The organism is Sneathiella glossodoripedis JCM 23214, assembly GCF_000616095.1.
Classification (GTDB): Bacteria; Pseudomonadota; Alphaproteobacteria; order Sneathiellales; family Sneathiellaceae; genus Sneathiella; species Sneathiella glossodoripedis.
Genome location: NZ_BAMS01000002.1, coordinates 56,561 through 287,246 on the forward strand (window position 1 = coordinate 56,561; position 230,686 = coordinate 287,246).

The window sequence follows — 230,686 nt, forward strand, 5'->3', positions numbered from 1 at the left end:
ATCACCCCTGATAAATTGTTCGACATATGGATTTCCACAGGTTTCGATCTCATTTGCAGGTCCATTCCAGACAACTTCGCCTTTATAGATGAGTGCGATGCGATCGGCAATTTTTTGTGCGCTTTCCATATCATGTGAAATGGTGAGCGTAGTCGCTCCCAGATGCCGGGTACAATCACGGATCAGAGTATCTATTACATCACCCATGATCGGATCCAAACCTGTCGTTGGTTCATCGAAAAAAATGATCTCAGGGTGAGTAGCGATTGCCCGCGCCAATCCCACCCTTTTTTGCATGCCCATAGATAATTCTGCGGGGTTTCGATCGGCCATATCTGCTTCCAACCCGACCAGCGATAACATCTCTATCGCTTTTTCCCGAGCTTTTGTACGGGCCATTCCCTGAGCCTGTATCAGACCAAAGGCTACATTTTCCCACACGGGCAGGCTGTCAAACAAGGCGGCATACTGAAACAGCATTCCGGTTTTACGAAGGCTTTTTTCCCTTTCCGCTTGTGGAAGGCCGATAACCTGCTGACCGTCGATGAAAATCTCGCCGCTCTCCGGTGTAATCAGGCCCAGTATGCATTTTAACATTACGGACTTGCCCGTGCCTGAACCACCAATTACGACGAGGCTTTCCCCCTCCATAATATCCAGCGATAAACCATTAAGCACATGCTTTTTGCCAAATGATTTATGAACATTCTTAAGGCTGATTTTAGGTGGTTTGCTCATCAGTTTTTTAATCCAGCAACATGACAGTCAGGAAGTAATCGCTGATGAGAATCAGGATGAAGGAGGAGACAACAGCATTAGTTGTTGCGCGTCCAACCCCTTGCGCGCCACCTGTTGAGTTAAAGCCGTGATAACAGCCCATCAGACAGACAATAAAGCCGAATACAGATGATTTTATCAGCCCGGATATGACATCCCGCGCTTCAAGAAAATCAAATGTGTTCTTGATGTAGGAACTGGGGTTAAAGCCAAGGCTTTCTGTTGCTACCAGATACCCGCCGGATACGCCAATAATATCGGCGATAAGGACTAGAAGCGGCAGGGTGATCATGCCAGCCAGCACACGTGGGGCTACCAGATATTTGAACGGATTTGTAGATAGCGTAACCAATGCATCTATTTGTTCAGTTACGCGCATTGTGCCAATTTCTGCCGCTATTGCTGCGCCAACACGGCCCGCTATCATCAAGCCGCTGAGGACTGGCGCAAGTTCACGTGTCAGTCCGATCACGACAATTGTCGCGACCGCGCTTTCAGCATTGAACCGTGATGACCCAACATAAATCTGCAAGGCTAGAACCATTCCTGTGAACAGGGCTGTCATGCCAACGACAGGCAGTGAGTAATAACCTATGTTCATGAGTTGGCGCAGAAAGATACGCAAATAGAAGGGGGGGAGGAAAATATGACGAACGGTTTGCACCGTAAACAGAGACAAATGACCGACGGCAGCCAGAAAACGCAGCGCGACACGGCCAATTGCCGCCAGAAAGTTCCATTCCATACCGTTCGACCCTATACCCCGTCCGTTAAGTACCTGCGATAACAACGGCGTCCGATGGATGTCAGAATTTCATAAGCGATCGTCCCGGCTTGCTTGGCAACTTCATCAAGGGTGATGTCGTCGCCGACCAGCGTAACAAGGTCGCCTCGCTTGCAATCTTCTTCTTCAAGGGACGTCACATCAACTGTTATCATGTCCATTGAGACGCGTCCAACTACAGGTACCCGTTTATTGTTGATCGTACAATATGCCTTGTTTCCCAAATTCCGGAAATATCCGTCGGCATATCCTATGGCGACGGTTGCAATGCGGGACTTTTGGCCTGTGCGATAAGTGGCACCATAACCAACGGGTTTTTGGCTGTCAACGTTATGAAGTTGAAGGATTTTTCCCTGCCATTGAACAACTGGATTCATCGGATTGGCTTTGCCGGGAGTTGGGTTAGCTCCGAACAGCGCAACGCCGGGACGAACCAGATTAAAATGATACTCTTTCCCTAAAAATATGCCGCTGGAATTGGCGAAGCTCACAGGTAAGTGCTGCAACCCTTCTGGCAGGTTAGCAATCAGCTTATGAAGTTCATCAAGTTGTTCAGCATTTTGCTCGCTAGCGGGTATATCAGCACTTGCCAGATGGCTCATCAGATATTGAACTTCGATACCGTCGAGCCAGTGGGGATTGGCCTTCAGCTCTTCTATATCTTCGGCCATCAAGCCCAGTCTGCAGATCCCAGTCTCAAGATGAATAAGCGCGGGCAGGGGACCGTGATCGTGTGCAAGCTCTGACCAGATTCGAATTTCATCAAGGCTGTTTAGAACAGGCGTCAGACGCTCTTTGATGTATAAATCCTCGCAATCGATAAACAGACCGCCCAGAATAAATATTTCCGCATCAATCGGTAACGATTTGCGAAGGGAAATTCCTTCCTCTGGTAAAGCCACAAAAAATTTGCGGCAGTCAGCACGGTAAAGGGCGTTACCAACTTCACTGGCGCCCAAGCCGTAGGCGTCAGCCTTGATAACAGCCGCACATTCACTACTTTCAACTTCTGCTTTCAGGATCTGGTAGTTTTTCTGGATGGCAGTTAAATCAACGGTCAGATAACCACCGGATAACCGCGGATCCATTAATGATGCTCCGGCAAATACTGATCGAGAGCCAGATCGCCAAAACGGGTAAATTCAGGCTGGAATTGCAGCTTAACAATTCCAATCGGACCATGACGCTGTTTGCCGATGATGACTTCCGCCATATTGTGAACACGCGCCATGCGTTCCTGCCACTCCAAATGTTCCGGTGTGCCTTCTGACGGTTCTTTTCGGCCTTCGTAATATTCTTCGCGGTAAACAAACATCACAACATCTGCATCTTGTTCAATCGAGCCAGACTCTCGCAAGTCAGACAGCTGTGGTCGTTTGTCATCCCGGTTTTCCACCTGACGTGACAGCTGGGATAGTGCGATTACCGGAATGTCCAGCTCCTTGGCAACTGCTTTCAGGCCTTGAGTTACCTCTGAAATTTCCTGAACCCTGTTATCGCCGCGTCCACTGCCTTTCATCAATTGCAAATAGTCGACGACTATCATGCCAAGCCCGTGACTGCGTTTTAGCCGGCGCGCACGGGTGCGTAACGCTGCAATCGAGATCGCCGGGGTATCGTCAATATAGAGTGGCATCTCTGAAAGCAATGCGCTTTGTGGAACCAGTTTGTTTGCAAATTCATCATCTGATAAATCACCTCGGCGCAATTTTTCCGAGCTGATTTCGGTTGCTTCTGCCAGAATACGCCCGACCAGTTGCTCAGCCGACATTTCCAGCGAAAAGAAACCTACCGGGGCGCCCTCTTTTCCCCCAGTTGCATGATATGCTTTAGCCGCATTATAGGCGATATTTGTCGCCAGCGACGTCTTCCCCATAGACGGGCGCCCCGCCAGGATCAGCAGGTCTGACTTGTGCAGACCGCCGAGTTTAGCGTCAAGATCGCGAAGACCTGAAGTGACGCCGACAAGGTTGCCGTCACGCTGAAATGCATCCTCAATTGATTTGACGGCAATATTAACTGCTACTCGAACAGGGGTGAGGCCCCCTTCATGAGATCCGCTTTCCGCAAGTGCAAATAGCTGCTTCTCTGCGTTTTCAATCTGTGAGGCAGATGTCTCCTCCAGAGTTGAATCATATGCGGTATTAACGATCTCTTCGCCAAGATTGATCAGCTCACGTCTAAGGGCTAGATCATAGATGATCTTCCCATAATTCTCTGCATTGATAATTGTCGTTGCAGATGCAGCAAGGCGGGCTAGATACTGGGCACCGCCGATATCAGCCAGCGCTTCGTCATTTTCGAAATAGGATTTAAGCGTAATCGGATCTGCGATTTCCCCCCGGTCAATCAACAGTGATGCCGCATCATAAATTCGAGCATGAACGGGCTCATAGAAATGTTCTGGCTTCAGGAAAGAACTCACCTTCGCGGCTGCTTCGTTGTTAATCAGGATAGCGCCGAGCAAATCCCGCTCTGCATCCAGATTATGGGGCAGGGTGCGATAAGTTGGTGAGGACGTATCCTCAGATGGTTTATCGGAATTGAATACAGGACTTTCCATAGGCGCGACCCTAACACAATTTGACGGGTTTGAAGGCAGGTAATTTACGCTTTTTAAGAAGAAAATTTGTGCATAAATTTTATACATGCCTGTGGATAACGTGGATGGAATTGAAAAGCTATTAAAGATAAGAGCACTATTGTGTGCATCTTGTGGATAATACCGGATTTAGGACTGTAACAAAAAAACGGCACCTGAATACAGGTGCCGTTCTAAGATAAGCTCATCAATTGATGAAACTAAGGCCGTCTTAGTCTTCGTCTTCAACTTCCGCTGTAGATTCGAAAACTTCATTACCGGATTCATCACGGGCGTCCAGTGCTGCTTCTGCAACAGCCTCAACAGATTCACCGCGTGCCTGAATTTCAGCTTCTTCTTCAGAACGGGCGATATTCACAACGATACCGACAGTTACTTCCGGGTGCAGGCGAACGCGCACGTCATGCAGACCAAGGGTTTTCAGTACCTTGTCCAAGATGACCTGTTTGCGATCAATTGTTGCCCCATTTTCAGAAACGGCGCGGGCAATATCCTGTGTGCTAACTGAACCGTAAAGCTGCTGGCTTTCAGAGGCTGCGCGGATCAGTACAACGCTTGTACCATCCAGTTTTTCAGCGACTTTTTCAGCTTCTTCTTTACGCTTCAGGTTATCAGCTTCAAGCTGAGCCCGTTGCTTTTCAAAAATTTCAAGATTTGCCTTGTTGGCACGAAGGGCTTTGCCCTGTGGCAACAAGAAGTTGCGAGCATAGCCGTTCTTTACAGTAACGACATCACCCATTTGACCGAGTTTTTCAACACGCTCCAGCAATACTATTTCCATTAGTCTTCCTCCTGGTTTGGCGTGGACGCTGCGCGCTCACGAACTCCAACCCAACTATCGACCAGTCCCAGTAAAACGATCACCAGCACCAGCCAGAAAATTAAAATCATCGACAAATACACCGCAGTCAGTATGACAGAGCGATAATCCCAGCCCTTTGATACCTTGTGGATAATGGCCATCCCTTGAAGGAAAAAGGCTATTTCCAAAGTGAGTGTCACTGCTCCCAGAATGGCATCTGCCCAATTGAAGAAAAAGCTGAACGCAAAGGCTCCAATTGTCGCAACCGCCATCCAGACGGGAAGCTTCAGTTCCTGAAATGCAGGACTGGGGCGCATGTTCTTATTAAATCTGACCAGAACACCCTGTGCCAGAATGCCTGCGATCATCAGGACAATGCCCCAGAACGGGCCGAAAAATTGTGGCAGCAGCCGGACAATCATTTCAGCCGTAACTGATTTAAACATTTCCCCCTGTTGTTGAAGCTGCGGGACAATCTGGTTGAATTGTTCAATCAGATTGGCTTTCAGCTCCGGGTTCAGATACAGCAATGATATTGCCATTCCTGACAGGAGGATACTCACAAATACCCAGCTCACCATAAGGTTAGAGACCGGATACCAAGTTATCTTTTCGTTTTCCTCGCGCCACAACAGGGATTGGCGGGTTAGAACCAAGACCGGCAGGCCGCAAGTTAAAACATATGTCAAACTGAATAGTGGAGCGACTAGCATCGCGGCAAGAAGTGAACCTGTTGCCACTGATACCAAACCGCCTGTTATTCCCCATCCCAGTCCAGAGACGAAAAGCGGGAACACAGATAAGGTCATAATGAACATCGTCTGTAGGGCATTTACTTGTCCTGGAGCTCCTTCATTTCCCTGAAAAGAGAAAATGAAAAGCAATGTGCTAAGTGCCCCAAGAGCTGTATTTATGCCAATGTTCTTGACCATGTTTTCCACTATCGGAAAAGGCGGAACACCGCCTTCCCGGTGCTACTTATTTTACTACAAACGGCAACAGGGCAATGTTGCGAGCCCGTTTGATAGCTTTGGCAAGCTCACGCTGTTTCTTGGCAGATACAGCAGTAATACGGCTTGGCATGATTTTACCGCGTTCGGAAACAAAGCGTTGCAGAAGCTTTACGTCTTTGTAATCGATTTTTGGTGCACCCTCGCCAGAGAAAGGGCAAGTCTTGCGGCGGCGGAAAAAAGGACGACGTGCATCAGACATTATTCTTCCCCTTCATCTGTTGTTTCTTCGGAAGCTTCAGATTTGTCAGCAACGTCTTCGTCACTGTCTTCACTGTCACGGCGGTTGCCGCGGCTGGATTTGCTCTGAAGCATGACGGAATCTTCTTCGTCAAGTTCGTCAACGCGAATGGTCATGTGACGCAGAATGTCTTCGTTCAGACGCAGATTGCGTTCCATTTCCTTGACAGCATCAACCGGTGCATCAATGTTCATGAGGACGTAATGGCCTTTGCGGTTTTTCTTGACTTTATAGGCAAGATTGCGAAGACCCCAGTTTTCAACTTTTGCGACTTTACCGTCTGCATCAGTAATAAAACCGGACATTTGTTCTGTCAGAGTATCAACCTGTTGGGATGAAATGTCCTGACGGGCAATAAAAACTGTCTCGTAAAGAGGCATATGTATAAGCTCCTTATGGCTTGTAGGTATCTGGAGTTAGCCCAATGCTAACCGAACAGACATAGCCGACCTCCGTCGGCAAGGAGTATTGAGGCGGCGGACTATACAGATTTCTCAAGTTTATGCAAGTGGGCTTGACAGGATTTTCAATCGTAATATGACTGTCACAGCAATATCTAACAGGATCGGACAAGTTATAATGAAACGTGCATTCGTATTTCCGGGTCAGGGAAGCCAGACAGTCGGTATGGGCAAAGAGCTTTCGGACGCTTTTACCGTTGCCAAAGAAGTCTTTCAGGAAGTGGATGATGCGCTTGGGCAAAATCTCACCAAGTTGATGACTGAAGGACCGATCGAAGAGCTGACACTTACTGAAAACACCCAACCCGCCTTGATGGCGACAAGTGTCGCAGTCGCCCGTGTCTTGGAAAAAGAGGGCGGAAAAAAACTGGCTGATATGGCTGAATTTGTGGCTGGGCATTCCTTAGGAGAATATTCAGCGCTGACAGCGGCGGGATCGTTGCAGCTCGCCGATACTGCCCGGCTTCTTAAGGCACGTGGCCTTGCCATGCAAAAAGCGGTGCCGGTTGGTGTGGGTGCTATGGCGGCATTGCTCGGTATGGATATCAAGCCCGTCGAGGATTTGGTCGCGGAAGCGGCTTCGACCTCAGAAAATGACGAAATCTGTGTTGTCGCTAATGATAATGCAGATGGTCAGGTAGTTCTGAGCGGCCATAAAGGCGCGGTTGAGCGAGTAATTGAGCTGGCTAAGGAAAAAGGCGTGCGCAAAGCAATGATGTTGCCGGTCAGCGCACCATTCCATTGTCCGTTGATGCAACCGGCTGCTGATGAAATGAAAGCACAGCTTGCGAAGGTCACCATCGCACCGCCTGCGGTTCCATTGGTTGCAAATGTTACGGCCGATCAGGTGAGTGACCCCGAAACAATTCGCAATCTGCTTGTTGAACAGGTGACAGGACGGGTACGCTGGCGTGAAAGTGTCCTTTATATGGGGCAGCAAGAAATCGAGTCACTTGTGGAGCTTGGAACCGGTAAAGTTCTCTCTGCGATGGTTCGCCGTATTAACAAGGCTATGACAGGTAGCGCTCTTCAGGGGCCATCTGACATCGAAGCATTCTTAAATTCACTTTGAACCAACCGCTGTAATGGAATACAGGAAAAGGGGAGAGACCTATGTTTGATTTGACCGGTAAATGTGCATTGGTGACCGGTGCGTCTGGCGGGTTGGGTGCGGCAATTGCCAAAGACCTTCATGCTGCAGGGGCGACAGTTGCTATCTCAGGAACCCGTGAAGCGGCACTTCAGGATCTGGCGAAAGAGCTTGCACAACGTGTTCATGTTGTTCCATGCAACCTTTCGGATATGGATGCCGTGGATAATCTGATCAAGGATGCCGAGGCCGCGATGGGACAGGTTGATATTCTGGTCAATAACGCCGGTATCACTCGCGATGGACTTGCGATGCGAATGAAAGACGAAGATTGGGATACCGTCTTGAATGTTAATCTGAAATCTGCGTTCAAACTGTCCAGGAACTGCTTGCGCGGAATGATGAAGCGTCGCACTGGACGCATTATTAACATTACTTCAATTGTTGGCGTAACAGGCAACCCGGGACAAATGAATTATGCGGCTTCCAAGGCTGGCATGATTGGCATGTCCAAATCATTGGCACAGGAAATTGCTGCGCGCGGAATTACAGTCAATTGTGTCGCGCCGGGCTTTATTGCAACGGCGATGACTGATGAACTTTCAGATGCACAAAAGGAAAATCTGCTGCAGAATGTCCCGGCTGGTCGTCTGGGCGATCCGGCGGATATTTCGGCGGCCGTCCTGTATCTGGCGTCCGATGAAGCGGCTTATGTCACAGGCCAGACACTACATGTTAATGGTGGCATGGCCATGATTTAGTCACATTCTGAAAATAGGAGCTAAAATCAGAATTTAGAATGTGAGAGGTTTTCTTTGCATTAACTGTAAAGTATGTTAGGAACGCCACGAGATTTCACTGATGGTAAAAACGGATTGATTTACGGGGCGCCATCAGTAAAACAATTGAACTTTTATTGTTGGTTTATCTTAAGGACAACACACATGAGCGATATTGCTACACGAGTTAAAAAAATTGTCATTGAACATCTCGGTGTTGATGAATCTAAAGTAACTGAAGATGCAAGCTTCATTGATGATCTGGGCGCGGACAGCTTGGACACTGTTGAGTTGGTTATGGCATTCGAGGAAGAATTTGACATTGAAATTCCTGACGATGCTGCAGAAAAAATCCTCACAGTGAAAGACGCTATTACTTTCATCGAAAACGCGTAAGCGACCTCGGTTAAAGAACTGGTTTCTATAATTTAATTCATCGATAGGTTTCATGATGCGACGTGTAGTTGTCACTGGATTGGGTCTGGTTACGCCTCTGGCAAATGGTGTTAAGCCAAGCTGGAATAGATTGATCAATGGTGAGTCCGGTGCAGGAAAGATCACCAAATTTGATACAACAGATCTCGCCGTGGACTACGGCTGTGAGGTTCCTGTCGACGAAAACCATCCAGATGCCTTTCGGGCCGATGATATTCTGGCCCCGAAAGAGCAGCGTAAGCTGGATAAATTTATCATTTATGGGATTGCTGCTGCTGAAGAAGCCATTTTGGACTCTGGTTGGAAACCGGAAACTGAAGAGGATTTTTGCCGAACCGGCGTTACAATTGGGTCTGGTATTGGCGGACTTCCTTCAATCGAAGAAAATTCCATCAAGCTCAAAGAGCAGGGGCCACGTCGTATCAGCCCCTTCTTTATTCCTGGCGCTCTGATCAATCTGGTCTCTGGACAAGTTTCAATTCGTCATGGCTATAAAGGGCCTAATCATGCTGTGGTTACAGCTTGTTCTACAGGTGCGCATGCGATTGGTGATGCGGCCCGCATGATTGCCTGTGACGATGCCGATGTTATGGTTGCTGGTGGTGCAGAAGCTGCCATGTGCCGAATTGGCTTTGCAGGCTTTTCCGCGGCCAAAGCCCTGTCTAAAAACTTCAGCGATGATCCAACCAAGGCATCCCGCCCCTATGACAAAGACCGCGATGGCTTTGTGATGGGTGAAGGTGCTGGCGTTGTTGTTCTGGAAGAATATGAACACGCGAAAAAACGTGGTGCTCATATTTATGCAGAAGTGGTCGGCTATGGCCTTACAGGCGATGCCTATCACATTACGGCTCCTGCCAGTGACGGTGATGGTGGATATCGCTCCATGCAAATGGCTATTCGCAAATCAGGTCTGTCAACTGACGATATCGGGTATGTGAATGCTCACGGAACCTCGACCCCATTGGGAGATGAGATTGAGGTCGGGGCTGTTAAGCGTCTCTTTGGTTCAAGCGCTGAAAATCTTGCGATGTCATCAACCAAATCAGCAATAGGTCACCTGTTGGGTGCTGCTGGTGGTGTTGAAGCCGTATTTTCAATTCTTGCCATGGAAAATGGCATTCTTCCTCCAACCATTAACTTGGAAAACCCATCTGATGGTCTGGATATCAATCTTGTGCCTAATACGGCACAGGAGAAGAAAGTCGATGCAGTTCTGTCCAACTCCTTCGGGTTTGGCGGGACTAACGCAAGCCTTGTCATGAAACGGGTGTAACTCTGCAGACGGCTGCATGAAAAAATACCTGATTTTTCTGATTGCCCTGTTTCTGTTGTTTAATGCAGCAGTTGCGGGGCTTTTTGGTTATGGCTGGCACTTATTTACTAAGCCCGGACCACTGACCCACTCAAAAATAATGCTCTTCGAAAAAGGCACCGGTGTCCGGCAAATTGCCAAACAACTTCAAAGCGAAGGAATAATTCACAACGAATTTTCTTTCCTGCTTGGGACCAGGCTGCAATCTCAGGATAAAAGCCTGAAGGCGGGGGAGTATGAATTCACGCCCGGCATGAGCGGTGAAGAGGTTATGTCAAAGCTGGTGGAAGGTAAATCCATCCAGCATGCGCTTACTATTCCCGAAGGCCTGCAAAGCCTCGAAATTAGGAAACTGATTGAACAATCTGAAATTTTGGTCGGTGAAATTACCGAAAAAATGCCAGAGGGAAGCATTCTTCCTGAGACTTATCATTTTAATCGGGGTGATAGCCGGGATACGCTGATCCGCCGAATGAAAGCAGCTTTTCAGGATACAGTGGATGAACTTTGGCAAAACAGGAACCCAAATCCACTGATAAAAACTAAAAATGATCTGATTATTCTGGCTTCAATTGTGGAGAAAGAAACCGGTGTAGCAGGTGAAAGGGCAAAAGTTGCGAGCGTATTCCTGAACCGTTTGCGGATTAATATGCGTCTGCAGTCGGATCCCACTGTGATATATGGCGTCACCAAAGGACTTTCGGTTATGGAGCGTCCCATTTCCAAAAAAGACCTTGCTGCCAAAAATGAATACAACACATACACCCGCTCAGGATTACCTGCAGGGCCCATTTGCAATCCTGGTATTGAAAGCCTTAAAGCAGTTCTGAGCCCCGCTCAAACCAAGTATTTATACTTTGTCGCCAGTGGGGATGGCGGGCATGTTTTTGCGACAAATCTGGCTGATCACAATCGCAATGTGCGCAACTGGCGAAAAATAGAACGCAGCCGGAAATCAAACTGATAATTGAACTTGTATGTGCTTGCATGGCACAAATTTCAGTTCTGCACGTTATTACTGCAAAGCGTTTTAACGGATGCGGAATGATATGACAGTGAATAGCGATTCAATTCAGACACTTCTGCGGCAACGCCGCCAACTTCGTGACTGCCTTAAAGAACTAAAAGGCGAAATCTCTCGTCTTAATGAAAAAGCTTCCAATATGTCTGAGACGCATGATGTAGCGACTGTGATTGACGAAAAAATTGATCCAGGCAGACCCACGGAAGAGAAACCGCCTTTAACTTTAATGGCCAATGATGCCGTTGACTTGCCAATCATGACCACCCAAAAAACCGAGTCAGAACCGCAGTCATCTAAAGAGGGTAAAATTGAGCCGTCCGTTTTAAAGCCTCCTAAAAACAACGAGATGGATGCTGATCAGATTTTGCAGGGTAGCAAGTTGGTTGACCCCGCAAAATGCGTTCAAAAACCAGTTAGAAACTTTGGTCAACAGTCAGAATTAATAAACTCTAATGAAAAGCCTGAAAAAAGCGGAGAGTCAACTCCTTTCAGGAAGGAAAACACTTCAAAAGAAGCACTCGAAAAAGTTCCGGAAAGTAAACCCGAAGAGAGCTCGTTGAGGGGGGAAACAAAAAACACAATAAATTCCAAGGCCAACAAACATATTGAACAGGAATTGGAGAGAACGCTACATCACGCCGTATTGTTGGCGGGTTTTTTTTTACATCAACCTTCTGCTGCGGAGAATCAATTCCTCAACAACCTTGACGCGGCAATACAACAGACAAAGACGCTTGATGAAAAGGCCAACAAAGTTGAAGCTCTAAAGACACTTAAAGATGCATATCGGAATGTACTAAAACGAACATATCCACATAATAAGGTAAGCGGTAGAAGTATTCAGGAAAGTCAGACCACAAATCCGTATCTGTTTGGAATACCATTTGTGATTGCAGCTCTGGTGCTGGTTCTAATGCCGCTCTTGCTGTTATTCCAAATCATCACAAAGGATTTGTTTGTTACTGAAGTGGCAAGTAATTTTCATGTATTGCTAAGCGGAATGGGTACTTTCCTTTGGGGAGGAGTAGGTGCTCTGACCGCCATTGCTGTAACTGTTGCACGGCTTGTCCGAAAACGTAGCTATCTGCGGTAAAATTGCGGGAGTTGGTTTGATTGGGGCAGTAGGTGGAGTATTGGGTTTGACAATTTCGCTTGTTTTTGATCAGCAACATTTCATAGTCGGTCAAAATTTGGCATACTTAAAAGCAATGGCCGCTTATTTAACCGGCTGTGTGGCTGCCTTTTGTCTCCATAGCAGGATATCGAGGAAAAAACGATCCGAATAGAGAGGTATTGAGGCGCTTCTTGTGCGTTCTGGATATCAACGATATACAGAATAGATAAGTTTCAGGAAGCGAGGTCACCGTGGCAGTACAAAGTATGACAGGTTTTGCGCGAAGTAGTGGTAGTCATGCCGAGCATACCTGGCTCTGGGAGCTGAAAAGTGTCAACGGACGTGGTCTCGAAATTCGAACTCGCCTGCCATATGGCTATGATGCAGTCGAAGAATCTGCGTAAAATACTGAAGACAAATTTTCATCGGGGAAGCATCAATTTACATCTGCAATTGCAGCAGACGTCGGGTAAATCCAATTATCAGATCAACCACGAGTTCCTGGATGAGCTAATAGAACTTTCCAAAGAAAAAGCTGGCCTTGGCGGGGTAAAGTCACCTCGTATTGATGGATTGCTGGCACTGAAAGGTGTGATCGAACCAGCGGAAAAAGCCATTCTGGATGAAACAGAACAGCAGGCACTGGAAGCTGCTCTATTAACTTCCCTGCAGGAGGCTGTTTCAAAACTGACAGAAGCGCGCGTGGCTGAAGGGGCGCAGCTTCAACCGGTGCTGCTCTCGCAATTGGATGAAATCGGATCTTTGACAAAAGCAGCCGCTTCATCTGCGGCTCTAAGGCCTGAAAATATGCGTGCCCGTTTACAGCGACAGATTGATACGTTGTTGGAAAACGGTGTCAGTCGTGAGGGGGATCGACTCGAACAGGAGCTTGCGCTTTTGGTGACAAAAGCAGATATCTCCGAAGAACTTGACCGGCTTGCAAGTCACGTAGCTACTGCACGGGAAATTCTGGCGGGCAAAGAAGGGGATGCCATCGGGCGACGGCTCGATTTTATCTGTCAGGAGTTTAACCGAGAAGCTAACACTTTATGTTCCAAATCCAATGAGACCGAACTCACTCAAATCGGACTTGAAATGAAAGTGATCATCGATCGTTTTCGGGAACAGGTGCAAAATATCGAATAGTTAGCACCATAAAAAGTGAATGAGTGGATTTCAGAGCCTCACGTTAAATACATGTATCTATTACTTGGGCGCGCTGAAAAAATTTGATAAACAGGCAAATCTTTTATTCAAACATACCCTTGTGGCCGAGAGTTGGGAAAACGCGTGTCTGAAATTTCAACTGAAAATATTCAAATTGAACGCCGTGGCTTGATGTTGGTGTTATCGTCACCCTCTGGAGCAGGGAAAACGACGATATCGCGGGCTTTATTGGCAGAAGACGATAATCTGTCCATGTCTGTTTCAGCAACAACACGCAAGCCAAGACCAGGTGAAGTGGAAGGCAAAGACTATTTTTTCATGGAACCGGTTGATTTTAACTTGCTGGTAAATAAAGGCGAGCTTTTGGAGCACGCCAAGGTTTTTGACAATTATTACGGCACCCCTGCGGCGCCTGTCCGTGAAGCACTGGCAGCGGGCAAAGATATTCTGTTCGATATCGACTGGCAGGGAACTCAGCAACTGGCCCAAAAGGCCGGTGATGATCTCGTGAGTGTTTTTGTATTGCCGCCCTCAACCCAGGCGCTGGAAAAGCGGCTTAAATCACGTGCACAGGATAGTGACGAAGTCGTTGCCCGCCGTATGTCAAAAGCGTCAGAGGAAATCAGTCATTGGCGTGAATATGATTACGTGGTTGTCAATGATGATGTGAACCGTTGTATCGCAGAAGTGAAGGCAATTTTGCAAGCTGAACGGGTTCGCCGAAACCGGCGCACTGGTTTGCTGACATTCGTTGAACAGTTGCGCGAAGGTTACTAACGCGTCCTGTACACTTCAGACAGGCGGCAAAATTCCTCGACGCTGAGTTCTTCCGCACGTTTGGTTGGAAGGATCCCCGCACTGTTCAGGATTTCCTCTGCATTTCCGCCAAGGGATTTCAGACTGGCACGAAGCATTTTTCGGCGTTGACCAAAAGCGGCTCCAACCACTCGCTCCAAAGTATTTAAATCGGCGGGGAAGGCAGGTTGATCGCGTGGTACCAGCTTGACGACTGTACTCACTACCTTCGGCGGCGGAGTAAAGGCCTTGGGTGAAATATCAAACTGTCTTGATACATGACATAGCCATTGACTGATGATGGACAGGCGACCGTATGCCTTCGTTCTGGGCTCCGCGGTAATCCTGTCGGCAACTTCCTTTTGAAACATAAGCGTCATTGATTTGAAGTCTTCGCGCTTTTTGAGCCACTTGATCAGCAAAGGGGTTGCAACATTATAAGGAAGATTGGCAATTATATGCGCTTTTTCACCGACGAGTTCGGCTTCATCAATTTCTAATGCATCCTCGTTATGAACTGTCAGGCGATTTTCAAATGCCTTGGAAACCTCCTCAAGTGCCGCGAGACAACGGGTGTCTTTTTCGATGGCAACAAGACGCTTTGCTCCTGCAGCCAAAATTGCACGGGTAAGGCCACCGGGACCTGGCCCGATTTCAAGAACAGTTTCACCCTGGAGATTACCGGGACAACGGGCAATTCTTCCTGTGAGGTTAAGATCCAACAGAAAGTTCTGCCCAAGTGATTTTTCAGCCCGCAAACCATATGTGTTGATGACATCCCGAAGAGGCGGGAGTGAACTGCCGTCACTCATGAGCGATCACCCTGTGTTCTGGACATCAAATCTGCAGCTTTTATGGCTTCAATCAGGCTTGCAGGATTTGCCAATCCCTTTCCGAATATGTCTTCAGCTGTGCCATGATCCGGTGAGGTTCTGATGATGGGAAGTCCCAGCGTAATATTGACTCCTTTGTCAAAATCAATTGTTTTAAGGGGGATAAGGGCCTGATCATGATACATGCAAATTGCAGCGTCATAACTTTTGCGCATTTTTTCGTGGAATAGGCTATCTGCAGGGTAGGGACCGGAAATGTTCATTCCTTCTGATTTCAGTCTGTTCACAAGTGGTTGAATTATCTCTATTTCCTCTTGTCCGATACTGCCATCTTCCCCTGCATGAGGGTTAAGGCCGGCAATCACCAGATGTGGCTCTCTGATAGCAAAACGAGTGACAAGGTCCCTATAGGTTGTTCTAACCACGGCTTCAAGTCGGTCTGCGGTAAGGGTTTGCTTCACCTGTGCGAGAGGGATATGGATGGTTGCGGGAACGACCCGCAGTCCGGGGCAGGCCAGCATCATTACAGATTTGTCTGGTGATCCCGTCAACTCCGCGAGAAACTCCGTATGCCCGGGATGCTTGAACCCAGCTTCATACAGTCGCTTTTTTTGAATGGGATTAGTGATCAGTGCACGGGCTTCACCGTTCATGCAATAGTTGGTCGCCATTACAATTGATTGAATGGTTTCTTCTGCAGGTGATTGGTTGTTTTCACCAATATCTATTATGTTGAGCCTGCTAGGATCACAATCCTCATTCGGAGACCTTAGAATAGCTGTTGGGATATCCATTTTCAGCAGGTTCAAGGCAGCTTCTACTCTGCTGGTGGCCCCAACAAGAATAAAATCCGGCAATTGTTCGGTTTTTCGCTGTTTCCATGCCTTGAAAGTGATTTCAAGGCCGATCCCATTCGGATCGCCCATAGTCACCAGTAGAGGTTTCTCACGCATGGTGTTCGTCTCCAAAAGCCACGCAACTAGCGTGACTCAATTGACGCCTCGCGCCGCAAGTCGTTTAGATAACGCCGTGCACGAGCTTCGATACGTTTATTTCCGATCAATTGACGAATGGCTTCCTCACTGTCGCTTTGCATGCGGGTATCGGTGCGATTGCAGACGATAAAGATCCGGTATTTATCCTCATCCAAAAAAGGATCACTTGCTTCGCCTTCTTCCAGATTTTCCACCAGATTTCTGAATTTGTCAGGCAAATTACTTAACTGAACACGGCCCATTTTACCGCTTTCATTGTTCACCATTTCGCTTGCCATATCCTGTAAATATTCGCAGCCATTGACAAAGCTGGACACTGTTTTTGCCAACTGAGTTTGACTGTCCTTGCGGTTGTTGTCTTCGGCTGGTTTAAGTGGGACAACGATTTGGGCAAGTTCCATTAGAGCGTCGCTACTACTTTCACCTAAAATCTTACGAATATCCTCTACAGCTACGATATAATAGCCATCGCGTGTACGGATCGGTTCCGAAATTTTGCCCGGCTCCAGCTTTGCTACTGAACGGGCTATTTCTGGTGCCATTTCCTCTGCCATCTGCCACCCAACAAGCCCCCCATTTGCAGCTGTTGGCCCTTCACTAAACTGAGCGGCAACACGCGCAAAATTTGCACCTTGTTTAAGTTGTCCGGCCAGGTTTTCAGCGTTCTGGCGGATTTCAGGCTCTTTCGATGCGACTTCTATTGGTAGAAATATTTCCCGAATTCGGTACTCGTTTTTACCTTTGTTAGCGCGCAGCTCTTCCTGTTTGGATTTTATTTCAGCTTCTGTCACGTTGATACGCGGCACGATGCGCCGCCTGATAAGCTTGTCCCAACCAATTGTTGCCCGAATTTGATGAATGACAGTTTCTGGATCCACGCGGATAGTTGCCAGAGCTTCTTCAAATTTCCCTGGGCGAATGTTGAAGCGTTGTTCAAATTGCTCAATTGCACGGTTTATTTCCTGATCACTGGCTTCTGTGTTGCGTCTCTTGGCTTCCTGCAGTTTCAGTTGATCATCGATGAGTGTTTTGATGACTGAGGGAACAAGCTGCTGCCGAGTACGATTGTTTGCAGGTAGTCCCGCCATGAAAATATTGAGATTTATGCGCTGAATAACATCATATCCGGAAATCACGTCGTCATTTACTATAGCGACAATTTTTTGGACTTCCTGTGCCTGCACGGGAGCATTAACGCTGGCAAAGCCTGTAAGCAGGGCGATAGCAGTCAAAATTTTTGCGAACAATTTCATGTGAACTCTCAAAACACTTAAATTTTTTTGCTCAGGACATCTCGCCGTTGCGGTTTCTGACTATGTGAAGATAAACTCTTTTCGCCCCTAGTTAAAGGGTAACAATCGAATACGCACGCCAACTTTGGTCTCAGGCTTAAGGTCGCGATCGCGGGTGTAATCTCGTTTAACTTCCAGTGCGAAACCAAAACATTCGTCTAGATACTCCAATCCAGCTCTGGCTTCGATAGAGTCATTCTCTTCCAGATCCCGGCGATAGCTGCCATATGTACTCCAGAAATCGGCCAATTGGACGCGTCCGGCAACATATATCTCGTGGCGACTTTCAAGTCCGATTGCAGCTTGATCATCAGCAAGGCTCAAATAGCCAAGCTCAAACCAGTTTTTATCCGACCCGAGACGCATATCCAACTCGTGTCGAGCCAGAGACAAATCATCTTGGTCAATTCGAACCCGTTGCGAATAGCTGAAATATTCGTTGGGTTGAATGGCCAAACGTGCCACATAGTCTGAAGTCTGGTTTTCAAGGCCGCTTCCCTCACTAAATCCTGTATCGTTACTTTCATACAGGCTTTGACCAATCAAAAAAGAGGTATAGCCACCCTCAGAGCCATAGAATCCAAAATTCACGCCGTAGTTCAGTCTTGCACCTTCTTCGACGGAATCAAGTCCTGCGGATCTGTTGAAACCAAATAAATTGGTATCGTCAAACTCAAAACTGAGGCTATCTTCATTGGGAGTGTTTTTACTACCCAGGGATTCTGACCAAACAGCTTCAACAATTGGTTCAACTGTCTGGCGTACGGACCCTGTACTTCGGACAAATGGATAACTCCATTTAAACGACACTGCGGGTATTACACGTCCTGTAACACTTTCGCTGGTGTCACTGGTTGGATCAAATGGGTCATCCAACTGATCGCGAGAATAATAGGCATCGCCGCGAATGGTCGCATCCAGCGACATAACCTGACCCGATGGTGAAGTATGTGGTAGATGCCATCCAGCGGATGCAGAAAGACGATTTGTGTCCTGCCCCTCAGTGCGGATCAGCATGAGTGCGTCTACATCAACACTGAAACGAGAGCCGACTTTATCGGGCTCGCTTATGTAATGATATTCAAGCCAACCGGGGACAAAAGGCGTCTCCCCGCTGTCATCCTCCTCATTCAGTGCTTGGAATGCAATTGCACTCAACCTGGTGAAATTGCGGCCTCGCAAACCCTGCACATAGGCAGTCGACGTGAGAGTATCAGCATCACTGATGTCATACTTCTCCAAATAGGTGTCGTGGGAGGTGGCAAAGAAGTTATATCCCCATACCCAATCGTCGCGCAGGGCAAACTCACCAATACCTCTGATATGTCCCTGAATTTCCTGATCGCCGGTTTTGATGTTTTCGCGATCTCTCTCATCTACATAAGTCACAGATGCATCCAGAACCATATCACCAGTTTCAAAAGCCTGACGATACTCGGTGGCGATTTGCACTCCTTCTTTGCTCGTAACAAGAGGGGTGATGGTCATATCTTTGTCTTCAGAGATGACATAATAATAAGGGACTGATAGCCCATACCCAAGGCGGCTGGATTCAAACGCGGATGGTGCTAGGAATCCACTTTTTCGCTCAACTGTAGGATCAGGGTGACTGAAGTAGGGTGTATAAAAAACCGGAATACCGAAGAATTCGAGAACGGCATTTTCATACGCGATGGTCTGATCGGCCTTGTTATGCTCAACTTTACTGGATTTTAGCTGCCAAAGGGGGTCCGCTTCAGGATCCTCTTCACACAAACTGCAGGAGCTGAACACTGCTTTGTTCAGAACTGTTTTTGTCTCACTTTCCCGAACAGCACTATACGCTGCGAGGCGGGAGTTATCGGCAAAAAGTATTCTGATTTCGCGAATAGTACCGGTTTTAAACTCGTTTGACAGGGTGACCCTATCGGCAAAAACCACGTCTCCTGACGGCTCTAGAAGAGCAATATTTCCAACTGCTTCAACAGTATCCGCAGCAACATTATAAATAACCTGGTCCGCTTTTAATATGCGGTCACCTTGCACAATCTCAACATTACCGGTTGCGGTAACTGTTTCCGTTTTCTGGTCATACGCGATTTCATCTGCGCTAAATAAAGACTCATGTTGGAAGTCAACGGATGGGGCTATTTCTTTTGCACTGACGATATCAATCGCGACGGTATTTAAAAAGGTACTGGCAAGCAAGGCGGGCAGAAGACGTGTCATGAGTTAGCCGTCCTCCAAATGGAACATCATCGAAAGGCCAAGCAATGTAATTGCAACCGAAGGTGTCCAGGCGGCTAAAAGAACTGGCAGATTTCCCGCAAGTCCCAATGCCAAAATGATATCGGTGAAAAAGTAGAACACGAAACCTGTTGTAATCCCCGCCATAACCAATAGGCCTGTTTTTCCCCGCCGCGTGGCTCTTAAGCTAAAAGTTGCTGCGACCAGAACCATTGCAAGTAATAAAACTGGCCGCGCAATTAGACTGTGCCAATATATACGATGGTTCAATGCGGAAAATCCAGCTTCTTCAAGGGTGTCGATGAAACCCGGTAAATCCCAGAACGAAATCTGCTTCGGTGGGGCAAAGCTTTCCTGAATTTGTGCTGCGGTTAGGCTGGTGGAAATCTGTAGACTCTCCAATACTTCACCGGGTTGCTCAGGACTGGTCAGCAGAACGCCTTTCAAATCCCAATAACCATCTCGCAATCGCGCGTGGTCGGCTTCAATTCTGCCTGTGAAATTCTCTTCTGCATCATACTGAAAAATCACAACCTCTGTCAGGTCAATGCCTTGGTTTATTGCACCGCGGGCATGAATTACAGAAAGTCCGTCATCATCCACCTGGCGAAGCCACAAGTTATCAGATGTTAAAACCAGCAGGTTCGAACGTCTTTCAAAATACTTGGCCTCAAGCTGTGCAGAATAGGATTGCATCGCCGCTGCGATCGGATTGATGACCGTTAGCATCAAAATTCCGAGGAAAAATGCGATGGCTAGCGATGGCATTAGGAATAGCCATGCAGACACGCCAGCTGCTCTTATAACGGTTAATTCATTTGTCCGCGACAATCTGAAAAAGGTCAGCATCCCACCAAAGAGGGCAATAAACGGGAATAAGATTTGGGCAAGTGTTGGTAAACGCAACAGGGCAAGCTCTACTGGTACCCACAGGGTTAGGTGGTCTTTATCGCTGGACCGGCGCAGAAACTCAATAAAATCTGCAATGAAAACGATTGCCATTATGACGGCAAAAATGATTGCAACGTTTTTGAGAAACTGTTTGCCCAGATACAGAGAAAGTGTGCCGGAAAGCTTCACTGCTACAGACCTCCCTGTTCAGGTTTTTGCGAAGGCGGGAGGATGCTTCTGGATCTGAATGGTATTGATATCCGACCGCCACTCGCAAGATGTGCGGCGAGCAGCGAAGCCAGCACAGGTAGAATATAGATTGGCACGACAAAGGCCGCGTTCTTCTCAATCAGATTAAATAGGGCAAGAGCGCAAACCACCAGCAATATACCGCTGCCCCCCGCTGCAAACAGTTTAGGTGCTCTGCCGCGCCTGCTAAATTCTCCGCTCATGGTGCCAGCCAAAGCAATGAGTGCCAAGGCGATGGTATAGATAGGTAAAACAAGGCGGTTATGCAGCTCCGATCGGATCTTGGCAAGATTTTTCTCGGAAATTTCTTCCTCTTCAGGCCAGAGTAATTCGTGGATATATCGAGCTTCTGCCCTTAAGTATGACCCAGACCTTTGTTTTTCAAACTGACTGAGATCCAGCGTATAGTCATCAAAATACAGGATGCTCAGTTTGGCTTCATCTTTGCGGACTTCCTGCAAATTTCCATTCTTCATATAAAAACGGGGACCAGCATCTGTTTTGATGAAGGCTCCTTCCTGGGCCATATATGTCACAGGCTTTTCCCGGACCCTTTCATCATGGACGAGAATACCCAGCAGCTTCCCACTGTCCGTTTTTTCGCGAATATAAACTGTCACATTGTTCGAGATACTGTTGAATACCCCCTCGCGCAATACGACAGAGGCAAGACTCTCCCGCCATTCAACTCTAAGCTCACGTAATGTGCGAACTCCAAAAGGGGTGACGTAAAAGCTGAAAATATACAGAAGCACCGTCAAAAACAGAGCGAGATACATCACTGGTTTCATAAGCGCAGCTTTGCTTAGTCCAGCAGACCACATCACTATCAATTCTGACTCTGTGTAGAGCTTGTTAAACGTAAATAAAATTCCGAAAAACAGCCCCAGCATTAGGGTGAATTTCAAAATACCCGGCAGCAACAATACTGTTAGCGTCAGAAAGGTACTGATTGGCAAACCTGTTATTAATTTTTCCACGAATTGCAGGGTCTGCGATAGCCAGATTACCCCTGTTAGCGCAAAGGTAATGAACAGGGTCGGGCCCAGCAGCTGAACAATAATATACCAATTGATCTTTTTCATGGGGGCAGTATAGCGAAAGTCTCGTCAAGCGCTATTAAAGAAGCGCCTTGATTTGCAGAAAAAAGTTATAATTTGAAACAGTTGGGGGTCAAAGCTGGATTGGCCTTATTTTAAATCTATTCCATGTTGAACCTGTCTGCCAGCTAGGGTATGCAGGTAATCAAAGTAACCAATATAACAATCAGGGGTTTCCCATGAATTTTGTCTTCTCAGAAATTGCCTTGCCACAAAATGGTACTCTCGCCATTCCGGTATTTGCTGAAAACACCCTTTCACCGACCGCGCAGGAAGTGAACGACATGACCGATGGTGCTCTTGTTCGTGCGATTGAAGATAGCCGTTTCAAGGGTAAATCCGGCGACATGCTGGTTGTCATGGCACCGCAAGGTGTGGAGGTGTCCCGCGTCGTTCTGTTTGGTCTCGGTGAACCGGAAGAGCTGAAACTTGCAGATTTTGAAAATCTGGGTGGCAAGTTGATTGGAAAACTGAATGCATCAGGTGCTAAAAAGGTCCGCGTGATACTGGATGGACTGGTTGATAGCCCTATCACAGATGGTGAAGCTGCCGCTCGTGTTGCATTCGGTGCCCAGCTCGCGTCTTATCGCTTTGACAAGTACAAAACTGATCAGGATGATGACAGCCTACCATCAGTTGAAGATTTTGAAGTCGCCTCCGCCTCTGCAGATGAAGCTAAATCATTGTATGGCGATTTGGATGCCATCGCGCAGGGTGTCTTTTTGACCCGTGATTTGGTGAGTGAACCTGCCAATTCTCTGTACCCTGAAACCTTCGCTGCCCGGTGCAAGGAGCTTGCAGATTTAGGTGTCGAAGTCGAAGTGCTTGGTGAAGCCGAAATGGAAGAGCTGGGCATGGGGGCGTTATTAGGGGTCGGGCAGGGATCTGTCCGTGAAAGCCAGCTTGTAGTCATGAAGTGGAATGGCAACCCTGACGCCAAAGACAGCAAACCGCTTGCTTTTGTGGGTAAGGGCGTTTGCTTTGATACTGGCGGTATTTCATTAAAGCCCGGTCCGGGCATGGAAGAAATGAAATGGGACATGGGCGGCGCTGGAACAGTAACTGGCCTTATGAAAGCTCTTGCTGGGCGGAAAGCGAAAGTTAATGCCGTCGGTGTCATTGGCCTTGTTGAAAATATGCCAGATGGAAATGCGCAGCGTCCGGGTGATATTGTGAAATCCATGTCTGGACAGACTATAGAAATTCTAAACACGGATGCTGAAGGCCGACTGGTACTTGCAGATGCTCTGTGGTACACGCAGGATCGCTTTGACCCGAGCCTCATTATTGATTTGGCGACCCTTACGGGGGCGATTATCATCTCACTTGGGCATGAAAACGCGGGCCTGTTTTCAAATAATGATGAACTGGCAGACCAGATTTTTGCATCCGGTAAAGCTGTTGGTGAAGGTGTCTGGCGTTTCCCACTTCAACCTGAATACGCCAAACAGATTAAATCCCCAATAGCCGATATGCAGAATATCGGAACTGGTGGGCGTGGTGCTGGATCCATTGTGGCCGCTGAATTTCTTCAAAAATTTGTAAATGGCAAGCCTTGGGCTCATCTTGATATTGCTGGCATGGCATGGTCTAAAAAAGACACCCCAACTGTACCCAAAGGGGGAACGGGATATGGCGTGCGGTTGCTGGATGAATTCGTTCGGCGCAATCACGAAGGAAAGTAACTTTTTGAATGGTTGAGGTCAGCTTTTATCACTTGCAGGCCCAGCCGCTTGAGCAGGTATTGCCGCGTTTGCTTGAAAAAGTAAGTGAACGCGGCCTTCGTGCTCTGCTTCGCCTTAAGTCAATCGAATTGTCTGAACGGCTGAACACAGAACTTTGGACTTATTCCGCCCCGTCTTTTTTACCTCACGGAAGTGATCAGGACGAAAACCCTGAGCAGCAGCCGATTTTACTAACGACTGATACTGCATCGAACCCCAATTCTGCATCAGTGCTTGTCTTGCTCGAAGATGCTGACGCCGCCGACATAGCGGATTTTGATCGCTGCCTCTATATGTTCGATGGTAATGATCCTGAAAGTCTTCAATTGGCCAGAGCGCGCTGGAAAAGTTTCAAGGCAGAAGGGCTAGAAGTGACCTATTGGCAGCAGGAGCAGGGGCGTTGGGTCAAGAAAGCCTGACTATTCAAGCTTCCAGACCTTCAAGTTCTTCCTGTTTCAGCATCCATTCCGCTTCAATCTTTTCCAGTTTAGAGTTCAGATCACCAATTTCTGCGACGATTTTGGCTTGATAATCAGAGCCTTTCTCGTAAGTCTCCGGGGCCGCCATGATGTCTTCCAGCTTGCCTTTTTCGCTTTCCAGCTTTTGAATCTGGTTTTCAAGCTTGCTGATTTCCTTGCGAAGAGGGGCCATTGCTGCACGGTTCTGGGCACGTTGCTTTCGTGCTTCCTTGCCGCTTAATCTAGGTTGTTCGGTGTGTTTCTCTGCAGTTGAAATCGGTTTGCCAGCGCCGGCCGATCTGGCTGTTTCCAACACAAGCTTCTTATAGTCCTCTATGTCACCATCAAACCGCTTTACACCACCTTCTGCGACCAGCCACAAATCGTCCGCAACCAGACTGACCAGATGCGGGTCATGGCTAATCAGAATAACGGCGCCTTCATATTCGTTCAGGCCCTGTACCAGCGCTTCTCGCGCATCGACGTCCAAATGGTTTGTCGGCTCATCAAGGATCAACAGATGCGGTTGATCCACTGATAACAGGCAGAAGGTCAGGCGCGATTTCTCCCCCCCTGAAAGTTGCGCTACAGGCACGTCTGATTTATCCTTGGAAAAGCCAAATTGTCCAAGGCGCGCCCGGATTTTGGCTTCACCCACATTGCCAAGTTTTGCAGCCAGATGTTGATATGCCGTCTCGTCAGGACGCATTTCATCAAGCTGGTGTTGGGCGAAAAAACCGATTTTCAGTTTGGAGGATTTATTCAGTTGCCCCCCCATACGCTGTAATTTACCCGCCAGTAGCTTTGCAAATGTTGATTTACCGTTACCGTTCTGACCCAGAAGCGCAATGCGATCTTCCATATCAATCCGAAGATCCAGCCCCTTAAGCACAGGTTTATCTGGCGAATATCCTGCACTCGCGCCTTCCATGGAAATGATCGGAGAGGAGAGCGGCTCAGGGGATGGAAAATGAAAATTGACCGTATATTCTTCCATGACTGAAGCAATTGGCTTCATTTTCTCAAGCATTTTTACACGGCTTTGCGCTTGGCGTGCCTTGGAAGCCTTCGCCCGGAAACGATCGACAAATGATTGCAGATGTTTACGCTGGGCCTCCTGTTTTTTGGCCATTGCAGCATTTAATGCCAGTTGCTCTGCCCGGGTTTTTTCGAAGAAATCATAGTTACCCGTATATTTGACAAGTTGTCTGTTTTCCAAATGGACAATCGTACCTGCAACATTATTCAGAAGATCACGATCGTGACTGACAATAATGAGCGTATGCGGATAGTTTCTGAGGAAGTTTTCAAGCCACAAAGTCGCTTCCAGATCCAGATAGTTGCTTGGCTCATCGAGGAGCAAGAGATCTGGATTGGAAAAAAGCGTGCCTGCAAGGCTGACGCGAGTACGCCACCCCCCGGAATAAGAAGAGCAGGGGCGCTTCTGTGCCTCGTGATCAAAGCCTAGACCTGCAAGGATTTTAGCCGCACGGCTTTCTGCGCTATGGGCATCAATATCCGCAAGTCGCGTGTGAATTTCCGCGATGCGCATTGGATCTTCGGCTGTTTCTGCTTCCGCCATAAGGGAAGCCCGCTCGACATCTGCTGCCAATACAGCTTCAATCAGACTTTCCGGACCCGATGGCGCTTCTTGCGGCAGGACACCCAGTCTGGCACCGTTCTGCAATTGAATAGAACCGGAATCGCTTGCTAGCTCTCCAGTAATCAGTTTTAGCAAGGTGGATTTCCCGGTGCCATTGCGACCAATCAATCCCACTTTATGTCCGGCAGGAATGTGAACACTTGCATCTTCAAGAAGTGTGCGTCCGGCAACCCGGTATGTAAGCTCTTTAATCTGTAACATGGCGCGAAGCTCTAGCAGCTTTTTATCCCGCAGGACACAAAAATACTAAGGCAAAGCCTAAAAAATTCGGTAATTCTGTTGCAGCATTGTTTGCATACGGTTATAAGGCGCAAAATTCTTTTTTCTGTTCCTCCAACCAGAGTGATGACAATGGCTTTAGAACGTACTTTTTCAATCATTAAACCAGATGCAACCCGCCGTAACCTGACAGGTAAAATCAACGCTGTTTTCGAAGAAGCTGGACTGCGTATCGTAGCCCAGAAACGTATTCGTATGACTCGTGAAAATGCAGAAGCATTTTATGCGGTTCATAAAGAGCGTCCTTTCTTCGGTGAACTTGTTGACTTCATGACATCAGGTCCAGTTGTGGTTCAGGTTCTGGAAGGTGAAAATGCTGTTGCTAAAAACCGCGAGGTTATGGGTGCAACAAATCCTGCGGACGCTGCTCCTGGCACAATCCGCAAAGAATTTGCTGAAAGCATCGAAGCAAACTCAGTTCACGGCTCAGACAGCCCTGAAAATGCTGCGATTGAAATTTCACAGTTCTTCTCACAGTTTGAAATTGTTGGCTAACGACTGATAGTTTCCGAAAAAAGGGCTCCCATCAGGGGGCCCTTTTTTATGTGAAATTACAGGTGACAGAGAATCTCTCGCGCTTTTTCGAAATATAAAATCTGATGAGTAAGGACGTTTGCGGTTGTTATCCATTTGAAGAATATTGTGTTTTAAAATTACGAAAAATATTCTTGACGTGAAACTTTATTAAGGTCAGTGTTGTTGACCTTAATGATGTCACAGGATTTTATTGATGAGTTGGACCAATAAATTTTCAGAAGATGCAAGGGCAATAGAAGCATCTGAAATTCGCGAACTGCTAAAAATTCTGGCAGACCCCAATATTCTTTCATTTGCTGGTGGAATTCCCGACCCTGAATTATTTCCGATGGCGGATATCTCTTCTATTCGCAATACCATTGAACTGGACCCTGTTTTGTCCAAAGAATCCATGCAGTATTCGGCCACTGAAGGGTATATGCCACTGAGAGAGTGGATCGCTGAACGCTGTACTACTGAAAATCTTGCTCTGACATCAGACAACATTCTGGTTACCAGTGGGGCGCAGCAATCGCTGACATTGCTGGCTGCCGCTCTTATGGATCCGGATTTGCCCGTCGCTGTTGCCGATCCAACCTATTTAGGGGCGTTGCAGGTTTTTATGACGCGCAGGCCCAAATTCGTAACCGTGCAGACTGACGAGGATGGTTTAATTCCAAGCAGTTTGGAAGAAGCCTTCAAGGCAGGTGCACGGATCCTCTATACCATTCCTGATTTCCAAAATCCGGGTGGGATGACGATCCCTCTGGATCGGCGCCGTGAAATTGTCGAACTGGCTCATAAATATGATGTCGTCATTCTGGAGGATACTGCTTATAGAACCCTCTATTATGATGGTCCTGCGCCGGCTTCCCTATTGGAAGTGGAAGGTGACTATCTGGGGCAGGGTAAATGGCAAAGCGAAGGACTTGTGATACAGGTTGGAACCGCTTCAAAAACGCTTATGCCTGCCTTGCGTGTGGGGTGGACCATTGCACCGAAAGCATTGTTCGAAAAGCTTGTCATCCTTAAGCAGGCCAATGATCTGCAGACCTCCTGCATGAACCAGATGATGGCATTTAAACTGTTCAGCAGCATTTTGGATGACCATGTTCAAAAACTTCGTGAAGTTTACGGTGAACGCCGGGATGCCATGGTTAAGGCGTTACGCAGATATCTGCCAAACAATGTCCGTTTTACTGAGCCGGCTGGCGGCATGTTTGTCTGGTTGCAGTTGCCCGACGGGCTGGATGCAAAGGAACTTCTGGCGAAATCACTGGAAAGTGAGAAAATAGCATTTGTCCCAGGTGCTGCTTTTCACGCAACTGGTACCGGCAAAAACACATTGCGGTTGTCTTTCTCTACCTGCAAACCGCCAGTAATCGATGATGCCATGCGGCGCTTGGCGAACCTGATCGCCGCCGAAGAGAGAAGGCGTGTCGCTTAAGGCTTGCAAGCTTTCATTCTAAAAGAATTTAAAAGGCGCCGGTTTTGGCGCCTTTTTTTAATCTGAACGGCCGTTTTCAGCTTTGTCAAAAAGGGCAACTGTATCCGCGCCCCCGCGTGGATTGTCACTGTGACGGCAATGACCGTCTATAATAGCACCGGGCTCAATACTCAGCGAAGAATTTGTGACATCACCTTTCACGCGGCCCGAAGCGGTAATGGCTACATCATGGGCGACGATATTGCCATCGACCTTTCCATGGATGATAAGGGTATCGACTTCGATATCACCCGTTACATGGGCAGTATCCCCTAAAGTAAGCTTTTGCGCGCGAATATTGCCAGCAACAATGCCATTGACCTGAAGCTCACCGTCACACTCCAAATCCCCGGATATGACGAGCCCTTTTGCAATAATGGAGGGCATATCCACACCAGTCTGTCCTTTTTTGTCCTGACCGCTTGAAAACATTATGATGCCCACCCCTCTTGAAAATTGATTAGTCCTTGGCTTCCTCTAAAACGCTACTGGTTTTAAAGGCGTAGTTCCCAGCTTTGAAAAACTTGGCCGGGTTCTGGTTTTTACCATTATATATGATTTCATAATGCACATGACGGCCGGTACTACGACCTGTTGATCCCATGGTTCCAATTTTGGTTCTGAAATCCACCTGATCGCCGCGTTTGACATGAATTTTTTTCAGATGACCAAACTTGGTTTTAAACCCTTGTCCATGATCGATTTCCACCATCTTCCCATATGCACCGCTATGACCGGCAAAGACCACTTTTCCCGGTGCAGTTGCCAAAATAGGGGAGTTGCGGGGGCCACTCATGTCTATACCCGCATGAAAAGCTTTCTTCTTGGAAATCGGATCGCGGCGCATGCCGAAACTTGAAGTCACATAACCACTATCCAGTGGCCGCGCCAGCGGGATGTTCTTCATCAGGGAATTCAGCGTTGTCCATTTGGCAAGGCTTGCCTCCATTTTGAGGGCATCCTGATAATAACGCTGTTCGACTTCCAGTAGCTCGCGCGTATTGGACAGTTCATTGAAGGGGCCGCCAATCCCTTCCACATTGTCGAGGGACAGAACCTCATCGGGGTTGAGGCCGGTTAGGGTAATGGTTTGTTTCAGCGCATCAATTCCCTGTTCCGCCTGTTCATGAACACGCGCAATCAGGTTCTTGTTCTGTTTGGAAATGGTTGCGATACGGCTTTTCAGATCCTGAACTTCATTTTGCAGGTTTTCGACCAGTACTTCTTTTTCAGACCGCTCTTTTTCAAATGTGGAAAGGCGTTTTTTGGTTTGCTGAAGTTCTTTGTAAATTTCATCCTTGGAGGATTGGAACATCTGCAGTTCGCGATTTAGCGAAGACAGGCGTTTTTGCGCAATCAGTTTTTCTTCCGCATGCATATCCCGCTCTTCAGCGGTCTGGTAAAGAGCTTTATTGATCTGAGTGATTTTCAGCGACAGCTCTTCACTGCGTTTGTTGGTTCTCTCCAGCCGCGAAGATAGCATCTTGATCCTGTTTTCCAGATCCTTCGCATATTCGTCACGGCTATTCAGATCATTGGCTTTTTTCTGCAACGTGGCAGTAGCCATCTGCAGGGTCGATTTCAAATTTTCCCGCTGACTCAGAATATCTTCCAATCGCGCATATTGCCGGTCCAGCTCTTCCTTTGTCATAGTCAGGTTGGAGCGGGCATAGAGCAGGTTGGACGAAACATCGCGGACCCGATCCTGCAGCAAAGCGAGTTGTCTCTCCTGCTTGGAAATGGTGACATCTTTGGCAATATTTTGACTGATCAGACCCGTAATCAGTGCAGCCGTACAAATGCCGCCAGCAACCAGCGAAACCTGCAGCCTTGTGCTGAACGAGTAATATTTGGGTTGACCGTTTTTACTGACAATGACTTGTCGGGGCGCGAAAATGCGTCCCAAAGTTCCCTTCAGATTCATCTGCTCCCCGCAAAGGTGTATTCCGTTGGTCCAAGACGGCAATTATTAAACCGATTTTCACTGAAACTGCAACTCTACAGAAGACGGTCTAAAGTCTGGCCTGTGACGCTCAGGAAACTTTCTGGGAGTGGCTCAAGGGCATGTAATAGTCAGGGGTGAGATCGGCTTCAGCCCGCGCAGCTTCATTAAATGGAGGTTTTAAAAGGCCTTTGAAGTTTTTTCTCACCAGTTCTTGCCAGAATTCACGAGGACTTTCATTCAGTCGGCCGCACAGGAAATGAAACCACCGGTTTCCCGTAGCCACATGTCCTATCTCTCTTCCAGAATGATTTTAAGAACATCTGCACTCTCTTCGTCGCCCATTTTCACGAATCGCGCGATCATTCCCGGCGTGACATCTAGCCTCTCGCTTCCAGAACCATCGGCACAATAGCCAGCCTTGCAGCAAAATTATTTCTAGTTTCGAAGGCAGCTTCCCAAAGTCCATCATGGGCGGGGAAGTCTCCATATTCGAAACCCAGTTTACGAATGCGTTTCTGTAACAATTGGAAATGCTTGCCCTCTTCAGCGCCGACCTTTACCCAATCATCAAAAAACGCCTTAGGCATGCCCTGATCACTGAATCTCAGCACCATGTCCCAAGCAAGGTCGATCGCATTCAGCTCAATATGCAAGACAGCATGGAGCAATGTCGCGCGGGCTTTATCTGACACACCGCGTCGCCGTGGCATTTCAGCCGGCGCTAACAGGGGCGGGCGCTCGGGGCGCCCCGGACGATCTGGCGCGGCGGCGAAACCAATTTGTGTTATCTCTGCATTTTGCCAACGTGCTGCATTTTCAACACTTAGCCGTGCTTTCTGATCGCCGTCGGTGGCTGTAAGAACAGCAAATGCCAGATCGCTCAGTGTGTCAGTCATCTAGAGCGCTTTTGCAGCCTCAAGGACTGCGTCCACATGGCCTTTGACCTTCACTTTGCGCCAGACATTGCGAACGGTGCCGGCTTCGTCCACTAAAAAGGTAGCACGTTCAATTCCCATATATTTACGGCCATACATGTTTTTCTCAACCCAGACACCAAAGGCCTCGCACACATCTCCCTCTTCATCACTGGCGAGGATCACTTGAAGGTCATGTTTTGTGCGGAATTTTTCGTGTTTGGCAATCGTATCTTTGGATACTCCGATTATTTTCACCCCAAGCGCATCAAATTCGCTTTTAAGCTCAGTAAAACCCTTCGCTTCAGTGGTGCAGCCCGGTGTGTCATCTTTGGGGTAGAAGTAAATTACATAGGGCGACCCTTTAAGGCTTTCATTGCTGATTTTCCCATCTGTATCTGTTTCCATTTCAAAGGCGGGAACTGTGCTTCCTGCTTCAGTCATGAGGTCTCCTGATCGTTAGAGTATTTGAAAAATTGTGCAGAGGTTATGAGCCTTTTTCCCCGGGCACAACTACAATTTTTTCAAAAACTTCGCTGACTTTGCGTTCCGTTTGCGCAAGCTTTTCGTTTAAATCCGAAAAGTCCTTAGCGCCACCAACTGTCGACAAAGCCTCTTTGAGAGCCAGCGGAATTTCATCGGTAACTATACGATCTTTAAGCGATAATCGGATCAGTCCTTGCAGATTGAGGTAAAAACCCATCGCGTTAATCAGTGCAGTGCCATCGGCTTCCTCCAGAAGACGGGCCTTCATCATTTCGCGCAGACTTTCAATTGTATTTGTCTGTAAAATTTCTGGGTGGTCTGCGCAATGGAGCAGCTTCAAATACTGGCAGATAAACTCCAGATCCATCAGGCCGCCTGCATGGTGTTTGAGCCGCCATATGGGTGCATTCGCATATTCCTGACGGATACGCCCCTGCATGTCCAACAGGTCGCCCGTAATTTTTTTGGTATCACGCGGTGCTTTAAGGATGGACTCCAATTCCTTTTGGGTGTCTGCAAGCAGGCTTTCATCTCCGACAATTGGACGGGCGCGGGTTAAGGCCAGGTGCTCCCATGTCCAGGCTTCTTTCATATAGTAATTGTTAAAGCCATCCAGTGGTAGCGCGATGGGGCCAGCCTTGCCATGGGGGCGCAGTCTCATGTCGACTTCATAGAGGAAACCCTCTCCAGTAAGGGCGCTTAATGCATTTATGAAGCGTTGGGAAAGCCGCGTATAAAATAACCCCGGTGCAATTGGTTTCGCCCCATCTGTCATCACATCTTCATCAGGCAGATCATATACAAAAATCAGATCTGCATCTGATCCGGGTGTCATTTCCATGCTGCCCAGTTTGCCCGCTGCCAGAACGGCAAACCGGCCTCCGGGAACAGAGCCATGCTTTTCACACAGCTCTTCCATGACTTGCGGCAAAATCCGGCTCATGACAATTTCCGCAATCTGGCTGAGGGGTTTACCTGCATTTACCGTTGGCCCGAGCGGATTGCCGTGGTCAATATTATTCAGGATCTGCACGCCGATCTGGAATTTAAGATCATTTATCCAGCGGCGACAGATATCCAGCACATCCTGATAGTCACGGGCAGTGGTGAGCATTTCATCCAGCTCTTCTTCAAGTATCGGGCGTTCTGCAATCGGGGCCATGAAATCGGAACTGAGAACCCCATCCAGCAACAGCGGATTACCCGCCAGACGGTCTGCCAGATCGGGTGCCATCCCCATAATTTTAGCGACAAGCTTGAGTAAGCTCGGATGAGCGGTAAATAAAGAAAATAACTGAACTCCGGCGGGTAATTTTCTTAAAAACGCGTCGAAACGCATGAAGCAGCGTCGGGATTGGCAGTATTAGCCAGATCCTCCAGAATAGTCGGCATCAAAGCCGTTAATAACTGCTGTGCCCGGACGGTGCGTGTGGCGCGGTATCGTCCATGATGCCATTCACGAACCAGCTTGGAAATGGCAGAGCTATCTGCAAAACCCAAGGCCTGCAAAGATTGAAGAGTCTCTGGATCATCTTCCGAGCCGGTGAAAACAAGCCGTCCGACTTTTCTTTCTTCATTTTCTTCAAACTGGAATAAAGCATCGTAATGGGCTTTGACTTGCAACAGCGTTGCTTCCAGCTTCTGACGGAAATCCTGAGGATCATCATAGCCCATAAACACTCCCAAGGCATCCAGTTCACCGGCCTCATCAGGAAGGAGTTGGGTTTGTTCGTCATTAATCATTTGCAGACGATGTTCCAGTGTTCGAAGAAATATATAGCTGTCCCTTAAATCATCTCGAACCTGCGCTTTGGTTTTTCCAGCCTCCACAAGGGCGTCAAGGGTTTCCAGCGTGCCTGAGGTTCGAAGACCCAAATCCCGCCCACCTTCAATCAGCTGTTGGGTTTGGCAGAAAAATTCGATTTCTCTAATGCCGCCGCGACCAATTTTTATGTTATGTCCATCGAGGGAAATTTCCCCAAATCCTTTATGGGTATGAATTTGGGATTTGATAGCCTGAATATCGGCAATCGCTGCGAAATCAAGAAATTTACGCCATACAAACGGGCGCAGAAACTCAATGAACTCAAGGCCTGCGTCAATATCACCAGCGATTGGGCGGGCTTTGATCATTGCGGCCCGTTCCCAATTTTGTCCCTGACTTTCATAATAGGTATGAGCAGCGGAAATTGGGAGTGCAATGGGAGTTGCGCCGGGGTCCGGGCGCAGACGTAAATCCGTTCGAAAGACATATCCATCCGCGGTGCGATCCTGCATCATGCGGACAAGGCTTTTGGTCATTCGAACCATATAATCTTCGAGAAATTTTCGACCCGTATAGGTTATTTTTTCGCGGTCAAACAGAACGATCAAATCAATGTCACTGGAATAATTGAGCTCAAAAGCTCCCAACTTGCCCATTCCCAGAATAATCACACCACAGTCTTTTGTTGGTTTATCCGCATCGGGCAGTTGCAAATCCCCTTTCTGATGACCCGCATAAAGTAAATGGGCGATGGCCGCATCCGTTGCGCTTGCTGCAAAATCGGACAGGGTTTTTGTTATTTTCATGAGCGGCCAAGCTCCGGCAATGTCACACGCCGCTGTCAAAAGAGCAATTCGGCGTTTGCCGACACGAAGCCCCTTCATGACGTCACTTTCAGTGTTTTGCGGGGCGCAGTCATTCTGCAGTTCACGAAAAATGAATTTCAGCGCTTTTTCACTGCCATCTTCCATCAAACGTTTGAAAAATGGAATTTCCTTGAGCAGACATTGACTGAGAAAAGGACTGTTGCCGAAAATGGCAGATAAAAAATCACTGGCGTCCTTAGAATTGCCCAATTCTTCTGCGAAACCTGACAGGATAGGATCCAAGGCTGTTTTTTCAGCCCAGTTTTCCATGTTTATAGCAAGCTGTTCCTCATGCGCAGCCTTTGGGAGTGAAACAATTTCTGTCAGGAAAGAAAATTTATTTTCAGCGGACATATCCAATAAATCCAATTTGGGTCATAGTAGGATTACGTAAATTCCATACTGTGCCAGTGTGCAATAATTCCAATAAGGTTCATAGCGTTTAAGTGACTAGCAAAGTGATTTCCACAGCTTATAAAATTTTCACCCGCACTCTATTAAGCATCCTCGTGCTGTTTGTACTTGCAGCTCTGGTGCTGGTGGCAGCCTTGTCGCGCGGGCCGGTTTCAATGACATTTATGGGACCCTATCTGGATCAGGTGATCGCGGATCAGTATCCGGATATGACATTCGCCTTTGATGATATCCAGATGCTTTGGGATAATCGCGACAGAAATCTGGTCTTCAATGTCCAAAGCATGTCTATCCGCCGCGAGGCGGAAACGGTTGCCTTTATCCCTGAAGTGACCGTAACGTTCAGCGCAGATGCCTTGTATAATGGTCGACTGGCGCCTTCCGGGCTTGAATTTGAAGGACTTAAAATTGTCCTCACGCGCACAGCGGATGGGGCAATGAATTTGGGCTACAGCTATGGCGAAGAACGGGATGCGGATAAATCTGCAGATAACACCGCTGAAGCCAGCAACCCTGAGATTGTACACACACTCCTGGCGGAATTGGGTCAGAAACAGGCCAGTTCCGATCTGACGGCGTATCTGGAACGGCTGGAGATATATGATTTTGGCCTGTTTGTTGAGGATGAAAAAATCAACAAACTCTGGCGGATCACATCGGCCGATCTTGTACTTTGGAAAAGCGAGGAGGGGCTGAACGGTCGGTTGCAAGGTGATGCGCATTTTGGCGAGGATACAATTACGCTGGCCTTTGATGCAGCCTATAACCGCGCGAGTGGGGAGACAGTTATGCAGACCGCCATTCGCGATCTGCATTTGCCTCTTTTGGCGCGGGAAATTCCTGATCTGAAAATACTGCAAGGGGTGACGTTGCCCGTCAGTGGAAATATCGATTTGTCCATTGATCGCACCTTCCAGCCTAAACAGGTCAGTTTCCGTCTTCGTGCGGGGCAGGGAAAAGTGGACATCCCCGATCTCTACAAAAAACCACTTCCTATTAATTCTGTAGAAGTGGTTGGGCATAGTGCTGCCCCGTTTAATGGGGTCAACCTGAATGTGGTGAAGATTGATAGCGACGGGCCGGATATAACCCTGAATGGGGCTTTCCAGCAGAGCGAAGCCGGTTTTGGCATGTCAATCGAAGGGAGCTTTCCGGAAATTCGAACCAATGATCTGGCGCTCTATTGGCCATATTCAGCAGGTGTTGATGCTTATAACTGGGTGACGAGCAAAATCAGTGACGGAGTGGCCAAAAACGTGACGTTCCGTGTTGATCTGCCAGCGGGTGCGATTGCCAGTGGTAAAATCCCCGATGATTCAATTGAGTTGAAATTTGATATTGAAGGCGCAAGTGCGGATTATTTCGCTCCTCTTCCAAAAGTGACAAACATTAATGGCAAGGCAATTCTGACCGAAAAGCAGATTCACATTTTTGCAATGACCGGCGAAGTGGGTGGCCTGCGGTTACCGCAAGGCGATGTGCTGATCTATGACTTTGATAAATATGACCAGATTGCGGACATTACGTTGAAGGTTGAGGGGGAAAACGCACGTATTTTTGAATTTTTGGATCGCAAACCACTGGAACTTGCGAGCCCATATGGTATTGAGCCTGCGAAAATGACAGGCACGGGTGTCGTTCAGGCGCAGTTTGTTTTCCCTTTGCGCGATGATCTGCAGCTTGAGCAGGTTAATTTTGAAGCCAGTGGTGAATTTTCAAACGCGTATATTCCGAATGTGTATGAAAATTTCGACCTGTCTTCTGCCAATATGGCCGCCTTGGTAACCCCGGAAAAACTAAGCGTCAAAGGCAAAGGAAATGTGCAAGGTGTCGATGCTGATGTCACGTTTCAGTCCTGGTTCAAAGGGGATAAATCCGGTCAACGCCGCTATGAGGTTCAGGCTCGGCTGGATGAGCAGGACCGGGCAGCCTTGGAATTTGACACGGAATATCTGATGGGAACTGTTGGCGCTTCTCTGGCGGTGGATTTGTATCCCAGTGGTGTCTCTTCCGGTGTCGCTACCCTAAATCTTGTTGAAAGTGAATTGCGATTTGATCCACTGAAAATTAACAAACCGGTCGGTGTGCGAGGACTGGTTGGAACTCAGTTCCGCACAGAAAAGGATGGAACGACAAAACTCTCGAATATTCGGCTAAGTTCACAAAATCTGGATTTGGTGGCGACTGCTGAGCTGGACGCAGATGGTTTGAAAACTTTTGATGCCAAAGATCTGAAGTTTGAAGGGGGGAGTGGAAGCGTAAATATCAGACGTGTGGCGGCTAATTCTTATGACGCACGTATTAACGGCAGTCATATCGATTTGAAACCATTTATTCTGGAAGAAGCCAAACCGATAAATGACGATCCTGCCGCCCTTGAGGAAGCGCTCAATTCACCCACTGTGCGCGCTCAGTTTCTGTTTGGTGAGGCAACCCTTGATGAGGATGTCAAACTATCCAATCTGCAAGGAACGCTCGAATATAGCCGCGGGATTATGCAAAAAGCCAATATCTCTGCCGCCTATGCAGGACAGCATAAACTGACATATGCTTTGGATGCAAACGGGCCGGAAAGCCGGAAATTTGAATTGTCAGCGACCGAAACCGGTATGCTCCTCAAAGGGCTGGATGTTTATGACAACGGGCAGGCAGGAGAGTTGAGCATTACCGGTACCCTTACAAATCATCCCCTTGATAGCGAGGCGACAGGATTTGTGAAAATCAAAGACTTGAAAGTTCACAAAGCAAATGTGCTGGCAAAAATTCTGACCATTGGCTCGCTGACAGGTATCGTGGAGCTTCTGCAAAATGACGGCATGACTTTCGCGACGTTGGAGGGACCATTTACCTACAAAAGCAACGTTGTTGAAACAAAAGACTTTCGCGCTGTGGGGGCCATTGGCCTGACCTTTACCGGTAAAATAGATCAATTGCAGAAAACAACAGAAGGGTTTGGAACTGTTATTCCGGCTTATACTCTAAACTCAATACTTGGAAATATCCCCATACTTGGTCGTCTGTTGGTTGGCCGTGAAGGGGAGGGAATCTTTGGTTTTTCCTACAAACTTTCTGGGAAAAGTGAGGACCCCGATGTGTTTGTGAACCCGGTATCTGCGCTCGCTCCCGGCATATTGCGGCGCATGTTTTTCGAACCTTGGGGCTCCGGCGATACAAAACCGGCAGAGCAACAACCAAAAAAAGGGCCAGCCCAGCAGCCTTGACTGCTAACGGCTGACCCTTTTCGGATTATGGCCTGTTAAACAGGGATGATCAGATGATGGCGTTTTTTACCGGCGGATAATTTGATACGTCCTTCTGCATCAAGGTGATCCAGTGACACCACCAGTTTCTCATCCGCTATTTTCTCATCATTAAGTCGCGCACCGCCACCTTTGATCAATTTTCTGGCTTCGGAGCTGGACTGTGCCAGTCCGATTTGATTGAACAGAGCAAATGCAGGAATGCCGGCCTCAAGATCTGCTTTGGGCACTTCTGTTGAGGGAAGGCTGTCTGCCGTTTGACCCATTTCAAACGTTTTGCGCGCTGTTTCAGCAGCTGCCTCAGCGGCTTCTGCCCCATGGGCGAGGCGGGTGCATTCATTTGCCAGAATCTTCTTGGCTTCGTTCAGCTCCGCTCCTTCAAGGCTTTCAAGTCTTGAAATTTCATCCATGGGCAATTCTGTAAACAGTTTGAGGAATTTACCCACATCTGCATCTTCTGTATTGCGCCAGAACTGCCAATAGTCATAAGCCGAAAGCATATCTTCATTCAGCCAGATCGCGCCAGCGGCGGTCTTGCCCATTTTCGCGCCTGATGACGTTGTCAGAAGCGGGGTTGTCAAGCCATAGAGGTCAAAGCCATTTGTCCGGCGACCCAATTCTGTCCCGTTGACAATATTTCCCCACTGATCGGAGCCACCAAGCTGCAGGCTGCAGTTGTAGCGCTTTTTCAGTTCAACGAAATCGTAGGCTTGCAGGATCATGTAATTGAATTCCAGAAAACTCAAAGACTGTTCCCGTTCAAGCCGCAACTTCACGCTATCAAATGTCAGCATCCGGTTGATGGAAAAGTGCCGTCCATAATCGCGCAGGAAACTGATATAGCCAAGGCCACTGAGCCAGTCATCGTTATTCACCATGATCGCATCAGTTGGTCCATCGCCAAAGGTAATGAATTTTTCAAATACCTTTTTAATGCCATCCATATTTTCCTGGATCATTTCATCCGTAATAACCGGGCGGCTTTCATCTTTGCCTGACGGATCACCGACTTTGGTTGTTCCCCCGCCCATCAGCACAATTGGCTTATGTCCCGCTTGTTGCAGGCGGCGCAGAATCATAATCTGCATCAGGGATCCAACGTGAAGACTGCGGGCCGTACAGTCAAAGCCGATATACGCGGTCACCGGCTCTTTGGCAAAGGCGGCATCCAGCTCGTCAATATTGGTACATTGATGCATGTATCCGCGTTCGACGAACATTTTCATAAAGTCAGAGCGTAATTCGGTCATTTGATCTATATTTATCTAAAAGGTGGAAAAAAACAGAGACAGTCCTGTAGCATATTCTGAACCTGTTTTGAAAGGACTGGTTTGAAACTGTAAATTTAAAGGGGCGAGGAGTGTTACCATGCAGCCAGTTTGGGCTATTGGACTAATGAGCGGCACCTCCATGGATGGGGTGGATGCTGCCTTGATCAAAACGGATGGACAGAGCGTTTTCGAATTTGGTCCTGCTTGTTCACTCAGCTATAAACTTGACTTTAGAAATCGTTTTCGCAGATTTCTTGGACAACAAACAGCGCCCGCGGAAATCATTAACGAGTTCACGGACATTAATGCCTCTGCGGTTGAAGCTGTTCTTGAAGAAAGTGGCCTTGATCGCAGTGATATAAATGTGATTGGTTTCCATGGGCAGACGTTGTTTCATGATGCTCCTGCCGGGATCACGGTTCAGGTTGGAAATGCCAGCCGCCTTGCCAAGCGTGCGGTGTTGAAGTTGTCTCCGAATTTCGTGTTGCGGACGTTGCTGCCGGCGGGCAGGGGGCTCCATTTGCACCGCTTTATCACCGTGCATTGGCAAAGGGTTTGGAAGGCCCACTTGTCGTTTTAAATCTGGGCGGTGTTGCGAATGTCACTTATATAAATGATGACGAAATTCTGGCTTTTGATACGGGACCTGCCAGCGCCCTTCTGGATGATTGGGTTCTGTCGAAAACCGGGATGGCATATGATTCAAACGGTCATATCTCCAGACGCGGTACAGTCGATCAGTCTGCGCTATCGCACTTGTTGTCTCACTCCTACTTTGATCGCCCGCCGCCAAAAAGTCTGGATCGGGATGATTTCTCCAGCCATCCAGTCCGGCATCTGTCTTTGGAAGATGGCGCGGCAACCCTTGCCGCCTTTACCGTGCAGAGCATCCAGAAATCTCTCGAGCATATGCAGGTGAAGCCGCGTCGTTGGCTGGTTACAGGCGGCGGTCGCCACAACAGCTACTTTATGGAACAGATCTCAAAAGCGGTGGGCACATCTGTTGAACCGGTTGAAGCTGTTGGCTGGCGGGGAGATGAGCTGGAAGCAGAGGCATTTGCTTTTCTTGCAGTGCGCTCATTGCTGGGATTGCCGCTGAGCGTTCCGGGTACAACAGGTGTTAAAACACCGATGTGCGGCGGTGTCCGCTACCCTTGTGCAGCGGCTTGAATGTAGCGATCTTTTTTGATTTCATCCAGTGTTTCACGCACCTTTATGGCAAGTGTATCAATGGAATAGGGTTTAGGCAGAATATCATCCGCAATATCATCAATTTCTTTCGCGGTCTGTTTTGTCAGCATCTCATCAGCGCGTGAATACCCGCTTGTTAGAAGAACTTTCAGACTGGCCTTTTGCAGGCGTCCTGCTGCGGCCAGTTTAAACCCATTAAGTTCACCGGGCATGATTATATCTGTGATCATCAGCTCGATTTGCGGGAATTCGTTTAAGATTTCAAGGGCGCATTCGCCGCTATAAGCTGTGAAAACCGTGTAACCCAAATTTTCAAGTCGGCAACGGGCGATTTCGGCCAGTTCTTTTTCATCATCGACAATGAGAATCTTCTCATTTCCGGTTGGCAGCGGTGCCTTGCTATCGGATTTTTCGGCTCCGGCAGGAGTGAGGGGGGTCTCATAGTCACGCGGGATGAAAAGGGTAAAAGAACAGCCTTCGCCCGGCCTGGATTTTACTTTGATATGGCCCTTGACCCGTTTGATGAAGCCAAACACCATACTTAATCCCAGGCCGCTTCCTCCGCTGTCTTTTTTTGTTGTATAAAACGGCTCAAACATATGTTCCTTAACTTCATTGCTCAGGCCGTGACCCGTGTCTTCGACCGTAATGGCAACATAGTCACCCGCCACAATATCTGGCTGCAAGCGGGCATAACTGGCACCTATGGAGGTATTTTCTGTCCAAATCGAAAGCCTGCCTCCGTCTGGCATTGCGTCTTTAGAGTTCAGACACAGATTAATCAGCGCATCCTCCAATTCGCCGGGATCGACTTTTACCGGCCAGATTTTAGGCGTCAGATGGGTTTCGAACTGAACTGATGCAGTTGCTGATTTGGCAATCAGTACCTTCAGCTCACGGATCATCTGATTGCTGTTCACCTGCTTCGTGTCCGAGTTTTTATTTGCAGAAAAATTGAGCAGTTTTCGTGTGATTTTGGCGCCGCGTTCAGTGCAATGTATCGCAGTCTTTAAATGCTTTTGCAGGGAATTGTTGACATCAAGCTGCTCGGAGGCGAGTTCCAGATTGCCCTGAATAATACCCAGCAGATTGTTGAAATCATGCGCTATTCCACCCGATAATTGACCAATGGCCTGCAGTTTCTGAGCACTTTGCTGCTCCTGATTGTACCGTTTGCGTTCGGTGACATCAAAGCCGGAAAAAAACAGCATGTCCCGGCCATCCAGATGAATGATTTCAGCATTTAAAAGAAAATCGCGGACTTCGCCATTTCTCATAACCGATTGGGTGGCATAATCGCGCAGGCTTCCGGTTTTTTGAATTTCGGTCAGGATCTTCTCACGTGCCGATGTGTCATCACCCCAGATGTTCAGCTCGTCCGCAGTCTTGCCAATGGCTTCATCGCGGCGAAAGCCACGTGTTGTGATCCAGGCATCATTAACATCAATGAAACGACCGGTTTCCAAATCCGATATGGAAGCAAGTTGGGCGCTGGAATAAAATGCGGCGTCATATAGTTTTGAAAGGCGCGCAAGTTCACCCTTTGCCTCTTCCAGCTCTGCTTCCTTCTCAGCAAGTTTGTTCAGCGCATCCTGCAATTCAGTATCTTGCGTATCAGATGCGGGGCCAACCTGCTGATTTGCACTCTGGGACATGTACATCTCCTACTTACTCTGAAAAAGTGTAAGCAGGAGTCGTAAAGTAAATCTTAAAACACAGTGAATTTCTAATAAAAAAGCCGCTAATAAAGAGCGGCTTTTTTAAAGAATTTATTCTTCCGTCGGGGCGAGGCGCATATCCAGATATTCATCTACAGCTTCCATCAGGTCCGGAATGGTTTCCTGGAAGAAATGATCAGCTTTGCTGATCTCTGTATGGTGAATGGTAATGCCTTTTTGCGCCTGCAGCTTTTCAACCAATTTCAGCACGTCCTTGTGAGGGACTTGAGCATCGCGCAATCCGTTGATAATCACACCAGATGACGGGCACGGGGCCAGAAATGAAAAATCATACATGTTTGCAGGTGGCGCAGCAGAAATAAATCCTTCAATTTCCGGGCGGCGCATCAATAACTGCATGGCAATCCAGGCACCAAAGGAAAAACCCGCTACCCATACGGATGGGGCATTGGGGTTGTTTGTCTGCATCCAGTCAAGCGCAGCCGCTGCATCAGAAAGCTCGCCTACGCCCTGATCATAATCACCCTGGCTTCGCCCAACACCGCGGAAATTGAAACGCAGGACAGAAAATCCACGCTCTTTGAAATTGGTAAACAGATGGTAGACCACTTTGTTGTTCATGGTGCCGCCAAACTGCGGGTGCGGGTGAAGGACCAGCGCTAACGGAGCGTTTGGTTCTTCAGAATGGTGATAACGACCTTCGAGGCGACCTTCAGGTCCATTAAATATTACGTCAGGCATCTAAGTTCAGGTTCCTAATCGTCTAAACATGTTAAGTGCTGCTATACATAGTGTATAAATGCACTGTGATCCAGATCAACAATACCGTAAATTCCAGCCGCATATTATAAGGCTTCCTTGACAGGCAGGGGAAGCCCTTTATATCTGAATCTTACGGGCGCGTTGCAACTTTTAGCTAGTTTCGCTATAAAGGCCGCACAATACAGAAGGAATGGGCTAATGTTCAAGCATATTAGCGAAGATCTTGAAGCTGTTATCGAAAGAGATCCCGCTGCACGCTCCAAATTGGAAGTTGCGTTACTGTATCCAAGTTTTCATGCAGTCCTTCTGCATCGTGTTGCTCACGCCTGTTATAAAAGCGGTTGGCGTCTTATTGCGCGCCTCATTTCCCAATTTAGCCGGTTCATGACTGGCATTGAAATTCACCCCGGCGCCAAAATCGGCAAAAAACTGTTTATTGATCATGGAATGGGTGTGGTCATTGGGGAGACTGCTGAAATCGGTGACCATGTGACATTATACCATGATGTGACACTTGGTGGGGTCGCTCCCTCAATCGATTCAGATAGCCAGCGGGATGTGAAGCGCCACCCTACACTTGAAGATAATGTTATTGTCGGTTCAGGGGCGCAGGTGCTCGGGCCAATTACCGTTGGTCGATGTGCACGGGTAGGGGCCAACTCGGTCGTTGTAAAAAACGTGCCTGAACGTGTAACAGTTGTCGGTAGCCCTGCTCGCGCAGTCACCGGCGCACCGCGCCCATCAGAAGAAAGATTCGCAGCTTACGGTATCGGCGGTGATGAATTGCCCGATCCTGTCTTCAAGGTTCTCGATGGTTTATTGGATAAGGTGCAGTCTTTATCCATGCGCGTGGAAGAACTTGAAAATGAACTCGAAGCAACCCGTCCTTCTTCAGTAATGATTGGTAAAGAGGATGTGGATCGGGAAAAAGCTGCCGATAAAAAGGCGTAATCTTTCACCTTTTCGCAATTAGCACCTTCTCAAGACTTGCCTGATAGGGGCGAAATACATATTTTGCCCCTATGACACACGCCATTTATCTAGATTACAATGCGACGGCTCCCATCCGCCCTGAGGTTATTTCTCTGGTTAGCGAAGTGATGAGCGAAGGGGGTAATCCGTCGTCTGTACATGCACTTGGCCGAAAGGCGAGGGCACGTGTTGAAGGCGCGCGCCGTCAACTGGCATCGCTTGTAGAATGCAAAGCGCAGGAAATTATTTTCACATCGGGCGGAACTGAAGCCAATAATATGGTCTTCAACGGGTTTGAGGGACGAAAACTGATCATTGGTGCGGGTGAGCATGACAGCGTTCTGGCATCCGCGATGCAGCAAAATGCTGTGCAGGTTCCGTTAAATACAGATGGTGTAATTGATCTGGATGCTCTTAATTCCCTCTTGAGCACTATTGAAGAGCCTGCCCTGATCTCGGTGATGATGGCCAATAATGAAACCGGTGTCATACAGCCCATTTCTGAAATTGTTGAACTTGCCCGCGAGCACAGTGCTCTTGTGCATACCGATGCCATACAGGCTGTTGGAAAAATTCCTGTTTCATTTTCCAACTTGGGTGTTGATATAATGACAGTATCCTCACACAAAATCGGTGGACCGCAAGGACAGGGGGCGTTAATACTGCGCGAAGGTGTGCCAATTTCAGCGGGCCAAAAAGGCGGCGGGCAGGAACTTGGGCGCCGCGGTGGAACAGAAAATGTCGCGGGTATAGCAGGCTTTGGACTTGCTGCTGAAATGGCGGCGCTGGAAATAGATAAGATCTCTGCCCTTGCAGAGCTCCGTGACCATCTGGAAGCAGAAATCACACAATATTGCCCCCACGCGGTTATTTATGGGAAATCAGCGCTACGTCTGCCAACAACGAGCTGTATATCCATGCCTGGCGTTGGTGCAGAGCTGCAGGTCATGAATTTTGATTTGGCAGGTATCGCGGTTAGCGCCGGGTCCGCCTGCTCAAGTGGTAAAGTCAAAGCAAGCCATGTTCTCACGGCTATGGGCGCCAGCGACGAGGCGGCATCAGAGGCTATTCGGGTAAGTCTTGGTCTCTCACGACGGCCAATGAGATTGATAAATTTGTGGAAGTCTGGCAAAAGTTGTATCACAAGAAAAGCCCCAGAAGTGCGGCATAATGCCGATTTGGGCGTAAAGAAAAGGGTTACAGAGTTTATGTCGAAACTGACATTCGTTAAACCGAACGGAGACCGAGTGGAAGTCGTTGCGCCAATTGGCAAAACCCTTCTTGAAATTGCTCATCAGAATGGTCTTGAGCTTGAGGGCGCATGTGAAGGCAGTCTCGCCTGCTCAACCTGTCATCTGATTATTGACGAAGATGATTTTGACCGTTTGCCTGAAGCCTCTGACGATGAAGAGGATATGCTGGACCTTGCTTGGGGATTGACACCAACATCCCGCCTCGGGTGCCAGATTGTCATGACCGAAGAGCTTGAAGGCATGGTTGTGACTTTACCAAGCGGCTTTAACAATCAGTTATTTTAGCATCTCATGTCTGAAACGCTTTTTGACCGCTTGAAAGCGGCTAATCTGGACCATTGGAACGCTTACATTCATCATGCATTCGTTGTCGGGATGCAGGATGGCAGCTTACCCAAGACCGCGTTTCAATTCTATCTGGTGCAGGATTATCTGTTCCTGATCCAGTTTGCACGCGCTTACGCTCTTGCGGCCTACAAAGCTAACACGCTTGAAGACCTGAAAGCGGCTGCTGAAACGGTGACTGCTTTGACCGATACGGAAATGAAGCTTCATGTGCAATATTGCGAAGAATGGGGCATCAGTGAAAAGGAAATGCAGGCAACCGCGGAAGCACCGCAAAATATGGCATATACCCGTTATGTGATGGAGCGCGGTATGTCAGGCGATATTCTCGATTTATATGTCGCGCTTGCCCCTTGTGTCGTGGGATATGGTGAAATCGGTGCGCGCCTCATATCTTCTCCTGATACGTTGCGCGAAGAAAACCCTTATCTTCCCTGGATCGAAATGTATGGCGGGGACGACTATCAATCAGTGGCAAAAGCGGCAATCTCCCAACTTGACCGATTGGCTGCCACAAGATTGACGGATGCCCGCTTTGATGATCTGTTAAAAACCTTTGGCGATGCAACCCGACTGGAAGTCGGCTTCTGGCAGATGGGTATAGATGCGACTTGAGGTCGCTCGCAGTTCTATCTCTTAATTCTGTTTTTCTGCGAATTTTCGCTCTATTCTGGATATCCTTCAAGCTCCCACAGGATTTGAGCCTCTTCCGTGAAGCAGACATGACTGACAAGTGAGTGATCCTTCGTCCATAGATGCAGCAGAATGTCAGCAGGTTCATCTACGGTTCCAAGCCGCTCGCTTCCCGTCAGATTTAACATGACCTTATGCGAGGTTGACGCGCAAATCTCTGCGTGAACTCCGTAAAAATTGGAACTGATGGTTCGGTGAAGATGTCCGCAGAAAATACGCAATACCTGTTTGTGTCTGGAAATAACCTCTCCAAATTTGTCAGCATCTTTCAGACCCATTTCATCCATCGGTTTAATCCCGGTCAGGAAGGGGGGGTGATGCATGAAAATTAAGGTTGGCATTGTCGGTTTTTCGGACAGGGTTTTATCCAGCCATGCAAGGCGTTCTTCACATAATCTACCCCAGGCCTGACCTTTGACATTGGTGTCCAACATGACATGCCGAAGCCCTTCTTCTTCCCAGCAATATTGGATATAATCTGTCTTTGGCACATAAGCGTGATCTGCAAATTTCTGGCGAAAAGTCTCACGGCAGTCGTGATTACCAATGCCAAGATATGCCGGAATTTCCAGTGTCGCCAGAACTGCAGACAGGGCATCATATTCATCGGCGCCCCCTTCATTGACCAGATCACCGGTTATGACTGCAAATTTCGGGCGGGGTTCCATGGCATTTACGCGATCAATGGCACGCTGCAATTTGTCGATTGTCAGGTAAAGATCGTGAAATTCTGACTGACGGACCGTTACATGCGGATCACTCAACTGCGCAATAATCATTAAACCTGTCCTTCGCGTAATAACTTCAGCATATCCCGTGTGCGTACGAATTTGCGTCTTGGGCTTTCATCCTTCGCCCGCTGTTTTTCAGCTTCGTTGATTTGTTCCCAATCAGAGAAGGTCACGGTTTCAATTCCCTTCTCCTGGCAATAGGCATCCAGCCCTTTGGCACCGGATTTACTTCCATCGCCTCCATCGCAATGGTCAGCGACAATAACATCGACAACTCTTTGGCTATCCAATCTGTTCGTGCCAATCGTTCCCGATGGGCCACGTTTGGCCCAACCAACGACATACAGATGCTCATCCACTTTGCCATCGGTGTTTTTTACAACGCCTTTTTCGACGGGTAAGCCGCCAACATTGACCAGCTCATAGCCAATGCAGGTGACTAGCAGATCACAGGGATATTCAACAAACTCTCCGCTCCCGACAGCCTTGCCATCTTCGATCCGGTTCTTCTCAAAACGGACCTTTTCAATGCGATCATCACCGTATATGTGGGTGGGGGAGAGCAAAAAATCAAGGCTGAGCAAGCGTTTGCCGGCTACTGGCTTGTTAGCGGCATAGTCGCGCAGCAGGCTCAGGTTATTATTGACCACCTTTGTCTCTTTGGCATCTGTACCTTCAAAACTGTCAGGGATGAGCGCTGGATCCGTGACCGTGACTGCTGTGCTCAGATCCTTGAACTCACTCAGCTCTTTAGTTGAAAACTGGGCGTGTTCAGGGCCGCGTCTACCAATTACGCGAACATGTTCAATTGGACTGTCAAAGATCATCTCGCGGGCATGATCCACAAGATCGCTATCTTTCATCTCTTCAGTACTGCTGAGCAGAACACGGGCAACGTCTAGGGCGACATTTCCATTGCCGATTACAATCGCGTTCTTGATATTCAGATGTGGGACAGCGTTTCGGTATTCCGGGTGACCATTATACCAATAGACAAAGACCTGTGCGCCGAATACCCCTTCCTTGTCTTCACCTTCAATGCCCAATTCTCTATCTTTGGGGGTGCCGATTGCCATTACGACAACATCGTAAATTTCCCGCAATGTCTGCAAAGAAATATCATCACCAAAAGAGATATTCCCAACGAAACGGACATTTTCATTTTCCATTATCTTGTCAAAGGCGCGGCTGACATTTTTTGTCGTTTGATGGTCCGGCGCGACACCGGTGCGGATTAACCCATATGGGGTTGCGAGTTTTTCGAGGATATCGATTTCGCAGCCGGGACATTTGTCAATAAGCGCTCCTGCCGTATACATGCCAGCGGGGCCCGATCCAATAATTGCAACCTTCAGAGCATTACCCATCCTGTTCCTCCCTACCCATCAGACCACCAAAGCGCTTTTCAAAGTCAGCGGATGCGGCCGGCAATGGGCCCCCGATTGTCTTTAAAACCTGCATCAGATGTATCTCCGCCTGCTGCCAGATCCGCTGGTAAATGTCGTGAAACAGGTCTCGCGCCCGCATACCGTGCCAGTTTTCAGGCAGCAATGTTTCTGGCAGCATCGGATCACGAAGCAGGGCACGCCGATAGTCGTGCACAAGCAGGGTTCTGACGACGAATGCCTGTTGATCACTGAGCGTCTCGCCCTTTTTAATGGCTGTTTCAATGGGCTCAAAATGCGCGATGAAATCACTATAGCCTTTTTCAATTTCTTCCAGATTCCATCCTTTTTGCACAACGATATGGGCGCTTGGCTCCTCTGTCAGTGCAAATTCGGCGCCCTTGATAAAGGTGACATGCGACTGTACGCCAAGGTCTTCCACAAGTTGTGCGACCCGATTTGGCGGACATTGCGGATGGGCAAAAATGCCGGCGCCCAGATCCCCAAATCCCAGCCAGCCCAGTTCAATTGCCAACTGGCGTTTCTGATCATCATTTAATTTGCGACGTTCAGAAAACAGCAGCGTCCATTCACCATCCCATTCCTGCGGCAAATGGTTGTATATGCGCTTTGTTGCCTCTTCGAAGCGGTGTTGACCACTTTTGGTGAGGGTATAATAACTTTTGCGGCCCCGTTGTACGCTGCTTAGCAATTGATCATTTTTCAGTCGAAAAACAGAAGTCCGCACAGCGCGTTCATTCAGGCCGAGACAGTCAACCAGATCGATCAGACTGCCAAGCCACACGGTGCCGCCATGGGGTGCAATGGAATCGCCCCAAATGGTGACCAGCAGAGAGCGTGCCTTCAAATTCAGTTGCTCAGGAAGTTTTGAGAGCCGTCGCGTCAGCGCCGGTATATCTCCGCCCATTACTCACACCCTGTGTCCAAATACGATACGACTTTCTTTTGGTTGTGTATCATATTGACCCAACTCCGGGCGAAGTACCAGTGAAATCTGTGTCGCGATAGGCCTGTCGAAGCAACAGGACACAATCTACACTATTGCATAAGACAATCATAATATTAATTGACTGTATTTGATTTTACTATACTATCACAACTAGAGGTGGAGGGCGAAATGAAAAAATACATTTTTTGGGCTGCCATGACAATGCTCACAGCTTGTTCTGGCTTAAGTACTGTTCCTACTTCAGGGGAACAAGCTTCAGGCTATGGATATGTTCCGCTTGATGGGCTTGCAGTAGAGTTTAACAAAAAATGTGTTGACCCAAATGCGGCTTTGAAACTGTTCCCTGACGTCACGCTAAGGTTTGCTGTGGGGAGTTACGACGTAAATGGAGAGTTAACTTATGGCCCCGCAACAGTTACAACAAAAGGTCAAACATACAAAGCGATACTGGATTATGTGAACATTGACGCTGTTCCAATCACCTTTCTGATTAGAAAAAGAATATCAAATGAAGATAATACTTTATGGGTTCCTCTCACAGCTCCTGTGCCAGATAAATTCTTAGTAATCGCATATGATGCAGTCCAGGTTATTGAAAAAGAACGGTTGCTTTCTAGTTCTGACGTAAGGACAAATTTAACCACTACTTTTGGCGAAGTCAGAACAGATAAAAAATTTAAAGACTATGATCTTGTTACAATGCCAGTTTATATTGGTGTTGGCCTGCGGCTGATTGCAGATATCGTTGCGTTGGAAGGTAAAATAAACCTAAGCGGCCTTGGTGTGATCGGGGCTGAAGCAGGTAACAAGAAATTGACTGGTAAGCTGACGGTGCAAACAATCGGTGTAAATGGTTCTGCAATTGGAACTATATTGCCTTTACCGAGTAAGTTGGATCAAACAACTATTGAAAATGGGATCCTCGCCTTGGGCAGCGGGCGAACTTCTCTCTATAATAAAACCGAAGAAAACAGGAACTTGTGGGTTACGCCTAGAGTGGTGGGGCTATATAGCCCCGTAGGAACGAATTCTAGCTTAATAAATGCGCTTTATTCTGCTTTATCAAAAGTACCTCCCAGATGGCAGGGTGACTGCACGGATAAATAGACTTTCTTTTGGTTGTGTATCATATTGACCCAACTCCGGGCGAAGTACCAGTGAAATCTGTGTGACTTTAGCTAATCAGTTTTTTGGCAATGTGACTGTGTTCTGCCATCAATGCCTCCATATCCAACCCGATTACAGCACCGTCGCTCACCCGCCATTTTCCGCCTACCATCACATGATCAGCTTGGTGGGCGCCGCATAAAAGAAGTGCGGCAAGTGGATCACCAGCTCCCGAAAAGCGGGGCTCATCCAGCTTGAAAAGTGCCAGATCCGCCTGCTTGCCAACGGTAATCTGGCCAATATCATCGCGTCCAAGGCACTGGGCCGATCCTTTGGTCGCAAATTCGAAAGCTTTTTGATGGGTCATTTCAGTGGCTTCATAGCGCAGGCGACCAAGCAAAAGCGCCTGACGCACTTCCTGAATAAGGTTGGATCCATCATTGGAGGCGGAACCGTCTACACCAAGCCCAACAGGTGAGCCTGCCTCTTGTAATTCCAGGGTTCTGCAAATGCCGGAGCTGAGCACCATATTGGAAGAAGGGCAATGACAAATCCCGACGCCGGCCTCACCCAGCCGTTTAATTTCGTTATCGTCGAAATGAATGCCATGCGCAAGCCAGGTTTGATCTCCAAGCCATCCCACACTTTCCAGATAATCAAGCGGGCGCAGCGAAAACATCTTTTCGCAAAATGCTGTCTCGTCATGGGTTTCGGCAAGATGCGTGTGCAGGCGAACGTTCAGGTCTTTGGCAAGCTTGGCGCTATCCTTCATCAACTGGGTGCTCACCGAAAAAGGGGAGCAGGGGGCGAGTGCAATCTGAACCATCGCGCCATTGCCGCGCTCGTGATAACGGTTAATCAGACGCTCGCTGTCGTTTAAAATTGCCTCTTCACTCTGCACTGTGCTCGGCGGCGGCAGTCCGCCCTGATCTTCCCCAAGGCTCATGGAGCCGCGCGTCAGCATCGCCCGAATGCCCATCGATCTTGCCGCTTCAACCTGTATGTCGATTGCCTCTTCAAGGGGACCGGGGAATAAATAGTGATGATCCGCCGCGGTGGTGCAACCTGAAAGAAGTAATTCAGCCAGCGCAAGCTGCGAGGAGAGCGCAATCATTTCTTCGCTCAGACCCGCCCAAATGGGATATAGCGATTGCAGCCATGGGAATAGTGGTTTGTTAAGGGCGGGCGGACATGCGCGCGTCAGTGTCTGGTAAAAATGATGGTGAGTATTGATCAGGCCGGGCAACAGGACATGTTCACTGGCATCGAAAACCTCAATACCTGTCATGTCTTTTGGTGTTTCACCAGAGCCGTAGGTCGCGGTTATCTGGTCATTTTCCACGAGGATGCCGCCGGCACAATTGTCGCCCAATACCGCGAGCGGATTTTTGATCCAGATTTTCATGACCGTTTACTCTGCTACAGATTATTTTACGTGGAAATATTGGTAAAAACTCTACGTCAGTTGTGGAATTCTGACAAGTCAACAAATGTCAGCTTTTTTGACCTTTTTATGCTAATTTTGTTGCTCAAATCGGATTTAGCCTTAATTTTGCTTTGGGTACAAATGCAGTTACGGGTACAAGGCGTAAGAGCGGCTATGCAAAGCTTGGATAACATTGAATTACTCTCAGGACTGACAGCGGCAGAGCGGCAGGAAATTGCCGCAAAATGTAGCTGGAAAACCTACTCGCCCGGAAAACAGATACTGGAAAAATCCAGCACCAGCCGCGACGTGTTTTTTGTCGTCTCGGGCAGTGTGAATATCGTCAATTTTGGTGTCTCCGGACGGGAAGTCGCTTATGCTACGGTTGAAGCGGGTCAGTATTTTGGTGAGCTTTCAGCCATTGACGGGCGTCCGCGTTCCGCAAATGTGATCGCGAACAAGGAATGTGTTCTGGCGTCCATGTCACCGGAAAATTTCACCGAACTGCTCAAAGATCATCCGGAAGTTTCCATTCAGGTATTGCAGCGGCTGGCCCGGATTATCCGTGTTAATGACGAAAGAATTCTGGACCTCTCCACGCTTGGCGCCGTGCAACGGGTTTGTCAGGAACTTCTGCGCATGGCGGAACCTGATCCGGTTACCCCCGGATCATGCTCATTTACCCTATGCCCACACAAAGTGCGATCGCCAGCAGGGTATCCACTACGCGCGAAACCGTGGCTCGTGTTCTGGGGCAATTGTCACATGATGACCTCGTCCTCAAGAAGGGTAAAAACCTGTACCTGAAAAACCGCGCCGGGATTGAAGAGCTGATCAACTCACTGGCAAGCTCGACATCAAACGTCGCGCGTTAGGCTATCGGTTAAGCCATTTTTCAATTCCCTTTGCAGCGGCGATCCCCGTTGCAAAGCAGGCCTGCAGTAAATATCCGCCGGTGGGGGCGTCCCAGTCAATCATTTCACCAGCGGCAAACAGACCGCTCCGTGATTTGATCATCAGGTTCTGATCCAGCTCCTCGCATTTGAGCCCACCTGAGCTGCTGATCGCTCGTTGCAAGGGGCGCGGGCGGTGGATGGCAACAGGTAATTTCTTGATCAATGCGGCGAGTTGCGTATCCGGCATGGCAGCGGAGCCACCCGCTTCATGAAGTAAAGCGATGGTTAAAGAAGATAGTTTAAGTTTTTTTCGTAAATAATTGGAAAAACTTAGTTTTTTGCGTGGTTCCTGAAGCCGCCGTAGAATTTTTTCTTCTGGCATATCCGGCAGCAAGTCCAACAGGGCTTGCGCCGAGCCATCTGATTTGCAGCTTTGAACGAGCTCCCGGCTAAGGGCATAGATTGCGCCTCCTTCAAGTCCGTATTTTGTAACAATCAGATCGCCGCGGATACGGTTTTCTTTGTGACTCATAGCGATATTTTTAAGCGGCTGCCCTTCAAATTTTTCTATTAAAAAGGGGCTCCAGTTACAGTCGAAACCGCAATTCAAGGGGGAGAAGTCTGTTGTCTTCAGCCCCGCATCCTGAAAGAGCGATAGCCAGCTTCCGCTTGCCCCTAAATGTGGGTAGCTGGCGCCGCCCATGGCAAACAGGATCGCGTCCGCCGTGAAATTCTGGCGGTGCCCATCACGATCTTTGAAGTGCAGATTTTGATTTTCGGGAAAAGCGGTGAGCGATTGGCCGAGATGAACCTGCAATCCATTCTCCAGCAATCGGCGGCTCCAGGCCCGCATCAGTTTGCTGGCTTTCATTTCCACAGGAAATACCCGGCCACTACTGCCAACAAACGTCTCGCTTCCCAGACCCTCAGCCCAGGATCTCAAAGCTTGCGGTGGAAAGGCTTCAATATGGGGTTTTAAAAATTCGGCTGCCTGTCCATATCGCTCTAGAAAATCGGGCAGGGGCTCGGAATGTGTCAGATTTAACCCGCCGCGTCCCGCGATCAGAAATTTGCGCCCAACTGAAGGTTTTTGATCAAACAGGTGGACTTCGAAACCCTGCTTCTGCGTCAAATATTCTGCTGCAAATAATCCCGCGGGGCCTCCGCCGACGATTGCAATCTTTTGGGGGTCAGTTTCGCTCATCTTACTGCTCGATCGAATTAACGGTCACGGATTTAATCAGTGCCCAAACGGTCGATCCCACTTTCAAATCAAGATCAGCCAATGATTTGCGCGTGATGCCTGCGTTGAGTGGTATCCCTGCATCCAACTCCACAAGGACAGAAGAAGCCGTATGATGAATTGCCATTATTTTGCATTTTAACTGGTTAAGTGTCGATATGTTGGGTATCTGGCTGGTGGCGAGGGATATGTCTTTTGCCCGAATACGAATGCGAACCCGCTCACCAATTCTGATCGGGCTTTGTGCAGGCAGCAGCAGTTGCCCCGCGGCCGTATCCAGTGTGACCAGCTCATGCGCGTCATCATGAGAGCTCACGACACCCTCAAAAACACTGCCCACACCAATCCCGCTCTGCTCAAGCAGAAGATCATGGCGCGAAAGGACCTCACCAATAGCACCTGCTGCCCGAACCTTCCCTGCGTTCAGAAGGACAATATGATCGGCAAGACGAAGAACTTCATCCAATGCGTGGGTAATATACAGGATCGTCAGATTAAATCTGTCTTGTAGGGTCTCGATCAATGACAGAATATGGGTTTTCCGATCCTGATCCAAACTGGACAGGGGTTCATCCATTATTAAGAGCTCAGGTTCGGCCAGCAAGGCACGGCCAATTGCCACTCTCTGGCGCTCTCCTCCTGAAAGATGTTTTGGATATCTCTCTAAAAGGTGTTTTATATCAATAGCTTCAATGATTTCTTCAAAGTTGTGGCTGGGGTGTTGTGGACATCCAAAAAGCAGATTTTCCTCAACTGTTTTATGTGGAAATAATAAATGATCCTGAAACACCATCCCGATGCGCCGTTCATGGGCAGGGATACAAATACCCCCCACCTCAAATAACGGTCGCGAATTCAGCTCAAGCCTTCCACTGTCTGCTGTTTCAAGTCCTGAAATTATGCGGGCAAGCTGGGTTTTCCCACTGCCTGAGGGTCCAAATAAAGCAGTAATGCCACTGGGTAACTCAAATTTGGCCGCAAGCGTGAAGTCTGCGAGCTGTTTTTTAATATCAAGGCGCAGGATTGCCATTACGTTCCCTCGCGCGTGGGTCGCTTGCGGACAAGCCATTCCGACAGGGCAATCGCTGCAAATGAAATCAGGACCGAGATTATGACAAGACGGATGACTTTATCATCGCCGCCGGGAATTTGTAGCAAACCGTATATTGCGATGGGCAGGTTGCGGGTTTCCCCCGGTATATTGGATACAAATGTAATGGTTGCTCCAAATTCTCCCAATGCTCTGGCAAAGCCGAGCGTGATCGCAGAGATAAATGAGGGAATAAGCAATGGGGCGGTAATGGTCAGAAAACGGCGAACTGGTCCTTTGCCAAGGGTTGCGGCCACTTCATTCAAACGCCAGTCATGGGTTTCAAACCCGCTTCGCAATGCCCGCACCATGAGTGGAAAGGACATGACAGCCGTTGCAATCACCGCACCGTGCCAACTGAAAATAAGTGAAATTTCAAAAGCCTCATGCAGCCACCTGCCAATGGGCCCATTACGCCCCAGCAGAACCAGCAGAAAATAACCGGTTACGACCGGGGGAATGACCAGCGGCAAATGAACAATGGCACTGAGGAGTGTCTTGCCCTTAAACTGACATCGGGCCAGCAGCCAGGCAATGAACAGGGCAGGCAGGGCGCTGATTGTGATGCACCAAAGTGCAATTTTCAGCGACAGGTAAATTACCTCCCATTCCTCTGCGCTTAAGCTCATCAGCGGATTTATTTATCTCCATACAGTTGGTCGGGGGATGTAAGAACATCTGCGATAATCTCGATCTGGCCGGATTTATCCACCTCGTTGAAGAAGCAGTTCCGGCGCCCGGTATGACAGGCGACACCTTTCTGATCCACCAGCAATAAAATCGTATCTCCGTCGCAATCCACCCGCAATTTCACCAGTTTCTGAACCTGCCCACTGCTTTCCCCTTTTCGCCAGTAGGCCTGACGGGATCTTGACCAGTAACAGACCTGACCAGTTTTCAGGGTTTCATCGATCGCAGCGCGGTTCATCCATGCCATCATCAAGACTTCACCAGTGTCATGCTGCTGGGCAATGGCCGGCACAAGTCCGTCTGAATTAAAGGTCAGCAACTCATCAAGGGAGGGAATATCAGTCATTGGCATTTGCTCTATTTCAACTTGTTCAAGCGCTCAAATCCGGCACTGAGGTCTGCAATCAGGTCGTCAGTATCTTCAAGTCCGATGTGCAGACGTAAAAGCGGGTTCGTGTTATCCCATTTCGTTGCTGTACGGTAGCTGCTCGGGTCAGCATAGATGATCAGACTTTCATATCCGCCCCAGCTATAACCCATACCAAATAATTCAAGATCGTCCATAAAGGCCGCAATCGCATCTCTACTGCAGGCGTTCAGGCGGAAGGAAAACAGTCCTGATGCGCCTAAAAAGTCTCTCTTCCAAAGATCATGTCCGGGATGATCTTCAAGTGCAGGGTGCAAAACACTGTGAACTTCGGGGCGACCTTTAAGCCACTCCGCCACCTTGATCGCATTTTCCATATGCTGTTTCAGGCGAACAGACAGCGTTCTCAAACCGCGCTGGGCCAAATACACATCGTCGGGTCCAGCGGTTTGTCCCATGATATTGGCGCACGCCTGAAGGGCCGGCCAATGCTCTTTGGTTGTGGTAACCGTTCCGATCATCACATCGCTATGACCAACGATATATTTTGTGCCTGCCTGAATTGAAACATCAACCCCATGCTCAAACGGTTTATAGTAAAGAGGGGATGCCCATGTATTGTCCATCAGCACCACTGCACCTGCCTTGTGCGCGGCCTCAGCGATTGCTGGAATATCCTGCATCTCGAAGGTCTGCGATCCGGGTGATTCTGTAAAAACGACTTTGGTATTGGGTTGGATCAGCTCTGAAATGCTACTTCCGATCAACGGATCGTAATAAGTCGTTTCCACACCGAATTTTTTCAGCATGTGGTCGCAATATTGCCGCGTGGGATTGTAGACACTGTCGGTGACCAGAATATGATCTCCTGCTTGAACAAACGTTTGAATTGCATGGGCGCAAGCCGCTAATCCAGATGGAAAAACCTGTGTCCTGTATCCACCTTCCAATTCGGCAACTGCATTTTCAAGCGACCATGTTGTTGGTGTCCCCATTCGCCCATAAGTCACAACCTGCTTGCCTTCCGCGCGGTCTTTATGGGCTTTTTGTAATTCAGAAAGTGAAGAATAAAGAACTGTCGAGGCGTGATATACAGGCGCATTAACTATTCCAAAATTAGTTTCTGGTGAACGGCCTGCTACCACAATTTTTGTTTCGTCTTTCATTATGATTACACCTCAGCAACACGAATTTCTTTTGTATTTCAATATAGGATTGAACGAATAGAGGGAAGAAAGAATTTAAGGTTAACGACCCTTGGAAATTGATGAAGTTAACAATTTGCTAAATTTTTCCGTTGACGGGTTAGGTAAAAATATTATCGTCATATACAAGCAGTCACCGAATTGGGAAAATCGGTTTCTGCGGGCCTTATGGCCTTTTTTACTTGTTCACTTATGGACTTGTGAATTGAAACAGAAAACTGACAGGAAGGTTATTTTATGAAAAAAGCGAGCTTTATTGCTGTCGCTACAGCAGCTACTTTGATGGCCGGTGCAGCAACTGCTGGCACCTTGGACGATGTTCGTGCAAAAGGCTTTATTCAATGTGGTGTGACAACAGGTCTTGCTGGATTTGCATCTCCAAACGATCAGGGTCAATGGGAAGGTTTCGACGTTGACTTCTGCCGGGCGATGTCCGCAGCGATCTTTGGTGATCCAGACAAGGTTAAATACACACCTACAACTGCTAAAGAGCGTTTCACAGCTCTGCAGTCAGGTGAAATTGACGTGCTTGCACGGAACACAACATGGACTCTGAGCCGTGATGTGAACCTCGGTTTCGAATTTGTTGGCGTGAACTACTATGACGGTCAGGGCTTTATGGTGAAAAAGTCACTGGGCGTGTCTTCAGCCAAAGAACTTGACGGCGCACGCGTATGTCTGCAGTCCGGTACAACAACTGAATTGAACCTCGCTGACTATTTCGCAGCGCAGGGCATGAGCTACGACTCAGTTCTCTTTGATACTGCCGACGAAGTTCGTGAAGCTTACATCAAAGACACATGTGACGTTTACACAACTGACCAGTCTGGCCTGTATGCACAACGTTCAGTGATCGCAGATCCTGATAATCACGTCGTTCTTCCAGAAGTGATTTCAAAAGAGCCTCTCGGCCCACTTGTCCGCCACGGTGACAATGCTTGGGGCGATCTGGCACGCTGGACACTCAATGCAATGATTGAAGCAGAAGAAATGGGCATTACGTCTGCAAACGCTGCTGAAATGAAAGGTAGCCAGAACCCTGGTATTGCCCGTCTGATGGGTGCATCAGGTGATCTGGGTGAGCAACTGGGCGTATCTAACGACTGGGCATACAACATTGTTTCCATGGTTGGTAACTATGGTGAAGTGTTTGAAAAGCATCTGGGCGCGTCAACACCGCTCAAGATTGCTCGTGGTCTGAACCAGTTGTGGAGCAAAGGTGGTATTCTGTATGCACCACCAGCACGCTAATCATAACTAGCTAGCTTAAGAGAGTGTGTGTCTCCGTGAGGCATGCACTCTTTTTGTTTTTGATTACGCATATACACTCCCGGAAGGAGCTGCCTTATGACTACAGATGTCTCAGGCCAAGCTGGAGTTAGTATGTGGCGGGACCCGAAAATCCGAGCGATTTTCTTTCAGGTTCTCGTTATCGCGCTATTCCTTGCTTTCGTATTATATGTGGGCAATAACACCATCATAAACCTTGAAAAACGTGGTATCGCGTCTGGTTTTGGTTTCTTGTCCCAGCCTGCCGGTTTCGGCATTGGCATCGTCCTGTTGATGGATTACAACGCACAGACATCAACGCATGCGGACGTCCTTATGATCGGTATAATCAATACCCTTGCGGTATCGTTATCCGGCATCGTGCTTGCAACAATTATCGGTTTTATCTTTGGTGTCCTGCGTCTATCCAAAAACTGGATGGTCGATAAGATTGCTGCAGTTTATATCGAGGTTGTTCGAAACATTCCGCTGCTGGTGCAGTTGCTGTTCTGGTATTTCGCTGTGCTCAGCGTCTTGCCACGTGTGGGCGACAGTATCACTTTTGGCTCAGACTACCTGATTAACAATCGGGGTTTCTATTTTCCGAAAATTATCCCTGAGGCTGGTTTTTCAGTTATCTGGATCGCTTTGATCATTGGTATCGTTGCAACCGTTTTCATCTCCAAATGGGCGCACAAGCGTCAGGACGAAACCGGTCAACCCTTTCCCGTCTTTCTGACAGGACTGGCCCTGATCATCGGTTTGCCAATATTGGGGGCTTTGGTCAGCGGCATGCCTTTCGAGTTTGAATATCCTGCAAAAGGGCGTTTCAACATCAAGGGTGGCTGGGTAATGGAGCCTGAATTTCTGGCGCTGTTCTTAGGCCTGAGTATTTATACCGGTGCCTTTATTGCGGAAATTGTCCGCGCCGGAATTAACTCGGTCAGCCACGGTCAAACCGAAGCGGCTCATTCATTGGGTATTCGGCCAAATATTACAATGCGACTTGTGATCCTGCCGCAGGCCTTGCGGGTGATCATTCCACCCCTTACCAGCCAGTATCTGAACCTGACCAAAAACTCCTCCTCGCAACTGCTGTGGGGTATCCGGAGATTGTGGCCATTTTCAGCGGAACGTCTCTGAACCAGACAGGGCAGGCAATTGAAATTATTGCGCTGACCATGCTGTTCTACCTGACGATCAGTTTGCTGATCTCTGCGTTCATGAACTGGTACAATAAACGTATTGCATTGGTGGAGAGGTAAGTCATGGCAATTGTAAAAACAGAACGCCATCCAGAAATGCCACCTCCGGTGTCGCAGACAGGCGTTATTGGCTGGCTTCGGGAAAATCTTTTCTCAAGCTGGCTTAACACGATCCTCACACTGGTGTCTTTGTATGTAGTCTGGGTGTCCATGTCGGCACTCATCAATTACGCCATTATTGACGCCAATTTTGTGGGAACTTCAAAAGCTGACTGTACGGGTGAGGGGGCCTGCTGGGTCTTTATCAAGGCCCGTTTTGGTCAGAATATGTACGGCTTCTATCCAGAAGAGCTGCGCTGGCGCGTGGATCTTGGATATATACTGGGGGCAATCGGCCTGTTCTTTGTTCTCTCTGACGTGGTCAAGAACAAAAAATGGCCGGCGATCTACTTGTTCGTGATTTACCCGGTCATCTGCTACTTCCTTTTCTACGGTGGTCTTGGCCTTGAAAAGGTTGAAACTTCACAGTGGGGTGGATTGTTCTTAACCTTGGTGCTGGCGTCGGTATCCATATTCGTGGCCTTGCCGCTGGGTATCATTCTGGCATTGGGGCGCCGATCGAACATGCCGGCAGTTCGCATGATGTGCGTTGGATTTATTGAGTTGATCCGCGCCGTCCCGCTGATTTCCGTGTTGTTCATGGCATCTGTGATGCTGCCTCTTTTTCTGCCAGAAGGTCAAAATTTTGACAAGCTGGTTCGTGCTCTTGTGGGCATGTCGCTTTTCTCCGCTGCTATATGGCAGAGGTGATCCGCGGTGGTCTGCAGGCCATTCCGAAAGGTCAGATGGAAGCCGCCAAGTCGCTTGGGCTTGGGTATTGGCAGGCGATGGCCTTCATCATTTTGCCGCAGGCTCTGAAAATCTCAATTCCAGCGATTGTGAATACCTTTATCGGTCTGTTCAAGGATACGACACTGGTTCTGATCATCGGTCTTCTTGATCTTCTCAGCATTGTAAAGGCGGGTACCACAGATAAAAACTGGTTGGGTATGGCAACCGAAGGCTATGTCTTCGTGGCTGCTGTATTCTGGGTATTCTGCTTTGGTATGTCACGATACAGCATCTGGTTGGAGAACAAACTCCACACCGGACATAAACGATAGGAGGCGGCAAATATGAGTGATGCAGCCATGAGTAAAGCACAGCAGGAAGCAGCCATTCAGATTATTGGCATGCACAAATGGTATGGTGATTTTCACGTTCTGCGAGATATCAACCTGACGGTTGAACGCGGTGAGAAAATTGTGGTGTGCGGACCTTCGGGCTCCGGTAAATCCACAATGATCCGTTGCATTAACCGGTTGGAAGAACATCAGCAGGGCCAGATCATCGTGGACGGAATTGAACTGACCAGCGATGTGAAGAAAATCGATGAAATCCGCCGTGAAGTGGGGATGGTGTTTCAGCATTTTAACCTCTTTCCTCATCTGACGGTTCTGGAAAACTGTACGCTGGCTCCGATTTGGGTGCGCAAAACACCTAAGGCCGAAGCAGAAGCGATTGCCATGAAGTTTCTGGAACGGGTTAAAATCCCGGATCAGGCTCTGAAATATCCTGGGCAATTGTCTGGTGGTCAGCAACAGCGTGTGGCAATTGCCCGCTCGCTCTGCATGAACCCTCGGATCATGCTCTTTGATGAGCCGACATCCGCACTGGATCCGGAAATGATTTCTGAAGTGCTTGATACAATGATCAGCCTTGCCGAAGAAGGTATGACAATGGTTTGCGTGACCCATGAAATGGGCTTTGCAAAAACTGTTGCGGATCGAGTTATCTTTATGGATCAGGGGGAAGTCATCGAACAGGCTCCGCCCACCGAGTTCTTCGAAAATCCACAAAGTGAACGAACAAAACTCTTCCTGTCGCAGATCCTCCATAACGGGTGATCGATATATGAAGATCAGAAAGCCTCCGGTGGAAACGCCGGGGGCTTTTTTGTCCGTAAATCCCACCCAGTCTCACTAATCATACAAATGAGGCGCCAGATTTGACTTATCTGAAATACGCTCTAAGCTGGTTTCATACAAAAAATACTGGCACAATGCGACATCTGGTGGTGGGAGACTGGAAAATGCGCCATAAATTGATTGTGTGTGTGACACAGCTGATTGCAGTGATGATCGGGGTTGGGATATCTCTTGGCATCCTGTCACTAACGACGGCACGGGAATGTCTGGTCGGGGGATACGGTTTTTGCCTGTTGGATACAGTGCTGATTACCGTTATGGGGGCGATTGCACTCATCTCTTTTGCCTTCGCCGCTCTCCTTTTCAAAGCCTATCGGATCAAATAAAAGCTAGCCTTTGCTTTTTCAATCGCGAATAGGTGCGATGCTTAATTCTTTTTGTTTGTAGGGGGCGTAGCCAAAGCGCTGATAGAGGGGCAGGGCCTTGGGGTGATCCAGTGTACAGGTGTTGACGGTGATGCAATCAGGATCACGCAGCCACGCCTGTTTGATGGCCCAGTCAAGAAAATAGGGCCCCAGTTTCATGCCGATGAATTCGGGCATGATGCCAAAATAGGCCAGATCCACTTCAGCCGGGAATTTACGGAAATTAAGCTCCGCATAGCCCGCCGGTACACCGCGGATATAGAGCACATAAATCTCCGTATCCTTGTGTTTGATAACCTCTTCCAGCTCTTCATCGCTCATTAATTTGCGATCCATCCATCCCCAGTCCCGGCCAACCGCATCATAAAGAAAGCGGTAAAAGGAAACTGTTGGATTTTCAGCTCGCTGAATGGCGTGCGGAATGGCCGGCGCAGGAATGGTTTGCGGCTTTGGCTTGTTCGTCATTTTCAAATAGGTGATCGTGACAGGCCATGACCCATCTGAATTTGGCTCAGGTTTCCGCTTTATTGGCATGTTATGCGCTTCCGTTTTGGACAGGCAGATTTTCATCAAGCGCCCATTCGGTCCAGGAGCCGTCATAGACGGCTGTATCCCGATGCCCAATCATATGCAGGCCAAAGGCGAGCACGCAGGCTGTGATGCCAGAGCCGCAGGAGGTAATAACCGGTTTTTTAATGTCAATGCCGGAGGTTTCAAAGGCTGCGCGTAGCTCTTCGCCGCTTTTGAGCGTTCCCTCATCTGTCAGAAGCTCATTAAAGGGCAGATTGTAAGAGCCGGGGATATGTCCACCGCGTAAGCCTTCGCGAGGCTCCGCCTCACTGCCTTCAAAGCGGCCTTTGGATCGCGCATCCAGAACCTGAGCCCGTGCGACTTCAACATTACGAAGTACCTGATCCTTGTCTTTAACCATCAGGGAATTCATACGTGATGTGAAATGTCGCTCCGCCGGGTGAGAGGGCATGTCGCTAATGGGGCGGCCCTCTGCCTGCCATTTGGCAAATCCACCATCCAGAATGGCGACGTCATCATGGCCAAAAAGGCGGATCATCCACCAGGCGCGCGCCGCGCTTCTAATGCCGGAGCCGTCATAGACGACGATCCTATTGCCATCTCCAAGGCCAAGTTTTCTAAGCTTGGACGAAAATTTCTCCGGTGCCGGGATCATATGCGGCAAATCCACGTCTGTATCGGCGATTTCGTCAATGTCGAAAAACACCGCACCTGGAATATGCGCTTTTTCAAATTCGGCTTTTGCATCTCTGTTTTCACCGGGCAGGTACCAGGATGCATCCACAATCCGAATGTCTGGCGCGGACATATTCAGGCTCAACCATTCAGTGGAGACGAGGGAGGTAGGATTGGCGTAAGACATATACTTCTCTTTCAGACGGTTGGGTCTCTATTTTCTATTCGTCAAAGATAAGTGAAACGCGCCTGTTTTGACGACCCTTTTTTTCAATTTTTCGCACCCGTACCCGGCCAATTTCCGAAGTGTTCTTCACATGGGTGCCGCCGCACGGCTGTAAATCCGTCTCTTCAATCTGAATAAGTCGGATATGACCGCTGCCACGTGGCGGCTTAACGGACATGGTTTTGACAAGGTCCGGTTTCGCGTCCAGTTCTTCATCGGTGATCCAGTCGGCGCTTACAGGTCGATTTTGCGAAATAAGGTCATTAAGCTTTTCGGTTATCTCGTCTTTATCGAGGGCCGCTTCGGGCAGATCAAAATCAAGCCGTCCTTTTCCATCAGAAACCTGTCCGCCCGTAACAGGATATGGCAGGACCGCTGAAAGCAAATGCAAACAGCTATGCATCCGCATAAGCCTGTGCCGCACTTCCCAGTTTATTTCAGCAGTAATCGTCTCGCCGACTTCAGGCAATGACTGGCCTTCTGCAGGGACATGGACCACTTCATCAGCATCTTTGCCTTTTACGGTTGTCGCAATGGTAATTTCTCGTCCATCCTCAAGGCGGAGCACACCCGTATCGCCGGGCTGGCCGCCGCCTGTCGGATAAAAGACTGTCTGGTCAAGGACAATACCTCCAAGTTCGTTGATTTCTGTGATTTTAGCTGTACAGCTTGTTAAATAGGAATCTTCGCGAAAAAGCGCTCTTGTCATTGATCCTCCAGCTCCCGGATGTGTCAGGCTCCCTTGATCCAGGGAGCGATTGGCAGGTTATTTTCCTTCAGCATATCAACATCCATCAGCTTGCTAAAGTATTTTTGTGCCGTATCACAGAGGATCGTGACGATGGTATGTCCCGGTCCCATTTCCTTCGCCATGCGAATGGCGCCTGCCACATTTACACCAGAGGAAAGACCCATCTGCAGCCCTTCTTTGATATTCAGATCATACAGCACTTCAAGGGCTTCCGCGTCCGTAATTTGATAGGGCATATCAATATCAAGGCCTTCCAGATTGGCTGTAATGCGCCCCTGTCCGATACCTTCCGTGATTGAGCTTCCGGATGCTTTGAGCTCTCCGTTTTTGTAATACTCAAAAAGTGCGGCACCCATGGGATCCGCGATGCCGATCTTGACATCGCTTTTACGCTCCCGCAGCGCATCAGCGGTTCCCGCCAGTGTTCCGCCACTGCCAACGGCACAGATAAAGCCGTCAATCTTGCCATCCAGTTGCGCAAAAATCTCAGGTCCGGTTGTTTTGTAATGACCAAGTTTATTTGCGACATTATCAAATTGATTGGCCCAGATGGCTCCATGCTCGGCCGTCTTGGCAATTTCTTCTGCCAATCGGCCTGAATATTTAACGTAATTGCCCGGGTCTTTATAGGGTTTGGCCGGAACCAGTCGCAAATCTGCGCCGCAATATTTCAATAGCGCTTTTTTCTCATCCGTCTGGGTTTCGGGCATGACAATGACTGTCTTGTAACCTTTTGCATTGGCCACAAGTGCAAGGCCAATCCCTGTATTTCCAGCGGTTCCCTCAACAATTATACCGCCCGGCTCCAACAGGCCTTTCTCTTCCGCATCCTCAATAATTGCAAGTGCTGCGCGATCCTTTACCGACCCTCCCGGGTTCAGAAATTCCGCCTTTCCGTAGATCTCGCACCCGGTCGCTTCGGAGGCAGCAGTCAGGCGAATAAGGGGTGTATTGCCGATTGTATCGACGAAATCTTTGCGCAGTGTCATGTTGATCTCTGTGAATTATGTAAATAGCACTAAATTACTGTTAATCTATGGAATAACCCCCAAAACTGCAAGGGTATGTTTTAATCATCCACCTTGGATTGAATGGAACCGGACGGAGATCACATTTTTAAAATATTAAGACTTTTCATCGATAACTGATTGACGGTAAAACAGGTTGAGTATGGATGAGAGTTGTAATGCGTGCCAGAAGTAGTGCAGGGGGCTGTAATGGGTGACATATCGCCCGTAAATAACAAGCATAATCGCGATAAAAGCAAGCGGGTGGATGCAGGGCAGGGCGCGGATGATGCAATCTTTCGGGCGTTGCTGGAAAATGCAGCCATTGCCATGGTTGTTACCCGAAATGACATATTTTTATATGCCAATGAATTCGCACTCGAACTGTACGGTATGAAAGATCAGGGCATGGTCGGGCATCATGTTCATGAATTTCATGAAGATCTGGAAGGCCTTCTGGAATTTCAGAAAAAACTGGCAGATGGCGAAAAAGTCATGAACCACCGTTTGGAAGTGGTTACCCCGCAAGGAGCGCGCAAAACCATTCTCTTCACATCGACCCGAGGCATGTATCAGGGGGAACCTGCCAATTTTTCTGTGCTGCAGGATTATACCGAATTTGTGCAAAGCCAGCTTGTCTATGAGCAACAGGAACAGCAGCTCCTTAAATTGCTCGAACTGATCCCCGATGCTTTGATTGTTCAGTCCGAAGGCACTCTGCTCTATGTAAATCAGGGAGCAGTCAACTTGTTCGGGGCAAAAAATGCGCACGAGATGCTGGGGAGAAGCTCACTTGATTTGGCCGCACCTTCGTACCGTGACAAGATCTTGGAGCTCCGCTTTGAGGTGGAGCAGCATGGCAGCAAGGTCGATCTTGAAACGCGCCATGTTCGCCGCGATGGAACCGAGTTTCCCTCGCAGATGTATGCGCAGCCCGTGCTCTGGAATGGCCGTCCCGGTACACTCAGCATCGTTCGTGATGTTTCACAAGAGGTAGACTATCTGGCACGCCTGCATCAGAAAGATCGCGAAATGGAACTGGCACAGCAGCTAGGGCGCGTCGGTCATTGGCGTATCAAGATTGATAATCTGGATGTGGAATGGTCGCGTTCCCTCTATGAAATGCATGGCCTTGAACTGGATGATACCGACCTTGATATGGAGCTCGCCAGCTCCATGGTGGTAGAAGAAGATCGCGCCCTTATGGAGGAGGCCATCAACAATTGCCTCCGAACAAGATCCCAGCAATCCTATGAAGTACGACTACGAACTCCTCAAAATGAAATTCGGTATATGGTCGGGATTGTGCAGCCAGATGTTATCGAAGATGGCTTGGTTAAATCTGTATTTGGCTTCGCACAGAATGTCACGCAGCGGCGGGAGCTTGAAGAAAGATTGCGCCAGTCCCAGAAAATGGAGGCTATCGGCCAGCTCACAGGTGGTATCGCTCACGATTTCAATAACCTGCTTGCTGTTATTCGCGGAAATGCAGAGCTTTTGCTAGAGCCGGACACCTTAAAAGGGGAGGCTCGGCCAAAGGCGCTTAAAAATATTATCACAGCATCCGACCGTGGGGCTGACCTGACCAAAAACATGTTGGCTTTCGCTCGCGATCAGCAGCTTAACCCTGTTGTAAGCACTTTGGACACACCGGTTCGCAATACGGTTTCCATGTTGCAACGGACAATTGGGGAAGAGATTGAAATTGCCCTCAAAATCGGGCGAAAACTCTGGCCTTGTCTGGTGGATACGGGGCAGGTGGAAAATGCATTGCTGAATCTGGTGGTAAATGCCCGTGATGCCATGCCGAAGGGCGGGCGCCTGACAATCTCTCTTAAAAACCATGTGCAGAAAACACCGCGTCAGTTTCAAGAAGACGAAATGCCCTCCGGTGATTATGTGATGCTTAGCGTACGTGACACGGGCATGGGTATTGATCGGGAAAAGTTGAAGCAGGTCTTTGATCCCTTTTTCACAACCAAAGAGGTGGGCAAGGGAACCGGGCTCGGCCTGTCCATGGTTTATGGCTTTATTCGGCAATCATCCGGCTTTGTATCCATCAGCTCGACAAAGGGTAAAGGAACCCGTGTTGACATCTATTTACCGCGAGTTGGGATCGAATAAACCAATATTGCCGAATCGCTGTTTGTTAACCATATTTAATTAAGAATCATCTCTAGGTAGTTGATAAAACTGCTGAAAAATTTACAAAACATGGTTAATTTTCTGTCGTCGGAAGTTTCACTTTCGATTTTACATGTCAATTTTCTTAAAAATTAACAAAAAGTAAACAAAACAGATTGTTCGATAGAAAACAATAATGTTATTAAATCTCCACGTGCATATGTATCAGGTTCGCTCAAAGTCACAGAGCAAGATTTAAAACGGAGAATGAGCCTCATCATTAGCATTATTGTTCGTGTTTCAGGCCCATCTCACTAAAGAACAATTGGATGCGCTAACATGAAACAGTTTCTATTTGCTTTCGCGGTATTTCTACTAACAGCAGGCACCAGTAATGCCGCCATCAAGACCTATGATATTTCTTGGACCGGGACGAGCAACTATTCTTTGGTAGGTAATTTTTCATTTAATGCTGCCACCGCGGGTGAGCACGTAAATGAAAATGAACTTCTTTCATTCTTCATTGAAGGGTTTCGCGGTACTACGTCAATCGGAACTTACAGTGGCCGGGTTTTAAACTTTAATTTTAACACCGCTACCGAAGAGTTTGTGATTGGTGGCTCTGTCACTTCCGGCTCGGGCCAATTATGGAACCATGACAGACCAGGGATCGGGTTTACTTCCAGCGCTAGAACTCAGGCGTTGCTGCTCAATTACAGCCTCGTAAATAGTATTCCTGTTGAAAATTCTACGCTGACAGCAACTCTCTCCAGCGTTCCTCTGCCTCCGGCGGCTCTTTTATTCAGCGCTGCATTGGGCGGGCTCGGCTTCTTTACACGCCGTCGTCGCTTGAAAGCGGCTGCATGACATTTGCTTTGCTCAAGCGTCTGAAAAAGGGCCGCAGGGCCCTTTTTTATTGCCCGAATTAAGGGAGCTCAGTATCAAGGCATAATGACAAACACCTTCACTATTCGCACCGCAACGCCGTCTGATTTTGCTATCCTTCCTGCTTTGGAGCTTAATGCCGCAGCGGCTTTTGCCGCCCTTGATATGACGGATATCGCAAGCCTGCCTCCCATTGGGGAGCAGGATTATGTTACTCATCAAAACTCTCAGCACGTCCTGCTTGCTGAGATGGACGAGCGGCGGGTCATTGGCTTTTGCATTTTGCGAGAAATGGATGGGCAAGGATATTTCCGGGAATTGGGGGTTGCGATTGACCATGCCGGACAGGGCGTTGGCCGGCGGCTTCTGGATGCGGCTGTTCAGTGGGCACGGGCATCTAGCTATGACTATCTTTTACTCACGACCTTTGAACATGTCCCTTTTAATGCCCCATTTTACGAGCGCTATGGTTTTGTGCGCCTGCAACCTGGTGACCCTTTTCCCGCACTGGCCCGGCAATTAAGATCGGAACGCGACGGAATATTGGGCAATTACGCCCGCGTCGCCATGCGATACCATCTGTAGCAGCCGAATTAGACCCTCCAGTGATTTACAGGCGCTCTGCAATTGGCTACCTTCTTTAAAATCAAAAAATAATAAAAATCAGGTGGGTCTTATGTCATTTCAAACCAGCAATCTGGAAGCAATCAGTGATACGTTCTCTTCTTTCCTCAAAGCGCATCGCCTTGAGTGGGAAAAGTCGCAAACGGCCCCTCGTAACCTTTTTGAAAAGGCGGCAGAATGCGGTCTGCTGGGCTTGGAAACACCTGTGCGCTTTGGCGGTTTGGGGGCCCCTTTCTCGGATAAGGTGGCGCTGGCGCGAAAACTTTCAGAGCACTCCATGGCGGCGGCTTTTGCTCTCATTAACAGTCAGAATGTAGCATCTCGCCTCCGCGGCAGTGATCACGCGAGACATCATGAAATGGCAGATGAAATTCTCAGCGCGACGCGAATTGGCTGCACGGCCCTCACTGAGCCACAAGCTGGCAGTGATTTCTCATCCATTACCACGACCGCAACGCAAACGGCGGATGGCTGGATCATAAATGGCAGTAAAGCTGGATTACCAACGCGGCCTATGCCGATACAATTATGCTATATGCCCAAACAGATGCCAGCAAGGGATGGCGGGGGATCGCCAGTTTCGTCATTGATGCGCGCAAGCCCGGTTTCACGCGCGGTGAAATCTATCGGCTCATTGGCGGTCATATCATCGGCGCAGGCGAATTTCACTTAAAGGATTACCATGTTGATGCCGCTGATATGCTCAGCCTCCGGAAGAAGCCTTTAAATATGCCATGTCCTCCATCAATGGCGCGCGCACCTATGTCGCTGCCATGTGTGCTGGGATGATGCAAAATGCCCTTGATCTGGCAGTTGATTACGGGCGCGATCGCACCGCATTTGGACGTCCCCTTGTTGAGCATCAGGGGCTTAAATGGTCGTTAAGTGACGTCGCCACGCATATTGCTGCGCTCGATGCGCTGGTTGGCAAGGCTGCACAGCTTATTGACGCGGGCGAGGATGCGGTCCTCGCCGCGGCCCATGCTAAAAAACTGGCGGGGGAGGTGACGATCCCCTCAATTACGGCCTGTATGCAGGCCATGGGGGCTAACGGATTGCGCGAAGAACATTTTCTGGGGCAGCATCTGGCTGCAGCCAAAATTGCGGCATTCACGGATGGCTCCACCGAAATGATGAAAGAGCGGATCGCGGCACAATTTTAACGGCAAGTTGAAAAAAGAGTGAGGATGCGGAAAACCGTGAACAATTTATGACACCGGCCAAAAATTAATAAAATTTTAACCTTTTTACAAGCAACTGCTAATTTAGTGTTTTTGTAAATCGTTCACCGGTGCGCATGCGTTTTTTGAAATTCCCCCATTTCCTGTCAGAGGCAGTTCTTGCCATAATTTTTGGTATGATGATCTGTCTTTCAGTGCAGGCCAATCCTGCTGCGCCTTTGGCAGAGAAAGGTGTCCTTGATCTTCGGAACTGGGATTTTGAAAAAGACGGAACTCTCGATCTTGCCGGGGAGTGGGAATTTTACTGGAAGACATTTCTGGACCCGCACGGCCCCCGCGAAGATCAGTCCCCAAGTCATTACATGCCAGTTCCCGGCGTCTGGCTGGATCACAAGGTCGAAGGTGAGCCACTGGATGTTTACGGGCATGCAACCTATCGCTTGAAAATTTTGCTGCCCGAAGGGGAAAATGATCTCGCTTTTTACCTGAAGCGGGTGCAATCCTCCTACCAGATGTATGTGAACGGACGCCTCTGGATGCAGGCCGGAAAGCCCGGTGAAACCGCAGCGCAGGAAGACACGTTCATAGCCCGCGAAGTCGGCTGGCTCAAAGCGGCGAGCGGCACGCTGGATATTGTAATCCATGTTTCCAACTTTGCCGGCTACACAGGCGGAGGATTTTTCAGCACCTTCAGCCTAGGGCCAGCTCTTGAGCAGCATCATTTGCACATGAAGGAAATTGCTCAGGATGTTTTTCTGGGCGGCGCTCTGTTGTGCCTTGGCCTGTTTCTCATGATCCTGCATTCTGGTCGAATTAGGGAACGGACCTATTTCATTCTCTATACCATGTCTTTTATGGCAGCAGTTTATATGGTAACCGTCACCTCTACCCTTGTCGAACTGATGCCATCCTTCCCCTGGATCGTATCCGAGCGGATCTCCTATATGTGCGCGGCTTTCCTGGTGGCCTTAACCTATGAATTTCTCCATCAGGTAAACCCAAGGCCGTTTAACCACGTACTCTCCACTTTTTTCCTCTATCAGGCGGCGGCGTTTTCTGTCTTTGTTATTCTCTGGCCGGGCGGCCTGCCGAGGGAGATTTTCTACATACTCGGTTGGCAGCTCTTTGGCGTAATCATTGGTAGTCTGCTTGAGCTGCGGTATATCGTTAAGAATAGAATTATGGGCGCTGGGCTGATATTGCTCGGCATTGCAACGCTCGTCATAGTGGGTGTGCATGATCTATTGCATACGATTGGTTTGCTTGGCGTCATCTATATTGGGCCTTATGGTATTCTGGTGATGCTGCTCAGTTTCGCAGCTATCCTTGCCCTCAAGGTGAATGCCGGCATCACCCGCAATGAGCAAATGGCTGAAGCCATCAGTGCGCTGAAAGACTGCGTTGCCATTTTTGATCGCTCCGACCGAATAGTTGTCTGGAATTCTGCCTATAAATCTCATCTGTCAAATGATGCTCAGAAACTCCTGAAGCTGGATGTTAAATACATGGATCTGCTCCGGGCTGATGCTTTTTCCGGCGAAATTTTGGATGCTGCTGGCCGTGAAACGGAATATATGAAAGAACGGCTGAACCATCACAGAAACCCCGGCAGTGCATTTGAAGTGGAACGCAAAAGCGGCTGGTATCTCTATCGGGATGCACGCACGCCTGATGGTGGGCGTATTCTGCTTGCAGCTGATTTGTCCCAGCAAAAGGAAAAAGAAGCTGAGCTGCAGCGCGCATTGCAGGAGCTGATCACCGCAAACGAAGCCAAAGACAGTTTCCTCTCCAACATGAGCCACGAGCTTAGAACGCCTTTGAACGCCATCAATGGCTTTTCCGAGATAATGGAGCAGGAAGTCTTCGGGCCGCTTAATGATCAGTATCGCACCTATGCGGGACACATCAGTCAGTCAGGCAAGCATTTGCAGCGATTGGTCACCGATATGCTGGATATCGCCCGGATTGAAACTGGCAAGCTTGAAATTGTGCCTGAGCAGGTGGATATCGCCAAACTGATCGAAGAATGCTCCCGTATGGAGCAGGACAAGCTGGAGGAGAAAAATCTCCGCTTTTCTCACCAAGTGCCGGATAACCTGCCACATCTTTTTGCTGATCCCATTCGAATTCGTCAGGTCCTTTTAAACCTGCTCGACAATGCCATTAAATTCACCGACGGCGGCGGTGAAATTGAAATTCGCGCAAGGCAAGGGGATGATGGGGCAATAACGCTTGCAGTCCGTGATAGCGGTATCGGTATGGCCCCCGAACATATTGGGCTCGCCCTGCAGAAATTTGGCCAAATCCGCACCAGTCATCTCAAGGCACATGATGGGTTAGGGCTTGGCTTGTCAATTGCGCGAATCTTTATGGAGCTGCATGGCGGTAATCTGGCCATCGACAGTACATACGGCACAGGTACGACCGTTACTCTGACCTTCCCGCCACCAGAAAAATCAGTTCAGTTTTTCGAGCAGCAGGCGGCTGGATAACCTTTCCTTACCTTAAAATCAGCCATTTTTAGCTACCTCTATTTCGCGAGTCTGTTCTGCATGGCACTGTTAATATTCGTTTGTTCAGGCATTTCTCATAATCGTGATTGACATACATACCAACTGTACGGTATGAGATTTTCATGCCAAGACAAACCTTGAAAAATCCTGAGCGCGGTGATGCGCGAACACGGCTTTTGGAAGCGGCCCGCGACGTCATTCGGCGAAAGGCTACGCCGCCACAACCGTTGATGACATCTGCCGCGAAGCAGAAGTGACCAAAGGTGCCTATTTTCACCATTTCAAAAGTAAGGAAGCTTTGGGGGTTGCGGTTGCTCGCTATTGGGATGAAACCACCGGGGATATGTTTCAAAATGCGACCTACCACAAGTTAGAGGATCCGCTCGATCGTGTCCTTGGGTATCTGGATCTGCGCGAAGAATTGATCGATGGTGACCTTGCGGAATTTACCTGCCTTGTCGGCACCATGACGCAGGAAGCCTATCAATCCCACAAGCCTATTCTCGACGCCTGCGCGAGCTGTATCTTTGATCACGCCCAAACGTTGGAAGAGGATATCCAAAAAGCAATTCAAATATATGGTGTTGACACAGATAGCTGGAACGCCCAAAGTTTGGCGCAATATACACAAGCGGCCCTGCAGGGGGGCTTTATTTTGGCAAAGGCCGCAGGAAATGCAGAGCCCGCACGCGAAAGCGTTCGTCATTTGCGGCGTTATATCGAACTTTTATTCAACCGCCCTTCATCTAACTAGCAGGAGAGAGAAATGTCTTATATCGATGGTTTCGTAGCAGCCGTACCCGCATCCCGTAAACAGGATTACATTGACCATGTGCACAGCATACAGTCTCTGTTCGGTGAAATCGGGGTTACACGCATGGTGGAATGCTGGGGCGATGATGTGCCCGAAGGGCAGGTGACGGATTTTCGTAAAGCCGTGAAAGCTGAAGCCGATGAAGTTGTTGTCATGTCCTGGCTGGAATGGCCCAGCAAGGAAGTGCGCGATGCTGGAATGGAAAAAATGCACACCGATCCAAAATTCGAAGAAGCCATGCAATCCATGCCCTTTGATGGAAAGCGCGTTATTTTTGGCGGCTTTGAAGTGGTGTTTGATAAATAATATTTTTGGGGTCTTTAGGCCGCCATACTGGAATCCAACATGACAGAAAATACGAATAACCGGGACCTGACGCTGGAGCTGGTCCTGAACGCTCCGCGTGACCTTATCTGGCGCTGCTGGACAGAGGCGCCCTTGATCGAACAATGGTTTACGCCAAAACCCTACACGACTGAGGTTGAATTCCTCGATTTGCGTCCCGGCGGCTCAAGCGTCTTTATCATGCGCGGCCCGAACGGAGAGGAAATGCGCCAACCCGGCGTTTACCTGGAGGTAATCCCGACAGAGAAACTGGTCTTCACGGATGCCTACACCAGTGCTTGGACACCTTCCGAAAAACCTTTTTTCACAGGTGAAATTCGCCTCTCCGATGCTGGAGGCGGCAAAACAAACTACACCGCAATTGCCCGTCACTGGAGCGAGGAAGACCGCCGCGCTCACGAGGAAATGGGTTTCCATCAAGCTGGAGGCAAGCCGCCCTGCAACTGGAAGAGCTCGCCAGCCGCCTTGTCACTGTGTGAGGTAACAAATAAACGCCCACGCAGCCATCATTTGGCTGCGTGGTGTTGTATGTGAGGGGGGGGTGCTGCAGATTTTCTTTAAAATTCCACTTCGATGGAATTCATGACTTTACCAAATCCACCAGCCATCAGGCCGGTTATGGCTCCGTTTTCAAGGGACAGGTTCACCGTGATTTTACTGGGGGATGGCTCGCGCATGAAACGGCCTTGTTCAATCAGCAGGCTTTCCTTTTTGACATCCCGTTTGTCATAAAGATAACAGGCAAGGGGGCCGGCGGCCATTCCGGTCGCGGCTTCTTCTTCAATACCGTATCGCGGGGCAAACATGCGGGTTGTGGCATCAAAGTCTTCGCTCGTATCGGTGCTAAAGAGATAATACCCGATCAGGTCCAGTTTTTCGGAAATTTCATTAATTGCCGCCTGATCCGGGGAGACAGCTTTCAGAATATCGCTGTTTTTAACCGCAAGGATCAGAAAATTATTCCCTGTGTTCACAACGATCGGCGCTGTCTCCTCCTGCAATTGGTCAGCACTCAGGCCCACACTTGCCAGAACCGCAGCATTTGTAACCCCTTTGGATAGCCAATCCGCTTCACTGCTGTATTTGGGGGCAAGCTGCTCCATATACGCAGCGCCGTCTTTGAGGAGAATTTTGCGCGGGCCCTCGATTGTCTCCTTTGAGGCTTCGCCCTCACCAACACGGCCAATGCTGGCAAGATAGGAAAAAGTCGCAACAGTTGCGTGACCGCAATGGGCGATTTGGCGATTGGGCGTGAAAAACTCCAGTCGAATGGTTTCGGTTGGGGATTTTGAAACAAAAGCCGTTTCTGAAAGGCCGACTTTGGCGGCAATTTTCAGGCGGTCCTCGGCGCTTAAATGATCTGCGTCCAGAACAACACCCGCCGGGTTGCCGCCGCTGCCATCCTTAACAAAGGCATTTACAATATGGGCTGTGACCCGCTCAGACTGGGGTGAAGTTTGGGTCAATTCTGCTGTACTCATCTTGGCTCTCTTTTCTAAAAAAGGATTGTCCGCCAGTGTAATAGCTATGATGCGTTTCTGATTGTGAAAGAGGCAAGTGAATTTTTCTTATTCTGTGTGTAATAAAAGTCACATGACGGGGCAGCGGCTCGCCGCTTCACTGGATAAAGGCAGGACAGAAAAAATCGGCAGTTTCAAGAATGAGCGCCAGAAGGCCAAGTGCCAAACCGCTCGCGGACAGAAGAAAAACCCGAAATGGCAGCAGGGTGCTGAGTTTGCGGTCTGTCATGGCACCGCGACGATGCACCATCGGATCGATACCTTGTGCCGCCCGGCGCAATCGATAATAGCTGCGCGCCAGAAAAAAGGCGGCATAGCTTGCTGATAAAAGAAGGGCGCCACCGCTGAGCAGTTTAATCAGCTCAACGGTGCTAGCCTCAATCATCATCTGCGATCGGATCCTCAAATGTAATATGCATGTTTTTGCCAAGGGCCATGGCGATCCTGCACAATGTGGCAAGGTCGGGTCCGCGATCCAGTGACGCAGTGGTAATGCGTGAGATGACCGCAGGCTGCAATCCAAATTCGCGCTCAAGCTCCCGCAGGCTCTTGCCTGCTTTGGCAACCTCACTGTGAACCAGCATCGCGGCCATGTTGCGGGCGGAATGATTGGCAGCCTCTTTCATCAGTTTGGCTTTTTCCTCCACAGAAAAGCGGTTCCAGCGATCATCCATACTGGTTGCTTTCGCGTTGCTGGGCAAAGTGGGGGCGGTCAAATCTTCTGTGGCGGCCTGCATCTGCTGCATAAAGCCTGAGGGTGTTACTGTATTACTCATAATGTGAACCGTTGATCTGTACGACAACACTAATATAGGGGTTGTTGACCTCAAAGTCAACATTTTAGTCTTTTGTGATATTTTATGCCACTTTAATCACTGTTTCTGAAGCGCCACATCATATAAGACGTGCTGAATGGGTGCCAGTCAAACAGCGGTTCCTGCATCATCCTGCGCAGTTGTGACGCCTGATCTCGCGTGCCAGCCCCGAAAAAGACAAGTCGGTGACAGTCTCTGGGGGTAAAATACAAGGCAAAACCATAAATCGGATCATTGCCATCCATCACCTTGCGCTGGATAAGGCGCTCTGGATCAATCAGTAGAAACCGGCTTTGATCTTCGGTTGGTGGTGGGGAGTTATCGCTGTGTAGAAAATGGCTGTAGGCTATGCATCTCGTAAAATGCTGCAGTTTGTCATCTTCCAGATCTATACGCTCCAAATATTGATCTTTATATTCGCCCTCGGTCAGGGCTTCTGTGCCGGGCGGAGAGATTTCCATCGGCGTCAGATACACTCGCGGTGCTCGGCGCAGGATGTAATCTGCGAGGTTCCTGAATTCCAGATAGAGCAGATACAGGCTGTTGGAAATTTCAAGATCCTCGCGAATATCGCTGTCACCATAGCGATCCATCGACGCCGAAAACAGCTGATCCTTGCAGCTGGCCAATAATCTCGGTGGCAGAACCTTTACGGGATTTCTTGTCATGTGATTACCCTATCACAGTCCCGCAAAAGGAGAAAATATAAAACTATAGTTCTCTTGTAAAAGAGGGCAGGGCGTCATGGTGTAAATCAGTCCTGTACGGGGTTTTCGATGATTTCCACTTTGAATTTGAAGGTTGAATTGGAAAAAACCTCCCGTCGCGCCGCAGAGGGGGAGGCTTTGACTCTGCGCATAAACGAACAATGCGGTCAACTGACCGGATTGATCGGAACTCGCAATGCCCTGGCGGTGTTCAAGGGCCCAGTATATAAGCGTCTCCCCTATATGCTCGCCCGTTTCAAGGGGCAGATTTAAAGGGTATCGCGCTCGCTTCGCCCAGATGAGGACCGATGCGTCGCCAGCGTCTGGATTAGGGGGCTGCTGGCTTGGCCATATCTGTCCGATCACCCAAATTTCCTGGCACGGATTTGCGTGCAGGTCACCGTTTCGCAGTTTTACTTCGGATGGGGTGAGCAGTGAAAGGAGTGTTGAGGGCGGGTATTTTAGAAACCGGGCAAGCGGGTAGAGTTCAGAAAGTTTAAGTTGGCGTTTGTTTTTGAGAATTTCACTTACTCTGGAGGGCGGTAAACTCAAGGCCTGAGCCAGGTCTGTTTTGCTATATCCCAACTGATCAAGCCTCTGTTCAATCCAGTAGTGTTTCATATTGTCATCTTGTCTCTAGTTTTCCTTTGCATTTACGATTTTCGTAAAAACCGTTGACTATTTCAATATTCTAATTTATCTTATAGGTTGTATTTGGATCAAAGTAATAACCTTAAAAAGCATATTAATTTGATTTTGACAAGGAAAACTGCGGCTTAAGCAGAAAGCGAATGCCACCGCTAAAGTGGCATTTTAAAACAAAAAAACAGGGTAGTGTGTAGAGGCTAGAAAACAGATTTGATGGGAATGTATAATCAGAATTTTGGTTTAGAGGGGTGAATTTATGTCATCAGAAACAAAAAACAAGGTCAACTTACCTATTGTGGGTGGGGCCAGATGCATTGGCCGTCAAAAATTTAATGTAAATCCGGCGGCGAATGAAAATATTCCGCAGCAGGAAATACAGAAAGCATTACGGGAAAATGAGCGGCGTATTCAGGCGGGGGAGGCACCTGTGCGCAAGCAACTGGCGTTCTGGCGCAGTTTTTCTGACGCTCAAATTCAACATGCCCAGCAAATCTATGTGGGCTTCTTACGGCTGTATGGGGGAGGGCTGCGCACGCAGGATTACTCGTTTATGCCACGGGCAACATCCTTTGGAGAGGGTAGACCAACAGCATCAGAAGAGCTGTTCTCTCTTTGGGCCCGCACTGGTGTGGTCGAAGATGTTCAGCTGACGCCGATTCTTGAGATTCTCATTTTTGGTCTAAGCTGCAGGCAGGTCGATAGGAAACAGGGGCGGCGTAAAGGGTACGCGCGCGAAAATTTGGTTCGGGGATTGGCGCTTTACGCTAGGTTACAGGAAAAATACACCAAATTAGAGAAAACTACTTGACATCTCGGGGTCGTTTGGGTACTATATTTCTCACAGTTCGAAAAGGGTCCGAAAAACCAGCTATGTTTTTCGGGCCTTTTTCTTTGGTTGTTTAGGCATGAATACATTATTTAATGCCTTGAATTAAAAATATTATTTCTGTTTCTAGGGGGTGCTGTTTCATTTTTTGAGACGACTATCGGAGCAGAAATTTTCAAAGGCATATTTTATAGCCTTCGTTTTCATACTCATTCAAAAGTAGAAAAGGAATCCATATGGGGTTGCCAGGATTAACAGAGGGTTTAGCCCGTCTGAAAGCACTGTCGCTGCGAAAATTCCAGCAAATCAAGGATATGGGTGGAGTATTGGATTGGTTGCAACAACCATCCAATCAGTTCTCCGCTGTTGCACTGCGGGAAGTCTTTTTTCCTGAAGCCGAGGCGCAGGCGGTCAGGCGCTTTTTGGCCGATATGTTCGCTGGTGAAATCATACTTATCGCAGATCAGAAAGAACTTGGCGAAAATGAACGCTCTGACACTCAATCCTCTGGTAAAGCAACTTCTGCCGATAACTCGGAGACAGTCGCCCGCTCTAAATTGCGCATCGATATTCGCCGCTGGCTGATGGAGCAGTTTTCGCCCGCCATTTATGGCCCCAATAAAAACACTGGCAGCATGAAAGACAAAGGAAAAGAAATCCTCAATTCCATCCGGGCCAAGGTTTATCTGCCGGAAAATGGTCGTGATGCGAATGCGCCCACTGATTTGCACTCTGATCCCGTATCGAAACGGAATTCCTGATATGCCGGTCGCTGAGCTGAACTTCCGTCCTCAGGCAGGGCCGCAGGAGAATTTTTTGGCTAGCCCTGCGGATATTGCCATTTATGGCGGGGCAGCGGGTGGCGGTAAAAGTTTTGCATTATTGCTGGAGCCTCTTCGCCACATTCACGATCCGGGCTTTCGGGCTGTAATTTTCCGGCGGACCGCGAAACAGGTTCGCAATGAGGGCGGATTGTGGGATGCAGCGCGCCAGATTTATGGGCCCTTTGGTGTAACCGTGAAGGAAACTGATCTACTGATGCGCTTTCCCTCCGGTGCAACCATCAGCTTTGGTGCCATGGAACATGAAAAGAACCGCTATGATTGGCAAGGGACGGAAATCACCTATCTGGGATTTGATGAATTGACCCATTTTACAGCTCGGCAGTTTTTTTATCTGCTTAGCCGTAATCGCAGCACTTGCGGGGTTGCGCCCTATGTGCGGGCAACCTGCAATCCGGATGCTGATTGCTGGGTTGCCGATCTGATCCGCTGGTGGATTGATGAGAAAACTGGTTATCCCAAATCGGAGCGATCGGGCAAGTTGCAGCATTTCATGCGCGACGGGGATCAGCTTGTCTTTCAGGACGATCCGGGCAAGTTGACGAAATCGCTCACCTTTATCGCCGCCAGTATAGACGACAATCAGATCCTGCTTGAAAAAGACCCTTCCTACAAAGCGACTTTGGGTGCTCTGGATGCGGTGGAGCGCGAGCGGCTCCTGCTCGGGAATTGGAAAATTCGCCCAGAAGGTGGGATGTATTTTCGCTATGAGTGGTTCCGGGTTGTGGAGCGCTCAGAGTTGCCGAAATTTTCTGTAAAAGTGCGGGCATGGGATCTTGCTGCCACAGCCGGCGGCGGGGACTATACCGCCTGCATTCTGATGGGCCGTGATGATCGGGGGCGCTTTTACATTCTGGATATGGATCGTTTTCAGGGATCGCCCGCAGATGTTGAGCGTCGAATGCTTGATCATGCAAAGCGGGATGGCAAGGCGGTTCAGGTTTGTATTCCTCAGGATCCGGGGCAGGCCGGCCTGTCCCAGCGTCAGGCATTGGCGCGCTTGCTCGCAGGGTTTCTGGTCCGCGCAAGAATTCCAAGCGGGAATAAAATTCAGCGGTCAGCTCCTTTTTCCGCTCAGGTAGAATGCGGAAATGTCTATCTGTTACGGGCGAGCTGGAATTCGGATTTTCTGATGGAACTTCAAAGTTTCCCCTCTGGAAAATATGACGATCAGGTGGATGCGGTCTCTGACGCCTTTGCCGCAATTACCTCCGCTGGCCGCCGTGGGCAGCAGGAAATGTATGGAAGCTAACTGGCGACCTTTCAAAAATAAAGGAATGATGATGTACGATCCTTCAAAAGAAAGCAGGGCTTATCTGGCCATGGCTGAAAAATGGGCCTTGCCGCGCTGCCTGATGGGCGGAACACCAGCGATGAAAGCCGCTGGTACCCGCTATCTGCCGCGTCATCCGGCCGAAAATTCTACCGTTTATACCGAGCGGGCGAAACGGGCTGTTCTTCGAAATTATTTTCGCCGGACCGTGCAAAAGATATCGGGGCGCCTTTTTGGGCATGCCATTACCGCAACACCCGATCTGAACCCCCGCCTGCAATCTTACTTACGCAACGTGGATCTTGCAGCCCAGGGGCTTAACAGCTTTGCCAAAAACTGGTTTGAAGATGCTTTGGTTTGCGGCATTTCCTATGCTCTGGTGGATTATCCAAAAGCAGCCGGTGGCTTTGATGAAATGAGGCCCTATGCTGTTCCCATTCGCGCAGAAAATCTGATTTTCGCAGCCGCCGATGAAAACAGTCTGTCGCCGCGCCTGTCGCAAATCCGCATTCGCGAACAGCACCCGGAAGTGAGCGGCTCCGATGAAAAACTGGTTGATCAGATCCGTGTTCTTACACCTGATGAATGGCAGCTTTACCGAAAATCTGACGGCAGAAACTGGTCAATGGTAGATAGCGGCGAAAACTCTCTTGGGGAAGTGCCGCTCGTCGCCCTTTATACCAACCGCACAGGTTTTATGCAGGGAACTCCGCCGCTTGAGGATTTGGCCTATCTGAACCTTGAGCATTATCAGATCCGTTCCGATCAGCGGAATGCCCTGAATGTGGCATCATTTCCCATTCTTGCCGCTTCCGGGTATGAAGCGGAAATTGACGGCCCCATTGAAGTGGGCCCCAACAAGGTGCTGACCACCTCAGACACCAATGGCAAATATTATTATGTGGAAAGCAGCGGCGCGGCACTTGAAGCCGGAGCCCGCGAGCTTCACGAACTGGAAAAAGCAATTCAGCTTTTCGGCCTGCAGTTTGAAAGTGGCGCTGTGCCCGAAACTGCAACTGGTCGCCGGCTCGATGCAGCTGATGCATTATCCCCGATTTATGGCATGGTGATGGAAATTGAGGACAGTCTCAATCAGATGATGCGTCTGTTTGCTAAATGGGACGGGATTGAAAATACAGGATCGCTGTCCTTGACGCTAAGCCGCGAGGAAGTGCCGGGCAGGGAGGTAATAAAAGAAGAGCAGAAAGAGCGACAGCTTTTCAATGGCGCTGCCGATGGATAGCGCTTCCACTAGCCGTCAACCAATTGCCCCGCAAGGGGCTTTTTTTATGTCCAAAATCAACGAGGATGATCATGTTCGACTTTCCAGATAACATTAATAATATCGATGAAGTTCCTGAAAAATATAGAAATTTATATACTGAAAATTCTGATGATCAGGGCGGTTTTCAACTTGATGAAAACCTGTCGCAAATGGCCAGTCGCGCTTCTGATCTGCAAGATCGGATCGATCAGTTAAACGCCCGTGAAAGTGAACTGGTTATCGAAAATACCGCCATTGCGGCGCTTGGCTCTGTGGGCGGAAATCCGGCGTTACTAATGCCATTTTTAAAAAACAGCCTGCAGGTCGCCACCGGTGATGACGGGCAGAAAACGGTTCACGTGCGCCCGGATATGACAGGTGCCGCTGGTTTCAAGCCAGAGGATGGGCGCGACAGCGCCACCGATCTGGTCAGGTATCTGCGCACTCATCCTGATTTCAGTGCAGCTTTTACCGGCGGGCAGAAAAGCGGGGGCGGTATGAGCCCCGCCGCCGCCGGGGGTACGACCCTCACACTAAGATCAACTGAGCAATCAAGTATCAATGCGAAACTTGAAGAGATCGCCGCAGGAAAAGTGACAGTTACGCCATAGGGACGGCGCGGCGAATTCCCTGATTTTAAACCAAAAGGAGAAATTTATGACAAATGATGTATCGGCTGTAATGCCGAAAATACTGGCGCGTGGTCTGCTGGGATTGCGTGAGCAGGCCATCATGCCGCGGCTGATCAATGGCAGTTTCAGCGCCGAAGCCGCAGAAAAAGGTGACACAATCGATGTTCCGATCCCCTTTGATCTGGAAGCGGAAAATGTAATACCCGGTGCGACACCTCCCACACCGGCTTCCAGTGAAATTCAAAAAGTACAGATCGAGTTGAATAACTGGAAAAAAGCGAGTTTTCATCTGACCGATAAGGAAATGATGGAAGTTGATGCCCATGAAAGCTTCATTCCCATGCAGGTTGGATCAGCCATTCGCGCCCTTGCCAATGCGGTAAACAAGTCCGTTCATGCGGAATATAAAGGCATTTACGGGCTTGTCGGAACGGCGGGGACAACGCCTTTTGCAAGCGGCACTTCTGATGCGACTGCTGCGCGAAAATTGCTGCTGAAACAGCGGGCACCAAAGGAAAATCGGTATGGGGTGCTGAATTTTGATGCCGAAGCAAACGCCCTTGATCTGTCGGCTTTTGCAGATGCAGACAAGGCAGGTGGGAACAGCGTCAAAATCGAAGGGGAAATTGGCCGAAAGTTTGGAATTGACTGGTTTAGTGATGACCATGTGCTGCGCCATGAAACGGGCGCCGCAACGGGCGGGACGATTACAATTGACAGCGTCAGCGGAAATCAGGTGACGGCTTCGGGCTTTTCAGCCACTCCAGTGGTTGGTGATGTATTTTCCGCAACTGGGGGGGAGCAACACTATGCAGTCGTTGCTGTTACTGCCATCGACTCAGATACTTTCAACATGCAGGTTTCCCCGGCGCCGGCCCGGAACTCATCGGCGGAACAGAGATTGAATTTGCCAGCAGTCACGAAGTCAATCTGGTGTTCAATCGTGATGCCTTTGCTTTTGCCAATCGCCCGCTTGCGCAAAGTGGTGCGGGCGCGGGACTTGGCAGTCAGATCATGTCCATGACTGATCCGCAAACAGGTCTCTCCCTAAGGCTGGAAGTCAGCCGTCAGTATAAACAGGTGATCTGGGAGTTTGACATTCTATGGGGGGTTAAACTGGTGCGGCCTGAACTGGCTGTTCGCCTTGCCGGGTAAAGCGGCTTTTGTGGGGAAGGTTTTGGCCTTCCCCTTTTTGATGGATGCAAATGATACGGGGCGAAAGAATGGGATTAATCGTTGAAACCGGAGAGGGCATTGAGGGTGCAAACAGTTATCTGTCGCTATCACAAGCGGATGCCCATTTTGCCGCACTGGGGAATGAAGAATGGGCAGCCGCATCGGATGGCCTGCGGGAACAGGCATTGATACGCGCAAGCCAGCAGGCTGATTTTTATGACTATCCGGGCACTGTTTTGAAAATAGTGCAGGGTCTGAAATGGCCGCGTAGCGGTGCAGTGGATGATGAGGGGCGTCAACTGCGCGGTCTGCCATTTGCACTTAAGGCTGCTGTTTTGGAACTGGCCCCCGGGTTTTTGCAAATCCCAGCGCCCACCACTGACGGTCCGCAGATTGTGCGTGAGAAGGTCGGGATGCTTGAACTTGTATATTCGGACAGGAAAGCCACTCCCGCTTTGCCACACGATTACTGAAACAGATTGGTGCCGCACGCAGCGCCTTGCAAGTGACAAGAGGGTAGCCATGAACAAAAGCAGGATCAAACAGGTAATTGAGCGGGTATTCAACCGCTCGGGCGAGTTCATCATTCCCGTGCAGGTCAAGCGTGTGCTGGAACAGAGCCATATTCCGGGCGGCGAGCCTGAAGTGAGTGAAATGACTTATTCCGCCCGGCTGTTCCCTATGACGGCACGGCGCACGCGCAGCGCCATGGAAGAGGGGCCGGTGCTGGACAAAGCAGTGCAGCTCGCGCTGCTGCTGATGGAAAATGAAATGCCGGCACCGGGCGATATTTTGCAGATTGGTGCAGATGAATTTGCAATCAATCAGGTGGCAAGCATGGATCACGGATCGGGGTTCCTGTTTGAGGTGTGGTATCAATGAGTTACCGAAAAATTCAGGCAGCGCTGGAGGCGCATCTTGCCGGGCTCGGCGGGATCAGGGTGATTTTCCCGCAAAGCCGTCACAAGGCCCGCAAAGGTGAAGCATTTGTGGTCTGCAGTTTCTTGCCGGGAAAGACACGCCGGGTTCTTCTGGGGCCAGCTGAGCCACAGGAACGTCAGGGCAATTTTTTGCTGCATATTCATGAACGCAGTCACGCTGCGGCCATGTCCCTTCTCGATCGGTTAGCGGTGCATTTTACCAGTGGAACGGAACTCTCCTTTGAGGGGCAGTCCGTTTTTCTGAAAGGGCACGAAGCCGGAGCCGATCGCGGTGATCTAAACCATACAAACATACCGCTAAAGATTACCTGGCGGAGTTATTTCTAGGAGATATAGATGACATTTTCCATGCAATCACATCATGAACTTCGGTTCATGGTGGAGGATACCTATGGTGAACTTCCAGCTGTTGCTGATTATCAATTGCTTCGCCATACCGGATGTGATCTGGCACTGGCGCGCAGCTCCATCGAAAGTGATGAAATTCGAAGTGATCGATTAATCAGCCATTTCATCCATGGCACTGAAGATGTGGAAGGGGAGATCGAATTTGAACTGAGCTATGGCGCGCAGGATCAGTTACTGGCTGCAGTTTTGTTATCCGACTGGGTCGGGGATGAACTTGTTAGCGGCTCAATGCCAAGAAGTTTCGTCATTGAACGCGGTTTTGCAGATGTGGGTGAGTATCAGCTATTCACCGGTTGTTCCATCGAAGCGATGGAGCTTTCCATTCAGCCTGAAAGTCTTGTCAGTGGCCGTTTTCACATTAGCGGGAAAACAGGCAGCTATGGATCAGGTTCAGTAGATTCAATGGCAACCTCACCCGTGCAATATGCCCCCATGGAAGCTTTCCTGGGCACCATTGAAGAGGGAGGCGCGCCCCTCGGCATTGTCACCGGGCTGGATTTGAAAATTGAAAATGGCTTAAGCGGTATCAAGGCCCTTGGCAGCCGCAGCTCGGTTGCCGCCGGATATGGAAAATCCCGCATCAGCGGTGAATTGTCGATTTATTTTGAAAGTCAGTCGCTGCACCAAAAATTCTTCAGCCAAAGCCATAGCAGTCTGAAAGTCACACTCAGCGGTGACGGAGGCAGCTATGAAATAACGCTTCCACGTATTTTGTATATGAGTGCGGAAAACCCAGTACGGGCTGATCAGGCAGTGACCTGCACCTTCCGGTTTGTTGCCTTGGCAGATGCGGTAAGTGGCACAGACATTCGCCTGCGCCGTATCGCAGGGTAAGGGGGGATTTCATGACCGATACACTGGATCTGTCCAATTTTGATTTTGCCCACCGCGCCGAGGCGGGGGCGGCACTGACCTTGCTGCACCCGATCACTGGTGAGGTGCTTGACGTTGTTATCCGGTTGCGGGGGATGGATGCGCCGGCATGGCATGCAGTTATTCGGGAGCAGATCGATACTCAAATAAATGCTGGCAAACGCTCACTGACGGCAGCGGAGTTGGAAGAGGCTCATATTGAACGGCTGGCGCGGGCGACGATTGAATGGCAGGGGGTTGTTTATCAGGGGCATTCGCTCGTCTGCACGCCAGCCAATGCCAGACGGCTTTATTCAGAACAACTCTGGATCAGGGAGCAGGTCGCGCGGTTTGTGGAGGACCGCGAAAATTTTTTTGGCGAATGACGGAGCAGTTTCTGGGGGCGTGCAGGCGCCGCTTGCTTGAACTTGTGCCCGTCAATTCCAAAGGCGTGAGCGCAGCCGCCATTGAGCGGCAGGCGCAAAAGCATTTAACCGTATCTGAAGGCGTACCACTGCCACCCGCGCAGGAAGGATTTCCTGACTGTTTAGCGCATGTGTGGGATTGGTTTGCAGAACTGCTGCCGGTAATGGCTGGTGACTGGCAGAGGGGACATGTCCCGATACTGGATTTGGCGGCGACTATTGAGCTGCTGTTTGGCATCAAGCCCCACGGCTGGGAGGTGCGACTGGTTCTGCAAATGATCGGGCAGTTTCGAAAAGTATGTGAGCCGTTGAATTTCAACAGGACTGAATGAACGGAGGAGGGAGAGAAGAATGCCCGAGGATTTAGGCACCATTGGACTTGAAATTGAAACAAGGGGATATGAGCAGGTTATGGAGAATTTGGACCGATTGCTGGCAAAAACTGCGGATGTAACGCGCGCATATCGTGCACCGGTTACCCCAGCGTTGAAAGGACAAAGCTCAGCCCGGTCTGCTCAGGGTGAGCTCAATGAAATTTCGCTTACCGCCAATCATGTTTCCAAAAGTCTGCGCAGCGTCTTGGGGCGCAGTTTCGATCAATTTTTAACGCGCGGGGCAGATGCAAAAAGCCTGCTGCGGGATCTGGAAAAAGAAGCCCTCGCGTTTGGATCATCCCTTTTTACAGGTAAACGGCAAACAACAGGGGGGGATCTGTTTTCCGGTTTGTTCAGTGGCGCAGGGGATCTGTTGAGCCGGGCCTTTGCCGGATTTGCAAGCGGTGGTGAGTTTCGTGTTGGCGGTGCCGCTGGCCGCGACAGAAATCTGGTGGGCCTGCGTTTGAGCCGTGGTGAGCAGGTGCGTATTCAAACACCGTCCCAGCAACGCCGTGAAAAAGAACCGGCAGCAGCGGGCAATTTCACTTTTAACTATCAAATCAGCACACCGGATGTGGACGGGTTTCGTCGCAGTCAAGGCCAGTTGCAGGCAGAAGCGCTTAAATCCGCCCGCCGGGTGCTGGACAGAAACGGGTGAACGGTATGGGATTTCACGATATTCGATTTCCGCAACATATTTCCTATGGTGCGGTGGGCGGGCCGCGTTTTTCGACAACCATTCAGCAACTGAATTCCGGGCATGAACGGCGCAATATAAACTGGTCCGCCGCACGGCGGGAATATCGGGTTGATGTCAGCCCAAGCCGCGGCGATGAATGGCGGGCTTTGCTGGACTTTTTTCACGCGCGTCTTGGCCGGGCTTATGGCTTTCGGTTAAAGGATTTCGCCGATTTTGAACTTATCGACGGAGTTATCGCCACAGGAGATGATACGCGTCAGAGTTTTCAGATTTGCAAAATTTATGAAGCGGCAGGCGACTGGCCCCATCGCCGTGATTTGAAAAAGATTGTACCGGGAAGCGTCTCCGTTCGTCTGGATGGGATTTTGCGCGAAACGGGCTGGTCGGTGGATACTGGAACGGGTGAGCTGAGCTTCGATACGCCACCAGATTCCGGAGCCGTCATATCAGTGAGCTGTGAATTTGATGTGCCGGTCCGCTTTGACACTGACCTTATGGAAGCAGCCATCCCCGGGCCGGATGTTCATCACTGGCAAAGTGTTCAACTGGTGGAGCTGCGCGTATGAAACCAATTTCAGCGGAGATGGAAGCGCATCTGGCCGGGGACGTGTCGAGCCTTTGCAGTTGCTGGCGGATTGTCAGAGGCGATGGGGTGGAAATCTGTCTCACCGATCACGACCAAAATATTGAGTTTGAAGGGAAGAGCTATCTGTCCAGTGATGGGTATGACCGAAGCGCATTGAAAAACAGTGTTGGTCTGACAACGGATGAAACAGAAATTGTGGGGCTGATCAGTTCAAACTGGCTGGCGGAGGCCGATTTGCAAAATGGAGCCTATGACAATGCCGAGATTTTCTATTTTCTGGTGAACTGGCAGGACCTTTCAATGGGCAGTATTGAGTTGCGGCGCGGGCGAATTGGCGAGGTGCGCTGGAGCCACGGACAGTTCAGTGCGGAGCTTCGGGGATTGGGTGATGCCTTTCGCCGCCAGATGGGCCATGTGATTACCCCCGGATGTCGCGCGGACCTGGGAGATGGTGCATGCACAGTGCCGCTGGAGGCGCTGGGGCAGGATGTCAGCATTAAAGAAGTGCTGAGCGATTATGAATTTGAGCTGGAAGGCTATCTGGCGAGCGGACATTCAATGGTGGGGGGATTGCTGCGTTTTGGCGATGGAGCAAATGCAGGCCGATCCTTTGAAATTATTGATTTTGACGGTGCATTGGCGCGGGCTCGTCTGTTTACAGCTCCGCCAGAGCTTGTGCAGATCAATGATGGCGCGCGTCTTTATCCCGGATGTGACAAGCGCTTTGCAACCTGCCGTGATGTTTTTGCCAACGTGGAGAATTTCAGGGGGTTTCCCCATGTGCCGGGATTGGATGCATTGCTGGAGCCCGCGGATGGATAAGGCACAGGGTATCGACTGGATCGCCCGCCAGTGGCTTGGTGTGCGCTGGCAACATCAGGGGCGGAGCCGCGAATTTGGGGTGGACTGTATCGGCTTGTGCCTGAAAGTGTTCGAAAGTGCAGGCTACGTATTTGAAGATGAAACCGATTACGCCCGCCGGAGCGATGGAAGTCGCCTGCATCGGGTTTTGTCGCAGAAGCTGGATCGGGTGCGTGCCGCGGACGCGCAGGCGGGTGATCTGGCACTGTTTAACGAAGGGCGCGGCGCAGTGCATGTGGGGATCCTGTCGCGCGTGGGTGAGGAGTTATCTCTCATTCATGCCTATGCGGGGCGCAGAAAAGTTGTGGAGCAACCTCTGTCAACTTTTGCCCGGCCTGCAGCAATTTTCAGATTAAAGGGGACAGACTAGTGGCAACATTGGCATTGAGCGTAGCCGGGGCGGGTCTTGGCCAGTTGGCGGGAGTTGGCGCAGGGACCGGCTGGATGCTGGGATCCACCCTTGGTCGGTTGCTGACCGCGGAAAAACAGAGTGGCGGTGGAAATCTGGCCCCTTTGAAAGTGACCGGCGCATCCTACGGAGCGTCAATCCCGATCATTTTTGGCACCATGCGCCTTAGCGGTCAGGTGATCTGGCTTGGAAAATCGCGAACGGTCAAGGGCGCGCGAGGCGGCGGCAAGGGCAGTGTTGGCGGCGGTCAGGCTGGCATGTCCCAGTCATACAGGGTTGCAAGCTTTGCGATATTGATCTGCGAGGGCGAGGTGGATTCCCTGCTTAAAATCTGGGCGAACGGAACGTCACTGTTTGATAGTGAGGGGTTGGATGCGCGGCAGGTTTCAGGCCTTTCCTTTCGCTTTTATAAGGGAGATGACACTCAGGAGTGTGATCCGCTGATTGTTGCGGAGCAGGACGGGGGGAGTGCACCTGCTTACCGGGGATGCAGTTATGTGGTGTTTGAAGATCTGAACCTGTCGTCTTTTGGCAATCGTATCCCCAATTTTGAATTTCTGGTAACCCGGCAGGCGACGGACAGCTATCCGTCCCGGGCGGGGCAAGCTGCAACCTATTATCCGCAGCAGATGGTACTGCACAGCCAGCGCGGTGATGTGGTGACTTGTGAAACAGGCGCAGTTGGCAAAGCCCGTCTGTTGGATTTGCAGACGGTTTCCATTCGAAGCGAAGCCGATGTGAATGTCACCTTTCCAGAATTGGACAATCCATTTCGGGGGCTTAGCCGGGATCGGGATGGGAATATCTGGGTTGGCAGCAAGCGCGCCGGTGAAAATGCCAGAATTCACAAATTCAATTCCCTGATCATGGCTGAGGAGGCTGAAGCCTTGCTTCCTGATGGGGTGGGTAACATCAGATGGTCCGTTGATATACAGAACCCGCTGGGTGATACGGCGGTGCAGGTTGCAGGGAGTGACATGCAGGCACAGGTGCTGGTTTTCGGCCCCACGCTTGATGTGCTCAAGCTTGTTGATGTTGAGGCGCAATCCTGCGCTGGTGCGCTGCGCGACCGGCAGGAACAGGCGTGGGTTGCCATGTTCGGTTACCTGCCCGCAAGTCCAACCCATGATTTGCAGATCGTGCGGGTGTCGATTACAGCGCAGTCAGATCCAACGGGAACATTGATTGTCCCTGAGCATGAAATTTTCAATGTAACGTCGAGCGATCTGGGTGCGGGGTACGCGCTTGATACCAATAAAGAATGCCGGATGCTGCGGTATATTGCCGGGCAGGAAGAGCTGGTATTTCAGCATGAGGATTGCCTGTTCAAATGGTCAACCGTCAGTAAATCTGTGACGGAAATTCGCGGCGGGATTTCAAATTACAGCTTCATCGGGCATGCCTATGAGGGAGATGAGCTGGTCTTTCTAACGCCTGATTTGTGGGTTGTGTATTTTCGCGATGCTGACCTTGAAGAGGTTGCCCGGGTTGATTTGCGCAACTTTGCGGATCTTGGCTCCCTGGCGGGCGTTGTTCATGATCCGCTTTCGGACAGTGTGCTGGTACTGCGCCGTGATTTGCCAGCATTGCGCTGTTTTCTGCGACGTCAGACGGGTAGCGGCGCGGCATATGCGGCTATTCTGTCTGAGCTGTGCGAGCGGGCGGGGCTATCGCCGGAGCAGTATGATGTGAGCGGGGTAAGGGGTGCCTGCGACGGGTTTGCATCCGCCCGCCCGGCACGCATTCGTGAAGTTGCTGAACCGTTGATGCTGGCGGGCCAGTTGCAAATGCATGAGCGTCAGGGACAGCTTGTCATCGCCAAAAAGAAAGCCGGCGAGCCGCTAGTAATTGAACAATCAAGTATGATGGCGCAGCCGCACTATCACCGTTTGCAGGAAAGTGATCTGCCTGTTGAGATACGACTTGGTTATCTGGCGAGTGATGCCGGTTTCCAGCAAGGTGCACAACACGCGCGGCGCGCCCATGCCCCTTATGGCACGCAAGCGGGGCAGGGCGTTGAAAAGCTGACACTTCCCATGGCGCTGGATGCCAGCACTGCGAAGGGAATTTGTCAGCAAAGCCTTTGGGATGGCTGGCAGGAAAGACTGCTTGCGGATATGCAGTTATCGAGAGAGTTTCTGGCGCTGGACCCATCGGACAGGATCAAGATTGTCGATGAAGGGGGCAGCCCCCTTTACGAAGGATGGATCAACGAAAGCCATTTGGGCGCTGCGCTGGATTTGGAAATCCAATTGACGGGGGCGGCAAATATTGGGGGGGATATGCCCATCGTTGCGGATGCGGGATCGGGATATGTGGAGCTGCCCGTTCGCCGGCCGTCATCTGCAGAGCTGCATTTGCTCAACATTCCGCTGTTAAGAGACGAGGAAGCGACAGCGGGTGCCGGCAGCCGTTTGTATATGGCGGTTGGCGCGCAATCACCATCGCAATGGACAGGGGCGGAAGTTTATCGATCGGCGCTGGGGGACCGGTATGATCCTGTCACGACGGTTGAGGAGGATGTGGCCTGGGGAGTGGCTGCAACAGCATTGGGCGCGCCGTTGGACGGCGTGTGGTGCACGGATCGCGCCAATAGTCTGGTCGTGCGGTTCGCCGATGAAAATGCGCCCCTTGAAAGTGTGAGCGAGCTTGAGATGCTGAACGGTGCCAATGCGGCGCTGGTTGGGGAGGAAATCATCCAGTTTGCCACCGCAAAGCGATTGCTTGATGGAAGTTATGAGCTTAGCACATTGCTGCGGGGCCGGCGCGGAACGGATTACGCGGTTGCAAAGCATCGAGTGGGGGAGAAGGTATTATTGCTGAGCCCGCAAACCATCAGTTCTGCATTGCTGCCACTTAATGCAATTGGGCAGGGATATTATTACCGTGCGGCCGGTATCGGTCAGTATGTGGAGGAGGCAACCACGCACCGATATGTCCATCAGGGCCGTGATTTGATGCCCTACAGCCCGGTGCATGTGACTGCCAGCAGATCACCCGGCGAATTACAGCTTACTTGGGTTCGTCGCAGCCGTCTGGGCGCGGCTGGACTTGCGGATCCTTTGCCGCTGGCTGAGCAGTCAGAGCGCTATGAAATCGTGTTTGGCTATGAGGCAAAAGCCGTCTCGCATTTTGTGAGCGGGCAAAGCGCTTTTGCCTATGATCTGGCGCAATTTAACGCGGATTTTACCCTTTCGATGGGTGAATTGCCGGAGCTTTCAATTGAAATCTATCAACATTCAGATGCTGTCGGGCGCGGGTTCGCAGCGAAGGAGGTCGTTTAATGTCATTACTTGATTTACCTCAAATCGCCGAGGCGCAGGCTGCGGCCTATGTCACGTCCAATGATGCGGATGCACTGCTGGAGAAGGCGTTGTGTCGGGGAAAAGTCGATCACGATGCCAGTGGTGGGAGCTTTTCGATGGATGTTACTGATTTCAAAGAAAATTTTTACCATCGCATTAGCGGTACAGCCAGGGCAGCGTTTACTGTTACGGTTCCAGCCTCCCAGCGGCCATTTATGGTGGAAAATGGAACCCGCGCCGAGGCAACCATCGGGACCGGAAGCGGTGCGATGGTTGCGATCAAGAGCGGTGAATGCCAGCTCTGTTACGGAGATGGGAGCGGTGTGCGCGGTCTTGTAATAACCGCAACCGCGCCTGCTGTGAGCCTTTTTTCAGGTGCGCTTGTAACGCTGAGTAGCGATTTTTCCGTTTCAAGCACCAGTCTGACACCCGTGAATTGGGCTTCCGCCGAATATGACCAAGGGGGGTATTTTGCAGGCTCAGGAAATAGTGAGCTGGTGGTGCCTGCTGGCGTTAGCAAGGTTGTGCTTCGGGCGCAGGTCAGATGGAACGAAAATTCCAGCAATACGCGCGAGTTGCTTTTTTATAAAAACGGTAGCGCCAGTTATAGCGGCCGAGCTTATGTGAGCGAGGATGCGCAGGATAACCTGATCCAGAATATTACATCACCCGCATTGGCAGTTACCACCGGAGACAGCTTTCAGTGTGTGGTCTGGCAGAATAGCAAAAACGATCAAAAGGTGCTCAGTGGTCCGAGCAGCTGGTTTTCAATCGAGGCCGTTGGTTAATCAGGAGGGAAAATGGAACGACTGGAACAGGAACTGGGCGCGCTTCGCACCCGAATTGAAACAATGCATCTGGATATGGTGGAGGTTCGCGAGGATTTGAAAGGGTTGATGCGCGAGGTCAGCATGGGACGCGGTGCGGTCAAGGTGCTGGGGGTTGTTGGAACGTTGATCGTAGCCGTCAGCAGTTTCGGGGCCTGGTTGGCGCAGATTTTATAGGATTATCATCAAAGGAGGAAAACAGGAATGCATGGAATTATGGAAAATCTGGGTGATGCAACATTATTTGCCGGGCAGATGCTGGCTTTGCTTGTCACGGCAGCCACAATAATTACGGCGCTTACGCCCAGCAAGTCTGACAATGAATTGCTGGATCGGGTTTTGGGGTACCTGAATTTGATCGCCGGAAATGTGGGACACAATCGTAATGCAGACGACCGGGAAATTTACTAGGGGGGGTAAAATGGTAATGATTATCAAGAAAAAGGACAGCATCGAACTGCAGGCATTTAATGGAGCGGCTTTTGGGCTGCAAAGGGCGGCGAACGACAATCAGCCACTTGATGCCGAGCGGCTGCTTGAAGAGATCGAGGGGGCGGCCAACGACAACTATGAAGAGGAAGAACTGTCAGGCCTTGGCCTGACGGGACTTACATGCGCAGAGCCGCAGGATGAAGAGGGGGGGATCATGGCGCGCGCCGAAGTCGATACCCCCGCCGAGCTTGATTTCACGCATTCCGTATCGCGCCGGCGAGGATTTTTAAGTGAATGACAGGTGCTTCAGTCTTCTTCCTTGGGTTTAAGGAGCCTTAAATAACCCTGCATCTGCATATCGGGAACTTCTTCGGCGACACCATCAATTTTGATGTTTTCGCCGTCGATGATCCCTTCGATAAAAATTGTCAGATCATCAAGACCAAATACAGATGCGATCGGGACATTGGGGGCATAGCGCCGGGCATGTATCCGGATTTTAATTCCCGGTCCGCTTTCATCGAGTTTATATTCGCCGATATAGCACAGAGCTGAATTCCCGCCATTAGCCAGCCCATTGGCCAGATAAAGAACGCCGGTTCCAACACCAAAGGGCGTTTCAAATTCCCCTGAATATAAACCTTCAATCATTCGGTTGCCTCCTTCAGCACCACAAACTTCCATAAACTTAAGAGAAATATTAAAGTAAAGAAAATGAATATAAGGTTAGCGAGTTGCTAATGTTTGTCTGAAACGAAGGTTTTTTCCAAATTTGTGCCGATTTTGACCAAAATGTGGGTGAAAAATACCTGATATTGGGGATTTGCACCTTTAAGTTAGTAAAATAAAATATTATACACCCCACAAACGGGGGATGCGAGGGGTTACCCGCTTCGTTAAAAAAGTGTAAAGTTTTAGATAAATTTGTTTGCTTTGTAAGATTAAAGCAAAATTTTGTTGGGGAAAATGACCATGGCTATCTTTGATGCGCTGAAAACGTCCAGAATTGAGTTGAATGTACCCTCACTTGAAAATGCGACATATGCGATTGAGGGCTCTGATCTCATCATTACAGTGCCGGGCGAAGCTGAAGCGATTGTCATCAATAATTTTGCTGTAGCTGTTGAAAGCGGCGCACCGCTTGAGCTAGTGACAACTGATGGTGTTGTGAGTGAGCTGGAAGAATTGCAGGCGGCGATTGATGCATCAAGCATCGGTGAAGTTGCCCCGGCAGCAGGTCCACAAGGTGGTACAGGCGGCACTGGCGGCGGCGCAGGTTTTGCCCCCAATCAAAATGAAGGCATCGGCGAAGGGCTGGGCATTGATGGTCTGCTCGCCGGAACAGCGCTTGAATTTGGCGGTGAAGGAGAGGAAGAAGTTATTCAACCACTTCTGGCGGAAGCGACACCGGTTGAAACTGACCCCTGTAACGCCTTGTTTGAAGAGAAGGTCGCAGCGTTTCGGAGTTCATTCCGCGGTGATCCGGAATTTGATGATCCCAACGGCTTTAAATACTATTATGATAATGTCGTGGTGTCGGGCGATGGCAATGATCCCAATCATGTGTCCAACCAGCCATCAGCTAGCTATGAGCATGGCATTGATATCAATGCGACTGGATCGCTATCACAAGCCAATGATTTGATGAATTCAACCAATGTCAATGAAGAAACCCGCGTAATCGTTGGTGATGAATTTGTTGATGAGGATTCAGACGACTATAACGGCAACCTAGAACTGTCAGCAGAATTTATTGGCAACAATCAGGTGGTAAGCGTTTACAACGATAAAATTCAGGGTACTGCCAATACAACTGCTATTTTCGGCGATGCACTTATTGATTCTGATCCATATGATCAGGATAGGTTCGATGTTGAAAGCAAGTTCGATATCTCTGGCACAGGTGAAAGCACAAGCAATAATAATACGGTAACTTCAAATAGCGACGAGATTATTGCAGGTGTTCAAACACGGGTTATTTCCGGTGATATTGGTCGTGTTACTGATGATCGTGAATTTTTGAACGATCGTAATAACGATGCAACTATCGGGATCAGTGTTACGCACAGCTTTTCCGATGACGATGGATCAACGGAAGCGCGCAATAATGTCTTCAGCGCTAACGAAGACTTGATTGATGCAAGCGCAGTGGAGCCTGGCTATATATACCGCGGTTTGGGAAATGTGATTTCGGGTGATGCGCTGAGCGGCGGTACGCACCTTGTTGAAGATGATATGTATGGCCGTCAGATAATTGGCGGATCAACGGGTCCGCTGAATATTACTTTGTCAAGTGAGTTTACGGTCAGCTTTACAGGCGAAGCAGTTTATTCAGACAATGAAATGCGGTCTATGAATGATCTGATTATCGGTAGCGATGGCATGGATGTTATTGCCGGTGATGCGCTGCTGGATGCAGACTACATGTATGGCGGTCAGTCGAATGACATGTCCGATACCCGGGTCAATATGGACTTTTATGTTGATTTGGCCGCGACGGGCACAATTACATTTGAATATCTGGATGAAGATGAAGTTGTCATTCCAATTAATGGCGGCACGATCGAGAATAACCAGTTCATTTCCAACAATGATGTTATCGATGGTGGGGCAGGCACCGATTTCATTGCCGGTGATGTCCTTTTGACGGCGAATGACTCCTATTACTATTTTGGTGGAACGGGTGAGCCATCAATCGTCGATATGTATTTTAATGTGTCCTTGGATGCAGCAGGGCAAGACAGCCTTGAAGGCGGTGAGGGTAATGATACGCTCTATTCCGCAGATGGCGGGACTATCAGCGGGAACCTGTTCAGCGCCTATAATGACATTATTCGCGGCGATGACGGAACCGTTCAGGACGGTATGTATGGGGATTTCATGTATGGATCTTCCGACTTCCTGGTTGGTGATGTGATGGTAGCGGATCCTAATGGATCGCTTGTACAATTCGAAGCAGATTATTCAATTTCCAGTTCTAGTGATGATGATGAAACACCGGGAGTTGTTGAAAATAATACGGTGGAAGCCTGGAACGATACGCTGATCGGCGGTGCTGGTAATGACATTATGGTCGGTGATGTCTTCTTCATGAGTGGCCATGAAGAATATACTTACAATTATCTCGATCTGCAGGTATTCGGCAGTGTTGATGATGATGTTACGGAAACTGAGAAGGAAATGTCCCTCTTTAACGATTTGCTGTGCGGCGGAGATGGTAACGATGTGCTGATCGGTGATTTCTTTGGCTATTACCAATATGGCAATGGTGAAAGAGGCAACTTTGATTTGATTTATTACACCGATGAATATGAAGGTACCCAAGAATATTTCGGTGAATCAGGTTTCGTGGATGCCGATGGCCTGCTGCGTGCGGATATGTTCAATGACACGCTGCGCGGTGATGCCGGTGATGACATGCTGTATGGTCAGCTCGGTGATGACCTGCTGGTCGGCGGTGAAGGTGCGGATACCTTTGTTTATGAAGGAAATGACGGCTGGGAATACACCGTTGAATATACCGGTGACGCCGATGATACAGATGGCGTGCTCATCGAGGTTTTCAATGACAATGAAGCCCGCACTGATGGACATGATACCATTCAGGATTTCAACCACATTCTGGAGGGTGATTTCATCAATCTGGATGAGCTGTTTGATAATCTTGGGATACTGGCGAGTGTTGATCGTGCGGCCCAGGTTAATATTACAGATAATGTTGTAACCGTTGAAGGCATCGATAACTTCTCCATCACTGTTCAGGGCGATGATCTTGATGAGGTGAGTGCAGCGGATAACTACAGTTATCAGGAGCTGTTTGACATCGGTATCGATGTTGGCGGACTGGAATTCCCTTCCGACGTTAGTTGATAGACAGTCTATAAATTAAAAAAACCCGCTGCGTGATCAGGTCATGCAGCGGGTTTTTTTTATGTTCAAATGGCACAGGATCTGGGGAAAAAAGCGCAGAAAATACCCAATATTGGGGAAATGCACTTTTAAGTTGGTAAAAAAAAATGTCATTCACCCCACAAACGGGGGATGCCGGAGATTATCCGGATCGTTAAAAAAGTGTAAATTTTTAGACAAATGTGATTACTTTCGTTTTTGTAGAGTAACAGTTAGTTGGGGATTAGTAGATTATGGCTATTTTTGATGCGCTTAAGACTTCCAGAATTGAGCTGAATGTTCAGTCACTTGAAAATGCGACATATGCGATTGAAGGGACTGACCTAATCATTACAGTACCGGGTGAACAGGAAGCAATTGTCATCAATAATTTTGCTGTTGCAGTTGAAAGTGGCGCACCGCTGGAATTGGTGACAAATGACGGTGTTGTTGCTGAACTGGAAGAGTTGCAGGCAGCCATTGATGCATCAAGCATCGGTGAAGTCGCCCCGGCAGCCGGACCACAAGGTGGTACAGGCGGTACTGGCGGCGGCGCAGGATTTGCCCCCAATCAGAATGAAGGCATTGGCGAAGGTCTTGGTGTAGACGGCCTGCTGAGCGGCACATCCCTTGATCTTGGCGGTGAAACCGAAGGAGAGGCACTTCAGCCACTTATAATCGAATCTGCTGCATCGGTTGAAACTGACCCATGTAACGCCATGTTTGAAGATAAAGTTGCGGCGTTCCGCGATTCATTCCGCAGCGAGCCGGAATTTGATAACCCCAACGGGTTTAAATACTATCAAAAGGATTATATCGTTTCCGGCGATGGAAATGATCCGGAACATAATTCATTTGATCCATCCAACTCCTTCGATCACGGTATTGATCTGACCATTGAAGGATCGCTGTCCCAGTCAAATGACGTGATGAATGCCTCAAATATCGAAGAGGAAACCCACGTAATTGTCGGTGATGAATTCATCGATGAAAACACCTATCATTACAATGGTGATGTTGATGCGTCAGCCGAATTTATCGGTAACAATCAGACAGTTAGCGTCTTTAATGACAATATTACAGGGACGGAAGAAACGATCGCTATTTTTGGTGACACACTAATAGAATCCCAACCCTATTATCAGGGTAACTTTGATCTCAATAGCCAGTTTGATTTCTCCGCCAATGATGATGAAACCGGGTCAACCAACAATAATACGATGACGGTTTATGGCGATGAAATTGTGGCCGGTGCGAACACCCAAACAATCGCCGGCGATATTGGCCGCGCAACTGCCGATTGGGATTTCGATAATTACTATCCTACACAGATCGGCATCAGTGTTACCCACAGTTTTTCTGATGATGATGGATCAACAGAAGCCCGTAACAATGTTTATGTTGCCAATGAAGATTTGATCGATGCCAGTGGTGTGACACCCAGCATGTCATATTTTGGTGTTGGAACCGTTATTTCCGGTGATGCACTGAGTGGTGGCACAGATCTAATCGATGATAACATTTATGGCGGCGTGCAGCGCATTGGTGAGACAACAGGTCCTCTGTATATTTCCCTGACAACTGAATATACGGTTAGCCTGACAGGCGACTCTGTTTATTCAGACAATGAAATGCGCTCGATGAATGACCTGATTATCGGGAGCGATGGTCTGGATTTAATCGCTGGTGATGCGCTTATCATGAGCGACGACATGTATGGCGGGTTTGGAAATGACTCCTCAGTCAGCGGTGTTGAGATTGATTTTGAAGTGGATCTTCAGGCAACTGGATCAGTCGATTATTCATATGATTCAGATGAAAATTTAACTCTGGATATCAAAGATGGTTCCACAATCGAAAATAATAAATTCTCAGGTCACAATGATGTAATTGATGGCGGCGCTGGTGCAGACTTCATTGCCGGTGACGTTGCCCTGATGACGCAGAATTATTTACAGTTCGAAGGTGGTGAGCCTTCTGTGGTCACATTGGATGTGGATGTATCTTTCGATGCTGTTGGCTCCACCCGGTACTTCGGTAGTGAAGAAGAGCAGGAAGGCCCTTTCACAGCCGAAGGCGGCATTATTCGCAACAACGAAATCAATGTCTTTAACGACATTATTCGGGGTGACGACGGAACCGTTCAGGATGGCACATTTGGCGATGGTATGTACGGATCTACCGATTTTCTGGTTGGTGATGTACTGGCCCTTGATACAAACGGGACAATCATCGAATTCGAAGCGAGTTTCTCCGTCTCGGAAGCTTACAACGATGACCCGCAGAACGATCGAAAATAACACGGTAAATGCCTGGAACGATACGTTGATCGGTGGTGCTGGTAACGACATTATGGTCGGTGACGCCATGTTCTTCATCGGTGCAGAAGATAATTATATCGACATTCAGTTGAACCAGAATCTGGAAGATACAGACGCAGAAAAGCAGACAGAAATGTCTTTGTTTAACGATCTGCTCTGTGGTGGTGATGGCAATGATATGATGTTCGGCGATTTCTCTGGTACTTACCAGTTTGGAAATGTCGACGATTATGACTATAACTACGCCTCTAACACCGAGCCATATGAATATGAGCTCACCTTTATCGATGATAATGGTCAGTTGATCGCAAATATGTTCAACGACACACTGCGCGGTGATGCCGGTGATGACATGCTTTATGGTCAACTTGGTGATGATGTGCTGGTTGGCGGTGAAGGCGCGGATACCTTTGTTTATGAAGGTAGCGATAACTGGGAATACTCCGTTGAATACACTGAAGAGTTTGGTGATAGCGACGGTGTGGTCATTGAGGTTTTCAACGACAATGAAGCCCACACAGATGGACATGATACCATTCAGGATTTCAATCATATTCTGGAAGGTGATTTCATCAATCTGGATGAGCTGTTTGATAATCTTGGTATCTGGCAGAAGAACGATCGCGCTGAGCAGGTCAATATTGAAGACAATGTGATCACGGTTGAAGGGATCGAGAATTTCTCCATAACGGTACAGGGCGATACTCTTGATAATGTAAGTGCCGGCGACAATTACAATTACGATCAACTGTTTGATATGGGGATCGATGTTGGCGGTATTGTATTACCGGTTGACGTTAGCTAATCTGCGTTAAATCCATTTTAAAAACCCGCTGCGATTGACAAAGTCACGCAGCGGGTTTTTTATTGTGCAAAAGAAATTGGGGGATTGATGGCAAGTCAAAATCTGGCAGCGATGCTGCAACAGGGAAAAGCTGCGGAAGTTGAGCGGATCTGTTTGCAGGAGTTCAAAAAAAGAGGCGGCATTGAGTTTCAGATGCTGTCCTATTATGTGCAGGCAACCGTGTCGCTTGGTAAAATTGACCAGACAATTGAACTACTCAAAAATATGTCGGCAAAAATGCCCGATCACGGAGGATTGCAGGACCAGCTCGCGCGGCTCTATTCCATGAAAGGGGATATGGATCTGGCGCTTGAGCATTCGGATATGGCGATCGCAAAGGCCCCGGATGTGCCCGATTTTTACAACGGGCGCGGCAATCTGTTTAAATATATGAACCGGTTTGAAGAGGCGCGGGAAGCCTATCAGAAAACGGTCGAGCTGGGCCCGCAATTGCCGATGGCGCATTTAAATCTGGGGCGGGTTTTACTGAAGCTGGAGCGGTTTGAAGAGGCGGAGAAATGTTTTGCCAGAGCGCTCGAGCTTAGCGGAGATGAATTGGCTCTTTACTCAGGGTATGTGGGTTCGGAATTTGCTGCAATTGAACAGTATGACAAGGCCCGCCAGATGTACGCAAAGGGCTTGGAGCAATACCCTGAAGACGGGTTTTTGCATGAATATATGGGAATGGCCCTGCGCCGTCTGAGCCGGTTTGAGGAGGCCGATGCGGCATTTCGGACAGCGGCGCGAATTCATCCGGAAAAATCGAGCGTCTATAATCACTGGGCTCTGTTGAAACGTGATAATGGTGATTTTGATGGTGCGGAAGATCTGTTTCAAAAAGCGATCAAGCTGGATGAGAAAAATGCGCAGGCCTATTCCAACTACGCCGCGTTAATGCGCCGCAAAGGCGATCTTACTCGCGCCAATGAGCTTTATGAAGTATCACTGGAAATCGCCCCCGATGCCATTAACACCCACTGCGCGCGCGCAAAAATTCACAAATTTGAGAAGGGGGATGCAGCCTTTCGTGATCTGGCCAGATTGCTCGGCAATGAATGGCTGTCTGATTTCGATCGGGCCAAGCTGCAACTGGCGCTAGCAAAAGCGATGGAGGATGTGGGGAATTATCCCGCTGCTTTTGACCTTGCCAGTAAGGCCAATGTTCAATTTAAAAAGCTGCGCCCCTTTGATATTGATAAACACAAAAATTATCTGGTTCGGGTGGCAGAAAAATTCCCAAAAGCCAGCGCCCTTCCGCCTGCAAAGCCGGAATTGCCGCGCCTGATTCAGATTGTCGGCATGTCCCGATCAGGCAAAAGTCTGGTGGAAGAGGTTCTGTGTCATTCACCCGAGGTTTTCGGATTGGATGAAGACAAGGGCTTCATTACGGAGATGAACGCTTTTTTGGGAGCTGAGGCATTCAAAAGCCATTCCCCGATTGCATAGACGATCTGACTGATGAGATGTGTGCTAGGCTTGGGGAAATCTATTTGCAAAAGCTGCAACAGCGGGCCCCAAAAGCGAAATATTTCATCAATACCATTCCGGCAAGCTTTCCGTTTTTAGGGCTTTTGTATCGGTGTATTCCATCCCTTGTGGTCATTAACTGTCAGCGTGATCCGCTGGATCAGGCCATTGAAAGCTATTTCAAGCATTATCAGGAAGGGAATGCCTATTCCTATGATCTGGCAACCACCGGGGAGTTCTGGCTGCATTATCGCAGTTTGATGCGACACTGGCAGAACCTCTATGGGGATAAAATCCTGACTGTGAATTATGAAGAGCTGGTAGAGCAAACCGAAAAAACCATCGCGCGTATCTTTGCCCATTGCGAGATAACGCCGCCCAAGTCCGTGAAGGATATTTCCTATCATGGGGACAATGTTGGACGTTGGCGTCACTTTGAAGCAGAGTTAAAGCCGCTTATTCGCGCGTTTCAGAACACACAGGCGGTCGGGCAGAGCTGATCGGTATGATGTCAGGAGGTCAGGCTCTGGGGCCTGGGCTGTTGGCAAGGAGCCAGTCGAGGGCTTCGTCATAATCGGCAAAAATGCGAGTGGTTTCGCTATTTTCATCGGCGATGGCCTGATACATGCGGGCAAGACCATGGGGCAGTGGATGCGGGGCATAGATCGCCGAGTGGTAATCATCGATTTGATGCTTGGTGAGAATTTCCATCGCAAAGCTGGCAACCTCATATAGGCCTTTTTCACCAAGTTTGAGCACGGAGGGGACACTGGCGTCGACAAATTCGTTCATGCCCGGCTTCCATAGATCAGATTCAAAAAAAGCACGGTAATCCGGGACAATATTTTCATCGGTGATCAGGCGCAGATAACGAGATGTGAAATAACGCTGCGACGGATCAACGATGAAATCAATGCCGTCTGTCGTCAGTAAATTGTCATTTGCGAGCATTTTGCCTTCGCAATCGCCAGTTTCGTTTAACATCACTCAATCACTTAAAGTATCAGAAATTTGTAATTAACAAACTAAAATTAACCATGTCCTAACATCAGGCAGGTCTCAATTCAATGATAAATATTATTATTATTCTAATGTTGTTAAGAAATGAATTTGCGGCGAGGGTGAGTAAAAAGAATGGCGTAAAAGCCATGCAAGAAGCTTGGTTGAAGCTGTTGGACCAGATATCAGGTTCTGGGGCCGGAACTATTGGTTAGGAGCCAGTCAATTGCTTCGTTAAAATCGGCAAAAATGCGAGTTCTATGACTGCTTTTTTCGCTGACGGCCTGATACATGCGGGCGAGGCCATGAGGCAGCGGATGCGGCGCATAGATCGCTGACAAAGAATCCGTAACCTGATGGCTGGCGAGGAATTCTGCGGCATAGTTGGCGAGAGCTGAAAGACCTTTTGCACCAAATTTCAATACAGATGGATCTCTGGCATCCACAAGTTCATTAATTCCCGGTTTCCAAAGGCCTGATTCAAAGAAAAGCTGATAGTCAGCAACAATGGTTTCATCTGTAATAAGGCGCGCATAGCGGGACGTGACAAACCGCTCTGATGGGTCAAGGATGAAATCAATACCCTCTGTGGTCAATATGCTGTCATTCGCGAGCCACTTGCTGGCACAATTTTTCGTCTTTTTTAACATCACACATTCACTTGAAAATGCCAGAAATTTTTGCTTAGCAAAATTGTATTAATGGAATTCTAATACTAGAAAGGAAATGCACCGCCATAATTGTAATATTTCTAATATAAAAAATAAACCGTTCTTTTGCGTTGCAGTTCAAAAAAACTCTCGTGAAGTCCTTGCAGGGCGGATGGGATTTGTGCAGGCTGGGGCCCATAAAAAACGACATCCGAGGGAGGGGATGAATTGAAAGCAGCCATTTGCCGGGAATTTGCCAAACCACTGAGCGTTGAAGATGTGGAGCTGGGCCCACCGCTTGAGAATGAAGTGCGCGTGAGGCTGGCGGCCTGCGCCATCTGTCATTCTGATATCACCTATATGGATGGGGGCTGGGGTGGTCAGCTTCCGCTGGTTCTGGGCCATGAGGCGGCTGGAGTGGTGGAAGAGACGGGCGCTGCTGTGCAAAGTGTTAGCGTTGGGGATCGGGTCTTGGTGACATTGATCCGATCCTGCGGGCATTGCGCATCCTGCGAGAGTGCGGAGCCGTTTCTATGCGCCGAAGACTTTGCGAGCGATCAGCGCGTGCGCTTAAGCGACGCGCAAGGGCAAGTCCTGGGGCAGGGGCTTAAATGCGGCGCTTTTGCCGAAGAGGTGGTGGTGGACCAGTCACAGGTGGTTGCCATTCCAGACACAATCCCGCTGGATGCTGCCTCATTGCTTTCCTGCGGAGTGATTACAGGATTTGGGGCGGTTGCCAATACGGCCAAGCTCAGTTTTGGATCCTCCGCGGTGGTGATCGGATGCGGCGGTGTGGGGCTGAATGCAGTGCAGGGTGCAGCGCTTTTGGGAGCGCAGCCGGTTATCGCCGTTGATCTGGTGGCGGATAAACTGTCAGCGGCGGCACAGTTCGGAGCGGATATTCAAATCAACGCAAAAGAAGACAACGCTGCGCAGAAGGTGCGCGAGGCAACCGGCGGCGGTGCGGATTACGTTTTTGTTGCGGCGGGAAGTTCGCATGCGGTTGCATCTGCCCTTGAAATGCTGGGCCCGTCAGGCACGCTGGTGTTGGTGGGGATGCCACCCACGGGTGATAAGGTTGCTGTTGAAGCAGGTGATGTGGCAGGCGCCGGGCAGAAAATACTGGGCAGCAAAATGGGGTCAACCCGCCTGCGCGTGGATATTCCCAAACTGGTCATGCTCTATGAACAGGGGCGATTGAAACTGGATGAGCTGATTTCCGGCAGATACCCGCTTGAAGATATTAATACTGCGATTGATGAAGTGCGCGCGGATAAAGCGCTGCGCAATGTGATCATTCTGGATGAAACACTGATTTAAAGGGCGGGAAGACTTATGAAACTGACCAATTTGGAGACATTTGTTGTGGGGACACCGCCCCCGCATTGGGGTGGGCAATTCTGGGTATTTTGTAAGCTGACCACCGATAGCGGTGTAGTTGGCTATGGGGAGGCCTATGCGGTGCCGTTCGATCCCGCCATTACCGAGCAGATGATCCGTGATGTGTTCGAGCGGTTTTTTGAAGGGCAAAGCCCGTTTCACATCGAAAAACTGTGGCGACGGGTTTATTCAGCCGGTTATACGCAGCGTCCGGATGTGAGCATGATGAGTGTGTTAAGCGCGCTTGAGATGGCCTGCTGGGACATTGTGGGCAAAGAGACAAACCAGCCGGTTTATAATCTGCTGGGCGGGCAGGTTCACGAACGCCTTCGGGCTTACACCTATCTGTATCCGGAAGAGGGGGACCGGGCGGATGTCTATGTGGATGCGGATATGGCGGCCGAGCGCGCAACCGAGGTTATGGAGCAGGGCTTTACAGCCGTAAAATTTGATCCAGCTGGCCCTTATTCATCCTTTGATCCGCGCCAGCCTTCCTTGGAGCGATTGGAAATTTGCGAGACTATGGTTCGGCGTGTGCGTGAAGCTGTCGGCACTCGATGTGATATTCTTTTTGGCACCCATGGGCAGTTTACCACGTCGGGAGCGGTGCGGATGGCACGCCGGCTTGAGAAATATGATCCCCTATGGTTTGAAGAGCCAACTCCACCAGATAGTGAGCATGAGCTTGCCAAGCTTGCCGCGAAAACCAGTATTCCCATAGCGACGGGCGAGCGATTGACCACCAAATATGAATTTGCGCGGGTGCTCCGCGGCGGAGCGGCGTCGATAATTCAAATGGCGCTTGGCCGAGTTGGTGGATTGCTGGAAGGTAAAAAGATTGCGGGGATGTGCGAAGTTTACTATGCGCAAATTGCACCGCACATGTATTGCGGCCCTATTTCAGCGATGGCGGATATTCAGCTCAGCACCTGCACACCCAATTTCCTTATTCAGGAAAGCATTAAAACCATGGGTGATTTTCATGCAGAAATTGTCAAAACGCCCATCCGAGTGGAAGAGGGATATATCATCCCGCCAGCGGAGCCCGGACTTGGGATCGAGCTGGATGAAGAGGTGGCGAGAGCCAATCCCTATAGAGGGGATCGGCTGCATCTGGAAATGTCACAAGAGCCGGAGCCGTTTGGCTAAAGCATTTGCTGCGCCGCATGCGGCTGTTGTGCCATATAGTAGTGGATAATTTCATGGAGCTGTTCTGACTTATAAGGTTTGGTCAGAACGGTATCCATGCCAGCTTGGGTAAAATGATCGAGCCGATCGGTAAAAGCATCGGCAGTCACACCGATGATGGGGACAGTAATTCCCATATCGCGAATGGCCGAGGTTGCTTCCATACCGTTCATTTCCGGCATGTGAACATCCATTAGATACAAATCTGCCCACTGGTCATTGGCGGCCTCCACCGCGCGCAAACCATTTTCAAGGACGCGAACCTGATGGCCTTCCGCTTCGAGGAATGCTGTTACGATATAGGCGTTGACAGGGTTATCCTCAACCACAGTAATTTGATAGCTGGTGTCTGAGGTGTCATCTACATCTGGAGCCGGTTTCGTATCTGAAGGCTGGATTTGCTGGATGTCTTCATCGGCCGCATCAAAGGGCAAATAAACAGCGAAGAGGGAGCCTGAACCTTCCTGACTTTGAACGGTGATTGCCCCGCCCATCAATTCCACCAGTTTTTTAACAATGGACAGGCCAAGTCCGGTCCCGCCATGCTTGCGGGTAATGGTGGTGTCGGCCTGAATAAAGGGGTCAAAAATATTGGCAAGCCTGCCGCGCGCAATACCAATGCCGGTGTCTTTCACCTCGAAGCGAACACAAACATCTTTTTGCGCCACTGTGACATGCGGGGGAACAAGCTCTGGTGTCAGTTTCTCCACGGTGAGGGAGACAAGTCCATGTTCGGTAAATTTGACTGCGTTGCTGAGCAGGTTCCAGATGATTTGCCGAATGCGGGTTGCATCGCCCCTGACCGGAAGTTTCTCATCCAGTCGGATATTACTGTTGTAGATCAGGCTCTTCTGTTCAGCGAGCGCGTTTGTTGTGGGTATGAAGGATTTAATCAGATCCTCTAGATCAATGGCTGTGTCTTCAAGCTCCAGATTGCCGGATTCAATTTTGCTGATGTCCAGAATGTCATTAATGACACCGAGCAGGGATTGACCGGTTTCCAAAATGGAGCTGAGCCGTTCCTGTTGCAATTCATCAAGGTTGGAGGATTGCAGCAGTTCGGCAAGCCCCAGAACCCCGTTAAGCGGGGTGCGAATTTCATGGCTCATGGAGGCAAGGAATGCGGATTTGGCCTGCGTTGCCTGCATCGCCTCTTCGCGGGCGAAGGTGAGTTCGACCTCGGTCTCTTTCTGTTGGGTGAGATCATAGGCCCAGAACAGATGGCAGGCATCGCCGTGATAGGTGAATTTCATCCAGCTGATGGAAAGCCACAGGATAGAGCCATCCTTGTGACGGCCACGAATAAGTTCGCGCGAGACATAACCCTGTTTTTCGTATAGCTCCGCGATATATTCGCGCTCTTCGGGGAATGCCCAGGTTTCACGAACCGGCTTGCGGCGCATTTCTTCAAGGTCATAGCCCAGCAAATCGGCATAAGAGCGGTTCGCCATGAGGATTTTGGAATCTCTCTCGCGCGCGATGCCAGTGGCGATGGGGCTGGATTCAAAAATGATCCGGAAATTTTCCTCATTCTCTGCAGCGGATTTTTCCGCTTCCTTCTGATCCGTCACATCAAATTGCCAGATGATATAAACTGGCTTTTTATACAAAATAACAGATTGGGAATTAATCAGGATTTTGCGCATCTCTCCGTCACTACGTCGTCGCCGCGTTTCGAAATTAACCAGTTCGCGTTGTTCCATGATGCAATTCATTGCAAAATTATACTCGTCGAGGTCCCCCCAGGTGCGGCTGCGGTCCATTTTGAGGAAAAGCTCCTCGCTTTCGATACCGATGATGTTCAGAAAAGCGTTATTTGCCATGATCAGGCGGCCTGTTTCACAGTCGATTACTGTGGCGCCGATTGGGCTGTTTCGGACCATATCCTCAACCTCGGATCTGGCCATGCTGAATAATCTCTTAATCATATACTTCTGTTACTCTGCACATATTCATATCTGCAGGGAAATCCCCCCATGGTCAAACCGCAAATATGAACTTCGTGCATCCCCATAGTGTTTTCCCAGTGGGTGACTTTAGGTGAAGGGCCTTAAAAAAAGGTAAAATCAGGATTGGATCGGGACAAAACAGCCCCTGTGGGAATTGGCCCAATTCTCATCAAAGCAATGCGGGTAAGGTGCCCGAAAATACAAAAAAACCCTCGGGAGCGAAGCTCAACCGAGGGTTTTTGTATCTGGCTCCCCGAGCAGGACTCGAACCTGCGACAAATTGATTAACAGTCAACTGCTCTACCAACTGAGCTATCGGGGATCAGTGGACCCGTTTTGATCGGGTTCGCGGCTTATAGCAAGGGAATGATTTCCTGCCAAGCCTGATTTTCATTTTTTTTAAAAAAATTCACTGGTCAGAAACGAAGTGATTGTTTTTCAAAGGGTTAGGGCAGGGAAGGCCCTGCCAGAACCGGACCCGGGCTTACGGGTCTCAGCGCAAATTTTCCAGCTTTCTATCTGTATTATACTGGCTAAGGGCATAGACGGCCCAGATTGCTGCTGGAATCCATCCGATCAGAGTGATCTGCAGGATCAGGCATAAAATCCCCTGAAAGGGTTTGCCAATGGTAAAAAACAGCAGGAATGGCAGCAAAATAGCAATAATCAGACGCATATGTAGTCTCCAAGGTTTTTATTTGCCACCCATGTTAGCCAACGGCTCAACCAGCGGCAACAAAATAGACTACTTGAGATATATTTGGAGAATTTCAAGGGGAGAGATGTGGTGGAGGCCTGGACCGGAATCGAACCGGTGTACACGGATTTGCAATCCGCTGCGTCACCACTCCGCCACCAGGCCTCAACATATGTGGTGTTTGCTTGAAAAGCTCATGGGTTTTAGGAGTTTCCGCTTTTTGTGTCAACAGAAGAGTTGCAGGCACTTGCGATAAATATCGGGTGCTTTGGGTGTTCTGGTGCGGCGCAGCTAAAATGCCACTGAAATTGCGGCTGATGGAGAAAAGCCGGTCTGCTTTGCGCTTCTTTCTTGCGTTTTGGGAAGGTCATTCAGTATAAACGCTCAAAACCGTTTGCGATTGACGGTTCTTACTGAGTTAGAAGGCAGGAAAACAGGAACTTCATAATGACTGAAAATTTTGCGCAAGCCCGCGAGTCCATGGTCCTCAGTCAACTTCGTCCGAACCGGGTCACCAGTGACCGGGTCGCGGATGCCATGGGGGAAATTCCGCGTGAGCAGTTCGTGCCAAAGGCGCTGCGGGGCGTTGCCTATCTGGATGAGGATCTTGAAATCGCCAAAAACAGGTATCTGATTGAACCGCGGGTTTTTGGTCTGATGATGCAGTCTGCTGATGTCAAATCAACTGATGTGGTTTTGGATATTGCCTGCGGGAGTGGCTACACATCTGCGGTTCTGGGTAAGCTGGCGCAGGCTGTGGTTGCGATCGATGATCAGGAAGACCTTGTTGAAAGCGCGAGTCAGACGCTGGCCGGACTTGAAGCGGATAATGTGGCTGTGATCAGCGGTGATCTGGAAGCGGGTAATGCCAAGCAGGGGCCGTATAATGTCATTCATATCAATGGTGCCATTGATCGGGTGCCACAGGTATTATTTGACCAGTTGGCAGAGGGCGGACGCCTTGTTTGTGTTATCGGGGTCAATCCCGGCGTGGCAAAGCTTTATGTCAAGAGTGACGGGGACATTATTGCGCGTAACCTGTTTGATGCGGAGGTTCCGCGTTTGGGCGCGATGCGTGAAGAGGTGAAATTCAGCCTGTAAAGTCTGCTAGACTATGATGTGGGTCACATTATGGTTACTATTGGACTGAAACGGGTTTTCACTGCTTCGAAGTGATGTCGCGTTTGTGGTACGAGTTTGTACAGTATCAACCATTGGATTTTATTCGGGCCGCGCTGCAGCTTGCGGACCTGAGTCGCCGGAAGGTGACGGTAATACGTAGAGGGCGTGCATTATGAAGAAAATCATTGTTTCCGTAGCATCGGTTCTGGCGATGGCTGTTCCGGGCCTGACGGCACAGGCAGAAACGCTTCAAGAAGCGCTGATCATGACCTATACGACAAACCCCACCATTCAGGCCCAGCGGGCGAGTGTTCGCGGTGTGGATGAAGGGGTCTCACAAGCACTTTCCGGTTGGCGTCCGACCGTGACGCTGGTCGGTGAAGCGGGCAGCGAATATAACAAAAGCTCAACCACGACGGCACCGGGTGGGGATCGGACCTATAACCCGTCATCCCTTGCGCTGTCTGTCTCTCAACCCCTGTACAAAGGCGGGCAAACCACGGCCAATACGCTGGCAGCGGAAGCCGATGTCAAGGCCGCGCGCGCAGGTCTCGTGTCCGTTGAGCAGAATATTTTCAAAGCCGCTGTTGCTGCATATATGAATGTGGTGCGCGATAAAGCGGTTGTGGAATTGAATGAAAATAACATTGGCGTTCTGGCGCGTCAGCTTGAGGCGGCACAGGACCGATTTGATGTGGGCGAAATTACCCGAACCGATGTGGCGCAGGCAGAAGCGCGCCTTGCCGGTGCACGCTCCGGACTGGTGCGGGCAATCGGAAATCTGAAGGTGAGTGAAGCCACCTATGAGAAAATTGTCGGGCAGAAACCGGGTGATGTGGAATATCCATCCTTTCCGACAGATTTCCCCGAAAGCATTGAAGCGGCGATCGAGCTTGGAATGAATAACAACCCTGATATTCGCGCCGCGAAATTCCAGGAAGAAAGCTCCAAACATACAATCCGCGCAACCTCAGGGCGTTTGCTGCCCTCCCTGTCTTTGGACGGATCGCTGAGCCACACAAATGATGTGTCTTCCGCGACCCAGTGGGGGGAGAAAGCCTCCATTTCAGCGACCCTGACGGTCCCGTTGTACCAGTCTGGCGCTGTATACAGCAGTGTTCGGCAGGCCCGCCAGTTGAACAACCAGCGGAAAATCGAAATTGAAAGTGCCGTTCGCGATGTGCGCGAAGCGGTAACGCAGGCTTGGGAACAGTTGGAGGCGGCCCGCGCTGATATTCAATCCACGGAAGAGCAGGTGCGTGCCAATACCATCGCCCTTGAAGGGGTGCAGCAGGAAGCGCAAGTGGGGTCGCGGACCACACTTGATGTTCTGGATGCGGAGCAGGAGTTGCTGAACAGTCAGGTGGATCTGGTATCCGCACGGCGAAATGTTTTTGTCGCCATGTATGACGTGCTGGCAGCGGTTGGTAATCTGAACGCTCAGGAAATGGGGCTGGATGTTGACTATTATGATCCACAAGTGAATTACAAACGGGTTCGCAACAAGTGGATTGGCACCGATGGTGGCCTGGAATAGACAGTTCACTGATTTTACACTCTAAAATTATGTACTTGACTGGTTTTTTCTGTCATTCTTCGCTAAGTTCAGAAGATTGTACGTCTATTTCCGGTGGTGATTTAAACGATGAGTGACGCAAAAAGCGAACAAGAACCGACTATGGAGGAGATTCTGGCCTCCATCCGTCGGATCATTTCAGAGGATGACGAGGGCGAAGAAAAAGCGGAGGAAGCCGATGAGGCTGCCGAAGAAGCTGCGCCTGAAGCTGAAGTAGCCGCCGAACCGGAGCCAGAAGCAGAGCCGGAACCAGAACCCGAACCGGAGCCTGAACCAGAACCCGAAGAAGAAGTTCTGGAACTGACCGAAGAAATTCCGGAAGAAGAAGACGCCATGGTTCTTGATGAAGCCATGGAAGTCGAGCCGGAACCAGAGCCTGAACCGGAGCCGGAGCCCGAACCCGAACCAGAGCCGGAACCAGAGCCCGAGCCGGAGCCGGAGCCGGAGCCGGAACCAGAGCCGGAAGAAATGGATTTTGAGCCGGTCCCCATGCCGGAGCCAGAGCCGGAGCCACGTGCTGCGGATCAGAAGCATCTGGATAGTTTGCTCGAAGAACCTGTTGTGCAGGCCGCCACCAGCTCTTTTGCCAGCTTGGCAGGAGCGGTTTCAGCGTCCAGAGGAATGCCGATGGGGAATTCTGCAGCGACCCTTGAAGAGTTGGTCAGGGATTTGCTGCGACCCATGTTGAAAGAATGGCTGGATGAGCATTTGGCCAGTATTGTCCAACGTATCGTGGAGCGCGAGGTGAGCAAGCTCGCAGATCGGGCTGACGACGACGATTGATCAGCGGATTTGTGAGCCGATTACACTTCCCGGGGCGCTTTGCGCCCCTCTTCACATTAAATTTAGTAACTTTATAAAAGAGGGATTCAGCAATGCTGGATAAATCTTATCGACCGCAGGAGGTCGAAGGAAAACTCTATTCCAAATGGATGGAGAGCGGGGCATTTGCCTGTGGGCGCAATGACAGCGAGGATGCGTTTACCATCGTCATTCCGCCGCCAAATGTAACCGGTAGCCTGCATATGGGCCATGCGCTCAATAATACATTGCAGGATATTCTGGTGCGATTTGAACGCATGCGCGGCAAGGATGTTCTGTGGCAGCCGGGCACCGATCATGCGGGGATTGCCACGCAGATGGTTGTGGAGCGACAGCTTGCCGAGCAGGGGATCACCCGGCACGATTTGGGACGCGACAAGTTCATTGAAAAAATCTGGGAGTGGAAGGAGAAATCCGGCGGCTCCATCGTCGGGCAGTTGCATCGTTTGGGCGCCTCCTGTGATTGGGAGCGCGAACGCTTTACCATGGATGAGGGGCTGTCAAAGGCTGTGCGCAAGGTTTTTGTGCAGCTTTATAAAGAGGGTCTGATCTATCGTGACAAACGGTTAGTGAACTGGGATCCGAAGTTCCACACCGCCATTTCCGATCTGGAAGTCGAACAGAAAGAAGTGAACAGCCATATGTGGCATTTCCGCTATCCCATCGAAGGGGAAGAGGGGAAATATATCGTGGTTGCCACAACCCGGCCAGAAACCATGCTTGGCGATACGGGTGTGGCGGTCCATCCCGAGGATGAGCGCTATCGCGATCTGATCGGCAAGAATGTCATCCTGCCGATTGTCGGGCGGAAAATTCCGATCGTTGCGGATGAATATGCGGACCCAGAGCAGGGATCAGGTGCCGTTAAAATCACACCAGCCCATGATTTCAATGACTTTGAGGTTGGCAAGCGTGCTGGCTTGATGTGATCAATATCATGGATATCAACGCGTGTCTGAATGATGAAGTGCCAGAGGACTATCGCGGTATGGACCGTTTTGAAGCGCGCAAGAAAATCGTCGACCATATTGAAAGCCTCGGCCTTCTGGAGAAAATCGAGGACCATACGCATATGGTGCCCTATGGGGATCGATCCGGTGTGGTGATCGAGCCATTTCTGACGGATCAGTGGTTTGCGGATGCAGCCACTCTGGCTCAGCCAGCCATTCGCGCCGTTGAAAGCGGGCGAACCAAGTTCGTACCGTCAAAATGGACCAATACCTATTATGACTGGATGCGCAATATCCAGCCCTGGTGTATTTCACGCCAGCTTTGGTGGGGGCATCGCATACCCGCGTGGTTTGGCCCCGATGGGATGATCTTCGTTGAAGAGAGCGAAGAGGAGGCATTGGCTGCGGCCAATGCCCATTACGGTGAAGAGGTTTCACTGACCCAGGATGAAGACGTTCTGGATACCTGGTTTTCATCCGCGCTTTGGCCGTTTTCCACATTGGGCTGGCCTGATAAAACACCGGAGCTTGAAAAACATTATCAGACAGATGTGTTGATCACTGCGTTTGATATCATTTTCTTCTGGGTCGCCCGGATGATGATGATGGGGCTGCATTTCATGGATGACGAGCCACCGTTCCATACCGTGTATATTCATGCGCTTGTGCGGGATGAGCATGGGGCGAAAATGTCCAAGTCCAAGGGGAATGTGGTTGATCCGCTTGATCTTGTCGACAAATACGGGGCCGACGCGCTTCGGTTTTTCCTCTCTGCCAGTGCGGCGCAGGGGCGGGATGTCCGCCTGTCGGAGCAACGCGTTGAGGGCTATCGCAATTTTACAACCAAGCTTTGGAATGCGGCGCGGTTCTGTGAAATGAATGAATGCCGTGTGCCTGACGGCTTTGACGCCTTTTCTGTAAAAGATCCGACGAACCGCTGGATCGTGGGTGAAGTTGCCAAATGCGAGGCGGCCGTGCGCGAAGCACTTGAAGGCAAGCGCGACGGGTATCGGTTTAACGATGCGTCAAACGCGATTTATTCTTTCACCTGGAACGTGTTCTGCGACTGGTATCTTGAGCTTGCGAAAATTCCGTTTCAGGGCGAAGATGAAAGCGCCAAAGCAGAGACTCGCGCGACAGCCGCATGGTTCTTGATCAGATTTTGAAAATCCTGCATCCGTTTATGCCATTTGTCACCGAAGAGTTGTGGCAATCTGTAGCAGCGACGCGAAGTAGCGATCTGATTGTTGCCAACTGGCCCGTTTATCCAGAAGAGGCGGTTGATGCAGACGCGGATGCTGAACTGGAATGGGTGCAAGCTGGTGACAGGAATTCGGGCCGTCAGGTCGGAAATGAATGTTCCGGCCGGCGCGAAAATCCCGCTGATCTTTAATGAGGCAAGCGATCTGCATAAAGGCCGGTTGGAGAGACATTGGGAAGTGATTTCCCGTCTTGCCCGGCTGGAGAGCAGGTCGGTTGATGCGGAGCTTCCCAAAGGCGCGTTGCAGTTTGTGCATGATGGTGCAACTGTCGCTCTTGCACTTGCCGGTGCCATGGATCTGGATGCTGAAAAAGCGCGTCTGGCCAAGGAAATTGGCAAGTTGGAAGGTTATATGACGGGCCTGAACAAAAAGCTGTCCAATGAAAAATTTGTCTCAAGCGCGCCTGAAGCCGTGGTGCAGGGCGAGCGCGACAAACTCAGCGAAGCCGAAATCAAACTTGCGAAATTGAAAGAAGCCGCAGCGCGACTGGCAGAGCTTTAAGGCCTGCAGTTTTTAGATGAAAAGGCCGGAGGCTCACTGAGAATAGAGTAAAATCCATGTAAGCCTACTACTGACTGAACACCCCTTGAACGCCAAGTTCTTGGGGTGTTTTCGTTTTTACAGGCTTTGTGGTCTTAGTGTAAAAACAAAACCGGTAAATCGGTGCGCGGGGCGGGAAGCGGACTTTCTATGCACAAGCAACACCAGCCTCGGCGAACCGCAAAGCAGACCTTAGCTACTGGTACTTGTTCATACTTCGGCAATAAAGATTGAGGATACTTAACCTCTCTATTTTTTGCGATTAGGGCGTTGCGTCAGCGCGGATCCAGCCGCCGATTTAGCAGCTTTTGATGCATTCGGATTACGTAGTGTTTTCGCTGCGGCGCTAGCGGCCTTCTTACTTGTGATTTCTTTGCTCCGTACTTGCGTCAGTGCCGATCCTGCGGCTGATTTTGCTGCTTTGCTAGCTTTAGGGTTCCGGAGGGTTTTGGCTGCAGACGACGCGGCCCGCTTTCCGGTGGTTTCTGATTTTGGTTTCTTAGCCATTGAAGTATTTCCTTCTGTTGGAGAGAGGAGGATAGCCCGGCAGACATGCCGGGCTGAAAGGATTAAGCGGTTTTCCGGTCGTCCAACAATTGCGCAATTTTTGTCTTCCAACCTTTCGTATGGACCAATCTGGCCAGATGAAGATTGGCATTGATGATTTCAGATTTCGTCAGCTTCGAAAATCGATCCCAATCGAGGCCAAAGACATAAATTGCGTTACCCTTGCGGATACTCTCAAGCACAACCAGTCCCCTATCTTTGAAGACGTAAGAGATGTAGTCCGAAAAGCCGCCTTTGCCAACGAATTGTTCGTCCGGATTGAAGGACAAAATAGTTTCTTGCCGATCAAAGATTACACTTTGTGTATTTTCAGACATACGTTTAAGCACTTCATCGAGATGCCCTTTGAGGCGCACCCAAGGGTACTTCCCAGGGGGAAGTAGTTGCCAATTCAAACGCTTCACTTTGATGTTCGAGAAGGAGCCAAGGTCAGCTTTGACCAGTTCGCATACTCCGAACAGTTCCAAAAGCAAATTGACCGAGTGTAACACATCGGGGTGCTGTTTATCGAGATTGCGAAGGGCCGGTGCCACAATAAGGATTTTATCGTCTTTTTCAATGTAAGTCAGTTCGACGCCGGGAACTGGTATGAGTGACCGTGGATAACACCTGCGGTAAATGTCGCGAAAATCCTCATGCTCTTCATACTGCCCACGCCCCGCCCATTGTTTCCAAGTCCACCGAACTGTACGAATGTAGCGCTTTTCCTTTGGCTGGTCGCGATGTATCTGCCATTTGCCATCAGTGTTGAAGCGGCTGATCGGCCCAACGACATTGGGAAGAATCGTATCCCCTGACGCGGGTTCGGTTGAGAACCCGATGCGGGGCAGCTTCTTCAGGCTTGCTTCGTCCAATTCGACGACCGGGTGGAATTCCGCACCGATCGGAATATTGCTGATATAGGCTGACAGGCTGCGGATGCGTTTTTTGCGAATAAACATGTTTTTTCCTTGTGCTTAGACGATTCTGGCTAATCCGCATGATCCACTTTTCTCTTGACCGGATGCGCTGAACGTCATATTAATATTGACGAAACCGTAGGATGCTTCGCCAAAGAAAAAGGCCCGAAGACCGCTTAAAAATTCCTACTATATCGTAGTAATAACACAAACGGAAACGTCATGTCAAATCTGTCTGAAGGCGAGGATGTATTCGGTGCACGGCTTAAAGCTGCGCGTGAGAAGCGCGACCTAAACCAAACTGAATTAGCCAAGGTGTCAGGGCTCCAACCCGCTGCCATTGGTCACTTTGAAGCTGGCCGGAGGAAACCATCATTCGCAAACATCCGCGCTTGGCAAAAGCCCTTGAGGTATCGTCGGACTACCTTCTCGGGCGCGCCAATAGCATGCAAGGTGCTACAACCGCTTTTCGGAACGAGGAAAACTTAAGTGCTTCTGATCGAGATGCTATACAAGCCATGATTGATACGCTAGCCAAACGTCGAAGGGATGAGCCGGGTGACTAAGTTTCGGCTAAAGATGGCACGTCAACGTGGTGAGCAGATCGCCAAAGAGTTTGGGTTTAGCAAGTTCCCTATCGACCCCTCGCTATCGCTAAACGCGAAGATATTGTCATCGAGGCCAAAGACCCGGAGATGGATGGTGTGAGCGGTTGCATCGTCATCCGTGGAAATGAAGTCGGGATCATCTATTCGACCAGAGTCCGAAGTAAAGGCTTCCAACGGTTCACAGTCGCGCATGAACTTGGGCATTATTTCTTAGACGGTCATCCTGAGGAGATTCAAAATTCTGACGGATTTCATGCGTCTCGCGCTGGTTTCACGCAAGGCAACTCGTCGATCGAACTGGAAGCCGATCACTTTGCGTCAGGTCTTCTGATGCCCACCCATTTGGCTAGAGACGTGCTGTTAGGTGAGAACGTAGGAATGTCGGGTATTACCGTCCTGTCACTTCATGCCGAAACTTCGCTAACGTCTGCGGCTATTCGAGCGACAGAATGTGATCCTTACCCGATGGCCGTGATTGTCAGTCAGGGTGCAAACGTTTGTTACGGATTTTTGTCTGAGAGTTTCAAAGCTCTTGGGGTGCGTAAATTCCTACGTAAAGGAGATCTGCTGCCTCTATCAGCGACTCGGGAGTTCAATGCTGACGATACAAACGTTCGAGCCGGAAAATCTGCTTGTGCAGAGACTGACTTGTCGTACTGGTTTCAGGGGCCATCAAGCGTTTCTCTTGATGAAGAAGTTGTAGGGCTCGGCAGCTATGGACTGACTCTGACGGTACTTTCAAGCGAGGAGTTGCCGGACGACCCATACGAAGAAGATGACGAGGACGAGAATCTGCGCGAGCGGTGGACACCAAAATTCGCGCACGGGAGATAGATAGTTGGTGAGCTTCCGCATTGGAGAGCTACACTGCAGTGGTCATTTTCTAAGAAAATGACTGTTCCGGGCCGCACCATCATAATGGTGCGTGCTTAAGGTTTGTCCCACAAAGGGATTGCAAACATCAACACGCGATTAGCGTGAAGGAAGTTCTCTAGTTGGCCTGCGAATGCAAAACGTGCTTTTTCGCCAAGCAGAAAGTTGTTTCTCAAGCGATTGATAACTAGCAACAATCCCAATAAAATGTCTTGTCTTTGCACGTTTACTCCAAGAAGTGCATGCTGATCGCTATTTGTTGGTGAATGGCAGCAAATGGTCGTTCTAAGTGAAATTTATTTTGGTGCCTAACGTTTGCTTTGTGCAATTAGCAGTCATTAGTTGAATTTGAAGAGAAGGATAATCCCGAACCTTCTTTGACAAGCCTTGATATTATTGCGAGAGTCAGCTTTTGTAACTATAGGACAAATGCCGATGCAAAGGAGTTTCACAAATATTCTGTGTGATAGCCCACACGTAACCGCCTCTTTTTATGAACAACTACTCGGAATGAAACGGCATGCAGATTTCGGATGGTTCATTATCCTTACACACGAGGACATCCCATCTTTAGAGTTCGGATTTCTGGATCGCTTTCATGAGACAGTACCTAACGAAGTCTCGGCCAAACCCACAGGTGTGATTGTTACGTTTGTCGTGGAGGACGTCGTTAAATGTTACGAGACAGCGCAAGAAATGCAGGCCGATATTATTCAACCGCCTACAGACATGTTTTATGGCCAGCGCAGGATGTTAATTCGCGACCCTGAAGGCACGGTAATCGACGTGAGTTCTTTGACACCTGAATAGGTAAGCAGAACGCTTTTCGCAAGTTATAACCTTCAGAGAAGGCAGTTAATGCTTTGGGACGGGAAATAGAGATTAGATTTTTCTGTGCTTGATCAGTATAACGCAATTTGCTAAAAAGAACAAAATAAGAACACTTAAGGCGGGGGTCACATGGAAATGCAGCCAGTTAAGAGCAAGAAATTTCGCGCCCTGCATGAGCGGGATGGGGTTTTCATTCTGCATAACCCGTGGGATGTGGGTTCTGCCAAGATGCTGACGGCGTTGGGGGCGGAGGCTTTGGCGACCACCAGTGCTGGTTATGCGTTCGCGAAGGGATTGACCAGTGCGGTTGGGTTAATTCCGCGAGAGGCGGCGATTGCCCATGCGCGGGAGATGGTCGAAGCAACGCATTTGCCGGTGAGCGCGGATCTGGAAAATGGCTATGGGCATCGCCCCGAAGATGTGGCCGAGACCATAGAGCTTGCAATTGAGGCAGGGCTTGCCGGTTGCACCATTGAAGATACAACCGGTGATCCCGATAATCCGATTTATGACCGGTCGCTGGCGATTGAGCGGATTGCCGCCGGAGTGGAGGCTGCAAAAAAGCTGGATGAGAATTTCATGCTGTGTGCACGCGCCGAGAATTATCTGTTTAACAGGCCCGATTTTGACGATACGCTCAAACGTCTTCTGGGGTATCAGGCGGTCGGGGCGGACGTGCTATATGCGCCGGGATTGCCTGACCTTGCTGCGATTTCAAAATTATGCGCGTCGGTTGAGGCCCCAGTGAATGTGGTGCGCGGGATCGGGCTTTCGGGTGTGAGCGCAAAAGAGCTTGCCATGGCAGGAGTGAAACGGATCAGCGCCGGATCCGCACTGGCGCGGGTTGCCTATGGTGCCATGCTGACGGCAGTGCGGCAGAGTTTCGAAGAGGGAGAGTTTGCGGCATTTGATGAAGCCGCCTCCTTTTCAGAGCTGGATCGCTTGATATCGGAGGGGGACCGTCTGAAGACATAGAAGCTGCCCGTATGGGGGCGCACCCTCCAACAGTTGAGTAGTGTTAGAGGGTGCGTTTTGAAAGGCCTGCTCAGGCGATAATCTGCCGCCGGCCCAGCAGGTTCAGGCACAGGCCGGTGCCCGTTGTGATCAGGCAATGATCGCGAGCTGCCAGTGTGTGAAGGGCAGGATACCACCGCCGGGCAGGGCCAGCAGCAGGCCGCCGATCAGCAATAATGCCCGAGAGGGCAGGCTGAACAGATGACCCGTTAGGGAGCCGACCCAGACCAGATAGCCCTGCAACGCTGCGGAGATGAGGAAGATCCCGATAACCGCGGTGGCGCAGACGACAATCACTTCAATGGCGCTGCCATTGCCCAGAAATGCCGGGTTAAAGACAAAGAAGAAGGGAATGAAGTAAATGATCGAGCCGATGCGCATGGCTTCAACACCGGTTTCCATCGGCTTGCAATTGGAAACCGAGGCCGCAGCAAAGGCCGCGAGAGCCACAGGCGGTGTGATAAAGCTGAGCATACCCCAATAGAGCAGGAACATATGCACTGACATGGGATCAAGGCCACTGGCAATCAGCGCCGGAGCGAGAATGATTGCAAGGAAAATATAGGCGGCCGTAACCGTCATGCCAATTCCCAGAACAAAACTGGTGGCCGCCCCCATGATCAGCAGGGCAAACTGGTTTTCACCTGCCAGATAGACAAGGTCATTGGTGAGCGTGCCGGTCATGCCCGTGACCTGCAGTGCGCCGACAATCAGGCCGACAGCAGCCAGCAGACCGGCCAGTTCCGCCAGCAGACCACCCGCAGCAAAGAGCAGTTCCTTGAAACGCTGCAGGCTAAGACGGTGCTTGGCGTTAAACTGATTGATCACCAAAAGCAGTATGGTCGCGTAATAAGGCGCATGGGACTCGCGTTTGAGGAAAATCAGCATCCAAACCAGAAAGACGAACACGGCAATGTAATACCAGCCTTCCTTGAACACCTGACGCAGGGTGATGAGCTGTTCTTTGGGCAGGCCGGAGAGTTTATTTTCCGCCGCATAGGCATCGATCTGAATGAACAGGCCCAGATAATAGAGCAGGGAGGGGATAGCCGCAGCCAGCGCCACGTCAATATACCGTACACCCAGAAAATCGGCCATGATGAAGGCGGTGGCCCCCATGATGGGCGGCATCATCACCCCGCCTGTTGAGGCGCAAGCCTCAATCGCGGCGGCGGTTTTGGGGCGAACGCCAATGCTTTTCATCGCCGGGATTGTAAGGGCGCCAGTGGTCAGCACATTTGTGACCGGGCCGCCGCTCATGGAGCCGAAAAGGCCGCTTGAGAATATGGCAACCTTGGCCGGACCGCCGCGAACATGCCCCATCAGGGCGAAGGCGAGATTGATGAAAAACTGTCCCGCGCCCGTATAGATCAGGCAACGCCGAAGAGCAGAAAGCCAAACACAAGCGAGGAGAAGGCTTTCATGGGAATCCCCAGCAGACTTTCTTCGGAGAACATGTGAAAGGCCCCGGTGAGCAGGAACGGCCTGCTGACGCCGGAAATGACATCAGGCATCATGCCCGCATAAACGGGATAGAGTGAGAGAACCCCGACAATGATAAAGACCGCAATTCCGCCCGCGCGCCGTCCGGCTTCAAGCACAATGGCCCACAGGAAGAGAGAGACATAGAGCCCGTGTTCGGGCGGATTGAACTCCCACGCTTCATCCAGAATATCCTCGGCGAAATAGACAAAATAGGCCGTCAGCACGAGGGTCAGGACAAAAAGCAGGGCATCATACCAGGGCACGCGGGTTTTGGGCGCGGATTTAACCGCAGGCATGATCAGGAACAGCATGGCGATCATGACACCCGCCAGCAGGTACATATAGCGGTTGGTCACCAGTACCATGCCGAAGGTCATTTTAAAGAAGCCTAGATTGAAAACCTGATTGACAGCCAGCAGGATTGTAAGGGTCGTCAGCGCGAGGCAGATTGCCATCCAGCGTGCTGGCAGGCGCCGATAGCGCAGGGTTTCAAGGTCTTCGATATCGTCAGTTTGGGTTTGCAGTGTATCTGTTTGGGACATGACAAGGGTCTCTCAAGCGGGATCTCAGAGGATGGGCCGGGCCCGCACAGCTATTTCAGAATGCAAGAGCGGCCAGAATGCGAGAGGGGCGGGGGATGAAGCTCATCCCCCGCCGGGCAGGATTTACCAGTTCTGGAAAACCGCAATCATGCCGGCTGCTTCCAGTGCGGATGCCCGCGCTTTGGCCCAGCCGTTTTTAAAGTCCTCATCATCTGAGGGAGCATCAGCGGTAAACTCTTTCCAGGCTTTTTGCAGAATTTCCTGACGTTTCAGGTTTTTCTGCTGATTGGCCTCGGCCGCATCGCTCCATTTTCCGGCTTCTTTGTAGTAGCGGACGGACCCTTCATGAAATGGCATAAAGGAAGATTCCAGTTTTTGCCGCTCCCACGCCCAGCCATTGGCGCCCGGTGCACTGTCTTTATAGTCATCAAAATGCACATACATGGCTTTAGTCATGTTGTAGGCGACGTCTTCGGACACGTCGGTGTTGCTGACAAGGATTGGATAGCCTGTACCAACGCCTTCATATCCGCCTTCGGGAACACCCGGACCCTGCAGGCATTTATGACGATAATACCAAGGCACAATGCTGTTCAGCCGATCCCAGGCTGCATCATCCGCATGGGGTGCCGGTGGGTGGTAAAGACCGCGCGGAGATGCGTCGATTTTCAGCATCGTGCTGGAGAAAGTTGCCCCGATCAAGGCATCCACATCCCCATTGATCAGCGCATCGATGGAGCGCCATAGCCACCAATTTCCACTTTTTCCACATCATCCCATGTCATGTCAGCATAGGACAGATAGGCCAGCATGGCCTGATTAAGTGAAGCGGTGCCACGGATCCAGGCCACTTTGCGACCTTTCAGATCAGCAACGGTCTTGATATTCGCATCCTTGGCTGTCACCAGTGAGGCTGCGCAGCCATCTGCCAGATTGTGCAGCAGAAGGCGAATGGGCTGTGGACCCCATTTATCGGTTCCAAAGACATAAACGCCTTCCTGCGCGTAAATGCTGTCAGAGCCGGTTGCAGAGAATTGTGCGACACCCGTTTTAAGAGGTGACAGACGTGAGACGTCATTCTTGCCTGGAATTACGCGCAGATTGACGCCATATTTGTTTTTCAGAACACTGCCAACACCGACCATCTGGTTATAGCCGCTGGTCCCGGTGTTATAAGCGGTCGAGACAAGCGTGCCGGGCAGATTGATATCGGCCGCGGATGCAACAGATGTCAGCCCTGCGATGGCGATGGATACAATGGTGGCGTGAAATAGACTGGTTTTCATTTTTGTTATTTCCTCCCATATGGGTTCGGCAATATTTTTGTTTATGGGCCGACCCGCGAGTTGAGGATCACATATTCTACTCTCCGGATCAATCCTGTAAATTGTATTATATTTCACGTTTCGGTCATCGAGGATCGATTGTAGCGCCGCTTGAAGCAAGCCGTGATCCGAATGCAGAGGATATTCGGGTCATAATTTACGTATTTTTGAGCCGAATAAGAAGTGTGCTGAGCTAAGCCGAGCAAGCTTCTCTGTAAAAACGGGACTGGTGTGACAAATCTCGCATGACGGGCGGGGGGTGATGGGGTAGAGTATTCTTTCAAGGAAAAACAAAGAAAACAAAACCGGAAAGGGGAGGCTGCGATGAAGGGTCGCTGGAGCTATGCCATTGACAAAGATAATATTAAATCGGGACTTGTGCTGGAGGGATTGAGCGAGGCCAAGCTGCAGGCGGGGGAGATTGAAGTTGCCATCAAACGCTTTGCGCTGACCGCCAATAATGTGACTTATGCAACCCTTGGAAAGTCGTTCGGGAGCTGGACCGATATGCCCGGATACTGGGCGTTTTTTCCGCATGAGGACAGCGCGGTGGGGCAACTGCCCATCTGGGGTTTTGCAGAAGTTGTTCGCTCCGCCCATGACGAGGTTGCCGTGGGTGAAGAGTTGTACGGCTTTTTTCCGATGGCCAGCCATCTGGTGATGAAGCCGAGCAGAATAAGCGCGGCATCCTTGCATGATGAAATGCCACATCGCTTGAAACTGGCGCCGGTATATAACCAGTATAATCGGGTGCGCTCCGAGGAAGATGTGAAAGCGTCCGAGAAAGATTTGTGGCCGGTTTTTCGCCCGTTGCTTGTAACCGGTTATATGATTTGCGATCAGTTCGATGAAGCCGGATTTTACGGTGCCGAACAGATTTTGATCTGCAGTGCATCAAGCAAGACGGCGATGATGACCGCCCGCTGTTTTGATCAGTTCGAAAATGTGCCGCGGCTCATCGGTGTGACGTCGCGCGGGAATTTGGATTATGTGAAAGAGACCGGATTATATGCGGATGTGATCGCCTATGAGGAAGTTACTGGTCTTGCCAAAGATAGCGCAACTGCGTTGATTGACATGGCCGGGAACGGAGATGTGATTAACGCCATTCATCGGCATTTTGAGGATAATCTGAAATTCAGTTGTCTTGTGGGAATTTCCCATTGGGACAAGAGCCGTCCGGCAAGAGATTTGCCCGGCGCCCCCATTGCACCTTTTTTTGCGCCCGGGCGGATCAAGCAGAGAAGTGAAGAATGGGGTGGTGGCGTTTTGCAGGCACGCCTTGGCGCCGCATGGGACAGTTTTATCGAGATGGCACCGTCGCTCACACAGATCAGGGTTATTGAAGGCGCAGCCGCAGCCGCGAAAGCCTATGAAGAGCTGGTCGCGGGGCAGGTAAATCCGGCAGAGTCGCTTATAATTCGGTTGTGATGACTTGATTTTAGGGTCATGATTATTTATGTAGTAATTATTGATATAAAATATTTCTGTAGAAATAATCATGACCTATAAACCGAGTGCAAATGAGAGGGCAGCCGATAAGGCGGCCGTTGTGACCAAGGCGGTATTGAGATCGGCCGATCGCCTTGGACTGACGGCAAAGACCCTCAGTCAGGTGCTGGGAGTGTCAGAGCCGACAATTTCCCGCATGAAAAAAGGTGCATTTATGGTGCAGGAAAGCAGCAAGGAGTTTGAACTTGCTGTGCTGCTGATCCGGGTTTTTCGCTCCCTTGATGCCATAGTTGGCGGCGATGGACGGGCCGCTAAAGACTGGATGAACAGTGAAAATACAGTGCTCGGGGACCAGCCTAAAAACCGCATTACCAGCATTTCAGGATTGATGGATGTCATTGCCTATCTGGACAGCAGACGCGCTGTCCTCTGAATATCGGCGGTATGAGGGGCGGCTTTGGCGACTGGTTGAAGCGCAACATCGAGTATCGACCTTAAAGCTGGTGGATGACCTGCAGGAGCAAGCGCTGCTGGAAGATATTATCGAACGGAGCAAGCCGATCCTGCCGCCTGATTGCCGGCATCTGGATTACCTGTTGGCGACGCCCTTTCGATATGGCTCCGTCTATCCCAAAGGATCGCGTTTTCGTCGGGCCGGGCGGACCGCTGGTGTGTTTTACGCGGCAGAGCAGGTTGAAACTGCCCTTTGTGAGCTGGTTTTCTACCGGTTTCTGTTTTACGCGGAGAGCCCAGAGGTTACACCACCTGAAAATGCGGCCGATTACACGGCTTTTTCTGTATCTGTGAAAAGCGAGAGACTTGTTGATTTGAGCCAGCCGCCACTGAGCCGGGATCAGGAGTTCTGGTGTGATCCGGTGCAGTATGAAGCCTGTCAGCAATTGGCTGAGGTGGCCCGCAGTGCGGATGCAGATGCCATTCGCTATCGGTCCGTTCGCGCCCGTGCCGGTGTTAATGTGGCGGTACTTAAAGGGGCAACTTTCGCACATCCAGCGCCGCTGGAGCGGCAAAGCTGGCAGGTGCGCATTGGCCCGCACAAAGCGCAGGCTGTATGTGATTTCCCGCCTGCCGCGCGTGAATTCACCCGATCCGACTTTCAGGACCCGAGGCTGGATGTATTGGCCTAAATAGTGTTGAGTTTCTTTTTAAGGATGTGAAATTCGGCGAGGCGGAGCAGGGCATTGATGCGGGGCATGGTATGTGTCATGTCCATAATGATCTGGTTGGCTTTTTGCTGCTCCCCCAGATAGGCCAGATGGGGCAGGATCCGCCCATAAAGGTTTTCGCGATTGAACCGGTTTTCAATGCGATCAACGAGTTTCAGGTAGCGGTTAATTCCTGCCAGATCAGCGTGATTGACCAGCATCAGTTTGGTCGTGTTTTTCAGGATCTGGTTATATTCGTCAGGTTTGGACGCATTCAGATTCTGCTCTGCAAAATCGAGAAGGGTTTTGTAGTCTTTGGGGGTATCTGGCGATTTGAAGAGGGATTTGAATATCAATTCGCGTGAGATTTTTCGGTAAATCGGTTTTTTATACAGGTGAAGTGTTTTTACTGATTCCTCAAAAAAACCAGCCTGCGCCATGTTTCCTGCCAGCGATATGGTGCCGCGCATCAGGTCGCTGTCCTGTCTGTCCTGTAGTTCTTTTGCCAGCAGAAGGGATTGTTGAAAATAACTGCTGTCCCCTGTGTATTTCCCCATTTCTGAGAGGGCGTAAATTGTTTCTACGTCATTGGGAATATCCTGCAGGAAGTCTTCCGCCTGCGGTAGGTGGCCATTGGATGCCAGTTTTGCAACAATTCCCGCATATTTGAGTTTGTTTCGCGATGCTGCTGGCATATGGCGCAGAACCAGTTGAATCTGGTCAAGCTCGCCTTTGCGGGCAAACAGGTTGAGAATATTGGAATAGGCAATTTCGCGCATCATCGGGTTATACAGGCCCTGTATCATTTTAAGAGCAGCATCCAGTGAGTCCAGCTTTACAAGAGCTATAGAGATGCCAGCGCGAATGGCATCCTTATCGGATAAAAAGACCGTATTTTCAGCCGCATCGAGCGCCCGCTCTTTATCGCCGGAAAGATACATGGACTGATAGATAAAGATATAGAGCCTTTGCCGGGAAGGCTTGGTTGCTGAGGTCATACGCCCTTCAATTTGTCTTGCATAGTGAAGCGCACTGTCGAAATTCTTTTTCTCGAGCGAGCGCAAGGCCAGAAGATAATTCACCCGGTTTCTATTATCAGGCTTTTTCAGAGTTTTGGCGAGGCGAGCGGAACCTTCCATATCCCCACCCAGAGCCAGAAAGAAGGCATAAAGGGTATCATAGTCTTCGTTACGGCCGAGAAGACTCGCGGGCAGGGGTAGATCAACATTTTCCCATCGCTGGGTGTCGACAAGGAATTTGACAATCCGGTCCTTATCGATTGCGCCAAAGTTGCTGTAGAAAATATTGCGCACGGATTCATTGTCGATGCTGTCAACGAGGGAAATGGCCGCGTCATCTTCGCCCATCAACACATGTGTGGTGGCAAAGCCCGTTTTGGCGATCATTTTTTCAAATTTGTTCGTTTGCAGATTTTGCGTTTTCGCCAGTGAGAGCAGGCATTGTGAGCTATTGCAATCGGCCAGATCTTCAGCTTTTAAAGCAGGAGAGACAGAAGGGGGATAAACTGTCTGCTTGACGGGAGAATAGGCGGCCCGTCCAAAAAAGGTTTGTGGGGTGACACAGCCTGAGAGCAGCGTGACCATAATGCCAAGAATGATAAAGCGGTAAACTGCCATGGCCCCGTTTGATCCCATTTGTTTAACTCGGTTGTTTTTGACAGGGTAGGGAATTCAGCGCGTGGTTGTCCAGTTCAATTTTTTGAGCGGGCAGGCGTGCCCGCCCCAAAATCAGACAGAAGCGTTTGCTGCCATGAGTTGCGCCGCCGCGACTTTCGCATCTGCAGCCGGAGCTTCAGTATGGGCAAGATGCGCGGTTACAATCGCCCCTTCTTTGAGCAGGAGGAGTTGGCGCGCCACAAGGGCCGGATTTGCAAGCTGGGCATCGGTTGCGAGCCGGGTGATATGCGTTTCCAGAATTCGTTTATGTTCAGCGGACTGCTTGTGTATTGGATGGTCCCTGTCCTGAAATTCAGAAGACGCTTTGATGAACATGCAGCCCTTATAGCCATCTTCGGAAAACCATTCGCCAAGCGCATCAAACATGGCCAGAAGTTGTCCCGCTGGCGTATCGGCGAGTTCCTCCATCCGGCGGAAAAGCCAGTTTCTGAACTGTTCATCCCGAAGGCGCAGCACAGCCAGGATCAAATCTTCCTTGGTGCGAAAATGCTTGTACATGGAGGTTTTGGAGATGCCGGTTTCTTTGACAAGCATGTCCATTCCCGTTGCTGTAAAGCCGTTCTGGTAAAAAGCTTTCAGAGCTTTTTGGACCAGTTCGTCGCGTTTAGTCGGTCTCATCTCGATTCTCTTTGATAACTGATCGGTAAACTTAATATGTGATTTTTCAGAGTGAAGGTCAAGTTGATTGCGAGAAATTACTCAAGCAATTTCATCAAGATAGCGCGTATTTGAAATTTTTTTGATAAAAGCATTGACATGGTGTACCGATCTGTACATATATTGAAGTGTACCGATCAGTAAAGTTTTGTTCCGGCGCATGTGGCGCCTAATGCTTGGAGAAGAGCTATGAAAAAGCTGATGAAATTTACCCTGTCAAAACAGCTATGGGCGCGATTGTATTCGCATGCGGGAACGACAGCGCTTGTTCTGATCGTGCTGGCAAGCGGTGTGCGAGTTGATGCAAGTGAATTTTCAGATACCGGTTATGTATCACTTCATCCCACCGCACTTTATGAGTGGACTTCTGTCAGTCGTTGAGTTGCGTATTTGTATTTTAGGTGGTGCGCCCCCATCACCTAATTCAGGTGCCGCGCTTTTGTATTCCCGGATTGCGGCACTATGCCGGTCATCTGGCTCCCCTAGCAGATGGCCGGCGCCTCCCTTTTTGTTTCATCTTTTATTTCAGGATACCCCCAATCATGAAATTCAGTATTTTCCAGTTTTGTGACCTGTTCCTTTTGCAAGGAGGGCAGTTATGAGCCGTCCACCCCTTCCACCATTTGATCGCGACAGTGCATTAGAGAAAGTTCGGGCCGCAGAAGATGGCTGGAACAGTCGCAACCCCGCCAAAGTAGCGCAGGCCTATACGCCAGATAGTCTGTGGCGCAACCGGTCGCAGTTTTTAACGGGGCGCGCACAGATAGAAGCGTTTCTGACCAGTAAGTGGCAGTGCGAGCAAAATTATCGATTGATCAAGGAGCTTTGGGCGTTTGAGGGAAACCGGATCGCGGTTCGCTTTGCTTATGAATGGCATGCGGAAAATGGACAATGGTTCCGATCCTACGGCAATGAAAACTGGGAATTTGCAGCAAACGGATTAATGCAGCGACGCATTGCCAGTATTAATGATCTTGCCATTGATGAGACCGAGCGAAAATTCTTCTGGCCTCAAGGACGACGGCCGGATACGCATCCTGAGCTGTCAGAGTTAGGGCTGTAGCCGTTTGCCGTGAAAACAGGACGGGTTTATCTGAGTAAATGTTGAGCAGGCTCACACTTTTGTATGAAAATGGGGAGGATTGATTGATTTCAATCAATTTCCGAAGTAGGTTTCATTTGTAACAGTCCCCATTTGGTTATTTTCATGCAAGAAACTCGACAATCGGCGATGCCGCGAATGATGATTTTCGCGCTGATCCTGATCAGTATGTGTGGTCCGACAGGAATGAATATTATCCTGCCGTCCATCTCATCCTATCAGGTTGCCTTTGAAACAGATTATGCTACCGCGCAGCTTACGCTGACCTTTTATCTGGCCGCGGTGGCGATCGCACAGCTGATTTATGGCCCGTTGTCGGACCGGTTTGGTCGTTTGCCCATTATCTATTTTGGATTGAGCGGATTTGTCGTGGGCAGTGTTTTATGTCTGTTGGCGCAATCCGTTGAGATGTTACTGGTTGGACGTATCGTGCAAGCCTTTGGTGGCTGCGCAGGAATGGTTATGGGACGGGCCATGGTGCGCGATAAATACAGCGCTGAACAGGCGACTTCGGTTATCGCTTATATGACCATGGCGATTGTTCTGGCGCCGACACTGGGCCCGGCATTGGGCGGTGTGCTGGAAGATTTCTACGGTTGGCGCAGCAGTTATGTTTTTGTTGTGGTCATGGGCACGCTGGTGCTGCTGGTGGTCAGCCGATCCTTGCAGGAAACCCTGCCGGTAAACCGGCGTCAGACGACACATTTCAAAGGGATGATCAAATCATTCGGATATCTTTTAGGAAACGCAAAATTTAACGCCTATGCCTTTATGGTTGCGTTCAGTACGTCTGCGTATTTTGCTTTTCTGGGTGGGTCATCTTATGTGCTGATCGATCTGATGGGGGCGACGGCGAGTGAGCTTGGTCTCTATTTCGTGGAAGTATCAGCCTTTTATATTTTAGGAAATTATTTGACAGCCCGCCTCAGCACCCGATTTGGGGTAAACCGGTTAATTGCGCTTGGAACGGTGCTGTGCCTTTCAGGTGCGAGCATGATGGTTTTCTATGGCTATACAGCGGAACACACTCATTTCACATTTATTGCCATGATGTCGGTGATTGCTTTTGGCAACGGATTTTGCGTCTCTTCAGGGATGGCGTCAGCCATTGGAGCGGATCCTGCACGTGTTGGGGCAGCGTCCGGGCTTGCCGGATTTATGCAAATCGGCTTTGGCTCGCTTGCAACTTTGATCGTGGGCAGTCTGTTTACAGTCTTTCCTGATACATCCATGCCGCTTTTGCTAACTGTGTTTGGGTGTTGTGCAATTTCGCTATTTTCATTTGCGTTTGGACAGTGGTGGGCCCACCGCGGAGACCGCGTTCTCGCCTGATCGGTATCTTTGTGCTTTACCTATATTCGATTTTTCGGATACTGGAGAAAAGACAAATGACAGGGGGAGATGTTCATGCGAATTTCACAGCTACTGGAGCGGGCAGCACAAACAAAAGCGGATGCCATTGCGACCATATTTGGCGATCGTACCAGGACCTATTCCGAGTTTCGCCATCGCGTCCAGAAATTTGCCGGTGCACTGAGAGAGCTTGGGGTCACAGATGGCGAGAGAGTCGCCATTTTGGCGCAAAACTCGGATCGGTATCTTGAGTTTTATTACGCGACCCCTTGGGCGGGCGGTGTGTTTGTACCGGTAAATACGCGACTTGCTGTCCCTGAATTTGCCTATTGGCTTAACGATAGTGGTTCAGAAATTCTGCTGGTGGATGATGCGTTTGCACCTGCGGTTGCTGAGCTTCGTAATCTGGTCAAAGGCCTGAGGACAGTGATATATATTGGGGATAAGGAGACCCCAGAGGGGCTTTTGAATTATGAAGACCTCATAGCAGAGGCTGCGGCGGTAGAGGATGCCGGGCGGCACGGGGATGATCTGGCCGGGCTTTTTTACACGGGCGGGACCACGGGGGTTTCCAAAGGGGTGATGCTCAGTCATAACAATCTTGTCGTTAATACGCTGAATTCCATGCCAGCCTATGGGTTCACCGAAGAAAGCGTTTGGCTGCATGCGGCGCCCATGTTTCATATCGCTGACGGGGCCGCTGTTTTTGCCGCCGTGATGGGGATGAGCCGTCATGTGTTCATCCCCGGCTTCACACCAGAGCTGACATTGCAGGCCATTGAAAATCACGGGATCACTGAAACGCTTCTGGTACCAACCATGGTCAATATGCTGGTTAATCATCCCAGAGTACGCGATTTTGATCTGAGAAGCCTGAAAAATATTGTTTATGGCGCGTCCCCCATGCCAGAAGCGGTTATTGTGAAAGCGCTTGAGGAGTTGCCCGGATGCGGGTTCACCCATGCTTATGGGCAAACAGAATGTGCGCCGCTGGTGACCTATACGGGGCCAGAATATCACGTGCTTAGCGGGCCAAATGCGGGGCGTTTCAAATCTGCAGGTCGGGCGGCCTATTCGGTGGAAGTGAAAATATTCGATGATGATGACAGGGAAGTGGCGCCAGGGACTGTCGGTCAGGTCTGTGTGCGCGGCGACAATGTCATGTTGGGATACTGGAACAAACCCGAGCAGACGGCCGAGGCCCTTAAAGGCGGGTGGATGCACACAGGCGATGGCGGTTACATGGATGAACAGGGCTTCGTCTATATTGTAGACAGGGTCAAGGACATGATCATTTCCGGCGGGGAAAACGTCTATTCAGCGGAAGTGGAAAATGCCATCTATCAGCATGAGGCGGTTGTTGAATGTGCCGTAATTGGTATTCCTCATCAGAAATGGGGGGAACAGGTTCACGCAGTTGTTCGCCTGGAAGAGGGGGCTGAAGTGAGCGAGGCGGATATCATCGAGTTTGCGCATACATTGATTGCCGGTTTCAAATGCCCGCGCAGCGTTGAATTTACCAAAGATCCGCTGCCATTGTCCGGGGCAGGAAAGATCCTCAAAACTGAACTTCGCAAACCCTACTGGGCGGAGCAGGAGAAGGCGGTTAGCTGAAAAATCTCTGTGAAAAGCAGGCTGAAGCACCACCATAGAGCGTTACAAAAAAAAAGCAGCGAAGGGGTTATCTTCGCTGCTTTTTGGAGATGCGTATTTCCATCAATCCGCATTGATGAAGATCCAGCATCGGGCTTTATCGTTAACAACAGGTTAATTTTTGTGAAATTTATTAGGTTTTTATTAAAAAACCTGATTAATCGGCGCTGTTAAGGCTTTTTGATGCTTCCAATGCGATGCAAGCGACCGCTTTTAATCAAATAAAATCAGACTTTTACACTGAATAGTTCTCATGTTTGTGAGGACTAGGAAGCCATAAAGTCTTAAAAACTGCGAGATTCGCTTTGATTCGTAAAGCTACAGGCGGGAATATTCGAGATTCTACAACTAAAAATTACAACTCAAAACCGAATGCAACTTTTACTTTTTATTAACCATGTTCATTAACCAAATTTCGTCCTAAATCAACAAAATGTGCCCGATGAATGTGAGTTTCACTTGAGAAATGCAGGGGAAAAGAGGGATACTGCGCATATTAGATTTCAGAAGTGAAATTCAGTCCAGAAGTTTTCCAGAAGTACAAAAATTAATTAGTGAAACGCACGCGATGAGCGATTGTGCACGCGTGAAAAGGGTCGTTTGTGGTTGTCATACCCCCGACAGGCAAAAGTGTGAAACATAGCAAGCGGGTCTTATGGAGAAAAAGATGATAGGGAAATTGTTAAAAGGGGCGGCGATTGCTGCCGTTACATTTGCTTTGGCGTCGGTCGCGAACGCTGGCTCTCTTACTGTTGTCGGTGGTGCTGATCACAGCCTTTCAGGTTTTGATCTTTCTGGTACAACAGGATTGAATAATGGCGATGGGGTCAAATTGTTTGATGGTGATAATGATCTTGTTTGGCTTTTTCCGCCAATTTTTGCGGATGACGGTGTACCTGACACTGATGGTTTAAATGGGTTGCAGCTTTCAGGGGCACCTAGCACACTTCGTTTTACCTATTTGGGTAGTGAAGCTGGCGATTTGAACCGTGCATTTTATTCCGGAACATCACCAGCGACACTTCTTTTCGACACCTCAAGTGGTATTGGAACTTTCACAGACATTTTAATTGGCACAGATGGTGCTGTTCCTTTTTACTTTGAGAATGAGGGCGGTTATAGCTGCGCTATCATCTTTTGCTGGGAAAATGATGATGAACAGGCAAATAACGAAGATGGTATAGACTGGCATGTTAGTTTGGCTTTTTATCAGGAAAGTGCAACTTCAGTGATCGCCTTGTTTGGTGATGGTTCTGGTGATTTGGACATGGATGATATGGCAATGCGCATTTCAGTTGTTCCTTTGCCACCTGCGCTGTTGATGTTTGGTGCAGCTTTAATTGGGCTGGGCTGGTTCCGTCGCCGCAAAATGAGTGGAACTGCATAAGACATCACTTTAAGCCATTTGAACTTTTAACGCGGGAAATGCCTTGGTATTTCCCGCTTTTTCATTGCGGATTTGGCTATAATTCTGATGGCATGGCGGCTATGCGGCCGGGTCATGGCAGTTGGGTATATTTTGCTTGTATGAAATGCTTTAATCCGATAGTTAAGCAGCAGAAATGCGCAGGCTGTAAGTTCTTGGTTTTAGAAGTGAGATACATGCGCAAGAGTTGATTACTCTTTTGTGGTGATTGGTCACAAAAGAGGGGTAAGGATTACAATAATGATTAGAATTTCCGGATTGTTGATCGCAATCGTCGCTGCGTTTTTGACCGTTGCGGGTTCCGCCAATGCGGCAACCATGTGGTTCACAAGTGGAAATGGGACCGCCGGTGCCAATTCCTATAGCTTTACTGTTGATGGTGTCACAGCCGTTGCAACCCCGATGGGCAGGTCCAATGGCGGGCAAACTATTCACCAATATAGCACTGGGCTTGGTGTCTACAGCAGCGATTGTAATTACAGCTGTTCCACTGACAGTGACCATCAGGTGGATGGTTATATGTATGGCGAAGCGGTTCGGCTGCGCTTTAGTGAGCCGGTTCTGTTGACGTCCATCCTGTTTTCCTATGTGGGATGGAATGATGATTTCAAATACCGTGTGGACCGCCAAAGCTGGTCAGCCAGGCTGGATATTCCAAATGACAGCAGCTATGAATTTGCGGGCGATGGTATTTTGGGGCAGGTCTTTCGTATTGGTGCATTCGACTATAATGATGAATGGAAGCTGCGCGGCGTGAGCTTTAGCACCATCAGCGCGGTTCCGTTACCGCCAGCATTGCTGATGTTTGGTGCAGCGCTTGCAGGCCTTGCGCTGTTCCGGCGGGGTAAAAAAGCCCTGTAATATTTCAGGTTTTGGATAAAGTTTCGAAAACGGAGGCAAGTTGCCTCCGTTTTTTATGGCCGGGGAGTAACAGCGCCCACGAAATCCTCACAGCATAGAACGAGCCTTCGTCTGTAGATCGCCTGCTGCCGTTTGCGCCGCGGGCTATCAAACGTTTTAAGGAGTAAAATGTTATGAGAGTATATTTTTTAAAACTGCTGGGGGTCATCTCCCTGCTTTTATGGGCTTCCCATGCGGGGGCTAACACATACGATTTTACATCTGGTAATGGAATCAAACTTGGCAATTCTTACCGTTTTGCAAAGGGTGGGATTACGGTGGATGCAACTCCACATAGTACGCTAGCAATTCCTAGTTTTCCCGACATCCATCAAGATGGCAATGGCTTGGGGATTACAAGTCATCGATGGGACGACGGAGAGGTAGATGGGTATGGTGCCGATGAAACGATTAAATTGACTTTCAGTACAAGTGTTATGCTTGAAAGCATTTTATTTGGGGACGTTGGCTTTAACGATCACTTCAGATATCGGGTTGAGGGCGGATCCTGGGTCACTAGAGATATTTCAGGTTCTGGAAACAACGGATATTTTGACTTCGCCCTTCCAGGAATTCTTGGAACTGTTTTGGAAATTGGCGCAGAATACTGGAACGATGATTTCATGGTAAGAGGCGTTAAAGTATCTGCTGTCCCTCTGCCACCAGCCGTTTTATTGTTTGGTGCAGCGCTTGCGGGGCTTGGGTGGTTCCGCCGTCGGAAGATGGGTCAGGCGTAGGCCATTATTTAAGAAACAAGTCGGAGACGGAGGCAAGTTGCCTCCGTTTTTTTATGAGGAATTGGCAGAAAAGACCTCACAGTTGGTCGGAAGACCCGTCCCAATGATGTCCGGTTCAATCGAGACCGGTATCCTAGAGTATGATGGAGTATAATATGTATTTAAAATGGATGGCGATCCTTCTGACACTTCCTTTTTTGCTCAGCCCAGCAGTGGCAGGCGCAGGTGTTATTTATTTTAGCGACGGTTACGGTGAAATTATCGATGGAGTGTATAATTCACCCACGGTAGATGGGGTTTTCGTAACGGCAAAGGCAACTGCTTATGATGCCGGTGTCCCCGTCAACGCCGCTCTTAATCAGGATTTTGATGGTTTGGGCGTTGATGCGACTTCAGGTGATCCGAATATCGATTTCAAAGGGCCCAAAGAAGGGATCAAATTGGCCTTTAGCAAACCGGTTTTGCTTACTGAATTGATGTTCACGAATGATGATGACGCGTTTAGTCAAGATTACAGTTTTGATCTTAATTTTGATGGAGCTATTGTATATGGCAATGGTATTTTTGATGCATATGAGGATTATGAATATCTGGGATATGGATCCTATATATTCACTACAGGCATCCTTATTAACTACATGATTGAAATCATGAACTCCAACATAGACACAAGCTATCGATTGTATGGGGTGCGTTATTCGACATCGGCTGTCCCGCTGCCGCCAGCGATTTTATTGTTTGGTGCGGCGCTTGCGGGGCTTGGGTGGTTCCGCCGTAGGAAGATGGGTCAGGCGTAGGCCATTATTTAAGAAACAAGTCGGAGACGGAGGCGTGATGCCTCCGTTTTTTTTGGTGCTGGCATCAGTTGGGGCAAAGACGAATGTCAGCGCGGCGGGGGCGGAGGCTGTTTGTGGGATTAACTCCCATGCCCATTGCAAAGATCTGGCGATCAGGGATCCCGCGGCTGATGAGTATCTGGGCGATTTTTTCAGCGCGAAGTTTAGAGAGGTGATGGTTGAGGGCAATAGGGCCGCTGGCGTCCGCATAGCCTGTAATCAGGATATCAACGTCTGACTGGCGTTGGATAATATCCTTTGCGAGCAGACGAAGCTGCTGCAAGTCGCGCGGATGATCAATGGCTGTACCGCCAAGGGCAAACGCAACACTGAGCTGGACATTTGATCGCAGACAGGACGGGATTCCAGAGGGCTCTGGTTTTTGTACTGGCGCGGGTTTAGTTGCTGTTTCTGCGGCTTTCGATGACAGTGTTGCAAGTGCCGTTTTGATATCATTTATTTCTGCCCTTAAATCCGCCATGGCCGTTTCGGTTTTTTCGAAATATTTGGTGAAATGCCGCAGGCTGGTGATCATATAGCTTTGCAAATTTTCTAGGCCGGATTTAACCTGATCAGGCAGTTCCAGTGTGCTGTCCGCGGCCGTGAAATATTCAATGCCACGCGGCAGCACTAAAGGGGTCCGTGCACGCAAATCAAAAAACAGATCAAAATGTGCTGTGCTGCCTAAATGGAGCGCCGAAGAGTGGCTGTCCTGATCGGGAAATACAACCGTCGAGACCGGAAAGAGGAGTTTCGAGATCAGATCAAGCGGCGAGAAATCATTGGGTGATGCATTGTTTAAGGCGGGGCAGGCAACACCCAAGCGATAGCCGGGTAAGCTGGAGGATGCTGTCTGGGCCGGTTCCGTCGCGCAGGAGCTAAGCCTGTCAGCCTGATTGACCACATGTGCCCCAATCAAGGAAGTCAGCAGAAATAACAGCAGACTGAAAGCAGCAAATTTGTGATCCCCCATTTCGCGGAAAAACAGGTAGCGGGAAAATACATCCTGCGCCTGACGAAACGGCCGTCCCTCTCGCAAGCGGCCATCTTCTTCACGGAGATTGAGGAAGGCGCGTGAAAACCTGCTTTGCGATACAATCACTTTATGGTCCTGAATACGCCCCCGGCGCGGGACAATCAAGATCAGGCGAAGCAACATATTACTGAGGAGGATATAAACGGCGATCAGAACTGCCTTGATGCGGGCGCCCGCACTTAGTCCTTCAAACTCATCAGAAGTGAACAGTTGATACAGGAGTACACCCGTGAAGATCAATGCCAGTATCAGGCTATATAGAAGCCAGATCCCGATGAAGAGAAGGGTCATGACAACAGCCAGTTTGAGTGCTGTCAGAATAATATCTTCGAGGCCGGCAAATTCCAGATAGGAAATGTCGAAGCGATCCAGAATTGACAGTTGCAGTATAGTCCCGCTTATGACGAAATAGATGGCCAACAGTGTAATGAGTGTGGGGAGGAACAATGAAAAATTCCGGGTGTGATTGACCCGCATATGGATATCGCAGAATAATTCCCCCTCTAGCGCTGAATTCCTGCATCGACGGCCGCTTCGGGTTTTGCCCTGACATTGCATTTTACTTCTCCACCACTTGTTAAAAGAACAATATTGGTACTTATAAACAACTTTAAGTGGCGAATTGTGAAATGACTGGCGGGTTTTGCAAATTCAGGTGATTGCACTTCTTGCTCTGACAGGGGAATAGGTTTAGGAATATAACTTAAAAGAAGCTAGAGTTTTTGAGGAAATTACCAAATGCCCCAATATCGATCCAAAACCTCAACCCATGGCCGTAATATGGCTGGTGCGCGGGCGCTATGGCGCGCGACAGGAATGCAGGATGGGGATTTTGAAAAACCGATTATCGCCATCGCCAATTCATTTACGCAGTTTGTGCCCGGTCATGTGCATCTTAAAGACCTGGGACAACTGGTAGCCCGCGAGGTGGAAAAATGTGGCGGTGTTGCCAAGGAATTTAACACCATTGCCGTGGATGACGGCATTGCAATGGGGCATGATGGCATGCTCTACAGCCTGCCATCGCGCGAGGTGATTGCCGATGCTGTTGAATATATGGTCAATGCCCATTGCGCCGATGCCATGGTCTGCATTTCCAACTGCGATAAAATCACGCCCGGCATGCTGATGGCGGCAATGCGGCTCAATATTCCGGTGGTGTTTGTCTCTGGCGGGCCGATGGAGGCCGGTAAGGGAATGGCAGACGGCAAAGAGGTCGGGCTTGATCTGATCGATGCGATGATTCAGGCCGGAAATCCTGATATTTCTGATGAACAGGTCGCGGAAGTCGAACGCTCTGCCTGTCCGACATGCGGATCGTGCTCAGGCATGTTCACGGCAAATTCCATGAACTGTCTGACCGAGGCGCTGGGTCTGGCACTGCCGGGCAATGGCAGTTTGCTGGCAACCCATGCGGATCGCCGCCAGCTCTTTTTGGATGCTGCGCGTACCATCGTGGACATTACCCGCCGTCATTATGAGCTGGAAGAAAAGGGATTATTGCCGCGGGAAATTGCCTGCTTTGAAGCGTTCGAAAATGCCATGACACTGGATATCGCCATGGGCGGTTCTACAAATACAGTGTTGCATTTGCTGGCCGCAGCACAGGAAGGTGAAATCGATTTTACCATGGAGGATATTGACCGCTTAAGTCGGAAAGTCCCTCATTTGTGTAAAGTGGCCCCCAGCACACAGGATTATCACATGGAAGATGTGCACCGTGCCGGTGGCATTATGGGGATCCTTGGAGAGCTGGATCGGGCTGGCCTGATCCATAACGAATTGCCCATGGTGCATAGCCCCACGGTTTCGGATGCACTGGCCATGTATGATGTGGTGGTCAGCCGCGCCAATACCGTGCAGGAATTTTATCGCGCCGGGCCCGGGGGCGTGCGAACAACAGAAGCGTTCAGCCAGTCCAAACGGTATGCCGATCTGGATACCGATCGGGTCAATGGCTGCATTCGAATGAAAGAACATGCTTATAGTCAGGATGGCGGGCTTGCCGTTCTGTATGGCAATATCGCCCATGAAGGCTGTATCGTGAAAACAGCGGGTGTGGATGAAAGCATTCTGAAATTCACCGGGCGGGCGCGTATCTTTGAAAGTCAGGATAGTGCTGTTGAAGCCATTTTGGGTGACAAGATTGTCGCAGGTGATGTGGTGGTGATTCAGTATGAAGGGCCCAAGGGTGGCCCGGGTATGCAGGAAATGCTGTATCCGACTTCATATCTGAAATCAAAGGGATTGGGTAAAGAATGTGCCTTGCTGACAGATGGCCGTTTTTCCGGAGGCACATCAGGTCTTTCCATCGGTCATGTGTCACCTGAAGCTGCCGAAGGGGGTAATATCGCGCTGGTTCAGGAAGGCGATACCATTGAGATTGATATACCAAACCGGACCATCAATCTGGCAATTACGGATGCACAGATGGAAGAGCGCCGCAAAGTAATGGAAGCGCGCGGCGGTGATGCCTGGAAACCTACAGAGAAGAGATCACGGGTCGTTTCCAAAGCCCTGCAGGCTTATGCCGCTTTGACAACCAGTGCGGCCCGCGGTGCGGTCAGGGATGTGACGCAAGTCCAGAAATAACAACCCGCTCTTTACATGATAGAAGCGCGCATATTAATGGAGTATGCGCGCTTTGTTTTTGCTTGAATTGGTTGTGCGCCTATGCAAGAATTTATTTGCTGAATTGGGGAGGGGCGCTTTGAAATTTTTTTATCTTTTTGCGATGTTGGTGGTATCCGCCTGCGTGACAGACGGTGCAATGAGCCCAGTTACCCGTGAGCCAGTGGTCAATCATGATAAATACAGGAAGATTACCTTGAATTGGGCGGAAACAGGTCGAGGATTAACAACACGTCTATATTTAAGGGGACTAAACGATGGCGGGCAGTACCGGATATGTGCCTATTACGTAGATGATGCGACCGGCGTTCAAAAGCTTTCGGTTCGGGCGTGGTTGGACGAGGCTTACTTCACTTATAAGGGGGAGAAAATCGTATCCACGAAATTTGTACCCTGGCAAGCCAGGTCAGTTGGAGCCAAAGCCGCATGTGTTACGACCAAGGCCTTGTACAAGGATGTGAACCTTTTCGGGATTAGGGTCGAAGGAAATACGGTTAGAGTGAGTTTTTAACCCACCAATCCCAGTTCTTTTTGCATCTTTTTCGTCAGTTTTTTAGAGACGATTTCGTGGGCGGTTTTGATATAGGTTTTTAAGTCTTCATCCGTCATGGCATCGGGATGTTCCAGTTGCACCCATTTGGCCCGCGCAAGGTAGGGTGCGGGGATGATGCCGTCCTGTTCGATCAGGATCTGATAAGACAGATCACTGCATTTGAACGAAATTTTCGAGTGATTGCCCGCTCCCCAGATGGAGCAGATGGCAAAGATTTTGCCGCCCACCTTCCAGACACTGGAATTCCCCCATTGAATGACGTTGCTCGTTGCCTTCAATGAGGCGCAAAATTCGTCAAATTCCTGTTCTGTCATTTTTTGATCTCTAAAGAATTAGTTAATCCTTAATTTACTCAATCCCTGCATAATTGACAAATACCGGATTTGTATTGAAGTAAAATATGTATCAGTTATATCTCGCAATCAGTGGTCATGTGGCAATCGCCAGTATTCTTATTGCCTGCGCGACATTAGCATCACCGTCGCGATATCAAAAACCACATCTTCGATCTGCTTTTGTTTATTTTCGAGCCTTTATGGGGCTGGGTGGTGTATCTGTACTCTTCCTTAGCCTGAGTATTCTTGAGAGAAATTTATTTCTGGAGAGCCTGATCTGGATTTTTGGTGTCACTGCGTCTGCGTGTTTTTTGATTGGTTTAAACCACGCAGTAGGGAGAAAATTTAGCGGTTTTGATAAAATCTTGTTTGTTGCTTCCTTCATCGTATCCGTCTTAACGATGACCGTCTGGACAGGGGATGTCGCAAGAACGCATTCGTCGAATTTTATTTACTTTTGTATGCTGGCTTTGATTTTGTCAGCGCTCAATGCATCAAGACGGCAGCATGAAAGAGCGTTCAGATTGATGAAAATGGCGTCTTTATTTTGCATGGTGCCACTTTTGATCCGCTCTTTGCTCATGATCATATGGCCAGAGACGGGTGTGAAAATTTCTCTCATTATATGGACCGGTATTCATGGGGGATACATGATCTTTTTAACCTTTATCCTGCAGATGATGTATTCAGTTACCTTGATCGAAGAATTAAAGCGGGTGAGCCTGACAGATGCGCTGACGGGTTTGCAAAACCGCCGCGCTTTTAATGATTTATATCAAGTACTCAGAGATCCGGAGGGTGAGCGAGAGGGTGATACAGGGCTGTTGATCTGTGATCTGGATTTCTTCAAGAAGGTCAATGACAACTATGGGCACGAAAAAGGTGACGAGGTGCTCAAAGCTTTTGCAGAAACATTAAAAGCCAACAGCCGGAGCGATGATTTTGTTTCGCGCATTGGCGGAGAAGAATTTGTTATTATTGCCAAAAATTCAACAGAGCAATCCGTACAGGCGCTAGCTGATCGATTGCTGGAAGCAACGCGGGCGCTCACATTTTCTCATAACGGGGAAGAGTTTCACATTTCCACCAGCATCGGAGCGGGTCTGGTTCCGGCGCGGCACGGGTTCAAAGATCCGTTCAAGATTATCGACAAGGCATTGTATCACGCCAAAGAAACCGGTCGCGATAAGGTGACTTATGTCCCGCTGCCCGCCGGCGTATAAGGCTAGCTATTCTTTATGTTCAGGCGAAATGTATAGCTGGTTGGGCGATCATATCCGGCATGTGCGCTTTCACCGGTTTTTACAAATCCCAAATTCTGAAAAAAGCGATGATTTTCGGTAAGCTCCACGCGAACCTGAATTTCAAGAACAGGCTTGCCCAGCTCAAGGGCGTGGTCGCGGCAGGCAAATAATAGTTTTTGTCCAATGCCAGCGCCTTGATAGCATTGTGAGACCGCCAGTTTACCAACGTAAATGTAGTCTTGATACTCTTTTGCGAAAGCACAACCGACAAGGTGATCATCAATAGTGGCTGTAAAAAGAGTTTCTTCGCGGCATTTTTGCGTCAGTGACGTTTCGTTGAGCAGATGCATGGAGGAGGGAGGATCAATACGATCTTGCATATAGGCAAATGCTTCACGGATAAGGCTCAGGAGTTCCGGAATTTGCGAATACTTTTCGTCGCGGCGCACAATTACAGGAGGATTTGATGTTTTCGAGTACATTTTTGCAAATCCCGAAAGGTTAGGCTTTTTGTTACTTATCGGGGCAGGGTGAAACGGGAAATGTGCTTGAGTGCAACTTCGCTTTCTACCTGACTGTCAGTGCGGGCAATATAGTCGACAAATGTGAGCAGGCGGGTGACAGTTGTGCCATCTTCGGAAATGGGACAGATGACGGTTTCAATGCCTTTAAAGTATTTTTGCGGGCCCACATAGGGAATCGAGTTTCGGTTTATTTTGCAAGTGTTGACCACTTCTTCCATGCTTTGCCAGATTTTACTGTCGGGGCCGCGCCCTTCATAGGTGCGCCAGCGTTTGCCCATGCTGTTTTGAGCGCTGTGAGAAAGGATGACGTCGCCGGTGATCCGTTCAATAAAGTCCAGAGGGTCATATTCTACGTGGATCAGGACAAGATTTGGCAGTAGGTGCTTAATTTCGGCAGGGTTTATATCTGCCCAGCGAGGCATCAGGCGATTGCCACATTTTTCGGTCCAGTATTTCAGGCCTTCATCAACTATTGTGGATTTCAAGCCTTCAAAATTTTCGTGCTGCATAGTACCTACTACTCAGTTACTCCAACTCGTGCAGTGTATAGCAGGCAAGGCGCACATTAACAAATTATTAAATAGATAAGATATGCTCAGGATTATGCCGCCAGACCTTTCAGGCGGGAGTGGGGCAGGATGACATGGGCACTGGTTCCAACACCAAGCTCACTTTCCAATTTGAAGTAGCCATCATGGGATTCAGTCAGCAAACGGACCAGGCTGAGACCCAATCCGGTTCCCTGATGATTGCGATTATAGGTTGATTGGATTTGACCAAACTGGGTTTGCACATGGTCAATATGTTCCTGTGCGATGCCGATACCCGTATCGGTTACACTGATTACAATATCCTGATCCGCATTGAAGCTGACGCGGGTGCAGATTTCGCCGCCTTCGTCTGTAAATTTGACCGAGTTGGAAAGTAAATTCGCAATGATCTGTTTGATTCGGGTGGGATCCGCAAACAGGACGGGCAGGTTATCTGGTAAATCGGTTGTCAGGATCAGTTTTCGTTTCTGCGCAGAGACCGACACCATTTGAAGGCAGCTGTCAATGATTGCTTTAAGATCCATATCCTGTTCCATCAACTGGATTTGGTTGGCTTCAATTTTGGCAACGTCGAGAATGTCATTGATAACCTGCAGAAGATGTTCGCCTGCATTGTTAATGTCGGTGGCGTATTCTTTGCGCTTTTCCTTGTCCAGTATGGCGTAATCATCCATCATCAACAGTTCGGAAAACCCTATAATTGCATTGAGTGGTGTGCGCAATTCATGGCTCATATTAGCGAGAAACTGTGACTTGGTGCGGCTCGCCTTTTCAGCAACTTCTTTGGCGATGCGAAGTTCGCTCGTGCGTTCCTCCACCATGTCTTCGAGCTTTTGAGTGTTTTGACGCAGGACCAGCTCTGCTTCTTTCTGGTCGGTAACATCTACAAATGTAACCAGCATACCCGCCGGTGTTGGTTGTCGGGTGACTTCCAGATAACGCCCATCAAGCTGTTTGCGAACCTGATGAAAGGGAGTGAAGGAGCGAACATTATTAAGCAGTTTTTCAAGGATTTCCTCAGAGATTTCCTCGCCGACCTTGTCATGGGTCATCACATGCATGATGAAATCTTCAATCGGGGTTCCCTTTTTACGCAAGGTATCGGGAAAATCCATGATTTCAAAAAACAGCTCGTTCCAAAGCGTGAGGCGTAGATTGTTGTCAAACAGTCCAAGGCCAGCGTTTACATTCTGCACAACTGTTTCCAGCGTTGTGGCTTTTTCAGAAAGCTCAATTCGCCGTTCTGCGAGTTCAAGCGTGCGCTGACGGACGCGTTCATCGAGCCGGTTGTTTGCTTCTTCAAGTTTCTCGCGGGAATTTGCAAGTTCTGTTATGTCAGAATAGGTTGTGACGAAACCGCCGTCGGGCAGGGGATTGCCAACAACACGGATCCGTCGCCCATCCGGTCTGGTGCGTTCGAAGTCATGGGGTTCCCGCAAATAAGCGAGGCCCATCCGTTCTGCGATCTGTTCCTCAATATCGCCGGGGCCATATTCCCCGCGCTCAGCATTATAGCGAAAGACATCCTCAAGTCGCGTTTTGCCAGCGACCAGCAAGTTGGGTGGGAGGTCCAGTATTTCGATAAATTTCAGGTTAACAAACACAAGATTGAAATCTGCATCCATGACACTAATGCCGTGATCCAGATATTCAAGGCAGGTATGTGTAAGTTCCATCCCCCATTGCTCAGACACGATAGCCAGCTTCCCCCATAGCAACAGCCACACTACAACAATTTTTACTCTTCATGGCCGAAGAGATTAGGGGGCAATTCCTAAATTTGTCCTAACGGGGGCGGAATAATAATACTTTTGCAATAGCCAGAAGGCGCCTCAAGCGGAGGTTTTCAGCGCCGCCCAGATCGGGGTATGGTCGGAGGGACGTTCCTGCCCGCGAGGACCTTTGTCGATACCAACCATGTCCAGCATGTCCACAGCTTGTGCGGACATCAACAGATGATCGATCCGAATACCATTATCTTTTTGCCAGGCACCGCGCTGATAATCCCAATAGGTATAATTGACGTCAGGCGTAAATGTGCGATAGGCGTCGTAATAGCCCAAATTCAAAAGCTGACGAAAGCGGTGACGGCTTTGGGGTTGGGTGAGTGCGTCCCCCTCCCACGCCTTGGCGTCGTAGCAGTCCTCATCCTGAGGAATGATGTTGTAGTCACCTGCCAGTACCACCGGTATTTCCTCTTTTAGTAAGGAGCGGGCGTGGGTAATCAGGTGATCCATCCAGCGCAATTTGTAGGGAAATTTCTCGGTTTCGACCGGATTTCCGTTGGGCAGGTAAATGGAGGCAACGCGAATGCCATCGATGGTCGCTTCAATGTAACGGGACTGGTCATCGTCTTCATTTCCGGGAAGACCGCGGATGATATTTTCAATTGGCGATTTGGAAAGAATAGCGACGCCGTTATAGGTTTTCTGACCATGGGTTTCCACATGGTAGCCGAGCTGTTCCACCTCTTCGCGGGGGAAAGCCTCATCCACGACTTTCAACTCCTGCAGGCAAAGAACGTCTACGTTACTGTCTTTGAGATAATCAAGAAGTCTGGGCAGGCGTGCCTTGACAGAATTAACGTTCCAACTGGCTATTTTCATATCTGAACCTTGAAATCATCGGCGAACATTGCCCTATTGATGACGAAAATAAGGTCCGATAGCAAGTCCCTTTAAGAATTAAACGGAGAAAGACGAGCCGCAGGAACAGGAAGCTGTTGCATTGGGGTTTTTGATTTGAAAAGCAGAGCCAATCAGATCATTGACAAAGTCTACTTCTGAGCCCGCCAGATACATCAGTGAGATACTGTCCACAAGCAGGGTTGCGCCTTTGTTTTCAACAACTGTGTCGTCAGGGTTTTTGGTGTCGTCCAGATCAAAGCTGTATTGAAAACCGGAGCAGCCACCACCGTTGACCGCAACGCGCAGCATTTTCTTGTCGGAATTCATTTCTTCCACAATCGCATTGATGCGCTCTGCGGCACTGTCCGTCAGTTTGACGGGGGGATCCATTGTATCCTGTGCGATCATAAAAAAGCCTCTGGGCTAAACATTGGGTTCACATTATTACTCTAACAGGTAATGATGTATTAATCGTGAAGTCAAATGTCAATTCCCCATATATGAGGAACAGATCACAGAATGTCGGACCATTACTGGATCACAATCCGAAACCAATTGCTGACGGAAATTCGCACTCATGCAGGTGAGACTGCCAATGACGTCATCCCATCGCTGACGTTGCGCCCACCCAAAAACCTGCTTGGGGGGATTTATGCAGCAATATTGTCCAGTTGCTAGGCGGGACACAGGATGGAAATTGCCTCATGCAGGCTGATCTGATCGTATCCGCATTGCGATCGCTTGAGTGTGTTGATACCGCACAGCTTGCTGATAACGGGTATATTAACATCACACTGGCCGTTGATACCTTGAGCGGTGATTTATTGAAAATTGAAGAAAGCGGATGCAGCTACGGCCTGCAAGGGCTTGATGCCCATTGTAACAGTGTCACGCTTTCAAGTCCGCAGTCGCGAGATGATTTGCTGGCACTCCGTCAGGCATACAATGTGACATATCTTGAAAAAATTGCCCGCATGGCCAAGGTGGATGTGGAAAGCGGGGTCTGGCAGGAGCCCGAACTTCGGGGATATCCGTCGGCCACGGCACTGGCCAAATGCGGCGAGGATGTCTTGAAACTGTCCCTTTTGGGGAACGGAACTGATTTTGCCGTACATTTCAGTCCCGTGCTGGCCTGCGATCGATCATATGATAATCCTGCCTTTTGCGTGCCATATGCGGAGGCGCGGATTGGTCAGATTTTACGGGATCAGTCGGTGAAAGACGTATCGGACGCAGATACTGAGCTATTGCTGCATACTGTAGATCATACCGCCCTTGAAGGGGCACAAGAGCGAAAGCTGATGATGCATCTGCTTAACTGGCCGCTTTGTGTGCGGCAAAGTCTGAGGGAGGGGGATATGGTGCATTTGGTGTCTTTCCTATCAGAGCTATCCCTGCTATTTTTCCGGTTGAATGAACATAGAAGGTTGCAATCATCAGATTATTTGCACCATAAAGTGTATAAAACAGCACGTCTGCAGCTTTTGCGGGCGAGCAGAAAGTTGCTGTCAGGTGGTCTGGACCTGATGGAAGTTAACAGGGCAGAGGAGTTCATTTAGTGAGCGATAATCACAATTTTGACGATGACGACGATTTTTTCGAAGACGATTATGTGCCGCCTATGAGTCGTTGGAAACTTCTGGGAGCTGCTCTGGCTGTAGTGATTGTGGCCGGTTTCGGAATTGGGATCTGGTATGCATATGATCAGGGCGTCAAAAAAGGAGTGAAACTGGCACCGCCGATTATCAAGGCGGATGACACTCCGGTAAAGGAACAGCCTGAGGATCCGGGTGGGATGGAGATCCCGCATCAGGATAAAGAAGTCTTTAATGTGATGAAGCCTGAAGCCGAACAACCCGAAAAGGTTGAGCAATTGATGGCTCCCCCTGAGCAGGTTGTGGAAGAGGCTCCGCCAGTTGATATAAAAGAAGATCCGCTTCCGAAAAAATCAAGTGAGCCCGAGAAACTGATTTCCGAGCAACCTGTGGAAGCGCCAAAATCAACAGAAGAAATGCTGGCAGCCGCGAAAGAGGCAGCCAAAGAAGCAATTGAGGGGCCGGACAAGAGCGCTGACGCTGCGAACACACAGTTAAGTGATGCTGCGGCAGAAGAAGCACGTAAAGCAGAAGAGGCGAAAGCGCAGGCGGCCGCAGAAGCGCAAGCTGCAGAAAAGGCCGCAGCAGAAGCCAAGGCCAAAGCTGATGCAGAGGCGGCTGCGAAAGAAGCAGCAGAGAAAGAAGCAGCGGCCAAAGAGGCAGCAGCGAAAGCGGCTCAGACGGTCAATGCTTCAGAGCGTGCCGCTGAGGGCGAGGTTGCCTATCGTGTTCAGCTTGGAGCGTTTCGATCCGAAGATGCAGCAAGAAAAGCGTGGAGTGATCTACAGAAAAAGCATGAAGAGTTGTTACGCGGTGAGGTTTACAAAATCCAAAGCGTCGATGTTACAGGCAAGGGCAAATTCCATCGCCTGCAAGCCGGTGCTTTTAAAAACCGCGATGGGGCCACTGCGCTTTGCGGTAAATTGAAAGCAGCTAAACAGGATTGTCTGATTGCCAAAAACTGATTTGAGCAAGTCCCGCGCGGTCATTTTTTCCTGCGCGGGGACACGCCTGAGTTCTGAAGAAAAGCGATTTTTCAGAGAGGAAAAACCGTTTGGTTTCATCCTGTTCGCAAGAAATGTTGATAATCCGGATCAGTTAAGAGGGCTGATACAGGAGCTTCGTCTGTCTGTTGAGGATGAAGATGCGCCAGTTCTTGTTGATCAGGAAGGCGGCCGTGTTCAGCGACTGCGTCCACCGCATTGGTTCAAAGCACCTTCGTTCGGGCAAATTGGGGCTCTTTATGAGGCGAGCCCGGAAAAAGCGCGCCGAGCTGCTGAACTCTCCAGCAGATTGATTGCAAAGGATTTGGTCAAAAGTGGCTTTAATGTGAATTGCAGCCCGTGCCTTGATATGATGAGGGCAGAGACATCAGAGGTGGTGGGAGACCGATCATTTGGATCTAAAGCTGAGATCATTGTTGATCTAGCATCTGTCGTTGCAAGAACCTATATGGAATGCGGTATTATGCCAGTAATCAAGCATATGCCGGGGCATGGCCGAGCGAGAGTGGATAGCCATCATGAGCTGCCTGTTGTCGGGGCGAGCCTTGCTGAGTTGGAAGAGACTGATTTCCAACCGTTCAAGGCGCTGGCCGATCTATCTTGGGGCATGACTGCGCATATCGTGTTTAAAGATTTGGACAAGACTGCCCCTGCGACACAATCAGCAACGGTGATCACGGAAGTTATCCGGGGAAAAATTGGATTTGACGGATTGTTATTGACGGATGATCTGAACATGAATGCCTGCAAGGGGACTTAGGGCTGCGGGCACGGCGGGCACTGGATGCGGGTGTAGATATTGTGCTCCATTGTTCGGGCAAGCTCGAAGAAATGCAACAGGTTGCCCCCAACTGCCCGGGTCTTGAGGCCAAAACTATTTCACGCATCGAAGCGGGTTGGCGGCGGCTTGATGACCTGTGCGATGGGGCTGACAGCAATTTACGCTATGATGGCGCGGCCATGCGGGCAGAGCTTGATGCATTGCTTCAGCAGGATTGAGGATACCGATGGACTTGGAAGAATTAATCTATAACGGATCCACCTGGATCATTCCGGCCCTGCTTGCCATTACCCTGCATGAGGCGGGGCATGCATTTGCGGCGTGGAAACTGGGTGATCCAACAGCTAAATCCATGGGCCGTGTGACACTTAATCCGATCCGTCATATTGATCCGTTCGGGACCATTATTCTGCCGGGAATGTTACTGTTACTGAAAGCGCCATTTCTGTTCGGTTATGCCAAGCCGGTACCAGTGAATTTTGGCCGTTTGGGTAATCCGCGGCGGGATATGGTGCTGGTCGCGCTGGCGGGACCGGGAATGAATTTCCTGTTGGCGTTTCTTTTTGCATTGGGGTTTCACTTTGTAACCCTGTTTCCAGAAGAACAAGGTGAGTGGGTCTTTCGCAACCTGAGAAATGGTCTGATCCTCAATGTGGTATTGGGGGTTTTTAATCTGCTGCCTATTCCGCCGTTGGACGGGGGGAAGGTTGCTGTCGGTATTTTACCAAATTCGCTTGCCCTGCCACTTGCACGGCTTGAGCGATACGGGTTCTTCATCCTGATTGCTGTGATTTTTCTGCTTCCAATCGCCACCCGAGCTGTGGGATATGAAATCAATATTCTCCGCTGGGTATATGATGGTCCGATCAGCTATGTGGTGAGACTGATTGCCAATCTTGCCGGGCTGAACTAGACTTCCCCTTATCGTCAAGTTGGGGTTGAAGGATTGACGGATAAAAAGGGACTGTTCGACAACAATACAGAGTTTGAAGCGGATCCGGCGCCGGTGCGATCCGAATACGCGCTTGTGGTTGATCTGGAAGGTTACGAAGGGCCGCTTGATATTCTGTTGGCGCTGGCCCGGGATCAAAAAGTTGATCTGCTGAAAATTTCGATCCTGCAACTGGCGGAACAGTATCTGGCTTTTATTGAAGAAGCGCGCAGGCTTCGACTGGAAATAGCGGCAGACTATCTGGTGATGGCCGCGTGGCTTGCTTTTTTGAAATCCAAACTTCTGCTGCCTCAGGAAGAAGAGGGTGAGGGGCCATCCGGTCAGGAAATGGCGGAGCGACTGGCCTTTCAGCTTAAAAAGCTGGAAGCGATGCGCGGGGCTGCGGAAAAGCTGATCAATGGGACGCTCACGGGGCGGGACCGTTTGCGCCGTGGACGCCCAGAAGGGGTGAAGGTAATCCGTCATTCCAGATATGATTGCTCCCTTAGAGAGTTGCTTCAGGCCTATGCCCAGCATCAGGAGCGCAAAGGCATTCGCAATCCCATTCGTTTGATGCGTGAGGCAGTTTTTACAGTTGAGGCGGCGCTGGAGCGGCTTGAAAATATGCTGGGCAAATTGCCTGAATGGGCCGATTTAAGTGCCTACCTGCCCGACAACCTCAAAGACCCGTTTTCGATACGTTCGGCGCAGGCATCCACGTTGCTGGCCAGTTTGCAGTTAGTGAAAGAAGGACAGATGGAACTGCGTCAGTCTCAGACATTTGGCCCTATTCAGGTGCGGTCAGCTGCGCGCAAGGAGGACGAATGAGTATAAATCCTGATCATGTGAGAATGGCCGAGGCCTTGCTTTTCGCGGCCAAAGAGCCTTTGGATGAGATCAGTATCGCCGCGAGATTACCCGATGATGCTGATGTTCCAGCCATCCTGGAGCATCTGCAGAAGAGCTATGAGCATAAGGGGATCAACCTCAGTCGCCTTGCCGGAAAATGGGCTTTTTTGACAGCGCCGGATCTATCCTGGTTATTGTCTGATGAGCGCGAACAGGAGCGTAAACTCAGCAGGGCAGGGCTGGAGACATTAGCGATTATTGCCTATCACCAGCCAGTTACCCGCGCTGAAATCGAAGAAATAAGAGGCGTTGGTCTCAGCCGCGGGGTGATGGATGTCCTGTTCGACGCGGGTTGGATCCGGCCAAGGGGACGGCGGAGGACACCGGGACGGCCGGTCACCTACGGTACAACCGAAGAATTTCTGATCCATTTTGGATTGGATGATGTTCGGGACCTGCCGGGATTTGATGAGATGAAGGCAAGCGGGCTACTGAATACGGAGCCGTCAGGCCTGTTTGATGATATTCCCGGTCTGGGGGATACTACGCACGACCCAGAGGAGGAAGAGGATTAAAATAACAGATTCTCTTAATCCTGTCCCTGTGCGAAGAAGTGCAACCCACCTCACCGGCAAAAAATCATATTTAAACAAGCAGTTACATCCATAAGTCTTATGTCTTTGGTCTTAAAAATTGTGAGGAATTTTCAGCTTTGTCTGTCTTGAGCTGAAAATTGGAAATTTGCGGACGAATTACGCAAGGCATTCATCTCTTGTTAAGTAATGAAACATAGCTTCCTCCTTGATTATGAGCTGGCTCTCATGGACTGAAATGTCAGGCATGATGGGCGCTACAAGAGGGGTTATGATGACATTGTTGAGTGTTTTTTCTGGTAGAAATAGTTCGCAAGCACACAAGCTGGAGGCAATCAGTAATTCGCAGGCGATTATTGAATTTACGCTGGATGGTATTGTCACGGCTGCAAACCGGAATTTTCTGAGCGTTATGGGGTATGAACTGGACGAAGTGCTGGGGGAGCATCACAGTCTGTTTGTTGATGAAGAGCACAAGAACAGCTCCGATTACGCTCGATTTTGGGAGCGGCTTGGAGCCGGTGAATTTGAAAGTGGTGAATTCAGGCGCGTCGGTAAAGGTGGGCGAGAGGTTTGGATACAGGCATCCTACAATCCGGTTCTGAACGATAAGGGTGAGGCTGTCGGCGTCTTAAAAGTCGCTTCGGATATTACTGCAAGCAAGTTGCGCGCTGCTGATCGTGAGGGGCAAATTGAAGCCATTCACAAGTCTCAGGCTGTCATCGAATTTGATCTGGACGGCACTATTCTGGACGCCAATCAGAACTTTCTGGGGGCAATGGGATATTCGCTTGAAGAGATCAAGGGACAGCATCATAGAATGTTCGTTGAAGAAGAAGAACATCGTGCGGCCAGTTATCAGGAATTTTGGTCAAACCTGGCGCAAGGAAAATTTCACAAGGGTGAATATAAGCGGTTGGCAAAAGGGGGGCGGGAAGTATGGATCCAAGCCTCTTACAATCCGATATTCTCACCCGATGGGAAGCCGTTCAAAGTTGTGAAATTTGCGACAGATGTAACGGCTGAGAAAAGAAAAAGTCTTGATTTTGAAGGGCAGGTCGCGGCGATTGACCGTGCACAGGCCGTCATCGAGTTTGATCCACAAGGAAACATATTGAGTGCCAACAGGAATTTTCTGGAAACTGTTGGATATTCCGAACAGGAAGTTGTTGGTCAACATCACAGCATGTTTGTGAGCAGTGAGGAGAAACAAAGTTCGGAATATAAAAATTTCTGGGCGAGACTGCGCAGTGGTGAGTTTGATTCAGGAATTTACAAGCGCTACGGCAAGGGAGGGCGTGAAATTCACATTCGTGCCACATACAATCCTATTTTCGGATGGAATGGGGACGTAATCAAGATTGTGAAATTTGCGACAGATGTCACCCATCGAATTGTTGAGATGGCTGATTTTTCCGGTCAGATTGAAGCCATTAGTAAATCGCAGGCCGTGATTGAGTTTGATCTGGATGGTAATATTCTGAAAGCAAACGACAATTTCCTCAATGCGATGGGATATACGCTTGCTGAAATAAAAGGTCAGCATCACAGCATGTTTGTAGAGCCCAATGAAAAGACTTCCGCCGAATACAAAGCCTTCTGGGCCGGTTTGAAAGAAGGCAAGCACGACTCGCGGGTTTACAAGCGGATTGCAAAGGGGGGACGAGAAGTCTGGATCCAGGCGAGCTACAATCCTATTCTGGACGTGAATGGAAAGCCGTTCAAGGTTGTGAAATTTGCGACAGAAGTAACGGAGTTGATGCAAACGCTGGAATTGTCCGATACCACTTATGTCAAGATGTCGAAGGTGTCCGAAGCCATTGAGCAGATGTCCTCCGCGATTGATGAAATCAGTGGCAATATGCACCAGTCGCAGGAAGCGACACAGAAAATTAGCGAAAAAATCCATACGACAAGTAGTGCAAGTACCAACCTGATCGATACTATGAAGGCGATGGAAGATGTGGTGCTGTTAATTCATGATATTGCCGATCAGGTGAACTTGCTGGCGCTTAACGCGACCATTGAGGCCGCGCGGGCAGGGGAAGCTGGCAAAGGCTTTGCTGTTGTGGCAACCGAGGTTAAAAACCTTGCCAATCAGACGTCCAAAGCCACTGATGATATTTCTGAGAAGATTTCAGATGTTCAGAAGCTGTCACAGGAAGTTGCGGGCAGTGTGTCTGAAATCGTGGAACAGGCGGAATCTGTCAATGAGTATGTGGGCGGTTCTGCAGCAGCCTTGACCCAGCAGGACCAGATGGCGAAGGAAGTGAAGTACAGTACCCAACAGGCGACCACATCCGTACAGGAAATCAATTCCCGTATTAGACAATTATCGAACGCAAGTTAGTCGAGCCCCAGCTGCAGATACATATAACTGGTGGGCACGAGGGTTTCGCTGTTAGGCTCCAACGCGAAATCAGGGATAACGCCCGCCAGTTTAAATCCATGATTTTCATATAATCGCTGGGCGGGGCTGTCTGTGACCGTATCCAGTGTAATCAGTTTTTTCCTGCGATCTTTTGCCTCGTTAATGAGAGTATGCATCAATTGATCGGCAATACCGCGGCGGCGATAGTCCGGATGGACGAGCAGCTTTGTCACTTCAGCGCGATGTGGCTGATTGGGTGTTAGCTTATGGATCAATTGCACCGTTCCGGCGACTTTTCCGCCTTCCAGAGCAACCCACAGCGTCCGCGCGTGAGTGGCAAGCGCCGGCGCTGCATTTTCCAGCCAATAGGCAGCGGCTTCTTCTTTTGAGAAGGGAAGGATGAAATTTACATTTGCTCCCGCGTGGACACAGTCTTTTAGCAGAATAGAGAGAGCCTCGAGATGGTCGTGAAGCTGGTTTGGTTCAAGTTTCTGGATCATTGGCGTGGCAACTTATGTCTAGATGAGAGCAAGGATATATTTTGCAGGTGAGTTTGTAGTTTCAAAACGGGTCGGGCTATTGCTGTGATAGCGAAGGCAATCCCCAACTGTAAGATCGTGTTGATTTCCATCGATTGTGACGCTCAAGCTGCCACTTACAACATAGAGATGATGTTCAAGGCCGGGAATTGTCGGGCGATCATATTGAATGACTTGACCCGCGGCGATTTCACATTCGAGAAGTTCCCCTTTCAGCGCTTTTGAAGGCGGAGATAAGGAACGCCGTAGAAAACCAATTTGTGCATCTTCCCAAACAGGTTGATCGGCTCTGCGAATGCAGGGCGCATATGTTTCTTCGACCATTGACAGAAGATGGGTGAGGGTCAGTCCATAAGCCGCACAGAGTTTGGAGAGCATGTCTGTTGTGGGACTGACATCCGCATTTTCCATTCGTGAAAGAGTGGCGCGGCTGATACCACACCGATTTGCCAGATCCTCCAGTGAATAACTTTGCGCTATTCGGAGTTCTTTCAGGCGTTTGGCCAGCCGTTCTGTGAGGTCAGTTTCCATGCATTTATTCCCAAAATTCCCTTATATGAGAAATATTCTCTATTTTGAGATATGTCAATTCATTAGTTATTCAGAGCGTAGGCTGCCAATGAGAATAATTCTTATTTACAAGCACCGGCTTAAGTCCTATTCAGGGTTTGAATTTTTTGGCAACCCAGAGCAAAGTTACCCTTGGTTTCAGATACCTCCATAACCGCACCGACCGACGCTTCCAGAAGAAAACTGCGTCTGGGCGAGGGGCTGTTGAACATTACTGCGTTGTTGATTGCACTGCTGATCGCAATCCCGGTAATTGTGGTGGCAGCTTTTGTCTTCGTGCCAGCTTATGACGTGTGGGCCCATTTGGCGGCGACAGTTCTGCCCGGATATTTGATAAATACCCTAATTTTGATGGTAACCGTGTCTGCCCTCGTGCTCGGGATCGGGGTCACAACTGCGTGGTTTGTAACGATGTATGACTTCCCCGGGCGGAAGTTATTCAGCTGGGCACTGTTTTTACCGCTGGCCATGCCCGCCTATATCATTGCTTATACCTATACAGGGATGTTTGATTTTGCGGGTCCTGTGCAGACATTCCTTCGGGAGTTGTTTGGCTGGGGGCGAACGGATTACTGGTTTCCGCAGGTTCGAAGTGTCGGCGGCGCCGGTTTGATGTTGGGGTTGGTTCTGTACCCTTATGTGTTTTTAGTCAGCCGGGCATCTTTTACAGAGCAATCAATTGCAGCGCTGGAAGTCGGTCGCACACTTGGACGGTCACCCTTTATGGTATTTTGGCAGATTGCACTGCCATTGGCGCGACCTGCTATTGTCGCAGGGCTGGCGCTTGCTCTTATGGAGACATTAAGCGATTTTGGAACCGTCCAGTATTTTGCGGTAGATACTTTCACGACCGGTATCTACCGAACCTGGTTGGGCTTGGGGGAGCCGGCAGCGGCGGCACAACTCGCAGCCATATTGATGCTGTTTATTTTGTCTTTGCTGGCGCTGGAGCGTTACAGTCGCGGGCGGCGTAAATATCACCATACCGGTGGACGATATCAGGAAATCAGGCGTCAGCGTTTGCGGGGAATTTCAGCAATCGCAGCAAGCGCAGGCTGTTTTTTACCGGTCTTTATGGGTTTTCTTCTGCCTGTTGGCTGGCTTGTAAACAAAAGCCTGTTGTATCCGGAAACGGTTTTGAATTCTGAATTCCCGAAGCTTGTGCTGAGCAGTGTAGGAGTTGCGGGAAGCGCTAGTTTACTAGCGCTTGTTATCGCCCTGTTTCTGGTATTTGTCATTGGCCGCAATATAAAAGGGCAGGGTAATGTCCTTCGCAAGGCCAGTTTGCGCATTTCATCCATGGGATATGCCATACCCGGGCCAGTTCTGGCGGTTGGATCATGATCCGTTTGGGTATTTTGACAATGCGCTGGACAGTTTTACCCGAAATTATCTGGGTTTCTCAACGGGACTTCTCTTAAGCGGAACTTTGGCCGCACTCATGTTTGCCTATGTCGTTCGGTTTTTGGCGATTTCACTTGGAACAGTCGAAGCGAGTATGGAGAAGATCACGCCCAATATGGAGCGGGCATCAACAGTGATGGGGGTGACGGGGATCAGGATGCTTGCTCGCGTGCATATTCCCATTATGTCGGGAAGCCTGATGGCTGCGTTATTAATTGTGTTTGTAGATGTCCTGAAGGAGTTGCCTGCAACCCTGATCATGCGTCCCTTCGGATTTGAGACACTGGCAGTGCGGGCCTATGAGCTGGCATCTGATGAACGCCTTGCCGAAGCGGCGGGGCCATCGATTGCAATTGTGCTTGCGGGCATTGTCCCCGTAATTATCCTGAGCCGGGCCATTTCCAGATCACGCCCCGGGCAGAAAGGCCAAGTGTAGGTTGGTAACATGAGTAAAGTAACACTGAGCCAGATCCGTCACGTCAATAGCGAGCAATTTTCGTTGCAGATTGATCATCTTGTCGTTGAAGAAGGGGAAATTGTCTGCCTTTTGGGGCCTTCCGGGTGCGGTAAATCAACAACCTTGCGTCTGGCAGCCGGACTTGAGCGTCCGAGCAGCGGTGAAGTTCAGATTGGCAATCAAATAGTCGCATCCAAAACCAAATTTATCGGGGCGGAAGAGCGGCGCGTTGGCTGGTGTTTCAGGATTATGCGTTATTCCCGCATTTGAATGTGAGTGAAAATGTCGCTTTTGGATTGGATCATTTGCCAAAGCAGGAGCGGCGGGAGATTGCTAGATCATTGCTGGAGCAGATGGGGCTTGCCCGTTATATGGATCACTATCCGCATATGCTTTCAGGCGGTGAGCAGCAACGCGTGGCGCTGGCACGGGCACTGGCCCCAAACCCCAGACTTTTGTTGATGGATGAACCATTTTCCGGTCTGGACACTGTTTTGAGAGATCAGGTGCGCGATGAGACATTTCGGTTGCTCAAGAAAACCGGAACAACGGTACTTCTGGTAACGCACGATCCCGAAGAAGCGATGCGAATGGCGGACCGGATTGTGTTGATGAAGGATGGGAATATTGTTCAAAGCGGCAGTCCAGCAGAATTGTACAGCCATCCAGCGGACGCGTTTGTCGCCAGTTTTCTAGGGCAGGTTAATGTCATCAATGCGACTGCTGTAGATGGTATCTTGCAGACGGAACTGGGGCAGGTCGCTCACCCAAAAGCAATTGCATCGCAAGGAGCCTGTCAGGTGCTGGTTCGCCCTGAAGCAATCCGGATGGAGCCGGTTCGCGATGAAGGTGAAGTGGTGGCTGATGTGCTGTTTGTGCGCAATCTGGGCCCTTATGTTCTGGTGGACCTGCAATTATCTTCAGGGACGATTGCAACAGCGCGGGCAGCGAGCCTGTTGCAACCTGAACCCGGCGAGAGGGTTTCAATTCAACTTGACCGCCGGCAGGTTTTTTTCTTTCCAGCGTAATTTTTCCAACGCCAAAGCGTAAAATGCGACAGGGATGCAAAAAAAGCTGTCGTATCTTTGGCCGTTCATGGTTATATAGGGTATGGGAGACTGTCATAGTGTGAAGCCGGTGGTTTTTGGAGCGGCAGCGCAGCGTGGCACAGAAATTTTTTTTCAAATTTGTCTTACAGGGTGAGACAAGGAGTTATTTATTATGAGTATTGGTCCTTGGCAGATTATTTTGATCCTCGTCATCGTGCTCATCATTTTTGGTGCTGGTAAACTGCCTCGTGTTGCTGGAGATCTGGCAAAGGGTATCAAGAATTTCAAAAGCGGCATGAATGAGGATGACAAAGAAACCTCAGAGCCTAAAGAGATTAAGGACACGAATTCGGCGAAAGAGACAGCAGACGAAAAAGACAAGGCTGCACACGGCTAGTCTAACGCTGCAAACTCAATTTAGGTAAAAGGCTGGATGGTGAGCCATGTTTGATATTGGCTGGTCGGAGATGGTGTTTGTTGCCATCATTGCGGTCCTGGTTATTGGTCCAAAAGACCTTCCCAAGACAATTGCAACAATTGGCAAATATATCCGCAAGATCAGAGGCGTTGCCCGGGATTTTCAATCAGGTATTGATGATCTCGCCAAGGAAGCTGAGCTTGATGAAATCAAGAAATCCGTAACCGGGGATGATTTCAATATCAAAAAGCAGGTTGAAAAAGCTGTTGATCCAACCGGCGATTTTTCTAAAGCTTTTGAGGATATCAAGCCCGATATAATCGATGAAAAGCCCCAGCCAGAAAAAGCTGATACAGCGGCTGTGACAGCAGAGGCAGACACCAGTACAACAGTGTCACCAAAGAGTGCATCACCTGCACCAGAAGGTGAAGAGGCGAAATCAGAAAGTAAAGTATCCACCTGATGCAAGCGGATAACGAGATTGACGACAGCAAAGCCCCGTTAATGGAGCATATCATCGAGTTCAGAAACCGTCTGGTATACTCGGTGATCACGCTGCTGGTGACCTTCATATTCTGTTATATAATCAGTCAGGAGCTGTTTTCCTTTCTGGTAAGGCCACTGGTAGAAGCGCTTGGAGATGATCTGGAAGGTCGGCGAATGATCTTCACGGGATTACATGAAGCGTTTTTCACTAACATCAAAATCGCCTTCTTCGTGGCGTTGTTTGTCTCTTTCCCCATTATCGCGACGCAAATCTGGGCGTTTGTGGCGCCCGGGCTTTACAAGCATGAGAAAAGAGCGTTTCTGCCCTTTCTTGTGATGACGCCGATCCTGTTTTTTCTGGGAGGTGCGCTGGCATATGAATTGGTGATGCCGCTGGCCTGGAATTTTCTGCTGGGTTTTGAAAGTAACGGGGATGCTTCGATCTATGCGCAGGCATATGCCGGTCTTACAGAAGCCTATCCGTCCCTGATAGCATATCTGCCAGCACCGTCGCAGGCCATGACACTTCCCATTCAGGCGGAAACCCGCGTGAGTGAGTATCTGAGCCTGTCTATGAAGCTGATTTTCGCTTTTGGCCTTTGCTTTCAGCTTCCTGTTCTGCTGACCTTGTTGGGACGTGTCGGGATTGTGAGTTCCGCAGGGCTTAAAGCGAAATTCAAATATGCTATTGTTTTCGCCTTTATTGCGGCGGCAATTCTAACCCCACCTGATCCGCTGTCGCAGATCACATTGGCTATTCCGATTATCATTCTGTACGGACTGTCGATTTTAAGCGTCAGAATGGTGGAGAAAAAGCGGGAAGCGCGCGAAGCCGAACTGGATGAGGAATAAGCCCCTCATGGAGTTTGTGCAACAGATTGATGCGTGAAACTGCTTTTATGCCAAACAACAGTTGAAGCGTCTGGACGAATGGGACGGACGCGCTTATACAAAACATTCCAACCTGACACCCAATTAGAAGACCGGCTTTATTATGCTAGATTTAAGATGGATTCGTGAAAACCCGGAACAGTTTGATGCCGCATTGGCAAGGCGCAAGCTTGCACCCTTATCTGCGGACGTAATCCAGCTCGATGAGAAACACAGAGAGTTACAAACAGAGTTGCAGAGCGCACAGGCGCGACGGAACGAGGCTGCGAAAGCGATTGGCAAGGCTAAATCCGCCGGCGAAGACGCAGAGGCCCTGATCAAGGAAGTAGCGACACTTAAATCCTCGGTTCAGCAAATGGAAGCTGAGGAACGTGAGCTTGCCGCACAGATGGAGGAGTTGCTCTCTGGCATTCCCAACATTCTCAAAGATGATGTTCCTGATGGGGAAGATGAAGATGAGAATGTGGAAATTCGTAAATTTGGCGAAATTCCAACATTTAATTTTTCGCCCAAGGAACATTATGAACTGGGTGCCGATCTGGGATTGATGGATTTTGAAACTGCTGCAAAGCTTTCAGGTAGCCGTTTTGTGGTTAATAAAGGGGCGCTCGCCAAGCTTGAAAGGGCGCTCTCTGCATTTATGATTGATGTGCATACCAACGAGAAGGGGTATGAAGAGGTTTCACCACCCGTCATCGTGCGCGGCGATGCCTTGTATGGAACTGGCCAGCTACCCAAGTTTGAAGAAGATCTTTATAAACTGGATACAGGAAGTTACCTAATTCCGACGGCCGAAGTTTCGCTGACCAATCTGGTGAAGGATTCAATCGTGCCAGAGGCTGAACTGCCCCTGCGCTATACTGCGCACACGCTGTGCTTCAGGTCAGAAGCCGGCTCAGCGGGCAAGGATACAGCAGGTATGCTGCGCCAGCATCAGTTCGCAAAGGTGGAGATGGTGTCTATCACAACACCAGAGACTTCAGATGCGGAACATGAGCGCATGACTGCTTGCGCCGAAGATATTCTGCAGCGTCTGGGGCTTGCGTACCGGTTGGTGGTGCTTTGTAGTGGTGATACCGGATTTGGTGCGCGCAAAACCTATGACATAGAGGTATGGTTGCCCGGTCAGAATACCTATCGCGAAATTTCAAGCTGTTCCGTCTGCGGTGATTTTCAGGCCCGTCGGATGAAAGCGCGCTATCGCCCGACCGATGGTAAGAAACCCCAGTTTGTCCACACTCTTAACGGATCAGGGCTGGCTGTGGGCCGGACGATGATTGCAGTGATGGAAAATTATCAACAGGAAGATGGTTCTATCCTGATCCCTGAGGTCCTTCGCCCCTATATGGGCGGAATGGACATAATCAAAGCCAGATAACAAGAAAGGTAAGGTGGCATTTTGAGAATTTTGCTTACGAATGACGATGGATATGATGCACCGGGTATGCGGGTGCTCCGCAAGATTGCAGAGGCACTCTCTGATGAGATCATCGTGGTTGCACCTGCTAAAGAGCAAAGCGGGGCGTCACGGTCTTTGACACTGCATGATCCGATCCGTCTGAACCAGCATTCGGATACAGAATATTCAGTAGAGGGCACACCGACAGACTGCGTTATGATGGCGCTGAATTATCTGTTCAAGGATAACCCGCCGGATCTGATTTTGTCCGGTGTCAACCGGGGCGGTAACCTGGGCGAAGATGTGCTGTATTCTGGCACCGTCGCGGCTGCCAGTGAGGGAACCTTGCTTGGTGTCCGGTCTATCGCCTTGAGCCAGTGTATTCTGGATGCGGATCAGATTTACTGGGATACTGCAGAAGAACTGGCACCCGGTATTATCAAGAAATTGCTTGATCTGGACTGGGGCGAGGGAACTTTGATGAATATCAATTTCCCATCTGTGGCAGTTGCCGACGTTAAAGGAACAGTCGTGACACGACAGGGCAAGCGTGATCTGTCAAACCTGTTGATTGATGCGCGTGTTGATGCCCGTGGCCGGGATTATTTCTGGCTGGGATACCGTCCATCACCCGGAACACCGGGGCTTGGAGATGACCTGCATGCGGTTGCGGCAGGTGAGGTGTCAGTAACACCTTTAAACCTAAACCTGACAGCAACAGCGCTGATGGATAGTATTGCAAAAAGCCTCGACTAGGCTTGTGCAGAAAGAGTTGATGTGAACGATAACGCGGCACAGAAAATTCGACTGATCATGGAGTTGCGGCGCATGGGTATCACAAATACCGATGTGCTTTCTGCCATGGAGCGGATCCCGCGTGAGACATTTGTGCCGCCAACTTTTCGCGACAGGCTTATGAGAATATTGCGCTGCCGATCAGTAGCGGACAAACCATCAGCCAGCCCTATATTGTCGCCTATATGACGCAGTTGTTGAACCCGGATGCCCGAGCCAAGGTTTTGGAAATTGGCACCGGGTCCGGATATCAGGCGGCGATCCTCTCCAAACTGTTCAGGCGGACCTACTCAATTGAGCGTTATCGCAGCCTGCATATAAAAGCCGTTGAAATATTTGAGAAATTAAAGATTTCAAATATTACCACCAAGTTGGGGGATGGGTATCGCGGCTGGAGCGAGCAGGCCCCGTTTTCACATATTATTGTCACAGCCGCCGCCGAAGATGTTCCGGCGGCGCTTGTGGATCAGCTCGGTGATAATGGTGTTCTTGTTATTCCCGTTGGTCCCGATCAGGGAGATCAGACCATTTTGCGGATCACGAAAGACCATCACGGAATGGTTGCAGAGGAAGAAATGATTCCCGTTAGATTCGTGCCGTTAGTTCAAGGGCTTGCGGTGGAAACTTGATTTTCCACTATATGTATACATAGCGTAAAAACCTTGCGATTCGCACAAGTTTATGGTTAAATTCATCTATGAAGAGCGGGAATCTTAAATTGCTGAACAGGCTTATGGCAGGAATTGCCTGATGGGGGCATTGTCCGGCTGTGTGTATGACAGATATCTGGAGCAATCTGCGCGGACTGTCAGCAACCCTGCAGTGCAGCAAACCCCTGTTCGAAATGAAGCGCCTTCCAACATGGTCATGCAGGTGGATCAGTCGCGGTATTACGCGGATCTGGCCTATCGTCATGTAACAGTGCGGCGCGGTGACACCCTGTCCATGATAGCGGATCGCAGCGGTGTTCCTTTAAGCGCGGTTATTGCGCTGAATGATGCCCGTCCGCCATATTATATTTATGCCGGACAATTGGTGAAGATCCCGGATTTTCGGGAGCATCGCGTGGTCGGGGGTGAAACGCTTTATGCAATTTCAAGGGTGTATGACGTTGAGGTCGCAGAGCTGGTGCATTTTAATTTCCTGTCAGCACCGTATGAGTTGCGGGCTGGTGAAATTCTTAAAATCCCAGCGAAACTCGGATCTCAAACTCAGGTTGCCGCTATTGGATCAACAGCATGGACCGTTTCATCAAATGAAAACACTACGGTGAAATCAGCGGGAGTTGGGCATTCCAGTTCCAGTGCGGCATCTAAATCGAGCGCAAAGGCTTCGGTGAGCACCAAAGAGCTTGCTGCCCCATCGCAGATTAAGTCTGAACCGACCCAGAGGGTTGTGCGTGAGCCATTGAGTTCTGAACGCGCGGAACCAGAGGTCCGTGTTGCCAGCCTCAACCCACAAATTCAGTCCCGCCCTGCACCGCAGGAAAAGGTAGAGTTGCAGGGCGCTGAAATTCCGGCAAATGCGTTGCCACCGCTTCCAAGGCAGCGATACAGTATCAAAAAACCTCCTTCGCGGGATGGATCGCGTTTTGCCTGGCCTGCAAAGGGAAAGATAATTTCTGGCTTTGGCAAGAAATCAAGCGGATTTCATAACGACGGGATCAATATCAAACTGGCGCCCGGAACTCCCGTTCGAGCGGCGGAGAACGGTGTGGTTTCCTATGTTGGGGACGAAATGCGTTCTTTTGGAAATCTGATCCTGATTTCCCATGCAGATGGTTATGTGACAACCTACGGTCATGTGGCCGCAATGCATGTGTATAAGGGGCAGACCGTGCAAAAGGGAGAGGTGATTGCAATTTCAGGCGCAAGTGGGGACGTAAGTGTGCCTCAACTGCATTTCGAAATTCGCAAGAACGGAACCGCCAAGAACCCGATGCAGATTTTGGCGGCCAGATAGAGTGCGCTAATCCAGACGGGTTTCCGTGCGGCCCGCCAAATCCTGAACATATTGCCAGGCGACACGACCAGAGCGACTTCCGCGGGTGCGGGTCCATTCGATAGCCTCGCGCTGCATTTCCTTATCACTGATAGGAATGTTGTAATGGTCGATATATCCTCGAATCATATCCAGATATTCGTCCTGTGAACAGCTGTGAAATCCGAGCCACAGACCAAAACGATCTGAGAGGGAGACTTTCTCTTCAATGGCTTCGGAGGGCATGACAGCGGTTGCGCGCTCATTTTCGATCATATCCCGGCGCATCAGATGACGCCGGTTTGAGGTCGCATAAAAAATTACATTTTTAGGACGCCCTTCGAGACCCCCATCAAGTACTGTTTTCAGGGATTTGTACGTGTCGTCGTCTCCGTCAAAGGAGAGGTCATCACAAAAAAGAACCACATTTCGATCGGCTTTTTGCAAGGTAAGCATCAGATCGGGTAGGGAGGGGATATCCTCGCGGTGAATTTCTACAAGTGCCAGCGGTCCGCCAAGTTCTTTATTCACAAATGCATGGGCAGCCTTGACCAATGAACTTTTCCCCATTCCGCGCGCGCCCCAAAGCAGGGCGTTATTGGCAGGAAAACCCTTGGCAAAGCGCATGGTATTATCGATGAGAATGTCTTTGACCCGGTCAATTCCCTTTAGCATACCCATATCGACATGATTGACTGATGCAACGGGGCGCAGTGTGTTGCGTTCAGCATGCCAGATGAACGCTGTCCCATTTTCAAGATCTGGTTCAACAGGATCAGGGGGGCTGAGCCGCTCCAGGCTGTCAGCAATACGGGTGAGTTGCTCAATTATTTCTTTTTGACTCATAATAACCAATTGACTGTTGAGAATTTGCCCCAATCTAATGCTTTGAGAGCAAATGCCCAGAGAAAATATTCAAGAGATGAAAAATCACGGGGTTTGATCGTCGCCTCAAGCGGCAAAAGGGCGATTGCTGCTTGCAAAGAAGGACAGGTCTACTATAACAGTCCTTCGTATTTTTGGGCGACTTGGGGGGCTATTCCTGAGCGCTGTCGTGAAATGAAACACGCTTGATCTCAAGCGTAAGTGTAAGGATGTATGGAATGAGCCAAGAGCTAGTTCAATTGATGCCGCTGATCCTGATCGGTGTGGTATTTTATTTTCTGCTTATCCGTCCGCAGCAGAAACGCGTTAAGGCGCATCGTGAAATGGTTGAAGGTGTTCGCCGCGGAGACAATGTTGTCACAGCTGGCGGCCTGATGGGTAAGGTTACCAAGGTTCGCGAAGACAATGTTGTGCAGGTTGAAATTGCACCAGATGTGAAAGTTGACGTTGTGAAGTCAACGCTGTCTGAAGTACGCGGAAAAACTGAACCAGCAGCAGCGGCTGCAGCGCCTGCCGATAAGGGCGGTGAAAAGTCAGGTGGACTTTCAGGTCTATTCAAAAAGAAGTAACGGATTAACCGATGATTAGCTTCCCGAAATGGAAGGCAGTTCTGGTGGTGCTTGTTTGCATACTCGGGGTTGCCTATACAGTTCCCAATTTTGTACCAAAGTCCTCGCTGGAAGGTTTGCCTGAATGGGCACCGAGCCAGCATATCAATCTGGGACTGGACCTGCAGGGAGGCTCCCATCTGTTGATGCAGGTGGATACGGCCGATGTAACGGAAAAAATGCTGGAAAGCCTCAAGGATGAGGTTCGAAATGCACTGCGTGGTGGTTCCAGCCGAATTGGATATCGCAATCTTGATATTCGCGACGGCAGCGTTGTGTTTTCGTTGCGCGATGCAGCGGACCGCGAAGCCGCGAGAGAAGCCTTGCTTCCGCTGTCCTCGTTAATGCCAAATGGACAGCGCAGTCATCTGATTGACATTAGCGACGATGGCAAGAATGCCAGCGTTACACCCAGTGAGCAGGCCATCACCGATCGCATCAGCGCAGTTGTTGAGCAATCCATTGAGATTATCGGGCGCCGGGTTAATGAGACCGGCATTAATGAGCCCACCATCCAGCGGCAGGGGCGGGACCGGATATTGGTTCAACTGCCTGGCGTTGGAAATCCGCAGCGGATTATTGATCTGATCGGCCAAACCGCCCAAATGACGTTTCATCTGGTGGATTTGTCCGCATCTGCCATTGGTAATGGCCCAGCGCCTGCTGGATCCAAGCGACTTCCTTCACTTAATGAAGAAGGGGTCAGTTATGTGATCAAGAACCGCGTGATGGTCTCGGGTGAAAATTTAGAAGATGCACAGGCCACATTCCAGCAGGGGCAGCCTGTAGTCTCAATTCGATTTAACGGACTGGGTGGCAAGCAGTTTGGCAAGGTAACAACCGAGAATGTGGGCAAGCCGTTTGCAATTGTGCTTGATGGTAAAGTGATCAGTGCGCCGCGTATCAATGAGCCAATTCTGGGCGGGTCGGCGATCATTTCAGGTGGATTTACCATTCAGGGTGCTCAGGATCTGGCGCTGTTGCTGCGCGCAGGTGCGTTGCCTGCACCGCTCAACATTCTGGAACAGCGCTCGGTTGGACCGGATTTGGGGGCAGACTCAATTGCCGCAGGCAAGATCGCTGGTATCATTGGTCTGATTGCCGTTGCGATATTCATGATTGTCACCTATGGCCTGTTTGGAATTGTGGCCAATGTGGCGCTTGCCATGAACATGTTCCTGATTATGGCACTGCTTTCAGTTCTGGGCGCCACATTAACGTTGCCGGGTATTGCCGGGATTATCCTGACAATCGGTATGGCGGTGGATGCCAATGTTCTGATTTTCGAGCGAATCCGGGAAGAAGTTCGAAATGGTAAGTCGCCCACAAATGCTATTGAGAGCGGATACAAGCGGGCCTTTACGACGATTGTGGATGCGAATGTGACAACTGGTATTGCAGCAGTGATCCTCTTTGTAATGGGATCAGGGCCGGTTAAGGGTTTCGCGGTGACACTTGGTATTGGTATCGTCTGCTCTATGTTCACGGCCATTTTGCTGTCGCGGATGATCATCACTTACTGGGCAATTCGCACGCGCCCCAAAACACTGAATGTTTAGGGGGAGGCAGATATGAAGCTGAAACTTATACCAGAGAAAACAAGCGTTCCGTTCCTCAAACACAGATTAAAGACATTCATTCTGTCTGGACTGTTGATCATATTGTCCGCAGTCATGTTCTTTGGCCCAGGATTGAACAAGGGTATCGATTTCGAAGGCGGTATCATGATTGAAGTGGGCTTTAAGGAAGCTCCGGATCTGTCAGATATGCGCTCGTCTCTTGGTGGGCTTGGACTTGGGCAGGTGTCTTTACAAACATTTGGCGCCCCGGATGATATTTTGATCCGTGTTCAGCGTCAGGATGGAGCAATGACGCCCAGAAAGAAGCCGTTGAGATTGTCAAAGCACAGCTTGAAGAAGATTACGGCAAGGATAGCATTTCCTATCGCCGGATTGAATTTGTTGGACCAACCATTTCTGAAGAACTGGTAGCGACAGCCATTGAGGCGGTTCTGGTCGCGGTGATTGCCATTCTGATCTACATTTGGCTGCGCTTTGAGTGGCATTATTCGGTAGGTGCGATTGCTGCACTGGTCCATGACGTGATCCTGACGATTGGCATGTTTGCCATTACCGGGATCGAGTTCAATATTGCTTCTGTGGCGGCGATCCTGACCATTGTTGGTTATTCGATCAATGATACCGTGGTCGTGTATGACCGCATACGAGAAAACTTCCGTCGCTACAAGAAGATGGAAGTTAAAGATCTGCTGGACAAGTCCATAAACGAGACACTCTCGCGGACGGTGATGACATCGGTGACCACTTTGCTGGCCCTTGTCGCGCTGTTTATTTTTGGCGGGGAAGTCATTCGCGGGTTTGCAACAGCCATGATCTTTGGTGTGGTCGTCGGAACTTATTCATCCATTTTTGTGGCAGCACCTATTTTGTTGCAGATTGGTCTGGATCACCACAATGAGGAAGATGACGCGTTCAAACCCAGCGCCGATGATGAAGCGGTTGAAGGTGAGCGCTAGTCTCACCTTTCATGCCTGAGGAGGAGTTGTGCAAGATATTTCCGGTACCCCAGAAGAGGGACAACAACTGGTCAATTCATATGGGGATGGCGGCTTTCGGGTCAGTGGTGTTCGCTATGAAGGGAACATTATTATCCTGCCGGATCAAACACTGAACTGGTCACTCGAGCGGATCGATGAGCTAACGGTTGAGAGTTTACAACCTGTTCTGGATGCGGAGCCCGCGGTGGAAATCCTGCTGATTGGTTGCGGCGGTATGATGGCTTTCATTGAAGAAGAAGTCCGTGCAAAGCTGCGCTCAAAAGGGATCACGATCGACAGCATGGATAGCGGCGCGGCCGTACGTACCTATAACGTCCTCCTGCTGGAAAAGCGCCGAGTGGCGGCAGCGCTCATCGCAAGTTGATTATCTTTAAATTGAACACAAAAAAAGGCGCTCGATTGAGCGCCTTTTTATGTGCCTGTTTAGACTGGATTATGCATTTGCAAGATTGGCGTTTGCAAAGTCCCAGTTGATCAGGTGTTCCAGGAATGCACCCATGTAATCAGGGCGGCGGTTCTGGAAGTCCAGATAGTAGGCGTGTTCCCACACATCCATTGTGATCAATGGTGTCGCGCCGTCGGTCAATGGGCATTCAGCATTTGGTGTTTTGGTCACTTTGAGCTTACCGCCATCAAGTACCAGCCATGCCCAACCAGAGCCAAACTGGGTTGCACCTGCTGTTTTAAATTCTTCTGCGAATTTTTCGTAAGAGCCGAAATCTTCGTTGATTTTTTCTGCAATCGCACCTGTTGGGGCGCCGCCGCCATTTGGAGACATGGAATTCCAGTAGAAAGTGTGGTTCCATACCTGTGCGGCGTTATTGAAGATACCAGCCTTTGAAGCATCGCCTGCAGTTTCTTTCATCAACTCTTCGAGAGATTTGCTGCTGTCGCCGTCAAGCAGATTGTTCAGGTTAACAACATATGTGTTGTGATGCTTGCCGTGATGAAAGTTCAGAGTTTCCTCAGAAATATGAGGTGCCAATGCATCTTTTGCGTATGGAAGGTCTGGTAGTTCGTAAGCCATTTTATCCTCTTGCCAGTGTGAAGCAGTTCTATGCTGCTGTTGATTTATGACGTGTCGCAGTTAATCTGCCACACAAGTGATTATTCCCAAGATATATAGTAAATATTTCCCGATTCACACCGATTTTTTTAATTATTCCAATGTCATTTCTGTTACATACTTGCGACGGTGATTTTCTTTACGATGAACGGGCGATATCTTGAGTGCAGAAGAGGACTTTCTAGTATTGGCAACTGAGGTAAAGCGGTTTGATTATGACCGCTGGCTTGCCACGCTCTTTATGCCGGCGGAGGTTCGGACCTCAGTAATGGCGGTGCTGGCGTTTAATGCCGAGATTGCACGTGTTAGGGAAACGGTGAGCGAGGCAATGCTGGGTGATATTCGTCTGCAATGGTGGCGTGACGCATTGTCTGACCTGCAGTCAGGTGTGGTGCGCGCCCATCCGGTCTTGCAGGCCCTGTCCAAAATCAAGGCGCCAAGAACGCTTGATGTTTCACTGATGCAGGAAATGATCGATATGAGGGCCAAAGATCTGGATCCGGCCCCGATTGCCAGCGAAGGTGAGTTGCTGGTTTATGCAGAAGCAACCGGCGGAAATCTGCATCGTTTAATCTATAATGTTCTTTGCCATAAAGAAACGTCAGGTGCGGTTGAAGCCGTTATGCGTAGCGGGCGTTCCCTCGCGCTTACAGGCATATTACGCGCCGTCCCATTTCATGCACAAAATGATCTGCTGCTGTTGCCTATCAGCGTTTTGAACTCTCATGGTCTTGAGGCGTCGACTGTATTTCGCAGTGAGCATAAAGATCATTTCCGAGCGGTTCTGGAGCAATTGCATGAACTAGCAGAAGAGGAATATCTGCAGGCGTTTGAAAAGTCGCTGTCGCTTTCCAAAGTGGAAAAACCGGCGGTTCTTTGTAATGCTTTAACAGGCATATATCTCGCGCGGCTCAAAAAATGTGAGTTCGAGCCAGCCGATCCTCGCATGCAGGTGAGTAACATCCGGAAAATTTTTGCAATGACCGGCTACAAGCTATTTGGCTGACTACATATTGCCCAAACGCCAGGATTGACCTTGCATGAAGTTCTGCGCAAGGAAGCGATAGGTTTTCTTGAGCTGTTTTTCAACTTCCGTATTTTCTTCTGGTCCCAGATTTTTCCACCCTTTGATCATGTCATCCCAGATCATGAACCGTTGATGAAGGTCATCCCGTGTTTTGCGGATATATTCGATGGTTGGATCAAAGTTTTTGAGGATTGTCAGAACCTCACAGGTCTGGGCGTCCAGCTCATCAAAGGTCCGGTCAAAATCTGATATAACAGGATCAATCAAGGCGTGGATGCGGGTTAGATCATCAATCATTCCCCGATCGCGACGATAGACGGTTTTCAGCCGGTCCACATTATTGCCTATCTTTTTGATGTGCATATAATGTTCACGCAGGGCTTCGATATAGGAAAGTTCGCGAATTACATCATCCACTTTTTCAACAACGTCATCCTTGGTAATTCCAAGTTTGTTGGCGATTTCCTTAAATGCGTTCTGGACCTTTTCTTTAGTTCCTGGGTCACTTGCAATAGCTTCAAGTTCGCCGGAATTTGTAATGATCTCTTCGGTGCCGGATAACCACGAGACCAACTGCATTGTAATACGGCCGCGTGCAATATTACGATGACGTTCTTCAATGGACCAGGAGGCAGAGCCATCCAGTATTTCAGAAGGAATGGAATCGTTCGGATGAATTTCACGAACGAATTTTAGGGAACTGCTCACAATGCGAAGAAGTTCCGCGTCCGAACTTTCTTCTTCGATATCGAATTCCTGACAGATGGAAGATACGGGAATGGCGCCTGTCATGTCACCAAGCATGACATACAGAGCAGGTGTGCGCGTATCATGGGTCAGCCGGAAATGAGCGCCCTTGACCTTGAAAATCTTGTGCTCAAAAGCAAAATGCGTGCTGGTGCTTAATTGCTCTGCATCTGCTTCAGTTGTCTCTACTTCTGCCATATGTTCCCAATTAATAAAATGGGCAATATACTTATATTACCGATTTACTACACTTTTCACTCGAGCACTCTTTGGTGTTCTGAGGCCATTAACCAAGAGCTTAACCCGACATCGTAACCAAAAGGTTACCAAATCAGATAAATTACGCAGCTTTTTCTTCAAGCATTTCTTTCCAGATATCAAAGTCGAGAAACGCCCGCGCGGTGTAGGCCTGTTTGCGTTCTTTTTTCTTAACCCGTTGTTCTAGCGGTGGAAAAAGTCCGAAGTTGACATTCATTGGTTGGAAAGTTGACGCATCCGCACCGCCTGTAATGTGACTTTTAAGGGCACCTAGTGCTGTCGTTAAAGGTGGAAGCTGGAAATTTTTCCCTAATTTTTCTGCAGCCAGAAAACGACCGGCCAGAAGACCAATCGCTGTACTTTCCACATATCCTTCAACGCCGGTTATCTGTCCTGCAAAACGGATGTTGGGCCGCGCTTTAAGGCGCAGCTCTTCATCGAGAACTTCGGGGCTGTTAATGAAGGTATTGCGATGCAAGCCTCCAAGGCGAGCAAACTCAGCTTTTTCCAGCCCCGGAATTTTACGGAATATGCGGGTCTGTTCCGCATATTTGAGCTTGGTCTGGAAGCCAACGATATTATACAGGGTTCCGAGTTTGTTATCCTGACGCAACTGGACAATGGCATAGGTTTAACATTCGGGTTATTGGGATTCGTAAGTCCGACAGGTTTCATTGGACCATAGCGCAAGGTTTCAGGACCGCGTTCGGCCATGACCTCGATCGGCAAGCATCCGTCAAAATAGGGTGTGTCTTTTTCCCATTCCTTGAAGTCTGTTTTATCCCCTTCGTTCAGATCCTGAATGAATTCGCGGTATTGCTCTTCTGTTAGAGGGCAGTTGATATAATCCGTACCGTCCCCCTTGTCATAGCGGGATTGGAACCAGGCAATATCAAAATTTATACTGTCCTTGTAAACAATGGGAGCGATCGCATCAAAAAAGGAGAGGGCATCTGCACCCGTTGCGGCATGTATTTCCTGAGCCAGTTTTTCAGATGTTAGCGGTCCTGTTGCGATCAGACAGTTTCCCCATTCCGCTGGAGGCAGTCCTTCCACTTCACCGCGCTCGACTGTAACCAACGGATGGGCGAGCAGCTTTTCCTGAACGGCCGCAGAAAAGCCATGACGATCCACAGCGAGTGCACCTCCAGCCGGCACGCGATTTTCATCTGCACTTTGCATAATGATGGAGCCCAATTCCCGCATTTCGCGGTGTAGCAATCCCACCGCGTTATTCTGCGCGTCATCAGAGCGAAAGGAGTTGGAGCAAACCAGTTCTGCGAGGGTATCCGTGATATGGGCATCAGTGCCCCGTACAGGGCGCATTTCATGCAAGATAACAGGAACGCCTTGCTGTACCAGCTGCCATGTGGCTTCGGATCCGGCAAGGCCGCCGCCGATAACATGAACGGGATCAGGTGATTTGCTCATAACTTCTTCACTTCCATATCAAAAGGCCGATCAAGCGACCTTTGGTTTTTTTGTCTTCTTGCCCTTGGCTGTTTTGGCGTCATCTTTACCGGCAACGGGAACCGCAGGACTTTTTGCCAGTATCTCTTTCAAATACTGACCGGTGTAGCTTTCTTTAACCTCGGCCACCTGTTCAGGGGTTCCTTCAGCTACCAGATATCCACCTGCATCACCACCATCGGGGCCCATATCCACAATCCAGTCAGCGGTTTTGATAACTTCAAGGTTATGTTCAATGACCAGAACGCTGTTACCCGTATTCACCAGAGCCTGCAGGACTTCCATCAGTTTACGAACGTCTTCAAAATGCAAACCCGTTGTTGGTTCGTCCAGAATATACAGGGTTCTGCCAGTTGCCTTACGGGATAATTCTTTTGCGAGTTTGACACGTTGTGCTTCACCGCCAGAGAGTGTCGTGGCTTGCTGCCCCACATGAATATATCCAAGGCCGACCTGCTGCAGTGTTTCAAACTTTTCACGAACCGCAGGAACAGCTTTGAAGAAGACGACCGCTTCATCAACTGTCATGTCGAGAACATCTGAAATGCTTTTATCCTTGAAAGTGATTTCAAGTGTTTCACGATTATAACGCTTGCCTTTGCAGACATCACATTGCACGTAAACATCCGGCAGGAAGTGCATTTCAATTTTGATAACCCCGTCTCCTTTACACGCCTCGCAGCGTCCGCCCTTGACGTTAAAAGAGAAGCGGCCTGATTTATACCCACGGGCCTTGGCCTCTGGCAGGCCCGCAAACCATTCACGAATGGGTGTAAAGGCGCCTGTATATGTTGCTGGATTAGAGCGAGGGGTCCGTCCGATCGGACTTTGATCAATATCGACGATTTTATCCAGCCACTCAATCCCTTCGATCCGGTCATGTGGGCCGGGGTGATTGCGGTTGTTATTGAGCTTTTTGGCAATGGCTTTATACAGCGTTTCAATGATCAGGGAGGATTTACCACCTCCGGATACGCCAGTGACACAGCAGAATGTACCAAGTGGAATGTTTACATCCACCCGTTTCAGATTGTTGTGTCGGGCTCCGACGATTTTGAGCTGACGCGCGGCCGTTTGGCGGCGACGTGCCTTGGGCAGAGGAACTTCCATTTCACCGGAGAGGTATTTGCCGGTGATGCTTTCCTCAACCTTCATGATGTCCTCGGGTGTGCCTTGTGCAATGAGGCGACCGCCGTGGCTACCTGCTTTTGGACCCATGTCTATCACATGGTCTGCAGTCATTATGGCTTCTTCATCATGTTCCACGACAAGGACGGAGTTCCCCTGATCGCGAAGATTAACCAATGTTTTGAGCAGTCGTGAATTATCCCGCTGATGCAGACCAATAGAAGGCTCGTCCAGTACATAAAGCACCCCTGTCAGACCTGATCCGATTTGGGAAGCCAGCCGAATGCGCTGACTTTCACCGCCAGAGAGTGTACCCGAGCCGCGAGAAAGGGTGAGATATTCCAGCCCTACATCGACAAGGAAACCCAGCCGTTCGTTGATTTCCTTCAATACGCGTTCGGCGATGGATTTGTCTTTTTCACCCAGTTTGTCGTTCAATTCTTCAAACCACTGACGAGCATCAAGAATTGATTTTTTCGAAACTTCGCCGATGTTCAGTCCGTCAATTTTGACAGCGAGAGCTTCCTGTTTCAGTCGGTGGCCATTACAGGTTTTACAGTCGGTCTTGTCCTGATATTTTTCCATATCCTCGCGAACAAAACTGCTGTCAGTCTCCCGCCAGCGCCGTTCTATATTTGGAATGACACCTTCAAAGGGTTTGTTTGTCTTATAGGTCCGCATGCCATCATCAAATGTGATCTGGACCTTTTCGTCACCAGTACCAAAAAGGATTTTTTCCTGATGCTCTTCGGCCAGATGTTCCCACGGGGTATCGACATCAAATCCATAATGGCGGCCTAATGCTTCGAGCGTTTGCATGTAGTAGGGCGCAGGTGTTGCAGAGCGGGACCAGGGTGCAATAGCGCCTTTGCGCAATGATAACGTGACATCCGGTACGATCAGTAGCGGATCAAAATACATTTCCGTGCCCAGTCCGCCGCAGGATGGGCAAGCCCCGTATGGGTTATTGAAGGAAAAGATCCGCGGTTCAATTTCTTCGATGGTGAAGCCGGATTCAGGGCAGGCAAATTTGGCGGAGAATATTTTTCTCTCTTTAGTGTCTGCATCCTCTGCAACGAAAAGGCCATCTGCCAGATCGAGGGCGGTTTCAATGCTTTCCGCCAGACGGGTTTTGATATCCTCGTTGAGGACAACACGATCGACCACGACATCTATATGATGTTTCAGTTTCTTGTCCAGCTCCGGAACATCTTCGATTTCGTATATTTCACCATCAATTTTGACCCGCTGGAAACCGCGTTTGCGAAGGTCGAGGAATTCCTTGCGATATTCGCCCTTGCGTCCGCGCACGATGGGTGCCATCAGATAAAGGCGTTTGCCCTCCCCCATGGTGAGAACCTGATCGACCATCTGGCTAACGGTCTGACTTTCAATGGGCAGGCCCGTTGCCGGTGAATAAGGAACACCGATACGCGCATATAAAAGTCGCAGATAGTCATAAATTTCCGTAACCGTACCGACGGTTGAACGCGGATTTTTCGATGTGGTTTTCTGCTCGATTGAAATAGCCGGGCTGAGACCATCAATATGATCCACGTCAGGTTTTTGCATCATTTCCAAAAACTGGCGTGCATAGGCGGAGAGACTTTCCACATAGCGCCGCTGACCTTCGGCATAGATGGTGTCGAAGGCGAGGGAAGATTTACCAGAACCTGAAAGGCCAGTGATGACCACCAGTTTGTCGCGAGGGATGTCGACATTCACATTCTGCAAATTATGTTCCCGCGCGCCGCGGACGCTGATTTTTGTATGCATGTGTAATTACCTGGATCCATGAGGGTAGCTTTGCGCGGAACTTATCCTGTTCGGACATAAATTTCCACCCCTTCGCAAAAAATATGTTGTTCTTTTGTTCTTATTCACAAATTCCTCTATTTCCACTGGTCAGGTGACGATCTTGCCGTTAGACTTGGCGCAAATTTATGACCTTTTAAGAATCGAAAGCATTGGGATATGGCAGGTAGCGTCAATAAAGTAATTCTGGTTGGTAATCTGGGTGCGGATCCGGAAATTCGGCATATGCAAAACGGTAAGCCGGTTTGTAATTTGCGGATTGCAACGTCAGAAAGCTGGCGGGACCGTGATAGTGGGGAGCGGCGTGAACGGACCGAATGGCACCGCGTGGTCATTTTTAACGAAGGTCTGTGTAAAGTTGCTGAAAATTATTTACGCAAAGGTTCCAAAGTTTACCTGGAAGGCCAGTTGCAGACCCGCCAGTATGAGCAGGATGGAATCACCAAATATTCAACAGAAATTGTTCTGCAGGGCTTCAATTCAAATCTGACCATGCTGGATAGTGCTGGTGGTCAGGGTGGACAAGGTGGCGGCTTTGGTGGCAATAATCAGAGCGGTGGTTTTGGCGGCGGTAGTCAAGGCGGTGGCTTTGGTGGTAGCAGTCAGGGCGGCGGTTTTGGTGGCGGTCCAGCCGGCGGCGGCGATTTTGATGACGATATTCCTTTCTAGGCTTAGCGCGGAAAGTCAGTAGATCGAAAACCCGGCCTAGCGCCGGGTTTTTTTGATCCCGCAAGGATTACAGCAATATGGATTTTGAAATTAAGAACGGATCAAGCGCGGATGTGGAACTGATTGATGCGCATATTAAGGAGTTCGAGAAGCGCAATGACAAGGAGCGTATCGAAGCCCGACTTGCTGATCGACAAAGTTTGATCTTGATAGCGGTTCAACATGGCAGACCCATCGGATACAAGGTCGGCTACGCCTTGGATGAAAAAGTATTCCATAGCTGGATTGGGGGAGTGTTGCCTGAATTTAGGGGCAGGGGCGCCGCACAACTTCTTCTTGAGGCGCAGGAAAAACACATACGCTTGATAGGGTATGAATATATTCAGGTGAAATCCATGAATAGGTTTCCGGCCATGCTGCGACTATTAATCAGAAATGGGTATGAGATAACTGGTTTTGATACACAAACCACCAAGATCAGTTTTCAAAAAACGCTGTGAAAAAGGCCGCAGAATTTGCGGCCTTTGATTGAAACAGACTGTTTGCAGCGTTTTAATTGTTGAGCGCACGATATACAGCACCCCGAATTTTAGGTCTGTAAGGTGCCCGTAGCTTGGGTGCCTGCATCATGTAAACAACAATCAGGTCATGAGCGGGATCGATCCAGAAATAGGTTCCTGCATAACCGCCCCACCAGTAATCACCAACAGTACCGGCAATCGCAGCGACAGGATCGGTTCGGACCGCAAAGCCATATCCAAAACCGTATCCTTGGCCAAGCAGGTTATAGTTCCCCGGTGTTATGCCGCCGAGCTGATCTGTTGTCATCATGGCAACTGTTTCAGGTTTAAGGATCTGAACGCCCTTATAGCTGCCCCCATTTAGAATCATACTGGTGAAGGTGAGATAGTCATCAGCGGTGGAGAGCATTCCGCCGCCACCGGACTGGTAGGCAGATTTCATCATGGGGTTGAGAAGTCCGGGATATTGTGGCTCGACGACACGGTCCTGTTTATCTTCTGGTACGTGAAAGCCGGTATCTTCCATGCCAAGTGGATTGAGGATGGTGGCCTCTACATACTCACCCAGACTTTGCCCGGATGCGATTTCAATTACATGACCCAGAACATCAGTTGAGTGACTGTATTCCCACTTGGTGCCCGGCTGGTGTTCCAGAGGAAGAGATGCCAGTTTGAGCGCCATATCCTTATTTGTCTGGGCGGGATCATACAGATTGACCTTTTTATATTCGGTCCGTGTCGGAGTGTCGCCAAAGAAGCCATAAACAATCCCTGAGGTGTGGCGGAGCAGGTCTTCGATTGTGATGGGCTGCTGCTGGGGCAGCTTTGCCCCATTCACGAGGACCGTTGTAGATTTATACTCAGGGATGTATTTGTGCAGTGGATCCTTAATGTTCAGCTTACCATCTTCGTGTAATTTCATAATGGCGACAGAGGTGATGGGTTTGCTCATTGAGTAGATGCGGAAAATATCATCCGTCCTCATAGGACCTTCGCTCGCACCTTTACCACGGGTACCGTAAGCCTTGTGGTAGACGAGCTTTCCATCTTTCATAATGGATAGTGTCGCGCCGCCAAGGGCACCGGCTGCAATATCATCACTAATTGCCTGTTCAAGCGGGGCGAGTTCGCTGACCGATAGCCCGACTGAAGCCGGGTCAACCCTTTCATGGGCTGAAAGCAGGGTGGGGTATAAAAATACTACTGACAGTAAAACACCGAGACGCATTTGTTTTCTCCCTTTTATCATTACTTTTCGTTGTTTTAGCCTCAGCTTATAATATTGGCGTGTTATAGCAACTGCTATTCAAAGAATTATGTTCCGCATCAGCTGAATTTTCTGCTAGTGAAAGAGCTTCGCAGACAAGCAGGCGTTGAAGGATTATGACGGATACACAGAATGAGCAGATTTTCGATACCTTGTTTTATGAAAGAAAATCTGTAAGAGCTTTCAGTGAAAAGCCTGTGCCCGTTGCGCTGATTGTTCGTATTCTGGAATTGGCCTCACAGGCGCCAAGTGGCGGAAATATGCAGCCTTGGCAGGTTCACGTTTTGACGGGAGCTACAAAAGATAAGTTATCACAGGCCTTAAAGAGCGCCTATAGCGCAAAGCCAAGTCAGGCGAAAGACGACTATGCCTATTATCCAAGGGAGACGCTCCAACCCTATACGGATAGAATAAAAAAAGCCGGTGAGGATTTATATGCATGTGTGGGTATTGCACGGCGCGATATTGCAGCCCGGCGGAGGCAGCAAATGCGAAACTACGAGTTTCATGGGGCGCCTGTTGGGTTAATCCTGACTATGGATCGCAAGCTTGAAGCTGGCTCTTATGTGGATATGGGAATTTATATCAGTCATATTCTGTTAGCAGCCCAAGCGTTGGGGCTTGCAAGCTGTGCGGCTGCGAGTTTTATCAGTTACGCCGATGTGGTGCGAAAGGTTTTGAAATTACCTTCGGAGCAAAAGGTTGTTTGCGGTGTGGCGCTTGGATATGAAGACAAGGAGCACCCGTTGAATAAAAGGACGCGTGTGCGAGCGGACTTAAGCGAGTATGTCGCCTGGCATGTGGCAGAAAATGACCAAGAACCAGATTGAGCCAATTCATTCACGTCTGCGTCAGATTGCATCTGCCAGTCCAGAGAAGCACGCCATCATTAGCGGGGGCGAGAGACTGACATATGAACAGTTTTTCAACCACTCCCGCCAATGGGCATCTGTTTTCAAAAAGCATAACTGTAAATCCGTAGCTGTTATTTTAACCAATGGAACCCAGCTGCCTTGTCTGTTTGTGGGCGCAACCTTTGTGGGCGTTAATGTTTGTATTTTGAGCCCGGACTGGCCAGCTGGTCAGATCGAAATTCTTCTGAAAAGAATAAGGCCGGATATGATTGTGGATGAAAACACAATTTCAGAATTTTTAGGAAGTGCAGAAATTTTGCCTGTACAGGCTGAGGAGTTTGACATTGACGCCGCCTTTTATACCGGTTTCACGTCAGGAAGCAGTAGTATTCCAAAAGGCTTTGTGCGGGATCAACGCAGTTGGCTGGAGAGTTTTCTCTCTGATCAGGAATATTTTTCATTCAAAGAGGGCGATATCTTCTTTGTCATGGGAAGTTTAACTCATTCCCTGCCTTTATATGGCGTTATACGTGGCCTGTATTTGGGGGCGACGGTGTACTTGGCCAATGGTTTTCATACCAGGCGACTGCTTCAAGATTGTGTGGATTGCACGGCGACGGTTATATACGGCACCCCAACCCAATACAGAGCGTTGCTGGATCAGGCAAATAAAGATGGGGTTCAGCTAAAATCGGTTCGAATGACTTTATCCGCAGGCTCCAAATTTCCTGATAAATGGTTGGAGGATATGGGAGCTGTATTCAGCCATGCGAAGCATTTTGAGTTTTTTGGGACCTCGGAATTATCCTACATTTCAGCTCGTGAAATAAAGGGCCAAGACCCGCAAAATCTGGTTGGTTTGCCTATGCCATCTGTTGAGGTTCGTATTCTGGACGAAGAGGGCGAGACGGTACCGGCGGGGGAGATTGGAGAAATTTACGTGAAAAGCCCGTTTCTGTTTCAGGGATATGTAGGGGATACAGGAGTAGCGACACGAATTGGCTGTCGGTTTAAGGACGGGTTTTTATCGGTAGGTGATAGAGGGCATCTGGATACAGAAGGTCAGCTTTATATTGATGGGCGGATGGATCGGCTTTTTCAGGTGTCGGGGAGAAATATTCATCCGGAGGCAATTGAGGCAGCGCTTAGCGAAATCGCGGGGATTGAGGCTGCCATGGTTTTTGGCGTGGAAGATAAACTGCGCGAAAACAGAATTGTCGCGATACTAAAAATTTCAGCCCCCTTAAAGCTTCGTAATATTCGCAGTCAATTGCGTGATACCCTTCCGCCATATATGATTCCCACAGATTATTTCATATGTGAAGATTGGCCGCTAACGCATTCACAGAAAACAGATTTTCCAAAATTGAAAAAATTATATCTGGCCAATAAGCTTAGGAGATACCTATGAGTGAGGCTTTTATCATCGCAGCCAGACGGACCGCCGTCATGCCCATTAATGGGGCCTTTTCGGAGTTGGAAGCCTTTGAGTTGCTCTCACCGGTGATAACGGCCCTGTTGCAGGATGCGGATATGGACGCAAGTAGGGTAGACCGGGTGATTATGGGAAATGCCCTGTCAGGAGGGGGAAATGTCGCACGAGTTGCAGCGCTGGATGCGAGGTTGAAGGAGTCAGTTTCCGCTTTAACCGTTGATACCCAATGTTGCGCTGGGCTTGATGCAGTTGGTCTGGCTAGCGAAATTGTGAAAAGTGGTGCTGCAGACGTCATTGTTGCAGGGGGCGTTGAGTCATATAGCCGTGCCCCGCGCCGTATTCGCCGGGCAAAAACTGCAAATGAGCAGGATGCGGAATATGAACGTCCCGCTTTTACCCCGTGGGCGGACCGTGATCCGGACATGCTGGAAGCGGCAGCGAGACTTGCCAAGGACTTACAGATCAGTCGCAGCCTGCAGGATGATTTTGCTATGGAAAGCCATCAAAAGGCGCTTAAATTCCGCGAACAGGTTGGCGCCGAAATTGTCCCGCTTCTGGGACAGGTCAATGACGGGGCGACACGGGCGCTGGGGAAGGGATTATGTGACCGGCTGCCCGGCATTGCTGGTGAAGCAGGATATGAGCTGACATCGGCAAATACGGCGTTGAAGGCCGATGCCGCAGCGGCTGTGCTGGTCGTGAGTGAAAATGTTGTATCAGAGTATACTGGTCACCTAAATAATCCCTGTGAAATTGCGGGATATACAACATGTGGAGCAGATCCGGAAAACCCTGCTCTGGCGCCTATATCAGCTTTGAAAGCTTTGTTGGATCAAAGTGAATTGAGTGCAGGGCAGATTGATGTTGTAGAAATGATGGAGGCATTTGCTGTACAGGCGATGGTGTGCCTGCATAGAAGTGGGCTTGCAGGGCAACCTTTCAATTTGGGCGGCGGGGCGCTGGCACGTGGGCATCCGATTGGGGCGTCGGGGGCGATAAACGTGGTTCGCCTGTATCATCAATTACAAGCCTTTCCTGCGGGCAGCAACGGGATTTCGGCCATCGCTGCTGCAGGTGGGCTTGGGAGCGCCATGCTCTTGCGACAACCGTGATTACGCTGCTTTTAATCCCATTTTATGAGCGGATTGAAACCACTTTTGCGCCTTTTCCTCGGGTGCTTCCGTTGCGGGTGCAAAATTTTTGAATTTCTTCGGTTTTATACCGACGAATTTGAGCACCTGTCGTTCCATCTGCTTTTTAACGGCTGCATTATAAAATACGGACAGGGCAAGAGGGGGTGTCTGATGTCAGCAGGATACTTCCGGTTTTACCGGTAAGCAGGGGCGCAGGCAGTCCCAACAGTGATTTATTGCGAGTGTCAAACGCTATTCCGGGTAATAAAGTACGGTCAATCAATCCTTTAAGTTTTGAAGGTATACCTCCCCACCAAAGGGGCATTGCGATGACCAAATGATCACACCATTTCAGGTCCTCTACAAATCTCTGTAAGCCTTCTTCCAAAGGTTTGCTGTGCTCATAATTTCCGTCACCAAAATCGGGATCGAAAGTCATTTCTCCCAGATTATAGCGGCGGACTTGGTGGCCGGCTTGTTCTGCGCCGCGTTGATAGGAAGTAATTAATCCGGAGGAGAGGGAATTGTCGGCTGGATGGCCGTTTAGTGCTAGTATATGTTTAGATGTCATTGGAAACCTATTAATTGACCGTAGTCATTTTTAAATAAACTGACCACGGTCAATTTCAAGATAAAAAATGTGCCAAAGAGAAATAAATTGAAAAAACCGCAGAAAAGAGCCATCGATACTCGAAATAAAATTTTGGATGTTGCCCGGGAAATGGTGCTTGAGGTTGGGTATGAGGGGCTCAGGACTGAAGAAATCGTGGCCAGTGCAGGCGTTGCCAAGGGAACGTTGTTCGCCCATTTTGGTGACAAGGATCAATTGTTATTCATCCTGATTTGCGAAGAATTTGATGGCACTGTGGCGACCCTTGTAAGATTGATGAATGAGCAGAGCATATCGCAGGCGGATTTCATAAAGTCGTTATACCCGATGATGCATCTGTTAAGCCGGGAGCGGGTCATCTTCGAGCTGTTTCACTATTTTTCCGGTGTGCCAATGGATGGGTTTGATTTTGACACAGGCGACGACTGCAGCGAGTTGCAGGAACTGCTGAATATGCTGGTGGCACGCCTGCAAGAAGGAGGAGAAGCTCGGGCAGATACGAGTGCAAGCAATCTTGCAGAAGGTTGTATAGCGTTTGTGGTGCAAGCTGCTTCCTATCGATTGAGCGGTCAGTATAAAACGGCTGGAGAGGCAGAGGCTGCCTTTGAGGAAAAACTTAAACTCTGGCTTCGTTAAAGGCAGTATTGCCCTCCATTTCAGCCTTTGATTTTGGTCCAAAGACCGGCATACTCCCTATTATAAAAAAATAATAAACGGGGGAGAATATGACGCCATCACTGGATCAGCCATTACGCAACTTGCAGGACGTAATTGCCTTTGAACAGACGCCGGAGGAGGTATGGCTGAAGCCGCAGACGATCTATTCAGCGTTTCGTCAAACAGCAGAGAATTTTACTGATAAGGATGCCCTTATTGTTCAGCCCGCGGATGATGTAATGGGGGATGGTCAGCATATCAGCTATAGTGAGCTATTAGGGCGTGTCCATCAAGTTGCGAATATGCTGCTGGCAGCCGGGTTAAAGCCTGATGAGACGGTTACGCATCTGTTACCGCAATCCGCGGAGGGTATATTCACGCTGATCGGTGCAGAAGCGGTAGGGATTGTAAATGCGGTCAATCCGCTGCTTGAGCCCGCACATATTATTGGAATTATGAAAGCTGCAAACAGCAAGGTTCTGATTGTACCGGGACCTGACGTCAGTAATGAAATCTGGGAAAAGGCTCGAGCGATTGCCGATGAATTTCCGGATTTGAAAGCTGTATTTGTGGTGGGCAGCGGTGCGGGTTGTGATGGCAAACGTTTTCGATCCTTTGCAAGTGAAATGAACGCTCAGACAGATGCTGAGATAGTTGATTTGCCCGATCGCGGACTGGATGATGTGGTGGGGTATTACCATACTGGAGGTACGACCGGTGTGCCAAAACTGGTCCCTCACACAAATCGAATGCAACTGATCCAACTTGCTGCCACCGGATTTCTGGTTGGCTATACGGAGCGTGATATTATGATTGCGGGCTTGCCGCTATTTCATATCAGTGGATCGATTGTTGGGGGTCTGGTTCCTTTATGCCAAGGCTCCACACTGGTAATTGCAAGCCCCTTGGGGTGGCGAGGGCCATCCCTTGTAATGAATTACTGGCGGTTGGTTGAGAAATTTGGTCTCACCATATTGGGAACGGTGCCAACTGTGTTATCTGCCTGCTGAATGTCCCTGTAAATGGTGCGGATATTTCAAGCTTGCGGATCGGAATTACGGGCGGTTCAGGATCGCCACTTGAAGTTTTGAACGCGATCACGCGTATTAGCGGTGTTCCCATGCTGGAAGGCTACGGCATGACCGAGGTGACCTCTTACACAACACTGATGCCACGTGACGGCGAACTCCGCTTTGGCTCTGTTGGCATTCGGGAACCTTATGCGCAAATCAAAGCGGTAATTGTCGATGAGAAAGGCAGTTATGTCAGGGATGCCGAAATAGATGAGGTTGGGGTTATTGTCATGCGTGGCACCTGTGCCATGGCTGGCTATGCGCAAGATCAACATAACGCTGGTGTATTCTTAGAAAATGGCTGGTTGAATTCAGGTGATCTTGGACGCATTGACGCTGATGGATATATTTGGCTAACGGGAAGATCAAAAGATCTGATCATTCGCAGTGGACATAATATTGATCCAGCCCTGATAGAAGAGCCGCTGCATGAACATCCTGCTGTGGAACTGGCCGCGGCGGTTGGACGCCCGGATGATTATGCCGGAGAAATGCCCATTGCTTATGTACAACTGAAACCGGGATTTTCTGTGAGTGAAGAGGAATTGGCTGCTTTCGCACGTGAAAGAATTCAGGAGCGAGCGGCCAATCCAGCAGAAATTATCCTGATTGAAGAGATGCCGCTTACCGGCGTTGGCAAAATATTCAAACCGGCCCTGCGCGAAGACGCGGCGCGAAAGGTTTTTGAGGCCGTTCTGAGCGATTTGCAGGATAAGGCTGGCAAGGTCACGATTGAAATGACGAACAGAGCGAAAACCGGCATGACAGCAATAGTGAGAGTGGGGGCGCAGGCAGATGAAGAATGTCTTGCCGAAATTCGAAAACGGCTTGGTGCTTTTACGGTCGCCCATGAAATTGACAGGCATGACTGAGGTGATTTTGGGTGATCACAAATAGCTGATCCTTCAAAGGCTCCGTTTCGTAATTTAACAGGGGTATGATATGGTCAAGTTGGTCAGTTATTTGCTGATCAACACTGATCAGTTGCTTTCTCCGTGGGCGCAAAATGAATAAAAACCTGATCTTTTGATCAGGGCATCGCTAATTTGCCAGGAGGGCGAAAATGAAACATCTATCCGTTTTTGCATGTGTATTGATGGGGGCATGGACTGGTGCCACAGCATTTGCCAGTGAGGTCAAGGTAACTCCATTAGGTAGTACTAAGGGGGAGTTTTGCCATTTGGACAGGGCAATGATTTTTGAAGACCCGGATGGCACCAGAATTTTATATGACGCAGGCAGAACCGTGGCGGGCCCCACTGATCCGCGCCTTGGTAAAATTGATGCGGTGCTGGTGTCGCACATGCATGGAGATCATGTTGGCGATCGGACAATTGCTGCTGAGAAAGAGGGTGATTGCGGCAAACCCGAGTTTCCCAATGTTGTGCTACCGACAACGAATTCTGTTCAGATTGCCCATGAAAAAGGAGCGGTCATAGTAACAGGCAGTGAGATGCCAAAATTCTTTGCATCAAAACTGAAATCAATTGGTGGGGACCCCTCAAAGTCGCTATTGGTCAGATTTGGGGCCAGTCGCAAGGTGGGCGGTGTGACCATCACAACGGTACCGGCTGCCCATTCCAATGGTGTTGCCGGCGCGATGATTGGCGGAGATCTTGGCAAACATCTGGATGATGCTGGATTGACAGCCTATGCCGGTCCGCCCACCGGATATGTGCTTACTTTTAGTAATGGACTGGTTGCTTACCTGTCCGGAGATACTGGCGTAACCGCCGAGCAAAAAATTGTCGTTGCAGATCAGTATAAAGCGAAGCTTGTTGTTTTAAACATTGGAGACACCTTTACAACAGGTCCGCAAGAGGCTGCCTATGTGGTGAATGAATTAATCCAGCCCGTATCAGTTATCGCATCCCATGCCAACGAAGCGGCAACAAAGGATGGAGTTGTCGTCGGCGGCAGTCGAACTGATCAGTTTATAAAAGCGTCAAAAGCGCCTGTATATGTCCCGCTGAGTGGCCGGGTTATGGCGTTTGAAGCCAGTGGTGCCTGCGCAAGCGGGTGCTGAATATCTGGAAAATTTGGATGGTCAGTTTCAGGCACCGCTATTCGCTGGTCGGTGCCTGAAACACTTATATGCGCCAGCGAAGAAACAGCTTTTCTGCCCGGCCAATCAGCCAGCTGACAATCAGTCCCATGATCGATAGAATGGCGACACCTGCAACAAGCTGGTCCATCGCCATCAGATTACCTGCGAGCAGGATATAGGCCCCGACACCGTATTCTGCACCAATCATTTCCGCCGCAACGAGTAGAATAATGGCAATGGATGCGAGATCCGAAAGCCCGATAGTATGGCGGGCAGGGCGCCTGGAAGAATGATTTTCCAGACAATTGACCACCATTTCAAATTGAAGGATTGCCCCATGCGGATCAGATTGCGGTCCACATTGTCAATGCCGCCATAAACAGCGATAACCGTTGGAAAGAAAGTGCCAAAAAGGATCGTTGCAATTTTGCTTTCTTCACCAATTCCAAACCAGATGATGAAGAGTGGGAGCAGGGCAATTTTTGGTATCGGAAAGATTGCCGCGACAAAGGGGACAATTCCGCCGCGCGCCAGGGTGAAAAGGCCGGCGGCAATTCCAAAAGCAATTCCCAGAAGCGACCCGGCGGTCCATCCGAATATAAGCCGCTGCAAGGAAGCGCCCAGATGGCGCGCAAGGTCACCTGAATTGAGGAGTTCTTTGAAGGCGGCAAAAGCTTCTGAAGGGGCGGGAAGTACAAGTGGACTGATCCAGCCAATTGCTGCGCCAAATTCCCAAAATCCGATCAGGAAGGCAAATAGGATAGGGGCCACAATGCGCACCGGCTTTGGGCGAAACCCGCCACCGCGATACGGCACGGGAGAGGCGCCTTGTTCAGCATTTTTAATCTGTTCAGACATGGCTTAACTCCATATCCGCAGCCATGGCTTCTTCACGCATAAGCTCCCATAGATATTTCTGTTTGTCTGCCAGCAATTGAGGATGCGACTGACGGTCCTGCAAAGGGATGTCAATGTCTACGATTTCGCGAATTTTTCCCGGGCGTCGTGACAGAACAATAACCCGGTGACCAAGCCGCGCGGCTTCGTTCAGGTTGTGGGTCACATAGCAGGCCGTGTAGTTTTCTTTCAACCATAGATCCATAAGGTCATCCATCAGCAATTCACGGGTTTGACTGTCGAGCGCTGATAATGGCTCGTCCATCAACAGGCAGGCCGGGCGCACCGCAAGCGCACGCGCAATAGCAACGCGCTGCTTCATTCCGCCAGAGAGCTGTTTGGGTAAGGCGTTTTCAAAGTCTGACAGCTTTGTCCGAGCCAGTACGTCTGCAATAATATTTTCCGCTTCGCTGCCGCGAATGCCGTGATCTTCCAGTACCAGACTGATATTTCCTTTCACAGTTCTCCAGGGAAGAAGAGCGAAATCCTGAAAGATATATGTCAGCGGATTAAGACTTTCAGCAGGTGCACTTCCCAGTTGAAGAACTTGACCCCGATCCGGTTTTTCAAGCCCGCCCATAAAGCGAAGAAGTGTTGATTTGCCGCAGCCCGAAGCCGATGAGACAAACGATTTCGCCCGCCCTGATATCGAAGTCAATACCGCTGAGCACTTCCCGGTTGTCATAGGAATGTGTGATGTTGCTGAGGCGAAGATCCATATTGTTACCTGTACATAAAAAACGGGCGGCTCGATAGCCGCCCGAAAGTCTGGGTCGGCCCAGGGTGTTATTTTATGGTCTGCACAAAGCTGGCATCAACCATTTTATCAAGGGTGAGGGTTGCTGGCGCCAGTTTGTTCGCTTTGAACCAATTGAGCTGACGCTCCACATCGGCGACATTCAGGGCAGCCCCTTCGTTAAGATGAACCGCACCTGCTTGATGGAAGGGGCAGCTTTTTCGAGGGGACGGCTGGTGTAGACATATTTGTGGATCAGATCAACCATGGCCTCCGTTGCCGCAGGATCCTTGTCCTGATTGCGCATCACGGCCTGATAATCAGCAATACCTTTTGAATAGGCTTTGAGGAAGCGTTTGACCACATCCTTGTTGTCTGTCGTATTCTTTGTTGAGGTGAAAATCGTTGTCACCTGATAGTCAGACATGTCCTGAATTTTGCCGATTTCCTTGGCTGCACCGCCCTTGACAAGTGCCGCAGCAATATGTGGAACGATCGCCATTGCATCAACCTGACCGGATTTCAGGGCGCCAATCATCGATCCCACTTTTTGCAGTGGTTTAAGTTTCAGATCATCAACTGCGAAACCATTATTTTCAGCGATAATGCCGGCCATATAGTGAAAAGAAGAACCTTGTTGGGTCATGGCCCAGCTTTTGCCCTTCAGATCCGCAGGGGTTTTTAGACCCGCTTCATATGCCGCGTTGGAGGCGAGAATTACATTACCCGGTGCCCCTTTTTGTTCTGCCATCAGGCCGCCAATTACTTTCAATGCCCCTTTGTCGGCGAGGCTGTAAAAGCCACCGCTCAAAGCTGTGACACCAAAGTCAATATCACCTGAGGCGATGGCAACCGCTATTGGTTGAGCCGCTTGAAAAAATTTAAGCTCAACATCCAGCCCTTCATCTTTGAAATAGCCTTTTTCATAGGCAATAAAGGTTGGTGAGTGGGATGTGAAGCGCAGCGCGCCAACAGTAACCTTGTCAGCGGCAAGAGTTGGCGTAGCAAGTGCAGAAAATACGGCAGCACTAGCAATGGCTCCCATCAGGGCCCGGCGGGTCATTGTTGCAAATCTAGATGTTTTCATAAGGTGAAACCTCCCCTTTTACTGAACTGTTTTTTCAAAACCTACGCGATTGATTGAGATCAATCAATCGAGAAGACGAATTTATCTTAGGAATGCGGAAAATTGATCAAGGATCCGGCTATGAAAAACCAGTATCGGTGACAGGCTGCCTTCATGAACTGCCAATTGAATGCGTTCTGCTTATTAGGACAAGTAGGTCGAGGAAAGTGTTCAAATGGAACTTTATGATCTGGACGGAAAATCAGTATACGTTAGCTTTAAGGGGAATACTCAAAGTCAGTGTCTTGAATTTGCCATACGGGATAGAGTGTTACTGAATCGGGCGGATCTACAAAAACCGGAATTCAGGAATTGTGTTTCATAAGGAATGGCTTCCCCATAGATAAACTGTATATGCCTTCAAACTTGATAAGGATCAGTCATAGAAGGCAAGTTTTTAGATTAGTCGCTTGAGAATGAGAGTTAAAAGATCTCTGCGATTGCATTCGGGAACCCTTACAGCTCTTCCAAAGTCAAGTTCACATATGATGTTTTGCATCCGTCTTTTGGAAGGAATTAGCGTTGACCCAAAAGGATGTAGAGATGGAAATAAAGGACACAAATAGTAAAGTCATTTTTTCTGCGCCTGGTGCACACACGATCAAGGAATGCGTAGAGGAGGCGGTTCGTAAAAACGTTAGTTTGAAGAATGCTGATTTAAAAAATACCAATCTTAAGAAACTTATAATTCATAAAGAATATGATTTTTCAGGCGCGAATTTGTCTGGAGCAAAATTAAGGGAAGCGAGTTTTGAGAATGTCAATTTTCAAGAGGCAGATTTTTCAAACTCTGATTTGTTCAGATGCAAAATAAACCATTGTAAAGTAGAGCATTCAACTTTTACGGGCTCCAGCGTAGTGGCAGTTCAAATGCGTGATTGCCGTTTTGTTGACTGTGATTTTCGTGAAGCTGATCTTTCGAGATCCCGTTTCGAAGATATTGAAATGATTGCAGGCCAATTCGATAGCACCAAACTTACGGAAACTAAATTTAAAAATGTATTTTTGATTTCAAATGCTTCCGAAGAAACAAAACATTTATTGGCGGACGAATTGACAAGAGATCTGGCTGGAGTGGTTCTCGATTTTCTTGGGTTAAGTCAATTTATTAACTCCAAGTTTTATTGGACCAAATTCAATGGCGGTAAAATCAAGGCATGGAATTTGGAGAACTGTAATTTATGCAATGTATTTTTTGACACGACGGGGTTTGAAAAAACAAGCTTTACCAGATGCCAAATTAACAGAATCGTATTTACAGGAGAGAATTGCCAAAAGCCTGAATTTGTAGACTGTAAAATTCGTAACTGTAATTGAGCTGGTAGTTTTGGGTAATAAGTCTGTGGTTCTTGTTACAGAAGCGTCATTTGCAACTTATAAATCCTGACCTGAATTATTAAGATTCAGGTCAATTTGTTGTTGACTTAACCTTGATCCTAGCGGTTTGGCGCATTCTTGAAATGAAAATGCAACATTCCAAAAATTCTTTCTTAAGTGAGCCGTTAAGCCGAATAACTACCTAGTTCCGGAAAGCTGCGTTGTGCGTCAAATTATCACGACTTTGGTTTGCGGGAAGTACAGTGGCTAAGTTCCTTGAATATGATAAGGGGCCGTCCGCATTTGGAGCATCGCTAAAAATGATTAATTGTTCACTTAGCGGGTGGGAGTTCATGGATAATGGATATCGGGAACTTGAAATTCATGATTGCTTTGGTCGCGACATAGGTTTTAATAATTTCACAGTAACCAATGCGTTATTAAACTATTGCCACTTTGAGAAATTTAAAGCACGGCATTTTTCATTCTATGTTCCGGGACTTCAATCACAGACAGGACCAGAAAGTCAGGCAATCAAAGCGCATGAAAACACTGGGTCTAAAAGATTCTTGTTTTCCAACTGTATTCTGAAAAGTAAGCCATAACTTGTATGGTGTCGATCCTGACAAAGTCGAGTTTAAGAATTGTGATTTGATTGGTCCTCCACATTGATAAGAAAGTAGAAGTTTGCGAGGGCTTGAACGACTATAAAGATGGCTTTGTCATGAGGCGGGATCTTTCAGGGTTTTGACCTTCAGGTCAGCAGATTTTCTGATCAAAAGATGGATAATACGGACTTCTCCTGCTCACAATTGACCAATAGCGTATTCAGTGATTGCAGCCTCAAGGGGGCAAAACTTGGGTCAGCAAATCTGATCTGCGCCACTTTCGAAAATTATGAACTGATACTGTATCCTTTAATCACGCCACCCTGTCAGGTGCAAATTTATCAATTGCAATCTGAATAATTTTTTCTCATGTTACTGCTATTGGAGCGACTTTTGAGGAGGTTTGCTTGAATGAAGTGCAATTTATTTATACTCATTTAGACGATTGCCGATTTAAAGCTACGCTGCCTGATCACCATTTGGTGGAAATTGACGCAGCCACCGGTGAAGTTTTGCCGAGTTCAGTAGATCGCGTTTTGAGCTTGTTGAGTTTACCAGCTCTATTATGGAGCATACAGTTTTTGAAAATCTGAATCTCCAGAGGGTTCGGATTGACGAAATAGCGCCGAGGAGTATCCGTTGTTACTACACCATAATGAGAGACTGCGCACTCCGCTTTGACATAGACCCATTTCTATAATTTAGAAGCTTTTGATCCGGGGCGGTAATTTGGGTTTTTCTGGTGGAAATATCGCACTGTTTGAGGTGTGCAAAATCATTGATTCTAGAGTGCTTTATAAAGAAAAACCGCAATATGATTTGTCTCAAGTAATCGCGAGGTTTAAAGAGTCCATTTTTAGCAAAGTTAGCACCGAATTGCAGGAGCCTGGCGAAAAATTCCTGTTTCATTTCAATGCCTGTGAGGAGATCACGGATGAAGGGCGGCGTATAATCGCGGATGGCGTTGATGAATGGAGTAACAGGGGGCAGGTGCCCAACTAGATGATTTACCGGGAGACATTCTAGTTATTGGCGGGCCGGTGAAATGGGCAGGTTCATATTGGCAATGCAGTTGTGAATTTGATTTCTTCCATGGCGAAATTGCTGCTCACATCACTTAAGGGAATGGATTGGATGAGGCGGCGGTAAAACTCGTCATAGGAAGCAATATCCGGCACCACGACCTTGAGCAGATAATCCACATCTCCGCTCATGCGATAGAATTCCGTGATTTCCGGAAATCGTTCGACGACGGTCGCAAAATTTTCAAGCCAGTTTGGGTCATGGGAGCTGGTTTTGACATTTACGAAGACGGTTACGGGCAGTCCGACCTTTTCCCGGTTCAGCAAGGCAACATTGGCCCGGATAATGCCCGTTTCCTGTAAAGATTTGATCCGGCGCCAACAGACTGTGCGTGAACATCCAACCAGTTCAGCCAATTCATTGGCGGGGATTAGATTGTCTTTTTGAAGATGGGCAATAATTTTTCGATCAAGATCATCCATGAAACATATTTCCCGAAAATTGATAAATATTGATAATTGTGTTTCGCATTTTTGCGATAATTAGTCAATTTTGGGAAAAATGTTCCGCTGTAAGAGGTACACTGAAGGCAGTTAAGTGATGAGACACAATTGCGAGGAAATTATGCAAAACCCATTGAACCTGTTTACCGATCATCCAAGTTCTGTAAATGAGACCTATCTGGAGCATATGCAGATGTCTGGTGGTTTTGGCATTTGGCTGCTTCTTGCCGCTCTGTGCGCTTTTATTCATGCACTGCTTCCCTTTGCATTTGAAAAAACGGCCGGCGGTATAATTCGAAAACTGTATTCGCGCATGGTCTCCAACCGGGTGGTCAAAACTTCTGATAAAGGTGACATATCTGCCAGTGATGCGGCTTCCTTTTTCCATATTTAACCCATGTTGTTGGCGCGCAATCATCTGTGTTCTATATTTAAAAGTCATTGACCTAGCTGGTGTCAGGGCGCATAAATCGCCACTGGAAATTCTTCAGGGGGCTTGATAATTGCTGCTCATGCGATGGCTTAGGGGACAATGCGACCAATACTGTTTGTAAATGGTGCCGTGCTGGCCATTATCTCTTTGCCGCTTCTCATTATTGAGATGCTAAATCGCGGAGCGGATCAGCCGTTTCTCAAAGCGTTTGGGATGATCATATTTGTGGGGCTTGGCTTGATGCTGGCCGCAAGAGGTGGATCAATCCGCTTTTCCAATAAACAGATTTTCGTTTTAACAGCGTCAATCTGGGTCACGTTGACATCAGCGGCAACCCTACCATTCTGGATCTATGGGATGAGCCTGTCTGATGCTGTGTTTGAGGCAACCTCAGGTATCACCACCACGGGCGCGACGGTTCTTGTGGGGCTGGACGATTTGCCTAACAGCATATTAATGTGGCGCGCTTTTCTGCAGTGGCTCGGCGGCATTGGAATTGTGGTGACCGCTATTGCGTTATTGCCATTTCTGGGGATTGGCGGAATGCAGCTGTTTCGTACGGAAAGCTCCGAAACGTCAGAAAAGGAATTGCCATCTGCCGCAAAGCTGGCATCGACGACCATGTGGTATATCTGGTTCTGACGATAGTCTGTGCTTTTGCCTATATCCTGCAGGGCATGACAGTATTTAATGGTATTGCTCATGCTTTTACAACGGTGGCAACCGGGGGCTTTTCCACCCACGATGCATCAATTGGATATTTTGAGAGCCCGTGGATCAAATGGACCTGCATAATATTCATGTTCCTGGGGAGTATTCCCTTTCTTTGGTATATTCGCGCGCTGAGAACGCGGCAATTTTCCAGTGAGCAAATCCGTGTTTATGTGTTTGGTCTGATCGCAGTTATTTCGGTGCTGACTTTGTGGTTGATGAATGAGCTGGAATTCAAGCCGGCCGATGCCATCTTGCATGCGACGTTCAGTGTGGTGTCTGTGGTGACTACGTCAGGGTTCGCCATATCGGATTATTCCGGCTGGGGCAGTTTTACAGCCATGCTGTTCTTTTTTCTGATATTTTCTGGTGGATGTACAGGTTCAACAACCGGGGGGATCAAAATTATGCGCTTTATTATTAGCGCCAAAATGATCCGACAGGTGGTACGCCGCCAGATTTTTCCAAATGGTATTTTCGCCGAAAAATATGATGGTAAAAAAATCTCCGACGGTGTTTTCACCGGTGTTGCCAGTTTCGTGTTTCTATTTATGCTCACCTTTGTCGTGTTTGCGCTGATCCTGATGGCGCTCGGAATGGATTTCGAATCCAGTGTGAGCGGGTCTGCCGCGGCTATCACAAATGTTGGTCCGGGGATTGGGCAAATTATCGGACCGGCAGGAAATTACGGCGACATTCCGGAACTGGCAAAATGGGTTCTGTCACTTGAAATGATCCTTGGCCGGCTCGAGATATTTACACTTCTTATCTTCCTGTCACCGCGTTTTTGGCGCTCCTGAGTAGCAATCACTTGCTTGGTTCTGAAAAGGTGGTTTTCGCAGTTGCAATAGGTTGCTAAGGAACGCAATATCTTGTAGAACTGTGTTGCCTGAAACGCCAGATGGCCGCTTGGGTCAAATAGTATAAAGATTTCTGGCTCTGTGGGATTGGACAGAGCTGTTTAATTTCTGGAAGTGTGCCTTGAACGACATAACTCTGCCTCCGAGCGATAAAGACATCGTCCCCGTTACAATTGAAGAGGAAATGCGCAAATCCTATTTGGATTATGCCATGAGTGTGATTGTATCTCGTGCGTTACCTGACGCTCGTGATGGTCTGAAACCGGTTCATCGCCGGATTATTTATGCCATGTATGAAAATGGCTATACCTCCGATAAACAGTTCAGAAAGTCAGCCCGTGTGGTTGGTGACGTGATGGGTCGCTATCACCCCCATGGTGACGGTGCGATCTATGATGCTATGGTCCGTCTGGCACAGGACTTTTCCATGCGTCTGCCGCTGGTGGAAGGGCAGGGTAATTTCGGCTCTATGGATGGCGACAAAGCCGCTGCCATGCGTTACACGGAAGCCCGCCTTGAAAAGGCTGCGGAAAGCCTCATTGATGATATCGACAAGGAAACTGTCGACTTTGTTAATAACTATGATGATTCAGAACGCGAACCATCCGTACTTCCTGCACGATATCCAAATTTGCTGGTGAATGGGGCCGGGGGTATTGCCGTCGGTATGGCCACCAATATTCCGCCGCATAATCTGGGCGAAGTTATTGATGCGTCTATTGCACTGCTTGAAAAGCCTGAATTATCCCCTGAAGAGCTGATTGAATATGTTCCAGGGCCGGATTTTCCGACTGGTGGCGTCATTCTTGGCCGTTCGGGGTCAATAAACGCCCTGACAACTGGACGTGGCTCTGTGATCATGCGGGGCAAGGTCGATATCGAAGAAATTCGAAAAGATCGTCAGGCTCTGGTTGTGACCGAAATCCCGTATCAGGTTAACAAGGCTCGTTTGGTCGAGCAGATTGCAGAGCTTGTGCGGTCTAAAAAAATTGAGGGCATCGGTGATCTTCGCGATGAATCTGATCGCCATGGCGTTCGGGTTGTAATTGAAATCAAACGTGATGCCGTCGCTGAAGTTGTGTTAAACCAACTGTATCGGTTTACTTCGCTGCAGACATCGTTCGGTGCGAATATGCTGGCGCTTAATCGCGGCAAACCTGAAATGATGAACCTCAAGCAACTTCTGGAAGCCTTTATTGATTTCCGTGAAGAGGTTGTCACCCGGCGGACGAAGTATTTATTGAAAAAGGCTCGTGAGCGGGCTCATGTCTTGATTGGTCTGGCAATTGCAGTTGCCAATATTGATGACGTGATCGCGTTGATCCGTAAAGCGCCGGATCCGGCGACAGCACGTGCTGAATTGATGGGCCGGGATTGGCCCGCGCAGTCAGTTGATGCGCTTATCCGTCTTGTGGATGATCCTGAATATCCGATTAATCCAGATGGTACCTATCGCTTGTCTGAGTTTCAGGCTCGCGCCATTTTGGATTTGCGTCTGCAACGTTTGACAGCGCTTGGCCAGAATGAAATTGGCGATGAGCTGACCGGGCTTGGCGAGAAGATTGTGGATTATCTGGATATTCTGTCGAGCCGACCAAGGCTGATTGGCATCATTCAGGAAGAACTTCTTGAAATGAAAGAAAAATATGCCAATCCACGTCGGACTGTCATCGAAGAAAATGAATTTGAACATGATATCGAAGACCTGATCCAGCGCGAAGATATGGTCCTGACCGTAAGTCACAAGGGCTATATCAAACGCGTACCTCTTTCAACCTATCGGCCACAGCGCCGGGGCGGAAAAGGCCGGGCGGGGATGCAGACCCGTGATGAAGATTTCGTAACGCAGGTCTTTGTTGTAAATACTCATACGCCCGTTCTGTTCTTCTCATCCTTTGGTCGCGTCTACAAAATGAAGGTTTACAGATTGCCGCTCGGATCACCGACCAGTCTGGGGAAGGCCATCATTAATCTGCTTCCGCTTGAGGATGGGGAAGTTATTTCCACTCTTATGCCTTTACCGGAAGAAGAGGAAAGCTGGAATGACTATGAGGTTATGTTCGCAACAGCAAAAGGTAACGTGCGGCGCAATCAGCTGAGTGATTTTTCCAACGTGAAATCGAACGGAAAGATTGCGATGAAGCTTGACGATGACGACCAGCTCGTTGGCGTTCAGCTTTGCACATCACAAAGTGATGTTCTGCTTGCGGCTCGCGGTGGTAAATGTATTCGTTTCCAAGCGACAGATGTTCGTTTGTTCAAGGGGCGCGACTCCACCGGTGTTCGCGGCATGAAGCTTGCGAAAGGTGATAGCGTAATGAGCATGTCTATTTTGGGGCATGTTGACGTGGATACAGAAGAAAGAGATGCGTATCTCAAAGCTAGAAAATCGATCAATGAAGAAGGTGAAGTAACTGATTTATCAGGCCTTTCCAAAGAACGGTATGAAGAGCTTTATGCGCAGGAAGAAGTGTTGTTGTCCATTACAGAAAATGGCTATGGAAAACGCACCAACGCATATGAATATCGCGTCACAAATCGTGGTGGACAGGGTATCATCAATATTGAGACATCAGCTCGTAATGGCCAGGTTGTTGCAACGATGCCAATTACACCTGAACATCAGATCATGCTGGTGACAAATGGTGGTAAATTGATCCGTACTCCAATCTCGGATATTCGGATTGCCGGACGTAATACACAGGGTGTGACCCTGTTTAAAACAGCCCAGGGAGAGCAGGTCGTATCTGTGACAGCTCTGATTGAAGCAAAATCAGAAGATGAAATGGACGATGATCTGGAACAGTCGGAAAACGCGGAGACAGGAGCGGGATCCGGCACCAATGAGGAAGATGCCCAGCAGTAGGGTGCTTCCAGATAAAAGCTAGCGAAGAAATAGCAAATCTGAAAGGAAACTCCGAATGAACACTGAGCGTACGGGTCTGTATCCGGGTACTTTTGACCCTATCACCCTGGGTCATTACGATATAATCAAGCGCGCTGCGAAACTTGTAGACACACTTGTCATCGGCGTTGCCATGAACCCTGGAAAAAACCCGCTTTTTAATGTGGACGAGCGATGCGCCATGGTTGAAAAGATGATTGAGGAGTTTCCGGATACCAACTTTGTTGTGAAACCTTTCAATAACCTGTTGATGCATTTTGCAGAAGAATGTAATGCAAGTGTGATTATTCGTGGTCTCAGGCTGTCTCGGATTTTGAATATGAATTCCAGATGGTGGGAATGAACCGCCGGCTGAACTCCGAAATTGAAACCGTCTTTTTGATGGCGTCGGATCAGCATCAGTTTATCGCCTCTTCTTTGGTGAAAGAGATTGCGTTTCTGGATGGAGATATTTCCAAATTCGTCTCCAAGAGTACGGCTGAGGCGATTGTAGAGCGCGTTGCACTTTTAAACGCGGAAAAAAATAGTTAAGCATCCGCCACAGAAGGCGGATGAGCAGGAGCAAATAAATGTCACGAGATCTTGAAAACACGTTGTATCTTGAGTTGAAAGACGGACGTGTTGTTATCGAGATGCGCCCGGATCTGGCCCCCAATCATGTCGCCCGTATCAAGGAGTTGGCACGTGAAGGATTTTATGATGACATCGTGTTTCATCGCGTGATTGATGGCTTCATGGCGCAAACCGGCGATCCACAAGGGAATGGTACAGGTGGTTCCGGGCAGAATATCGCTGCTGAGTTTTCTGGTGAAGCTCACGTGGAAGGCACTTGTTCTATGGCTCGTGCTCAGCATCCTGATAGTGCTGATAGTCAGTTTTTCATTATGTTTGCGCCCGCTCCGCATCTGGATAGCCAATACAGCATCTGGGGACAGGTTGTTGAAGGTATGGAGCATGTGCATGCGATTAAAAAGGGTGACGGTATGATGAACGGAAGTGTTTCAGACCCAGATAAAATCATCAGCCTGAAAGTTGCTGCTGACGTCGAATAAGGTTTGTAGATTTGGTTTTTGGGCGAACGGCTTTCCCATTGAGAGCCGTTCGTTTGCGTTTTAGATATGCGTGTAGAAGAATTTGATTTTGAACTGCCAAATGAACTGATTGCGGAACGTCCGGTGACACCTCGCGAGTCGGCAAAGTTGTTGGTGGTCGATGGCGGCTGTTCAGATTACAGGGTTGGGGATTTACCTGACTTTCTTAGGGCCGGAGATGTGCTGGTATTTAATGATACCAAAGTCATTCCGGCACGCCTTCGCGGGTTGAGGCGCAGTGCGAAAATTGAAGTTACGTTGCATAAAAATACAGGCCTTGATACCTGGCATGCATTTGCCAAACCTGCCAAAAAACTAAGGCCTGGCGATATAATTGAATTTGCAGACGGTTTTTTCGCCATGGTGTCCCAAAAGCTGGAAGGCGGTGAGGTTGTTCTCGCCTTTAATGTAGCCGGTCCAGTGCTTATGCAGATGCTCATCAAACATGGTGAGATACCCCTTCCGCCTTATATCAGTTCCATCCGCCCTGTTGATGAACAAGATGAGGTGGATTACCAAACGGTTTTTGCCCGTGAGGAAGGGGCCGTAGCCGCACCAACCGCGGGGCTGCATTTCACACCCGAATTGCTGGAAGCCATTCGAGAAAAGGGCGTTGAGACAGTTGCAACGACTTTGCATGTGGGGGCAGGGACTTTCCTGCCGGTTAAGGTAAATGATACTGATGACCACAAAATGCATGCGGAGTTTGGTGAGATTACGGAACAAGCCGCCGCGAAGATCAATGCTGCAAGAGCAGGAGGCGGCCGTATTGTTTCTGTCGGGACAACGAGTTTGCGTCTTCTGGAAAGTGCTGCAGATGAACATGGGATTATTCATCCTTTTCGTGCCGAGACCGATATTTTCATAACTCCCGGCTACCGGTTTAAAGCCGTCGATATTCTAATGACTAATTTTCATTTGCCGAAATCGACTCTATTTATGCTTGTATCTGCCTTTAGTGGGTTGGAAATGATGAAATCGGCCTATGCTCACGCTATTGAAAATAAATACAGATTTTACTCATACGGAGACAGTTCGCTGTTATTTCCTGCCAAATGACAAAACAAAGATTTGAATTTGAAATTCACGCCACCGACGGTGCAGCCCGACGCGGAACATTGAAAACCGCGCATGGAGACATTCGCACGCCAGCGTTCATGCCCGTTGGCACTGTTGGCACTGTTAAGGGAATGACACCGGAAGCGGTGCGAGAGACTGGCGCCGATATTCTGCTTGGGAATACCTACCATTTAATGCTGCGACCAGGCTCGGAACGGGTTCGGAAACTGGGTGGTTTGCATAAATTTATGAACTGGGAGCGCCCTATATTAACGGATTCAGGCGGTTTTCAGGTTATGTCTCTAAATGAGCTCAGAAAACTCGATGAAAATGGAGTTACTTTCAAGTCTCATATTGACGGTAAACGCTTTGAGCTGACACCTGAGCGGTCCATGCAGATCCAGAATGACCTTGATGCAACAATTACGATGGCATTTGACGAATGCACACCGTTTCCAGCGGATCATGAAACCGCCGCTACCAGTATGCGCCGTTCCATGCGATGGGCAAAACGATCCCGTGATGCGTTTGAACATAGAAATGGGTATGGCTTGTTCGGGATTGTTCAGGGGTCGATATATGAAGACCTGCGCCATGAATCCATCGAAGCGCTAACAGAAATTGATTTTGAAGGCTATGCAATTGGTGGTCTTGCAGTTGGTGAGGGGCAGGAGCATATGTTCAAAACCCTTGAATTTACGACGCCAAATATGCCTGCTGACAAACCGAGATACTTAATGGGGGTTGGCAAGCCTGACGATCTGGTTGGCGGTGTGATGCGGGGGGTTGATATGTTTGATTGCGTATTGCCGACCCGGTCAGGGCGAAATGCGCAAGCCTTTACCCGATTTGGAACGGTTAATATCAGGAATGCTCGCCATCAGGAAGATCCAAGGCCGCTAGATGAAAATTGCGCATGCCCGGCTTGCCGCAATTACTCTCGCGCTTATCTGCATCATCTGTTTAGGGCAAAAGAGATCTTGGGGTCTGTGTTGCTTACGTGGCATAATTTGCAATATTATCAAGACCTTATGTCTGGAATGCGAAAGGCAATTGGTAACGGTGAATTGGCCGATTTTGCGCTTGCGTTCCATGCCATGCAGGAGCAGGGGGATATTGAGCCGCTTTAGGGCTTTTTGCGGCCGAAAGACATTCGGGTTCCGATAATGTCGTAAAGTTCCTGTTCGGGAAGGGGTTTGGATATGAGATATCCTTGCCCGTAATGGCAATCAAGATCCCGATAAAGGGCTAGTTGCTCCATGGTTTCAATCCCTTCGGCGACAATCTCGATATCCATATTGTGAGAGAGACCGGAGATTGCTCGAACAATTTCCAGGCTGTCCTGATCATTGAGCATATCGTGAGTAAAGGAGCGGTCAATCTTGAGCTTGTCTATTGGGAACTGATGGAGATAACTTAGACTGGAATAGCCGGTTCCAAAATCATCAAGGACGAGTTGAAATCCGAAATTTTTAAGCTCTTGCAGCATCTTTTTTGAGCTGTCTGCATCCTCCATCAGGATGCTTTCAGTAATTTCCAGCTGAATTTTACTGACATCAACGGCTGTCTCATGTGCAATATTTTTAAAGCGTTCAACCATATCAGGGACGGTGAACTGGTTTGCAGAAATATTAACGCTCACAAAAAGTTCCGGGCTGTTGGTATCAGCTGCTCTTTTATTGAACAGAGCCGATTTTTTACACGCTTCTTTAAATACCCATTCGCCAATCGGGACGATCATGTTGGTTTTTTCGGCAATATCAATGAAATGAAAAGGAGAGAGTAGGCCTCGTTCCGGGTGCTGCCAACGGATCAAGGCCTCAAATCCGGCAGTATATCCACCGCGCAGTGAAATAATCGGTTGGTAATGAAGAACAAATTCGTCATTCTTCAAAGCCTGTTCCAGCTCTTCCTTAATTCGAAAACGCTCGACAATTTCCTGTTTGGAGCTTTGAATTTTATTCTGCCGGTGAGTTCGGCGCGATTGGAATATATTTGCCTGTTCGTCAGTGCCGTAGTGACGAACAGTCAAACTATGACAACGGTCCATAAAGAAGTTTAGAAACAGGCTTATAAGGGGGTCGGAACTTGCACTTTTCTCTTCGATTTCCGCTTGGGGAACGACAACCAGAATAGTATCTTCCAAGGCCACCGCAGTGGAATAGTGATGGGCTTCTTCAATTATCCCATATTCACCAAACATTTCACCCGGTCCAACAGTATAACACCCCTGGCTGGAGACTTTGTCTGTAATCTGAACCGAACCGGATTCCACGATATAGGCACAGTTGCCTTCTTCATCGAGGCTGAGAACGGTTTCTCCTTTTTGTATTTCAATCCGGTGCAAACTGGTGACTCATCACTGATTTTCGTAAAATTGCACCTATAAAATGAACAATTACCCTTACTTTTTCGTTAAACGTAAGAGATTGTTACAAATGAGAGTGATTTTTAATTTGGGGAGAAGTAATCGAAGCTGCCATTACCCTTAAAGGGGGGGGCTTGGAAAGAGGTAACAACAGCTCCGATCAACCTTGGACAAGTACCATATTCAGCAGAGAATATTAATTTTGTGTTAATTTATAATAAAAGCATATTCTTATAATGTGAAAGTAATTCAATTTTTACGAGTTTTCCTTTTGTTTCAATGACTTCGAATTGAGAGGGCAATTCAATGGAAGTGTATTTCGGCTTTTAGACTCACTTTCTGCGAGCGGAAGTGAGAGAATCTTGTCCAGAATCTTAAAAATGAACTCCACGCTGTAGCCCGCAACGAATGCCAGCGCGAGTGGACTAAGTGAATTGATACCCGGATCAATAATTAATAGGGATTCGATATTTTCTGGATTTGGGGATTTGGTGGTGTTTGGTGGGGTTACAAAATAACTTACCAGGATGCCAGCAAGTGGCCCTTGTGCGAGACGGAGGCTATAGTTGGTGTATGATTTTTTTGTAAAGGTCACATCCTCAATCTCTTTGGGGAGTTGCCTTAATATATAAAAACAGGCTCCGATTAACCCATATAGCATTGGCAGGAAATAAGTGGATATGGCCTGCAATGTGTTTTCCGCTGAAACAAGTTGGATGCGTTCCTGAATTTCGCGGTCCAGTAACTGAAATTCATCAAGCTGCCAGGGCTGTTTTGTAATCAGGTCAAGCGAAGACCAAACTTCGTTCCAGTTTTGCAGATGCACTGATGCCGCCTTTTTCCAGTTTTTATGTTCAGAAAGTTGGAATTTCAAGATGGAAAGTTCGCTTGAAATAGCATCTTTCTGATTGTTATCTAATTGATCTGATTTGGGAAATTGGATATTGCGGATGGAATCCTGCAAGGTGTCGATATTATCGGTTTGTGTGTTGATATCAGATACCAGAGCATAGCCAATGTACCAGTATACTTGCAGGCAGATTAGCGTGATCAATGTAAGGGACGATAAAATTTTATAATTGCGGGCACATTTTTGCGCCAATGATTGAGAGCGTCCGAAAAATTCCCCAAAAGACCAGATTGATGGATCATCTGCGGAGGCGGAGTTGGCCTTTACGCTGTCAATGGTAATTGGGTGGATCGCCTGAGCCATTAATGTGTAGGCTTGCCAGAACCGGACTTCTGTATCTACCGTAATTTCGTTTGTATAATATTGGCGCCGCATCGTTACAATTGCGTTGATGGTTTCCTCATCAAGGGGGTAGGCTTTTTCGGAGGCAACAACAAGCAAGCTGAATGCATTTTTAAGGGCTTCTTCAATCCGGTCTCGTTTGTGAGGCGATTTTTTCAAAAGTGCCCGTAATTTTTGCAAAAAGCTCTTTGGCAGCATAATGTGACCCACTATTGTTGGTCATGTATGACGTATGGGTACGAGTGGCGTGAGAAAATCGCTGTTTGAGCGATTGCGTAGATGCTAATTGTTTGAGTTTTAAGCGACTTCGACGTGAATAGTTGAAAAGGATGAGAGAAAAGTGATTACAATCTATGGTATCAAGACATGTGATACAGTTCGAAAAGCGCTGAAGTGGGCAGATGAGAACGGCTTGAACAGTCAATTCAATGATTTTCGCAAAGATCCCGTTTCAAATGAACTCATCCGGAAATGGGACAATGCGGTTGGACGCGACGTATTAGTCAATAAAAAAGGGACAACCTACCGCAAATTGTCAGATGAAGAAAAGCGCCTGCTTGAAGGCGAGGGCGCTTTTGATCTTTTGGCGCAGCAACCGACTTTGATGAAGAGGCCGGTGTTTGAATCCGGGGACAAGATTGTCGTTGGTTTCAAAGAAGAGCAACAACAAGCTGTTTTAGAGTTCTAGTCAGTTTCGCAGCTCACCTAAGTTGCTGAATGTAACACAATACGTGATCGATTGATCGAAGGTCGTCACTTAAGGGTAGGGCGATCAACCGAAGTGGGAATTCCCCTTTTAAGGATGGGAACTGTTCGGTTCCATGAGCTGGTTTACCTGAAAGTGAAACGTCACGAGCGAGACTCAGGATCCAGTCCACAATCATGGGTGTGAATTCGATCCTATCGATACGTTCTTCGTCAGTTATATTGTTAAGAGCAACTTTTCTCACAGCGTTGGTAAATTCGTATTTGACCTGGAGCCTGCCAACCTCTTTGTTGCAATGTACCAGCAGGCAATTGGGCCAATGAATGCCAATTTCCTGAGGGTCCAGCGATTGCCAGGAAGGGTAGCGGCGAGATTGCCGAATATCCATCCAGTATCCCAAAATATCCGTCTGAACGGATTTAGGGGTGCCCCAGCCAGTTTTTCGAGGCCGCGCGCTTTGCGCGGGTTTTGGCTGGGTCGGATTTATATTTGGTGAAACCGCTTGCACTCCCGGTGCAGGGTCTGTGCCCAGCGAGGCATCCAGATCGCGACTAAGTGCGGCCAGACGCTCTGTTATATCACCCGCTTTAACAGGCGCATTAGATTTGGTGGCGTCCGGGCTCTTTGGTTTTCTCACCTGAATGCGGGAGAGGGATGCCGCGCCGTTACTTTCATCAAAATCATCTTCGTTAATCAGATTTTGCATATCAAGTCACCTTGTCTAGAGTTTGAAAGGTTTGGACAGGCAGTCACAGCCCGCTGGTAAGATGCTCTGGGCGTGATTAGCTGTATATTCTCGCAAGGCCTCCTCAAGGATCGTCTGTGAAGATTTACGAGAATGGGCAGCCAACAGTTTAAGGGCCAGGTGATCATCTGGATCAAGACGAATGCTCATGCGGACCCGGCCGAGCTTATCTTTCTTGAGTTTTTTCTGTTCAGATCGATAGGCTTGTTCTGTAACCGCAACAGGTTTGCGGCTGGATGACGAACGATGCGGCCCCGCTGGTTTTTCCGTAACGGGATCGGGTTTTTGCGAAGTCGCTGAAACGCGTTGCAATACAGGTGCCGCAGCCTTTAGCGTTTGTGGGTCTACCTGTTTGGTATTTGATGATTGGACAGGCCTTTTTCGATGAGCGATTAGCTCTTCGGGATGTTGTGAGCGAGAGGCTGGCTGAGCCATCCCTTTGCTGCTAATTAGGGAGCCAGTTAAAAAAGCTGCTTTCATATGTCAAATTCCTTACCTGATTAGGCGAATGCATTGCCTGACTGAAACGTGTCAGGTTTTGTGGGCATCCGGCTGATTTCACTGGACAGGGCTGGACGCTTTTTCTCAAGCCGTCCACTGATATAGGACCACAGCTTTGTGAGCTCTTCACTGGATTTAGAGGCTGGGTTCAATTCCATAACAGTACGCCCGTCAATCATGCTGGAAGCAAAATCCACACGCTGATGAATGATGGAAGGGGCAAGAGTTCCATGTTGCGATAACGCGATCGCTGCCTCACCAGTAATTCTTGCCCTCGGTGTTGCTCCGTTCACTACAAAGATGAGGGGAGTATCCAGACCTTCCGCAAGTTCAACAGTTGCACCAACAGCCCTTAAGTCATGCGGACTGGGGCGTGTTGGGATAATGAGAAGGTCAGCAACCGTAAGCACAGTAGCGATTGTTTGGGTGATTGCAGGAGGAGTGTCAATGATCAGCAATTCGATGCCCATCTGGGACATGCGCGCCACGTCATCTTTCAGCTTATCAATAGTTGTTCTGGCAAAAAGCGGGTTTTCGGCTTCCCTTTCGTTCCACCATTCTGACAGGCTACCTTGCGGGTCGGTGTCGACCAAGGCAACGGGTCCTGCACCGGACATTTCCGCCTGTACCGCCAGATGACCTGCCAGTGTTGTTTTTCCTGAACCACCTTTTTGAGATGCTACCGCGATGACTTTCATGGATATTCTCCAAAATTCGTAATTTAAATCATGCAATTACTTAATGTTGTGGAGAATAGTGTAATAAAAAAATTAAAATACGTTTACGAATTCAGAATCAATAAAGTAAATAAATATTTTTTATTTATTTTTATTTAAGTAAAAACTGCCTAAAAATTAAATAAAAAAGAGGTCATTTCTGACCTCTTTGTTTTTTGGGATTAGGAAAATTTACTGAAATCAGGTGTCCGTTTTTCCATGAATGCGGTCATAGCCTCTCGTGCCTCTGGCGAAACCAGACGGGTTTGGAAAATATCTCCCTCTGCCTTCATTCTCGCTGCAGTCGTTTCAAAGTCACCTTTAAGCAATGATTTTGTCAATCGCAGAGCCTCTGGTGCTTTTGCTGCAAGTTTTTGGGCCGCAGCCATGGCGGTTCTGTCAAGATCCACTGGATCTACAACTTCGTTTACAATCCCATAATCGGATGCTTTTGCCGTATCAAAAGTTTCTCCGAGCATCAATAGTTCCGCAGCCCGCTGGTGGCCCAGCATTTTGGGGAGAAGGTAGCTTGATGCAGCCTCAGGTACGAGGGCGAGGTTGACAAATGGCAGGCTGAAAGTTGCATTTTTTGAGGCAAAGACCAAATCGCAGTGAAGAAGCATTGTTGTTCCCACGCCCACAGCCAACCCATTTACCGCACCGATCAAAGGTTTTTTGATGCTGGCAAGGGCATGCAGAAACCGTATTACCGGTGTTTCATCATCCTGCTGGGGGTTTTGCAGGAAATCCATCAAATCATTTCCACTGGTAAAGCTGTCTGCTGTCCCTGTAATCACGGAGACACGGATGTCTGGATCAGTTTCAGCATTGTTCAGGCTGTCAGCGAGGATGGCGTACATATCCTGAGTGAGGGCATTTTTCTTTTCAGCCCGATTAATTGTCAATTTCTGGATACCATCTTTTAGGGATACCTGTACCAGATCACTCATATTTTTCTTCCTTTATAGTATGAATTGTTCATCCAGAATGCGTTGTTCCAGATTATGCTCGGGATCAAAGAGGAGGTGAATTGAAATATCAGGGGCTTCCTCAACCGTTACGACACTGACATCACGCACCTCTACAGCGTCCGCAACCGCACTGACCGGGCGCTTGCGATTTTCAAGAATTGAAAATTCAATCTTGGCCTCACGCGGGAGGATTGCCCCCCGCCATCGGCGTGGACGAAAGGCGCTTATGGGAGTAAGTGCAAGTACGCCCGCATTAACAGGTAAAATCGGACCATGGGCCGAAAAATTATACGCTGTGCTGCCTGCAGGTGTCGCGACCAAGACGCCATCGCAGGTAAGTTCTTCGACTTTTACATGATCATCAATTGAAATTCTGATTTTCGCTGTCTGCCGGCTTTCCCGCAGCAAAGAAACTTCGTTGATAGCAAGCGCCTCTGTAACCTTGCCAGCCAAATCTTTTGCGACCATTTTCAACGGATGCAAGCGGGTGATCTTACCAGCTTCCAGTCGCTCTTGCAGATTGTCTTCTTCATAGTTATTGAGCAAAAAGCCGACAGTGCCCTTGTTCATGCCATATATCGGCAACTCGCTAGCCATAAAGCGGTGCATGCTTTCGAGCATAAAACCATCCCCACCCAAGGCAACTACCACATCTGCATCTAGAACCCGATTTTGTCCATATTTATGAATAAGCCTTTTACAGGCTGATTGGGCATCTTCCGTATCGCTGGCTGTGAAGTGAATTCTTCTTGAAGACATGAGAATAGGGCTTTCACACTGTTAGTATTGAATTATTGGTGTGGTCGGAGGGGAGGTATGAGAAACCGCCGCAGGCATTCTTATCCACCTGTTACGCTCATGTGACGGGCGACAGCGGGAATGTGGTCACGTGAACGGTCAATCACAAAATCATGCCCTTTGGGCTTTCGGCCGATAGCTTCATCAATCGCTGCATCCAGTAATGACAAACCATTTTCCGAGCGCAGGACTTTTCGCAAATCCGCGTTGTCATTTTGTCCCAGGCACATATACAGCATTCCGGTACATGTGAGGCGTACCCGGTTGCAGCTTTCGCAGAAGTTATGGGACAGGGGAGTAATAAAACCGACTTTCTGACCGGTTTCAGCTACTTGAACATAGTCAGCAGGTCCGCCAGTTTTAAAGTCAATATCGCTTAAGTTCCAATCTTTAGACAAAGTTTCCCTGACTTCTCTTAAGGACAGGAAACGATCTGAACGCAGTTCATCGATTTCGCCCATGGGCATTGTTTCAATGAAGGTAATGTCCATTTTCCGATCACCAGCCCATGCAACCATATCGCTAAGCTCCTGATCATTGATGCCACGAACTGCAACCGTATTGAGTTTGATTTTCAGGCCTGCATCCTGCGCCGCCTGCAACCCATCCAGAACCTTATCCAGTTTGCCCCAGCGGGTAATGCGGGCAAAACGTTCAGGGTCAAGTGTATCCAATGAAACATTAATTCTACGAACGCCTGCGGCATAAAGCGAGTTCGCATAACGCGAAAGCTGACTTCCATTTGTTGTCAGAGTTAACTCATCAAGCTCACCGCTTTGCAAATACATGCCAAGATTGTTGATCAGGGTCATTATCCCTTTACGAACGAGAGGCTCGCCACCGGTAAGACGAACTTTTCGAACGCCTTTTCTGATAAAGGTAGCTGTGATTGCTTCAAGTTCTTCCAGGCTCAGGACTTCCTTTTTGGGCAGAAAAGTCATGTTCTCGGCCATGCAATAGGTGCATCTGAAATCGCAACGATCAGTAACTGAAACGCGCAAATACGAAACTTCTCTTCCAAAAGGATCAATCATGATTGCCAGTCAAGCCCACTTCTGAATCAATCTGTAATTCTACAGATTATCGTTTCGTGATCTTTTTACAAGTGAGAAGAGACGAAGTCTTATGTTATGTATCTGAATAGTCGATTGCACCGGAGACATAATCGGCATTTGCCAATGCTCGTTTGGCAGCGTCGTCTTTTAGTAAGCCATAGAATTTTTTCAATGACTCTGACTCTATTCCGATCAGTGTGAATTTAGGAATTCGGGCTGAGATGATCAGCTCGAGAATAGTGCCAAAAATACTTTTATCGAGGCCAATTGCCTTGCAGGCGACCGCAAGTCTTTTAGGGTCATCTGCGTAAATAAGCTTCTGCAGGTCCCGACGATCAAGTCCCGCGAGTTTTGCAAAAGAGATTTCGAAAAGATCTATTTCACCCTGACGTAACGATTTGAGTAAAAAGCCTGTGGAAAGCTCGCCTGCATGGTGCAGTTTTTCGACCAGCATTTCGGAAGGATCCATGTCTTCTGAAATTGACAGAATCGTTTGTGCCCGATCTTCGGGTGTAATCTGCAAGATATTGGGATCTACCTCGAAACGTTCGGAAATCAATCTACGCAAGGCTGTGGACACCCAACGGTACATTTTCTCTGCAATATGCGGAGGAAGGAAGGGGCGCATCAGCAGGGGTTTCTGATAAGCAAGAATAGTTTCCGATTGTTGGCACAAGGTTTCAAGGGTTGTCTCAGCAATCTTGGCGGTGTGGTTGTTGATCAAGGATACGCAAACATCCTGACTTCCTGTATCACACAGGGCCTGAGAAATGCCTTCAGTTATATTTTCACGGGCGGCAATCGCCAGCTGATGCTGTGTTGAACGGGTGTGTACCAGTTTGATCAGATCATGTTCTTCCAGAATTCGGCTCTCTCGGAGGACAGGAAGGGCAACTTCAATTGTGTCATTTGCCAGAAACACCATAAGGTCTTTGGGAATATCTGTTCGCGATGCGACATTCTTTGCGAAATTCGACCTGATGTTTCTCTCCACATCTGCGGTAATACGGCAAATGATGTCGGCCATCAGTTCCTTTTCAGCAACGGAAAAAGAATGTTCGTCATCAATAAGGAAATCGCTGATTTTTTCGTAAAGAAATTTCCGCTGTTCAGGAGATTTGTCTTCTGCCAGCTCCACCAGACCCAGTATCTGATTGATATTTCCTTCGTATTGCGCGCCCAATTCACACACCTTGTCTAAATGTTAAAGAGCGATACTGGCTTGTGTGAGTTAAAAAACAATAAAGATTTACGTGCAATTTTATAGAGTGTGATGATCGTTACGTGATTACAGCATGAGTGGAAGGCGAACTGTAAATCGGCTTCCTGTACCCACTTCACTGGTAACAGTGATATCGCCACCCATCAGTCGTGCAAGCTTCAATGACAAGGTGAGGCCGAGCCCAACGCCGTCTTCCCCGCGGCTGTAAATGCCATTATGGGCCTGTTGAAATGCTTCAAATATTTTTTCTTGTTCAGAGTCAGCAATTCCGGGGCCTGTATCCCATATGGTCAACAGGATATCTTCTTCATCGACAATTGTCTCAAAGCCAATTTGACCGCCTTCGGGCGTAAATTTCACTGCATTTCCAAGGATGTTCACGATAATCTGGAGGCAGCGGGTAGGGTCGACCAGCAGGTCGAAATCATGTGCAATCACCGCCTCACTCAGGTCTATGTTTTTATCCGATGCATGACGTTGTACCAGGACAAGCGCATCGGACACCATTTCACTGAGTGGAGTTTTCTTTATTTCAATCGGAATTTGATCGCTTTCGATGCGGGCAATATCCAGAATATCTTCAATAAGGCTTAGTAAATGTTTGCCTGAGTTGTGGATATCTCCGATATATTCTTTGTATTTGGCGGTTAGTGGGCCAAAAGTTTCCAGACTCATGACTTCGGCAAAGCCAATAATGGCGTTGAGCGGTGTGCGCAATTCGTGGCTCATGGTTGCCAGAAATTCATCCTTTGCACGTGCTGCTGCTACGGCTTTTTTCGCTGTCAGTTCAAGTTGAAGGTTTTTGTTTGTAATTTCGCGGATCGCATTTTCAAGATCAGCGCGAGATTCATTCGCCTCACTCTCGGCCGACAGGCGGGCAGTGATGTCGTCACTTGTACCCCGGTACCCAACGAAGCGACCCTTTTCATTAAAGACGGGAACGCCGCTGATGTTGAATATTTTGGTCTCCCCATCGGCACCAACTACCTTCATCGGTTGGGATCTGAAAGGGATATGACGGGCCATTGCATGTTCAGCCTTGCTCAGGCCTTTTTCCATGTTCTGAAATTCACCCAATTCGGTGAGCTGTTTTCCTTTGAGAAGTATAGGTGGCAGACCAACAGCCTGCACTGCGCGATCAGATACAAATGTTATATCGCCATCTTCATCTGTTTCCCAAATCCAGTCAGATGCAGCGCGAGTAATGTCCAGAAAACGTCGTTTTTCAAGACGCAGTTTCGTTTCTGCATTTACCTGTCTTGTAGAATTGATGAAGGACCCGCAGACAGCGATAAATTTGTCGTCTTTATCAAAGATTGGGAAATGGCGTGATAAATAATATTCCGTTCCCTGAGGGCTCTCGATGGAGACCTGTTTCGTTTCAGCATCCTTACTGACCGCAATTCGGTTAATGATTTCAAGATGATCTGATTTGAGGGCTGGAAATAATCTGTTTTTGGAATTTGAGGAGGTAGTGTGGCTAAAAATCTCTGAATATCCGGAGTTTACGTACAGAACGGACCCATCAGGCCGTGCGATATACATTGGCTGCGCCTGATCAAAGACTGCATCAAAAAAATCCCGACTGATTACGCTTTGTTGTCCACCTAACAGCGCTTTTTCAATGTTTTTAACATTTTGACGCAAGGATACAACGCTTCCCCGTGACTTCTCGGCCATTTTCTACTCAGCAAATCTTTGATCTGCCGTCCCCTTAAGATTTCCCCCGGTACCTAAAAAAAGGCACGTTGACTATCAAGTTTACTGTCCAGTTCCTCAATGGCACTGGTATATCCAGGTTCCAGCTTCCAGTGTGCCAGAACCGTTTTTGCACTATTTTCCTTCAAAGAGTCGTAAAACTCCATGATCTCTTCGATTTCAGCTGGACGCATCATGGTTCGACCTTCTCCGGCGGCTCCCCCACCGCGTCTGGTCAACATGAACACAGCGGAAAAACTGTTACGATCAAACCCGAGTGCCTTGCAAAGCACTGCCATCGCTTCGGCATTTTTATCATGCACAAATCGGCTTAGTGTTTTGGTGTCCAGACCAGACAGAATTGAAAAGCACGCTAGAAAAAGCCTGATTTGTTTGCTGCGTAAGGTCTGAATGAGGGTTTTCTCGTTCAATTCGTTTTTGGCAGCCATATGGGCCGCCAATCTATCGGCATGTGTTTCTCCAAATTCCGGGATGTCCGGATCTTCAATGACCTCGGTTGTCGCAAGGGCAATAGTTTGATCCAATACTCTGTCATCTATTTGGAAGTTATTCAGGATGTGGCGTCTAAGCGCGGCTGAAACCCACCAGAACATTTTGTGGGCCAGGGCAGGGGGTAAATCATGACGGGAGAGCAGAGGTTCCTGAAAACGATCTACGCGCTTTGACTCTTCCACCAGAAGCGCTAGTGCTTCCTTGGAAATCTGGGCGTCCTTGTTTCGCACAAGTTCTTCAATGATGTCTTCATCGCCATACTCAATCAACATGTCGCTGATGAGTGGACTGATATCATCTCTTTCCGTGATAGCGAGTAAATGTTCCTTGCTGCGGTATTCAATAATTTCCAGAAGGTCGGCTTCCATCAACAAGCGACTCTTGGTAAGGAATGGTTTTGCTACCTCAATCTCGTCATTGGCGAGAAGTTTAATTAGCTCAACTGGAGCCTGTTCGCTGTGGGTCAGTTTTTCTGCAAGTGTGATACGTACGGAGAGTTCTACATCGCGAATGAGTTTGTTCATGATATCTGAGATATGGGCGCGCTCCTGTTCGCTCAGACGATCTTTCTCTTCTAGAAAAATGTCCCCCATATTTTCAAACAGGTTACGACGGGCAGTCGTACTGCCATCACGCGACAGCGCCATTAACCTGTTTAAATCAAAATCACGACTTTTAACCATTAAGTCTACCTATTTCAGGGATAAATTCGCCGAAATAAAACTGAAGAAGCGAATCGATCCGAGATACATACACGTGCGAAAAAGACTAAACCCTTGAGGAATCGCAATTTTCTCACAGAATCATTTTCGCTGTCTTGATCACAAGAAATCAAGAATAAATACATTTTTAGTAAATTTCTTGAGAACTGTGTGCGTAAATGTCACAGTTTTTAGCAGGTCTTCTGTTAATTAATAGTTGAGATTAATGCGCTTTTTTACTGAGGAAGGCAGATCATTTAGCACAATTTGTATATTTGTGTTTTTCAGTTACTAAATGTAGATATTTTATTTTATGTTATCCTAATAAATTACCCTGTTTGATATTAGTTCCCTCAAAAAGCCTCATTTAAATCGAAAATACAGAGCTTCCTCCGCTTTGGGGCTTAGGAAAGTAGGATTTTTAAGTGAATTGATTTGCCTGATTTGAAGGTTGAACCGCAAAGATTTTGCTGGGCTTTACAATTCCTTAAGGTTGTTTCGTCACATTGGTGCAGGATTTACTCAACTCATTCATAAGGTGGGGAGCCACCCAAAAGGGGAAAAAGTGGTTGAAGATTATCATGAAATGACGCGCTTGATCGAGCGTCTGCATCGCCGGTTTCTGGATGTTCTGCGTACAGAGCTGACTTTATTGGAAATAACAGACATCAATGCTGTTCAGGCATTGCTGTTGGCAAATATTGGCGATGAAGAGATCAACGTTCGAGAGTTGATGTCACGGGGGTATTATCAGGGTTCAAATGCATCCTATAATCTTAAGAAACTTGTTGAGATGGGGTATCTGATACAGGAAAAATCTGAACGCGACCGAAGGGCAACGATGATACGATTGTCAGAAAAAGGTCTATCCCTGATCAAGCAGCTATCTGAAGCTGAAGACAAACAGGCTAATATGCTCGCCAATTCAAATCCGGCTCCCGATCTTGAGGTGACACGAAAAGCCTTGCGCCAGATTGAACGTGTCTGGACAGATTATATTCAATATGGCGTTTAGCCGGTTTAAATATACTTATAATCAAGCCGATCCAAATTGAGATCGGCTTTTTTGTGATTTTCTCAAATAGCAGGGGTAGGAATATTTTGCCTCATTTTTGCGATAAAGGCGGAAAGTTTTGCCTACTGGGCAAAAAATACCTGTTTGGAAATACGGTTAAATAAGGATTAATATAAATAAATTCAATGACTTAATGCGGGTTGATCCGTGGCACGTTATTTGCTAGTTTAGGGACGGGTTAATATACCTCGAGCTACGGCTCGCCCTTAGAATTAGGACAGTTGAGAGTTGTTTTACGGCGCTGCCGATATACAGCCAATTGATTGCCTCTTATACAAGCGGCGTGCTTTGCCTCATCAGGTTATTTTCCCAAACAGTGACGAAGTAATTGTATGTAATGCATTTTGCGTTATTGGTTTGTGCTTCATTTGAGTACCAGCTTGTCCCTCTCTATCTGGGTGCGTAAAATGTTTACGGGTTAGTAAGATTTGACGATATATAATTACGTGCTGAGGAAAGTGAGAGGAGTTGCGATATGGACGTAGCCCCAATTTTTAAACCAAATGTCGGCTTTGCCGGCCAGAAGTCAGAAAGCTCAACCGCTTCATCTGACGGACCAAGTGAAGATACTGGTGTATCATTGCAGGTTGCGCAGTTTGAAGAGGAAAGTCAGATCGACGATCCTGTGCGCCGGGCCGAGCAGGCGATCGGACCTTTTTTCGAAGATGAAGAAATTCCTGCGGGAAGATTTTCAATCGATCAGGATTCCGATAGTGGGCGATTTGTTTACCGTCTGATCAATTCAGACACCGGAGAGGTATTAAAGCAGTTTCCTGGAGACTATGTGCTCCGTCGGGTTGCTTATTATCGCGAGCTGGAAGGCCTCGCTGTCGATAGCCGGGTGTAGAACAGAAAGTAATCTGCTTTCTGTTCATGGCCCGGGTTTTGTCGGCTGCATGCATGTCTTCTCGATTTTTTACGGTTTTTAACGTTAAATTTTATTAAAAAACCGAACAATTTTTCATACAACTTCATTAAAAGAAATTGATCCATTATGGACACGAGTGCTTCTTGTCTGTTGCGTGGATTGCAAGGCTGCTGATGCGTTATATGTATTGGGAGGACCTTTCTTTTTGGCCACTTCATCAGCTACTGCTTTTACAATACCTTCGGTAACGGTTTTCACTGTTGAGAGTTGCCGAAAGTGAGCGTCCAATGTTTCGTAAAATTGCTGGCTTGTCTCTCTCAAGGCATCAATTTCCTGTTTTGGAAACTGTTTATAGTGGTTAGGGTTTTCCTTTAGTAGGGACATCTGCTGGTTATAGATTGCGACAAGTCGCGTTTTCTCTGCCTGATTTTCAGAAAGAGATTGTGGCTTTTGAGCGCCAGAAGTTCATTTTCGAACTCAAGTATCTGACTCAGTCTTGAAATTTTTTCTGACAGTTCACGTGGAGAGAGTAGTACAGGTTTGCGTTGCTGTTGTGGTGTTGTCTGTGTCATGGGTTTATATCTCCTGAAGCGCCAGAATTTCGCGGTAGACCATATCTGCAATCCCAATCCCACCCTGGCGGCTCATGGATTTTGCATATTCGTCATGCAGCATGGAGCGAAAGATTTTTTCGGATTCCCCGCCGCCGAATGTTGTATCGGTCTGCAATCCGCTGGTCATATTGTTGAGCATTTGGCTCAGAAAAAAGGCTTCAAACTCTTCGGCTGTCTGGCGCGCCTTCTGGTCAACTGGTTTGCCGTGCTTGGCTGAACTGGTTTGAAGGGCTTGAATTTGCTGGTTTTGATGAATTAAGTCACTCATTACATCAACTCGATTTCTGCTTGCAGGGCTCCAGCTGCTTTAATGGCCTGGAGAATGGAAATCATATCGCGTGGCCCGATACCCAGAGCGTTCAAGCCATCTACAAGGTCTTGCAACCTAACCCCTGAATCGAGGACCGTGAGCTTCCGATCTGCATCTTCAGTTACCTCTACATTGGTTCTTGGGACCACAACTGTTTCGCCGTTTTCCGCAAAAGGAGAGGGTTGAGAGACCTGAGGTGTTTCAGTTATCCGGACGGTCAAGTTGCCTTGGGCGATTGCGACCGTATCGACCTTAACGTCTTTGCCGATGACAATAATTCCGGATTGTTCATCAATAACGACCCTTGCCATCTGGTCCGGCTCTACCATCAACTGTTCGATATCAGTTAGCAAAGAGACCATGTCTTCGCGTTTGCTGCCTTCCAGATTAAGAACAACAGTCGAAGGATCTGTCGATTTTGCGATGTCGGTGCCGATATATTTGTTAATTACCTGCTCAACGCGACGAGATGTTGTAAAATCGGGGTTGCGCAGGGAAATACGCAAGGTTGTTAGAGAAGCAAGGTCGAAACCCAATTCCCGTTCTACAATTGCGCCATTGGCTATTCGGCCGGCCGTGGGCACGCCTTTGGTTACGGTTTCGGCTTCGCCGCCCGCGGAAAATCCGGCGACATTTACGGAACCTTGCGCCACAGCGTATACCTCACCATCTGCAGCCAGAAGGGGAGTTACCACCAACGTTCCACCGAGAAGACTTTCCGCATCGCCAATGGACGAGATCGCAACGTCAATCCTTGTGCCTTGTCTGGCAAATGCGGGCAGGGTTGCCGTAACAACAACGGCTGCAACGTTATCTGTTTTTGTCTCAGCATCGCGGGTGTTGACGCCAAGCCGCTCCAGCATTGCCGTCAAGCTCTGCTCGGTAAAGGGGGAGCTGGTGAGCTATCGCCAGTGCCGTTGAGACCGACAACAAGTCCGTATCCCACAAGAATATTTTCGCGAACACCTTCGAAATCCGCAATATCTTTTACACGTGAGGCAGCGTTTGCATTTGGCATATTCAGGGACAGGATAATGAGTGATACCAGTATCCGCCCAAAAACCGTGGTCGGCGATTTGATCTCGCCCAGAAATGTTTGAATTTTATCAAATAGATCAATTTTCATCGCTAACAGGCTCTTCTTTAAAGAGGTGTGTTTTACATTTGCAACTCACAATGCGAATATCGTGCCAATTGTTTTTCGTTATAAGTGGCTGAAAAATAACGATAAATAAAATCGGCGGGGCGCGGTTGTTCAAGGCATGGGCAGCTATTTCCGTTTGACCCGGCAATTTTATCCCCTTGATATTTTGTGTAAAAAGACCAAGAGTAAGTACAGACAGGTAAAGCAGATAAATTACAAACGGTTAGATTAATGAGCATGAGAGTTTCAGGTCCAGGTAACGTGAACTCCACCCGCAAGGCAAAGGGAGGGAAATCTGCGTCCAAAACCGGTGAGAAATTCTCGGTCCCGGGTGAAACAAATGAAGTGGCGACCAGCAGTAATGTATCCTCATCGGCACCTATTGCTTCAATAGATGCAATTGTTGCTCTTCAAGGTGTAGAAGATTCTGTTACGAGTAACAAAAAGGCTGTCAGTCGCGGTCAAGACCTGTTAGAGCGTCTGGAAGAAATTCGCCATGGATTGTTAATCGGAGCGATTCCCGTTGAGCGGTTGAAGCAATTGCAAGCGACACTTTCCAAAATGGATGTTAAGGCCGAAGATCCGAAACTTGCCGAGATTCTAGGCGATATAGAGCTGCGCGCTGCTGTAGAATTAGCCAAGCTCGGCTATTAACGGTGATTTTGCGAAAACCGTCATATTTTTTTTCCTATTTTTAGATTATAATTTCCGTTCATTACATTAGATGTGCTAAACACGCATTTCTATAAATTAGACCACTGGATATTAATGCGCTATTTGGAGTTGCGTAATGAACGTTCATTTATCTGATGATTATAGGCCTTCCGAGGACGAGCCTTTTATGAACGCACGTCAGCAGGAATACTTCAGAAACAAGCTCCTGAAGTGGAGAGCTGAAATTCTCGCAGATGCTAGCCAAACGATCCTCAATCTTCAGGAAGAAACCGTTAAGGAACCTGATATTGCTGATCGTGCATCAACGGAATCAGAGCGGGCACTTGAACTTAGGACGCGAGACCGTCAGCGCAAGCTGATTGGCAAGATTGATGCGGCCCTGAGGCGGATTGACGAGGGAGAATATGGCTACTGTGATGAAACAGGTGAGCCAATTTCACTTCGACGATTGGAAGCCCGACCTGTTGCAACGCTTAGCCTGGAAGCGCAGGAACGACACGAACGTCGCGAAAAAGTCTATAGAGACGACTAAGTAAAAAAGCCGGCAATAATTTGCCGGCTTTGTTGTTCCTGGGGGGCAGGGCTTAGAACGGGAAGATGATGTCAAACAATTGTTGACCGTAGCGTGCCTGCTGGACATCAGTCAGGTGACCACGGCCGCCGTAAGCGACACGTGCTTCAGCAATTTTGGAGCTGGCAATTGTATTGGCGGAGGAAATGTCTTCTGGGCGAATGACACCGGTTACATAAAGATCCCGGCTTTCAAAGTTCACGCGAACTTCCTGACGACCTGAAATAACCATGTTCCCGTTAGGCAGAACCTGGGTCACAATGGCGGCAATCTCCATTTCAATGGTTTCATTGCGGGTAACGGCGCCTGAACCATCTACGCTGTGGGTACTTCCAAGGTCAGCTGCGGCCGCAGGATCAACAGCCTCTGGCAGAATTTTGGCCAGCTGGGATTCAAGCCTAGTAGATTGGTGATAGCTGCTTCTTCAGAGGAAGTGCGGGAGGTACTTGTTGAATTATTGAGAGTTGCCTTGTCCTCAATCTTGACAACAACCGTCAGAATATCACCGATCCGATTTGCCCGCTGGTCTTTAAAGAAGGCTCTTGATCCAGGACGCCATAAGGAACTCGCCTGATGAATAACCGGCTCAGGGCGTGGCATTGGTAGGGAAACGGGCTGATAGTCCTTGCTAGTAACAGGGTTTTCAATCCGTGTGAGAGGGGGCTCTTCACCGATAGAGGCTATCCGGCTGTAAGCATTACATCCTGCCAAGCTGGCGCCCAGACCAAAAAGGAGAGCAAATTTTGAGAATTTTTTGAGTGTCAGGTGGGTCATCTTCTAATCTCCACTTTTGGGTTACTGGATCGCAGCTAGGCGCTGCTGGGCTGTAATAATGCGAACCTCTTGCGGGCTTACAATTTGTGCCTGTACAGGTTTGCGGCTGTTTATGTTTTCCACCCTGATGATGTCACCGGTAGAGCCACTTTCAAGTGCTCTTCCAGTGATTGACAAGGCAATGCCCCCATTTTTAAGTGTTACTGCAACCAGCTTTCCTTTGGCGACTGTCACCGGATCACCCAGATTGTTAAGGGCAATCGTTCCACCGGTGCGGACAGCCCGTTTGGGGCTACGGCCCAGCACATCTTCCATATGAACCGCAACGTTACGGCTGACGCGGTTCGCACGGACCAATTTGTAATCCATGTTGGTTTCAGAAATGACTTCTCCTGCAGGGATGAGGCGGGAGGCGACCGGCACCAATATCTGTTTGTAGATTTTTCCGCTGACTTTATATCTGCGAGGATTGTCGGAAGTCGCCGGGGCAACGAGAATTGCGCTGAAAGCCTCTTTAGCCAGATTGTAGGAAATATTTTCCACCATGGCGATCGGATCCTCATCTGTTCCAACCAGAATGGCAGGTGTGCGCTGGCTTAATTGCATTTCAAATTCTGAGCCTCCCAGTTCGGTTTCGAGGGCAATCATCAACTCTTCGCGAATTTGTTGTTCTGGAATGCGAGTTCCTTCGCGCAATACGGAGATTTGCCTGATTGCCTGTTTGGGAGTCCAGCTCAGGCCATGCTTCTTGGCGACAAACGCAAGAGAGGAGGCGTTGAAGACAATTCGCTTGCCCGGAGCTGGTGATGAGGCGATGACGTAATCAGATTTATGTGCGGCTCCATGAAACACATCACCAAATGTAATGCTTTCCCCCTCAACAGAAATGTTGTGTTTCAGCGTTACTTCAGCTGCTTGCAGCAGAGAGACACCTTGTAAAGTTAGCAAAGCGGGAAGAATATATTTGATCAATTGTTTCATGAGCATTTCCTCTATCTTAAGAGTATCAGGCTTTATCTAAGCTGATTGGTGACAGACATCATTTCATCGGCTGTCGTAATAACTTTTGAATTCATTTCATAAGCGCGCTGTGCACTGATAAGCGCTGTGATTTCGCCAACTGCATTCACATTGGAGCTTTCAAGGTAACCTTGTCGTACTGTGCCAAAACCGGTTGAGCCGGGGACCCCCACACTTGGAGCACCGGATGCGGTACTTTCCTTGTACAGATTGTCACCCATTGGCTGTAGACCCGCTTCATTGAAAAAGATCGCAAGATCAATCTGACCCACAGTTTGCAGATTTACCTGTCCGTCAAGTTTGACCTGAACTTCTCCGCTTGGGTTGATTGTGACGCTTAAAGCATCCTGCGGAACAGTGATGGAGGGAAGAACCGTATAACCATCCTGTGTTACGATTTCACCCGTAGCACTAACCTGAAATGATCCAGCGCGGGTATATGCTTCATCACCACTTGGTAGCAGGACCCGAAAATAACCATCACCCTGAATAGCAAGGTCATATGTATTTTCAGTGGCTTCCATCCCACCTTGATCGGTGATCCGATAAACTGATGCGGTTTTCACACCCACACCGATCTGAATACCAGATGGGACAACTGTTCCTGCATCAGAGGAGGATGCGCCTGCGCGGCGAAGATCCTGATACAGAAGGTCCTGAAATTCTGCTCGCTGGCGTTTAAAACCTGTTGTGGTCATGTTGGCAATGTTATTTGAAATCACATCAACGTTCAGTTGTTGTGCCAACATTCCAGTAGCTGCTGTTCCGAGTGCACGCATTACTAATTCCTCTCTTAATTCAACGTGGGCAGTTGTTCGACTGCCTTCATTTGCAAGTCATGTTCTGCATCCAGAAGTTTCTGGGCTGACTCATAGGCTCGCAAAACTTCAATCATGGTGGTCATTTCAAGGATTGGATTTACATTGGAGCTTTCCAGGCTGCCTTGAAGAACTTTGGCTTCAGGGGCAGGGAATGGATTTTCTCCGTTTGCTTTGTAATACCCGTTACCTTCTTGTGTCAGTTTTTGATTGTTATCAAAAGTCACCAGCTCAAGCTTCAGTACTTCATCTGTGCCCAAGTTAATTGTGCCGTCAGCGGCGACTTCGATGTCCGGGTTGGTCAGATCGACCTGGATGGTGCCGTTTCCTTCATCCAGGAGGAAATCACCATTGCTGGTAACGATGAACCCTTCAGGGTCCAGTTTGAAATTGCCATTGCGGGTATAGCGGACGCCATCTTCTGTGCGGATTGTAAAAAAACCATCACCAGCAATCGCAAAATCGAGGGCGCGATTGGTGTTAGTGACCCGGCCTTCACTTTGATCGTGGTAGACGCCGTAATCCTGTACATAGGAAATCTTTTCGGCTTGAGGCTCGTTCTGTAGATATTCCTGAAATACAGGACTGACGCTTTTAAACGAAGTTGTGGACATATTTGCAAGGTTATTTGCAATAATATCCAGATGACGCTTAAGAGCCATTTGTTGAGACAATCCGACATAGACAGCATTTTCCATCTTTTTCTCCGCCTTTCTGGCAAATATTCAGTTGCTCACATTTATGCATAAGCCGTGCCAAAAAATATATTGTTGTATTTCAATGAGTTAAGATGTTGGATAAGGAAGGTGATTGCGTCTAGGGAGCATAAAATACCGGGAAGACGGAAAATTATTCCATCCGTTTGAGGCGAGCGTCGCAAATTCGTCGCTGAAGTGGCTATAGGTTGTATTTTGCCAACTAAATAATATTGAAAATTTGTTATAAAGTGAAATACTGCAACTTATTGTTAACCAAGTTTTTTTAAATTTGGCAGAACTGAAATAATACCAGTAGTGGGACCAGTCTTTAGATGGCAGATGAAAATGCAGAAGGCGCAGAAGGCGCGGCAGCCTCGGAAGAGGGTGATGTTGAGAAGGTCAAGAAGAAGGGCCTGAGTGGCAAGGCTCTTATTCTGTTTATTGTTCTGCCAGTGTTGCTCATCGTTGGCGGTGCCGGCGGAGCTTATTTTGCGGGCGTTTTTGATAGTGAGGAGCCCACGGAAGAAGCGGAAGTCGAGGAGGTGGTAGAAGAGGTCGAGAAGGTTGTGGTCTTCTATGATCTTCCAGACATGCTCATTAATCTGAGTTCCGCCGCTGATGACGCCAGTTTTTTGAAACTGGTGGTATCCCTTGAGCTTGATGACGAGACGGTTTTGCCTGAGTTGGAAAAATTGATGCCGCGGGTAATGGATAATTTTCAGGTATACTTGCGTGAACTGCGCCGGGAAGATTTGCGTGGATCCGCTGGCGTTTACCGACTTAAAGAAGAATTGCTTTATCGTATCAATAGCTCGATCAAGCCCATACAGGTCAAAGATGTCCTGTTCAAGGAAATGCTTGTTCAGTAGGAGTTCTGATGGCTGACGAAGACGAAATGGATATGGCTGCTGCTATGGCAGCTGAGGGCGGTGAAGAAGAAATGGATATGGCCGCCGCCATGGCTGCTGAAGATGGCGGTGACGATGACATGGATATGGCTGCTGCCATGGGCATGGAGCCAGGGTCCGAGGGTGAAATGGATATGGCTGCCGCGATGGGCGGCGATGCCGAGGAAGAGGAGCCTGCAGGAGCGAGTATTTCTGAAGCCTCTTCAGGGCAATCCACCCGTGTTTTGAATCAGGATGAGATTGATAGTCTTCTTGGTTTTGACATGGACGGAGATGGTAGCGGAGAGAAATCCGGTATTAAGGCCATCATCAATTCCGCACTGGTGAACTATGAACGTCTTCCAATGCTGGAAGTTGTGTTCGACCGTCTCGTTCGTATGATGACCACATCGCTCAGGAATTTTACTTCTGACAATGTTGAAGTCAGTCTGGACAATATCACTTCGATCCGTTTCGGTGACTATTTGAATTCAATCCCTTTACCTGCAATCTTGAGTGTTTTTCGCGCAGAAGAGTGGGATAACTATGGCCTCATTATGGTCGACAGTTCGCTGATTTACTCAATCGTGGATGTTCTGTTGGGTGGCCGGCGGGGAACTGCGGCCATGAGAATTGAAGGGCGGCCATATACGACAATTGAGAGAAATCTGGTTGAGCGGATGGTCAGCGTCATTTTGCATGACATGTGCGCCGCGTTTGAACCGCTTAGCCCCGTGAATTTCACGCAGGAACGTGTTGAGACAAATCCCCGTTTCGCAACAATTGCACGTCCAGCCAATGCCGCCATTTTGATCAAGTTGCGTATTGATATGGAAGATCGAGGCGGGCGACTTGAGCTATTGCTGCCGTATGCCACGCTGGAGCCCGTTCGTGAGCTTCTGTTGCAGATGTTCATGGGTGAAAAATTTGGTCGTGACAGTATCTGGGAAAACCACTTGGCGACCGAGTTATGGGCCACCGAAGTGGATATTCAGGCGGTGCTGGACGAGCAGGAAATGTCTTTGAATGAAATACTGGGATTGGAAATTGGTGACACAGTCATGCTGAATGCCTCTCCGCAAAGCCCGGTTGTGCTCAGATGCGGCGGGATCGGAATGGTTTCAGGTAAAATGGGACGTTCTGGACAGAATATCGCTGTAAAGGTCGATAAGACACTTCGTCATTTAGGATAGTTATGTAATGGAATTTTTATCAATTCCCCTGATACTTGATTTGATTTTGATTGTGATGCTGGCGGCCTGCATTGCCTATTGTGTCAGCCTGAACAAGAAATTGTCAGTGATGCGAGACGCGCAGTCGGAAATGCAAAAGGTTGCTAAGCAGTTTGATCAGGCAATCGTAAAATCCAAGCTTGGGATTGAAGAGCTGAAAAAAGCGAGTAAGGACGTCGGCGGCGCGCTACAAAGCGAAATAGATGAGGCTAAAACCCTTGTTGAAGAATTGAAGCTTATTCAGGCGTCCAGTTCAAGAATTGCTGATCGGTTGCAGGAAAGTGTCGGTGGTGTTGGGCAGAAAATCAATACGCCAAAAGAGTCGCTATCGGAAGATAAGGCGGATGAGGAAGTTGTAATTGAGCCAAGGACAGATGCCGAACGCGAGCTTCTTGAAATGTTGACCAAATCCAAGTGAGAAATTCCGGAAATCCCATGATGAAAAACCTGAGAATACTACCCATAACCGTAATTGCGATGGCTCTGGTTTTTGGATTGAAAATCAGCAGCTTCTGGAGTGATGCCCAAGGTTTGATTTTTGGCATTGAGGTTGCGGAAGTTCAGGCGCAGACACAGGAAACTGCCGCTGAGAATGATACCACCGAACAGACCACTGAAAATGAAGCAGCGCCGCAGGAAAATAACAATGAAGCGGAAGCGCAGCGCGAAGACTTTGACGTAACAGAGTTAAGTGAAAGTGAAATTGAAGTTTTGCAAAAGCTGACGGAGAGACGAGAGCAATTGAAAGTTCGCGAACAGGAACTTGAAATGCGCGATAATCTCCTTCAGGCGACTGAGAAACGGATTGATGAAAAAATCGCAAAGCTGAAAGAAATTGAATCTACCATTCAGGATTTGCTCAAAAAACATGACAAGGAAGAATTAAAGAGACTGAAAAGCCTGGTTTCCATTTACGAAAAAATGAAACCTAAAGACGCTGCGAGCATCTTTAATTCATTGGATATGAAGGTGTTGCTGGATATTGCCGGTCTTATGAAAGAGAGCAAACTGGCGACAATCCTTGGTAATATGAATGGGGCAAGAGCCAAGGAATTGACTATCGAACTCGCGACACGCAAGCAGTTGCCGGATGTGAAGGATGGTAATGGATAGCTGTTATATTGCGGCACTCTGCTGTCCCATTTTTACTCGGGATTAACTTAAACGGAATAAGCTTTAAACAGCTGACAGGGCAAAATTGGGAATAGGTGAAATATGGAACAAGCAGTGTTTGCTGAACATCTGACAAAGCGTGTTGAGACCATCCGTGAGGAGATGGGGTCGACAGTTGCTGTGGAAGATGTGGCTGATCTTGTTGAAAAGCTGATGTGCAGCATGGAAGGGGATATTAGTGGTCCTCAAATACAAATTCATTCCCAAATTTTAGAGCTTGTAGATTTTATCAAAAAAGCACGTGTTGAAATATCTTCGCTGCAACCGCAGGAAATCAGCGAACAGCATATTCCTGCAGCAGCTGACGAACTGAGCGCAATTGTTGATGCGACCGAAGATGCGACAAATACGTTTTTGGATGCGGCGGAGACACTCGGTGAAATCGGAGCAAACATTGGCGGCGATCAGGAAGCCAAAATTGCGGATGTGATTACACAAATTTACGAAGCTTCAAACTTTCAGGACATTACCGGTCAACGAATAAACAAGGTTGTCTCAACGCTTCAGCATATCGAAACTGTTATCAACAAAATGGCAGATTCAATGGGAGCACCTGTAAACAAGGATGCAGCGCGCACCGATGCTACAGATGTTCTAAAAGAGAATGATGAGCGGCCGGATGCAGATCTATTGAATGGTCCGCAAATGGATGGTGATGGTGTGTCGCAGGATGAAATCGATGCTTTGCTTGCAAGTTTCGATTAAAGATGGAGTAGCGCTGCCTGATGTTAGGTAATTACCAGCATGTTCCCAATGCAAGGATCGCAAATAAAAGCACAACGATTGTATTCGTTGCGCTTTATTTTTTGTTGCTCGCATTTTTTATTTATCTGAACTCAATATCGGAACCTGCGGAAGAGCGAATTCGCTCTGTTATTGGCAGTATTGACGTTGCTTTCAAAGGGGAAGAAAAGACACAGCAGGAACATGCGGATACCCACTACAAGCAGGACAAGCTCGGCAATGCGGTGTTTCATGCTCAATTGAAGCAGGTCTATGAAGCTGCTATTCCACTGATCAAAAGTGAAGAGAGTAAAGAGGGCGATAGTTTGCGTTTTCGCATTCCTGTCAGTCAGTTATTTGCAGAAAAATCCACGGATATCCGCGCCGCCAGACAAGATTTACTTGATGAGACCGCCAGAATTCTGATTAAACGCAGTAGTGTTGTCCCGACTGATATGGAAATTTCACTTAGGACATCTGCTGATTTACCCAAATCGGACGAGCTTGGTGGAAATCTGGATATTAAGCGATTAAACACACTGGTAGAAAGCTTTGCCGCGCAAGGTGTGCCAGCGAGAAATCTGTTTGTTGGACTTTCCGGAAATGCTGAGAATGAAGTCGTATTTCAGTTCTATGTACGGGATAATTTTAATCACCAATTCCAGAGGGAAGCTGATAAATGAGCCTTCTGGATGAAAATATGCTACCTGCCAAGCGCCGCACAAATACTATGTGGCTTACCTCGTTAGCTGATTTGCTTGCGCTCCTACTCGCGTTTTTTGTTCTTGTGTTTGCGATGAATGAAATCAAACGGGACACTTGGGAAAAGGTAATTGATGCAATCGGTAATCCGCTTAATCTGAACATAGAGAATGAAGAGGCGGGACCAACCGCTGAGAAGAATGTGGAGCTGTTCTCGGAACAACGAGCATTTGATCTGGACTATCTGGAAAATATTATCAGCGCAAAAGTCGCAAATAGTGAACAGCTAAAACATGTTGAGGTGTTCAAGCTGCAGACCGCCTTATTATTTCGTTTGCTGGCGATACTTTTTTTGAGGCTGGAAATAATACAGTATCTCAAAAGCTGGTGGAAGCAACTCGATTGCTCGGTGAAAGTCTGCGCTATGTAAAAAACAGGGTGGAGGTATACGGTCATACGGACCCGGTTCAGGCAAAGAACCCAACAGAGGAAACTCTGTCCAACTGGGGTTTGTCACTTGCCCGGGCCCTGTCAGTATCAGAGGCCTTGCGACGGGCGGGTTATGGGTATGATATTCGTGTTTTTGGAATGGCAGATACACGTTTCTTTGAACTGGCATCTGTAGAGACAAAAGAAAAAAAATATGCACTTGCACGCCGCGTTGATATTGTCATTCGCGAAGCAAAGGGACTTGATCGATGATTAATCTCAGGCTTCCAGGGCAAAAAATACTCTTCTTGCTGGGTTTTATTCTGAGCTTTGCGTTTATGCCAATATTGGTGAACGCAGCGGAAAAAATTGCAATTCGGGCCGCGGAACATCCCACATATGGGCGTGTTGTTTTCGACTGGGGCAGAGCGCAATCTTATGATGCTGATATTCGCGAGGGAAGCTTGATAATCACTTTCAAGGATCCGCTAGAGGCTAATCTATCAGTTGCGGAAAGAGCCCTGCAAGATTATGTGGGGAAAGGGGAAATATATAATAATAACAAAAGTGTACGATTTCCTCTTAAAGGCGAATATGGGTTAAGGACGGCAGTTTATGGAACAGCAATTGCGGTCGACTTACTGAAGAATTCAGGTGCTACTGATGCGCGAAAATCTGTTCGTGTGCGCGCCGGTGACCATCCAAAATACAGTCGCCTTGTGGTGGACTGGCCAACGCGCACTGAATATCAGGTTCAAAAGAAAAACGGTTTTTTTGATCTGGTTTTTGATAAATCCGCGAATCTTGACATCGCCAAAATACAATCTGACTTGCCGAAATTTGTGAGCGGGCTGGCGGTAGAGCAAAATAGTGGCTCAACAACGTTGCGTGTAACAACAGGTGATAATGCGACAGTCCGCGCTTTTCGCAGCGGAAACAGCATTGCTTTTGATTTCCGCAAAGATCAAACAGGAAATACCACAGCCTCAACAGAAGTTGATCCAAAACCAGCGGTAGTTGCGAAAGTTTCGAAAACACCTGTACAGAAGCTGACAAATAACATTGATAAAGTAACCCAGCCTACGCGTGAGGACGATCCAGTACCCAGTCCTGCACAAGAGTTGGGAACTAAAGATACAGAAACAATAACAGCAAGTCTGAAACCCGCACCTGCTGAAAATGTTGGCGCGTCACAGGCAGAAGAACCTGCAGACGTGCCAGCCATGGCAACCAATTCACCAAGATCATTGATCCCCGTAGCAGGCTCTAAACCCATGAAAGCTGAACCTGCTCTGCCTGAGAAAAAGTTACTTGTGGATGTTGGTAACCTTAGAGATGGATTTCGGTTGATTTTTCCTTTTGAAGAATCTGCGGCTATGGCTTTGTTTGAGCGGTCAGGTAATTATTGGGTCGTGTTTGACAAGCCTGTAGCACTGGATTTTCGAAATTTGGGTGGTCCCTATAAGTTTCTGGTATTGAAGAAAAAACAGTTCGGCCATGAAAGCGCTACAATCGCTAGATTAGCTGTTCGAGATGGGTACGCGCCCAGCGTTACCCGTATCCAGAATGAGTGGCGTGTCGACTTTCGACTGGCGGAGTCTCCGGTTATCAAGAATACCATTGATATTCAGCCACAGCCTGCGGCACAAAATGGCGCGCGGGTATTTATTCCTGCCGTCAATAACGGGGACAAAATTAGCTTTATTGATCCACAGGCAGGTGATGAACTTGTTGCAGTTCCTCTGCATGCCCCAAGCTGGGGTTTTGGCAGATCAAGAACCTTTACACAGTTTACGATTTTACCCTCAATGCAGGGAATTGCGATGACGGCGCGCGATCCGTCTGTTGCGGTTAGTGTGGAGCGAAATGGCGTATCAGTTACTGCAGAAGGTGGATTGCAGCTAACCCGCGCGATTTCCCGCCAAGATTTGTTCGCGGACGGTGATCTGACGGATCGTTTTGATTCCAAGAAAGATAAAGCACAATTGGTTCAACTCGATACTTGGCGGCAGGTGCCTGCCAAGGAATTTTGGGAACGTAAACAGCTTTTACAGCGGCGCGTAGCAAGGTCACCTCAGGCGGGGCGTAATGGTCCCAGAATGGAGCTGGCCAAATTTTTGGTTGGGCATGAGTTTCATGCGGATGCAATCGGAGTATTGGAGCGGATACGTCTTGATGATCCCCGTGCAGATGAGGATGGGGTTTACAGATTGCTACGAGGGCTCGCCAACCTGGGTCTAAGGCATCTGGATCAGGCGGAAGTCGATCTGTTTAACCCGGTATTTGATGGCATTGCTGAGGTGGCGCCGTGGCGAGCTAAGCTTGCTGCAGAGAAGAAAGATTGGAAACGGGCAGCGTCTGAGCTCAAAATCGGCCGCGATGCTTTTGGAGTTTATGATCAGGATTTATCAAACGAGTTCAATCTGTTGGCGGCTGAAGCTGCGCTAGAGGATTATGACATTGAAGCCGCTAATGCGGCACTTGAAGAAATCAGAACATCCGTGAGTGGTCAGGTAGATCTTGAGACCGCTGCTTTGCGGGAATATCTGGAGGGTGTCTCCGCTTTGCGCTCAGGGGATATTGGGCGCGCCGTTGGAAAATTTGATCAAACGATAGCGCTTGATCATAGACCAACAACAGCGAAAGCAAGATTTGCCAAGGTAAATGCCCAGCTTGCGTTGAAAGAATTATCGCCGGAAGAGGCAATTGAAGAGTTTCGTAAAATGTCGTTCGTCTGGCGCGGTGATGAACTTGAGCTCAATATTCTCAAGCGGATCGGTGACTTGCAAATTGCAAGTGGTCAAATGCGCGAAGGTCTGAAGACCTTTAAGGAAATTGTCATGACATTTCCAAAAGCACCCATCGCGCGGGATACAGCAAGGGAAATGAATGACATATTCAATCAATTATTTCTTGAAGGTGGTGCAGAGGCGCTCCCTCCCATAAAGGCACTGGCGCTTTATTATGAATATCGTGAACTCACACCACTTGGGGATAAGGGCGATCAAATGATCAGAAATTTGGCAGATCGATTAATCAAGGTTGATCTGCTGGAACAGGCCGCGCAACTGCTTGACCATCAGGTTAATTTCCGACTTAGCGGGGCACAGAAGGCTGTCACGGGAGCAAAGCTTGCTGTTGTACATCTTTGGAATGGTGATCCTAAAGAGAGTATCAATATCTTGAGCCGCACAAGATGGCGGGCTTTACCTGATCGCGTGAAAGACGAGCGTCGCTATATCCATGCGCGAGCCAATATGGAACTTGGCAAGTATGACGATGCGTTGGATTTTCTCGAATCTGATAACAGTGAAACTGCAGATTTACTCCGTGCTGAGATTTATTGGAAGTCAAAAAACTGGGCACGTGCAACCGATTCTATTGATAAGCTTCTTCAGAAAAACGGTGCCGAAAAAGCAGTCAAACTGAGCGAGGTGGATCGGCAACGGGTGATGCAAATGGCAGTTGCATACAGCCTTTCAGCAGATACAAACGGGATCAATAAACTTCGTTCGACCTACCGCAAGAAGTTAGTTGGTACGCCGGATCTGGATGCATTTGATTTAATTACAGATCAATCAGACGCCTCTGACACAGGGTTTAGGGAGCGGGCGACAGCAATCGCAAAAATTGGTCAACTTGAGAGTTTTATGGCTGGGTATCGCGAACAGCTTAAAAATGGAGAATTCTGGTCAACGAACTAGCAGAACGTTCGCCAGCTATGTTCTCGTTTTTAAACCATTTTGTTTCATGCGCCATAAAGCGAGATCAACTCGATCCTGCCCGAAAAAAGGTTCCCCTTCATAAACTAGTGTTGGTACTCCCCAATGTCCGGATTTTTCCAAAGCTTCCTGGTTTTGCTGAATTCGACTGTCGATTTCAACTTCATGGCCTGTTACCTGTTGTTGCAGAACATCAAGGTTAAAGCCGGCTGCTGCCACCGTTTGCGATAGAATTTCGGGCTTATGCCAGTCAACAGTTGTACCATCAAAAATAGATTTTGATACAACGTTCAAAAATTCAAGGCCATCTCCAGTCTCACTTGCAATCACACCTAGGCGGGTGATGTTGTGGATATAGGGTTGATCTTCAGAAATTCTTCCTTTTTCCCTATCTATCACGACTGGATCGGGCCTTGGCCATATGAATGTCATACCTCGGTATTCTGCAATTCGCGCGCAATCGAGCATAAGATACGGAATCCATTGAGGATTGATCGTTTCAAAAAACTCTGGATTGCGGATAGCAATGGGATAAACCGGGCGAACATTTATTTTTAGATCATACGTTTTTACAAGATCCAGGTACTGAGGGATTGCCAGATAGGAATAGGGGCTTCGAAACGACCAGAACAGGTCGCAGTCATTGTCATGGGGTTCACCCTTTTTGTTTTTTGTTCCTTTTTCCTATTGTGACAATGATTGCCAAGAGGATCAATTCCGAAATTCATCACTTGTTCAATTGATAAATTTTATTTCCGGTTCTTTCTGGACGTTTTTGCATAAAGTCCGCGCGGGCGTTCTTGAGCTGACCCCGGGTCAAGCACGGTAGCCTTGTAATCGGTCCAGTCTTCGTCATCAAAGCTGTTCAGGTCTTCCGCAAATTCGAAATCCTTGAGAACCTTTTCACTATATGTGCTGCGATGTAGGGGTTGAATTTGCATAAGTGGCATATCGCGCCTGAAACTGATTGGCATGTCGGTTTTTCGTAAGCGCAGATTTGTAAATAAAGGACCAAACCATCGATCAGTTTCAATAATTCCCTCAAAATGTTCATAAGCACTATGTGCTGGCAAATTCGCGGGTTGGCGTACCAATATGCTC

222 protein-coding genes, 2 tRNA genes and 18 pseudogenes (2 of these 242 cut by a window edge) are annotated in these 230,686 nt (G+C 48.9%); 143 read left to right on the forward strand and 99 right to left on the reverse strand.

Annotated elements, in window-relative coordinates; all coding sequences use genetic code 11:
- The 8 genes from JCM23214_RS08270 to rpsF form a co-directional block, all read right to left on the reverse strand.
- Positions 1-738, reverse strand: partial view of an ABC transporter ATP-binding protein gene (locus JCM23214_RS08270; protein WP_025898539.1) — the 5' portion only. The gene continues 39 nt to the left of window position 1, outside the view; 738 of the gene's 777 nt are visible here — the first part of the coding sequence; the start codon lies at positions 736-738; its stop codon lies off the left edge, out of view.
- A gap of 7 nt (positions 739-745) precedes the next feature.
- Positions 746-1,522 (reverse strand): MlaE family ABC transporter permease, encoded by a 777-nt coding sequence (locus JCM23214_RS08275; RefSeq protein ID WP_025898540.1) that lies wholly within the window; start codon positions 1,520-1,522, stop codon positions 746-748.
- Between the two features lie 11 nt (positions 1,523-1,533).
- Positions 1,534-2,649, reverse strand: a complete 1,116-nt coding sequence (alr, locus tag JCM23214_RS08280) for an alanine racemase (protein ID WP_025898541.1) — start codon at positions 2,647-2,649, stop codon at positions 1,534-1,536.
- The gene (locus tag JCM23214_RS08285) at positions 2,649-4,124 is read right to left on the reverse strand and encodes a replicative DNA helicase (RefSeq protein ID WP_025898542.1); all 1,476 of its coding nucleotides are present in this window, start codon (positions 4,122-4,124) and stop codon (positions 2,649-2,651) included. Before JCM23214_RS08285 ends, alr begins: the two co-directional genes overlap by 1 nt.
- A 250-nt stretch (positions 4,125-4,374) precedes the next feature.
- Positions 4,375-4,944, reverse strand: a complete 570-nt coding sequence (rplI, locus tag JCM23214_RS08290; RefSeq protein WP_025898543.1) for a 50S ribosomal protein L9 — start codon at positions 4,942-4,944, stop codon at positions 4,375-4,377.
- Complete coding sequence (locus JCM23214_RS08295) at positions 4,944-5,897, reverse strand: DUF2232 domain-containing protein (RefSeq protein WP_025898544.1); 954 nt, start codon at positions 5,895-5,897, stop codon at positions 4,944-4,946. The genes rplI and JCM23214_RS08295 overlap by 1 nt, the downstream gene beginning before the upstream one ends.
- Before the next feature lie 46 nt (positions 5,898-5,943).
- A complete protein-coding gene (rpsR, locus tag JCM23214_RS08300; protein WP_025898545.1) occupies positions 5,944-6,177 on the reverse strand; it encodes a 30S ribosomal protein S18 in 234 nt (77 codons plus the stop codon).
- Positions 6,177-6,596, reverse strand: coding sequence for a 30S ribosomal protein S6 (gene rpsF, locus JCM23214_RS19770; RefSeq protein WP_025898546.1), 420 nt, complete (start codon positions 6,594-6,596; stop codon positions 6,177-6,179). The genes rpsR and rpsF overlap by 1 nt, the downstream gene beginning before the upstream one ends.
- Before the next feature lie 199 nt (positions 6,597-6,795).
- Between rpsF and fabD the strand changes: the two genes are divergently transcribed.
- The 8 genes and pseudogenes from fabD to gmk all read left to right on the forward strand — a co-directional run bounded on the left by fabD (position 6,796) and on the right by gmk (position 14,378).
- On the forward strand, positions 6,796-7,749 hold the full coding sequence (gene fabD / locus JCM23214_RS08310) for an ACP S-malonyltransferase (RefSeq protein ID WP_025898547.1): 954 nt from the start codon (positions 6,796-6,798) through the stop codon (positions 7,747-7,749).
- Between the two features lie 41 nt (positions 7,750-7,790).
- Positions 7,791-8,528 carry a 3-oxoacyl-ACP reductase FabG gene (gene fabG / locus JCM23214_RS08315; protein WP_025898548.1) on the forward strand — a complete coding sequence of 246 codons (738 nt, stop codon included), beginning with the start codon at positions 7,791-7,793 and terminating at the stop codon, positions 8,526-8,528.
- Between the two features lie 183 nt (positions 8,529-8,711).
- Positions 8,712-8,942 carry an acyl carrier protein gene (locus JCM23214_RS08320; RefSeq protein ID WP_025898549.1) on the forward strand — a complete coding sequence of 77 codons (231 nt, stop codon included), beginning with the start codon at positions 8,712-8,714 and terminating at the stop codon, positions 8,940-8,942.
- 55 nt (positions 8,943-8,997) lie between these two features.
- Entirely contained in the window at positions 8,998-10,257 is a 1,260-nt protein-coding gene (gene fabF, locus JCM23214_RS08325; RefSeq protein WP_025898550.1) for a beta-ketoacyl-ACP synthase II, read from the forward strand.
- 16 nt (positions 10,258-10,273) lie between these two features.
- Entirely contained in the window at positions 10,274-11,260 is a 987-nt protein-coding gene (mltG, locus tag JCM23214_RS08330) for an endolytic transglycosylase MltG (RefSeq protein WP_025898551.1), read from the forward strand.
- Positions 11,261-11,351: 91 nt separating this feature from the next.
- Positions 11,352-12,413, forward strand: coding sequence for a hypothetical protein (locus tag JCM23214_RS08335; protein ID WP_148301803.1), 1,062 nt, complete (start codon positions 11,352-11,354; stop codon positions 12,411-12,413).
- 287 nt (positions 12,414-12,700) lie between these two features.
- Positions 12,701-13,580: pseudogene (locus JCM23214_RS19775) on the forward strand (YicC/YloC family endoribonuclease).
- A gap of 144 nt (positions 13,581-13,724) precedes the next feature.
- The gene (gene gmk, locus JCM23214_RS08345; protein ID WP_025898553.1) at positions 13,725-14,378 is read left to right on the forward strand and encodes a guanylate kinase; all 654 of its coding nucleotides are present in this window, start codon (positions 13,725-13,727) and stop codon (positions 14,376-14,378) included.
- On the opposite strand, the gene rsmA is transcribed toward gmk, so the two are convergent.
- The 6 genes from rsmA to lptF all read right to left on the reverse strand — a co-directional run bounded on the left by rsmA (position 14,375) and on the right by lptF (position 21,967).
- Positions 14,375-15,208: a 16S rRNA (adenine(1518)-N(6)/adenine(1519)-N(6))-dimethyltransferase RsmA gene (rsmA, locus tag JCM23214_RS08350; protein WP_025898554.1), complete on the reverse strand. Its 834-nt coding sequence runs from the start codon at positions 15,206-15,208 to the stop codon at positions 14,375-14,377. The two genes, gmk and rsmA, sit on opposite strands and share 4 nt — an antisense overlap.
- On the reverse strand, positions 15,205-16,182 hold the full coding sequence (gene pdxA / locus JCM23214_RS08355; RefSeq protein WP_025898555.1) for a 4-hydroxythreonine-4-phosphate dehydrogenase PdxA: 978 nt from the start codon (positions 16,180-16,182) through the stop codon (positions 15,205-15,207). The genes rsmA and pdxA overlap by 4 nt, the downstream gene beginning before the upstream one ends.
- 26 nt (positions 16,183-16,208) lie before the next feature.
- Positions 16,209-17,489, reverse strand: a complete 1,281-nt coding sequence (locus JCM23214_RS08360; RefSeq protein ID WP_267879396.1) for a peptidylprolyl isomerase — start codon at positions 17,487-17,489, stop codon at positions 16,209-16,211.
- Positions 17,490-17,564: 75 nt separating this feature from the next.
- Entirely contained in the window at positions 17,565-19,724 is a 2,160-nt protein-coding gene (locus JCM23214_RS08365; protein ID WP_025898557.1) for an LPS-assembly protein LptD, read from the reverse strand.
- Between the two features lie 3 nt (positions 19,725-19,727).
- Positions 19,728-20,822, reverse strand: coding sequence for an LPS export ABC transporter permease LptG (gene lptG / locus JCM23214_RS08370; RefSeq protein WP_025898558.1), 1,095 nt, complete (start codon positions 20,820-20,822; stop codon positions 19,728-19,730).
- A 2-nt stretch (positions 20,823-20,824) separates the two neighbouring features.
- Entirely contained in the window at positions 20,825-21,967 is a 1,143-nt protein-coding gene (lptF, locus tag JCM23214_RS08375; protein WP_025898559.1) for an LPS export ABC transporter permease LptF, read from the reverse strand.
- A gap of 194 nt (positions 21,968-22,161) precedes the next feature.
- Between lptF and JCM23214_RS08380 the strand changes: the two genes are divergently transcribed.
- Positions 22,162-23,667 (forward strand): leucyl aminopeptidase, encoded by a 1,506-nt coding sequence (locus JCM23214_RS08380; RefSeq protein WP_025898560.1) that lies wholly within the window; start codon positions 22,162-22,164, stop codon positions 23,665-23,667.
- An 8-nt stretch (positions 23,668-23,675) separates the two neighbouring features.
- Complete coding sequence (locus tag JCM23214_RS08385) at positions 23,676-24,125, forward strand: DNA polymerase III subunit chi (RefSeq protein ID WP_025898561.1); 450 nt, start codon at positions 23,676-23,678, stop codon at positions 24,123-24,125.
- A gap of 4 nt (positions 24,126-24,129) precedes the next feature.
- Here JCM23214_RS08385 and JCM23214_RS08390 read toward each other — a convergent pair whose 3' ends face one another.
- Positions 24,130-26,028, reverse strand: a complete 1,899-nt coding sequence (locus tag JCM23214_RS08390) for an ABC-F family ATP-binding cassette domain-containing protein (RefSeq protein WP_025898562.1) — start codon at positions 26,026-26,028, stop codon at positions 24,130-24,132.
- Between the two features lie 150 nt (positions 26,029-26,178).
- On the opposite strand from JCM23214_RS08390, the gene ndk reads away from it, so the two are divergent.
- The gene (gene ndk, locus JCM23214_RS08395) at positions 26,179-26,601 is read left to right on the forward strand and encodes a nucleoside-diphosphate kinase (protein ID WP_025898563.1); all 423 of its coding nucleotides are present in this window, start codon (positions 26,179-26,181) and stop codon (positions 26,599-26,601) included.
- A 235-nt stretch (positions 26,602-26,836) separates the two neighbouring features.
- The gene (locus JCM23214_RS08400; RefSeq protein ID WP_025898564.1) at positions 26,837-28,069 is read left to right on the forward strand and encodes an aminotransferase-like domain-containing protein; all 1,233 of its coding nucleotides are present in this window, start codon (positions 26,837-26,839) and stop codon (positions 28,067-28,069) included.
- Between the two features lie 57 nt (positions 28,070-28,126).
- On the opposite strand, the gene JCM23214_RS08405 is transcribed toward JCM23214_RS08400, so the two are convergent.
- The 7 genes from JCM23214_RS08405 to JCM23214_RS22315 all read right to left on the reverse strand — a co-directional run bounded on the left by JCM23214_RS08405 (position 28,127) and on the right by JCM23214_RS22315 (position 34,438).
- On the reverse strand, positions 28,127-28,540 hold the full coding sequence (locus JCM23214_RS08405) for a bactofilin family protein (protein WP_025898565.1): 414 nt from the start codon (positions 28,538-28,540) through the stop codon (positions 28,127-28,129).
- 28 nt (positions 28,541-28,568) lie between these two features.
- Positions 28,569-30,032, reverse strand: coding sequence for a M23 family metallopeptidase (locus JCM23214_RS22305; RefSeq protein ID WP_025898566.1), 1,464 nt, complete (start codon positions 30,030-30,032; stop codon positions 28,569-28,571).
- A gap of 109 nt (positions 30,033-30,141) precedes the next feature.
- On the reverse strand, positions 30,142-30,336 hold the full coding sequence (locus JCM23214_RS26595) for a DUF455 family protein (protein WP_199899437.1): 195 nt from the start codon (positions 30,334-30,336) through the stop codon (positions 30,142-30,144).
- Positions 30,337-30,430: 94 nt separating this feature from the next.
- Complete coding sequence (locus tag JCM23214_RS25915; RefSeq protein ID WP_199899438.1) at positions 30,431-30,949, reverse strand: ferritin-like domain-containing protein; 519 nt, start codon at positions 30,947-30,949, stop codon at positions 30,431-30,433.
- Positions 30,950-31,411, reverse strand: coding sequence for a thioredoxin-dependent thiol peroxidase (gene bcp / locus JCM23214_RS08420; RefSeq protein WP_025898567.1), 462 nt, complete (start codon positions 31,409-31,411; stop codon positions 30,950-30,952).
- A 43-nt stretch (positions 31,412-31,454) separates the two neighbouring features.
- Positions 31,455-32,792, reverse strand: a complete 1,338-nt coding sequence (locus tag JCM23214_RS22310) for a [protein-PII] uridylyltransferase family protein (RefSeq protein WP_051548097.1) — start codon at positions 32,790-32,792, stop codon at positions 31,455-31,457.
- Positions 32,771-34,438, reverse strand: a complete 1,668-nt coding sequence (locus JCM23214_RS22315; protein ID WP_148301804.1) for a [protein-PII] uridylyltransferase family protein — start codon at positions 34,436-34,438, stop codon at positions 32,771-32,773. Before JCM23214_RS22315 ends, JCM23214_RS22310 begins: the two co-directional genes overlap by 22 nt.
- 92 nt (positions 34,439-34,530) lie before the next feature.
- Here JCM23214_RS22315 and JCM23214_RS08430 point away from each other — a divergent pair, with 92 nt between their 5' ends.
- Positions 34,531-37,719: a YhdP family protein gene (locus JCM23214_RS08430; protein ID WP_148301805.1), complete on the forward strand. Its 3,189-nt coding sequence runs from the start codon at positions 34,531-34,533 to the stop codon at positions 37,717-37,719.
- A gap of 35 nt (positions 37,720-37,754) precedes the next feature.
- On the opposite strand, the gene tyrS is transcribed toward JCM23214_RS08430, so the two are convergent.
- Positions 37,755-39,008, reverse strand: coding sequence for a tyrosine--tRNA ligase (gene tyrS / locus JCM23214_RS08435; protein ID WP_025898569.1), 1,254 nt, complete (start codon positions 39,006-39,008; stop codon positions 37,755-37,757).
- Between the two features lie 118 nt (positions 39,009-39,126).
- Between tyrS and JCM23214_RS25355 the strand changes: the two are divergent.
- Positions 39,127-40,199: pseudogene (locus JCM23214_RS25355) on the forward strand (anhydro-N-acetylmuramic acid kinase).
- Here JCM23214_RS25355 and JCM23214_RS19800 read toward each other — a convergent pair.
- Both JCM23214_RS19800 and JCM23214_RS08450 read right to left on the reverse strand, forming a co-directional pair.
- A complete protein-coding gene (locus JCM23214_RS19800) occupies positions 40,178-41,875 on the reverse strand; it encodes an ATP-binding protein (protein WP_159104321.1) in 1,698 nt (565 codons plus the stop codon). The pseudogene JCM23214_RS25355 and the gene JCM23214_RS19800 sit on opposite strands and share 22 nt — an antisense overlap.
- A 114-nt stretch (positions 41,876-41,989) precedes the next feature.
- Complete coding sequence (locus tag JCM23214_RS08450) at positions 41,990-42,640, reverse strand: alpha/beta hydrolase (RefSeq protein ID WP_025898571.1); 651 nt, start codon at positions 42,638-42,640, stop codon at positions 41,990-41,992.
- A gap of 162 nt (positions 42,641-42,802) precedes the next feature.
- On the opposite strand from JCM23214_RS08450, the gene epsC reads away from it, so the two are divergent.
- The 3 genes from epsC (at position 42,803) to tenA (ending at position 45,846) form a co-directional block, all read left to right on the forward strand.
- The gene (epsC, locus tag JCM23214_RS08455) at positions 42,803-43,612 is read left to right on the forward strand and encodes a serine O-acetyltransferase EpsC (RefSeq protein ID WP_267879397.1); all 810 of its coding nucleotides are present in this window, start codon (positions 42,803-42,805) and stop codon (positions 43,610-43,612) included.
- A 71-nt stretch (positions 43,613-43,683) separates the two neighbouring features.
- Positions 43,684-45,171, forward strand: coding sequence for an aminotransferase class V-fold PLP-dependent enzyme (locus JCM23214_RS19805; protein WP_199899441.1), 1,488 nt, complete (start codon positions 43,684-43,686; stop codon positions 45,169-45,171).
- A gap of 6 nt (positions 45,172-45,177) precedes the next feature.
- Positions 45,178-45,846, forward strand: coding sequence for a thiaminase II (gene tenA, locus JCM23214_RS19810; protein WP_037493183.1), 669 nt, complete (start codon positions 45,178-45,180; stop codon positions 45,844-45,846).
- A gap of 50 nt (positions 45,847-45,896) precedes the next feature.
- On the opposite strand, the gene JCM23214_RS08470 is transcribed toward tenA, so the two are convergent.
- Genes JCM23214_RS08470 through paaX form a run of 3 tightly spaced genes read right to left on the reverse strand, consistent with a single transcriptional unit; the run spans position 45,897 to position 48,968 of the window.
- A complete protein-coding gene (locus tag JCM23214_RS08470) occupies positions 45,897-46,703 on the reverse strand; it encodes a phosphodiesterase (RefSeq protein ID WP_025898573.1) in 807 nt (268 codons plus the stop codon).
- On the reverse strand, positions 46,703-48,022 hold the full coding sequence (locus tag JCM23214_RS08475; RefSeq protein ID WP_037493185.1) for an FAD-dependent oxidoreductase: 1,320 nt from the start codon (positions 48,020-48,022) through the stop codon (positions 46,703-46,705). Before JCM23214_RS08475 ends, JCM23214_RS08470 begins: the two co-directional genes overlap by 1 nt.
- Positions 48,015-48,968 (reverse strand): phenylacetic acid degradation operon negative regulatory protein PaaX, encoded by a 954-nt coding sequence (gene paaX / locus JCM23214_RS08480; RefSeq protein ID WP_037493187.1) that lies wholly within the window; start codon positions 48,966-48,968, stop codon positions 48,015-48,017. The genes JCM23214_RS08475 and paaX overlap by 8 nt, the downstream gene beginning before the upstream one ends.
- Before the next feature lie 210 nt (positions 48,969-49,178).
- Between paaX and JCM23214_RS22325 the strand changes: the two genes are divergently transcribed.
- Positions 49,179-50,117, forward strand: a complete 939-nt coding sequence (locus JCM23214_RS22325; protein WP_025898576.1) for a hypothetical protein — start codon at positions 49,179-49,181, stop codon at positions 50,115-50,117.
- Positions 50,118-50,184: 67 nt separating this feature from the next.
- On the opposite strand, the gene JCM23214_RS08490 is transcribed toward JCM23214_RS22325, so the two are convergent.
- Positions 50,185-51,522 (reverse strand): 8-oxoguanine deaminase, encoded by a 1,338-nt coding sequence (locus tag JCM23214_RS08490; protein WP_025898577.1) that lies wholly within the window; start codon positions 51,520-51,522, stop codon positions 50,185-50,187.
- Positions 51,523-51,717: 195 nt separating this feature from the next.
- On the opposite strand from JCM23214_RS08490, the gene JCM23214_RS19820 reads away from it, so the two are divergent.
- On the forward strand, positions 51,718-52,350 hold the full coding sequence (locus tag JCM23214_RS19820; RefSeq protein ID WP_159104323.1) for a Crp/Fnr family transcriptional regulator: 633 nt from the start codon (positions 51,718-51,720) through the stop codon (positions 52,348-52,350).
- Positions 52,293-52,418: a hypothetical protein gene (locus JCM23214_RS26600; protein ID WP_369405897.1), complete on the forward strand. Its 126-nt coding sequence runs from the start codon at positions 52,293-52,295 to the stop codon at positions 52,416-52,418. The genes JCM23214_RS19820 and JCM23214_RS26600 overlap by 58 nt, the downstream gene beginning before the upstream one ends.
- A gap of 1 nt (position 52,419) precedes the next feature.
- Here JCM23214_RS26600 and JCM23214_RS08500 read toward each other — a convergent pair whose 3' ends face one another.
- From JCM23214_RS08500 to metC, 5 genes are read right to left on the reverse strand one after another with little or no spacing between them, the layout of a single operon-like run.
- Positions 52,420-53,643: a TIGR03862 family flavoprotein gene (locus JCM23214_RS08500; protein WP_025898578.1), complete on the reverse strand. Its 1,224-nt coding sequence runs from the start codon at positions 53,641-53,643 to the stop codon at positions 52,420-52,422.
- 1 nt (position 53,644) lies between these two features.
- A complete protein-coding gene (modC, locus tag JCM23214_RS08505; RefSeq protein ID WP_025898579.1) occupies positions 53,645-54,712 on the reverse strand; it encodes a molybdenum ABC transporter ATP-binding protein in 1,068 nt (355 codons plus the stop codon).
- The gene (gene modB / locus JCM23214_RS08510; RefSeq protein ID WP_025898580.1) at positions 54,712-55,401 is read right to left on the reverse strand and encodes a molybdate ABC transporter permease subunit; all 690 of its coding nucleotides are present in this window, start codon (positions 55,399-55,401) and stop codon (positions 54,712-54,714) included. The genes modC and modB overlap by 1 nt, the downstream gene beginning before the upstream one ends.
- Positions 55,402-55,409: 8 nt before the next feature.
- Complete coding sequence (gene hisI, locus JCM23214_RS08515; protein ID WP_148301807.1) at positions 55,410-55,814, reverse strand: phosphoribosyl-AMP cyclohydrolase; 405 nt, start codon at positions 55,812-55,814, stop codon at positions 55,410-55,412.
- Between the two features lie 5 nt (positions 55,815-55,819).
- A complete protein-coding gene (metC, locus tag JCM23214_RS19825) occupies positions 55,820-56,995 on the reverse strand; it encodes a cystathionine beta-lyase (protein ID WP_037493189.1) in 1,176 nt (391 codons plus the stop codon).
- Positions 56,996-57,271: 276 nt separating this feature from the next.
- On the opposite strand from metC, the gene JCM23214_RS08530 reads away from it, so the two are divergent.
- From JCM23214_RS08530 to JCM23214_RS08550, 5 genes and pseudogenes are all read left to right on the forward strand, one after another.
- Positions 57,272-58,285, forward strand: a complete 1,014-nt coding sequence (locus JCM23214_RS08530; protein ID WP_025898583.1) for an amino acid ABC transporter substrate-binding protein — start codon at positions 57,272-57,274, stop codon at positions 58,283-58,285.
- A gap of 96 nt (positions 58,286-58,381) precedes the next feature.
- Positions 58,382-59,568 (forward strand): annotated as a pseudogene (locus JCM23214_RS19830) (amino acid ABC transporter permease).
- 3 nt (positions 59,569-59,571) lie between these two features.
- Positions 59,572-60,671 (forward strand): annotated as a pseudogene (locus JCM23214_RS19835) (amino acid ABC transporter permease).
- A gap of 12 nt (positions 60,672-60,683) precedes the next feature.
- Complete coding sequence (locus JCM23214_RS08545; protein ID WP_199899446.1) at positions 60,684-61,454, forward strand: amino acid ABC transporter ATP-binding protein; 771 nt, start codon at positions 60,684-60,686, stop codon at positions 61,452-61,454.
- Positions 61,455-61,555: 101 nt separating this feature from the next.
- Positions 61,556-61,861, forward strand: a complete 306-nt coding sequence (locus tag JCM23214_RS08550; protein WP_025898585.1) for a hypothetical protein — start codon at positions 61,556-61,558, stop codon at positions 61,859-61,861.
- 18 nt (positions 61,862-61,879) lie between these two features.
- On the opposite strand, the gene JCM23214_RS08555 is transcribed toward JCM23214_RS08550, so the two are convergent.
- Genes JCM23214_RS08555 through JCM23214_RS08570 form a run of 4 tightly spaced genes read right to left on the reverse strand, consistent with a single transcriptional unit; the run spans position 61,880 to position 65,072 of the window.
- Entirely contained in the window at positions 61,880-62,500 is a 621-nt protein-coding gene (locus JCM23214_RS08555; protein ID WP_234397685.1) for a GNAT family N-acetyltransferase, read from the reverse strand.
- Complete coding sequence (gene sseA, locus JCM23214_RS08560) at positions 62,436-63,293, reverse strand: 3-mercaptopyruvate sulfurtransferase (protein WP_025898587.1); 858 nt, start codon at positions 63,291-63,293, stop codon at positions 62,436-62,438. Before sseA ends, JCM23214_RS08555 begins: the two co-directional genes overlap by 65 nt.
- 34 nt (positions 63,294-63,327) lie before the next feature.
- On the reverse strand, positions 63,328-64,041 hold the full coding sequence (locus JCM23214_RS08565) for an alanyl-tRNA editing protein (protein WP_025898588.1): 714 nt from the start codon (positions 64,039-64,041) through the stop codon (positions 63,328-63,330).
- Positions 64,042-64,064: 23 nt separating this feature from the next.
- A complete protein-coding gene (locus tag JCM23214_RS08570) occupies positions 64,065-65,072 on the reverse strand; it encodes a cysteine synthase A (RefSeq protein WP_025898589.1) in 1,008 nt (335 codons plus the stop codon).
- Positions 65,073-65,300: 228 nt separating this feature from the next.
- Between JCM23214_RS08570 and JCM23214_RS22330 the strand changes: the two genes are divergently transcribed.
- The 9 genes and pseudogenes from JCM23214_RS22330 (at position 65,301) to JCM23214_RS19860 (ending at position 74,110) form a co-directional block, all read left to right on the forward strand.
- Positions 65,301-67,214: a hybrid sensor histidine kinase/response regulator gene (locus tag JCM23214_RS22330; protein ID WP_025898590.1), complete on the forward strand. Its 1,914-nt coding sequence runs from the start codon at positions 65,301-65,303 to the stop codon at positions 67,212-67,214.
- Between the two features lie 339 nt (positions 67,215-67,553).
- On the forward strand, positions 67,554-68,081 hold the full coding sequence (locus JCM23214_RS08580) for a VPLPA-CTERM sorting domain-containing protein (RefSeq protein WP_025898591.1): 528 nt from the start codon (positions 67,554-67,556) through the stop codon (positions 68,079-68,081).
- 84 nt (positions 68,082-68,165) lie between these two features.
- Complete coding sequence (locus JCM23214_RS22335) at positions 68,166-68,684, forward strand: GNAT family N-acetyltransferase (RefSeq protein WP_025898592.1); 519 nt, start codon at positions 68,166-68,168, stop codon at positions 68,682-68,684.
- Between the two features lie 91 nt (positions 68,685-68,775).
- A pseudogene (locus JCM23214_RS08590) lies at positions 68,776-69,512 on the forward strand (acyl-CoA dehydrogenase family protein).
- Positions 69,458-69,886, forward strand: a complete 429-nt coding sequence (locus JCM23214_RS08595; RefSeq protein ID WP_025898594.1) for an acyl-CoA dehydrogenase family protein — start codon at positions 69,458-69,460, stop codon at positions 69,884-69,886. The pseudogene JCM23214_RS08590 and the gene JCM23214_RS08595 overlap by 55 nt, the downstream one beginning before the upstream one ends.
- 134 nt (positions 69,887-70,020) lie before the next feature.
- A complete protein-coding gene (locus JCM23214_RS22340; protein ID WP_025898595.1) occupies positions 70,021-72,396 on the forward strand; it encodes a sensor histidine kinase in 2,376 nt (791 codons plus the stop codon).
- A gap of 143 nt (positions 72,397-72,539) precedes the next feature.
- Positions 72,540-73,171, forward strand: a pseudogene (locus JCM23214_RS19855) (TetR/AcrR family transcriptional regulator).
- A gap of 12 nt (positions 73,172-73,183) precedes the next feature.
- Positions 73,184-73,537, forward strand: coding sequence for a DUF1428 domain-containing protein (locus JCM23214_RS08610; protein ID WP_025898596.1), 354 nt, complete (start codon positions 73,184-73,186; stop codon positions 73,535-73,537).
- A gap of 39 nt (positions 73,538-73,576) precedes the next feature.
- A complete protein-coding gene (locus tag JCM23214_RS19860) occupies positions 73,577-74,110 on the forward strand; it encodes an SRPBCC family protein (protein ID WP_199899447.1) in 534 nt (177 codons plus the stop codon).
- A gap of 23 nt (positions 74,111-74,133) precedes the next feature.
- Here the strand turns inward: JCM23214_RS19860 and JCM23214_RS08620 are convergent, their stop codons facing one another.
- From JCM23214_RS08620 to JCM23214_RS08640, 5 genes are all read right to left on the reverse strand, one after another.
- Entirely contained in the window at positions 74,134-75,057 is a 924-nt protein-coding gene (locus JCM23214_RS08620) for a PhzF family phenazine biosynthesis protein (RefSeq protein WP_025898597.1), read from the reverse strand.
- A 136-nt stretch (positions 75,058-75,193) separates the two neighbouring features.
- Complete coding sequence (locus JCM23214_RS08625) at positions 75,194-75,484, reverse strand: hypothetical protein (protein WP_025898598.1); 291 nt, start codon at positions 75,482-75,484, stop codon at positions 75,194-75,196.
- Entirely contained in the window at positions 75,474-75,872 is a 399-nt protein-coding gene (locus JCM23214_RS08630; RefSeq protein WP_148301809.1) for a helix-turn-helix domain-containing protein, read from the reverse strand. The genes JCM23214_RS08625 and JCM23214_RS08630 overlap by 11 nt, the downstream gene beginning before the upstream one ends.
- A gap of 92 nt (positions 75,873-75,964) precedes the next feature.
- On the reverse strand, positions 75,965-76,579 hold the full coding sequence (locus tag JCM23214_RS08635; RefSeq protein ID WP_025898600.1) for a hypothetical protein: 615 nt from the start codon (positions 76,577-76,579) through the stop codon (positions 75,965-75,967).
- A 12-nt stretch (positions 76,580-76,591) separates the two neighbouring features.
- On the reverse strand, positions 76,592-77,239 hold the full coding sequence (locus JCM23214_RS08640) for a helix-turn-helix domain-containing protein (protein ID WP_025898601.1): 648 nt from the start codon (positions 77,237-77,239) through the stop codon (positions 76,592-76,594).
- Positions 77,240-77,522: 283 nt separating this feature from the next.
- On the opposite strand from JCM23214_RS08640, the gene JCM23214_RS08645 reads away from it, so the two are divergent.
- The 22 genes from JCM23214_RS08645 (at position 77,523) to JCM23214_RS08745 (ending at position 93,697) form a co-directional block, all read left to right on the forward strand.
- A complete protein-coding gene (locus tag JCM23214_RS08645; RefSeq protein ID WP_025898602.1) occupies positions 77,523-78,074 on the forward strand; it encodes a hypothetical protein in 552 nt (183 codons plus the stop codon).
- Positions 78,075-78,328: 254 nt separating this feature from the next.
- A complete protein-coding gene (locus JCM23214_RS08650; RefSeq protein WP_025898603.1) occupies positions 78,329-78,853 on the forward strand; it encodes a terminase small subunit-like protein in 525 nt (174 codons plus the stop codon).
- On the forward strand, positions 78,798-80,186 hold the full coding sequence (gene terL / locus JCM23214_RS08655; protein WP_234397707.1) for a phage terminase large subunit: 1,389 nt from the start codon (positions 78,798-78,800) through the stop codon (positions 80,184-80,186). Before JCM23214_RS08650 ends, terL begins: the two co-directional genes overlap by 56 nt.
- Complete coding sequence (locus JCM23214_RS22345; RefSeq protein WP_025898605.1) at positions 80,176-81,450, forward strand: DUF4055 domain-containing protein; 1,275 nt, start codon at positions 80,176-80,178, stop codon at positions 81,448-81,450. The genes terL and JCM23214_RS22345 overlap by 11 nt, the downstream gene beginning before the upstream one ends.
- A gap of 71 nt (positions 81,451-81,521) precedes the next feature.
- Entirely contained in the window at positions 81,522-82,082 is a 561-nt protein-coding gene (locus JCM23214_RS08665; protein WP_037493193.1) for a hypothetical protein, read from the forward strand.
- A 46-nt stretch (positions 82,083-82,128) separates the two neighbouring features.
- Positions 82,129-83,127, forward strand: coding sequence for a major capsid protein (locus JCM23214_RS19870; RefSeq protein WP_051548101.1), 999 nt, complete (start codon positions 82,129-82,131; stop codon positions 83,125-83,127).
- Entirely contained in the window at positions 83,118-83,258 is a 141-nt protein-coding gene (locus JCM23214_RS26995) for a hypothetical protein (RefSeq protein WP_500801828.1), read from the forward strand. The genes JCM23214_RS19870 and JCM23214_RS26995 overlap by 10 nt, the downstream gene beginning before the upstream one ends.
- Positions 83,259-83,326: 68 nt before the next feature.
- Complete coding sequence (locus tag JCM23214_RS19875; RefSeq protein ID WP_051548102.1) at positions 83,327-83,752, forward strand: DnaT-like ssDNA-binding protein; 426 nt, start codon at positions 83,327-83,329, stop codon at positions 83,750-83,752.
- A gap of 49 nt (positions 83,753-83,801) precedes the next feature.
- Positions 83,802-84,161 carry a hypothetical protein gene (locus JCM23214_RS08680; RefSeq protein WP_025898608.1) on the forward strand — a complete coding sequence of 120 codons (360 nt, stop codon included), beginning with the start codon at positions 83,802-83,804 and terminating at the stop codon, positions 84,159-84,161.
- Positions 84,158-84,547, forward strand: coding sequence for a phage tail terminator-like protein (locus tag JCM23214_RS08685; protein WP_025898609.1), 390 nt, complete (start codon positions 84,158-84,160; stop codon positions 84,545-84,547). Before JCM23214_RS08680 ends, JCM23214_RS08685 begins: the two co-directional genes overlap by 4 nt.
- A gap of 9 nt (positions 84,548-84,556) precedes the next feature.
- Positions 84,557-85,462, forward strand: a complete 906-nt coding sequence (locus tag JCM23214_RS08690) for a phage tail tube protein (protein ID WP_025898610.1) — start codon at positions 84,557-84,559, stop codon at positions 85,460-85,462.
- A gap of 11 nt (positions 85,463-85,473) precedes the next feature.
- The gene (locus JCM23214_RS08695; RefSeq protein WP_025898611.1) at positions 85,474-85,866 is read left to right on the forward strand and encodes a hypothetical protein; all 393 of its coding nucleotides are present in this window, start codon (positions 85,474-85,476) and stop codon (positions 85,864-85,866) included.
- Positions 85,863-86,237 carry a hypothetical protein gene (locus JCM23214_RS08700; RefSeq protein ID WP_025898612.1) on the forward strand — a complete coding sequence of 125 codons (375 nt, stop codon included), beginning with the start codon at positions 85,863-85,865 and terminating at the stop codon, positions 86,235-86,237. The genes JCM23214_RS08695 and JCM23214_RS08700 overlap by 4 nt, the downstream gene beginning before the upstream one ends.
- 19 nt (positions 86,238-86,256) lie before the next feature.
- Positions 86,257-86,937 (forward strand): hypothetical protein, encoded by a 681-nt coding sequence (locus JCM23214_RS08705; protein ID WP_025898613.1) that lies wholly within the window; start codon positions 86,257-86,259, stop codon positions 86,935-86,937.
- Between the two features lie 5 nt (positions 86,938-86,942).
- Positions 86,943-87,545, forward strand: coding sequence for a DUF2460 domain-containing protein (locus JCM23214_RS08710; RefSeq protein ID WP_025898614.1), 603 nt, complete (start codon positions 86,943-86,945; stop codon positions 87,543-87,545).
- Complete coding sequence (locus JCM23214_RS08715; protein WP_025898615.1) at positions 87,542-88,387, forward strand: phage/gene transfer agent baseplate hub protein; 846 nt, start codon at positions 87,542-87,544, stop codon at positions 88,385-88,387. Before JCM23214_RS08710 ends, JCM23214_RS08715 begins: the two co-directional genes overlap by 4 nt.
- Positions 88,380-88,796 carry an NlpC/P60 family protein gene (locus tag JCM23214_RS08720; RefSeq protein WP_025898616.1) on the forward strand — a complete coding sequence of 139 codons (417 nt, stop codon included), beginning with the start codon at positions 88,380-88,382 and terminating at the stop codon, positions 88,794-88,796. Before JCM23214_RS08715 ends, JCM23214_RS08720 begins: the two co-directional genes overlap by 8 nt.
- Positions 88,796-92,119 carry a phage tail protein gene (locus tag JCM23214_RS08725; protein ID WP_025898617.1) on the forward strand — a complete coding sequence of 1,108 codons (3,324 nt, stop codon included), beginning with the start codon at positions 88,796-88,798 and terminating at the stop codon, positions 92,117-92,119. Before JCM23214_RS08720 ends, JCM23214_RS08725 begins: the two co-directional genes overlap by 1 nt.
- Entirely contained in the window at positions 92,119-92,928 is an 810-nt protein-coding gene (locus JCM23214_RS08730; RefSeq protein WP_025898618.1) for a hypothetical protein, read from the forward strand. Before JCM23214_RS08725 ends, JCM23214_RS08730 begins: the two co-directional genes overlap by 1 nt.
- A gap of 12 nt (positions 92,929-92,940) precedes the next feature.
- Positions 92,941-93,144 carry a hypothetical protein gene (locus JCM23214_RS08735; RefSeq protein ID WP_025898619.1) on the forward strand — a complete coding sequence of 68 codons (204 nt, stop codon included), beginning with the start codon at positions 92,941-92,943 and terminating at the stop codon, positions 93,142-93,144.
- Between the two features lie 27 nt (positions 93,145-93,171).
- Positions 93,172-93,378 (forward strand): hypothetical protein, encoded by a 207-nt coding sequence (locus tag JCM23214_RS08740; RefSeq protein WP_025898620.1) that lies wholly within the window; start codon positions 93,172-93,174, stop codon positions 93,376-93,378.
- A complete protein-coding gene (locus JCM23214_RS08745) occupies positions 93,353-93,697 on the forward strand; it encodes a hypothetical protein (protein ID WP_148301812.1) in 345 nt (114 codons plus the stop codon). The genes JCM23214_RS08740 and JCM23214_RS08745 overlap by 26 nt, the downstream gene beginning before the upstream one ends.
- 8 nt (positions 93,698-93,705) lie before the next feature.
- Here the strand turns inward: JCM23214_RS08745 and JCM23214_RS19880 are convergent, their stop codons facing one another.
- Entirely contained in the window at positions 93,706-94,050 is a 345-nt protein-coding gene (locus JCM23214_RS19880; RefSeq protein WP_025898622.1) for a hypothetical protein, read from the reverse strand.
- A 321-nt stretch (positions 94,051-94,371) separates the two neighbouring features.
- Between JCM23214_RS19880 and JCM23214_RS26265 the strand changes: the two genes are divergently transcribed.
- The 5 genes from JCM23214_RS26265 to JCM23214_RS08780 all read left to right on the forward strand — a co-directional run bounded on the left by JCM23214_RS26265 (position 94,372) and on the right by JCM23214_RS08780 (position 102,419).
- Positions 94,372-97,269 (forward strand): calcium-binding protein, encoded by a 2,898-nt coding sequence (locus tag JCM23214_RS26265; RefSeq protein ID WP_025898623.1) that lies wholly within the window; start codon positions 94,372-94,374, stop codon positions 97,267-97,269.
- Between the two features lie 272 nt (positions 97,270-97,541).
- Positions 97,542-99,587: a hypothetical protein gene (locus JCM23214_RS23460; protein ID WP_025898624.1), complete on the forward strand. Its 2,046-nt coding sequence runs from the start codon at positions 97,542-97,544 to the stop codon at positions 99,585-99,587.
- Positions 99,562-100,413: a calcium-binding protein gene (locus JCM23214_RS26270; protein WP_025898625.1), complete on the forward strand. Its 852-nt coding sequence runs from the start codon at positions 99,562-99,564 to the stop codon at positions 100,411-100,413. Before JCM23214_RS23460 ends, JCM23214_RS26270 begins: the two co-directional genes overlap by 26 nt.
- A gap of 87 nt (positions 100,414-100,500) precedes the next feature.
- Entirely contained in the window at positions 100,501-101,898 is a 1,398-nt protein-coding gene (locus tag JCM23214_RS08775; protein WP_025898626.1) for a tetratricopeptide repeat protein, read from the forward strand.
- A gap of 17 nt (positions 101,899-101,915) precedes the next feature.
- Positions 101,916-102,419 (forward strand): sulfotransferase family protein, encoded by a 504-nt coding sequence (locus JCM23214_RS08780; protein ID WP_084264690.1) that lies wholly within the window; start codon positions 101,916-101,918, stop codon positions 102,417-102,419.
- A 19-nt stretch (positions 102,420-102,438) separates the two neighbouring features.
- On the opposite strand, the gene JCM23214_RS08785 is transcribed toward JCM23214_RS08780, so the two are convergent.
- A complete protein-coding gene (locus JCM23214_RS08785; RefSeq protein WP_025898628.1) occupies positions 102,439-102,903 on the reverse strand; it encodes a hypothetical protein in 465 nt (154 codons plus the stop codon).
- 200 nt (positions 102,904-103,103) lie between these two features.
- A complete protein-coding gene (locus JCM23214_RS08790) occupies positions 103,104-103,568 on the reverse strand; it encodes a hypothetical protein (protein ID WP_025898629.1) in 465 nt (154 codons plus the stop codon).
- A gap of 228 nt (positions 103,569-103,796) precedes the next feature.
- Here JCM23214_RS08790 and JCM23214_RS08795 point away from each other — a divergent pair, with 228 nt between their 5' ends.
- Complete coding sequence (locus tag JCM23214_RS08795) at positions 103,797-104,888, forward strand: Zn-dependent alcohol dehydrogenase (protein WP_025898630.1); 1,092 nt, start codon at positions 103,797-103,799, stop codon at positions 104,886-104,888.
- Between the two features lie 15 nt (positions 104,889-104,903).
- A complete protein-coding gene (locus tag JCM23214_RS08800) occupies positions 104,904-106,097 on the forward strand; it encodes a mandelate racemase/muconate lactonizing enzyme family protein (RefSeq protein ID WP_025898631.1) in 1,194 nt (397 codons plus the stop codon).
- Here JCM23214_RS08800 and JCM23214_RS08805 read toward each other — a convergent pair.
- The 4 genes from JCM23214_RS08805 to JCM23214_RS08820 form a co-directional block, all read right to left on the reverse strand.
- Entirely contained in the window at positions 106,094-108,043 is a 1,950-nt protein-coding gene (locus JCM23214_RS08805; RefSeq protein ID WP_025898632.1) for a PAS domain-containing hybrid sensor histidine kinase/response regulator, read from the reverse strand. The genes JCM23214_RS08800 and JCM23214_RS08805 overlap by 4 nt on opposite strands.
- 288 nt (positions 108,044-108,331) lie before the next feature.
- Positions 108,332-108,407, reverse strand: a tRNA-Asn gene (locus JCM23214_RS08810).
- A 171-nt stretch (positions 108,408-108,578) separates the two neighbouring features.
- Positions 108,579-108,761 carry a YqaE/Pmp3 family membrane protein gene (locus JCM23214_RS08815; RefSeq protein ID WP_025898633.1) on the reverse strand — a complete coding sequence of 61 codons (183 nt, stop codon included), beginning with the start codon at positions 108,759-108,761 and terminating at the stop codon, positions 108,579-108,581.
- Positions 108,762-108,873: 112 nt separating this feature from the next.
- Positions 108,874-108,947, reverse strand: a tRNA-Cys gene (locus JCM23214_RS08820).
- Positions 108,948-109,229: 282 nt separating this feature from the next.
- Between JCM23214_RS08820 and JCM23214_RS08825 the strand changes: the two genes are divergently transcribed.
- From JCM23214_RS08825 to JCM23214_RS25375, 4 genes and pseudogenes are all read left to right on the forward strand, one after another.
- Positions 109,230-109,883 (forward strand): protein-L-isoaspartate O-methyltransferase family protein, encoded by a 654-nt coding sequence (locus tag JCM23214_RS08825; protein WP_025898634.1) that lies wholly within the window; start codon positions 109,230-109,232, stop codon positions 109,881-109,883.
- 193 nt (positions 109,884-110,076) lie between these two features.
- Positions 110,077-111,441: a TolC family outer membrane protein gene (locus JCM23214_RS08830; protein WP_051548103.1), complete on the forward strand. Its 1,365-nt coding sequence runs from the start codon at positions 110,077-110,079 to the stop codon at positions 111,439-111,441.
- Between the two features lie 108 nt (positions 111,442-111,549).
- Positions 111,550-112,263, forward strand: a complete 714-nt coding sequence (locus JCM23214_RS08835) for a DUF2497 domain-containing protein (protein ID WP_051548104.1) — start codon at positions 111,550-111,552, stop codon at positions 112,261-112,263.
- A 92-nt stretch (positions 112,264-112,355) separates the two neighbouring features.
- Positions 112,356-115,015 (forward strand): annotated as a pseudogene (locus JCM23214_RS25375) (valine--tRNA ligase).
- 288 nt (positions 115,016-115,303) lie between these two features.
- On the opposite strand, the gene JCM23214_RS08845 reads toward JCM23214_RS25375, so the two are convergent.
- A complete protein-coding gene (locus JCM23214_RS08845; RefSeq protein ID WP_025898637.1) occupies positions 115,304-115,561 on the reverse strand; it encodes a hypothetical protein in 258 nt (85 codons plus the stop codon).
- 62 nt (positions 115,562-115,623) lie between these two features.
- Complete coding sequence (locus JCM23214_RS08850; protein ID WP_025898638.1) at positions 115,624-116,562, reverse strand: hypothetical protein; 939 nt, start codon at positions 116,560-116,562, stop codon at positions 115,624-115,626.
- Positions 116,563-116,742: 180 nt separating this feature from the next.
- Here JCM23214_RS08850 and JCM23214_RS26605 point away from each other — a divergent pair, with 180 nt between their 5' ends.
- The 4 genes from JCM23214_RS26605 (at position 116,743) to JCM23214_RS08870 (ending at position 119,807) form a co-directional block, all read left to right on the forward strand.
- The gene (locus JCM23214_RS26605; RefSeq protein ID WP_051548105.1) at positions 116,743-117,009 is read left to right on the forward strand and encodes a helix-turn-helix domain-containing protein; all 267 of its coding nucleotides are present in this window, start codon (positions 116,743-116,745) and stop codon (positions 117,007-117,009) included.
- 215 nt (positions 117,010-117,224) lie between these two features.
- Complete coding sequence (locus tag JCM23214_RS19895; protein ID WP_199899453.1) at positions 117,225-117,962, forward strand: ImmA/IrrE family metallo-endopeptidase; 738 nt, start codon at positions 117,225-117,227, stop codon at positions 117,960-117,962.
- A gap of 474 nt (positions 117,963-118,436) precedes the next feature.
- Positions 118,437-118,811 (forward strand): VOC family protein, encoded by a 375-nt coding sequence (locus tag JCM23214_RS08865; protein ID WP_025898639.1) that lies wholly within the window; start codon positions 118,437-118,439, stop codon positions 118,809-118,811.
- Positions 118,812-118,967: 156 nt separating this feature from the next.
- Positions 118,968-119,807 (forward strand): isocitrate lyase/PEP mutase family protein, encoded by an 840-nt coding sequence (locus JCM23214_RS08870; protein ID WP_148301871.1) that lies wholly within the window; start codon positions 118,968-118,970, stop codon positions 119,805-119,807.
- A gap of 129 nt (positions 119,808-119,936) precedes the next feature.
- On the opposite strand, the gene JCM23214_RS19900 is transcribed toward JCM23214_RS08870, so the two are convergent.
- The 4 genes from JCM23214_RS19900 to JCM23214_RS22355 all read right to left on the reverse strand — a co-directional run bounded on the left by JCM23214_RS19900 (position 119,937) and on the right by JCM23214_RS22355 (position 123,159).
- Entirely contained in the window at positions 119,937-121,169 is a 1,233-nt protein-coding gene (locus tag JCM23214_RS19900) for a TRAP transporter permease (RefSeq protein WP_234397687.1), read from the reverse strand.
- A gap of 47 nt (positions 121,170-121,216) precedes the next feature.
- Positions 121,217-121,873 carry a hypothetical protein gene (locus JCM23214_RS23320; protein WP_148301816.1) on the reverse strand — a complete coding sequence of 219 codons (657 nt, stop codon included), beginning with the start codon at positions 121,871-121,873 and terminating at the stop codon, positions 121,217-121,219.
- Between the two features lie 123 nt (positions 121,874-121,996).
- The gene (locus tag JCM23214_RS22350) at positions 121,997-122,584 is read right to left on the reverse strand and encodes a TAXI family TRAP transporter solute-binding subunit (RefSeq protein WP_051548106.1); all 588 of its coding nucleotides are present in this window, start codon (positions 122,582-122,584) and stop codon (positions 121,997-121,999) included.
- Positions 122,585-122,595: 11 nt separating this feature from the next.
- The gene (locus JCM23214_RS22355; RefSeq protein WP_148301817.1) at positions 122,596-123,159 is read right to left on the reverse strand and encodes a TAXI family TRAP transporter solute-binding subunit; all 564 of its coding nucleotides are present in this window, start codon (positions 123,157-123,159) and stop codon (positions 122,596-122,598) included.
- Between the two features lie 363 nt (positions 123,160-123,522).
- On the opposite strand from JCM23214_RS22355, the gene JCM23214_RS08885 reads away from it, so the two are divergent.
- The 3 genes from JCM23214_RS08885 (at position 123,523) to JCM23214_RS08895 (ending at position 125,795) form a co-directional block, all read left to right on the forward strand.
- Positions 123,523-124,629 (forward strand): DUF2855 family protein, encoded by a 1,107-nt coding sequence (locus tag JCM23214_RS08885; protein ID WP_025898641.1) that lies wholly within the window; start codon positions 123,523-123,525, stop codon positions 124,627-124,629.
- A gap of 70 nt (positions 124,630-124,699) precedes the next feature.
- On the forward strand, positions 124,700-125,083 hold the full coding sequence (locus JCM23214_RS08890; RefSeq protein WP_025898642.1) for an MbcA/ParS/Xre antitoxin family protein: 384 nt from the start codon (positions 124,700-124,702) through the stop codon (positions 125,081-125,083).
- Positions 125,043-125,795, forward strand: coding sequence for an RES family NAD+ phosphorylase (locus tag JCM23214_RS08895; protein ID WP_037493199.1), 753 nt, complete (start codon positions 125,043-125,045; stop codon positions 125,793-125,795). The genes JCM23214_RS08890 and JCM23214_RS08895 overlap by 41 nt, the downstream gene beginning before the upstream one ends.
- Here the strand turns inward: JCM23214_RS08895 and JCM23214_RS08900 are convergent.
- Together JCM23214_RS08900 and JCM23214_RS08905 are read right to left on the reverse strand one after the other, a co-directional pair.
- A complete protein-coding gene (locus JCM23214_RS08900; RefSeq protein WP_025898644.1) occupies positions 125,792-127,468 on the reverse strand; it encodes a tetratricopeptide repeat protein in 1,677 nt (558 codons plus the stop codon). The two genes, JCM23214_RS08895 and JCM23214_RS08900, sit on opposite strands and share 4 nt — an antisense overlap.
- Positions 127,469-127,561: 93 nt before the next feature.
- Positions 127,562-128,128, reverse strand: a complete 567-nt coding sequence (locus tag JCM23214_RS08905; protein ID WP_025898645.1) for a TetR family transcriptional regulator — start codon at positions 128,126-128,128, stop codon at positions 127,562-127,564.
- Between the two features lie 228 nt (positions 128,129-128,356).
- Between JCM23214_RS08905 and JCM23214_RS08910 the strand changes: the two genes are divergently transcribed.
- From JCM23214_RS08910 to JCM23214_RS08950, 8 genes are all read left to right on the forward strand, one after another.
- Positions 128,357-128,548, forward strand: coding sequence for a hypothetical protein (locus JCM23214_RS08910; protein ID WP_025898646.1), 192 nt, complete (start codon positions 128,357-128,359; stop codon positions 128,546-128,548).
- 217 nt (positions 128,549-128,765) lie between these two features.
- Positions 128,766-129,230 carry a nuclear transport factor 2 family protein gene (locus JCM23214_RS08920; protein ID WP_025898647.1) on the forward strand — a complete coding sequence of 155 codons (465 nt, stop codon included), beginning with the start codon at positions 128,766-128,768 and terminating at the stop codon, positions 129,228-129,230.
- A gap of 144 nt (positions 129,231-129,374) precedes the next feature.
- A complete protein-coding gene (locus tag JCM23214_RS08925; RefSeq protein ID WP_148301818.1) occupies positions 129,375-130,601 on the forward strand; it encodes a multidrug effflux MFS transporter in 1,227 nt (408 codons plus the stop codon).
- A 75-nt stretch (positions 130,602-130,676) separates the two neighbouring features.
- A complete protein-coding gene (locus tag JCM23214_RS08930; protein ID WP_025898649.1) occupies positions 130,677-132,236 on the forward strand; it encodes a long-chain-fatty-acid--CoA ligase in 1,560 nt (519 codons plus the stop codon).
- Between the two features lie 706 nt (positions 132,237-132,942).
- A complete protein-coding gene (locus JCM23214_RS08935; protein WP_148301819.1) occupies positions 132,943-133,662 on the forward strand; it encodes a VPLPA-CTERM sorting domain-containing protein in 720 nt (239 codons plus the stop codon).
- A gap of 279 nt (positions 133,663-133,941) precedes the next feature.
- Entirely contained in the window at positions 133,942-134,562 is a 621-nt protein-coding gene (locus JCM23214_RS08940) for a VPLPA-CTERM sorting domain-containing protein (protein WP_025898651.1), read from the forward strand.
- Between the two features lie 173 nt (positions 134,563-134,735).
- The gene (locus JCM23214_RS08945) at positions 134,736-135,338 is read left to right on the forward strand and encodes a VPLPA-CTERM sorting domain-containing protein (protein WP_025898652.1); all 603 of its coding nucleotides are present in this window, start codon (positions 134,736-134,738) and stop codon (positions 135,336-135,338) included.
- 155 nt (positions 135,339-135,493) lie between these two features.
- Positions 135,494-136,135, forward strand: a complete 642-nt coding sequence (locus tag JCM23214_RS08950; RefSeq protein ID WP_037493201.1) for a VPLPA-CTERM sorting domain-containing protein — start codon at positions 135,494-135,496, stop codon at positions 136,133-136,135.
- 64 nt (positions 136,136-136,199) lie between these two features.
- On the opposite strand, the gene JCM23214_RS08955 is transcribed toward JCM23214_RS08950, so the two are convergent.
- The gene (locus tag JCM23214_RS08955; protein WP_084264694.1) at positions 136,200-137,768 is read right to left on the reverse strand and encodes an OmpA family protein; all 1,569 of its coding nucleotides are present in this window, start codon (positions 137,766-137,768) and stop codon (positions 136,200-136,202) included.
- Positions 137,769-137,948: 180 nt separating this feature from the next.
- Between JCM23214_RS08955 and ilvD the strand changes: the two genes are divergently transcribed.
- Together ilvD and JCM23214_RS08970 are read left to right on the forward strand one after the other, a co-directional pair.
- The gene (gene ilvD / locus JCM23214_RS08965) at positions 137,949-139,802 is read left to right on the forward strand and encodes a dihydroxy-acid dehydratase (RefSeq protein WP_025898655.1); all 1,854 of its coding nucleotides are present in this window, start codon (positions 137,949-137,951) and stop codon (positions 139,800-139,802) included.
- Between the two features lie 118 nt (positions 139,803-139,920).
- On the forward strand, positions 139,921-140,352 hold the full coding sequence (locus JCM23214_RS08970) for a hypothetical protein (protein WP_148301820.1): 432 nt from the start codon (positions 139,921-139,923) through the stop codon (positions 140,350-140,352).
- On the opposite strand, the gene JCM23214_RS08975 is transcribed toward JCM23214_RS08970, so the two are convergent.
- Positions 140,349-140,708, reverse strand: a complete 360-nt coding sequence (locus JCM23214_RS08975; protein ID WP_025898657.1) for an MmcQ/YjbR family DNA-binding protein — start codon at positions 140,706-140,708, stop codon at positions 140,349-140,351. The genes JCM23214_RS08970 and JCM23214_RS08975 overlap by 4 nt on opposite strands.
- An 86-nt stretch (positions 140,709-140,794) precedes the next feature.
- Here JCM23214_RS08975 and JCM23214_RS22360 point away from each other — a divergent pair, with 86 nt between their 5' ends.
- Positions 140,795-141,952 (forward strand): GGDEF domain-containing protein, encoded by a 1,158-nt coding sequence (locus JCM23214_RS22360; RefSeq protein ID WP_025898658.1) that lies wholly within the window; start codon positions 140,795-140,797, stop codon positions 141,950-141,952.
- 2 nt (positions 141,953-141,954) lie between these two features.
- On the opposite strand, the gene JCM23214_RS08985 is transcribed toward JCM23214_RS22360, so the two are convergent.
- From JCM23214_RS08985 to erpA, 5 genes are all read right to left on the reverse strand, one after another.
- Positions 141,955-142,455, reverse strand: a complete 501-nt coding sequence (locus JCM23214_RS08985; protein ID WP_025898659.1) for a GNAT family N-acetyltransferase — start codon at positions 142,453-142,455, stop codon at positions 141,955-141,957.
- Between the two features lie 35 nt (positions 142,456-142,490).
- Positions 142,491-143,006 (reverse strand): PAS domain-containing protein, encoded by a 516-nt coding sequence (locus tag JCM23214_RS08990; protein WP_025898660.1) that lies wholly within the window; start codon positions 143,004-143,006, stop codon positions 142,491-142,493.
- A gap of 92 nt (positions 143,007-143,098) precedes the next feature.
- Positions 143,099-144,742 (reverse strand): sensor histidine kinase, encoded by a 1,644-nt coding sequence (locus JCM23214_RS22365; protein ID WP_148301821.1) that lies wholly within the window; start codon positions 144,740-144,742, stop codon positions 143,099-143,101.
- 138 nt (positions 144,743-144,880) lie between these two features.
- Positions 144,881-145,654 carry an exodeoxyribonuclease III gene (xth, locus tag JCM23214_RS09000; protein WP_025898662.1) on the reverse strand — a complete coding sequence of 258 codons (774 nt, stop codon included), beginning with the start codon at positions 145,652-145,654 and terminating at the stop codon, positions 144,881-144,883.
- Between the two features lie 78 nt (positions 145,655-145,732).
- Positions 145,733-146,083 carry an iron-sulfur cluster insertion protein ErpA gene (erpA, locus tag JCM23214_RS09005; RefSeq protein WP_199899454.1) on the reverse strand — a complete coding sequence of 117 codons (351 nt, stop codon included), beginning with the start codon at positions 146,081-146,083 and terminating at the stop codon, positions 145,733-145,735.
- 111 nt (positions 146,084-146,194) lie between these two features.
- On the opposite strand from erpA, the gene JCM23214_RS23465 reads away from it, so the two are divergent.
- The 9 genes from JCM23214_RS23465 to JCM23214_RS09045 all read left to right on the forward strand — a co-directional run bounded on the left by JCM23214_RS23465 (position 146,195) and on the right by JCM23214_RS09045 (position 153,778).
- A complete protein-coding gene (locus JCM23214_RS23465; RefSeq protein WP_159104326.1) occupies positions 146,195-146,353 on the forward strand; it encodes a hypothetical protein in 159 nt (52 codons plus the stop codon).
- A gap of 26 nt (positions 146,354-146,379) precedes the next feature.
- Positions 146,380-147,234 carry a DALR anticodon-binding domain-containing protein gene (locus tag JCM23214_RS09015; RefSeq protein ID WP_025898664.1) on the forward strand — a complete coding sequence of 285 codons (855 nt, stop codon included), beginning with the start codon at positions 146,380-146,382 and terminating at the stop codon, positions 147,232-147,234.
- Positions 147,234-148,235 (forward strand): SPOR domain-containing protein, encoded by a 1,002-nt coding sequence (locus tag JCM23214_RS09020; protein ID WP_025898665.1) that lies wholly within the window; start codon positions 147,234-147,236, stop codon positions 148,233-148,235. Before JCM23214_RS09015 ends, JCM23214_RS09020 begins: the two co-directional genes overlap by 1 nt.
- Positions 148,222-149,034, forward strand: a complete 813-nt coding sequence (locus JCM23214_RS19920) for a glycoside hydrolase family 3 N-terminal domain-containing protein (protein WP_051548109.1) — start codon at positions 148,222-148,224, stop codon at positions 149,032-149,034. Before JCM23214_RS09020 ends, JCM23214_RS19920 begins: the two co-directional genes overlap by 14 nt.
- Before the next feature lie 41 nt (positions 149,035-149,075).
- Positions 149,076-149,273 (forward strand): hypothetical protein, encoded by a 198-nt coding sequence (locus JCM23214_RS24290; protein WP_199899455.1) that lies wholly within the window; start codon positions 149,076-149,078, stop codon positions 149,271-149,273.
- A gap of 8 nt (positions 149,274-149,281) precedes the next feature.
- On the forward strand, positions 149,282-149,968 hold the full coding sequence (locus tag JCM23214_RS09030) for a site-2 protease family protein (RefSeq protein ID WP_037493204.1): 687 nt from the start codon (positions 149,282-149,284) through the stop codon (positions 149,966-149,968).
- Positions 149,969-150,001: 33 nt separating this feature from the next.
- Positions 150,002-150,814 carry a segregation and condensation protein A gene (locus tag JCM23214_RS09035; protein WP_025898667.1) on the forward strand — a complete coding sequence of 271 codons (813 nt, stop codon included), beginning with the start codon at positions 150,002-150,004 and terminating at the stop codon, positions 150,812-150,814.
- Complete coding sequence (gene scpB, locus JCM23214_RS09040) at positions 150,811-151,410, forward strand: SMC-Scp complex subunit ScpB (RefSeq protein ID WP_025898668.1); 600 nt, start codon at positions 150,811-150,813, stop codon at positions 151,408-151,410. Before JCM23214_RS09035 ends, scpB begins: the two co-directional genes overlap by 4 nt.
- Positions 151,411-151,642: 232 nt before the next feature.
- The gene (locus JCM23214_RS09045; RefSeq protein WP_084264696.1) at positions 151,643-153,778 is read left to right on the forward strand and encodes a methyl-accepting chemotaxis protein; all 2,136 of its coding nucleotides are present in this window, start codon (positions 151,643-151,645) and stop codon (positions 153,776-153,778) included.
- On the opposite strand, the gene JCM23214_RS09050 is transcribed toward JCM23214_RS09045, so the two are convergent.
- Positions 153,775-154,299 (reverse strand): GNAT family N-acetyltransferase, encoded by a 525-nt coding sequence (locus tag JCM23214_RS09050; protein ID WP_025898670.1) that lies wholly within the window; start codon positions 154,297-154,299, stop codon positions 153,775-153,777. The genes JCM23214_RS09045 and JCM23214_RS09050 overlap by 4 nt on opposite strands.
- Positions 154,300-154,317: 18 nt before the next feature.
- Positions 154,318-154,869, reverse strand: a complete 552-nt coding sequence (locus JCM23214_RS09055; protein WP_025898671.1) for a helix-turn-helix domain-containing protein — start codon at positions 154,867-154,869, stop codon at positions 154,318-154,320.
- Positions 154,870-155,040: 171 nt separating this feature from the next.
- Here JCM23214_RS09055 and JCM23214_RS24295 point away from each other — a divergent pair, with 171 nt between their 5' ends.
- From JCM23214_RS24295 to JCM23214_RS22370, 10 genes and pseudogenes are all read left to right on the forward strand, one after another.
- Positions 155,041-156,252 carry an ABC transporter permease gene (locus JCM23214_RS24295; protein WP_199899456.1) on the forward strand — a complete coding sequence of 404 codons (1,212 nt, stop codon included), beginning with the start codon at positions 155,041-155,043 and terminating at the stop codon, positions 156,250-156,252.
- The gene (locus tag JCM23214_RS24300) at positions 156,215-156,748 is read left to right on the forward strand and encodes an ABC transporter permease (protein WP_199899457.1); all 534 of its coding nucleotides are present in this window, start codon (positions 156,215-156,217) and stop codon (positions 156,746-156,748) included. Before JCM23214_RS24295 ends, JCM23214_RS24300 begins: the two co-directional genes overlap by 38 nt.
- A 9-nt stretch (positions 156,749-156,757) precedes the next feature.
- Positions 156,758-157,797, forward strand: a pseudogene (locus JCM23214_RS26940) (ABC transporter ATP-binding protein).
- A 193-nt stretch (positions 157,798-157,990) separates the two neighbouring features.
- Positions 157,991-158,215: a twin-arginine translocase TatA/TatE family subunit gene (gene tatA, locus JCM23214_RS09070; RefSeq protein ID WP_025898672.1), complete on the forward strand. Its 225-nt coding sequence runs from the start codon at positions 157,991-157,993 to the stop codon at positions 158,213-158,215.
- Between the two features lie 46 nt (positions 158,216-158,261).
- Positions 158,262-158,699, forward strand: coding sequence for a Sec-independent protein translocase protein TatB (gene tatB / locus JCM23214_RS19935; RefSeq protein WP_025898673.1), 438 nt, complete (start codon positions 158,262-158,264; stop codon positions 158,697-158,699).
- The gene (tatC, locus tag JCM23214_RS09080; RefSeq protein WP_025898674.1) at positions 158,699-159,574 is read left to right on the forward strand and encodes a twin-arginine translocase subunit TatC; all 876 of its coding nucleotides are present in this window, start codon (positions 158,699-158,701) and stop codon (positions 159,572-159,574) included. The genes tatB and tatC overlap by 1 nt, the downstream gene beginning before the upstream one ends.
- Positions 159,575-159,716: 142 nt before the next feature.
- Positions 159,717-160,991 carry a serine--tRNA ligase gene (gene serS, locus JCM23214_RS09085; RefSeq protein ID WP_025898675.1) on the forward strand — a complete coding sequence of 425 codons (1,275 nt, stop codon included), beginning with the start codon at positions 159,717-159,719 and terminating at the stop codon, positions 160,989-160,991.
- Between the two features lie 21 nt (positions 160,992-161,012).
- The gene (surE, locus tag JCM23214_RS09090; protein WP_025898676.1) at positions 161,013-161,768 is read left to right on the forward strand and encodes a 5'/3'-nucleotidase SurE; all 756 of its coding nucleotides are present in this window, start codon (positions 161,013-161,015) and stop codon (positions 161,766-161,768) included.
- 57 nt (positions 161,769-161,825) lie between these two features.
- A pseudogene (locus tag JCM23214_RS19940) lies at positions 161,826-162,436 on the forward strand (protein-L-isoaspartate(D-aspartate) O-methyltransferase).
- 121 nt (positions 162,437-162,557) lie between these two features.
- Positions 162,558-163,769: a LysM peptidoglycan-binding domain-containing M23 family metallopeptidase gene (locus JCM23214_RS22370; RefSeq protein WP_025898677.1), complete on the forward strand. Its 1,212-nt coding sequence runs from the start codon at positions 162,558-162,560 to the stop codon at positions 163,767-163,769.
- A gap of 6 nt (positions 163,770-163,775) precedes the next feature.
- Here JCM23214_RS22370 and JCM23214_RS09105 read toward each other — a convergent pair whose 3' ends face one another.
- Positions 163,776-164,633 carry an ATP-binding protein gene (locus JCM23214_RS09105; protein ID WP_025898678.1) on the reverse strand — a complete coding sequence of 286 codons (858 nt, stop codon included), beginning with the start codon at positions 164,631-164,633 and terminating at the stop codon, positions 163,776-163,778.
- A gap of 257 nt (positions 164,634-164,890) precedes the next feature.
- On the opposite strand from JCM23214_RS09105, the gene yajC reads away from it, so the two are divergent.
- The 3 genes and pseudogenes from yajC (at position 164,891) to JCM23214_RS09130 (ending at position 168,222) form a co-directional block, all read left to right on the forward strand.
- A complete protein-coding gene (yajC, locus tag JCM23214_RS19950; protein WP_234397689.1) occupies positions 164,891-165,241 on the forward strand; it encodes a preprotein translocase subunit YajC in 351 nt (116 codons plus the stop codon).
- An 11-nt stretch (positions 165,242-165,252) separates the two neighbouring features.
- Positions 165,253-167,816: pseudogene (gene secD / locus JCM23214_RS26945) on the forward strand (protein translocase subunit SecD).
- Between the two features lie 28 nt (positions 167,817-167,844).
- On the forward strand, positions 167,845-168,222 hold the full coding sequence (locus tag JCM23214_RS09130; RefSeq protein WP_025898681.1) for an Mth938-like domain-containing protein: 378 nt from the start codon (positions 167,845-167,847) through the stop codon (positions 168,220-168,222).
- Between the two features lie 69 nt (positions 168,223-168,291).
- On the opposite strand, the gene sodB is transcribed toward JCM23214_RS09130, so the two are convergent.
- A complete protein-coding gene (gene sodB / locus JCM23214_RS09135; protein ID WP_025898682.1) occupies positions 168,292-168,885 on the reverse strand; it encodes a superoxide dismutase SodB in 594 nt (197 codons plus the stop codon).
- Positions 168,886-169,084: 199 nt separating this feature from the next.
- On the opposite strand from sodB, the gene JCM23214_RS19960 reads away from it, so the two are divergent.
- Positions 169,085-169,930: a squalene/phytoene synthase family protein gene (locus tag JCM23214_RS19960; protein ID WP_148301824.1), complete on the forward strand. Its 846-nt coding sequence runs from the start codon at positions 169,085-169,087 to the stop codon at positions 169,928-169,930.
- Here the strand turns inward: JCM23214_RS19960 and JCM23214_RS09145 are convergent, their stop codons facing one another.
- From JCM23214_RS09145 to uvrA, 3 genes and pseudogenes are all read right to left on the reverse strand, one after another.
- Entirely contained in the window at positions 169,931-170,896 is a 966-nt protein-coding gene (locus JCM23214_RS09145; protein ID WP_025898684.1) for a hypothetical protein, read from the reverse strand. It lies immediately after the preceding gene.
- Between the two features lie 142 nt (positions 170,897-171,038).
- Positions 171,039-172,387 (reverse strand): annotated as a pseudogene (trmFO, locus tag JCM23214_RS26620) (methylenetetrahydrofolate--tRNA-(uracil(54)-C(5))-methyltransferase (FADH(2)-oxidizing) TrmFO).
- Positions 172,388-172,417: 30 nt separating this feature from the next.
- The gene (uvrA, locus tag JCM23214_RS09155; RefSeq protein ID WP_025898685.1) at positions 172,418-175,330 is read right to left on the reverse strand and encodes an excinuclease ABC subunit UvrA; all 2,913 of its coding nucleotides are present in this window, start codon (positions 175,328-175,330) and stop codon (positions 172,418-172,420) included.
- A gap of 198 nt (positions 175,331-175,528) precedes the next feature.
- On the opposite strand from uvrA, the gene ssb reads away from it, so the two are divergent.
- Together ssb and JCM23214_RS09165 are read left to right on the forward strand one after the other, a co-directional pair.
- On the forward strand, positions 175,529-176,038 hold the full coding sequence (ssb, locus tag JCM23214_RS09160) for a single-stranded DNA-binding protein (protein WP_025898686.1): 510 nt from the start codon (positions 175,529-175,531) through the stop codon (positions 176,036-176,038).
- A gap of 77 nt (positions 176,039-176,115) precedes the next feature.
- The gene (locus JCM23214_RS09165; RefSeq protein ID WP_025898687.1) at positions 176,116-176,538 is read left to right on the forward strand and encodes a GNAT family N-acetyltransferase; all 423 of its coding nucleotides are present in this window, start codon (positions 176,116-176,118) and stop codon (positions 176,536-176,538) included.
- 52 nt (positions 176,539-176,590) lie between these two features.
- Here JCM23214_RS09165 and JCM23214_RS09170 read toward each other — a convergent pair whose 3' ends face one another.
- The gene (locus tag JCM23214_RS09170; RefSeq protein WP_025898688.1) at positions 176,591-177,787 is read right to left on the reverse strand and encodes a serine hydrolase domain-containing protein; all 1,197 of its coding nucleotides are present in this window, start codon (positions 177,785-177,787) and stop codon (positions 176,591-176,593) included.
- A 155-nt stretch (positions 177,788-177,942) separates the two neighbouring features.
- Between JCM23214_RS09170 and JCM23214_RS09175 the strand changes: the two genes are divergently transcribed.
- The 3 genes from JCM23214_RS09175 to JCM23214_RS09185 are packed head-to-tail and all read left to right on the forward strand — an operon-like array spanning position 177,943 to position 181,227.
- Positions 177,943-178,656: a nitroreductase gene (locus JCM23214_RS09175; RefSeq protein ID WP_025898689.1), complete on the forward strand. Its 714-nt coding sequence runs from the start codon at positions 177,943-177,945 to the stop codon at positions 178,654-178,656.
- Positions 178,637-180,091 (forward strand): class I adenylate-forming enzyme family protein, encoded by a 1,455-nt coding sequence (locus JCM23214_RS09180; protein ID WP_025898690.1) that lies wholly within the window; start codon positions 178,637-178,639, stop codon positions 180,089-180,091. Before JCM23214_RS09175 ends, JCM23214_RS09180 begins: the two co-directional genes overlap by 20 nt.
- Positions 180,088-181,227, forward strand: a complete 1,140-nt coding sequence (locus JCM23214_RS09185; protein ID WP_025898691.1) for a thiolase family protein — start codon at positions 180,088-180,090, stop codon at positions 181,225-181,227. Before JCM23214_RS09180 ends, JCM23214_RS09185 begins: the two co-directional genes overlap by 4 nt.
- A 157-nt stretch (positions 181,228-181,384) precedes the next feature.
- On the opposite strand, the gene JCM23214_RS19970 is transcribed toward JCM23214_RS09185, so the two are convergent.
- Positions 181,385-181,819: an NAD(P)H-dependent oxidoreductase gene (locus JCM23214_RS19970; protein ID WP_199899459.1), complete on the reverse strand. Its 435-nt coding sequence runs from the start codon at positions 181,817-181,819 to the stop codon at positions 181,385-181,387.
- Positions 181,820-181,906: 87 nt separating this feature from the next.
- On the opposite strand from JCM23214_RS19970, the gene JCM23214_RS22375 reads away from it, so the two are divergent.
- The 4 genes from JCM23214_RS22375 to JCM23214_RS09205 all read left to right on the forward strand — a co-directional run bounded on the left by JCM23214_RS22375 (position 181,907) and on the right by JCM23214_RS09205 (position 185,614).
- The gene (locus tag JCM23214_RS22375; RefSeq protein ID WP_148301825.1) at positions 181,907-182,494 is read left to right on the forward strand and encodes a TetR/AcrR family transcriptional regulator; all 588 of its coding nucleotides are present in this window, start codon (positions 181,907-181,909) and stop codon (positions 182,492-182,494) included.
- An 89-nt stretch (positions 182,495-182,583) separates the two neighbouring features.
- A complete protein-coding gene (locus JCM23214_RS22380) occupies positions 182,584-183,525 on the forward strand; it encodes an AMP-binding protein (RefSeq protein ID WP_051548111.1) in 942 nt (313 codons plus the stop codon).
- A gap of 23 nt (positions 183,526-183,548) precedes the next feature.
- A complete protein-coding gene (locus tag JCM23214_RS25940; protein ID WP_267879405.1) occupies positions 183,549-184,460 on the forward strand; it encodes an AMP-binding enzyme in 912 nt (303 codons plus the stop codon).
- 191 nt (positions 184,461-184,651) lie between these two features.
- Positions 184,652-185,614: an MBL fold metallo-hydrolase gene (locus JCM23214_RS09205; RefSeq protein ID WP_025898693.1), complete on the forward strand. Its 963-nt coding sequence runs from the start codon at positions 184,652-184,654 to the stop codon at positions 185,612-185,614.
- 64 nt (positions 185,615-185,678) lie between these two features.
- Here JCM23214_RS09205 and JCM23214_RS19985 read toward each other — a convergent pair.
- From JCM23214_RS19985 to JCM23214_RS19995, 3 pseudogenes are all read right to left on the reverse strand, one after another.
- Positions 185,679-186,493: pseudogene (locus JCM23214_RS19985) on the reverse strand (ABC transporter permease).
- Positions 186,486-187,251, reverse strand: a pseudogene (locus JCM23214_RS19990) (ABC transporter ATP-binding protein). The pseudogenes JCM23214_RS19985 and JCM23214_RS19990 overlap by 8 nt, the downstream one beginning before the upstream one ends.
- A gap of 67 nt (positions 187,252-187,318) precedes the next feature.
- Positions 187,319-188,331, reverse strand: a pseudogene (locus JCM23214_RS19995) (ABC transporter substrate-binding protein).
- A gap of 606 nt (positions 188,332-188,937) precedes the next feature.
- Between JCM23214_RS19995 and JCM23214_RS09225 the strand changes: the two are divergent.
- From JCM23214_RS09225 to JCM23214_RS09245, 4 genes are all read left to right on the forward strand, one after another.
- Positions 188,938-189,711: a pentapeptide repeat-containing protein gene (locus JCM23214_RS09225; protein ID WP_025898694.1), complete on the forward strand. Its 774-nt coding sequence runs from the start codon at positions 188,938-188,940 to the stop codon at positions 189,709-189,711.
- A gap of 353 nt (positions 189,712-190,064) precedes the next feature.
- Entirely contained in the window at positions 190,065-190,316 is a 252-nt protein-coding gene (locus tag JCM23214_RS09230; protein ID WP_148301826.1) for a hypothetical protein, read from the forward strand.
- Between the two features lie 129 nt (positions 190,317-190,445).
- Positions 190,446-190,679: a pentapeptide repeat-containing protein gene (locus JCM23214_RS26625; RefSeq protein WP_369405900.1), complete on the forward strand. Its 234-nt coding sequence runs from the start codon at positions 190,446-190,448 to the stop codon at positions 190,677-190,679.
- A gap of 429 nt (positions 190,680-191,108) precedes the next feature.
- Complete coding sequence (locus JCM23214_RS09245) at positions 191,109-191,321, forward strand: hypothetical protein (RefSeq protein ID WP_148301827.1); 213 nt, start codon at positions 191,109-191,111, stop codon at positions 191,319-191,321.
- Positions 191,322-191,374: 53 nt separating this feature from the next.
- Here JCM23214_RS09245 and JCM23214_RS09250 read toward each other — a convergent pair whose 3' ends face one another.
- On the reverse strand, positions 191,375-191,824 hold the full coding sequence (locus JCM23214_RS09250) for an Lrp/AsnC family transcriptional regulator (RefSeq protein ID WP_025898699.1): 450 nt from the start codon (positions 191,822-191,824) through the stop codon (positions 191,375-191,377).
- 142 nt (positions 191,825-191,966) lie between these two features.
- Here JCM23214_RS09250 and JCM23214_RS20000 point away from each other — a divergent pair, with 142 nt between their 5' ends.
- From JCM23214_RS20000 to tgt, 8 genes and pseudogenes are all read left to right on the forward strand, one after another.
- Positions 191,967-192,239 carry a DUF6356 family protein gene (locus tag JCM23214_RS20000; protein ID WP_025898700.1) on the forward strand — a complete coding sequence of 91 codons (273 nt, stop codon included), beginning with the start codon at positions 191,967-191,969 and terminating at the stop codon, positions 192,237-192,239.
- A 279-nt stretch (positions 192,240-192,518) separates the two neighbouring features.
- A pseudogene (locus JCM23214_RS26630) lies at positions 192,519-193,084 on the forward strand (TrkH family potassium uptake protein); the annotation flags it as partial.
- Positions 193,085-193,207: 123 nt separating this feature from the next.
- Positions 193,208-193,789: a potassium transporter TrkG gene (locus JCM23214_RS26635; protein ID WP_369405901.1), complete on the forward strand. Its 582-nt coding sequence runs from the start codon at positions 193,208-193,210 to the stop codon at positions 193,787-193,789.
- A 181-nt stretch (positions 193,790-193,970) separates the two neighbouring features.
- Positions 193,971-196,715: a DNA gyrase subunit A gene (gene gyrA, locus JCM23214_RS09270; protein WP_025898703.1), complete on the forward strand. Its 2,745-nt coding sequence runs from the start codon at positions 193,971-193,973 to the stop codon at positions 196,713-196,715.
- A 55-nt stretch (positions 196,716-196,770) separates the two neighbouring features.
- Positions 196,771-197,285 (forward strand): annotated as a pseudogene (coaD, locus tag JCM23214_RS26640) (pantetheine-phosphate adenylyltransferase).
- A gap of 38 nt (positions 197,286-197,323) precedes the next feature.
- Entirely contained in the window at positions 197,324-197,806 is a 483-nt protein-coding gene (locus tag JCM23214_RS20010; protein WP_037493211.1) for a peptidylprolyl isomerase, read from the forward strand.
- A 66-nt stretch (positions 197,807-197,872) separates the two neighbouring features.
- Positions 197,873-198,904 carry a tRNA preQ1(34) S-adenosylmethionine ribosyltransferase-isomerase QueA gene (queA, locus tag JCM23214_RS09285; RefSeq protein WP_025898704.1) on the forward strand — a complete coding sequence of 344 codons (1,032 nt, stop codon included), beginning with the start codon at positions 197,873-197,875 and terminating at the stop codon, positions 198,902-198,904.
- Complete coding sequence (tgt, locus tag JCM23214_RS09290; protein WP_025898705.1) at positions 198,901-200,034, forward strand: tRNA guanosine(34) transglycosylase Tgt; 1,134 nt, start codon at positions 198,901-198,903, stop codon at positions 200,032-200,034. The genes queA and tgt overlap by 4 nt, the downstream gene beginning before the upstream one ends.
- On the opposite strand, the gene JCM23214_RS22390 is transcribed toward tgt, so the two are convergent.
- Entirely contained in the window at positions 200,031-201,251 is a 1,221-nt protein-coding gene (locus JCM23214_RS22390; RefSeq protein ID WP_025898706.1) for an EAL domain-containing protein, read from the reverse strand. The genes tgt and JCM23214_RS22390 overlap by 4 nt on opposite strands.
- A 277-nt stretch (positions 201,252-201,528) precedes the next feature.
- Positions 201,529-202,722 carry a hypothetical protein gene (locus JCM23214_RS09300; RefSeq protein WP_025898707.1) on the reverse strand — a complete coding sequence of 398 codons (1,194 nt, stop codon included), beginning with the start codon at positions 202,720-202,722 and terminating at the stop codon, positions 201,529-201,531.
- Positions 202,723-202,864: 142 nt separating this feature from the next.
- On the opposite strand from JCM23214_RS09300, the gene JCM23214_RS09305 reads away from it, so the two are divergent.
- The gene (locus tag JCM23214_RS09305; RefSeq protein WP_051548113.1) at positions 202,865-203,212 is read left to right on the forward strand and encodes a Spx/MgsR family RNA polymerase-binding regulatory protein; all 348 of its coding nucleotides are present in this window, start codon (positions 202,865-202,867) and stop codon (positions 203,210-203,212) included.
- A 13-nt stretch (positions 203,213-203,225) separates the two neighbouring features.
- Here JCM23214_RS09305 and JCM23214_RS09310 read toward each other — a convergent pair whose 3' ends face one another.
- From JCM23214_RS09310 to JCM23214_RS09350, 9 genes are all read right to left on the reverse strand, one after another.
- Positions 203,226-203,936, reverse strand: coding sequence for a superantigen-like protein SSL4 (locus tag JCM23214_RS09310; RefSeq protein ID WP_025898709.1), 711 nt, complete (start codon positions 203,934-203,936; stop codon positions 203,226-203,228).
- Between the two features lie 15 nt (positions 203,937-203,951).
- Positions 203,952-204,455, reverse strand: a complete 504-nt coding sequence (locus JCM23214_RS09315) for a hypothetical protein (protein ID WP_025898710.1) — start codon at positions 204,453-204,455, stop codon at positions 203,952-203,954.
- 20 nt (positions 204,456-204,475) lie between these two features.
- Positions 204,476-205,174, reverse strand: coding sequence for an AAA family ATPase (locus JCM23214_RS09320; RefSeq protein WP_025898711.1), 699 nt, complete (start codon positions 205,172-205,174; stop codon positions 204,476-204,478).
- 200 nt (positions 205,175-205,374) lie between these two features.
- A complete protein-coding gene (locus tag JCM23214_RS09325) occupies positions 205,375-206,142 on the reverse strand; it encodes an enoyl-CoA hydratase (protein WP_025898712.1) in 768 nt (255 codons plus the stop codon).
- Between the two features lie 12 nt (positions 206,143-206,154).
- Positions 206,155-206,922 (reverse strand): NAD kinase, encoded by a 768-nt coding sequence (locus JCM23214_RS09330; RefSeq protein WP_025898713.1) that lies wholly within the window; start codon positions 206,920-206,922, stop codon positions 206,155-206,157.
- Positions 206,923-207,002: 80 nt separating this feature from the next.
- Positions 207,003-207,995, reverse strand: coding sequence for a GTP 3',8-cyclase MoaA (moaA, locus tag JCM23214_RS09335; protein WP_025898714.1), 993 nt, complete (start codon positions 207,993-207,995; stop codon positions 207,003-207,005).
- Positions 207,996-208,089: 94 nt separating this feature from the next.
- On the reverse strand, positions 208,090-209,199 hold the full coding sequence (locus JCM23214_RS09340; protein WP_025898715.1) for a DUF2336 domain-containing protein: 1,110 nt from the start codon (positions 209,197-209,199) through the stop codon (positions 208,090-208,092).
- Between the two features lie 105 nt (positions 209,200-209,304).
- The gene (locus JCM23214_RS22395; protein ID WP_025898716.1) at positions 209,305-210,918 is read right to left on the reverse strand and encodes a PAS domain-containing sensor histidine kinase; all 1,614 of its coding nucleotides are present in this window, start codon (positions 210,916-210,918) and stop codon (positions 209,305-209,307) included.
- A 53-nt stretch (positions 210,919-210,971) separates the two neighbouring features.
- Complete coding sequence (locus JCM23214_RS09350) at positions 210,972-212,132, reverse strand: DUF2336 domain-containing protein (protein ID WP_025898717.1); 1,161 nt, start codon at positions 212,130-212,132, stop codon at positions 210,972-210,974.
- Between the two features lie 583 nt (positions 212,133-212,715).
- Here JCM23214_RS09350 and JCM23214_RS09355 point away from each other — a divergent pair.
- Entirely contained in the window at positions 212,716-213,165 is a 450-nt protein-coding gene (locus JCM23214_RS09355; RefSeq protein WP_025898718.1) for a MarR family winged helix-turn-helix transcriptional regulator, read from the forward strand.
- A gap of 535 nt (positions 213,166-213,700) precedes the next feature.
- Complete coding sequence (locus JCM23214_RS09360; protein WP_025898719.1) at positions 213,701-214,072, forward strand: flagellar protein FlaG; 372 nt, start codon at positions 213,701-213,703, stop codon at positions 214,070-214,072.
- A 114-nt stretch (positions 214,073-214,186) separates the two neighbouring features.
- Here JCM23214_RS09360 and JCM23214_RS09365 read toward each other — a convergent pair whose 3' ends face one another.
- The 4 genes and pseudogenes from JCM23214_RS09365 to JCM23214_RS20025 all read right to left on the reverse strand — a co-directional run bounded on the left by JCM23214_RS09365 (position 214,187) and on the right by JCM23214_RS20025 (position 216,035).
- The gene (locus tag JCM23214_RS09365) at positions 214,187-214,477 is read right to left on the reverse strand and encodes a hypothetical protein (protein ID WP_025898720.1); all 291 of its coding nucleotides are present in this window, start codon (positions 214,475-214,477) and stop codon (positions 214,187-214,189) included.
- Complete coding sequence (locus tag JCM23214_RS23335; protein ID WP_148301829.1) at positions 214,465-214,665, reverse strand: hypothetical protein; 201 nt, start codon at positions 214,663-214,665, stop codon at positions 214,465-214,467. The genes JCM23214_RS09365 and JCM23214_RS23335 overlap by 13 nt, the downstream gene beginning before the upstream one ends.
- 4 nt (positions 214,666-214,669) lie before the next feature.
- A complete protein-coding gene (locus JCM23214_RS09370) occupies positions 214,670-214,975 on the reverse strand; it encodes a rod-binding protein (protein ID WP_025898721.1) in 306 nt (101 codons plus the stop codon).
- Positions 214,975-216,035: pseudogene (locus tag JCM23214_RS20025) on the reverse strand (flagellar basal body P-ring protein FlgI). Before JCM23214_RS20025 ends, JCM23214_RS09370 begins: the two are co-directional and overlap by 1 nt.
- Positions 216,036-216,392: 357 nt before the next feature.
- Here JCM23214_RS20025 and JCM23214_RS09385 point away from each other — a divergent pair.
- A complete protein-coding gene (locus JCM23214_RS09385; protein WP_084264704.1) occupies positions 216,393-216,815 on the forward strand; it encodes a flagellar assembly protein FliX in 423 nt (140 codons plus the stop codon).
- Between the two features lie 136 nt (positions 216,816-216,951).
- Positions 216,952-217,368: an RNA polymerase-binding protein DksA gene (dksA, locus tag JCM23214_RS09390; protein ID WP_025898723.1), complete on the forward strand. Its 417-nt coding sequence runs from the start codon at positions 216,952-216,954 to the stop codon at positions 217,366-217,368.
- A 52-nt stretch (positions 217,369-217,420) separates the two neighbouring features.
- On the opposite strand, the pseudogene flgH reads toward dksA, so the two are convergent.
- The 4 genes and pseudogenes from flgH to flgF form a co-directional block, all read right to left on the reverse strand.
- Positions 217,421-218,181: pseudogene (flgH, locus tag JCM23214_RS26950) on the reverse strand (flagellar basal body L-ring protein FlgH).
- 21 nt (positions 218,182-218,202) lie between these two features.
- Positions 218,203-219,162: a flagellar basal body P-ring formation chaperone FlgA gene (gene flgA, locus JCM23214_RS09400; protein WP_025898724.1), complete on the reverse strand. Its 960-nt coding sequence runs from the start codon at positions 219,160-219,162 to the stop codon at positions 218,203-218,205.
- Positions 219,163-219,194: 32 nt separating this feature from the next.
- Complete coding sequence (flgG, locus tag JCM23214_RS09405) at positions 219,195-219,980, reverse strand: flagellar basal-body rod protein FlgG (protein ID WP_025898725.1); 786 nt, start codon at positions 219,978-219,980, stop codon at positions 219,195-219,197.
- Between the two features lie 14 nt (positions 219,981-219,994).
- Positions 219,995-220,717: a flagellar basal-body rod protein FlgF gene (gene flgF, locus JCM23214_RS09410; protein ID WP_025898726.1), complete on the reverse strand. Its 723-nt coding sequence runs from the start codon at positions 220,715-220,717 to the stop codon at positions 219,995-219,997.
- Positions 220,718-221,049: 332 nt separating this feature from the next.
- On the opposite strand from flgF, the gene JCM23214_RS09415 reads away from it, so the two are divergent.
- From JCM23214_RS09415 to JCM23214_RS09455, 9 genes are all read left to right on the forward strand, one after another.
- On the forward strand, positions 221,050-221,586 hold the full coding sequence (locus tag JCM23214_RS09415; protein WP_025898727.1) for a flagellar basal body-associated FliL family protein: 537 nt from the start codon (positions 221,050-221,052) through the stop codon (positions 221,584-221,586).
- A gap of 8 nt (positions 221,587-221,594) precedes the next feature.
- The gene (fliM, locus tag JCM23214_RS09420) at positions 221,595-222,797 is read left to right on the forward strand and encodes a flagellar motor switch protein FliM (RefSeq protein ID WP_025898728.1); all 1,203 of its coding nucleotides are present in this window, start codon (positions 221,595-221,597) and stop codon (positions 222,795-222,797) included.
- Positions 222,798-222,804: 7 nt separating this feature from the next.
- Positions 222,805-223,254, forward strand: coding sequence for a DUF6468 domain-containing protein (locus tag JCM23214_RS09425; RefSeq protein WP_025898729.1), 450 nt, complete (start codon positions 222,805-222,807; stop codon positions 223,252-223,254).
- A 17-nt stretch (positions 223,255-223,271) separates the two neighbouring features.
- On the forward strand, positions 223,272-223,949 hold the full coding sequence (locus JCM23214_RS22400; RefSeq protein ID WP_025898730.1) for a MotE family protein: 678 nt from the start codon (positions 223,272-223,274) through the stop codon (positions 223,947-223,949).
- 102 nt (positions 223,950-224,051) lie between these two features.
- Positions 224,052-224,714, forward strand: coding sequence for a protein phosphatase CheZ (locus tag JCM23214_RS09435; RefSeq protein WP_025898731.1), 663 nt, complete (start codon positions 224,052-224,054; stop codon positions 224,712-224,714).
- A 20-nt stretch (positions 224,715-224,734) separates the two neighbouring features.
- On the forward strand, positions 224,735-225,415 hold the full coding sequence (locus JCM23214_RS09440) for a hypothetical protein (protein WP_025898732.1): 681 nt from the start codon (positions 224,735-224,737) through the stop codon (positions 225,413-225,415).
- Entirely contained in the window at positions 225,412-225,864 is a 453-nt protein-coding gene (locus JCM23214_RS09445; protein WP_025898733.1) for a flagellar motor protein MotB, read from the forward strand. The genes JCM23214_RS09440 and JCM23214_RS09445 overlap by 4 nt, the downstream gene beginning before the upstream one ends.
- Positions 225,837-226,136: an OmpA family protein gene (locus JCM23214_RS09450; protein ID WP_025898734.1), complete on the forward strand. Its 300-nt coding sequence runs from the start codon at positions 225,837-225,839 to the stop codon at positions 226,134-226,136. The genes JCM23214_RS09445 and JCM23214_RS09450 overlap by 28 nt, the downstream gene beginning before the upstream one ends.
- Positions 226,133-229,567: a tetratricopeptide repeat protein gene (locus JCM23214_RS09455; protein ID WP_025898735.1), complete on the forward strand. Its 3,435-nt coding sequence runs from the start codon at positions 226,133-226,135 to the stop codon at positions 229,565-229,567. The genes JCM23214_RS09450 and JCM23214_RS09455 overlap by 4 nt, the downstream gene beginning before the upstream one ends.
- A 15-nt stretch (positions 229,568-229,582) precedes the next feature.
- On the opposite strand, the gene JCM23214_RS20040 is transcribed toward JCM23214_RS09455, so the two are convergent.
- Positions 229,583-230,218 (reverse strand): 2-hydroxychromene-2-carboxylate isomerase, encoded by a 636-nt coding sequence (locus JCM23214_RS20040; protein WP_037493214.1) that lies wholly within the window; start codon positions 230,216-230,218, stop codon positions 229,583-229,585.
- Positions 230,219-230,334: 116 nt separating this feature from the next.
- On the reverse strand, positions 230,335-230,686 hold the 3' portion of the coding sequence (locus tag JCM23214_RS09465; RefSeq protein ID WP_148301830.1) for a DUF6065 family protein. It continues 173 nt past the right edge of the window; 352 of the gene's 525 nt are visible here — the last part of the coding sequence; its start codon lies off the right edge, out of view; the stop codon is at positions 230,335-230,337.

Bases quoted from the DNA above. Each gene is read 5' to 3' on its own strand.
- JCM23214_RS08870 (WP_148301871.1), top strand. From the start codon at position 118,968: ATGCAGCCAGTTAAGAGCAAGAAATTTCGCGCCCTGCATGAGCGGGAT.
- tenA (WP_037493183.1), top strand. From the start codon at position 45,178: ATGTCTGAAACGCTTTTTGACCGCTTGAAAGCGGCTAATCTGGACCAT.
- JCM23214_RS09175 (WP_025898689.1), top strand. From the start codon at position 177,943: ATGACGGATACACAGAATGAGCAGATTTTCGATACCTTGTTTTATGAA.
- sodB (WP_025898682.1), bottom strand. From the start codon at position 168,885: ATGGCTTACGAACTACCAGACCTTCCATACGCAAAAGATGCATTGGCA.
- xth (WP_025898662.1), bottom strand. From the start codon at position 145,654: ATGAAAATAGCCAGTTGGAACGTTAATTCTGTCAAGGCACGCCTGCCC.
- JCM23214_RS22400 (WP_025898730.1), top strand. From the start codon at position 223,272: ATGATGAAAAACCTGAGAATACTACCCATAACCGTAATTGCGATGGCT.
- JCM23214_RS08595 (WP_025898594.1), top strand. From the start codon at position 69,458: ATGTCCTCCATCAATGGCGCGCGCACCTATGTCGCTGCCATGTGTGCT.
- JCM23214_RS08285 (WP_025898542.1), bottom strand. From the start codon at position 4,124: ATGGAAAGTCCTGTATTCAATTCCGATAAACCATCTGAGGATACGTCC.
- JCM23214_RS09015 (WP_025898664.1), top strand. From the start codon at position 146,380: ATGCAGGCTGATCTGATCGTATCCGCATTGCGATCGCTTGAGTGTGTT.
- JCM23214_RS08905 (WP_025898645.1), bottom strand. From the start codon at position 128,128: ATGAGACCGACTAAACGCGACGAACTGGTCCAAAAAGCTCTGAAAGCT.
- fabD (WP_025898547.1), top strand. From the start codon at position 6,796: ATGAAACGTGCATTCGTATTTCCGGGTCAGGGAAGCCAGACAGTCGGT.
- JCM23214_RS19870 (WP_051548101.1), top strand. From the start codon at position 82,129: ATGACAAATGATGTATCGGCTGTAATGCCGAAAATACTGGCGCGTGGT.
- ndk (WP_025898563.1), top strand. From the start codon at position 26,179: ATGGCTTTAGAACGTACTTTTTCAATCATTAAACCAGATGCAACCCGC.
- JCM23214_RS22355 (WP_148301817.1), bottom strand. From the start codon at position 123,159: ATGAAAACCAGTCTATTTCACGCCACCATTGTATCCATCGCCATCGCA.
- JCM23214_RS09045 (WP_084264696.1), top strand. From the start codon at position 151,643: ATGAGCTGGCTCTCATGGACTGAAATGTCAGGCATGATGGGCGCTACA.
- JCM23214_RS08890 (WP_025898642.1), top strand. From the start codon at position 124,700: ATGACCTATAAACCGAGTGCAAATGAGAGGGCAGCCGATAAGGCGGCC.
- JCM23214_RS08685 (WP_025898609.1), top strand. From the start codon at position 84,158: ATGAGTTACCGAAAAATTCAGGCAGCGCTGGAGGCGCATCTTGCCGGG.
- JCM23214_RS08845 (WP_025898637.1), bottom strand. From the start codon at position 115,561: ATGGCTAAGAAACCAAAATCAGAAACCACCGGAAAGCGGGCCGCGTCG.
- lptF (WP_025898559.1), bottom strand. From the start codon at position 21,967: ATGAAAAAGATCAATTGGTATATTATTGTTCAGCTGCTGGGCCCGACC.
- erpA (WP_199899454.1), bottom strand. From the start codon at position 146,083: ATGATCGCACAGGATACAATGGATCCCCCCGTCAAACTGACGGACAGT.
- JCM23214_RS08405 (WP_025898565.1), bottom strand. From the start codon at position 28,540: ATGTTTTCAAGCGGTCAGGACAAAAAAGGACAGACTGGTGTGGATATG.
- JCM23214_RS08650 (WP_025898603.1), top strand. From the start codon at position 78,329: ATGGGGTTGCCAGGATTAACAGAGGGTTTAGCCCGTCTGAAAGCACTG.
- JCM23214_RS08320 (WP_025898549.1), top strand. From the start codon at position 8,712: ATGAGCGATATTGCTACACGAGTTAAAAAAATTGTCATTGAACATCTC.
- JCM23214_RS23320 (WP_148301816.1), bottom strand. From the start codon at position 121,873: ATGTCCCAAACAGATACACTGCAAACCCAAACTGACGATATCGAAGAC.
- JCM23214_RS22380 (WP_051548111.1), top strand. From the start codon at position 182,584: ATGACGCCATCACTGGATCAGCCATTACGCAACTTGCAGGACGTAATT.
- JCM23214_RS08780 (WP_084264690.1), top strand. From the start codon at position 101,916: ATGTGTGCTAGGCTTGGGGAAATCTATTTGCAAAAGCTGCAACAGCGG.
- tyrS (WP_025898569.1), bottom strand. From the start codon at position 39,008: ATGACCGAATTACGCTCTGACTTTATGAAAATGTTCGTCGAACGCGGA.
- JCM23214_RS08920 (WP_025898647.1), top strand. From the start codon at position 128,766: ATGAGCCGTCCACCCCTTCCACCATTTGATCGCGACAGTGCATTAGAG.
- JCM23214_RS22345 (WP_025898605.1), top strand. From the start codon at position 80,176: ATGGAAGCTAACTGGCGACCTTTCAAAAATAAAGGAATGATGATGTAC.
- tatA (WP_025898672.1), top strand. From the start codon at position 157,991: ATGAGTATTGGTCCTTGGCAGATTATTTTGATCCTCGTCATCGTGCTC.
- JCM23214_RS09300 (WP_025898707.1), bottom strand. From the start codon at position 202,722: ATGCTGCCAAAGAGCTTTTTGCAAAAATTACGGGCACTTTTGAAAAAA.
- JCM23214_RS08910 (WP_025898646.1), top strand. From the start codon at position 128,357: ATGAAAAAGCTGATGAAATTTACCCTGTCAAAACAGCTATGGGCGCGA.
- JCM23214_RS08565 (WP_025898588.1), bottom strand. From the start codon at position 64,041: ATGACAAGAGCGCTTTTTCGCGAAGATTCCTATTTAACAAGCTGTACA.
- JCM23214_RS08850 (WP_025898638.1), bottom strand. From the start codon at position 116,562: ATGTTTATTCGCAAAAAACGCATCCGCAGCCTGTCAGCCTATATCAGC.
- JCM23214_RS08720 (WP_025898616.1), top strand. From the start codon at position 88,380: ATGGATAAGGCACAGGGTATCGACTGGATCGCCCGCCAGTGGCTTGGT.
- JCM23214_RS22360 (WP_025898658.1), top strand. From the start codon at position 140,795: ATGTATCAGTTATATCTCGCAATCAGTGGTCATGTGGCAATCGCCAGT.
- JCM23214_RS22340 (WP_025898595.1), top strand. From the start codon at position 70,021: ATGCGTTTTTTGAAATTCCCCCATTTCCTGTCAGAGGCAGTTCTTGCC.
- JCM23214_RS26995 (WP_500801828.1), top strand. From the start codon at position 83,118: ATGTCCATGACTGATCCGCAAACAGGTCTCTCCCTAAGGCTGGAAGTC.
- JCM23214_RS09445 (WP_025898733.1), top strand. From the start codon at position 225,412: ATGAGCCTTCTGGATGAAAATATGCTACCTGCCAAGCGCCGCACAAAT.
- JCM23214_RS22315 (WP_148301804.1), bottom strand. From the start codon at position 34,438: ATGTCCGCTGAAAATAAATTTTCTTTCCTGACAGAAATTGTTTCACTC.
- bcp (WP_025898567.1), bottom strand. From the start codon at position 31,411: ATGACTGAAGCAGGAAGCACAGTTCCCGCCTTTGAAATGGAAACAGAT.
- JCM23214_RS09315 (WP_025898710.1), bottom strand. From the start codon at position 204,455: ATGAAAGCAGCTTTTTTAACTGGCTCCCTAATTAGCAGCAAAGGGATG.
- JCM23214_RS08695 (WP_025898611.1), top strand. From the start codon at position 85,474: ATGACCGATACACTGGATCTGTCCAATTTTGATTTTGCCCACCGCGCC.
- JCM23214_RS08665 (WP_037493193.1), top strand. From the start codon at position 81,522: ATGTTCGACTTTCCAGATAACATTAATAATATCGATGAAGTTCCTGAA.
- JCM23214_RS08990 (WP_025898660.1), bottom strand. From the start codon at position 143,006: ATGCAGCACGAAAATTTTGAAGGCTTGAAATCCACAATAGTTGATGAA.
- JCM23214_RS09055 (WP_025898671.1), bottom strand. From the start codon at position 154,869: ATGGAAACTGACCTCACAGAACGGCTGGCCAAACGCCTGAAAGAACTC.
- tgt (WP_025898705.1), top strand. From the start codon at position 198,901: ATGACAAAACAAAGATTTGAATTTGAAATTCACGCCACCGACGGTGCA.
- paaX (WP_037493187.1), bottom strand. From the start codon at position 48,968: ATGGGCGGAGATATACCGGCGCTGACGCGACGGCTCTCAAAACTTCCT.
- JCM23214_RS09385 (WP_084264704.1), top strand. From the start codon at position 216,393: ATGAGCATGAGAGTTTCAGGTCCAGGTAACGTGAACTCCACCCGCAAG.
- rsmA (WP_025898554.1), bottom strand. From the start codon at position 15,208: ATGAGTGACGGCAGTTCACTCCCGCCTCTTCGGGATGTCATCAACACA.
- JCM23214_RS09435 (WP_025898731.1), top strand. From the start codon at position 224,052: ATGGAACAAGCAGTGTTTGCTGAACATCTGACAAAGCGTGTTGAGACC.
- JCM23214_RS08470 (WP_025898573.1), bottom strand. From the start codon at position 46,703: ATGATTATTGCGCAGTTGAGTGATCCGCATGTAACGGTCCGTCAGTCA.
- JCM23214_RS09370 (WP_025898721.1), bottom strand. From the start codon at position 214,975: ATGAGTGACTTAATTCATCAAAACCAGCAAATTCAAGCCCTTCAAACC.
- JCM23214_RS08450 (WP_025898571.1), bottom strand. From the start codon at position 42,640: ATGCCTGACGTAATATTTAATGGACCTGAAGGTCGCCTCGAAGGTCGT.
- fliM (WP_025898728.1), top strand. From the start codon at position 221,595: ATGGCTGACGAAGACGAAATGGATATGGCTGCTGCTATGGCAGCTGAG.
- JCM23214_RS20000 (WP_025898700.1), top strand. From the start codon at position 191,967: ATGCAAAACCCATTGAACCTGTTTACCGATCATCCAAGTTCTGTAAAT.
- JCM23214_RS08775 (WP_025898626.1), top strand. From the start codon at position 100,501: ATGGCAAGTCAAAATCTGGCAGCGATGCTGCAACAGGGAAAAGCTGCG.
- rplI (WP_025898543.1), bottom strand. From the start codon at position 4,944: ATGGAAATAGTATTGCTGGAGCGTGTTGAAAAACTCGGTCAAATGGGT.
- JCM23214_RS08690 (WP_025898610.1), top strand. From the start codon at position 84,557: ATGACATTTTCCATGCAATCACATCATGAACTTCGGTTCATGGTGGAG.
- ilvD (WP_025898655.1), top strand. From the start codon at position 137,949: ATGCCCCAATATCGATCCAAAACCTCAACCCATGGCCGTAATATGGCT.
- pdxA (WP_025898555.1), bottom strand. From the start codon at position 16,182: ATGCGTGAGAAACCTCTACTGGTGACTATGGGCGATCCGAATGGGATC.
- JCM23214_RS08555 (WP_234397685.1), bottom strand. From the start codon at position 62,500: ATGACGGCTCCTGGACCGAATGGGCGCTTGATGAAAATCTGCCTGTCC.
- JCM23214_RS08580 (WP_025898591.1), top strand. From the start codon at position 67,554: ATGAAACAGTTTCTATTTGCTTTCGCGGTATTTCTACTAACAGCAGGC.
- JCM23214_RS09165 (WP_025898687.1), top strand. From the start codon at position 176,116: ATGGATTTTGAAATTAAGAACGGATCAAGCGCGGATGTGGAACTGATT.
- JCM23214_RS08705 (WP_025898613.1), top strand. From the start codon at position 86,257: ATGCCCGAGGATTTAGGCACCATTGGACTTGAAATTGAAACAAGGGGA.
- JCM23214_RS09350 (WP_025898717.1), bottom strand. From the start codon at position 212,132: ATGGTTAAAAGTCGTGATTTTGATTTAAACAGGTTAATGGCGCTGTCG.
- JCM23214_RS19880 (WP_025898622.1), bottom strand. From the start codon at position 94,050: ATGATTGAAGGTTTATATTCAGGGGAATTTGAAACGCCCTTTGGTGTT.
- fabG (WP_025898548.1), top strand. From the start codon at position 7,791: ATGTTTGATTTGACCGGTAAATGTGCATTGGTGACCGGTGCGTCTGGC.
- JCM23214_RS08700 (WP_025898612.1), top strand. From the start codon at position 85,863: ATGACGGAGCAGTTTCTGGGGGCGTGCAGGCGCCGCTTGCTTGAACTT.
- JCM23214_RS22310 (WP_051548097.1), bottom strand. From the start codon at position 32,792: ATGCGTTTCGACGCGTTTTTAAGAAAATTACCCGCCGGAGTTCAGTTA.
- JCM23214_RS23465 (WP_159104326.1), top strand. From the start codon at position 146,195: ATGTCGGACCATTACTGGATCACAATCCGAAACCAATTGCTGACGGAA.
- JCM23214_RS08885 (WP_025898641.1), top strand. From the start codon at position 123,523: ATGAAGGGTCGCTGGAGCTATGCCATTGACAAAGATAATATTAAATCG.
- JCM23214_RS23460 (WP_025898624.1), top strand. From the start codon at position 97,542: ATGGCTATTTTTGATGCGCTTAAGACTTCCAGAATTGAGCTGAATGTT.
- yajC (WP_234397689.1), top strand. From the start codon at position 164,891: ATGAGCCAAGAGCTAGTTCAATTGATGCCGCTGATCCTGATCGGTGTG.
- JCM23214_RS19820 (WP_159104323.1), top strand. From the start codon at position 51,718: ATGCAAAGCTTGGATAACATTGAATTACTCTCAGGACTGACAGCGGCA.
- JCM23214_RS19970 (WP_199899459.1), bottom strand. From the start codon at position 181,819: ATGACATCTAAACATATACTAGCACTAAACGGCCATCCAGCCGACAAT.
- JCM23214_RS08645 (WP_025898602.1), top strand. From the start codon at position 77,523: ATGTCATCAGAAACAAAAAACAAGGTCAACTTACCTATTGTGGGTGGG.
- JCM23214_RS26270 (WP_025898625.1), top strand. From the start codon at position 99,562: ATGACCCGCAGAACGATCGAAAATAACACGGTAAATGCCTGGAACGAT.
- JCM23214_RS09145 (WP_025898684.1), bottom strand. From the start codon at position 170,896: ATGGCAGAAGTAGAGACAACTGAAGCAGATGCAGAGCAATTAAGCACC.
- modC (WP_025898579.1), bottom strand. From the start codon at position 54,712: ATGGCAATCCTGCGCCTTGATATTAAAAAACAGCTCGCAGACTTCACG.
- JCM23214_RS08545 (WP_199899446.1), top strand. From the start codon at position 60,684: ATGAGTGATGCAGCCATGAGTAAAGCACAGCAGGAAGCAGCCATTCAG.
- JCM23214_RS08815 (WP_025898633.1), bottom strand. From the start codon at position 108,761: ATGCGTCTGATTATTGCTATTTTGCTGCCATTCCTGCTGTTTTTTACC.
- JCM23214_RS22330 (WP_025898590.1), top strand. From the start codon at position 65,301: ATGGGTGACATATCGCCCGTAAATAACAAGCATAATCGCGATAAAAGC.
- rpsR (WP_025898545.1), bottom strand. From the start codon at position 6,177: ATGTCTGATGCACGTCGTCCTTTTTTCCGCCGCCGCAAGACTTGCCCT.
- JCM23214_RS08900 (WP_025898644.1), bottom strand. From the start codon at position 127,468: ATGGGATCAAACGGGGCCATGGCAGTTTACCGCTTTATCATTCTTGGC.
- JCM23214_RS08930 (WP_025898649.1), top strand. From the start codon at position 130,677: ATGCGAATTTCACAGCTACTGGAGCGGGCAGCACAAACAAAAGCGGAT.
- JCM23214_RS25915 (WP_199899438.1), bottom strand. From the start codon at position 30,949: ATGACTGACACACTGAGCGATCTGGCATTTGCTGTTCTTACAGCCACC.
- JCM23214_RS09325 (WP_025898712.1), bottom strand. From the start codon at position 206,142: ATGAGTGATCTGGTACAGGTATCCCTAAAAGATGGTATCCAGAAATTG.
- JCM23214_RS19805 (WP_199899441.1), top strand. From the start codon at position 43,684: ATGACACACGCCATTTATCTAGATTACAATGCGACGGCTCCCATCCGC.
- JCM23214_RS08825 (WP_025898634.1), top strand. From the start codon at position 109,230: ATGACTGAAAATTTTGCGCAAGCCCGCGAGTCCATGGTCCTCAGTCAA.
- JCM23214_RS08475 (WP_037493185.1), bottom strand. From the start codon at position 48,022: ATGGGTAATGCTCTGAAGGTTGCAATTATTGGATCGGGCCCCGCTGGC.
- JCM23214_RS08740 (WP_025898620.1), top strand. From the start codon at position 93,172: ATGCATGGAATTATGGAAAATCTGGGTGATGCAACATTATTTGCCGGG.
- JCM23214_RS08895 (WP_037493199.1), top strand. From the start codon at position 125,043: ATGTCATTGCCTATCTGGACAGCAGACGCGCTGTCCTCTGAATATCGG.
- JCM23214_RS08950 (WP_037493201.1), top strand. From the start codon at position 135,494: ATGTATTTAAAATGGATGGCGATCCTTCTGACACTTCCTTTTTTGCTC.
- JCM23214_RS09205 (WP_025898693.1), top strand. From the start codon at position 184,652: ATGAAACATCTATCCGTTTTTGCATGTGTATTGATGGGGGCATGGACT.
- JCM23214_RS08975 (WP_025898657.1), bottom strand. From the start codon at position 140,708: ATGACAGAACAGGAATTTGACGAATTTTGCGCCTCATTGAAGGCAACG.
- JCM23214_RS08935 (WP_148301819.1), top strand. From the start codon at position 132,943: ATGATAGGGAAATTGTTAAAAGGGGCGGCGATTGCTGCCGTTACATTT.
- JCM23214_RS08785 (WP_025898628.1), bottom strand. From the start codon at position 102,903: ATGTTAAACGAAACTGGCGATTGCGAAGGCAAAATGCTCGCAAATGAC.
- JCM23214_RS20010 (WP_037493211.1), top strand. From the start codon at position 197,324: ATGTCACGAGATCTTGAAAACACGTTGTATCTTGAGTTGAAAGACGGA.
- JCM23214_RS09225 (WP_025898694.1), top strand. From the start codon at position 188,938: ATGGAAATAAAGGACACAAATAGTAAAGTCATTTTTTCTGCGCCTGGT.
- JCM23214_RS26265 (WP_025898623.1), top strand. From the start codon at position 94,372: ATGGCTATCTTTGATGCGCTGAAAACGTCCAGAATTGAGTTGAATGTA.
- tatC (WP_025898674.1), top strand. From the start codon at position 158,699: ATGCAAGCGGATAACGAGATTGACGACAGCAAAGCCCCGTTAATGGAG.
- dksA (WP_025898723.1), top strand. From the start codon at position 216,952: ATGAACGTTCATTTATCTGATGATTATAGGCCTTCCGAGGACGAGCCT.
- JCM23214_RS09320 (WP_025898711.1), bottom strand. From the start codon at position 205,174: ATGAAAGTCATCGCGGTAGCATCTCAAAAAGGTGGTTCAGGAAAAACA.
- JCM23214_RS08805 (WP_025898632.1), bottom strand. From the start codon at position 108,043: ATGGCCAGATCCGAGGTTGAGGATATGGTCCGAAACAGCCCAATCGGC.
- JCM23214_RS19800 (WP_159104321.1), bottom strand. From the start codon at position 41,875: ATGTCCCAGAGTGCAAATCAGCAGGTTGGCCCCGCATCTGATACGCAA.
- JCM23214_RS26635 (WP_369405901.1), top strand. From the start codon at position 193,208: ATGAATGAGCTGGAATTCAAGCCGGCCGATGCCATCTTGCATGCGACG.
- JCM23214_RS09415 (WP_025898727.1), top strand. From the start codon at position 221,050: ATGGCAGATGAAAATGCAGAAGGCGCAGAAGGCGCGGCAGCCTCGGAA.
- JCM23214_RS08715 (WP_025898615.1), top strand. From the start codon at position 87,542: ATGAAACCAATTTCAGCGGAGATGGAAGCGCATCTGGCCGGGGACGTG.
- JCM23214_RS09230 (WP_148301826.1), top strand. From the start codon at position 190,065: ATGGATAATGGATATCGGGAACTTGAAATTCATGATTGCTTTGGTCGC.
- JCM23214_RS08940 (WP_025898651.1), top strand. From the start codon at position 133,942: ATGATTAGAATTTCCGGATTGTTGATCGCAATCGTCGCTGCGTTTTTG.
- JCM23214_RS08490 (WP_025898577.1), bottom strand. From the start codon at position 51,522: ATGAAAATCTGGATCAAAAATCCGCTCGCGGTATTGGGCGACAATTGT.
- tatB (WP_025898673.1), top strand. From the start codon at position 158,262: ATGTTTGATATTGGCTGGTCGGAGATGGTGTTTGTTGCCATCATTGCG.
- JCM23214_RS09365 (WP_025898720.1), bottom strand. From the start codon at position 214,477: ATGTCCCTACTAAAGGAAAACCCTAACCACTATAAACAGTTTCCAAAA.
- JCM23214_RS08500 (WP_025898578.1), bottom strand. From the start codon at position 53,643: ATGAGCGAAACTGACCCCCAAAAGATTGCAATCGTCGGCGGAGGCCCC.
- JCM23214_RS26605 (WP_051548105.1), top strand. From the start codon at position 116,743: ATGTCAAATCTGTCTGAAGGCGAGGATGTATTCGGTGCACGGCTTAAA.
- JCM23214_RS08635 (WP_025898600.1), bottom strand. From the start codon at position 76,579: ATGACAAGAAATCCCGTAAAGGTTCTGCCACCGAGATTATTGGCCAGC.
- JCM23214_RS08745 (WP_148301812.1), top strand. From the start codon at position 93,353: ATGCAGACGACCGGGAAATTTACTAGGGGGGGTAAAATGGTAATGATT.
- JCM23214_RS08625 (WP_025898598.1), bottom strand. From the start codon at position 75,484: ATGATGATTGAGGCTAGCACCGTTGAGCTGATTAAACTGCTCAGCGGT.
- JCM23214_RS08735 (WP_025898619.1), top strand. From the start codon at position 92,941: ATGGAACGACTGGAACAGGAACTGGGCGCGCTTCGCACCCGAATTGAA.
- JCM23214_RS09105 (WP_025898678.1), bottom strand. From the start codon at position 164,633: ATGAGTCAAAAAGAAATAATTGAGCAACTCACCCGTATTGCTGACAGC.
- JCM23214_RS08835 (WP_051548104.1), top strand. From the start codon at position 111,550: ATGAGTGACGCAAAAAGCGAACAAGAACCGACTATGGAGGAGATTCTG.
- JCM23214_RS22395 (WP_025898716.1), bottom strand. From the start codon at position 210,918: ATGGCCGAGAAGTCACGGGGAAGCGTTGTATCCTTGCGTCAAAATGTT.
- JCM23214_RS08790 (WP_025898629.1), bottom strand. From the start codon at position 103,568: ATGTTAAAAAAGACGAAAAATTGTGCCAGCAAGTGGCTCGCGAATGAC.
- JCM23214_RS09310 (WP_025898709.1), bottom strand. From the start codon at position 203,936: ATGCAAAATCTGATTAACGAAGATGATTTTGATGAAAGTAACGGCGCG.
- JCM23214_RS08945 (WP_025898652.1), top strand. From the start codon at position 134,736: ATGAGAGTATATTTTTTAAAACTGCTGGGGGTCATCTCCCTGCTTTTA.
- JCM23214_RS09330 (WP_025898713.1), bottom strand. From the start codon at position 206,922: ATGTCTTCAAGAAGAATTCACTTCACAGCCAGCGATACGGAAGATGCC.
- JCM23214_RS08830 (WP_051548103.1), top strand. From the start codon at position 110,077: ATGAAGAAAATCATTGTTTCCGTAGCATCGGTTCTGGCGATGGCTGTT.
- JCM23214_RS22305 (WP_025898566.1), bottom strand. From the start codon at position 30,032: ATGAATCTGAAGGGAACTTTGGGACGCATTTTCGCGCCCCGACAAGTC.
- moaA (WP_025898714.1), bottom strand. From the start codon at position 207,995: ATGATTGATCCTTTTGGAAGAGAAGTTTCGTATTTGCGCGTTTCAGTT.
- JCM23214_RS08925 (WP_148301818.1), top strand. From the start codon at position 129,375: ATGCAAGAAACTCGACAATCGGCGATGCCGCGAATGATGATTTTCGCG.
- JCM23214_RS08380 (WP_025898560.1), top strand. From the start codon at position 22,162: ATGAATTTTGTCTTCTCAGAAATTGCCTTGCCACAAAATGGTACTCTC.
- JCM23214_RS09185 (WP_025898691.1), top strand. From the start codon at position 180,088: ATGAGTGAGGCTTTTATCATCGCAGCCAGACGGACCGCCGTCATGCCC.
- mltG (WP_025898551.1), top strand. From the start codon at position 10,274: ATGAAAAAATACCTGATTTTTCTGATTGCCCTGTTTCTGTTGTTTAAT.
- JCM23214_RS09250 (WP_025898699.1), bottom strand. From the start codon at position 191,824: ATGGATGATCTTGATCGAAAAATTATTGCCCATCTTCAAAAAGACAAT.
- JCM23214_RS08385 (WP_025898561.1), top strand. From the start codon at position 23,676: ATGGTTGAGGTCAGCTTTTATCACTTGCAGGCCCAGCCGCTTGAGCAG.
- JCM23214_RS09180 (WP_025898690.1), top strand. From the start codon at position 178,637: ATGACCAAGAACCAGATTGAGCCAATTCATTCACGTCTGCGTCAGATT.
- JCM23214_RS08985 (WP_025898659.1), bottom strand. From the start codon at position 142,455: ATGTACTCGAAAACATCAAATCCTCCTGTAATTGTGCGCCGCGACGAA.
- JCM23214_RS19875 (WP_051548102.1), top strand. From the start codon at position 83,327: ATGGGATTAATCGTTGAAACCGGAGAGGGCATTGAGGGTGCAAACAGT.
- scpB (WP_025898668.1), top strand. From the start codon at position 150,811: ATGAGTATAAATCCTGATCATGTGAGAATGGCCGAGGCCTTGCTTTTC.
- sseA (WP_025898587.1), bottom strand. From the start codon at position 63,293: ATGTCTTACGCCAATCCTACCTCCCTCGTCTCCACTGAATGGTTGAGC.
- JCM23214_RS09425 (WP_025898729.1), top strand. From the start codon at position 222,805: ATGGAATTTTTATCAATTCCCCTGATACTTGATTTGATTTTGATTGTG.
- modB (WP_025898580.1), bottom strand. From the start codon at position 55,401: ATGAGCTTAAGCGCAGAGGAATGGGAGGTAATTTACCTGTCGCTGAAA.
- JCM23214_RS08710 (WP_025898614.1), top strand. From the start codon at position 86,943: ATGGGATTTCACGATATTCGATTTCCGCAACATATTTCCTATGGTGCG.
- JCM23214_RS08955 (WP_084264694.1), bottom strand. From the start codon at position 137,768: ATGCAATGTCAGGGCAAAACCCGAAGCGGCCGTCGATGCAGGAATTCA.
- JCM23214_RS08390 (WP_025898562.1), bottom strand. From the start codon at position 26,028: ATGTTACAGATTAAAGAGCTTACATACCGGGTTGCCGGACGCACACTT.
- JCM23214_RS08620 (WP_025898597.1), bottom strand. From the start codon at position 75,057: ATGAGTACAGCAGAATTGACCCAAACTTCACCCCAGTCTGAGCGGGTC.
- terL (WP_234397707.1), top strand. From the start codon at position 78,798: ATGCGAATGCGCCCACTGATTTGCACTCTGATCCCGTATCGAAACGGA.
- ssb (WP_025898686.1), top strand. From the start codon at position 175,529: ATGGCAGGTAGCGTCAATAAAGTAATTCTGGTTGGTAATCTGGGTGCG.
- flgG (WP_025898725.1), bottom strand. From the start codon at position 219,980: ATGCGTGCACTCGGAACAGCAGCTACTGGAATGTTGGCACAACAACTG.
- JCM23214_RS08610 (WP_025898596.1), top strand. From the start codon at position 73,184: ATGTCTTATATCGATGGTTTCGTAGCAGCCGTACCCGCATCCCGTAAA.
- JCM23214_RS19860 (WP_199899447.1), top strand. From the start codon at position 73,577: ATGACAGAAAATACGAATAACCGGGACCTGACGCTGGAGCTGGTCCTG.
- JCM23214_RS08570 (WP_025898589.1), bottom strand. From the start codon at position 65,072: ATGACACTGCGCAAAGATTTCGTCGATACAATCGGCAATACACCCCTT.
- JCM23214_RS08640 (WP_025898601.1), bottom strand. From the start codon at position 77,239: ATGAAACACTACTGGATTGAACAGAGGCTTGATCAGTTGGGATATAGC.
- rpsF (WP_025898546.1), bottom strand. From the start codon at position 6,596: ATGCCTCTTTACGAGACAGTTTTTATTGCCCGTCAGGACATTTCATCC.
- JCM23214_RS09440 (WP_025898732.1), top strand. From the start codon at position 224,735: ATGTTAGGTAATTACCAGCATGTTCCCAATGCAAGGATCGCAAATAAA.
- JCM23214_RS09455 (WP_025898735.1), top strand. From the start codon at position 226,133: ATGATTAATCTCAGGCTTCCAGGGCAAAAAATACTCTTCTTGCTGGGT.
- JCM23214_RS22335 (WP_025898592.1), top strand. From the start codon at position 68,166: ATGACAAACACCTTCACTATTCGCACCGCAACGCCGTCTGATTTTGCT.
- alr (WP_025898541.1), bottom strand. From the start codon at position 2,649: ATGGATCCGCGGTTATCCGGTGGTTATCTGACCGTTGATTTAACTGCC.
- JCM23214_RS09170 (WP_025898688.1), bottom strand. From the start codon at position 177,787: ATGCGTCTCGGTGTTTTACTGTCAGTAGTATTTTTATACCCCACCCTG.
- JCM23214_RS08800 (WP_025898631.1), top strand. From the start codon at position 104,904: ATGAAACTGACCAATTTGGAGACATTTGTTGTGGGGACACCGCCCCCG.
- flgA (WP_025898724.1), bottom strand. From the start codon at position 219,162: ATGAAACAATTGATCAAATATATTCTTCCCGCTTTGCTAACTTTACAA.
- JCM23214_RS19900 (WP_234397687.1), bottom strand. From the start codon at position 121,169: ATGGGGCATGTTCGCGGCGGTCCGGCCAAGGTTGCCATATTCTCAAGC.
- JCM23214_RS09360 (WP_025898719.1), top strand. From the start codon at position 213,701: ATGGACGTAGCCCCAATTTTTAAACCAAATGTCGGCTTTGCCGGCCAG.
- JCM23214_RS08530 (WP_025898583.1), top strand. From the start codon at position 57,272: ATGAAAAAAGCGAGCTTTATTGCTGTCGCTACAGCAGCTACTTTGATG.
- JCM23214_RS08295 (WP_025898544.1), bottom strand. From the start codon at position 5,897: ATGGTCAAGAACATTGGCATAAATACAGCTCTTGGGGCACTTAGCACA.
- JCM23214_RS08275 (WP_025898540.1), bottom strand. From the start codon at position 1,522: ATGGAATGGAACTTTCTGGCGGCAATTGGCCGTGTCGCGCTGCGTTTT.
- JCM23214_RS23335 (WP_148301829.1), bottom strand. From the start codon at position 214,665: ATGACACAGACAACACCACAACAGCAACGCAAACCTGTACTACTCTCT.
- JCM23214_RS08865 (WP_025898639.1), top strand. From the start codon at position 118,437: ATGCAAAGGAGTTTCACAAATATTCTGTGTGATAGCCCACACGTAACC.
- JCM23214_RS08630 (WP_148301809.1), bottom strand. From the start codon at position 75,872: ATGAGTAATACAGTAACACCCTCAGGCTTTATGCAGCAGATGCAGGCC.
- JCM23214_RS22325 (WP_025898576.1), top strand. From the start codon at position 49,179: ATGAAAAAATACATTTTTTGGGCTGCCATGACAATGCTCACAGCTTGT.
- JCM23214_RS22370 (WP_025898677.1), top strand. From the start codon at position 162,558: ATGGGGGCATTGTCCGGCTGTGTGTATGACAGATATCTGGAGCAATCT.
- serS (WP_025898675.1), top strand. From the start codon at position 159,717: ATGCTAGATTTAAGATGGATTCGTGAAAACCCGGAACAGTTTGATGCC.
- JCM23214_RS09050 (WP_025898670.1), bottom strand. From the start codon at position 154,299: ATGATCCAGAAACTTGAACCAAACCAGCTTCACGACCATCTCGAGGCT.
- fabF (WP_025898550.1), top strand. From the start codon at position 8,998: ATGCGACGTGTAGTTGTCACTGGATTGGGTCTGGTTACGCCTCTGGCA.
- metC (WP_037493189.1), bottom strand. From the start codon at position 56,995: ATGAAAGACGAAACAAAAATTGTGGTAGCAGGCCGTTCACCAGAAACT.
- JCM23214_RS08400 (WP_025898564.1), top strand. From the start codon at position 26,837: ATGAGTTGGACCAATAAATTTTCAGAAGATGCAAGGGCAATAGAAGCA.
- flgF (WP_025898726.1), bottom strand. From the start codon at position 220,717: ATGGAAAATGCTGTCTATGTCGGATTGTCTCAACAAATGGCTCTTAAG.
- JCM23214_RS08365 (WP_025898557.1), bottom strand. From the start codon at position 19,724: ATGACACGTCTTCTGCCCGCCTTGCTTGCCAGTACCTTTTTAAATACC.
- JCM23214_RS08730 (WP_025898618.1), top strand. From the start codon at position 92,119: ATGTCATTACTTGATTTACCTCAAATCGCCGAGGCGCAGGCTGCGGCC.
- queA (WP_025898704.1), top strand. From the start codon at position 197,873: ATGCGTGTAGAAGAATTTGATTTTGAACTGCCAAATGAACTGATTGCG.
- uvrA (WP_025898685.1), bottom strand. From the start codon at position 175,330: ATGCATACAAAAATCAGCGTCCGCGGCGCGCGGGAACATAATTTGCAG.
- JCM23214_RS08680 (WP_025898608.1), top strand. From the start codon at position 83,802: ATGAACAAAAGCAGGATCAAACAGGTAATTGAGCGGGTATTCAACCGC.
- JCM23214_RS24300 (WP_199899457.1), top strand. From the start codon at position 156,215: ATGCCATACCCGGGCCAGTTCTGGCGGTTGGATCATGATCCGTTTGGG.
- hisI (WP_148301807.1), bottom strand. From the start codon at position 55,814: ATGCCAATGACTGATATTCCCTCCCTTGATGAGTTGCTGACCTTTAAT.
- JCM23214_RS09030 (WP_037493204.1), top strand. From the start codon at position 149,282: ATGGACTTGGAAGAATTAATCTATAACGGATCCACCTGGATCATTCCG.